Raw genomic sequence first — 222,499 nt, 5'->3', positions numbered from 1 at the left:
TGGGGGCAGTGCCCGCGGTGGACATCCCCAAGGGCGCTCCTGTGCTCAAAGGGCAGATGGTGACGGGCCTGGCCCTGAAGGTGGCAGAAGGGGAGCGCGCTGTTGCTGTCAAGGTCGATGAAAGCATTGGTGCAGGCAACCGTATACGACCAGGCGACTTTGTCGATGTGTTTTTTGTTCTGCGCCGTGATGGCAATGAAATCGAGCAGAGTCAGGCGCGTTTGCTGCTTTCGCGCAAGCGCGTGCTGGCCTATGGTGCGGCATCGGTGGATGCTCTGAGCTCGGCGGAGAAAACAGAGGGCAAGCAGCCGGCCAATGCTCCCGACAACGCCAGAACTGCGGTACTTGCGGTGCCGGTGGCCGAGGTCAATCAGTTGCTGCTGGGGGGCTCCAATGGCAGCTTGCTGCTGGCACTGCGCAATCCCACGGACATGACCGAGCCGGATAGCGAGAAGTTTGCTCCGCTGCCTGGCGTATTGACCGTCGCCATGACCAAGGGCTCTGCTGCCGCTGCGCTGGAAGGTGCCGACGCAGCGCAGGCTGGTGTGGCCATGAGCAGCCTGGCTGGTTCTGCAGGCACTTCTGTCGCGCGCATGAGTGCGGCCAAGCCGATGACAGCCGGTGTCGCCAAGCCTGCCGTGTCGCGCACACGTACAGCATCCGCAGATCCTTCCCTGCCCGTTGAATTCGTGCGTGGCGCCAATTCCCAAACCGTGCGGTACTGAGCTATGAATAACAAGACGTCTATGATCTCGCCCCGCACTCCGTCAATGAAGCCGCTGTATCTGCTCTGCGGCCTGTCATTGAGCGCCGTCACCGGCTTGGCCCTTGCGCAGCAGGCGCCCAATGCAGGCGAAAGCCAAGCGCGGCAAGCAGCAGCAGCCAGGGAAATCAAGCTGGTCATGGGCACTCAGCATGAGCTGAATCTGACTGGCGGTGTGGAACGCATTGCCATCGGTGACGACACGATCGCGGCGGTGCATATCAAGCGTGCGGGCAAGGGGGCTGCCGCCAAGATCTTGCTGAGCCCGCTAAAGCCTGGCAGTACATCGTTCATGGTCTGGCCGCGCGGTGAAGCGCAGGCCCAGACCTATGTGCTCAATGTGCAGCAGCGGGTGGAGCTGCGCACGGCCAAGGCCTCCAGTCTGATAGAGCAGCAGTTTGCCGGCGAGCTGGCGAACGCGCAGTTGGCTGACAAGGCCAAGACCGTCGACCTCTCCAGCGTCCAGCTCAAGAGCAATGTGGTGCAGGTCGATGTCAAGGTGGTCGAGTTCAACAAGACCCAGATGAAGAAGGTGGGTCTGAACCTGTTCAGCACTTCCCCCAACAGCTCGGGCTTCAGCTTTGGCATTTTTGGACGTGGCTCCTATGGCATCAGCGGGGGGAGTTCCACAACGGGCGCTGCAGCGAATCCTTTGACTCAGGCCTTCAACCTGCTGATGCAATTCGACAAGGCCGGCATCGGTGTCAATATCGGCATGCTCGAAGGCAATAATCTGGCGCGGGTGCTGGCGGCTCCGACCCTGGTGGCCTTGTCCGGCCAGAGCGCCAACTTTCTGTCGGGCGGCGAAGTGCCGGTGCCCGTGCCTGCAGGCACGGGTATGGTGGCCATTCAGTACAAGCCCTACGGCATCGGCTTGACGGTCTCTCCCACGGTGCTGTCCAACGATCGCATCGTGCTCAAGGTGGCGCCTGAAGCCAGCGAGCTGGACTATGCCAACACCATTGTTCTGAACAGTGCGACCGTCCCTTCGATCACCACGCGCCGTGCCGATACGACGGTGGAGCTGGGCGACGGCGAAAGCTTTGTGATTGGCGGTCTGGTCAGCCGCAACACCACATCAGGCACCGACAAGGTTCCTTTGCTGGGCGACATCCCGATTCTGGGTGTGCTGTTCAAGCGTCAGGAGTTTCAGCAAAAGGAAAGCGAGCTGGCGATTGTGGTGACGCCGCGCCTGGTCAAGCCGCTGGCTCGCGATGTGAATGTGGAGCCGCTGCTGCCCGGGCGCACCGAGCAGCGTGATCCTGCGGTGTGGGGTCCATGGATGGCCGGAGGTCTGTCGTCCAGCGTGGCGCCGGGCTTCTCGCGCTGAGTGCCAGAGTAGAGACATGAATATGCGCATGGACTCCTCCCAGCTCAATACGGCGCAGCCAGGGTCTGTGCACGTCAATGCACGCGTGGTGTTGGTAACGCAGTCGTCATCGCACGCTTTCTGGCTGGCGAGTGCCCTGGGTAGCGATGCGGAAGTGATACCGGTGGCTGGCGATCTGGCAGCGCTTCACGCAGCGATCTCCGTGCCCGGGCTTGGCGTGGTGGTGGTGGATTTCTCTGCTCCCATGACGGAGGCTGCCATCGCCCTGGTCGGCGAAATGCGTGCCGCATTCCCCAGTGTGGTGATCATGGGCGCTGGATCTGCTGCCGAGCCCGCTTCCATGCGTGCGGCCCTGCGCTGCGGTGTGGCCGAATTCATTGACTGGGATGCGTCCGAAGGCGAGGCCAATGCAGCCGTCAGGCACCAGATGCATGCACGCAGTCAACTGCCTGCGGCCGTGGCGCTGGAGCCGGAAACCAAAGGTTTCTCCCTGCCTTTGCTGGGTGCTCGTGTCGGGATGGGGGTCACTACGCTGGCAACGCATCTGGCCGTGATGTTCCAGGAAATGCAGGCCTATGACGTGCGAGGCAGCAAGAGCAGAAAGCAGGTCGCCAGACCGTTTGGCGCAAGTCAGTTGCCGCAGGATGAATCCGCACATGCGGCATTGCTGGATCTGGGCTTGCCTGCACGCGATGGCTTGCTGTATCTAGGCATCGCGGGTGACTTCAGCTTTGTGGATGCGGTTCAGAATACGCGCCGCCTGGACGCGACATTGATCGAATCGGCCTTTGCAAAGCACTCCACAGGCGCTGTGACTCTGGCCTGGCCTTCCGATCTGGGCATGCTGCGCGAAGTCAGCCCTGCGGCTGCAGCGGGCGTAGTCAACACGCTCAAGAGCTTGCTTGGGGTGCAGGTGATCGATCTGGGCGGCATGGCGCAGGCGGATTTTCTGGCACCTTTGCTGCGCGAGAGCGGACAGGGCTGGGTGGTTTGTGACCAGTCGCTGGGAGGCATCGTGTCTACGGCCCAGATGCTCAAGGAGCTTGATGCCAAGGGCGTGAATCGCAGCACGCTCAAGCTGGTGCTCAACCGCTTCAATGCACAAGCCGGCCTGCCCGCCAAAGAGGTTGCGCAGCGCCTTGGTCTGGAGCTGCTGCACGTGGTTCCGGACCGATCCACGGTGTTGCTGAATGCGGCCAGCTGCGGTCAGCTGTTGTCGCAGTCGCTGCGCGGTGATCCCTATGTGAGTTGTGTCAGAAGCATGGCCAGAGCATTACTGAGCGGAGCGGTTGCAGCCGACAAGGTCGCGGCGCCAGCGCCGGGCGTTCTGGGGCAATGGGCCAAGCGATTGAGGAGAGGCGAATGAGCATGGACATTGTTTTCGCCGAAAAGAGCAGCCATTTTTCGGACTCCAAGCAGCTGCTGCTGATCAAGAACGTCGCTCACGAGCATTTGCTGACGCGTGTGGAGGAGCTTGGCGCGGTGTTTGCCAAATGGTCAAGCAGTCGTGTGCGCCAGTTTGTGCACCAGGAGCTGGAGCAGTTTGTGCGTCAGCAGCGCTTTCCCGTCAACGACGAGGAGGTGCAATGGATTGCACAGGCCCTGAACAAGGAACTGTCAGGGCTGGGGCCGCTGGATGACCTGATGGCCGATCCGGAAGTGGAAGACATTCTGATCAACGGTTACCAGCGCGTCTTTGTCTCGCGCAAGGGAATTTTGCAGCAGGAGGCCTTGCACTTCACCGACAACGCCCATGTGCTGCGCATCGTGCGTCGCATCATCTCTCCGCTGGGGCGCCGCCTCGATGAGTCCACGCCCATGGTCGATGCGCGCTTGCCGGACGGTGGCCGTATCAATGTGGTGATTGAGCCGTTGTCGCTGGACGGGCCGGCGGTATCCATACGCAAGTTTCGCAATGATCCGCTGCGGGTCCAGGATCTGGTTGATTTCGGCACCATGGATGAAGGCATGGCCCGCTTGCTGGAGCTGGCGGTGCGCGAGCGCTGCAATATTCTCATCAGCGGCGGCACCAGTTGCGGCAAGACCTCGATGCTCAATGCGATTGCGGGCTTTATCCCCGCCAATGAGCGGGTGGTGACGATCGAGGATACGGCCGAGCTGACGCTGCCTCACCCTCATGTGGTGCGCATGGAAAGCCGTCCCGGTGGCTTTGAAGGCGCCGGAGTGGTTTCCATTCGGGATCTGCTGCGCAACAGTCTGCGCATGCGCCCGGATCGCATTGTGGTGGGCGAGGTGCGTGGCGCGGAAGTGCTGGAGATGCTGCAGGCCATGAACACCGGTCACGACGGCTCCATGGCCACCATCCATGCCAGCTCACCTCGCGAGTGCCTGCACCGCATGGAGATGCTCGCGGGCTTTGCGGGCTTTCAGGGCAGCGAGGTCAGCCTGCGCCGCCAGATTGCCAATGCACTCGATTTCATCGTGCAGATCAGCCGCCTGCCCAATGGCAAGCGGCGCATCACATCGATCACCGAAGTCACGGGCATCATCGACAGCGTGATTGCCACGCAGGAGCTCTATCGTCACGAGCTGCTGCCCCAGCCCGACGGCGAGGATCTGGAGCGTTGGACCACGCTGGGCATGGTGCCTCATACGCCCAAGCTGGCGCGCTATCGCGCGGTGCTGCAGCACGCGGGAGGTAACGGCGCAAACCATGCGGGACTGCGCCATGGCTAGCCATGCGTTTTTACTCCTGAGTCTGGCGCTGCTGATGGCTGCAGCCGCCATGGCGCTGTGGATGTTTGTCGGCCGGCAGCAAAAGACACGTCGGATGACCAGGCATCTGGAGCAGAGTCTGGAAAAAAGTGCTGCCGCTGCCGCCGGGTTTGTCGCCAAGGATGCAGCGGCATCGGCTTTTGATGGCTCCGTGGCGGATGCCTTGCTGGGCACTGAGAAAGGAACAGGCTGGCCGGTTCCCGCCGTTTTGTTGGGTACGGCCAGTGCCAGACTTTTCTATGGCAGTCTGGCCTTGATTGTCGCGGCGTTTCTGATCGTTGGCCTTGCTGCTGGCTGGCTGGCCGGTAGCGCAGCGCTGGTGGTGCTGGGAATTGGCTTCTTCTTTTTGCTTTACACGCGAGCACAAAAGTACCGCACCAGGCTCACGCAGCAGTTGCCCGGATTTCTCGACAACACGGTGCGCTTGGTGACCATTGGCAACTCCGTTCAGGCAGCGTTCCAGATGGCAGCAGCCAGCACCAAAGACCCGTTGCAGTCGGTCATGGAAAAAGCCGCCAGTCTGGCCCGCGCGGGCATGGATCTGGAGAATGCGGTGGCCCATGTAGCGCGGCAGACCAGGCTGGACGAGCTGCACCTGCTGGCAGCTATTCTGCGCATCAGCGTGCGTTATGGCGGCCGGGTCGATTTGCTGCTGGAGCGTGTGGCCCACTTCATGCGTGACCGCGAGCAGGCCGAGCAGGATCTCTCGGCCATGACGGCTGAAACGCGCATGTCCGCCTGGGTGTTGAGTCTGCTGCCGGTGGCTGTGTGTTGTCTGATCATTTCCTTCAATGCGAGCTATTTCCTGAATATGTGGAATGACGCCGGTGGCCGCAACATCATCTGGGCGGCGGCGGTTCTGCAGGTCTTTGGTGTTGTGTTGCTCTACCGCATGGCCAAGCTCAATGAGGGGGCCGACTGATGGAGACATCCCGTCTTTTGCTGATGTTGAGCGTTGCATTTTTGGCCTTGGCGGCGCTGGTCGGCGCGGCTTTGATTGCCTATGCGCATCAGCGTCGTGAACGTAGCAGTCGGGTCGTGCAGGATGCGCTGAGCCGCAGCGGTGCGGCTGTGGCGAAAGAGACGACGTTGCCTGCCAGGCCCGCAGATCTGCTGCGCTCGCTCAATGGCGACGGCGAGCTGCCAGCGCACTGGCTCAATACATCATTTGGCAAGGCGCTGGTTGCACAGGAAGACCGCATTTTGCTGAGCAAATGCGGCTGGGGATCGACTCGCGCGCAGCTGCAATACCTGATAGCACGCTGCGTTGTTTCGGTATTGCTTTCGCTGCTTGCTGCCTTTGTTTTTTCGGGCAGCAAGCAATTTTTGCTGTATCTGTTTGCCGCTTTCACCATCGGTTTCCTGCTTCCCAAATGGGTGTTGCGCAGCGTGGCGCGCAGTCGCAGGGCCAGCGTTGCCCGCGAGCTGCCATTGCTCGTCGATTTGCTGGGCTTGCTGCAAGGCACGGGCATGAGCCTGGACCAGACCCTGCAGGTGATCGGCTCTGACTTCGGCAATGTCATGCCCGTGCTTTCGCGAGAGATACAGCTGGCCAGCCAGCAGTACAGCCGGGGCAGCACGCGCGAGCGCTCCTTTGGGCGCATGAGCGAGGTCTATCAGAACGACAACCTGGCCAATCTGACATCGCTGATGATCCAGATCGACAGATACGGCGGAGCCGTGCAGGAGCCGCTGCGCGTGTTTGGCGAACGTCTGCGCGAGCAGCGCAAAGCCAAAATGAAAGAGATGATTGGAAAGATCTCGGTCAAGATGACTGGCGTGATGGTGGTGACGCTGCTTCCGGCCCTGATCATCATTACCGCTGGGCCGGGGTTCCTGGCCGTGATTCGGGCTTTGGGAGGGATGACAAAATGAAAAAAGAAAGCCGATATCTGATGCTGCCATTGGCGGCTGCAACCATGGCCCTGCTGTCGGGCTGCTCCAGCCTCGGCAATCTGCTGGGGCCGAACCAGCCCATGCTCTCGCCTGCGGCCAAGGCTGCGGCAGACAGGCCGCTGGAGAAGGAGGCGGTGGTCGACACGCAGGACACCTACCTTTCTCTGGTCAAGCAGATGCAGTCCAAGTCGCTCTGGTATGCCTCCATCGCTCACCTGGATGCATTGGACAAGCAATGGGGCGCTTCCAGCGACTCGCGGCTGTTGCGCGCCGATGCATTGCGTCAGGTGGGCCAGCTCGGTGCGGCCATCCCCATCTACCAGAGCCTGCTGGGCAGTGCCAAGGATGGTGCCGCGCGCTACGGCCTGGGCCGTGTGGCCGCCGAGCAGGGCGACTTTCGCAGTGCCGCTCAGCAGATGGAGCAGGCGCGCATGAGCAATCCCGTGGACTCGCGCCTGCTGACCGATCTGGGCTATGCCTATCTGCGTGCGCATGATCTGAACGCAGCGCGCATTCCATTGATGCAGGCGGCGCAGCTCAACCCCGAGGACGCACAGGCCAACGTCAACCTGAGCCTGTTCATGATGGTCAGCGGCCAGAGCGCGCAGGCTGAGGAATTCATGCGCCAGCGCAAGCTGGACGCACAGACCCAGCAACTGGTCAAGGAGCAGGCCGGGCAGTGGCTGAGGGCTGCCAGTCTGGCCGCCGCAAAGCCTGCTGAGGCTGCGACCGGAAAGGTCGTCAACCTCTCTCGTCCGGAAGTGAAGACCGCCCCCGAGGCCGTGGCCAGCTCCGGGAAATCCGCCGAAGCGCCAGAGCCTGCTGCAGTGCAGGAGGTGCCCGCCGCAAAAAAGCCCGCACCGGAGCCTGAAGCCGCACAGGCTCCGGTAGTGGTAGTCAAGGCACCGGGGTCTGTGTCGTCTCGCTCCCATGTGCCCCAGACCCTGTTGCCGCTGCCCCAGGCTCAACCCATGGTGGCGCAGAGTGTGGAGCGGGCGTCCGGCGGTGGTCAGTGGATGGTCTCTGGAGGCAGCTTCGATGCAGGGCGACCGCGTCACCCCGGCCAGGGCGCGAGCCCATTGATGCCGGCGGCTGCGCAAACCTATGCCTACGCGCCGCCTGTGCCTGTGCAGGCAATGGATGCTCCTGTCAATGTAGCAGTTACCGCTTCATTGGAAAGAATTTCAGAGATAAAACAATCTGAAATCAATGTAGATAAAGCGCAACAAGCTCCTGTATCAGTAGCAAGAGCGGCACCGCCGCTGGAGGCGGTCGTGGCCACGGCTTCTCAGTCCGCGAAGCAGGAGATGCCCAAGCCTGCACAGCCTCTGCTTACCGAGGCGATGCCCGCCAAAGTGCAGCAGACGCGGCCAGCAACGGCTTTGCAAGCCGAGCCTGCACCGCAGCCCGTGATCTCGCGCCAGCCCGTGCGCCCGACAAGATCGGTGCCAGACGCTGCCGTGGTGATGGCTGCGGCAAACCCTGTCGCAGTGCGTCAGAGCGGTGAATCCGGTGGCAAGCAGGCCGTGCAAGCCATGCTGCCCCAGCGCGCGGCGGCGGGCGGGTTGTTTTTCGAGACGCCCGATGAAGATGCCGGCAGCAAGCCGGCTGCTTCTGCCAAGAAGGGTGCGCCCGAGCGTGCCTGGCCCTGAACCTTCAAGGAGTCCTCATGAATACGCAGACAGCATTCACCCAGCGGGCCCGAACATTCACCTTGGCGTTGATGGCACTGGGCATGGCCTCGGTCGCCTTGGCGCAGGCCGGCAGCAATACCGGCTCCGGCACGGGCGTGAGCAATATGAGTGCACCCCGAAGTGCGGCAGCGATGCCTGCAGCCACTGCGCCGGCCGCGGTGACACAGACACCGGCCCCCGGCAATGCGTCCCTGACACCGCCGGCAACCAATCGTGTGGGCGAGGCCACCAGCTATCTGCTGGCGCTGCAGGCCAGCGGTCAGTACGCATCGCGCAATGCCTATCCCGTGACAAGCGATGTGGCCCAGCGCACCTATCAGCGCTATCTGGAGAGTTTTACCCACAAGATCCCGGAGAGCTCTGAAACACAGGTGGGCAGTTCAACGGGCGGTAGTCGCTAAGCGCTCACAGCGGCTCTGTGCATGCAGTCTTTTGCCAAAGGCCTGTGCCGTGATCGCATTCGTCGCCAATCGGGTTCCGTGGCGATGCTGGGTGCGATTTGGCTGATGATTGCCGTGATCTGCCTGGCAACCATCGATATCGGCAATGTGTTCTGGCAGAAGCGCGAGTTGCAGAAGATTGCGGATTTGGCAGCTCTGGCAGGTGCCAGTGGTGCTCTGGATCAGAGCTCTTGTCGCGCCAATGCAGAGAGAAATCTGACGCTCAACGGTAGCGTGGTCTCCGAGCTTGTGACTGCACAGGCCGGGCGTTGGGACAAAAGCACCAGCCCCTTCTTTGGCAGCGCCAGCAAAGCCAGCGAAATCAATGCATGCAGGGTGTCTTTTCAGAGGACAGTGCCGTTCCTGTTTGTCTTTGCCGCCGGAGCCGAAAGAGGGCGCCAGATATCGGCCCAGGCCACAGCAATGCAGTCGGCCAGGATTGCCAGACTATCCGTGCGTTCGACCCTGTTGACACTGGATACGGAAAAGTCAGCCCTTCTGGATGCGGTCGTCGGCGGGATGCTCGGAGGCAAGATCAATCTGGGCGTTGCCGGATGGCAGGGCATCGCCAATGCGAACATCAGCTTGTTGAGTTTTTTCGATGCCCTGGCCGTCAGGGCCGGTCTGAATGTCGGTGATTACGATCAGGTCGTAAAGACCAAGGTCACGCTGGACAAGGTCATGTTGGCAATGCTGGATGCCTTGCCGCAGCAAGGCAGTCTGGCGGCTGTCAGTGCGCTCAATGCATTGGCGCTGGGGGTCGGCAATATTCAGATCGCGCTGCAGGATATTCTCAAGCTGGGCACGGGTCTCGGATCGGCGGCTCTGAGAACGGACGTGAATGTTCTGGACTTGGTGACCACGGTTGCGCAACTGGCCAACAGCCAGAATGCGGCCAAGGTGGGCGTCAATCTCAATCTGGGTCTGGTCGAGGTTGGATTGAACCTGAAGGTGATTGAGCCGCCGCAAAGTGCGATCGGTGATCCGGTCAGAGACAGGATTGAAGCCAAGACATCCCAGATCGATCTGGTGACCGGGCTGAAGCTGAATCTGGCACTGGTCGCCGCCAGTCTGTCTCTGGATGTCAAGCTGGCGCAAGGCAGCGCCTTGCTGACCGACCATACGTGCTCGCCTCAGAAAAGCATGAGCGTGAATGGCGTCACGGGAGTGGGAACGGTGGCCTTGAAAGGCGCGGTCGACATTCTTCCGCTGCCATTGATCCCCAAGTTGTCGATCCCCGTAGAAGTCAAGATACCGCTGCTCTCGAAAACCCAGAGGCTTGACTATCAGAATCCTCCGAACCTGAGCGAGCCGGCCAAATGGGCAACCATCTACCAGAGCAATCTGGTGGAGAGCTTGATCCAGTCATTGACGGATCAGCTGGGCTTGCTTGGCGCTTTGCTGGCCGTGGTTCTTGCGCCGTTGACCTTGGTGCTCGATGCCGTGCTGAACCTGGTGTTGAATCTGCTGGGCTTGAATCTGGCCCAGACAGATATCGGCGCACAGCTCAATTGCATTGGGCGCAATGTGGTGCTGGTGGAGTGATGGCGGACAGCAGGTGCTCAACACTGCGGCGGGTGGTGGCCAGGCGGATGCTGCTGCGGCTGCGGCTGCCGCTCAGCTGCAGCAACTGGCTATGGATGGCGTTCTGGACTGCCCAGCCCACCCAGACCGTGCCCACAGGCTTTTCGGCAGAGCCTCCGCTCGGCCCCGCAACCCCCGTTACGGCAATGCTGACCTGGGCGCGCGAGTGACGGAGAGCGCCCTCGGCCATGGCGCGCACGACTTCCTCGCTGACGGCTCCGTGCCTGGCGATCAGCTCGGCAGGCACACCCAGCATCTCGGTCTTGGCCTCGTTGGAGTAGGTCACGAAACCACGCTCGAACCATTGGCTGGAGCCTGCGAGATCGGTGCAGGCTGCGGCAATCATGCCGCCGGTACAGCTTTCGGCGGTGGCCAGCATCCAGCCTTTGTCGCTCAGTCTGGCGGCCAGTTGCCGAACCAGTTCTTCGATGCCGCTTGCTTGTGTGCTCATCGTCTCCTCCATGGCGTGTGCAGTCAGAAGAAATGTCGCCAAAGGGCGACCACCAGCAGGGTGCAGAAAGCGGCCACCAGGTCATCCCACATGATTCCCCAGCCGCCGCGCGGGCCGAAGCCTTTGAACAGGCGGTCGGCCCATTTGACGGGCTGGGGCTTGACGGCATCGAAAAAGCGGAACAGCGCAAAGCAGGCCAGCTGCCCCCAGAAGCCCATGGGCATGCACAGCCACAGAACAATCCACATGGCGACCACTTCGTCCCAGACGATATGGCCGGGGTCGGCCACGCGCATATGCCTTGCGGTGACGGTGCAGGCCCACCAGCCGAGGGGAATGCTGGCGGCAATCAGCCAGCCGATCTGTGCCGGGCTCAGCCACAGTGCCAGCACCAGATAGGCCAGCCAGGCCCACAGGCTGCCCACCGTGCCGGGGGCGACGCGGGGCAGGCCGGAGCCAAAGCCCAGAGCAATCAAATGGGCCGGATGCTGCAGCATGAACCCCACGCTGGGGTGGGCGATTGCTGCCGCACTCATGCCGTTACGTGCTTTGTTATTGATAGCTGTCTGCGCAATATCTGTATGCGCTGCGGCGCTATTTGATAGATCATCCGTCATGGCGTGATGATACGCGCTGCCTTATTGCAGGCCGGAGATGGGCTGGTTTTCGGGAAAGCGGATCTGGTGCGTGGCCTGGAACTGGGCGGTGCTGCGGGCGGCCAGATTCTGCTCCCAGGCAACCATGCCGTTTTGCGCATTCCAGTGGGTGGTGGCAGGCTGCGGGCTGTACTGCGACTGCACCTTGATCTGCTCATTGCGCGAAACAGGAGCCGAGTCCAGCACCTGCAGCGCGATGGGCTGGTTGTGGCGGTTTTCCACGGCGTAGTTGCGTGCGATGCTGCGCTCGGTTTTGCTGCTGGCCCAGCCGCCGCTGCCGGTATGGCTTTGCGCAGGCAGGCGGCGCACCACGACGTTGTCATCGCGACCAAAAGACAGTCCTTGCGCCAGTGCCTGGGCGTTGCCAAAGTCCAGTCTGCCATTGCCAACCAGCGCCTCGTCCCGGAACAGCGCTACCGGGCCCGCCGGCCAGATGCCTGGCGGAGCCTGCAACGTGGCAATCAGATAGGCCGCCTCTTCCATGGCCGGCGCGGTGCGGGTCAGCAAGCTGGTGGCCAGATTTTCCTGACCTAGCGACAGCGTGATGCGCTCGGCGCTGGAGGGCACGCTGATCTTGTACGGCACGATGAATTGCGTGCTGTAGGCCGTGTTGATGCTGGAGACATCGAGTGCTGGCAAATCCGGTGCCGCTGCCTCTTCGAGCATCGCCCTGGCTCCGCTGCGCGCCATCATGGCGACGGGGGCCGGTGCCGGTGCCGGTGCCGGTGCGGCAGGGGGCAGTGGCTGAGCGATATCCACCGTCCAGGGGCGCGGCATGACACCTTGGGTGTTGCGGCCGGGCTGTCCGGTGGACAGACGCAGGCGCACATTGCTCCAGTCCTCGCCACTGGCCTGCACGACCAGGGCCTGACGCTCCAGCTGCACCTGCTGCCTGGCGGTGTTCAGCTGAGCGCGGTAGCTGGGCTGCCAGCTGGGGCCGCGCACCTGGTAGCTCAGGCGCACATTGGCCGCGCGCGGGCTGGCCAGCTGCACGCTGACTTTCATGACCTGAGACTGCTCGGAGCCCGTGCGGTCGCGCTCCTGGCGCAGGGGCTGAAGCTGTGCCAGCAGATCCTGCTTCTGGCGCTGAATCTGGTGAGCACGCAGGCTGTTGTCGCGGCTGGTCTGGCGCAGGGCCTGGCTGGTGCCGGCGATCTGAGCGGGGCTGGTTCTGGCTTCGTCGCCGGGCTTGCTCATGCCCTGCAGAAAATCGCCCACCAGCCGGGCTGCCCCTTCTTCGGCCTCGATGTTCGCGAGCTGATCTTCGAGGGCGCGAATCTGCTGATCCAGCGGGCTGGTGCATTCCTTGGCCGCCACCTGCCTGGACTGCATCAGGGTCTTGATCTCACCCACGCGCACGCCTTCGTCACCACTGATCTGCAGGCTCTGCGTATCCACGCTGGCGGGCAGGCATTCAAAGCTGAGCAGGCGGGTCTGGGCGTCGATGCGTGCCTCGCGCTGTACGGCGGCGATGCCGGGATAGAGCGTGACTTCGGTGATGGGCGCGCGATTGCCCGAGACACTGAGGCTGCCGGCGTCGGCCAGGGCGAGCCCGGGCAAAGCAGTTGCGACACAGACCATGGACACAGGCAGAAGACGGCTTGAACGCATTGGCGGCTCTTGTGGGCAGTGGACAGGGACATGACTTGTGCAAAACGGGCTCAGGCAAGACGACTGCCTCAGCAGGCCGGCCCTTGTTATTCCTGTTTGCGTAAGTCCTAAGGGTTTGAGCTTAACCCAGGCGGTTTCCTATCCCTTTGCGGGCGCATCGTGTGTCCGGCCCGCGTTCCTTGCGTTCATCCGCCGAAGTGGTCGAAGGACTTCCAGCGGTGTTGCAGCAGCGCACCGTCCGCACCGATCACGCGCAGGCCCGGCTCGGCATCGATACGGCCTATGCGATGCACCGGCGTGCCGCTGGCAGCGCCTGCTGCCAGCACGTCGGCATGCCGCGCTGTGGGGGCGGTAAAACACAGTTCGTAGTCGTCGCCGCCGGCCAGCGTGCATTGCTGCTGCAGCGTTGAATCGAACTGCCAAGCACCGCTTTGCGGATAGGCAGCTGCAGCCATCAACGGCGTGGTGCAGCGGCTGTCTACCGTGGCTCCGACGCTGGACAGCTCCAGGATATGGCCGAGGTCGCCGAGCAGGCCGTCGCTGACATCCAGCGCGCTGCTGGCCAGGCCGCGCAGCGCCAGGCCCAGGGCCACGCGCGGCGTGGGTGCTTCCAGCCTCTGGCGCGCCTGCAGCAGCAGCTCGGCAGGCAATTGCACGCGGCCCAGCATGGCCTCCAGTGCCAGGCGTGCATCGCCCAGTGTGCCGCTGACCCAGATCTCATCGCCGGCCCTGGCGCCGCTGCGCAGCAAGGCCTGGCCGGCAGGGACTTCGCCGAACACGGTGATGCAGATATTGAGCGGGCCGCCCGTGGTGTCGCCGCCGATCAGCTCGCATTCATGGGCATCGGCCAGGGTCAGAAGGCCGGCCGCAAATTCGCTGATCCAGTCTTCGTCGGCACCGGGCAGGGACAGGGCCAGCGTGAACGCCAGAGGCCTGGCACCGCTGGCTGCCAGATCGCTGAGGTTGACGGCCAGAGCCTTGTGGCCCAGCAGGCGCGGGTTCACATCGGCAAAGAAGTGGCGGCCCTCGACCAGCATGTCGCTGGAGATGGCCAGTTGCATGCCGGGGGCCGGGGCCAGCAGCGCGCAGTCGTCGCCCACGCCAAGGGCGGCGCGACGCACGGGGCGCTGGAAATAGCGGCGGATCAGATCGAATTCACCCATAAGGTCTCTGGCCGCCCGCGATGCTGCGGCCTGGTGGGCCGCTGGTTGGCGGCGGTTAAAGGTCAAGGCCAGAAAAAGCTCAGCGGCCTGCGCCAGAAACGCTGGCGTATGGCCTTGTAGATGCGCGAACGGTCCACACCGCTGACGTTATGGGCACGCAGGGCGACACGGAACGCCAGGTAGAAGCTCACCCCCACATTCAGCGCCGCATTGAAGGGCAGCATGGCCACGGCCCACCACAGCAGATTGTCATGCAGCACTTCCCAGCCCAGCGATGCCACGGCCACGCCGATCTGGCCCGTGGACAGGGTGACGTGGCGCACTTCCAGTCCCAGGCCGAAGAAGGCCGCAAATGCAGGCACCAGGCCCAGCATGAAACCCAGCGAGATATTGGACGCCAGGCTGGAGACATTCTTGCGCAAGAAGCTTGCCCAGCGATCCGCGCGGCCCGTGCCCAGAAAGCGTGTGATGCGCGGGTTGTAGCGAATCACCGAATCGATATTGCGCAGCACAAACCAGTTTTCCGCACCGCCGGCAATCAGGCTGCTGACAAACAGCAGCACGCCGGTAAAGGCGGCGAAGAGCACGGACGGCCCCAGCAGACTCAGCGAGTCCAGCACCTGGCGCGCATGCGGGGTGCTGAGCGCCTGATGACCGACAAGATAGGCATAGCCCAGCGACAGCAGCAACGCCCCGGGGAAGACGATGAGCACGTTGCCCAGAATGGCCGCCACCTGGGAGCGCACCAGATGGGCGACCTCATCGACGAACTCCTGGATGGATCCATCGCTTTGGATGTCCTTGAGCTTGGCAGCCATGGCCGGCGCCGTCATGGCCGGCTGCTTGGTGGCCACCGTGAAGTGCAGCATCTGGATCAGCACAAAGCTGATGGCGTAGTTGAAGCCCGCAGCCAGTCCCGACCAGAAGACGGACAGGCCCAGCGCATACAGCGCAAACTTGGCCAGCGTGGTGAAGGCCATCACCAAGCCGCCGCCTGCAGCCTTGGCCACCATCTTGCGGTATTCGCTGCCGTCGCGGGTGATGTAGTGCTCGCCGGTTTCGGCGCTGCGCTCGGCCACCTTGGCCGCCAGCAGCGATGAGTTGGTGGACATCAGCGCGCGCACGCTGCGCCGCTCTATGCCCACGGCCACGAGGTTGGAGAGCAGCTCGGACGTCTCGTAGGCACGGTCTTCTGCCAGCAGGCAATCGAGCAGGCGGCGAATGCGCAGAATGCGCGCACGCACCTGGCGCAGGCGGAAGATCAAGCCGACGGAAATGCCTTCGGCCTCGACGTAGGAGTAGACCGAGGACACGGCGGCGCGGCAGGCCTCAAGCCGCTCGCGCAACTGCGCTGCAGCGGCGTCGCGCCTGTCGGTGGTGCGCAGCGGCAGCATGACCTCCACGCGCAGGTTTTCCACATCGTGGATCAGCGCATGAAACGGCTTTTCCTCGCGTGCCTGCTCGCTCATGCGCAGGCGCAGCTCGGGGGCAAACCCGGTGGAGAGAATCTGGCCCGCGCAATAGGTGATGGCGTCCAGCAGGTTGCGCTCCCAGAAGCTCACGCCTTCTTCGAGCTGCTGCGGGGTCAGCAAGGTGGTGATGCGGGCCATGAGCTGGCTGTCCAGCGCATGCAGCCAGCGGGCGTCGAAACGCTCGGGAAAGACCAGCATGAACAGCTCGGAGGCATCCTCGGTCTCGGGCGTGCTGGGCAGCAGCTTGTAGCGCAGGCGCTCGGCCACTTCGCTGGCCATGGCCGTGCGTGGGGCAAAGCCGAAATCGGCCAGCAGGGCGGTGATGTCCACCGTCTCCATCAGCGTCTGGCTCCAGCGGCGCAGTCGGGCCAGAGCTTCGGGGTCGGCCTCGAAGGCCTCGACGATCTGTTTCACGCGCTGCACGGCGCCTTCGACAGAGGGCTCGGCTGCGCGTATCCATTCGGCCAGATGGATCAGCCACAGATGGCGTTGCGCAAGGCCTGCGCCGGGATCCAGGGAGGCCAGCAGGCCGGGCAGGTCAAGAGTGCTTTTCTTCATGCAAATGTGGGGTGGCTGCCTTAGTGCAGAACGCGTTTCTCGGGCATGGGCATGGGGTCCCCGGACTCATTCATCTGCAGCACGAAGAGCGGAACCTCGCATTCGAAGGTCTCGCCCTCGTGATTCACGCAGAGATAGCTGCCGCGCATGGTGCCCGTGGGCGTGCGCAGCTGGCAGCCGCTGCTGTACTCGAAGGATTCACCGGGCTGCAGCAGCGGCTGTCGGCCCACCACGCCCAGGCCCTTGACCTCTTCGACATGGCCCAGCTCGTTGGTGATGATCCAGTGCCGCGCAATCAGCTGCGCCGGCACCTCACCCGTGTTGGTGACGGTAATGGTGTAGGAAAACACATAGACGCCGGCGGCCGGGGCGGATTGCTCGGGCAGGTAGGCGGGCTGGACTTGAACCAGAAACTCATTCATTGGCATGAGCTAATGGTAACTGCGACAATTGCAATCCATGAGCCCCACCTACCGTATTGCCCCCTCCATCCTGTCAGCCGACTTCGCCCGTCTGGGTGAAGAAGTGCGTAATGTCATTGCGGCCGGCGCCGACTGGATCCACTTTGACGTGATGGACAACCATTACGTTCCCAATCTGACTTTCGGCCCCATGATCTGTCAGGCCCTGAAGCCCCATTCGGTCACACCCGATGGCAAGCCCGTGCCCATCGACGTGCATCTGATGGTGCAGCCTGTGGACGATCTCGCCACGGCTTTTGCCAAGGCAGGTGCAGACTACATCAGCTTTCACCCCGATGCGTCGCAGCATGTGCATCGCAGCGTGCAGAACATCAAGGCCCACGGCTGCAAGGCCGGTCTGGTGTTCAATCCCGCAGCGTCGCTGGAAGTGCTGGACTGGATGATCGAAGACATCGATCTGATCCTGCTGATGAGCGTGAACCCAGGCTTTGGTGGTCAAAGCTTTATTGACAGCACGCTGCGCAAGATCGAAAAGGCCCGCAAGTTGATCGATGCTTGTGGCAAGGACATCCGCCTGGAAGTGGATGGCGGCATCAAGGAAGCCAATATCCGCGCCGTGGCCGATGCCGGTGCCGACACCTTTGTGGCTGGCAGCGCCATCTTCGGCAAGCCCGATTACAAGGCTGTCATCGACACCATGCGCAAGAACCTCGCGTAACTCCCCCTGAGGCGCTTTGCCTGGGCGGCCCCGCGCCTTCCCCCTTTCTCTACGCGCTGCGCGCCATGGGAGAGGGGCGACACCTTCGCCTTGGCGGCCCCGCCGCGAGGCGGCTCTTGCTCGGTGCCCTGGTCTGCAACTGGCCTTTTTTGCCGTTGGATTCCTGTACCAGTCAATGTAGATATTTTTTATTTTTGGCTGCAGGCCCAATATTGAAAAGCGCATGCAGCTATTGAATTGATAGTTGTATGAAGCTGACTCTGCCTGCACCCGCCCAAGCCCTCGAAATTGATGCCGTGATGGTCGACCTGGACGGCACCATGGTCAACACATTGGGCGATTTTGCCGAGGCGCTCAACCGCATGCTGGCCGATCTGCAATTGCCGGCCATAGCGCCGCAAATCATCGAGAACATGGTGGGCAAGGGCAGCGAGCATCTGATCCGCTCTGTGCTGGCGCATGTGGAGGCGCCGAACATTGATGCCCTGTATCCCCAGGCCTGGCAGCGTTACGAGCACCATTACCTGGCCATCAACGGCCAGTTTGCCGATGTCTATCCGGGCGTGGCCGAAGGTCTGCAGGCACTCCAGTCCCTGGGGCTGCGCATGGCCTGCCTGACCAACAAGCCTTTGTCCTTTGCCCAGCCCCTGCTGGCCGCCAAGGGACTGGACGGATTTTTCGACTGCGTGTTCGGTGGCGACTCCTTCCCGCGCAAAAAGCCCGACCCCATGCCGCTGGTCGAGACCTGCAAGGCTTTGGGCAGCGAGCCCGCGCGCACGCTGATGGTGGGTGACTCCAGCAACGATGCCCAGGCCGCCCATGCCGCAGGCTGCCCCGTGGTGCTGATGACCTACGGCTACAACCACGGCCAGCCCATCACGACTGTCAAGGCCAGGGCGCATCTGGATTCACTGGAGCAGCTTGTTGCGTGATGCGGTGTTTTTGTTCGCATATCTGGCATGAAAGAGTGCGAATAAGCATATTTGCTAGAGTCAGTCGCTTTGTCTGAATCCATGCCGGCTCCTGCATCACTGTGCGGTCGGCAGAGAACAAAGGGGGACTCGCACCACATGCACGGACTGCACCTGACTGCCGACCTTTACCAATGCACAGGCCATGAGCGCTACATGCTCGATGCTGACGCCATCGCCGGGCTTTGCCGCGACCAGACTGCAGCCAGCGGCCTGACCCTGGTGGATGACACCTGGGTGAAGTTTCCGCCCTATGAAGGCCAGCCCGGGGGGGTGACGGGTACGGTGCTGCTGGCGGAGTCCCATCTGGCCATACATACCTGGCCCGAGACGGACAGTGTCACCATCGACGTCTATGTGTGCAATTTTTCCGAGGACAACTCGGAAAAGGCTCGACGCCTGATGGACGGCGTGATCCAGGCCTATGCTCCCGGGCAGGTGCTGCGCCAGCAATTGATGCGCGGCGACATCGGCATGGCGCAGCCGGCAGACCATGGCGTGGACCCTGCACCCATGTCCGAATCCGGCTGGGCCACGGAGCAGCTCACGCCCCATGCCCGCTTTGGCTATCGCGCCGCAGTGCTGCAGACTCAGCAGACCCCGTATCAGAAGCTGGAGCTGTTGCAGACGCCGCAGTTCGGCAAGGTGCTGCGTCTGGATGATTGCTTCATGACCTCCGAGGGCGAGGAGTTTTTCTATCACGAGGCTCTGGTGCACCCGGCCGCCATGGCCCACCCCGCGCCGCGCAAGGCCTTGATTCTGGGGGGAGGAGATGGCGGAGCCGCCGAGGAGCTGCTCAAGCACCCGAGCATCGAGCGCGTGGTGCTGGCCGAGCTGGACGAGGCCGTGGTGCAGTTCTCGCGCCAGCATCTGCAAGCCGTGCATCGCGGCGCGCTCGATGATGACCGTGTTGAGGTCCGCATAGGCGACGGTCTGGCCTTGATGGAGGCAACCGATGAGCGCTTCGATCTGGCACTCATGGATTTGACCGACCCTGACACGCCTGCCAGCGCCCTGTATGCACCGGCCTCGCTGGCACGCATGAAGCGTGTGCTGGCACCGGGCGGCGCGCTGGTGCTGCATCTGGGCAGCCCCGTCTTCCACGGCGCGCAGGTGGCCGAGCTGGTGCGAAGCCTGCGTCAGCAGTTTGCCGTGGTGCGTTGCTACGGCCTCTATATTCCGCTTTACGGCGCTTACTGGGGACTGGCCGTGGCCTCCGATGAGCTCGATCCGCTGGAGCTGAAGGCGCCGCAACTGGCCGAGCGCCTCAAGCAGCGCAAGGTGCGGGATCTGCAGTACTACAACGAGCAGGTACACGGCGCGCTGTTTGCGCTGCCCAACTATTACCGCGAGCTGCTCAAGTGAGTCAGGGTGCCTCGCCCAGCAGCGCCTTCTTGAGCTGCTGATCGGCGGGCTTGGGGCCCAGCCAGATGCCCAGCAGGGCGTTGAAGAATTCGGGCTCCTTGAAGGCCTCGCCCTGTGGCTGGCCCTTGACGGTCACGATGGAGCCCTGGCCGGGCAGCCAGTCCACAGAGAAGTTCTCGCCTGCAAGCAGCTTTTTGTGCTGGGTGAAGATCTCGCTCATGCGCATCACCCCCGGAATCAGCTTGGAGAAGGCGGCCCGCTCCATATTGTCTTCCATGCCGCGTGAGAACAGCTTGCCCAGCTCGGCCGAGTCGATATCGCGCAGCATGGTCACGCTGATGCGCTTGGGCCCGGGCAGGGCGGCGATTTCCTGCAGGCTGCGCGCCGGCTTTTCCAGGTACAGGCCGGCGGTATAGACCTTGAACACGGCCTTGTAGCGGGTGCCTGCGCCGTTGAGCTGCAGGGCCTGACCCTGCAACTGCAAGCTGGGTGCGTAGTTCACTCCATGCAACTTGACGGGTTCAGTCGGGCGCTCCTGAGCATGGGGGGCAAAGCTGGCGAGCGCAGCGGCCAGCAGCAAAGCCTGTGGCCAACGTAGGCTGGGCATGAATGTCTCCTCGTGTTGGTTGTTCCTGGCCGCTCTGCAGGTGGCCTTGAATTGCGAACGGTCGTGCATATTTGTGTCTGCCGGATTTCGTCGCAATAAGGACTGTCCCCAGCATGGGGCTTTGAGATGGGTCTTTCCCCGGGGATCTGGTTTGCGGAAAAATTCCGCAGTTCATGCGCTACACTGTCCGGCATCATGTTCATTCATCGCACGTTCAATGCAGGTTGTGGAGACCGGGGAGCCTGGCCCTGGCGTAAGCCTGCACATCTGAACTGCTGAAGCACCCGGCACGAGCCCGGCGTGCACCCCGCGGCCCCATGTATTGCATACTTCGGGCCAATTGGAATGAACCGGCGCATCCTCTCTTCAAACGCGTCATCTGCCCTGTAATCCAACCGTGCAGATGCACCATGCGCCATGACTCCCGGAGCTTCTGCCGTGATCACGGAACTGGAATTCAAATCACTTGCGGCCCAAGGCTATAACCGCATCCCGCTGTTGATCGAGGCCTTTGCCGACCTCGAAACCCCGCTGTCCCTCTATCTCAAGCTGGCCCATGCCAATGGCGACGGCAAGTACAGCTTCTTGCTGGAATCCGTGGTCGGCGGCGAGCGCTTCGGCCGCTACAGCTTCATCGGCCTGCCGGCACGCAGCTTTGTGCGCGCCTCGGGCTTTGGTGACCAGGCCAGGACCGAGGTGGTGACCGATGGCAAGGTGGTGGAGACGGCCGGCGGCAATCCGCTGGACTTCATTGCGGCCTATCAGCAGCGCTTCAAGGTGGCCGTCACACCTGGCATGCCGCGCTTCTGTGGCGGCCTGGCCGGCTATTTCGGCTATGACGCCGTGCGCTATATCGAGAAAAAGCTCGAAAACAGCTGCCCGCCCGACAGCCTGGGCACGCCCGACATCATGCTGCTGCAGTGCGAGGAAGTCGCCGTCATCGACAACCTCTCGGGCAAGCTCTATCTCATCGTCTATGCCAATCCCGGCGAGGCCGAGGCCTATACACGTGCCAAGAAGCGCCTGCGCCAGCTCAAGGACCAGCTGCGCTATTCCGTCAGCGCGCCGCAGATTCGTGCCGGCGAAAGCTATCCCGCAGAGCGCAGCTTCGACAAGCAGGACTATCTGGACGCCGTGCAAAAGGCCAAGGAGCTGATTGCGGCGGGCGACTTCATGCAGGTGCAGGTAGGCCAGCGCATTCACAAGCGTTTCACGGCCTCGCCGCTGTCGCTGTACCGCGCGCTGCGCTCGCTCAACCCCAGCCCCTATATGTACTTCTACCATTTCGGAGATTTCCATGTGGTGGGAGCCAGCCCGGAGATTCTGGTGCGCCAGGAGCGCACGCCCGATGGCCAGAAGGTTACGATTCGCCCCCTGGCCGGCACCCGTCCGCGCGGCAATACGGTGGAGGCCGACAAGGCCACCGAGCAGGAGCTGATCGCCGACCCCAAGGAGCGTGCCGAGCATGTGATGCTGATCGATCTGGCGCGCAACGATATCGGCCGCATTGCCAGGACCGGCAGCGTCAAGGTGACCGAGGCCTTTGCCGTGGAACGCTACAGCCATGTCATGCATATCGTGAGCAATGTGGAAGGCATCTTGCAGGACGGCATGGAGAACATGGATGTGTTCAAGGCTACCTTCCCCGCCGGCACGCTGACGGGCGCTCCCAAGGTGCATGCCATGGAAGTCATCGACCGGCTCGAGCCCAGCAAGCGCGGCATCTATGGCGGTGCCTGCGGCTATCTGAGCTTTGCCGGCGACATGGATCTGGCGATCGCGATCCGTACCGGCGTCATCAAGGACAACGTGCTCTATGTGCAGGCCGCTGCCGGCGTGGTGGCCGACTCCGTGCCCGAGCTGGAGTGGAGAGAGACCGAGCACAAGGCCCGCGCCTTGCTGCGCGCTGCAGAACTCGTTGAGGAAGGTCTGGAATGAGCCAAGCCATTGATCTGGTGCAGCACTGCACCACCATGGAAGATGTACGCCGCAATGTGAATGCGCTCGACGATGTGCTGGTGCCGCTGCTGGTCACGCGCATCGGCTATATGCAGCAGGCGGCGCGCATCAAGGGTGACATGGGCCAGGTGCGCGATGAGGCGCGCATCGAGGCCATCGTCAGCCGCGTGCGTGAGCGCACGGCGCAGGAGGGCGGCCAGCCCGATGTGATGGAGACCGTCTATCGCGCGCTGATGGAAGCCTGCATCGCCTACGAGCACCAGGAGTTTGCGCGCCTGCGTGAACCCAAGAAATCAGGGGAGTAAGACCATGAAACTGCTGATGGTCGATAACTACGACAGCTTTACCTACAACATCGTCCAGTACTTTGGCGAGCTGGGCGCAGAGGTGATCGTGGTGCGCAACGACGAAACCACGGTGGCCGAAGTCGAGGCGCTGATCGCGCGCGAAGGCATCGAGCGGCTGGTGATCTCGCCCGGGCCCTGCTCGCCCAACGAGGCGGGCATCTCGGTGGCGGCGATCCGGCATTTCGCGGGCAAGCTTCCGATTCTGGGCGTCTGCCTGGGTCACCAGAGCATTGGTGCGGCCTTTGGCGGCGACATCATCCGGGCGGGCCAGCAGATGCATGGCAAGACCAGCGTGATCAGCACCGACCAGAAGGGCGTGTTTGCCGACCTGCCCAGGCAGTTCACGGTCAACCGCTATCACTCTCTGGTCATAGACCAAAGCACGCTGCCCGAATGCCTTGAAATCACGGCGACCAGCGAAGATGGTGAAATCCAGGGGGTGCGCCACCGCGAGCTGGCCATCGAGGGTGTGCAGTTCCACCCGGAGAGCATTCTGACCGAGCATGGTCATGCCATGCTGAAGAACTTTCTCGACCAGAAATAACTGTTGATTTATTGATAGCTGTCAGCGCATGTCACTGCTTGATTTCAGAATGAAAACAATAGGAAATCGATTGCTGATAAGCGAAGACAGCTATTAAAAACATAGAGAGATATTGCAATGATCACTCCCCAGGAAGCGCTGCAGCGAACCATCGAGCATCGTGAAATCTTCCATGACGAAATGCTGCACCTGATGCGCATGATCATGCGCGGCGAGCTCTCGCCCGTGATGACGGCCTCCATCATCACCGGCCTGCGCGTGAAGAAGGAAACCATTGGCGAGATCTCGGCTGCGGCCGAGGTGATGCGCGAGTTCTCCAACAAGGTGAACGTGCATGACAAGAGGAATCTGGTCGATATCGTCGGCACCGGCGGCGACGGCGCCAACACCTTCAACATCTCGACCTGCTCGACCTTTGTGATTGCAGCGGCGGGCGGCAAGGTCAGCAAGCATGGCGGGCGCAGCGTCAGCAGCAAGTCGGGCAGCGCCGATGCCATGGAGGCGCTGGGCGTCAACATCAACCTCAACGCCGCGCAGATCGCCGATTGCATACGCGATGTGGGCATCGGTTTCATGTTTGCGCCTAACCATCATCCGGCCATGAAGAACGTGGCCCCCGTGCGCAAGGAGCTGGGCGTGCGCACCATCTTCAACATCCTGGGCCCGCTCACCAACCCGGCATCCGCCCCCAATATCCTGATGGGCGTGTTCCACGAAGACCTGGTCGGTATCCAGGTGCGTGCCCTGCAGCGCCTGGGCGCCGAGCATGCGCTGGTCGTCTACGGCCGCGATGGCCTGGACGAAATCAGTCTGGGTGCGGGCACGCTGGTCGGCGAGCTCAAGGACGGCGTGGTGCGCGAGTATGAAGTCCATCCCGAGGACTTCGGCCTGCGCATGGCGGGCACGCGCTCGCTCAAGGTCGAGAATCCCGAGGAGTCCAAAGCCATGCTGATGGGCGTGCTGCAGGGCGAGCCTGGCCCGGCACGCGATATCGTCTGTCTGAACTCCGGCGCTGCCCTGTATGCCGCCAATGTGGCCAGCTCGATCGAAGAGGGCCTGGAGCGTGCGCAGAAGGCCGTCGACAGCGGCGCGGCACTGGCCAAGCTCCAGGAGCTGGTGGCCTATTCGCAAAAGCTCGGCCAGACAGCGGCATGAGCCTGCTCGACGCGCCCATCTGGAGTGATGCCGGCACCTGGATCGTGCTGGGCATCTCCCTGCTGTTCATCGTGGTGGGCATAGGCATGCACCGCGTCATCGTGAAGGTCTTGCGCGCCCCTGCGGATGCCGCCACCAACAAGGAAAACCATGTCTGACATTCTCAAGAAAATCTGCGACGTCAAGGTCCAGGAAGTTGCTGCTGCCAAGAAGGCCGTGCCGTTTGCCGAGATGCGCCGCGATGCGCAAAGCCGTGTCTCCACGCGCGATTTTGTGGGAGCCATCCGTGCCAAGATCGCCAAGGGACAGGCCGGCGTGATCGCCGAAGTCAAGAAGGCCAGCCCCAGCAAGGGCGTGATCCGCCCCGACTTCGATCCTGCCGATATCGCCCAGAGCTATATGGTGGGCGACGGCAAGATCAGTGCGGCCTGCCTGTCGGTGCTGACCGATCGTCAGTTCTTCCAGGGGCAACCCGACTACCTCAAGCAGGCCCGCGCGAGCACGCTGCTGCCGGTGCTGCGCAAGGACTTCATGGTCGACCCCTATCAGATCTACGAATCGCGGGTGATGGGCGCTGACTGCGTGCTCTTGATCGCCGCCTGTCTGGACGATGCGCAGATGGCCGAGATGGAGCAGATTGCGCACAGCCTGGACATGGATGTGCTGGTGGAAGTGCATGACGCCGAGGAGCTGCAGCGCGCTCTCAAGCTCAAGACGCCGCTGGTGGGCATCAACAACCGCAATCTGCGCAGCTTCGAGGTCGATATCCAGACCACGATTGCGCTCAAGAAGGATGTGCCCGCCGACCGCCTGCTGGTGACCGAGTCCGGCATCCTGAGCCGCGACGATGTGAAGACCATGCGTGATGCCGGCATTGACGCCTTCCTGGTGGGAGAGGCCTTTATGCGTGCCCGCGAGCCGGGCGAGGCCCTGGCCGAGCTGTTTCAATAAAGGGCTGGCTCAGGTGCAGGTTCAGCGCAGAACCTGCACATCGGCATCCAGAAAATAACCGGCACCGCGCTTGGTCTTGAGCAGCGTGGGCGCGCGGCTCGATGCTTCGACCTTGCGGCGCAAGCGCAGCATCTGCACATCAATGGCACGGTCAAAAACATCGTCTTGGGCTTGCGTCAGATCCATGATCTGCTCACGGCTCATGATTTGCCTGGGACGTTTGAGCAGGGCCAGCAGCAGTGCGAACTCGCTCTTTGTGAGCCCCACCTCATGCCCGGCAGCGCTGATGAGGCTGCGCGAGCGCAGCCTCAACTCCCAGTCGGCAAACTTGAAGCCCTGTGGACTCAAAGAGAACGCAGGGCGGGTGCAGGAAAAGAAGGCCTGCACGGCAGAGGCTTGTGAGTGAGTGGCAGAAGATGTGTGCATGAATAACTCCTTGTGAGCCTGAGCCGCCAAGTGGTCAGCTATGTTGGAGTCGATTCTTTGCAAAATGTCAGAATGTGTCACTCACTGAAATCAGGTATTTTGAGCCTCGAAATAGGTGAGAACCCTTGAGGAAATCCTTCGAGGGGGCCGTGGAAGTTGAGAGAATCCACGCATGAACTTCACTAGCCAGAGCATGGGTGCTAACACCGCTGCGCCTACCCAGTTGATGAGTGCAGATCCACAGGACTGGCCTGTCTCGTCAGACTGGCAAGCCGTTGTCGAGCCTTTCTTTGCAGGGAGCACAGGTCAGAAGCTGCTGCAGTTTTTGCAGCAAAGACTGGATGCCGGCGCCGTGATCTTTCCCCCGGCTCCCTTGAGGGCTCTGGAGCTGACACCGCCCGAGGATGTGCGGGTCGTGATCCTGGGGCAGGACCCCTATCATGGTCGTGGGCAGGCCGAGGGCCTGGCATTTTCTGTCGCCCCCGGGGTGCGTGTGCCGCCATCGCTGCAGAACATCTTCAAGGAAATGCAACGCGAGCTGGGCACGCCGTTTCCTGCTTTTCCCCAGCCCGGTGGCAGCCTGGTGAGCTGGGCCCAGCGTGGCGTGCTGCTGCTCAACACCAGCCTGACGGTGGAAGAAGGGCAGGCCGCAAGCCATGCCAAAAAAGGCTGGGAAGAGCTGACCGATGCCATCATCCGACATGTCGCCGAGCAGGGGCGGCCCACGGTCTTCATGCTCTGGGGCTCGCACGCCCAGTCCAAGCGTGTGTTCATTCCTCAGGATCGTGGCCATCTGGTGCTGATGAGCAACCACCCTTCACCGCTATCGGCTTTGAGGCCTCCCGTGCCCTTTATCGGTAACGGACACTTCGGCAAGGCCAGGGAGTTCAAGCTCAGACACGGCTATTGAGATGGCCGGACTGGGCTGTCTCAGCGCTTTTCCCGGATCCCCTGCCAGACGCCCGTCAGGCCGCTGAGCGTCACCACCGCCATGCCGATCAGCGATGTGCTGTCGGGAAGCTGTCCGAAAAACAGCCAGCCCATCAGCATGGCAAAGCCGATCTGGCTGTAGAGAAAAGGCGCCACGGTTGCGGGCGTGGCGTGGGTGTATGCCTGCAGCAGCATCAGGTGGCCAATGCCGCTGCAAAGGCCCATCACCGTTGCCGCCGCGTAGATCTGCCACTGATCGATGGGCTGCCATACAAAGCCTATGACAGGAGTGGTCAGCAGCAAGGGCAGCCAGGTCGAGTAAAGCTGGGTGGTCGGAGGTGAATCCAGGCGCGAGAGGCGACTTCCGAGGACCTGGTAGGTGGTGCCCGATACCAGCAGACCCACCGGCCACAGGGCGGCCAGGCCCAAGGGCTGTCCATCGTTTTCCGGTCGGACGATGGCAATCACGGCTAGCAGACCGATCACCAGCAGCGACCAGCGGGCAAGGCTGACCTGTTCCTTGAAGAAGAGTGCCGATGCGACCACGATAAACAGCGGAGCTGCTGACCAGATGGCTGTGAAATTGGCCAAAGGCATGTTCTTTATGCAGAAAAAGGCGCAAACCGTAGTCAAAAGCCCTGAAACTGCCCGCAGAAGCTGAAACCTCAAGTTCCGGGTTCTCAGGGCCGAAAAGCCGTGCCGAGGCAAAACCAGCACGCTGGTGACCATGGCCTGGGCCATGAAGCGCAGCCACAGAACCATGAGAACCGGAAGCAGCGTGCCCGTGAATTTGGTGGCGCTATCCAGAATCGCAAAAAGCGCACAGGCGAATATGGTGAGCAGAACACCGCGGATGGAAGACTGCGCTGACGGGGAAAGTGTGGGAGATAGCCAGCGGGAGAGCATGTCCGTAGCGATTTGCGACAAGAGAGTCGCTGAATTCTAGGTGGATGAGGTTGTCGGCTCTGGTCGCGACGCCCATAAAAATGCCCGCACTGTTCGGTGCGGGCGCTGGATGAGGCGATGAAGATTTACCAGGGCATGGCGTTACGAATACGCGCAATTTTTTCGGCCTGCTCGGTCGAGGATTCCTTGGCGGTGCGCAGCGCTTGCCGGATGAACACAAAAAGCAGCAGGATGAAGCCGGTGCCCACAGCCGCACCCATGGCGAGCATGGACTTATTGGGCTTGATGGAGAGCTCGGGCAGGGTCGGCATCTGGATCACATCGTCATTGTCCAGACCTTCGAGGCGGCGCTCCATGTCAAGAGTCCCCTTTTGGCGAGTGCTGTTAGCGGTCAGCAGCTCGCCGTAGAGGCGGCTGGTCGCTTCGGTGACACTTTTGCCGGAGGAGAGATTGGCAGAAGTGTCATGCTCGAGCTTGAGTGACTCCTCCAGGCGCGTCTTTTCGGAGGTCAGTTGCACTTCCAGCTGCTTTTTTTCCATTCCGCGCGGCTTGCTCAGGGGAAACAAGGTGTCCAGCAGTGCCTGGTTGAGCTTTTGAGCCGCTTCAGGCGATTTGGCCTGCGTTGCAATATTCAGCAGCTTGTCCTGCTTGCCGACATTGACGGTGATGCGCTTGCTGAGCTTTTTATAGATCTCTTCCTTGGTCTGACCTTCGGTCAGTCCCGCAACGGGGGCAATCTGGTGCAGCACGTCTGCAGACATGGCCAGGCTGGCGGCCATGGAGGCGGTAAAGCTGGAGCCAGTACGCTCCACCTGAACCGATGAGCTGCTTTCATAGGTCTTGGGGATCACCAGACCGATGCTTCCAGTTTTCCGCGAGAGTGACCAATAGATCCAGCAGATCCAACTCTTCATCTTGTGAGGTTTGAACTTCCATTGATTTTTTCTAAATGAATAAGCACTTTGACAAAACGATGAAATCTACCACCAAGACAAGATTGGACCCAGTGTTTCTGTAACTCCTTATGCCAGCAGCCGACGCAGCGGCTCCAATGTGTTGCAGATCAGCGCTGGCGCTCCAGCAGCATGGAGTCTCCATAGCTGAAGAAGCGGTAATGCTGGGCAATCGCATGCTGGTACATGGCCATGATGTGCTCATAGCCCGCAAAAGCGCTGACCAGCATCATCAGCGTGCTTTTGGGCAGATGGAAGTTGGTGATCAGCATGTCGACCACCTGGTATTGAAACCCCGGGGTGATGAAGATGCTGGTGTCTCCGCTGATATTGCCGTACTTGGCCCAGGACTCCAGCGTGCGCACCGTGGTGGTGCCCACGGCAATGATGCGGCCGCCGCGCTGGCGGCAGCGCTCCATGGCGGCCAATGTGGGCAGGGGAATGTCATACCACTCGCTGTGCATGATGTGGTCGGCAAGGTTTTCGGTCTTGACGGGCTGGAAGGTGCCGGCACCTACATGCAAGGTGACGCTGGCGCGCTCCACGCCCTTGGCTTGCAGGGCGGCAAGCACGGTTTCGTCGAAATGCAGGGCGGCGGTCGGTGCGGCCACGGCGCCGGGGTGGGCCGCGAACACGGTCTGGTAGCGCTCGCTGTCTTCCTTTTCATCCGGGTCATGGTCGGCGTTTTGCTGGCGCTCGATATAAGGCGGCAGCGGCAAGTGGCCGAACTGCTCCAGCAATTCATAGGGCGACTCGCCCTGGTTGCCCTTGAAGGAAAGCTGGAACAGCGGCCCGTTCTCGTCCGGCCAGCGGCCCAGCAGCGTGGCTTCGAAACCGCCGTTCTTGAGGCCGCCGCAAAGATGGATCTTGGCTCCGGGCAAGGGCTTCTTGCTCACGCGCATATGGGCCACGACCTCGTTGTTCTGCAGCACACGCTCGACCAGCAGTTCGATCTTGCCGCCGCTGGCCTTTTCACCGAAGACACGTGCCTTGATGACCTTGGTGTCGTTGAAGACCAGCAGGTCGCCGGGCTGCAGCAGATCGGGCAGTTCGCGGAAGATGCGGTCGGTGGCAGGGAGGCTGCGGCCATCAAGCAGGCGCGAGGCGCTGCGAACGGCGGTGGGATGCTGGGCAATCAGGGATTCGGGCAGGTCGAAGTCGAAATCGCTGAGTGTGAATTCACGGGTGCAGGAAGACATGCGGTGCTTGAGGGCCGTACGAGGCCCGTTCCAAGTTCAATCAAACAAGTGGGCGATTGTCGCAAATCGCCATTAGGGCTGCCGGCTTCAGGGCTGAGCAGCGGCGGGGTTCCAGAGTTCGTTGAGATTCCTGAAGGGCCATTCGGCAGGGTCTTCGCGACCGACGATGCTGTCGTTGGCATGGGGACAAGCCAGGTCGAGAATCTCGGGCGTTATGCGGCGCTGCTGGCTGAGGCAGTAAAAGCGCCGCACTTTCGGGGTCAGCAAACAGGTTGGCGAGACATCCAGCACCACGGCAAGATGCTGCGACTGCAGTCGCACCAGCGAGCCCAGCGGGTAGATGCCCACTGTCTGGACAAACTGCTCGAAGATGGCTTTGTCGAAATGATGGGGCGCCCATTGCGCCATGCGCTGCAGCGCGATGGCCGGGTGCCAGCCTTGCTTGTAGGGGCGATCCGAGGTGATGGCGTCATAGACGTCGCAGACGGCCGTCATGCGCGCCATCAGACTGATGTCGTCCTGCTTCAGCCCGTCGGGGTAGCCCGTGCCGTCGACTTTTTCGTGGTGATGCAGACAGGCGTCGGTAACGGTGTCGTCCAGCCCCTGAGGCAACAGGAGTTCGTAGCCCCAGCGAGGGTGGGATTTCATGATGACCCATTCCTCGGCGTCCAGCGGCCCAGGCTTGTTGAGAACCTCGAGAGGCACTTTGCTCTTGCCGATGTCGTGCAGCAGGCCCGCGATACCGGCCAGATGCACCTGGTGTTCGTCCAGGCCCATGCGGTGCGCCAGCCCGATCATCAGGGCACACACCGCGATGCTGTGCATATAGGAGTAGTTGTCCGCAGTCTTCAGGCGTGCCAGGCTGATCAGGGCATGGGGGTTGCGCTTGATCGACTCGGCCATCTCGTCGACCAGCAGGCTTGAGGCCGGCAGGTCCAGCGGACGGCCCAGGCGAACGTCGTTGAACATGGTCTTGAGCACATCACGTGCCTGCCCGATGATCTGATGGGCCTGCTGCAACTCCACGCTGGTTCTGGTCAGCCGTGCCGGTGAGCACGGCACAGCGTCGTCGACTGGCGACTCGGAGACCTCTGCGGGCGTGATGTCGGGGGCAATGTCGGCCCCCCTGCTGGTGTCTATCCACACCTGGCGGATGGTGGTGGCAAGCAGACGCTCCAGGTCCCTGGGCTGATCGAGCAGGAGGCGGGGACGCAAAAAGGGATGCTCCATCCAAGAGCCGCAGAACTCGTGCACAAACATTCCCTGGCGAAGGTGCTCGACATCAACTCGCTTCAACATGAATTTCCACGGAAACACAAAGTAACAAGTTGAGGATGGTAGCGATTTTGACGTTGTTGCGCTGGAGGCAGTTGTTTGCAAACCTGAATATGCTGTATATACATACATTGCTTTCCTGGTCGCGGGGAGTGTAGTCAAGGAGTCTCAGTTGCCTGTGTCAAAAAAGCCTGTTGCCGAGCCAAAGTCTGCTGTCAAGCGCGCTGCCGCTCGTGAGAAAAAGGCAGGCACGGATTTGGATGCCGCTGCTAAAAAGACCGTCAGCCCTGCGCAGCAGGCCTTGCAGAAGATGGGGCTGACGCGCGATATCGATCTGGCTTTGCATCTGCCGCTGCGCTATGAGGACGAAACCCGCATCGTGCCGCTGAAGAACGCGCGCGATGGCGAAACGGTGCAGATCGAGGCCACGGTCACGCACAGCGAGGTGCAACTGCGCCCGCGGCGCATGCTCAAGGTCACCGTGGATGATGGCAGCAGCACTTGTCTGTTGACCTTCTTCAGTTTCTATCCGTCGCAGCAAAAGACCATGGCGCCCGGCGCGCGCCTGCGCATCCGCGGCGAGGTCAAGGGCGGCTTCTGGGGGCGGCAGATGATGCACCCCGCATTCCGGGTGGCGGGCGGAGAGCTGCCCACGGCGCTGACGCCTGTCTATCCCGCCACGGCCAGCCTCCCGCAGGCCTATCTGCGGCGGGCCATCGCCTCGGCGCTGCTGCGCGCAGACCTGTCCGAGACCCTGCCACCGGGGCAGTCACCTCCCATTGCGCAGTTCTATGGTCAGGATGGGATTCAACCCATATATGACTTGCGCAATGCGCTCACTTTTTTGCACCTCCCAACGCCCGATGTGGCTCTCGTCACGCTGGAGGACCATTCCCATCCGGCCTGGCAAAGGCTCAAGGCCGAAGAGCTGCTGGCTCAGCAGCTGTCCCAGTATGAAGCCAAGCGCGAGCGTGCCCGCTTGCGCGCGCCCGTGCTCAGGCCGCAGGCCGGCATGGCGGATTTGACGCAGCAGTTTCTCGCGCAGCTGCCGTTTGGCCTGACGGGGGCGCAGCAGCGCGTGGTGGGCGAAATTCGGGCCGATATGGAGCGCCGCATTCCCATGCACCGGCTGCTGCAGGGCGATGTGGGCTCGGGCAAGACGGTGGTGGCGGCCTTGTCTGCCGTGGCCTGTATCGAAGCCGGCTGGCAATGCGCCTTGATGGCGCCCACCGAGATTCTGGCCGAGCAGCATTTTGGCAAGCTGGTGGGCTGGCTGGAGCCGATTTTGGCGCCGCTGGGCAAAAAGGTCGCCTGGCTGGCCGGTGCCCAGAAAAAGAAGGAGCGCGCCGCGATGCTGGCGCTGGTGGCGAGCGGCGAAGCGGCGCTGGTCGTGGGCACCCATGCCGTGATTCAGGAGCAGGTGCAGTTCAAGAACCTGGCCCTGGCCGTGATCGACGAGCAGCACCGCTTTGGCGTGGCCCAGCGTCTGGCGCTGCGTCAAAAGCTGGCGGCCACGGGCATGGAGCCGCATCTGCTGATGATGAGCGCCACGCCGATTCCGCGCACGCTGGCCATGAGCTATTACGCCGACCTTGATGTCTCTACCATCGACGAGCTGCCGCCCGGGCGCACGCCCATCGTCACCAAGCTGATCTCGGACAGCCGCAAGGAGGAGGTGATCGAGCGCATCGGTGCCCAGGTTGCCAGCGGGCGCCAGGTCTACTGGGTCTGCCCGCTGATCGAGGAGAGCGAAGCGCTGGATCTGTCGAATGCCACGGCCACCCATGAATATTTGAGCGAAATGCTGCCCGGTGTCATGGTGGGTCTGCTGCACTCGCGCATGCCCACGGTCGAGAAAAAGGCCGTGATGGAGCTGTTTTCAGCCGGGGTCATGGGCGTGCTGGTGTCCACCACGGTGATCGAGGTGGGAGTGGATGTGCCCAATGCCTCGCTGATGGTCATCGAACACTCGGAGCGCTTCGGCCTCTCGCAGCTGCACCAGCTGCGCGGCCGTGTGGGGCGCGGTGCCGCAGCTTCGGCCTGCGTGCTGCTGTATTCGGTCAATGACAACGGGCGCTTGTCCGATACCGGCAAGGAGCGCCTGCGTGCCATGGCCGAGACCAATGACGGCTTCGAGATAGCGAGGCGGGATCTGGAGATTCGCGGACCGGGCGAGTTTCTTGGCGCCCGGCAGTCTGGCGCCCCCATGTTGCGCTTTGCCGATCTGGAGCAGGATGTGCTGCTGCTGGACTGGGCACGCGAGCTGGCACCGCTTATGCTTGAGCAGTTTCCTGCGCTGGCTGCACGCCATGTCAGCCGCTGGCTGGGTGGAAAGGCCGAGTATCTGAAGGCCTGAAATACCGAATCATGCGTTCGAAGACGTAAAAAGTTACGTTTTTGCAGGAATATATGTAATCTTTTGCCTTGGCAATTTGTGATTGAATGCAAAAACAGGATGAATCAATGCTGTTGTTGATGATCCCAATGACCCACTCTTTATGACTCTTACCGAATTGAAGTACATCGTGGCCGTTGCGCGGGAAAAGCACTTTGGCCGTGCCGCCGAAGCCTGCTATGTGTCCCAGCCTACGCTGTCCGTGGCGATCAAGAAGCTGGAGGAGGAGCTGGATGTCAAGATTTTCGAGCGCAGTGCCGGTGAAGTCTCGGTGACCTCGCTGGGCGAGGAGATCGTGCGCCAGGCGCAAAGCGTGCTGGAGCAGGCCAACGAGATCAAGGAAATCGCCAAGCGCGGCAAGGACCCGCTGTCCGGCGTTCTGACCCTGGGCGTGATCTACACCATCGGCCCCTATCTGCTGCCCGATCTGGTGCGCAACTCCATCAACATGACGCCGCAGATGCCGCTGATGCTGCAGGAGAACTTCACCGTCAAGCTGCTGGAGATGTTGCGCACGGGCGAGATCGACTGCGCCATCATGGCCGAGCCCTTCCCGGATACCGGTCTGGCACTGGCGCCGCTGTACGACGAGCCCTTCATGGCCGCCGTGCCCAGCGCCCACCCGCTGGCGCAGAGGAAAAGCCTGTCCACCACGGATCTCAAGAACGAGACCATGCTGCTGCTGGGCGCGGGTCACTGCTTCCGCGACCATGTGCTCGAGGTCTGCCCCGAATTCGCGCGCTATGCCAGCAACTCCGAAGGCATTCGCCGCACGTTCGAAGGCTCCTCGTTGGAGACCATCAAATACATGGTGGCCGCCGGCATGGGCGTGACCCTGGTGCCGCGCCTGTCCGTTCCCGAGGATGCGCTGGCTCCCACTGAGCGCCGTCGCCGCGCCGATGAGCCTCATATTCGCTATCTTCCGATTCATGAGGAAGACGGCATTGCGCCGCCCACCCGCCGTGTGGTGCTGGCCTGGCGACGCAGCTTCACGCGCTATGAGGCGATTGCCGCACTGCGCAATGCCGTCTACGCCTGCCCGCTGCCGGGAGTGCAGCGTCTGTCGCAGTAAGCATGGCTTTAGCGGCTTGAAGAGGGCGGGAGTCTGGATTCGTTAAACCCGAAAGGTGAGTGCATGACCAAGCAAGGCAAGGACAAATCGCAGAAACAAAAGTCGGACGCCGCGCCGCAGGTGCCCGCAGGCATCCACATCGGCATCAGCGACGAGGATCGCGCCGCCATTGCCAAGGGGCTGTCGGCGCTGCTGGCCGACACCTATACGCTGTACCTGACCACGCACAACTTCCACTGGAATGTCACGGGGCCCATGTTCAATACGCTGCACACCATGTTCATGGCGCAGTACACCGAGCTATGGAATGCCGTCGATCCCGTGGCCGAGCGCATCCGCGCACTGGGCCACCATGCGCCCGGCTCCTATGCCCAGTTCGGCAAGCTCACCAGCCTGCCGGATGCACCGGCGCAGCCGCCCAAGGCCCTGGAGATGGTGCGCATCCTGGTGCAAGGCCACGAGGCCGTGGCGCGCACGGCCCGCCAGCTGTTTCCCCGTGCCGACAAGGCCGGCGACGAGCCCACGGCCGATCTGCTGACCCAGCGCCTGGCTGTGCACGAGCAGACCGCCTGGATGCTGCGCTCCCTGCTCGAGGAGTGAGGCGCGCACCCAGGCCGTCGTTCGCGCGGACTCCCCAAGCCCTGACGGGCCAGCCTCCAGAGGCCCGTCAGGGCTTTTTTGCTTTTGCTCCTGAAAGGAATGCCTGTGTTTTCTGCGGCGACTTCCGTGGTCCTGCTGGCGCAGTGGGTGGACCGCCATGCCATCTGGGTGCTGGTGTTGTTGCTGCTGCTCGCGGCCGGCATGCTGCGCTGGCGTGCGCAGGGCCGGGCCGCGTGGCTGTGGCAGGACCGCAGCGCGGATCTCAGGCCTGGCGGCAACTGGCTGCTGGCGGTGGCGGGGTTGGCTGGCGCTGTTCTGGCCCTGCTGATCGTCTGCGTGCAGCAGTCCCAGCCCCTTCAGCCGACTCAGGGGCTGATGGCCCTGGACCTGAAGCTACAGAGCGCGGTGAGCGCAGGCCTGCCGCCCAGTCTGCAGCCCCTGGTGCGTGGCTGGACCATGCTCGGGGATTTGCGCGTCATGGGGCTGCTGAGCCTGGCCGTGGGCCTGTGGCTGCTGTGGCAGCGCCAGGGCCTGCAGCTGCTGGGCTGGGTGGTGGCCGTGGCCGGCACGGGACTGTGGGTGCGCTTCATCAAGGCGGCCATGCGACGCGAGCGTCCGCTGGACGCTCTGGTGCATGAGGCCGGCTTCAGCTTTCCCAGCGGCCATAGTGCGGGCACGGCTGCGATTTTCGGCATGCTGGCCTGGCTGGTCGCGCGTCGCCTGCCGCCGCGCTGGCGGGCTGGGGTCTTTGCGGCGGCCGCGCTGCTGGCCCTGAGCACGGGCTTGAGCCGCGTGCTGCTGTCCGTGCACCATGCCAGCGATGTGCTGGCGGGCCTGTGCCTGGGGCTGAGCTGGACGGCCCTGGTGCTCTGGTTGACAGACCGTGTCGAGCATGGGGGCGGCACCATCGGGCCGCCCCAGGCCGAGGCACAATTGCCGCTGCGCTGATCGTGGCCTGGGAGCCCGGTCGTGATCTCCTGCCTTCCGGAACCCCTCTCATGTCCGCCTCCATTCCTGCTTCGCCGCGCTCCAAGCTGTCGCTGTATCTGGATCTGATCCGCTTCAACCGTCCCGCGGGCTGGCTGGTGCTGGTCTGGCCCACGCTGGTGGCGCTGTGGGTAGCCGCTCAGGGCTTTCCGGGCTGGCATCTGCTGATCGTCTTTGTGCTGGGCACGGTGCTGATGCGCAGCGCGGGCTGCACCATCAACGATATTGCCGACCGCGACTTCGACAGGCATGTGAAACGCACCACCCAGCGCCCCATCACCAGCGGCCAGATCTCGGTCAGGGAGGCCGCCTTGGTTGGCCTGGCGCTCACGCTGGTTGCCTTCGGTCTGGTGCTGTCCACCCGCTGGGAGGCCGTGGCCTGGTCGGTGCCTGCCGTGCTGTTCACGATTCTCTATCCGTTCACCAAGCGCTTTTTTGCCATGCCTCAGGCCTTTCTGGGCATTGCCTTCAATTTCGGCATCGTGATCGCGTTTGCGGCGGTGACCGGTGAGGTCAGTGCCACGGCCTGGACGCTGTGGCTGGCGAATATGTTTCTGGTGCTGGCCTATGACACCGAATACGCCATGGTGGACCGCGATGACGATCTCAAGATCGGCATGAAGACCTCGGCCATCACCCTGGGTCGTTTCGATGTCACGGCCATCATGCTGTTCTTTGCCCTGTGCTGGGGTCTGATCGCCTGGGTGCTGGCGCCTTATCGGCTGGGCTGGCCCTTCTGGTTGGGCATGGGCGTGGCGGCGGCCCAGATCTTCTGGCATTTCAGCCTGATCAAGGATCGCACGCGCGAAGGCTGTTTTGTCGCCTTCAGCAAGAGCCACTGGATTGGCGCTGCGATCTTTGCGGGCGTGGCGCTAGGGTTTGCGTTGAAATAGACCTGTTTTCATAGCATGAATCGCTTGACTGGCAAAAGATTCATGCCTGAAAGACTCAAAAAACCGGCCGAAGCCGGTTTTCTTTATTTGCCGAACTCGGCGGCCAGCTCCTGTGCGCGGATCTGGGCCTTGCGCATGGCCTCGATGAAATGCTCGGGCAGCTTTTGCTCCTGCATATGGGTGATGGCCGCATAGGTGGTGCCGCCCTTGCTGGTCACGCGCTGGCGCAGCACTTCGGCGCTCTCGCTGGAGCGAGCGGCCAGTTCCGAGCCGCCCGCAAACGTGGCCACGGCCAGCTTGTAGCTTTGCTCGGCGCTGAGGCCCATGTCGACACCCGCCTGGGTCATGGCTTCGAGGAATAGGAATACATAGGCCGGGCCGGAGCCGGAGAGGGCGGTCACGGCATCCAGATGCGCTTCCTGCTCCACCCAGGTGAGTTCGCCGGTGCTGCCGATCACGGTCTCGATCAGGGCCTTGCCCTGGGCATCGACCTCGGGGCGGGCGAACAGGCCCGTCATGCCCTTGCCCACCAGGGCCGGGGTATTGGGCATGGCGCGCACGATGCGGTGGGTGCCGGTCCAGGCCGCAATGCTGTCGGTGGTGATGCCGGCAGCTACGCTCAGGTGCAGGGCATTGCGGGTGTGGGCGGCAACGGGAGCGGCCGCTTCCTTGAAGCTCTGGGGCTTGACGGCCCAGACCACCAGCTGGGCACTTTGCAGGGCCTCGGTGGCGGCGGGCAGGGCGTCGATGCCGAAGCTGGTCTTGATCGCGGCGCGTGTGGCTTCAAAAGGCTCGACCACGGTGATGCTGCTGGCTGGAACACCCTGGCGGATCAGGCCGCCGATGATGGCGCTGGCCATATTGCCGCCGCCGATAAAGGCGATGGGAGGGAAGACGGAGGTCGAGTGGTCGGTCTGGCTCATGATGGTTCGATTCGCTTTGCAATGCAGCAAGTGGGCAGGCCCGGCTTCGGATTCCAGGCGCACAGCGGCACTATAAACCCGCGCCGCAGCGGCCGCGCTCTTCGCTCAAGGCGACGAACTGGGTGACTTCGGCGGGATTGAAGTTGTTGTCGCTGACCAGCAGCAGCACGCGCCGGCCATCGGGCAGTGGCGGCCCCCAGCTCATGCCCTCCAGGTTGTCCACGGAGCCCAGGCTGGCATCGGCCAGGTCCAGCAGCAACTCCTTGTCCGCAGGCCGGTAGTTGCCTGCCAGGAGCCGGGTCTGGCCCAGCGTATCGCTGCTTGCGTCGGCACGGGTGCTGATGCGGTAGATGCGGGCGCCGAAGCGCAGCGGCGGCGCAAAGAATCGCTCCAGCACCAGCAGGTGCTCGGCGTCGTCGGCCAGCACGGCGCTGACGCCGTTGATGGCGCCGCGTTGCAGCCACAGGTCGGCAGGCAGGGCATCGGGCTGGTAGGCCAGTTGGCGCATCGGCTGCTGCGTGCCCATGTCATAGGCGGTGATGCGCACCGGGCCGCCCGCTTGCCCGGCTGCGGGCAGGGGCCCGTCTTGCCTGAGCGCCGCCTCCATGGCCAGCCAGAGCGTGCGGCCATCCTGGCTCAGCGCCAGAGCTTCGAGCGTGAAGTTGCTGCGCGGCCCCTCTGACTTGCTGGCCGGCAGGCGCAGCTCGGGCGGCAGCGGCCATTCGCGCTGCCAGCGCCCGTCCGTGCCTGATTGCAGCAGTTGCGGGCCGAAGCCACGCGCGAAGTCGCCCTCGCTGCTCCACAGCAGGGATTGTCCTCCTGGCAGCACGCGCAGGGCTTCCGCATCGGGCGTCGCGATGCCGGGCAGGGGCTGGCGGAGACTGGGATAGGGGGCCTGGGCGGGGCTGAGCAGCGCTCGCGTATCGTGCAGCCTGACCTGATGCAGGCCGCTGGCGTCGTATTCGATGCGCGCCGTGTAAAAGCGCGCCGGCCCGTGCGCGGAGCGGTCGTCGCTGACCAGGTAGTACAGATTGCTGCCCGCGTCGTAGTCGATCGATGACAGGCCGCCCACAGCCGTGCCGGCAAACAGCTTGTCATGCTGCCAGCGGATTTCCCCAAGCAGGGACCAGGGCCGGGCCTGGGATGTGCTGCAGATGCGGTGCGGTGCGAGCGACGCCGTCGTGCAGGCAGCCAGGCTGGCGCAGACCAACGAGAGGCCCCAAAGCCGCAGCTGTCGTGGATTGTTCACATTTGTGCCTTGTATTTTTCGTCGATCGCTTTCTAAGATGCCAGCGGTTCTGTGCCGCGCGGGGCGGCACGGACGACGCCATCGGAAATAGGGGGCAATCATGGCATCCAATGTCAAAAAATGGTCGGCGGAGTTCCTGGGTACTTTCTGGTTGACGTTTGGCGGTTGTGGCAGCGCGGTGCTGGCAGCGGCCTTTCCAGAAGTGGGCATCGGCCTGCTGGGCGTGTCCTTTGCCTTCGGCCTGACGGTGCTGACGGGCGCTTACGCCTTCGGCCCCGTCTCTGGCGGCCACTTCAACCCGGCGGTCTCCGTCGGTCTGGCGGTGGCGGGGCGTTTTCGCTTTGCCGAGCTGCCCGGCTACATCATTGCCCAGGTCCTGGGCGCCATCGTGGCGGCAGCCACGCTGTACTTCATTGCCAGCGGCAAGGCCGGCGCCCAGGTGACCGATCTGGCCACCAATGGTTATGGCGATCACTCGCCGGGCAAGTTCAATATGGCGGCGGCTCTGGTGACCGAGGTGGTGCTGACCGCCGTGTTTCTGCTGGTGATTCTGGGCTCCACCACCAAGAAGGCTGCCGTGGGCTTTGCGGGCATGAGCATCGGACTGTGCCTGACGCTGATCCACCTGATCTCCATCCCCGTGACCAATACCTCGGTCAACCCCGCCCGCAGCACCGGCCCGGCGCTGTTCGGGCCGGCCATCGCGCTGGAGCAGCTGTGGCTGTTCTGGCTCGCGCCCATCGTGGGGGCCGTCATCGGAGCCGTGATCCACAAGGCGTTGCTCGGCGACGAAGACTGAGCGCTGCGGCTGTCGCTGCCGACGAGAAAAGAGAAAAGGGATGCCGTGGCATCCCTTTTTTGATGGCTTTTGCTGGCCCGCCAGCCTGTTGGCCCGGGTGCTGGAGGGGCCGCTTTACTGTGCCGTGGTCTGGCGCACGGCCTGTTCCCAGCGCTGCATCAGCTCGTCGGCGCGGCCCTTGCCCAGCGTGGGCAGGAAGCGGCGCTCGGCCTTCCACAAGGCAGACAGCTCCTCGGTGCTCTGATAGACGCCGCTGGACAGGCCGGCCAGATAGGCCGCGCCCAGGGCCGTGGTTTCCACGCAGGCCGGGCGTACCACGGGAATGCCCAGCAGGTCGGCCTGGAACTGCATCAGCAGATTGTTCACGCAGGCTCCGCCGTCCACGCGCAGCTCGCTGACCGGCGTGCCGCCCGTGGCCACGGCGTCGCGGCTCATGGCGCCGAGCAGGGCCGCACTCTGGTAGGCAATGGATTCCAGGGCCGCGCGCGCAATATGGGCCATCGTCGTGCCGCGCGTCAGTCCGGTGATGGTGCCGCGCGCGTCAGGCTTCCAGTAGGGGGCGCCCAGGCCGGTAAAGGCCGGCACCAGCATCACGCCGCCGCTGTCGGGCACGCTTTCGGCCAGTTGCTGCACCTGGCCGCTGTGCTCAATGGCCTGCAGGCCGTCGCGCAGCCACTGCACCACGGCTCCGCCGACGAAGACGCTGCCTTCCAGCGCAAACTGGGGCTGGCGGCTTGCCTGGGCGGCCGATGTGGTCAGCAGGCCGTTGCTCGAGGTCTGGAAGCTGGCGCCCGTGTGCATGAGCATGAAGCAACCCGTGCCGTAGGTGTTCTTGGCCATGCCTGCATCAAAACAGGCCTGGCCGAACAGTGCGCTTTGCTGGTCGCCGGCCACGCCGCCGATGTTGATGGAGCCGCCCAGCACGTCGTCAGCCGTCTGGCCGAAATCGGCGGCCGAAGGCAACACCTCGGGCATCAGACACGCAGGAATGTCCAGCAGGGCCAGCAGATCGGCATCCCACTGGTTGCTGTGCACATTGAAGAGCATGGTGCGGCTGGCGTTGCTCACATCGGTGACATGGCGCTTGCCGCCCGTCAGCTGCCAGATCAGCCAGCAATCCACCGTGCCGAAGGCCAGCTCGCCGGCCTGCGCTGCGGCGCGTGCGCCGGGCACGTTGTCCAGCAGCCACTTGAGCTTGGTGCCCGAAAAGTAGGCATCGATGCGCAGGCCGGTTTTGCGCAGAATGGCGTCGCTGTGACCGGCTTCGCGCAACTGCACGCAGGTGGGTTCGGCGCGGCGGTCCTGCCAGACGATCCCATGGTGAATGGGGGCGCCGGTCTTGCGGTTCCAGACGATGGTGGTTTCGCGCTGGTTGGTAATGCCCACCGAGCGGATGTCGGCCGCCTTGAGGCCCGCCTTGGCCAGCGCCTCTTTGGCGGTGCTCAGCTGGGTGCGCCAGATCTCGCGCGGGTCATGCTCTACCCAGCCCGGTTGCGGATAGATCTGCGGCAGCTCCAGCTGGGCCGATGCCACGATGCGGCCTTGCGTGTCGAAGACGATGGAGCGGGAGCTGGAGGTGCCCTGGTCCAGGGCGAGCAGATAGGTTGTCATGGGTTGTCAGTGATTCAGAGGGGGAGCACAAAGCGCGCCATTTCGGCCTGTTCGCTCCAGCCCTGGCTGGAATAAAAGCCGCGCACATAGGAAGGACGCTCGCGGTTGTTGACCAGCCAGATGCGCAGGCAGCGGCGCTCGCGCGCAGCCTGTGTGACCGCATCCAGCAGCTGCTGGCCCAGGCCGGCACCGCGCGCCGCTTCGGCGACAAACAGCTCGCTTACATAGGCCTCCCAGCCCTGCTGCACGGCGACCGGCAGCCAGTGCACGGCACAGTAGCCGTGAATGCGGTGCTGGCCGTCTTGCGCCACCAGCATCAGAGAGCGCTCCGGCCCGCTCTGCAGCTCGTCCAGCAGAGACTGCACGGCCTCGGTGTTCTGGGCGGCAGAATGGGTTTCATAGGCCTTGAACCAGCCTATGTCGTGCAGTAACCCGGCAATGCCTGCTGCATCCTCGGGGAGTGCGGGGCGGATCAGATAGGGGGCAGCGTTCATTGGGCGATGGTGCATTGCACCTCGGCATCGCGCAACAGGGCATCGAAGGGGGCGGAGGGCGCAACGTCGGTGAACAGGCGGTCGATCTGGTTCAGTCGGGCCAGCTCCACCATGGCCTGGCGGCTGAACTTGCTGTGGTCGGCCGCCAGCCAGACCTCGCGCGACTGGCCGATGATGGTCTGGGCCACCTTGACCTCGCGCAGGTCGAAGTCGCGCAGGCTGCCGTCCGACTCGATGGCCGAGATGCCGATCACCGCAATGTCCACCTTGAACTGGCGCATGAAGTCCACGGCAGCCTCGCCCACGATGCCGCGGTCGCGGGTGCGCACCACGCCGCCCGCGACGATGACCTCGCAATCGGCATTGCTGCTGAGGATGGCGGCGACATTGAGATTGTTGGTGATGACGCGCAGCCCCTTGTGCTGCAGCAGGGCCTGGGCCACCGCTTCGGTGGTGGTGCCGATGTTGAGAATCAGCGAGCAGCCGTTGGGAATGGCCTCGGCGATGGCACGCGCAATGCGCATCTTGCCTTCGGCATGCAATACCTGGCGCTGGGTATGGGCCAGATTCTCCACGGTGGCGCTGGGCACGCGCACGCCGCCATGAAAGCGCACCAGCAAGCCGGCATCGGCCAGCTTCTGGATGTCGCGGCGCACGGTCTGCAGCGTGACCCCGAGGATTTCGGCCAGTTGCTCTACCGAGGTGGATTGGCGGGCGCGGACTTCTTCGACAAGCTGCAACTGGCGGGGATTGCTGTTCATGACTGGTGACTGGTTATATAGGTGCTATTGGCGCATGGACGCGCTGCAGGCGAAGCGCTCTATAGGGGAGCGCGCCAGCCGCAGCGGGCAGTGCAGGGATTGTGAGCGAATCCAAACGAACCTCTAATAGGGTGATTTTCTATGGAATTGCCCGGTAAAAAACAAAAATGAATCCGCGCCGAGTCCGAAGTCTGACAGCAAGCTGCGGTTATATGTCATCGTGGCGAGTTGTTGCAGCAGTAACAATTGGCACGGCAAGAAGAATGCAGTTCATGCATTGAGTATGTGCAAGCGCGTTGGTTGCCGATGTGGCAGCCAGGCCGGAGCGGCGCCGGGGCGGCGGTTTTGGCTTAAATCGCGCAAAAACGAATCGATATTTTGGCGTTGTAATGCGCGAAAAGCGAAAAAGAGCGAAAATATTCGATCTGAAATTTGTTCTTTGCTGTGCGCGTCTCATCGCTGGATGATGGCGGCGTGGCGATCACCGCAGAAGTCGTTCCATGAACCAGTCCACTCAACCCTTGGCTACAACGCGTGCACAACTGCTGGAGCGCCTGGCGCAGACCGAAAGCTTCGATCTGGCCATCGTGGGCGGCGGTGCCACGGGGCTGGGCGTGGCGGTGGATGCGGCGGCACGCGGCTTCAAGGTCGTGCTGCTGGAGTCGCTGGACTTCGCCAAGGGCACCTCCTCGCGTGCCACCAAGCTGGTACACGGCGGCGTGCGCTATCTGGCGCAGGGCAACATCTCCCTGGTGCGCGAAGCACTGCATGAGCGCACGACCCTGTTGCACAACGCACCGCACCTGGCGCAGCCTCTGGCCTTTGTGATGCCCTCGTACAAGCTGCTGGATACGCCGTTCTACGGCATCGGCCTCAAGATGTACGACGCGCTGGCCGGCAAGGCCGGCCTTGGGGCTACCGAATTCCTCTCCAGCGCCAAGACCGTGAAATACCTGCCGACCGTGCAGCAAAAAGGTCTCAAGGGCGGCGTCAAGTACTGGGATGGCCAGTTTGACGATGCGCGTCTGGCGCTGGCGCTGGCGCGCACTGCGGCGGCCAAGGGCGCTTTGCTGATCAACTACTGCCCGGCAGAAAAGCTGATCTATGAAAACCACCAGATTGCCGGACTGATCTGCCGCGATGCGGAATCGGGTCGCAACTTCACCGTGCGCGCCAAGTGCGTGGTCAATGCCACGGGGCCCTGGGTGGATCTGTTCCGTCAGCAGGATGCCGAGGCCCAGGGCAAGCCCGTCAAGCCCATGGTGGCGCCCAGCCAGGGCGTGCACGTGGTGGTGGACCGCGAGTTTCTGCCCACCGATCACGCGCTGCTGATCCCCAAGACGGCCGATGGCCGCGTGCTGTTTGCCGTGCCGTGGCTGGGCAAGGTCATTCTGGGAACCACCGACACGCCGCGTCATGACCTGGCGCGCGAGCCCCTGCCTTTCCCCGAAGAACTGGATTTCATTCTCGGCGAGGCCGGCAAGTATCTGAATCGCCAGCCCACGCTGGCCGATGTGCGCAGCATGTGGGTGGGTCTGCGCCCGCTGGTCAAGCCGCAGGACGATGACGGCGAGAACACCAAGAAGATCAGCCGCGAGCACACGGTGATGTCCAGCAAGACGGGTCTGGTGACCGTCACCGGCGGCAAATGGACGACGTACCGGGCCATGTCCGAGGATGTGCTGGCCGAATGCTTCCAGATCGGTCGTCTGCCCAGTCGCCCTGCCGGCGTGACCGTGAACCTGCCCCTGGTCGGTGCGCCGGCCGAAGCAGCAGTCACGCACCGCATGAACCAGAGCCAGGGCCTGCACTCCTACGGCACGGATGCCGCCGCCGTGGCGGCGTTGCCGGGGGCGCAGAACTGGCTGATGGACGGTCTTTCCGAGGCCATGGTGCGCTTTGCCGCGCGCTTCGAGTACGCGCGCACCGTCGAGGACATGCTGGCGCGTCGCAGCCGGCTGCTCTTTCTCGATGCCCGCAAGGCGGCCGAGATTGCGCCCCGCGTCGCCGCCATCCTGACCGAGGAGCTGGGGCAGGATGTGCATCTCAACGACTTCCTGGCCCTGACTCGCCAATATCTGCCCGCTCAGAGCTGATCTGTGTGGCTGCTCTGCGCGGCCGCTCTGTGGTGCGCTCTGTGGGGGCGTGGCGTGCGGGCAACAGGCTGCGCTCCGCAGGCCTATTGAAAATGTGAGCTTGATGCGCTTGCCATCTATTGATTTCAGATGCTTTTCTATTTGAAATCAATGTATTGCAAGCGCTACGCGCTATTGTTTTAGTTGCAAGTGCGAGAGGCCTGTCCGCCAGGCTTTGCGCCAGTGAAATCAGTGCGGGTATTGCAGGCTAAGGGCTTGACGTACAAGGGATTTCCTGCGACAATCTCCTGCTTCACGTTTAAAAGCGTGGAACTTTCTGCCCAGCGGGAAGCCCTCCGGAATGGTCCGGAAGGTGGACGACGGGCCCAAGACTGACCGGCTGCTTGATCAGCCCTTGAGAAGACTCTGGGGCTGTCGAGCGTTGCTGGAGCAAGTTGGGAATATTGAAATGATCCAAACAGAATCTCGGTTAGAGGTTGCCGACAACACCGGCGCGAAGTCTGTTCAGTGCATTAAGGTGCTGGGCGGTTCTCATCGTCGCTACGCAAGTGTTGGCGACATCATCAAGGTGAGCGTCAAGGAAGCAGCTCCTCGTGGTCGCGTCAAAAAAGGCGAGATCTACAGTGCTGTGGTTGTGCGCACCGCCAAGGGCATCCGTCGTGCAGACGGTTCGCTCGTGAAGTTCGACGGCAATGCCGCCGTGCTGCTGAACGCCAAGCTGGAGCCTATCGGCACCCGCATCTTTGGCCCCGTGACTCGTGAACTGCGTACCGAAAAGTTCATGAAGATCGTGTCGCTGGCCCCTGAAGTTCTCTAAAGGAATAGCACCATGAACAAGATTCGCAAGGGCGACGAAGTTATCGTGCTGACCGGCCGTGACAAGGGCAAGCGTGGCGTGGTTTCTCTGCGCAAGGATGACTCCCACGTAATCGTGGACGGTATCAACCTGGTCAAGAAGCACACCAAGCCTAACCCCATGAAGGGCACCACCGGCGGTATCGTGGAAAAGGCTATGCCTATCCACCAATCCAACGTGGCTATCTTCAATGCAGCGACCGGCAAGGCCGATCGCGTGGGCATCAAGGTGAACGCCGACGGCACACGTGTTCGCGTGTTCAAGTCCAATGGCGCTGAAATCGCCGCCTAAGGAGTAACACATGGCACGACTGCAAAAACTCTATCGCGAAAAGATCGCGGCTGAACTGAAAGAAAAGTTCGGCTACACCTCCGCTATGGAAGTGCCCCGTCTGACCAAGATCACTCTGAACATGGGTGTGAGCGAAGCCGTGGCCGACAAGAAGGTGATGGACAACGCCGTGGCTGACCTGACCAAGATTGCTGGTCAGAAGCCTGTGGTGACCAAGGCCAAGAAGGCTATCGCTGGTTTCAAGATCCGCGAAGGCCAAGCTATCGGCTGCATGGTGACCCTGCGTGGCGTTCAGATGTACGAATTCCTGGACCGTTTCGTGACCGTGGCTCTGCCCCGCGTGCGTGACTTCCGTGGTATCTCGGGTCGTTCGTTCGACGGTCGCGGCAACTACAACGTTGGCGTCAAAGAACAAATCATCTTCCCCGAAATCGAGTACGACAAGGTGGACGCTCTGCGTGGTCTGAACATCAGCATCACGACAACAGCGAAGAACGACGAAGAGTGCAAGGCACTGCTCGCCGCTTTCAAATTCCCCTTCAAGAACTGAGGTGGCGCATGGCTAAAGTAGCAATGATTCAGCGCGAACTGAAGCGCGAAAAGCTGGCAGCCAAGTATGCTGCCAAGTATGCAGAACTCAAGGCAATCGCCGGCGACGTGAAGCGTTCCGACGAAGAGCGCGACGCCGCTCGTCTGGGTCTGCAGAAGCTGCCCCGTAACTCGAACCCCACTCGCCAGCGTAACCGTTGCGAGATCACTGGCCGTCCTCGCGGTACCTTCCGCCAATTCGGTCTGGGTCGCGCTAAGGTGCGTGAATTGGCCTTTGCTGGCGACATCCCCGGTGTCACCAAGGCCAGCTGGTAAGCAAGCAGGAGAGATTAAACATGAGCATGAGTGATCCCATCGCTGACTTGCTGACCCGCATCCGCAATGCACAAATGGTCTCCAAGGCCACTGTGTCGGCTCCTTCCTCCAAGGTCAAGGTTGCCATCGCACAAGTGCTGAAGGAAGAAGGCTATATCGACGGCTTCGAAGTGAAGTCCGAAGGTGGCAAGTCCGAACTCGAAATTACCCTGAAGTACTACGCCGGTCGCCCCGTGATCGAACGTATCGAACGTGTGAGCCGTCCCGGCCTGCGCGTGTACAAGGGTCGTCACGCAATCCCTCAGGTCCAGAACGGCCTGGGTGTGGCCATCGTCACTACTCCCAAGGGCGTGATGACTGATCGCAAAGCACGTGCTGCCGGTATCGGCGGTGAAGTGCTGTGCTATGTGGCCTAACGGACATTAAGGAGAAATACTGAAATGTCTCGCGTAGCAAAAGCTATTGTGACCATCCCCGCAGGTGTGGATGTGTCCATCAACGCTGAAACCATCAAGGTCAAGGGCAAGGGCGGCGATCTGTCGCTGTCTTTGAACGGCCTGGTGACCATCGGCAACAACGACGGCAAGCTGTCCTTTGCTCCCGCCAACGACTCCCGTGAAGCTGACGCTCTGGCCGGTACCATCCGCCAGCTGGTCAACAACATGGTCAAGGGCGTGACTGAAGGCTTCGAGAAGAAGCTGACGCTGATTGGCGTGGGCTACAAGGCCGCTGCACAAGGTTCCAAGCTGAACCTGGCAGTGGGCTTCTCGCACCCCGTCAACTTCGAGATGCCTGCCGGCATCAGTGTCGCTACCCCCACTCCGACTGAAATCGTGATCAAGGGTGCTGACCGTCAAGTGGTCGGTCAATTGGCTGCTGAGATCCGTGCCGTTCGTCCTCCCGAGCCTTACAAGGGCAAGGGCATTCGCTATGCGAATGAGAAGGTCGTGATCAAAGAGACCAAGAAGAAGTAAGGAGCTGCATGATGTTGAACAAGAAAGAGCAGCGTCTGCGCCGTGCCCGTCAGACTCGCATTCGCATTGCCCAGCAAGGCGTTGCACGTCTGAGCGTGAACCGCACCAACCTCCATATCTACGCCTCCGTGGTTTCGGAAGACGGCACTACCGTGCTGGCTTCGGCCTCCACTGCAGAAGTCGAAGTGCGTTCGCAGCTCGGCGCCGCTGGCAAGGGTGGCAACGTGGCCGCCGCCACGCTGATCGGCAAGCGCATTGCTGAGAAGGCTAAGGCTGCTGGCGTTGAGAAAGTGGCTTTCGACCGCGCCGGTTTTGCATACCACGGCCGCGTGAAGGCTTTGGCAGAAGCCGCTCGCGAAGCGGGCCTGCAGTTCTAAGCGGAGCGGATACAAATGGCTAAATTTTCCCCCAAAGTGCAAGACGAAGGTCGTGACGACGGTCTGCGCGAAAAAATGATCGCGGTCAACCGCGTCACCAAGGTTGTGAAGGGTGGTCGTATTCTCGGCTTCGCTGCACTGACCGTGGTTGGCGACGGTGACGGTCGCGTTGGCATGGGTAAGGGCAAGTCCAAGGAAGTGCCTGCTGCCGTGCAAAAAGCGATGGAAGAATGCCGTCGCAACCTGATGAAGGTTGCACTGAAGAGCGGCACCATTCACCACTCGGTGAAGGGCCATCACGGCGCTGCCAAGGTCGAGCTGCACCCAGCTCCTAAGGGTACCGGCATCATTGCTGGCGGCCCTATGCGCGCTGTTTTTGAAGTGGTGGGTATCACCGACATCGTGGCCAAGAGCCACGGTTCGTCGAACCCCTACAACATGGTTCGCGCAACTTTCGACGCTTTGAAGAACTCCACGACCCCTGCGAACGTGGCAGCAAAGCGCGGCAAGTCGGTCGAAGACATCTTCACCGCCTGATCGGAGTCCAGCACATGACAACACAACAAACTGTCAAGATTCAGCTGGTTCGTAGCCCCATCGGCACCAAAGAGTCGCACCGTGCGACTGTGCGTGGCCTGGGTCTGCGCAAGCTGAACAGCGTCAGCGAACTGCAGGACACTCCTGAAGTGCGCGGCATGATTAACAAGATCGCCTACTTGGTGAAGGTTCTCTGAAAGGATTGATGATGGAACTCAATAGCATCAAGCCTGCAGACGGCGCCAAGCACGCCAAGCGTCGCGTGGGTCGCGGTATCGGTTCTGGTCTGGGTAAGACCGCCGGTCGCGGTCACAAGGGTCAGAAGTCGCGTTCGGGTGGCTACCACAAGGTGGGCTTCGAAGGCGGTCAAATGCCTCTGCAGCGTCGCCTGCCCAAGCGTGGCTTCAAGTCGCATCTGCTGAAGTTCAATGCAGAAGTGACCCTGTCCGAGCTGGATAAGCTCGGCCTGGCCGAAGTCGATCTGGCTGCTCTGAAGCAAGCCGGTCTGGTTGGCTCTATCGCTAAGGTGGTGAAGATCATCAAGAGCGGTGAACTGACTAAGGCTGTCAAGCTCAACGGTATCGGCGCTACCGCCGGTGCCAAGGCTGCCATCGAAGCTGCCGGTGGCAGCATCGCCTGATTAAAGTTCTGAAAGAAGACATCCGTGGCTACTAGCGCAGCTCAAATTGCAAAGACTGGAAAATTCGGCGACCTGCGTCGTCGTCTGGTTTTTCTGTTGCTTGCGCTGGTCGTATACCGCATCGGGGCACATATCCCCGTTCCGGGCATCGATCCAGCGCAGCTGCAGCAGCTGTTCTCTGGCCAGCAGGGCGGCATTCTCAATCTGTTCAACATGTTCTCGGGTGGAGCGCTCTCGCGCTTCACAGTGTTCGCACTGGGGATCATGCCGTACATCTCGGCATCGATCATCATGCAGCTCATGACCTACGTGGTCCCGACATTCGAGCAGATGAAAAAGGAAGGTGAAGCGGGTCGTCGCAAGATTACCCAGTACACCCGCTACGGCACTCTGGGCCTGGCGCTGTTTCAGTCCTTGGGAATTGCTGTTGCCCTGGAAAGCTCCGCAGGCTTGGTTCTGAACCCTGGTTTTGGCTTCCGCATGACTGCGGTGGTCAGTCTCACGGCCGGTACCCTGTTCCTGATGTGGCTCGGTGAACAGATCACTGAACGTGGTCTGGGCAACGGTATCTCGATACTGATCTTTGGCGGTATCGCCGCAGGCCTGCCGAGCTCTATCGGCGGTCTGCTGGAGCTGGTGCGCACCGGTGCCATGAGCATTCTGGCGGCAATCTTCATTGTTCTCGTTGTGGCAGCCGTGACGTATTTCGTCGTGTATGTCGAACGAGGTCAACGCAAGATCTTGGTGAATTACGCACGCCGACAAGTCGGCAACAAGGTGTACGGTGGTCAGTCTTCGCACTTGCCACTGAAGCTGAACATGGCAGGTGTGATTCCTCCCATCTTCGCTTCGTCGATCATCTTGCTGCCTGCTACGGTGGTGAATTGGTTCAGTGCAGGAGAATCCATGCGCTGGCTGAAGGATATTTCGAGCACGTTGACCCCTGGTCAGCCAATCTATGTCATCCTTTATGCTGCCGCGATCATTTTCTTCTGCTTCTTCTATACGGCCCTGGTTTTCAACAGCCGGGAAACTGCCGACAACCTGAAGAAGAGTGGCGCTTTCATCCCCGGGATTCGTCCTGGCGAACAGACAGCCCGCTACATTGACAAGATTCTGGTTCGCCTGACCCTGGCTGGCGCGATCTACATTACCTTCGTTTGCTTGTTGCCCGAATTCCTGATCCTGAAGTACAACGTTCCGTTCTACTTCGGTGGTACATCGTTGCTGATCATCGTGGTCGTGACAATGGACTTCATGGCGCAAGTGCAGAACTACGTGATGTCGCAGCAATACGAGTCGCTCCTGAAAAAAGCGAACTTTAAGGCTGGTATTTGATGACAAGGCTGCCCAAGGGGGCAGCCTGCCAAAAGTTAGTAGACGCCCATCGATCTATCGCGGGCATTGTTTCCCGGTCGATAGGCCGATAGTGGATGGAACGTTTTAGGAGAAAAGAATGAGAGTTTCGGCTTCGGTCAAAAAAATCTGCCGTAACTGCAAGATCATCCGCCGCAAAGGTGTTGTGCGCGTGATCTGCACTGACCAGCGCCACAAGCAGCGCCAAGGTTGATTGAAAGCATTAGAGGACTAATATGGCACGTATTGCTGGCATTAACATCCCGCCGCACAAGCATGCTGAAATCGGCCTGACAGCCATCTTTGGCATCGGTCGCACTACAGCTCGCAAAATCTGCGAAGCATGCGGTATCGAGTATTCCAAGAAGGTCAAGGACCTGACGGACGCTGATCTGGAAAAGATCCGTGACTTCCTGAATCCCATGACTCTGGAAGGTGATCTGCGTCGCGAAACCACCATGAACATCAAGCGTTTGATGGACATCGGTTGCTATCGCGGTTTCCGTCATCGTCGCGGCCTGCCCATGCGCGGTCAACGTACCCGCACGAACGCTCGTACTCGCAAGGGTCCGCGCAAGGGTGCAGCGGCTCTGAAGAAATAAGAGATTGAAAGATCATTATGGCTAAGTCTCCCGCAAACAACGCAGCTGCTCGCGTTCGCAAGAAGGTCCGTAAGAATATTTCTGACGGTATCGCGCACGTGCACGCTTCGTTCAACAACACGATCATCACCATCACCGACCGTCAAGGCAACGCTCTGTCGTGGGCTTCGTCGGGTGGCCAGGGCTTCAAGGGTTCGCGTAAGTCGACTCCCTTTGCTGCTCAGGTTGCTTCGGAAGTGGCCGGTCGTGCTGCTATCGAACAGGGCATCAAGAACCTGGAAGTCGAAATCAAGGGTCCCGGTCCTGGCCGTGAATCCTCGGTTCGCGCCCTGGGTGCTCTGGGTATCCGCATCACTTCCATCTCGGACGTGACTCCGGTTCCCCACAACGGCTGCCGCCCTCAAAAGCGCCGTCGTATCTAATTTTTTATCAAGCCCACCGCCGCCCAGGTGCTTTTGCATCGAGGGCGGCTCCCGTGTTTGCGCACGGTAGATGACACAAAGGAAATCAAGTGGCACGTTATATTGGCCCCAAGGCAAAACTCTCCCGCCGCGAAGGCACCGATCTGTTCCTGAAGAGCGCACGTCGCTCCATCGCAGACAAGGCAAAGTTCGACACCAAGCCTGGTCAGCATGGCCGCACTTCCGGTCAGCGCACTTCCGACTACGGTCTGCAACTGCGCGAAAAGCAGAAGGTCAAGCGCATGTACGGCGTGCTGGAGAAGCAATTCCGCCGCTACTTCGAAGCTGCTGACCGCAAGCGTGGCAACACTGGTGCCAACCTGCTGTCGCTGCTGGAATCGCGTCTGGACAACGTCGTGTACCGCATGGGCTTCGGCTCCACTCGCGCCGAAGCACGTCAGCTGGTGTCGCACAAGGCTATCACTGTGAACGGCCAGTCCGTGAACATTCCTTCTTTCTCCGTGAAGGAAGGCGACGTGGTTGCTCTGCGTGAAAAGTCCAAGAAGCAAGCTCGCGTGGTCGAGGCTCTGCAACTGGCTGCTCAAGTGGGCTTCCCCGCATGGGTTGAAGTGTCTGCTGACAAGGCAGAAGGTACTTTCAAGAAGTCTCCTGACCGCGATGAATTCGCAGCTGACATCAACGAATCCCTGATCGTTGAGTTGTACTCGCGTTAATCTTTAGCAGCGACATTTCTGTAAACCGTCCCCACGGCGCGAGGCATCGCGCCGTGGGTGCTTCACCAGCCTTACCGGTGTAACGAGCCGAGGGTATTGAGAGGAAGTCTGCATGCAAACGAATTTGCTGAAGCCCAAGACAATCAATGTCGAGCAACTTGGTCACAACCGTGCCAAGGTTGTTCTGGAGCCGTTTGAGCGTGGCTACGGTCATACGCTGGGCAATGCCCTGCGCCGTGTTCTGCTCTCCTCCATGGTGGGTTACGCAGCGACGGAAGTGACGATTGCTGGGGTGCTGCATGAGTACTCCTCCATCGACGGTGTCCAGGAAGATGTGACCAACATCCTGCTGAACCTCAAGGGTGTGGTGTTCAAGCTGCACAATCGTGACGAAGTCACCCTGAGCCTGCGCAAGGATGGCGAAGGTGTTGTCACTGCACGTGACATTCAGACCCCCCACGACGTAGAAATCGTCAACCCTGATCATGTGATCGCCCATCTGTCGCAAGGCGGCAAGCTGGACATGCAGATCAAGGTGGAAAAGGGCCGCGGCTATGTGCCCGGCAACGTGCGCCGCTACGGTGACGAATCGACCAAGTCGATCGGCCGTATCGTGCTCGACGCTTCGTTCTCGCCCGTCAAGCGCGTGAGCTACGCTGTCGAATCCGCACGTGTGGAACAGCGTACCGATCTGGACAAGCTGGTTCTGGAAATCGAAACCAACGGTGCTATCACCGCTGAAGACGCAGTGCGCGCATCCGCCAAGATCCTGGTGGAGCAGCTGGCAGTGTTTGCCCAGCTCGACGGTGGCGATATCGCCAGCGTGTTCGACGCTCCTGCCGGTGGCCGCGGCGCTGCCACATCGTTCGATCCCATCCTGCTGCGTCCCGTGGACGAGCTCGAGCTCACCGTGCGTTCTGCCAACTGCCTCAAGGCAGAGAACATCTACTACATCGGCGACCTCATCCAGCGTACCGAAAACGAGCTGCTCAAGACTCCCAACCTGGGTCGCAAGTCGCTCAACGAGATCAAGGAAGTTCTGGCTTCCCGTGGTCTGACGCTGGGCATGAAGCTCGAAAACTGGCCACCTGCTGGCCTGGAAAAGCGTTAATCGCTACAATAGAGGACTTTGCTTGATCCGCTTTGGTTCGGGCAAAGTCCAAGTGCCTCGGGCAGTACCTGATACGGCTGCCTGATTTAATTTAAAAAAGATCTCCGGATAAAAACGGGGAGCAAAGGAAAAGCACCATGCGTCACGGCAACGGCCTCCGCAAACTGAACCGCACTTCTGCACACCGCAAGGCAATGCTGCAGAACATGATGAACTCGCTGATCGAGCACGAAGCCATCAAGACCACGGTCCCCAAGGCCAAGGAACTGCGTCGCGTGATCGAGCCCATGATCACTCTGGCCAAGGTTGACACCGTGGCTAACCGCCGTCTGGCTTTCGACCGTCTGCGCGACCGCGACAGCGTGACCAAGCTGTTCAACGTGCTGGGTCCCCGCAACGCTCAGCGTCCCGGCGGCTATACACGTATCCTGAAGATGGGCTTCCGCGTGGGCGACAACGCTCCCATGGCCTATGTGGAACTGGTCGAGCGCGCTGAAGAAGCCGCTGCAGCAGCTGAATAAGCCATGGCAGGCTGCAAAGCCTGCTATAATTTGGAAATACCGCGCGATGGAGCAGTCTGGTAGCTCGTTGGGCTCATAACCCAAAGGTCGGAGGTTCAAATCCTTCTCGCGCAACCAAATTGAAAAGGTCACGACAATGTCGTGACCTTTTTTTTGTCCATTTTCTCCATAGGCCATAAGGCTGTGCCCGCCTCGGCTCTTCATACCCCTGGCAGGGTGCCTGAGCGACGGCGCAGATGCTCGCGTACCCGGTTGGCGATCACCTGGGCGATCTCCGGGCTCAGCACCTCGCTGATATGCAGTACCTCGGTGTAATGCAGATAGAGCAGGCCGCGCAAGGTCTTGAATGCCGTCTCATGTGCGGCTCCGCAGATGCCGGCATCGTTGGCCAGCACGCGTTCCACGGCACCGTGCTCAAGCAGCCGGATCTTGCAGATAGCTGCCTGATGCAGGATCTCCAGGTCTATTTCCTCAAGGCGGTTTTCCCATTCATCGGGCAAGAATCGATTCGCTGGCATGTAGGGTGGCTCTCCTGCTCAATTCATGGACAGACTCGAATGCTGGCATACCCCGGGTCTGGCCGTCGGTTTTGCTTCTACAAGTCTTGATGCTTGTCAAATGTCGATAAGGTGAACGTCGGCCTGGGGTCGAGGCCGTGCGGCACTGCATCATGATGCCAGTCTGCGACCTGACCACCAATGCCTGTCCGTGTCTCCTGGATTTCTCCGAGCTGAGGTATGGTGTCTCGATGCGCTGCAGGTAAAGAAAAGGACTTGTATGTTCGAGAAAATCGTCTCGATGTTCCGCTACCTCAAATCGGCCGTGCCGTTTCGGCTGGTGCCTGCATTGATTGCCACCCTGGTGCTGATCGGTCTGCTGCTGACGCCGGTGCCGGCTGGGCTGGATACCAAGGCATGGCAGCTGGTGGCCATCTTTCTGACGACCATCGTGGCGATCATTCTCAAGGTCATGCCCATAGGCGTGATGGCTCTGATGGCGATTGTCATCGTGTCGCTGTCTCAGGTGACCTCCAGTTCCTCCAAGGGGGCGATCACGGATGCGCTGAGCAGCTTTGCGAACCCCTTGATCTGGCTGATCGTGGTGGCTGTTCTGATCTCGCGCGGCCTCAAGAAAACGGGGCTCGGCAACCGCATCGGATTGCTGTTCATTGCGCTGATGGGCAAGCGCACCATAGGCATAGGTTACGGACTTGCGATCTGTGAGCTGGTGCTGGCCCCGTTCACGCCCAGCAACACGGCACGCGGCGGCGGTATCGTGCATCCGATCATGAAGTCCATTGCCAACGCCTTCGAATCGGACCCGGCCAAGGGAACCCAGGGCAAGGTCGGGACCTATCTGGCGCTGGTCAACTACCATTCCAATCCGATCACTTCGGCCATGTTCCTGACCGCGACGGCACCCAATCCTCTGGTCGTGGACCTGGTGGCCAAGGCCACGGGTCAGTCCCTGCATCTGAGCTGGACAAGCTGGGCGCTGTACATGCTGCTGCCGGGCTTGCTGTGCCTGCTGCTGATGCCGCTGGCGGTCTATCTGCTGTCGCCTCCCGAGCTCAAGGCCACGCCCAATGCCGTGGAGTACGCGCGTGCCGAGATGGCCCGCATGGGACCGCTGTCGGGCAAGGAGCGGGTGATGCTCGGGACCTTCGGCATGATGCTGCTGCTGTGGGCGAATGTGCCGCAGATGCTGTTCGGCCCGGCTTTCACGCTGGACCCGACCGTGGTGGCTTTTCTGGGTCTGTTCACCCTGATCATCACGGGGACCATCGACTGGGATGATGTGCTGTCCGAGAAAAGCGCCTGGGACACCCTGATCTGGTTCGGTGCCCTGGTGATGCTGGCCGAGCAGCTCAATAGAGTCGGGGTGGTCGCCTGGTTTGCCGAGGGCCTGAAAAATGCCATCGTCGCCAGCGGCCTGGACTGGCTGCCCGTGGCCGCCATTCTGGTGGGCGTCTTCGTCTTCTCGCACTATCTGTTTGCCAGCACCACTGCCCATATCAGCGCCATGATGCTGGCCTTTCTGACCGTGGGAGCGCAACTGATCCCGGCCGACTACGTCGTCCCCTTCATGCTGATGATGACGGCCGGCTCGGCCATCATGATGACGCTGACGCACTACGCGACCGGAACATCGCCCATCATCTTCGGCAGCGGCTATGTGACTCTGGGTGTCTGGTGGCGTGTAGGTGCTGTCATGTGCGTGCTGGAGCTGCTGATCTTCGCTGTCGTCGGAGCTGCCTGGTGGAAGCTGCTGGGGCTGTGGTGAGCTGTGGCGTCAGGTGGCGGTATGCAGGGGCTCGCCCAGGGACAGCATGAGTCGGTTGGCCCAATTGAAGAAGGCCGTGCCGTGAAGCGCATCGGAGATGGCGGCGTCGTCCAGGCCGGCGGCACGCAGCGCATCGATATGACTGGACTCCAATGCGGGCGGAGTCTGCGTCAAGGCCACGGCGGCGGCAACGATGGCATTCCAGCGAGGGCCCAGGTCGGTGCCCGGACCTTCATCGAGCAGGCGCTGCACATCGGCAGTGCGATGCGAGAAATGTGTGGCAAAGCGCGCATGTACCGAAGCGCAGTAGATGCAGCCGTTGGTGCGTGAGGTTGCAGTTGCTGCCAGTTCACGCTCGGCACGCGGCAGGCCGGCATCGGGGTTGTAGAAGATGTCCTTGTCGGTGCGTGTGCGTGCTCCCAGAGTGTCCGGGTCGCGCGCCAGCAGCCGGAAATAGGTTGAATGCGCGCGCGCCGCATCCACCAGTCCCGCATAGTGGCGCTCGCTCAGCTCGCTCTCCTGCAGCGGAGCTATCCATGGCTGCCAGTCGAGCTGTTCCTGGGTGAAGCTCTGGACAGAGGTGTTGTGCGTCGTGGTCATGGCTGGGCTTGCAGGTCGATGGTGGAAGATGCAGTGGTGACTGAAGCTCGTGCGCCGAGCACGCGCAGCCCCGCCACGAGGCGGATCTGGAAGGACAGGAAAGAGGCGAGCTGGGAGAGGATGACGATATCGGTCTCGCTCCAGCCGGCCTGCTGCAGCGCCAGCAAAGCCTGGGCACTCGCATCGCGTGGGTGGTAGGCCAGCAGATGGGCGTGGGCCAGTGCGGCGCTCAGGCGCGGGCCTAGCAAGGTCGCATGAGCCGGATCCACGGCGTAGCTGGGGCCGCTCTGGTCCTCGCGGCTCAAGGGGCCGGCCGGATAAATTCCGTAGGGGCCGTGCGGGCCGCTGCCGGCCTGCAGGCTGGCAGCGCGCCCGCGCACCACTTCCGAGCTCACGGCAGCGGCCAGATCGGCATCCTCGGCCGCCAGGGCGAGTGTGTAGAAGGCCGTGCTGCGTGGCTCGCCATGCAGGCCTGCCGTGAAGGCGGCCAGCGTCAGGCGCTCGCGCAGCGAGACGGCTCCCGCAACGGGCTCGGCGGGGGTGAATAGCGCGGCAAAGCTTTGCTGGGCCTGGGAGCGAGCCTCGCTGCGGTGGCGGCGGACCTGATCCAGCGCGCTGCCGGCAGCGATATCGGCGAGATGGTCGATCACATCTTCGGGAAAGCGGGTCTGTGCGGTGATGCTCATGATCATGCGGCTTGAAGCAGTTGGGTCCGGACTAGGGGTTGGGAAGCGCCTGTGAGGGCCTCGCTGCGGCGCCAGCCAAGAGCCGGGGCCACGACGGACGCAGTCAGCTCGATGGAGCGCAGAATGGCCAGGTGCGGCGGGTCGATGGAGTGGACCTGGAACACGATGTCGGTGGCTTGCGCCAGCGCCGTGTCGGCGCGCAGCGAGGCGATCACCTCCTCGGGAGTGCCCACATGCACGTCATAGGCTTCAATGAGCTGCTGCAGCGGCGCCTGTGGATCGACGCGTGTTGCCCATTGCGTGGATGCGGATGAAGCCTGGGCTGCATGACGCTGGGCCGAGCGGCGCAGCCCGGCCTCGGCCCATTGCAGTGCCTGAGAGCGCTTGTCGGATACCAGCAGGGTGCGCGAAGCCAGGATGCGCGGTGCGCGACCTGCGGGCAAGGCTGCGAGATAAGCATCGATGATGGGGTTCTGTATCTCGGACAGCGTTGCCTGAGGCCGGCCTTCGGGTCTGGGCTGGGTGCGCGAGAGCATCAACCCGTCCCCGTTGGCGCCGGCGCGTGCCCCGCCTTCGACCGAGAACGTGGCTTGCCAGACGCGCTCCAGCAACTGCGGGGCTGCGGGGTACAGGCGCACGCCGCCTGCCAGCTCGCGCCCGGCCCAGGCATCCCGCAGCACGGCGAAGTTGCGTGCGAAGACCGCGCCGCGCTCGCTGCCTGCGACGCCGAAGGCCTCGAAGGACTCTGCCGTGCCGCCCGTGCCCAGACCCACTTCGAGCCGGCCGCCCGACAGCAGGTCCAGCACGGCGGCGTCCTCGGCCACGCGCAGCGCATTTTCCAGCGGCAGCGTGACCACGCCCGTGCCCAGGCGGATGCGCCGCGTGCGGGCCGCCACATGCGAGAGAAAGACAAAGGGTGAGGGCAGGCCGCCCTCGCTTTCGTGGAAATGGTGCTGGGCGATCCATGCCGAGTCGAAGCCCTGGGCTTCGGCATGGGCGATCTGCTCGGTGACCAGGCGGTAGCGTTCGGCGGCCGGTACCTCATCAAGCAGGCGGCTGAAGAAGCCCAGGCGAGGTTGGTGAAGATTGTCAGGCGGGGTGAGGGACAAAATCGATGCTCCTTTTGCCGGGAATGGCGTCCATGAGTTCGCGCGTGTAGTCGCTGGTGGGGCGCAGGAATACGTCCTCGACGCTGCCCGCGTCCACCACCTTGCCTGCGCGCAGCACCGACACCGTGTCGGCGATCTGGCGCACCACGGCAAGGTCGTGCGAGATGAAGAGATAGCTCAGGCCCAGGTCCTGCTGCAACTGCGCGAGCAGGGTCAGGATCTGGGCCTGCACGGTCACGTCCAATGCCGAGACGGCTTCGTCCAGAACGACCACCTCGGGCTGCAGCACCAGGGCGCGTGCAATCGCCACGCGCTGGCGCTGGCCGCCCGAGAGCGCATGCGGGCGCCGTTCGAGCACGGCGGCCGGCAGGCCCACGCGTTCCAGCATGTCCAGCACGCGTTGGCGGCGCTCCTGAGTCGGTAGCGGCTCGAAGTTGAGCAGCGGCTCCTCGATGATGTCGAAGACACGCTGGCGCGGGTCCAGCGAGCTGAACGGGTTCTGATAGACCAGCTGGACCTTGCGCCGCAACTGGCGCAGGGCCTCGCCGCGCAGGCCCGTGAGTTCGGTGCCGGCGATGCGGATGCGACCCGATGTGGGACGTCCCAGGCCCACGATGTCGCGTATGGTCGTGGTCTTGCCCGAGCCCGACTCGCCGACGATGGCATGTGTGGAGCCCCGGCGCAGGCGCAGCGACAAGCCGTCCACGGCGCGGAAAACGTCGCGCCCGCGGCCGGGGGCATGGAAATCGTGTACCAGGTCCTCGACCTCGATGGCCCAATCCTCGGTAGCGGCCGCCGCCGCTGGCGCAGTGCGACGGGGCGCGGGCGTGAGCGAGGGAGCGTCGGACAGCAAGCGGCGCGTATAGGCGCTTTGTGGATTGCGCAGAAGCTCCAGTGTCGGGCCTTGCTCCTGAATGCGACCGCCCTGCATGACGATGAGGCGATGAGCGCGGTCTGCGGCCACGCCCAGGTCGTGGGTGACCAGCAGCACGGCAGTGCCGGTTTCGCGGCGCAGCTCGTCGATCAGATCCAGGATGCGCCGCTGCACCGTGACGTCCAGGGCGCTGGTGGGTTCGTCGGCGATGATCAGCGCAGGTCGCAGCGCGATGGCGATGGCGATCAGCACGCGCTGGCGCATGCCGCCCGACAGCTCGTGCGGATACTGGCGCGCCCGCAGGGCGGGCTGGGACAGGCCCACGCGGGTCAGCAGGTCGATCACGCGCGCCTCGACGGCAGCGCGGTCGCGCAGGCCGTGAATGCGCAGTATTTCGCCTACCTGGTCGCCCACGGTGCGCACGGGATTGAGCGAGGTGGTCGGGTCCTGGGGCACCAGGCAGAGCACGCGGCCGCGAATGCTGTTCCAGCGCGCGGGGCTCCAGTCCGAAACATCGGTGCCCTGCAGCCGGATGCTGCCTTGCTCGCGGCGCCCGTTGTCCGCCAGCAGGCCGATCACGGCCTGGGCCGTGGTGGTCTTGCCCGAACCCGATTCGCCGACCAGTGCCACGACTTCGCCCGGTGCTATCGAAAACGACAGGCCGTGGACCACGCGCTGCTCCTGGCCGCCGTGGTCACGGTAGGCGATGATCAGGTCCTGGACTTCGAGCAGTGGGGCGGCAGCAGCGGCAGGGATTGTCGTGGTGGGGCGGTCTTGCAGCAGGGCGCTCATGCCGGCCTCCGCGCGAATGAGGTGCCGATGCGGTTGGCTGCCAGCACCACGGCCACCACGACCAGGCCCGGTGCCGTGGTCATCCACCATGCGGTGGCGATGTAGTTGCGCCCTTCGGCGATCAGCAAGCCCCATTCGGGCGTGGGCGGTGGCGCTCCGTAGCCCAGAAAGCCCAGCGTGGAAATCGACAGGATGGCCGAGCCGAACTGCAGTGCGGCCAGGGCCACCACCGAAGTCAGCGAATTGGGCAGCACATGGCGCCACAGCACGGCGGCAAAGCGTCCGCCGCTGCCGAAGGCCGCCTCCACATAGTCAGAGCGTCGCACGCGAACCACTTCGGAGCGCACCAGGCGCGCGAAGCCGGCCACGGATGCCACCCCCACGGCGATGGCCGCATTGATGGTGCCAAAGCCCAGCAAGATGATGATGGTCAGCGACAGCAGCAGCGAGGGCACGGCCAGCAGCACGTCGACCAGGCGCATCAGCGCGTCATCGACGCGGCCGCCCGTGGCTCCGGCCAGCAGGCCGATCAGCGTGCCCGCCACCAGGCCCACGGCCACGGCCAGGAAAGCGCCAGACAGTGAGTGCACGGAGCCATGCACCACGCGGGCCCAGAGATCACGCCCCAGCGCATCCGTGCCCAGCCAGTGCGCGAGGCCGGGCGCCAGCAACTGCTGACCGGCTTGGCCGACGACGGGATTCTGATGTGCAAACCAGCCCGGAACCAGTGCCCACAGTGCGGCCGCGGCAATCACCAGCCAGGCCAGGGCCAGCGTGGGCGACAGGCGCCTGAGCCTTTGCAGATCGATGGGGACGGGGCGAAGGTTTTTGGCGGCCGCTGCCGGCGAGGGGGCTTGCCTGGGCGCTGCGGAGGACGCGACGCTGGAAGCCTGAGGCTTGGGAATGATGGTCGAGACGGCGGTGTTCATGCCCGGTTCTCCACAGAATGACGCAAACGAGGATCGAGCAGCGGGTAGAGCAGGTCCACGGCGAGGTTGATGAGCACGAAGGCGGCGGCCGAGACCACGACCACCGCCTGGAGCACGGCCGTGTCCTGGTTGCCCACGGCCTGCTGGGTCAGCGTGCCCAGGCCGTTGAGGCCGAACACGGCCTCCGTCACCACGGCACCGGCCAGCAGCTCGCCGAACAGCACGCCGGCAATCGTCAAGGCCGGCAGCAAGGCATTGCGCGCCACATGGTGCAGCAGCACCCAGGCGCGAGAGGCACCCTTGGCGCGGGCTACGGCCACAAAAGGCTGGGCCAGCACGGTGTCGATATTGCGCAGCAGGATCTGGGCCAGCGGCGCCGAAATTGGGACGGCCAGCGTCAGCGTGGGCAGGACCAGGCCTTCCCAGGGGCCGGGATTGATGACGGGAATCCAGCCCAGACGGAAGGACAGCACCTGGATCAGCATGATGCCCAGCCAGAAAACGGGCACGGAGACGAAGACCGAGGGCAGGGCTTGCAGGGCATTGCGCAGCCAGGCCAGAGGCGCGAGGCTGGCCGCCGCCGCAAGCGCTATGGCCAGCAGCGCCGCCGTGGAAAAGCCCAGGCCTGCCAGGCGCAGCGTGGGCGGCAGACTGGTGGCCAGGCCCTGGCTTACGGGCACGCCGGCTTGCAAGGAGTAGCCGAAATGGCCCGTGAGGAACTGCCCCAGGGTGTGCAGGTATTGCTGCCAGACGGGCTGATCGGCCCCATAGGCGGCGCGGATGTCAGCGATCTCCTGCGGGCCCAGGCCCAGCTCGGGGTTCAGGAACTTGATCAGCACGGCGTCGCCCGGCAGCAGCTGCAGCAGGATGAAAGAAGCCGTGAAAGCGGCCCACAGCACCAGGGCGGCCTGTGCGATGCGGCCAAGCAGATAGCGGCGTGACATGGGTGCGCCTCCTTTGTCGGTGCGCGCTCAGCGCTTGGCCAGCCAGGTGCTGTAGAAGCTGGGGCGGCCCACGGCCTCGAAGCCCACTTCACGCACCCAGGTCGCACCCGCGAAGGCCTGGGGCTCCTCGAAGATCGGGATCACATAGGCCTGGTCGATCAGATAGTTCTGCACCTCGCCGGTCAGCGCCAGGCGCCGGTTGGCATCGGTCTCGGCCGCAATGGCATCGAACAGGTGGTTGAGCTTGCTGTCCTCGAAGGACTTGACCTTCTGGCTCACACCGCCTTTTTGCAGCAGCACATTGCGATTGCTCGGGTAGTAATTGCTCTTGATCACGTCGGGATCGGCGCGGCCCACCATGCCCGGCAGCACGCCGGTCTTGTCGGGGTCCAGCGTGTCCACCGTGCGGCTGCCCGAGTCTCCGGCCAGCACATTGAGCTTGATGCCCAGCCTGGCCCATTGCTGGGCCACCAGTTGCAAGGTCTCCTTGTTCTGCGGCTGGGGCAGGGATTCGTAGGTCGAGAGCACGAAGTCCTGGCCGTTCTTCTGGCGCAGGCCGTTGGCGCCCAGGCTCCAGCCGGCCTCGTCGAGCAATTGCCTGGCCCTGGCCTCGTCAAAGACCAGCTTGGCCGACAGGTCCACATAGCCGGCTGCCGTGGAGGCGATCACCGAACGTGCCTGAGGGTAGCGCGGCGAGAACAGGGTCTCCACAATCTCCTTGGTATTGGTGCCATGCAGCAGGGCCTGGCGCACCTTGAGGTCGGCCACCAGGGCGTTGTCGGGGCGGATCGCGATGCTGTTGTTCACACCGCGCGTGGATGGTGCGTAGATGGTGAACTTCTGCTGCTCCACGCGCTTTTCGTCATAGGCCTGGACCTGGCGGATGAAGCCGGCCTGGCCGGCCAGCAGCGCACCTATGCGCACGCTGTCCTCGGGGGTGACGATGAACTTGACTTCATCCAGGCGTGCGCGGCCCTGGTGGGCCAGCTTGGCCGGACCCCAGCGGTAGTCCTGGCGCGCCTTGAGTACCAGCTCCTTGCCCAGGGTCTCGCTGGCCACCACGAAGGGGCCCGAACCGATGATGCGCGTGGCGTCGCCCAGCTCCTCGAATGGACGATCCAGCGTGGCCGGCGAGACCAGGCCCGAGCCGATCACCGAAGTGCCCTGGAGAAAGCCCGGTGAGGGCTTTTTGAAGAAGAACTTCACAGTCAGCGGATCGACGACTTCGCTGCGCTCGTAATTGTTGATGACCTCGGAAACCGGCTGCTTGAGCGCCTTGTTGCCCAGACCGTAGGTGTCGAAGTTGCGCGCCACGGCGGCTGCGTCCAGCGGTGATCCGTCCGAGAAGCTCACCCCGGAGCGCAGCTTGAAGCTGTACTCGGTGGCATCGGCGTTCACGGTCCAGGACTCGGCGATCCAGGGCTGGATCTCCAGTGTTTCGGGGTCCTGGTAGGTCAGCTTGTCCGTGATCTGGTTGAGCACGCCACCGTTGGGATAAAAGCCCCCGGCAGGCGGATAGAGATTGGTATGTGCCTGCTGTTCCAGGTAGACCAGGGTGCCGCCCTGAGCCGGCTTGGCCGAGGCATCGGCCTGGGCCGTGCCGGATTGCCTGGAGCAGCCAGCCAGCAGCATGCTGCCCGTCAGCACTGCCACTGCGGCCCATAGAGTCTGGCGTTTGGCCGACTTGTTCACTGGCTGTTTGATCGACGGATCCGTCTGCGAAGGGAAAAACACGTTCATACCTCGTCGCCACATGGCGTTAAAAACTCAGGTTCCGGACGCATTGCCGCAGCGGCTGTCCGGATTCATGGCTCTCATGCTATCGACGCCAAATATTCGTGTTCATATATTGAGTAGCATCGTTATTCGAAAAACAACTAAGCGGCGGGAGCCTGCATATTTGCTGAGCGCATAAGCGCAGGCGAATTCCTTTGTTGGTCCGGCAGGCCGCTCTCACAACAATGGCCAGGCATTCCTTCATCGAAAGCCCGCTCATGAGTCATCTCAACGAATATCTATCCGAAAAACGCGCGGCCGTGCTGGCACGCAGCGCCGCCATTGCGGCGGGCACGGCCCAGGCCGCCAGACTCAAGGCCAGCGTGCGTGCCGAGGGGCGCAGCGGCGTGCGCCGCCTGCGCATCCGCGAGCACCAGGTCATCAGCGACAGCCCGCCCGACTTCGCAGGCTACAACCTGGGGCCGAGCTCGCCCGAGCTGCAGCTGGGCGTGCTGGGCACCTGCGTGACCCATATCTTTCTGATCCAGGCGGCCGAGCGTCAGGTACCGCTGGAGAGCCTGGAGGTCGAGGTCACGGGCGTCATCGACCCGCGCGGTGGCAAGCCCGGCCACGAGGCGACGCCGATCTGGCCGCACGATATCGGCTATACCGTGCATATCGATTCGCCGGCCAGCCGCGCCGAGATCGATGCACTGTTCGAGGCCGTGGAGAGAACCTGCCCCATCCTGAACCTGCTGCGCAACCCCCAGTCCATCCGCGCCGAGGTGCGCCATACCGACTCCAGCGCGCCCGAGCGCCTGGCGGCCTGAGAACCTTTTGGAAAGACTTTTGCATGAGCTTGCCACTCGACCATATCGTCATCGCGGTCCAGGACCTGGAACGCACGATTGCCGACTACCAGTCCCTGGGTTTCAATGTGCTGCGCGGCGGCGAGCACCCGGGCCGCTCCACGCACAACGCCCTGGTGGTTTTTGCCGACGGCGCTTATTTCGAACTCATTGCCTGGCGTGCTGCCGCGCCCGAGGAGCGCTGGTGGCAGCAACTGCATCAGCACGGCGAAGGGCTGGTCGACTTCGCGCTGCTGCCCACTGAGACTGGCGCCGTGGTGGCGGCGGCCCAGGCGCGCGGCCTGGACTATGAAGCCCCTTATGAGGGCGGACGTCTGCGTCCCGATGGAGAGCAACTGCGCTGGCGCAATGCACGCGCCCACAGCCAGGATCTGCCGTTTCTGTGCGGTGACCTGACGCCGCGTGTCTTGCGCGTGCCCGAAGGCCAGGCCCGTGTGCATCCCAATGGCGCGACCGGCGTGGCCCGTCTGGAGGTGGCGGTGCAGGACCTGCAGGCCAGCCTGGCGCGCTGGCGGGCATTGCTCGGCGATGCAGTGAGCGTCGGCCCGCTGCGGGTCTCGGCCGACGGCAGCACGCAGCAGGTGTCGCTGGGTCTGGGCGCCACCGAGCTGGTGCTGGCCGCACCCATACAGGCTGCGGGCCCCCTGGCCCAAAGACTGGCCACGCGCGGCGAAGGCCCTTATGCGGTCGTGCTGTCAGTGCCGCAGCAGGCAGCAGCAGGGGGACTGGACGAAGTTGCTACCCACGGGGTGCGCATTGAACTGGAACAGCATTCCGGGATCGAGGTGGAAACCGCCGCCGCCTAGGCCCAATAACAGGGGCGCTAGAATAGCGCCCCCGCTGACACCCATGCCCACTTCGGTGGGCGTTTTCGTTGCGGCCGCGGCAGCCTTTGCGGGCCGGCGCGGTGCAGCGCTGCCTTTCATGACCACAGCTCTCACGCCTGCCACTCTGGGCATCGATTTCGGAACGTCCAACTCTGCCGCTGCCTATCGCCTGCCTGGCAAGACCGCCGCTTTGCTGCCCCTGGAAGGGGCGGCCACCGGCATGCCCACGGCGCTGTTCTTCAATACCGAAGAGCACAGCACGCATTTCGGCCGCGATGCCATGCAACAGTATCTGGCCGGCGAGGAGGGGCGTCTGATGCGCTCCCTCAAAAGCCTGCTGGGCAGCAGCCTGTTGCTGGAAAAGACCGCGGTGCACGAGCAGCTTGTCAGCTACCAGGACATCATCGCGATCTTTCTCAAGCGTGTGGCCGATCAGGCGCGCCAGGCGCTGGACGGACGTCTGCCCGAGCGTGTGGTGCTGGGGCGTCCCGTGCATTTTGTCGACGAGCACCCGCAGCGAGACCGTCAGGCGCAGGACGCCCTGGCCGCTGCGGCGCGCGCCGCCGGCCTGGGCGAAGTCAGCTTTCAGCTGGAGCCGATTGCGGCAGCACTGGACTACGAACAGCGCCTGAGCGAGGAGCAACTGGTGCTGGTGGTCGATATCGGCGGTGGCACCTCGGACTTCACGGTGGTGCGTCTGGGCCCGCAACAGGCCGGACATGCAGACCGTACTCAGGACATTCTTGCCACCACCGGCGTGCATATCGGGGGCACGGATTTCGACCATCGCCTCAATGTGGCCCAGGTCATGCCGCTGCTGGGCTACAAGCACATCGGCCCCAGCGGGCGTGAGGTACCCAGCAGCGTGTTCTTCGATCTCTCCACCTGGCATCTGATCCAGTGGCTGTACACGGCCAAGGCCCTGGCTTCGGCACGCGGTCTCAAGAGCGATTACAGCGATCTGCAACTGCACCAGCGCCTGATGAAGGTGCTGGATTGGCGTGAAGGCCACAGGCTGGCCGATGCGGTGGAGCAGGCCAAGATTGCGGCTTCGCAAAGTCATGCGGCCTCGGCCATAGCGCTGGACTGGCTGGAGCAAGACCTGCCAGCGGCCATCTCCCCGGAGGTGCTGCAGGAGCAGTTGCAGGCCTTGCTGCTGCAGGTCGTTGAATGTGCGCAGGACTGTGTACGCCAGGCCGGCGTGGCGGCACCTGACGCCATCTATCTGACCGGCGGCTCGTCGGCCCTGCGGACCCTGCGCGATGCGCTGCGCGTCGCTTTTCCGGATGTGCCGCAGGTCGAAGGCGACCTGTTTGGTGGCGTGGCAACCGGTCTGGCCTATGCCTGAGCTTGAAGCCCCCTGAGCCGCTCCGCGGCTTCTCCCGTGGGGGATAACACCCGCGCTGCGAGGCGGCCCTTGCCAGGCGTCTGCGGTTTGTACCGCGCCCGGTTGACGTGCTTATTCCTCTTCGGCGGCTCGCTTGAGCTCCAGCGCACGGTCGTAGAGCGTGTTGCGACTGGCTCCCGTGATTTCGGCGGCCAGCTTCACGGCCGTCTTGGTCGGCAACTCGGCCAGCAGCAGCTTGAGCACACGCTCGGCCTCGCCTGACTCCTGTTGCACCGTCACCGGGTGCAGCACGATGGCGAACTCGCCCTTGACTCGCTGTGGCGAGGCCTGCAGCCAGGCTGCCAGCTTGTGGGCCGGCATGCTCGCGATATCTTCAAACTGCTTGGTGATTTCGCGCGCCAGCGTGACGCGACGCTCGCCCAGCAAGGCCAGTGCCTGGGCCAGCTCGATGATGCGGTGCGGGGCTTCCAGCAGAACGGTGCAACGCGGCTGTTCGGCCAGTTTTTGCACGGCGGCCAGTCGTTCGGCATTCTTGGTGGGCAAGAAGCCGGCAAACACAAAACCGCTTTCGCCCTGTGCCGGCGTGACGGCACCGGCCACGCTGATGGCCGATGTCACGCTGCTGGCGCCGGGCAGCGGAATGCTGCGCAGCCCCACGGCCTGCAGCGCCGCGCACAGGCGCGCGCCCGGGTCGCTGACGCCGGGCGTGCCTGCATCGCTGACATAGGCGATGCGCTGGCCTTGCTGCAGGCGCTCGATCACCTGCTGGGCGGCTTCTGCCTCGTTGTGCTGATGCACGGCCAGCAACTGGTTGCCGGGGCGCTCCAGCCCGTAGCTGCGCAGCATGCCCTGGGTGTGGCGCGTGTCTTCGCAGGCGATGCAGTCCACGATCTGCAGCACATGCAGCGAGCGCAGGCTGATGTCGGCCAGATTGCCAATCGGCGTCGCCACCACATACAGGGCTGCCTGCGGATAATGCTGGGAAGCGGCCGCGTCATGTGCGGCAGTCAGTGCAGAGGCGAAAGAGGTAGTCAATGGATTTCCTTGGAAAGCGGCCCAAGCCGGCGCAAAGCACAACCGCACGCGGGCAACAGGCCGAGGATGCTGCGTTGGCCCATTTGCAGGCACGGGGCCTTAAGCTTGTCGAGCGCAATTATCGGACGCCGAGCCGTGGTGGCGGCGAAATCGACCTGATCCTGCGTGACCGCGACGGGTCTTTGGTGTTCGCGGAAGTCCGCAGCCGCAACACCGAGCGCTTCGGCGGTGCCGGCGCCAGCATCGGCCGCCTCAAGCAGCAACGCATTGTGCTGGCCGCCAGGCACTATCTGATGAGGCTTGCGGCAGCGCCGCCGTGCCGCTTTGATGTGGTGCTGGTCGACAGCTCCGGGAACCAGATGCGCATCGAGTGGCTCCAAGCGGCATTCGAGGCGCTTTAGTCGCCGCGTCATAGTTGTGCGCAACACTGATGCGCAAATAACGGTTTGCTACCAAAGAGATAACAGGTGGCGGGTATCATCGGGCCTCCATGCTAGAGCAACGAATTCAACAGCATTTCATCGACAGTGCCGACCTGAAGTACCAGGCCGCCCAAGCGCTGAGTCAACCTATTGCTTCCGCCGTACAGGCCATGCTGGCCTGCGTGACGGGCGGCGGCAAGGTGTTGGCCTGCGGTTCGGGTGTTTCGGCCAGCGATGCCCAGTTATTTGCCTCCCTGTGCGTGACAGGGTTCGAGCGCGATCGTCCCGAGCTGGCGGCCGTGGCCCTGACTTCCGATGGCGGCCTGCTGGGCAGCGTGGGAGCCACGGGCTCGGGCGGCAATGCCAGCCAGTACCTGGCACGTCAGGTGCGGGCGCTGGGGCAGCCCGGCGATCTGCTGCTGCTCATGTCGGTGACCGGCAACGACACGGCCGTGCTGGATGCCCTGGAAGCCGCCCACGAGCGCGACATGATGGCCGTGGTCTTGACAGGCCGCACCGGCGGCAATCTGGCCACCGCCGTGCGCGAGACCGATGTACTGATCTGCGTGCCCCACGACCGTGCGGCGCGCGTGCGTGAAACCCATACCTTGATCCTGCACTGTCTCGCCGACGGTGTGGACTCTCAACTGCTTGGTGACCAGGAGATGCCTTTATGAAGTTGAAGTGGACCCGTGTTGCATGTGCGGCCCTGACCGTTGCCGCTCTGGGCGGTGCCTTGAGCGGTTGCGTGGCTCTGGTGGGTGGCGGTGCCGCTGTGGCGGGCATGTCGGCAGTGGACAGGCGCACCACCGGCACTCAGGTTGAGGACCAGGGCATCGAGCTGCGTGCCGGCAATCGCATCAGCGAGGTGATGGGCGACAAGGCCCGTGTCAGTGCCACCAGCTACAACCGTGTAGTGCTGCTGACCGGTCAGGCAGGCAATGCGACGGACAAGGCGACCATCGAGAAACTGGTGCGCGAACAATCCACCGTACGCCAGGTCTATAACGAGATCGAGGTCGCGCCTTTCACGGCCACTCTGGGTCAGCGCTCCCAGGATTCTCTGATCACGACCAAGGTCAAGGCCAGTCTGGTCAATGCCAAGGACATTTCATCCTCGGCCATCAAGGTCGTGACCGAGAACAACGTGGTCTATCTGATGGGCATAGTCACGCCGCGCGAATCCAAGCGGGCTGCCGAGATTGCCCGTGGCGTCAACGATGTGAGCAAGGTTGTGCGCCTGTTTGAGGTTATCTCCGAAGATGAGCTGGCTGCTGCAACATCCAAGGCCGCCCCTGTGGTCGAGGATCGCTCCAGCATGAACTGAGGCGAGCTGAGGGCACAAAAAAGCCGGACTCGAGTCCGGCTTTTTTCATGGCGCAGCGGCTCAGCGCAAGCGCTGAATCAGGCTGGATGTATCCCAGCGATTGCCCCCCATGGCCTGTACATCGGCATAGAACTGGTCTACCAGCGCGGTGACGGGAAGGCGTGCGCCATTGCGCTGGGCCTCGGCCAGCACCAGTCCCAGATCCTTGCGCATCCAGTCCACGGCAAAGCCGAAGTCGAACTTGCCCACGGCCATGGTCTTGCCGCGATTGTCCATCTGCCAGCTCTGGGCCGCGCCCTTGCCGATCACGTCGAGGACCTTCTCCACATCCAGATCGGCACGCAGACCAAAGGCAATGGCTTCGGACAGGCCCTGGACCAGGCCCGCAATGCAGATCTGATTGACCATCTTGGTCAGCTGGCCGTTGCCGCATGCGCCCATATAGGTAAAGGCGCGCGAGAAGGCATCGGCCACCGGTGCCACCTGATCGAAGACCTCCTGATCGCCGCCGCACATGACGGTGAGCTGGCCGTTGACCGCCCCGGCCTGACCGCCCGATACCGGGGCGTCCATGAAGTGCAGGCCGCGTTTGCGTGCTTCGGCATACAGCTCGCGTGCCACCTGGGCCGAGGCCGTGGTGTGATCGACAAAGATGGCGCCAGGCTCCATGCCCGCAAAGGCACCGTCGTCGCCCAGCGCAATCGAGCGCAGGTCGTCATCGTTGCCCACGCAGCAAAAGACCATGCGTGCGCCCTTGACGGCTTCACGGGGTGTGGCCGCATGGCTGCCGCCGGGGAACTCCTCTGCCCAGGCCTCGGCCTTGGCCGCCGTGCGGTTGTAGACCGTGACCTGATGGCCAGCCGCAGCCAGGTGCCCGGCCATGGGAGAGCCCATGACACCCAGGCCCAGAAAGGCCACAGGAGTGGAAGCGCAAGCAGCGTAGCTGCGGGAGGCGATGGTGGCTGTGCTCATGAAATCCTCTAAGACTTGGTGCGGAATAGTTCGATCATGGTAGCGCCGCAGTGCATGGCTCCGGTGGCGCGGCGCATGGTAGCGGCTGCTTGCAAGAGCCTGGGTGGCACCGCATCCCTGCAGTGTCCCGGGCAAGGGCGTACCAGCGCCTTTGAGGGCTTAAACGATAGTCAGATGCTCGGTGCCGGCTGCCAGGTCCAGAGTCCGGGCGCGCTGGCTGTTGAGCTTGATCTGCAGACGCAGGTCGTTGACCGAGTCTGCATTGCGCAGCGCATCTTCGTAGGTGATGAGATTGGATTCGAACAGGTCGAACAGCGCCTGGTCAAAGGTCTGCATGCCGATATTGCGGCTTTTCTTCATGATCTCCTTGATCTCGACGACCTCGCCCTTGAAGATCAGGTCGGCGATCAGCGGCGAGTTGAGCATCACCTCGATGGCCGCTACACGGCCCTTGCTGTCCTGCTTGGGGATCAGGCGCTGGGAAATGATGGCCCGCAGATTCAGCGAAACGTCCATCAGCAGTTGCGGGCGACGCTCTTCGGGGAAGAAGTTGACGATGCGGTCCAGCGCCTGGTTGGCACTGTTGGCGTGCAGCGTGGCCAGGCACAGGTGACCGGTTTCAGAGAACGCAATCGCGTGCTCCATGGTTTCGCGGTCGCGGATTTCGCCCATCAAAATCACATCGGGAGCCTGGCGCAGCGTGTTCTTGAGTGCCGCTTCCCAGCTGTCCGTATCCAGCCCCACCTCGCGTTGCGTGACTACGCAGTTCTTGTGCGGATGCACGAATTCCACGGGGTCTTCCACCGTGATGATGTGGCCGAAGGAGTTCTCGTTGCGCCAGTCCACCATGGCAGCCAGCGTGGTGGACTTGCCCGAGCCCGTCGCGCCCACCAGGACGCACAGGCCGCGCTTGGTCATGGTCACTTCCTTGAGCACCTGCGGCACGCCCAGGCCGTCAATCGTGGGCAGGGTGGTGGGAATGGTACGCAGCACCATGCCGACCTTGCCCTGCTGCATGAAGGCATTGACGCGGAAGCGACCCACGCCGGCCGGCGAGATGGCGAAGTTGCACTCCTTGGTGTGCTCGAAGTCCGCCACCTGCCTGTCGTTCATGATGGAGCGTGCCAGGGCCAGCGTATGCAGCGGGCTCAGCGGCTGGGGCGAGACCTTGGTGACTTTGCCGTCAATCTTGATGGCGGGCGGAAACTCCGCCGTGATGAACAGGTCGCTGCCGTTGCGGCTGACCATGAGCTTGAGCAGATCGTTGATGAATTTACTGGCCTGACCGCGTTCCATGATCGTTCCTTGATGCAGCGTCAAAATTGGCAGAGCCCAAGTGAGAGACGCCGAGCAAGAGCCGCCTCGCGGCGAGGGCGTCGTCCCCCTGGGGGGAAGCGGCAACGCCGCTCAGGGGGAGCCTTATCCCGGAAAGTTCTCGGGAATCTTGGCCTTGCTGCGCGCTTCGGCCGGGCTGATGAGGTTGCGGCGCACCAGATCGGTCAGGTTCTGGTCCAGGGTCTGCATGCCCATGTTCTGGCTGGTCTGGATGGTGGAGTACATCTGTGCCACCTTGGCCTCGCGAATCAGGTTGCGGATGGCGGGCGTGCCCAGCATGATCTCGTGCGCGGCCACGCGGCCCTGGCCGTCCTTGGTCTTGCACAGCGTCTGCGAGATCACGGCCTGCAGCGACTCGGAGAGCATGGAGCGCACCATTTCCTTTTCCTCGGCCGGGAACACGTCGATGATACGGTCGATGGTCTTGGCCGCCGACGAGGTGTGCAGCGTGCCGAACACCAGGTGACCGGTTTCGGCCGCCGTCATGGCCAGGCGGATGGTTTCCAGGTCGCGCATTTCGCCGACCAGAATCGCGTCCGGGTCTTCACGCAGCGCGGACTTCAGCGCTGCCGCGAATGACAGCGTCATGGGGCCGACTTCGCGCTGGTTGATCAGGCATTTCTTGGACTCGTGCACGAATTCGATGGGGTCTTCCACCGTCAGGATATGGCCGTACTCGGTCTCGTTGAGGTAGTTGACCATGGCCGCCAGCGTGGTGGACTTGCCCGAGCCGGTGGGGCCGGTCACCAGCACCAGGCCGCGCGGCTTCAGGGCCAGCTCGCCAAAGATCTTGGGGGCGTTGAGCTGCTCCAGCGTCAGGATCTTGCTGGGAATGGTACGGAACACGGCCGCCGCGCCGCGGTTCTGGTTGAAGGCATTGACACGAAAACGGGCCAGGCCTTCGATCTCGAACGAAAAGTCCACTTCCAGAAACTCTTCGTACTGCTTGCGCTGGGCATCGCTCATGATGTCGTAGACCATGGCGTGCACGGTCTTGTGGTCGAGCGGATCGATGTTGATGCGACGCACATCGCCGTGGACGCGAATCATGGGGGGCAGGCCTGCCGACAAATGCAAGTCCGAAGCCTTGTTCTTGACACTGAATGCCAGCAATTGCGTGATATCCACGGAGATCCCTCTCTGGTTTGATACTCTGGCGCCAATTATGACGACGATTGAAAACAATCTGGGGCAGATTCATGCCCGCATCGCAGCCGCTTGCGCCAGTGCAAGCCGGCCCATGACATCGGTGCAGCTGCTGGCCGTTTCCAAGACCTTTGGCGCGGATGCGGTGCGCGAGGCCGTGCTGGCCGGCCAGCGCAGCTTTGGCGAGAACTATATCCAGGAGGCCGTGGAGAAAATGGCCGCAGTGCGCGCCATGCAGCTGGCAGGCGGCGAGGCGCTGCAATGGCATTGCATAGGCCCCATCCAGAGCAACAAGACGCGGCTGGTGGCCGAGAATTTCGACTGGGCCCAGACCGTGGACCGGCTCAAGATCGCCGAGCGCCTTTCGGCCCAGCGTCCGCAGGGCATGGCACCGCTCAATGTCTGCATCCAGGTCAATGTGGATGGCGGCAGCACCAAGTCCGGCGTCGTGGCCGCGCAAGCCCTGGAGCTGGCCGAAGCCATGGTGAAACTGCCCAATCTGCAGCTGCGCGGCATCATGAGCATTCCTGACGACACTTCTGATTTCGAAGCGCAGTGCGAAGTCCACAAAAGGGCTGCGTCCATCTTTCACGCCATAAAGTCCAGCGCTCTCGCGGGGCTGGAGCATTTCGACACGCTGTCCATGGGCATGACCGGCGATCTGGAGGCGGCCGTGGCGGCGGGCAGCACCATGGTGCGCGTGGGCAGCGGGATCTTTGGAAAGCGGAGCTACACCCCCTGAGCGGCTGCGCCGCTTCCCCCTCTCTCTACGCGCTGTGCGCTAAGGGAGGGAGACGACAGCCTCGCTGCGGGGCGGCCCTTGCTTGCTGTCTCCTGTTGGGGCCGCGCCAGTTTCAGATGTTCGCTCTGGCTCAAGGTCGCTTCATCTGGCAGTCGGTCGGTAGATCAAGCTGCTGGGCGGAATAGACGGCATCGGTTCTGAAGCCGTAGTTCGTGCCTTCCCAGCCGGTCTTGACCAGCTTGCCGTCCACGGGGGCGATGGTGTTGACGACCTGGGGCAGCAGCAGCTGATGGTCCTTGCCGCGCATCCTGACGGGGCCGAAGACGGTGTCCATGGACATGTCCTCCATGGCCCTGGCGATCTTCACGGGCTCGGTGGACTGGGCCTTGGCCATGGCAGCGGCCAGCATGCGCGGCACCAGGTCCATGCGCGGTGCCAGAAAGTCCTGGTTCATCCTGGCCTTGTACTCCCGGGCGCGGGCGTCGGCCTGGGCGCGGTCGGCCATGCCGGGATGCCATTCCGCGACCCATGTCACCTGGCCTATCTTTGCCTGGGAAATGGAGGTCACGGTGCCTGGAAAGCCGCCTGCGCTATGGTTGAAGTAGCGCAGGTTGTAGCCCGAGTCTCCGGCGGACTTGAGCAGCAGAGCCAGATCCTGGCCCCAGTTGCCGGTGATGACCGAATCGGTTCCGGCTTCCTTGATCTTGGCCACGTAGGGGGCAAAGTCCTTGATGCGACCCATGGGGTGCAGGGTCTCGCCCACGAACTGTACGTCTGGTCTTGCCTTGCCGACCATGCTGCGACCGAAGCTGGCCCATTGCTTGCCGTGGGCATAGTCCTGGTTGAGCAGAAAGACCTTGCCGATCTCGGGCTGGGTCTTGATGTAGTTCGCAATGGCCTGCATGCGCATGGCGGTGTTGGCATCGAACATGAAATGCCAGAAGCTGCAGGACTTGCCGGTCAGCTCGGGATCGATGGAGCTGTGGTTGAGTATCAGCACCTCCTTGCCCGGATTGCGCTGGTTGTAGCGCGATGCCGCCTGTACCAGCGCCGTGACCACCGAGGAGCCCGATCCCCCCGTCACCACCACGCGTGCCCCCTGGTCAATGGCCGCCTGCAGCGTGCTCTGGCTCTCCTGGGCCGAGAGCTTGCTGTCGAACTGCAGCAGCTGGAATTTCGCGCCGTTGTAGAGGCCGCCCTTGGCATTCACGTCATCGACGGCAAAGAGCACATGGTTGCGCATGACTTCTCCCACATTGGCAAACGGGCCGGAGAGCGGGTCGATGAATGCGATCTTGAACGGCTCTGCCGTCTGGGCGGATACGCTGCCGGCGCAAAGACCGGCAGCCAGCGCAATGGCTGAGAAGCGAACGGGCATGGTTTTGTCTCCAGGGAATTGGAATGGCGCCTTGGCCTCTGGGGCTCTCAACTGGCGCTGTGGCTGGTGGAGGAAGCGCTCTTGCGGCGCCTGGGGGGCGAAGTGTCTTGTGGCTGTGGCTGTGGCGGCGACGCAGTGCGGCTCGCGCGCTTGCGAGGCGCAGGGACAGGGGCGGGTGCAGGGACAGGGGCAGGGTTGCGCAGGCCCAGCACGCGCGAGGCCAGATCGGTCAGTTCGACCACCATCTCGGCCGGGCCCAGCTTGCCGCCGGGCTGGTACCAGTTGTAGAGAAAGCCGGGCAGGCTGCAGGCCGCCTGGGCCGTGATGCGGGTGTCGCGGAAATCGAAATGCCCGCTGGCGCGGCCTTCGTCGAGCAGGGCGCAGAACTGCCTGTAGAACTGCTGGGCCACATTGCGCGAGGCCTTGAGATAGGCGGGGCTGAAGGCCTGCGGCTCGCGGTAGGGGAAAAAGCCCGCCGGATAGTGCGCAATGGTCGCGGCGATCAGCCGCTGCAGGCCGTCGATGGCTTTTTCATGCGCGGGGCGCGGGTCGTCGGCCGCAAAGTCCAGCACCGTAAAGCAGGCCTCGGTCGGAGCCCAGCACAGGGTCTCGAAGATTTCCTGCTTGTTGCGGAAGTAGTAGTAGACGAAAGGCTTGGTCACGCCCAGCGCCTGCACGATCTGCTCGATGGTGGTGTTGGCATAGCCATAGCGATCGAACAAGGCTTCGGTGGCCTTGAGAATGCGCTCGCGCTTCTCGTCGGAGCCGGCCGTGGGCAGGCGCTGGCGGCCGCGTGGCGCCACGGGGGCCGCCGGCTTTCTGACGGTCTTTCTGGATGGGGCGGACATGAGGGTTTGCGCGTGTCGCATTCGTTATACCAATGGGTAGCATTGTTCTACCGGCAGGTATACATTGACAAGACGCCGAGCAGCAGATTGCCCTAAGGCAATCCCTGAGAACGCCCGCAAAGTGGCGCCGTTGCCCGGCTTTCACGATAGGACTTACGCAGACAAGGATTCATCAGGACTGTCTTCCTGAGACAAGGCGTTTTCCTGAGTTTGATTTGCGTAAGTCGTGCACGAGACACCCAGGAGACAACCATGGCTGAATCCGAGATCCTCATTGCCCTGCATGAGGCCTTGCGCCGCAACGCACGCCAGCATCCCGAGCGCGATGCCTATATCTGGTACGGGCAGCACATCAGCTGGCGCCAGGTGGATGAGGCCAGCGATGCCGTGGCCGCGCACCTGCAGCAGCTGGGCGTGAAGCGGGGCGAGCCCGTCGCCCTGTTCATGAACAACTGCCCGCAGTACATCGTTGCGCATTACGCGGTGCAGAAGATCGGCGCCATCGTCTGCCCCTGCGGGCCGCTGAACAAGGAGCACGAGCTCGAATACCAGCTCAACGATCTGCAGGCCCGGATCATCATCGCAGCCGATGTGCTGCTGCCCGTGGTGGACAAGGTGCGCAGCAGCACGGCGCTGCAGCATGTGCTGGCCGTGCGCTATGGCGACTGGCTTCCGGCAGTGCCCACGCTGCCCCTGCCTGCCGAGCTGCAGGCCCCCGTGCAGCAGCTGCCCGCCGATGTGACGTCGTTCTGGGATCTCATGCACAGCGCTGCCAGGCCTTCCCATGTCGAGGTGGACATGGACGATGTGGCGCTGATGACCTATACCTCGGGCACCACGGGCCTGCCCAAGGGCGCCATGCTGAGTTTTGGCGCGGCCGCGTACAAGACCGCCGGTGCGTCCCGGGTGACCGGGGTCAGCGCCGAGGATGTCCTGCTGGCCGTGGCGCCGCTCTATCACATCGCCGGCATGTCCATGGGCGTGAACATGCCCGTGCATTCGGGGGCGCCATGCGTGCTGCTGCATCGCTTCGATCCGCTGGCCGTGGCGCAGGCGCTGGAGCGCTATCGCGTCAGCTGGTGGTACAGCATCGCGCCCATGAATGTGGCGCTGATGCAGGTGCCCGACGTGGAGAAGATGGATTTCAGCGCGCTGCGCCGCAACACCGTCACCAGCTTCGGCATCACCTACACCGAGGATCTGGCGCAGCAGTGGCGCCGGTTTGCACCCAATGCCGTCTCCAGCGAGGCGGCCTACGGCCTGTCCGAAACCCACACCATGGATACCTTCATGCCCGGCGATGCCATCCGCTGGGGCACGCATGGCAAGCCCGCGCCGGGCAACGAGATCCGGGTGATAGATCCGGAGACCGGCGCGCCGCTGGCGGCAGGCGAGGTGGGTGAGATCATCATTCGCGGCCCGGGCAACTTCAAGGGCTACTGGAACAAGCCCGAGGCCACGGCCAGGACGCTCAAGGATGGCTGGGTGCATACCGGCGACATGGGCAAGTTCGATGCGGACGGCTATCTGACCTTCATCGGCCGCTTCAAGGAAATGATCAAGGTCTCGGGCTACAGCGTCTTCCCCGAGGAGGTGGAGACCATTCTGATCAAGCATCCGGCCATCGCCCAGGCGGCCGTGATCGGTGTTGCCGACGCCCAGAAGGGCGAAGTCGTGCGCGCCTTCATCGTGCGCAAGCCGGGGCAGAGCCTGGAGGCGGACGGACTGCTGGCCTGGAGCAAGGAAAACATGGCCAGCTACAAGGCTCCGCGCGAGGTGCGTTTCATCGATGCCTTGCCGGCCACCGGCGCAGGCAAGGTATTGCGCAGATTGCTCAGAGACATTCCCTGAGTCATTGCGCCAAAAGTGGGTGAACCCCTTGGCTGGTGAGTGCTAGAAGCTATTCAAACGAGAGTCCTATGTTCAAGAAAGTCCTGATCGCCAACCGCGGTGAAATCGCCCTGCGCATCATCCGAGCGCTGCAGGAGCTGGGCATTGCCAGCCTGGCGGTGTACGCCGCCGATGATGCACAGGCCCCGCATGTGCAGGCCGCAGACGAGGCGCAGGCACTGGGCGCCAGCGGCCCGGCAGCCTATCTCGATGGCGCGCATCTGCTGCGTATCGCGCAGCAGCACGGTTGCGACGCGCTGCACCCGGGCTATGGCTTTCTGAGCGAGAACGCGGACTTTGCGCGCGCCTGCGCGGCAGCCGGGCTGCGCTTTATCGGCCCGACGCCCGAGCAGCTGGCGCTGCTTGGCGACAAGGCCAGGGCCCGTGCGCTGGCGCAGCAATGCGGCGTGCCCCTGATGCCCGGCAGCACCGAGGCCGTGACGCTGGAGCAGGCCCAGCAGTTCTTTGCGCGCCAGCAGGCCGACGGGGCCAGCGGCATCATGATCAAGGCGATTGGCGGCGGCGGCGGGCGCGGCATGCGGGCGGTCACCGAGGAGGGCGATGTGGCGGCCGCCTACCAGCGCTGCCGCAGCGAGGCGCAGGCAGCCTTCGGCGTGGACGGGGTCTATGTCGAGCGGCTGATGAGCGGCGCGCGCCATATCGAGATTCAGTTGCTGGGTGACGGCAGCGAATGGCCCATGGCGCTGGGCGAGCGCGAATGCACGCTGCAGCGGCGCTTTCAGAAGCTGGTGGAGATTGCGCCCAGCCCCAGCCTGACACAGCCGCTGCGCGAGCGCATCACCGAGGATGCGCTGCGCATGGCGGCCAGGCTGCGCTACGAAAGCCTGGGCACGTTCGAGTTTTTGGTCGATCTGCAGTCCGAGTCCATGCCCTATGTGTTCATCGAGGCCAACCCGCGCCTGCAGGTGGAGCACACGATTACCGAAGAGGTCTTCGGCGTCGACCTGGTGCAGGCCCAGATCCGCATTGCGGCGGGCGAGCATTTCGCCGATCTGGGCCTGAACGTGAATGCCCCGCCCCGGCCGCGCGGCTATGCCATGCAGTGGCGCATCAATGCCGAAACCCTGGATGCCCAGGGCCACTCCCGCCCCGGCAGCGGCCGCATTGGCGAGCTGCAGTGGCCGCAAGGGCCGGGCATACGCCTGGACAGCCACGCGCAGCAGGGTGCCAGCCCGTCGCCGCACTACGACACGCTGCTGGCAAAGCTTGTCGTGCACAGCAACGCGCCGCATTTCGAGGATGTGCTGCGCCGCTCCCGGCGCGCGCTGGCCGACTGCCGCATCGCGGGCCTGGCCACCAATCTGCCGCTGCTGCAGGCCCTGGCCCTGCGGCCCGAGATGCTGGATCAGACGGTGCACACGCGCTGGCTCGAAGAGGTCCTGCCGCAGTTGGTGGATGCTGCAGTAAAGATAGCATCAATCGCAAGTCATTCAAAGAATTCATATACTTTTGATGCTGAAATCAATGTGCATCAAGCGCAGCAAGCTCCTGAAAATGCTGTGCTGGCCCCCATGCCAGCCAGGGTCGTGCAATGGTCCGTGGCCGTGGGCGAGACGGTGGCCAAGGGCGCCGAGCTGGGCGTTCTCGAAGCCATGAAGATGCAGCATGTGCTGCTGGCCCAGGCCGCAGGCCATGTCCTGCAACTGCTGGCAGAGCCCGGCAGCTATGTGGCGCAGGACCAGGCCTTGCTGGTGCTCGCGCCCGCACAGGGCGAGGCGGCGCATGCCGAGGTGCAGGCGCAGTTGCAGGACCCGGACCATATCCGGGACGATCTGCAGCGCGTCAGGGATCGCCATGGCTTCACGCTCGATGCGGCGCGGCCAGGCGCCATGGCCAGACGCCATGCCCAGGGCAGCCGCAGCGCGCGCGAGAATATCGCCGATCTCTGCGATGCAGGCAGCTTCATCGAATACGGGGCGCTGGCGATTGCCGCGCAGACACGCAGGCGCAGCATCGACGATCTGGTGGCCAACACGCCGGCCGACGGCATGGTCACGGGCATGGGCTCCATCAATGCCGCGCAGTTCGGCGCAGAGCGCTCGCGCGCCGTGGTCATGTCCTATGACGCCACGGTGCTGGCCGGCACCCAGGGGGCGCGAAATCACGCCAAGACCGACCGCATGCTGGGCATCGCGCTGCAGCAGAAGCTGCCCGTGGTGCTGTTTGCCGAAGGCGGTGGCGGCCGGCCCGGCGATACCGATACGCCCGTGGTCGCGGGCCTGCATGTGCATACCTTCGCGGCCTATGCGGCGCTATCGGGTCAGGTGCCCGTGGTGGGCATCACCCATGGCCGCTGCTTTGCGGGCAATGCCGCGTTGCTGGGTTGCAGCGATGTGATCATCGCCACGCGCAGCAGCAATATCGGCATGGGCGGACCGGCCATGATCGAGGGCGGCGGGCTGGGCGTCTTCATGCCCGAGGAAGTCGGCCCCGCCAGCGTGCAGCATGCGAATGGCGTGATCGACATCCTGGTCGACGACGAGGCCCAGGCCGTGGCTGCGGCCAGGCACTATCTGTCCTTCTTCCAGGGGCGCATCGACCAATGGTCCGAGCCCGATCAGCGCCTGCTGCGCCAGGTCGTGCCCGAGAACCGTCTGCGCGCCTACGACACCCGCGCCGCCATGGCCGGGCTGGTGGACGAGGGCAGTCTGCTGATGCTGAGAGTCGGCTTCGGCGCCGGCATCCACACGGCGCTGGCGCGCATCGAGGGCCGGCCCGTGGGGCTGATGGCCAACAACCCGGGCCATCTGGGCGGCGCCATCGATGCCGACGCGGCCGACAAGGCGGCGCGCTTCATGCAGCTGTGCAATGCCCACGGCATCGCCATCGTCAGCCTGGTCGACACGCCCGGCTTCATGGTGGGGCCGGAGATCGAGAAAACCGCCCAGGTGCGCCATGTCAGCCGGCTGTTCGTCATGGCGGCCAAGCTGCGCGTCCCATACTTCAGCGTGGTGCTGCGCAAGGGCTATGGCCTGGGCGCCATGGGCATGACGGCGGGCAGCTTTCATGCGCCCATCTTCAATGTGGCCTGGCCCACGGGCGAGTTCGGCGCCATGGGCCTGGAGGGCGCGGTGCGGCTGGGCTTTCGCAAGGAGCTCGAAGCCCTGCCCGAGGGGGCTGAGCGCGAGGCGCTGTTTCAGAAGCTGCTGGCCCAGCAATACGCGCATGGCGAGGCCATGCACATGGCGGCCACGCTGGAAGTCGATGCCGTCATCGACCCTGCGGAGACCCGCGCCTGGCTGGTGCGCGGCCTGGCCGGTGCGCGCCTGCGCGAGGGCGAAGGCCGCTTCGTGGACACATGGTAAACGCGGATGGAGATTTCGCATCTGCAGCGTTTTATCGGTCGGAATCTTCGACGTACAAAGCGCTTGCAGCTCATGTTTTTGATATGAGCTGCATACGTAAAACCATATTCCGGCTCATGCTAAGCTGATTGTCCTGCACCAGCGCCCCGGCGGCCCAACGGCTGCTGCTGGGTGTTTTTGACTGCCCAGTATTTGCGATTGGAGATATCCCATGCCCGGACTTTTGCCCGACGTCGATCCCGATGGCCTGCTTGAATTCTCGGTGGTCTACACCGATAGAGCGCTCAACCACATGTCCAAGAAGTTCGTGGGTGTGATGCAGGACATCCTGGGCATGCTCAAGGATGTCTATCACGCCCACACGGCCGTGCTGATTCCCGGCAGCGGCACCTTCGGCATGGAAGCCGTGGCGCGCCAGTTCGCCAACCGTGAGCGGGTGCTGATCGTGCGCAACGGCTGGTTCAGCTACCGCTGGACGCAGATCTTCGATGCCGATGCGGGCCTGGGCGGCGGCTCCGTGGTCTGCAAGGCGCGCAAGCAGGGCGAGGGCAGCCAGGACCCCTGGGCCCCATGCCCGGCAGCCGATGTGGCCGAGACCATTCGCGTGGAGCGCCCCAAGGTGGTGTTTGCCCCGCATGTGGAGACGGCCAGCGGCATCATGCTGCCCGACGAATACCTGCGCACCGTCGCCGACGCTGCGCACGAGGTCGGCGCGCTGTTCGTGCTGGACTGCGTGGCCTCCGGCGCCATGTGGGTCGATATGGAGAAAACCGGCGTGGACGTGCTGATCTCGGCACCGCAAAAGGGCTGGAGCAGCTCGCCTTGCTGCGCCATGGTCATGCTCTCGGCGCGCGCCCGCGAGGCCATAGAGCACACGCAAAGCTCCAGCTTCTCCTGCGACCTGAAGAAGTGGATGCAGATTGCCGAGGGCTATGAAAAAGGCCAGCACGCCTATCACACCACCATGCCCACGGATGCGCTGCTGCGCCTGCGCGACGTGATGCTGGAGACGCGCGAGTACGGCTTTGCCAAGGTGCGCGAAGAGCAGATGGAGCTGGGTCGCAAGGTGCGCGAGCTGCTGCAGTCGCGCGGCTTTCCCAGCGTGGCCGCCGAGGGCTACAAGGCTCCCGGCGTGGTCGTGAGCTACACCACGGACGCGGAAATCCAGAGCGGCCGCGCCTTTCTCAAGGTCGGCCTGCAGACCGCCTCGGGCGTGCCGCTGCAATGCGATGAAGGCCCGGACTTCAAGACCTTCCGCATCGGCCTGTTCGGCCTGGACAAATGGCATGACTCGGATCGCTCCGTGGCGCATCTGTCCAAGGCGCTGGACGATATCGGCATTGCCCGGACCTGAGCCAAGGTGGCCGGCAGTATTGCTGCCGTGACATCTTTTCGACCCGACTTCGTACTAAAGTCGGGTTTTGTTCATTCAGCGCATCCGATATGAAAAAAGCAATCTCCGTGATCGGTCTTGTATGGGCCATGGGTGCTGGCGCAGTGGTTCATGCTGCGCCGGTCACCACCGCCAGCGGGCTGATCTATGAAAGCCAGGTTGAAGGCACCGGGCCCAGTCCCAAGGCGACGGATACCGTCAAGGTGCATTACCGAGGCTACTTCCCCGATACCGGCAAGGAGTTCGACAGCTCCTATGCCCGCAAGCAGCCCATCGAGTTCCCGCTCGATGGCGTGATCCCCTGCTGGACCGAGGGCGTGCAGAAGATGAAGGTCGGCGGCAAGGCCAAGTTCACCTGCCCGCCAGCCATTGCCTACGGCTCGCGCGGCGCGGGCCGTGCCGTGCCGCCCAATGCCACGCTGAACTTCGATGTGGAGCTGCTGGGCATCCAGGGTCGCTGATCAAGGCCTGTCGATCTCAAGCCGCCTGGCCAGGCGCTGCAGATTGGCACGATCGAGCTGCAGCTCGCGCGCTGCGGCGGCCCAGCTACCCTGGTGGCGGGCCAGGCTGGCGCTGACCAGCTGGCGTTCATAGGCGCTGACGGCGGCGCGCAGGCCGCCCTCGGGGGCAGCCGCCGCGGTGGCCGGCTCCAGGGACGCTGCCGCCTGTTCGGCGGCAGGCGCCTCGCTCCGCTCCCAGAGATCGGCCAGCCCCAGCGTCACGATGCGCAGCCTGGCGCCGGGGCGGCTGGCGCTGCCGTCATGGCGGCTCAGGGCCCTGAGCACGGCACGGCTGATGCAGTGCTCGAGCTCGCGCACATTTCCGCTCCAGCTGCGATTGAGCAAGGCCGCCTGTGCGGCAGCATCCAGGCGCAGGCCGCCGAGCCTGAGTCTGGAGCGGTTCTCCTCCAGGAAATAACCCGCCAGCTGCAGCACGTCGCTGTCGCGCTCGCGCAGCGGCGGCGCATTGAGCGGATAGACATTGAGGCGGTGATAGAAGTCCGCGCGCATGCGCCCGGCGCGGACTTCCGCAGCCAGGTCGCGGTTGGTGGCGGCGATCACGCGCACATCCACATGGTGCTCCCGGTCCGAGCCCAGGCGCTGCAGCTGGCCGCTTTGCAGCACGCGCAGCAGCTTGGCCTGCACGGGCAGCGAGAGCTCGCCGACCTCGTCGAGAAACAGCGTGCCCTGATGCGCCTGCTCGAACTTGCCGCTGCGCTCGCTCAGCGCTCCCGTGAAGGCCCCGCGCACATGGCCGAACAGCTCGCTCTCGACCAGGTTGTCGGGCAGGGCCGCGCAGTTGATGCTGACCATGGGCTTGCCGGCACGGCCCGACTGCGCATGCACGGCCTGCGCCACCAGTTCCTTGCCGGTGCCGGTCTCGCCGGTGATGAGCACGCAAAGATCGCTGGCGGCGACCAGGGCAATGTCTTTTTGCAGCTGACGCATGACGGGGCTTGCGCCCTGCAGTGCGCGCTCCTGCGGCGCGGCCGCTGTGGCAGCGCCGGTGGCGCCGCGCGCGAGCTGGGACAGTTGGTGCACGCGCTCGGCCGTGGCCACGGTGGCCGCAGCCAGATTGCTGAAGGCCTGCAGCATGGCCAGCGCCGCAGGGTCGGCAAACCGGCCCGGCTCCAGTGCATCCAGCGTCAGCAGACCCCAGGGCAGGCCGCCCAGTTGCAGCACGCAGCCCATGCAGTCATGCACATGCAGCTCGCTGATGGCCTGGCCCTTGTGCGCCACCAGCCCGTCATAGGGGTCGGGCAGGGGACTGTCGGGCTCGAAGCGCATGGCCTGGCCGGCCGCCAGCAACTGGGCAAAGCGTGGATGCTCGCCCAGGCGAAAGCGCCGGCCCAGCGTGTCCGGCATCAGGCCGTCGATCGCCATGGGGCGCAGCCATTCGCCTTCGAGCTTGAGCAAGGCCACGGCATCGGCGGGCAGCAGGTTGCGCAGTGCGGCCAGCAGACGGCGCAGACGTTCGCGCTCGGACAGGTCCTGGGCCAGATCGGCGATCAGCGGGCTGACGGCGTTGAGAATGTGGGATGTTGTCATAACGACATCGTTATGTGTCAAAAAGACATCAATTGAGCAATGTCATATTGACTCATATTTTTGCAAGCCATTGTTTTGCAATGGTCTTGATGCTGGCATGCCGTTTGCATTTATCCGTTCAAGCCTTGCAGCTGGCAAGGCAGCAACCAGGAGATTTGCATGCTTACCGAACGTCAACGCGAGATCGTCAAGGCCACCGTGCCGCTGCTGGAAACCGGCGGCGAGGCGCTGATCACGCATTTCTACCAGACCATGCTGGGCGAATACCCCGAGGTGCGCCCGCTGTTCAACCAGGCGCACCAGCAAAGCGGTGCCCAGCCACGCGCTCTAGCCCACAGCGTGCTGATGTATGCCAAGAACATCGACCGCCTGGAGAACCTGGGCAATCTGCCTGCCCAGATCATCAACAAGCATGTGGCGCTGCAGGTGCAGGCCGAGCATTACCCCATCGTCGGCGCCTGCCTGCTGCGCGCCATTCGCGAGGTGCTGGGCGCCGAGATCGCCACGGACGAGGTGATCGCCGCCTGGGCTGCGGCCTATCAGCAGCTGGCCGATATCCTGATCGTTGCCGAGCGCAGCGCCTACGATCAGACGGCTGCCGCCGAAGGCGGCTGGCGCGGTGCGCGCGCCTTCAAGGTGGTGCAAAAGCAGGCCGAATCGGCCGAGATCACCTCGTTCTATCTGGAGCCTGCGGACGGCGGCGCGGTGATCGCCCATCAGCCCGGCCAGTACATCGGCCTGCGCGTGGTGGTCGACGGCCTGGAGCAGCGCCGCAACTATTCGCTGTCGGCGCCTGCCAACGGCAAGAGCTATCGCATCAGCGTCAAGCGCGAGGCCGGCGGCAAGGTCTCCAACCATCTGCACGACCATTTGCAAGTGGGCGATACGCTGGAGCTGTTCCCGCCCGCCGGCCACTTCACCTTGCAGGCCGGCGCCAGGCCCCTGGTGCTGATCAGCGGCGGTGTGGGCATCACCCCCACGCTGCCCATGCTGCAGGCCGCACTGCCCACGGGGCGCGAGATCACCTTCATCCACTGCGCGCGCGATCGCGGCGTGCATGCCTTTCGCGAGAAGATCGATGCGCTGGCCAGCCGCCATGAGCAGCTCACGCGCCGCTATTGCTACGACCAGGCGGACGCGGGCGATGAGGTGGATGCCCAGGGCCTGCTGAGCACCGACCGACTGGCCCAGTGGCTGCCCGCATCGCGCGATGCCGATGTCTACTTCCTGGGCCCGCGCGGCTTCATGCGCAGCGTCAAGCAGTCGCTGCGCGAGCTGGGCGTGCCCGATGCCCAGGTGCATTACGAGTTCTTCGGCCCGGCCGAAGCTCTGGCTTGACGTTATCGCACCCCCTGAGCGGTTTTGCCTAGGCGGCCCCACCGCTTCCCCCTCTCTCTACGCGCTGCGCGCTAGGGGAGGGGGACGACACCGTCACTGCGGGGCGGCCCTTGCTCGGTGTCCCTCGTTTTGGGCGCGCCGGTTTTGAGCGCTGTGATCTGCAAACCAATGGATGCTCATAAAAAAAGAGCTGCTAGCGCATGTTATTACTAGGTTTCAGTGCTTGAAGCATTTGAAATCCATGTAAATAAAGCGCAAGCAGCTCTCTTTATTGAGGCGGCGATTGGGCTCATTGCTCTTTGAACTGGGCGAACGCCCAGTGAGAGACATCGAGCAAGGGCCTGGTGGGCGGCACCGCCCAGGCGCGCAAAGCGCCTCAGGCGGTCAACGGTAGTACGCTTCGACCGTGCCCTTGAGCTTGATCAGCAGGGGCTTGCCCTTGCGGTCCAGGGTCTTGCCGGCGGGCACCTTGACCCAGCCTTCGCTCACGCAGTATTCCTCGACGTCAAAGCGGTCCTTGCCGTTGAAGCGGATGCCGATATCGTGCTCGAACACGGCGGCCACATGGTGGGGGCTGCGAGGGTCGACGGACAGGTGGTCGGGCAGTTCGGGGCGGGTGGCTTCGGTCATGATTTCTCGAGAGTCAGGCAATACAAGAGCGCTATTTTCGGTGCAATTGCAAAAGCCTGCCGTCTGTCGCTGCAATGGTGCAGCGCAGGCCAAGCGCTGCCATCGGGGCCCCAGGCATAGGCGAGCCGGCCCGACTCGCCTATCCTTGCGCCATGCTCACCGAAGAACAACGCCTGTCCCTGCAGCGCGCCAAGCGGCTGCCGCTGATTTTGCTGCTGCTGGTGACGGCCGGCTTCATCGCCACGGCGCTGGCGGGCTCGCGCTGGGGACTGCAGGGCCAGGCCGTGCCGCTGTGGCTGGTGTGTCTGCGGGCCATCTGCGAGGCCGCCATGGTGGGAGCGCTGGCCGACTGGTTTGCGGTCTCTGCGCTGTTTCGCCATATTCCGCTGCCGCTGGTGGGGCGGCACACGGCCATCATCCCGCGCAACAAGGACCGCATAGGGCGCAACCTGGCCGCTTTCGTGCGCGACAAGTTTCTCGATGCGCCTTCGCTGGTGGCGCTGATCGAGCGCAACAACCCGGCCCAGGCGCTGGCCGACTGGCTGACGGCTGCCGCCAACAGCCAGCTGCTGGGCAGGCAGGTGGCGCGGCTGGCACTGGCCGCGCTGGAGATGGTGCAGGACAAGCAGGTCGAGAAGTTTCTGACCCAGTCGCTCAAGGCCGTGATGCAGCATGTGGATCTGTCGCGCGCAGCCGCTTCGCTGCTGTCGGGGCTGACGGCGGGCGGGCGTCACCAGGAGGTGCTCGACGATGTGCTGGCGCGCATCAGCCGCGTGCTGCGCCAGGAGCAGACCCATGTGATGATCGCGCAGACCATCGTCGTCTGGCTCAAGCGCGAGCACCCGATCAAGGAAAAAATGCTGCCCACGGACTGGCTCAGCGACAAGGGCGCCAGCGTGATTGCCGGCGCTCTCGACAGCCTGCTGCAGGACGTGGCCCAGAACCCCGGCCACCGTCTGCGCGAGGCCTTCGACAGCTCCATACAGCGCCTGATCGACGGCCTGCAGCACGACCCGGCCTACGCCGAGCGTGTGGAAAAGCTGCGCAACTATCTGCTGCATGACGAGAAGTTGGCCGTCTATCTGCGCGAGCTATGGGCCGGCTGGCGCGCCCGGCTGGAGCGTGATCTGGCCGACGAAAACTCGGCCATGGCGCGGCGCGCCGCCGTGATGGGGCGCTGGCTGGGGCAGGCGCTGGCGCATGACGAGGCGCTGCGCAGCTCCATGAACGAGCGCCTCAAGCGCTGGGCGACGACGCTGGCGCCCGATGTCTCGCAGTTCATCGCCAGACATATTGCCGACACGGTGCAGCGCTGGGATGCCGAGCAGCTGGCCACGCTGATCGAGGCGCATATCGGCAAGGATCTGCAGTACATACGCATCAACGGCACGCTGGTGGGCGGGGCCATCGGTTTGCTGCTGTTTCTCATCTCGCATGCTGCGGCCCTGTGGCGCAGCCTGCTGGCCTGGTTGGGCTAAAGCCTGTTCACGACCAGGCCGCGCATGCCGCTGCTGGGCGATGCTGGTTTGAGGTCTTGCCAAAGTACTTAACAGTAAAAATTCTTTGGAAGGCCTGTTGGTTACGTTTATAATGAGAATTATTCGCAACAAGAAGACCTTGCTGCAATCTTTGACTCAGCCAGGCATGCCCATTGAATGGCCGCATGCCGCCATGCCCCGCTGCATGGTGTAGCCAGGGGCGATCTCATGCGCAGATCGTGATTGCCTTCTTCATCACTCCAACAGCGCGAATGCTTCGCTGACCGGCACCTGCTGTCCGTGGCTCTGGCCATGGGGCGCAGCCTTGCCTGGTCGATGTGCCTCTTTTTCCAAACTCATCATGCCAATTCATGCAGCCGCTGCTGCAGGCTTCGCCACGGCCTGCGTTTCTTCGTCTTCCCGTTCTTTGTCCACCGCCCGCCGGTCGCTGCGCCCCATGCTGGGCATGGCGCTGGCGGCCGCCGGCCTGTTGACTCACGGGCTGACGGCGGCGCAGGAGAAATCTCTGGAGACCGTGGTGGTGACGGCCTCGGGCTTCGAGCAGGAGATCAAGGATGCGCCGGCATCGATTTCGGTCATCACGCGCGAAGAACTCGAAAAAGGCAGCTACAACAATCTGCATGATGCGCTGCGCGACGTGCCGGGCGTGAACCTGGTGCCTTCGGACAACAATTCCAACGACATCAGCCTGCGCGGCATGGGCGTGAACTACACGCTGATCCTGGTGGACGGCAAGCGCACCAACACGCGCGAAACCCAGGCCAACGGCTCCACGGGAACCGACCAGAGCTGGGTGCCGCCCCTGGAGGCGATAGAGCGCATCGAGGTGGTGCGCGGCCCCATGTCCTCGCTCTACGGCTCGGACGCCATGGGCGGCGTGATCAACATCATCACGCGCAAGGTGGCCAAACAGTGGATGGGCTCCATCCGCACCGAGGCCACGCTGCAGGAGCGCTCGTCCTCGGGCAATATCTACCAGAGCAATTTCTATCTGTCCGGCCCCATACAGACCGATCTGCTGGGCCTGAGCATCTACGGCAACTACAACAAGCGCGGCGAGGACAACATCCTCAACGGCTACAACGACCACGACAACCGCGCGCTCAACGTCAAGCTGGCGCTGACGCCCAACAAGGATCACGACATCATTGCCGAGCTGGGCACAGGCAAGCAGCACTACACCTCGACACCGGGCAAGACGCTGGTGGCCACGGCTGCGCTCAGCGACCGCCAATTCGAGCGCGACAACTTCTCGCTGCAGCACAAGGGCCGCTGGGGCTGGGCGTCCTCTGACACCTATTTGCAGCAGGAGAAGACGCGCAATCTGTCGCGCGACATGACCATCAAGAACACGGTGTTCAACAGCAGCTGGGTGACGCCGCTGGGGGCCAGCCATCTGCTGACCACGGGCGTGGGCTACAACGAGCAGGACCTGAAGGACACCACCACCAACACCTTGCCCAATGCCAGCCGCACCAGCATCAACCGCAGCCAGTGGGCCGTGTTTGCCGAGGACGAATGGCGTCTGCACAAGGACTTCGCACTGACCGGCGGCCTGCGCTACGACCATGACAGCCAGGCCGGCGGCCAGGTCAGCCCGCGTCTGTATGGCGTGTGGAATCCGGCGGCGCAGTGGACGGTCAAGGGCGGAGTCTCCACGGGCTTTCGCGCCCCGTCGCTGCGCCAGACCGTGGGTGACTGGGGCCAGAGCAGCCGTGGCGGCAATATCTACGGCAACCCCGACCTGAAGCCAGAGACTTCGCTGACCAAGGAAATCGGCGTGCTCTACGACAGCGGCGCGGGCACCACGGCAGGACTGACAGTGTTCGACAACGAGTTCGAGGACAAGATCACCCGCGTGGCCTGCCCCAGCTGCGGCCCGCTCAACAGCTCGGGCCGCGTGCCCACCACGAATATCAATGTGGACAACGCCATCACGCGTGGCCTGGAGGCTTCGCTGGGCGCGCAGCTGAGCAGGGCGCTGCGCCTGAAGAGCAACTACACCTTCACCAAGTCCGAGCAAAAGAGCGGCGGGTTTGCCGGCCTGCCGCTGAATCAGCTGCCGCGCCATCTGTTCAATGTCTCGCTGGACTGGAGTCCGACGGCCCAGCTCAACGGCTGGCTCAAGGCGTCCTACCGCGGCAAGGAAAGCGCGCCCACGGGCGGGGCCTCCTCGGGCAGCTTCACCCAGAAGAGCTACACCATGCTGGACCTGGGCGGCTCCTACAAGCTCAACAAGACCGTCACGCTGTACGCGGGCATCTACAACCTGCTGGACAAGCAGGTCATCTATGACGGCGTCAATTACGACACCGTGCTCGACGGCCGCCGCTACTGGCTGGGCATGAACGTCCAGTTCTGATCCTGTCCATCGCAGCCCGTTGCCGCAATGCGCGGCAACGGGCTGCCGCTCCTTCTTCTGTTTCCGCTTTTCAAGGTACTTCATGCAAGCACTGAACAGCCGTCGCGCCACCACCGTGGCCCTGCTGATGATGGCCGGCGCCGCCTGGGCGCAAACGCCGCAGGCCCTGTCGTCTGCGGCCCAGCCCGCCCGCATCCAGGTCGAGCATGCCCGGGGCGTGAGCGAGCTGCCCCTGGCTCCCCGGCGCGTGGTGGTGTACGACCTGGCTTCGCTGGACACCATGCAGGCGCTCAAGCTGCCGGTGACGGGAGTGCCCAAGGTTCATTTCCCCGCCTATCTGGCCGGCTACGCCGCTGCCCGCTACCAGGTGGCGGGCTCGCTGTTCGAGCCCGACTACGAGGCGCTGAGCCGCATCCGGCCTGATCTGATCGTGGTGGCCGGCCGCTCGGCCGGCAAGTACGAAGCGCTGAGCCGGATCGCGCCCACGCTGGATCTGAGCACCTCGGGCAAGGACTTGCTCGGCGATATGCAGCGCAATGTGACCGCACTGGCCAGCCTCTGGGGCAAGCAGGTTGAGGGCGCGCAGCTCATGCAGCAGGTGCGCAGCGATGTGCAGGCCACCCGCGCTGCCGCAGCCAGGGCCGCACCGGGCCTGCTGGTGCTGGCCGTCAACAAGAACATGAGCGCCCAGACGCCGGGCTCGCGCTTCGGTCTGCTGCATGACGTGCTGGGCGTCAAGCCCGCCTTGCCCGCCGATCCGGCGCAGGCGCGCGGCATTGCGCTGAAGATGGAAGATATCGCCAGGATCGATCCAGAATGGCTGTTCGTGATCGACCGCAATGCGGGCACGGGCAGCACCAGGGACAAGGACGGCCAGCCGCTCCTGCCGTCCCGGCTGCTGTTCGACAACGACATCATCCGGAGCACGCGAGCGGGCCGCAAGCAGCAGCTGGTGTTCGTCGATCCGCAGCTCTGGTATTTGCTGGGCAGCAGCGGCCCCCAGGCCATGCGGGCCAATGCGCAGCAGATCCGCGCCGCACTCGAGCGCTAGTCTCCGTGGGAGATCGTAAATTTAATAGCTTACTTCGTCAATGAATAAAGGGTTTCAATGCATAAATACATTGAAACCCTTTGTTTTCATGCGATGAATGCTATCAAAAAATATCAGGCATCGGGCGCGGAAGGTTCGGGCGGCAGCAACTGCTTGCCGATCAGCTGCCAGGCCTTGGCGGCATCGGCCTGGCCGGCAAACAGATGGCAACTGGCGGCCGTCATGGCGATACGGCCGTTCTCGGGCTCCAGGTCAAAGGCCAGCTCGCATTGCGCAGCAGCGTTGGCCCACATGACCAGCGCGTTCCTGTCCTCTTCCTTTTGCAAGGCGTGGGCCTCGGCCATCCAGGCCTGTGCCAGACGAAAGGCGGCTTCGGGCTCGCTCATATCGGCCTTGTGCGCCAGATAGAACTCCTTGCCGGCGGCCTGCCAGAACGCGCGGGCCTGCTCGAAGTCCTGGGTGGCAATCTTCTGGGCCTGCTGCACCAGCGCGTTGCCGGCCTGCAGATGGGTCTGATAGGTGGATGCGTCTTGATCTTGGGACATGGCTCATATTGTCCTCATTGCCTGGCCTTGAGGAGCGCGACTGCGCGCATCTCCCCTGGACGGCCCCGGGACATTGCCGCCGCCTGCCAGCGACTTGTCGCTAGTAGCGGAAGTCCAGCTGATGCGGGCCCTTGCCGATCTCTGCCGACCGGGTCTGGCTGCGGCCTTCCCGGGTGGTGGCGGTGATCTTGTAGCTGCCGGCGGGCAGCTGGATCAGGCAGACCGGGCCGTTGGCCGTGAAGCGGCTGCTGTCCTTGGCGGAGCTGACCTCGACCGCCACATTGGCCAGGTAGGCACCTTCCTTTTGCGCAAACAGCAGCGACAGCGGGTAGTCCTTCATCGCGGCGCGCATGAGCGTGGATTCGTCCTCGCCTATGCCGCCGCAGCTGTAGCGCAGGGCGCCAGCCTGCTGCATATCGGGCATCCGGCCCTGAGCCGGAGCGGGCAGGCCAAGAGCTGCATGGGCGGCCAAGGCCAGGCAGGCCGCATGTCTCAAGCAATGCATGGTGTTTCCTTTCGGCGATGCACGGGCGGCCATCTTGCGGCCCGGACGCGCCGCTGCGTGTCATCCCCGCGCGCTGCTGCTTGTGGGCATCCCCGGCATTGACGCCCGGTTGCCTCCGGAAACAGGTGGCTGGGCTGATGGATCCTGGTCCCCAGGCAGGCTCAGCCCGATGCTGGTGACGGTTTGCTCGGAGTGCGCAAACGCCTGTCCGCCATGCATGCGTGCAATGGCGGCCACGATGGACAGGCCCAGGCCGTGGTTGCGATCGGCCTGGCTGCGGGCAGCGTCCGAGCGGTAGAAGCGGTCAAACAGCCTGGGCAGGTGCTCGGGCGCAATGGCCTGGCCCCGGTTCTGCACCGCCAGCGTGACCTGGCCGGCCTGCGGCGTGCTGATCTGTATCTCTATGCAGCTGCCCGGCGTGGCATAGCGGGTGGCATTGCCCAGCAGATTGGACAGTGCCCGGCGCAGCAATCGCGCATCGACCTGGGCCTGTGCATCGCCCTGCACCCGCACCTGCAGACCGGCCTCCTGCAGTGCGGCTTCGTGGTAGTCCACCACTTCGTCCGCGAGGCTGGCCAGGCTGGCCACCTGAATGCGGTGCGCGCTCTCGCCGCGATCGGCGTGAGAGAGAAAAAGCATGTCCGCCACGATGCCGGCCATGCGCTGCAGATCTTCGAGGTTGGACGCCAGAATGTCGCGCAGCTCCTCGGCGTCGCGCGGCTTGCGTAATGCCAGCTCGCAGCTGCTGATCAGCGTGGTCAGCGGGGTGTTGAGTTCATGGGCCACATCGGCGTTGAAGGCCTCCATCTGCCGGTAGGCCACGGCCAGTCGCTCCAGCAGCGCGTTGAACTGGGCAATCAGCGGGCGCAGCTCCTGGGGCTGGTTGCTGTCGTCAAGTCTGGTCTGCCAGTCGCGGCTCAGATCCTTGGCGCCCAGTTGCCGGGTCTGCTCCACCAGCGAATGCAGCGGCGCCAGCCCGCGCCGCACCAGCCAGGCGCTGGTGAGGGACACCAGCAGCGAGCTGCTCACGGCGGCCAGAGCCAGAATCCAGGCCAACTGGCGCAGCAGGGCGTCGTCGGGGCGGCGGTCCAGCATCAGCAGTACCTGCACGACCTGCTGCTCCTGCTGATCCACATGGGCTGGCAGCACGACGCTGAAGCTGCGCCGGGCGCTGTGAACATCGTCGAGGGGCTGGTGCAGTTTCTCGAACAGTAGCGTGCCGTCGGCATAGCTGACACGGATCGACATATCCTCGTGGCCCGTGAGAAAGTCGGACAGCATGTGCTGCATGCTGGACGCGGAGCGATTGGCACGCGCCTGTTGCAGAAGATGGGTGACGGTGACCTGCTTTTGCTCCAGGCTTTCCTGCTGGCGCTGTGCCAGGGCCAGCCAGCTACCCCAGTACACGGCCACGCAGACCAGGCCCAACCCCAGCATGGTCTGCAGGGCCAGCGCACGCGACAGGCGTTTGCCCAGATGGGGAATGGATGAGTTCATGGATTTTCCTTGGGTCCAGGTTCTGCCACATAGCGCTGCTATGCTGCCTCGGCCTTGTATTCAGGAGATATTTTTGTGAGCTTGAGCAATTCAAAAATGGCGGACTACCGCTTTCTGGCAGAAATGTATGACGATGCGTATTACCCCAGCGCACTGGTGAAAAAAGGGGCAGACATTCTGGTGGAGCTGTGCCAGCAGATTGAGGCGCAAAAGCCTGACGGTCTGGGGCAGCTTTATGCGCTGACCTTGGTGGCGACGGAGCGCTTCAATGACTTGCAGCAAGAATTTGATGAGCAGGGCAGCGAGATTGAAACAGTGGCCCGCGGTTGCATTGGCACCGATTTCCTGGCTATTGCCCATGCCTACGGCTTTGATGATGCCGACGGGGAAACGCTGATCAGCGAGCGCGACTGGTAAGCGCTGTTTCGCCTTCTCACTGCTGCGCGCGCAGCTCCAGCACATAGCCCATGCCGCGCACCGTGTGCAGCAGGGGCAGCTCGAACGGCGCGTCGAGCTTGAGGCGCAGGCGGCGCACAGCGACCTCGACGACATTGGTTTCGCTGTCGAAGTTCATGTCCCAGACCTGGGAGGCCAGCTCGGTGCGCGACAGCACTTCGCCCTGGCGCCGCAGCAGCAGACTCAGCAGATTGAATTCCTTGGCCGTCAGGTCCAGCCGCTGGCCCGCACGCGTGGCGCGGCGACGCAGCAGATCCAGCTCCAGATCGGCCATGCGCAGCACCGTGGCTTCGGGCGTGGCCTGAGCCTGCAGGCCGCGGCGCAGCAGTGCATGAATGCGGGCCACCAGCTCTGAAAACGCAAAAGGCTTGACCAGATAGTCATCGGCGCCGGCCTGCAAACCTTTGACGCGGTCTTCCACCTGGGCGCGGGCCGTGAGCATGAGCACTGGCGTCTGGCGGGACTGGCGCAGAGCCGCCAGCACGGCCAGGCCGTCTATGCCGGGCAGCATGCCGTCCAGAATGATGAGATCGCAGGGTTGCTCGGTGGCCAGATGCAGGCCGTCAATGCCGCTGTGCGCGGTATCGACCACAAAGCCTTCCTCGCCCAGGCCTTTTTGCAGGTACTCGGCAAGTTTGGTTTCGTCCTCGATGACTAGAAGCTTCATGCGCAGATTGTCGAGCAAGTCGGCTGCTGGCGAAGATGACAAATTTGTCATCTTCAGGTCAGAACCCTGTGGGGGCCGCCACGCTAGATTTGCCCCGCCTGTACAGGAGTGCCAACCCAGGGGCTGGCATGCAGGCGGAGCATCACCATGACATTCATTACCAAGGCGGCCGCTGCGTTGCTGGGCAGCGGCCTGGGCCTTTTCGTGCCCTGCACCTGGGCGCAGCAGCCTGCGCCCGTCACGGCGGCGGCTGCCGCCCCCATCAGCCTGCAGGCCGCGCTGGCACTGGCCATGGAGCGCAACCCCGGTCTGCGGGCGGCAGCCCAGGCCCTGGCGGCCAGCGAAGGGGCATTGATCCAGAGTCGCGCCAGGCCCAATCCCGAGCTGGCCTATTCACAGGAAGACACGCGCCGCGAAACCCGCTCCATGACGCTGCAGTGGAACCAGTCCATAGAGATCGGCGGCAAGCGCGAGGCCCGCATGAAGGCGGCCGAGCATGGCCGCGAACTGGCCAGGGCCGAGCTGGACGCCGCGCAGGCCGGTCTGCGTGCCGATGTGCGCACGGCATTTGCCAATGTGCTGGCCGGCCAGCAACGCGTGCAGCTGCATCTCAAGACGCTGGAGATTGCCAGCAGTGCCCGCGATGCCGCAGCCAAGCGCGTGCTGGCAGGCAAGGTGGCTCCGCTGGAGGAAACCAAGGCTCGCGTGGCCGAGAGCAGTGCCGAGCTGGCGCTGGCGCAAGCGCGCTCCGGTCTGCGTGTGGCGCGTCATCAACTGGCGGCGCTGTGGGGAGCGCAGCCTGCGGCATTTGGCAGTGCGGTGGGGGAGCTGGCGCAACTGCCGGTGCTGCCCGATGAAAGCCTGATGCTGGAAAAGCTGGAGCATTCACCGCAGATGCTGCGCGCGCAGCAGGCCGTTTTTCAGGCCAGGTCCGTCGCCGAGCTCGAGCGCGCCAAGCGCCTGCCTGACCCCAGCGTGAGTCTGGGCATGAAGCGTGCGCAGGAAGTGGGCCGCAATCAGCTGGTGGTGGGTATCTCGGTGCCGCTGCCGATTCTGGACAGCAACCGCGGCAATCAGCTGCAGGCACTGCGTCTGGCAGACAAGGCCGAGGACGAGCTGCTGGCCACGCGCCAGCAAATGCACGCACAGCTGCAGCAGCAACGCGAGCAGCTGCAGACCAGCCGTGCCCAGGCCGAGCAACTGGCGCAGCAGGTGCTGCCGGCGGCCCAGTCCGCTTACGAAGTGGCTGCCAAGGGCTTTGCCATGGGCAAGTTCAGCTACCTGGAAGTGCTGGATGCCCAGCGCACGCTGGCCGAGGCACGCAGCCTCTATCTGGAGCAGCTGGTGGCAACCCATCAGGCGGCTGCCGACATCACCCGCCAACTGGGCGATGTGCCCGGTCTTGAGTAAGAGCAAGCACATATCATGAATTCCACATCCCCTAAGCCCCGCCGCACGGCGATTTCCATCGCCATCATTCTGGCGCTGGGTGCGGCCGCTGCTGCAGCCATTGTCTACGGTACGCAGCCAGCGGCTGCAAGCGCCGAAGGCCATGGTCACGGCGCTGCTCAGAAGAGCCATGCCCATGAAGAAAAGAGCGGGCATGAGCATGACGAAAAAGAGGAGCATGACCATGGCAGCGAGCCTGGGCATGAACAGGCAGCAAGCACCGGAAAACCCGCAGTCCAGCCGGAATCCGCTCATGCCGATGATGAGGAGGAAGGCCTGCTCAAACTCGATGCCGAGCGCGCCAGGGCTGCGGGCGTGGCGTTGGCCGAGGCCGGCCCGGCGTTGATCGCCAGCATGCTGCAGTTGCCGGGCGAGATTCGCTTCAACGAGGACAGGACGGCCCATGTGGTGCCACGGGTGGCGGGCGTGGCTGAGAGCGTGGCGGCCAATCTGGGGCAGGTGGTAAAGAAGGGCCAGTTGCTGGCCACCCTGACCAGCCCTGCGGTATCCGAGCAGCGCAGCGAGCTGATGGCCGCGCAAAAGCGTCTCGCACTGGCGCGCACCACCTATCAGCGCGAGAAGCAGCTGTGGCAGGAAAAGATCTCGGCCGAGCAGGATTATCTGCAGGCCCAGCAGGTGCTGCGCGAGGCCGAGATCGCGTCCGCCAATGCGCAGCAGAAGCTGGCTGCGATCGGTGCCGGCTCAGGCTCTGCCGGGGCGTTGAACCGCTTCGAGCTGCGCGCGCCTTTCGACGGGGTGGTGGTGGAAAAGCATCTCTCCGTGGGCGAGGCCGTGCAGGACAGCACGGCCGTGTTCACCATCTCCGATCTGCGTTCGGTCTGGGCCGAAATGAAGGTGGCCGCCGGCGACCTGCCCTTTGTGCGCGTGGGCGAACAGGCCACTGTGCATGCGACGGCCTTTGAATCGAAAGCCACGGGGACGGTGGCCTATGTGGGCGCTTTGATAGGTCAGGAAACCCGCACGGCACCGGCACGCATCACCCTGGAAAACCCGGATGGTATCTGGCGTCCGGGCCTCTTCGTGAATGTGGATCTGACGGCATCCGGCCAGAAGGCGGCGGTGACGGTGGCCAGTGCAGCCATCCAGAAGATCGACGGCGACAAGCCCGTGGTGTTTGTGCCGGTGGACGGCGGCTTCAAGGCGCAGGCCCTGAAGCTGGGCAAGACCGATGGCCAGAACACCGAAGTGCTGCAGGGCCTGAGTACAGGCCAGCGCTATGTGAAGGACGGGGCCTTCGTGCTCAAGTCCGAGCTGGGCAAGGCCACGGCCGAGCATGTGCATTGATTAGCCACCCCCTGAGGCGCGGCGCGCCTTCCCGTTGCACGGCGCCCCCAAGGGGGACGACACCCTCGCCTGGGCGGCCCCGCCGCGAGGCGGCTCTTGCTCGGTGTCTCTGGTTTGGATTGCGCCAGTGTGACAGGGCAGATGAAGATATTTGGAGTTTGAATGTTTGAGCGCATCATCCGCTTTGCCATTGCCCAGCGCTGGCTGGTCATGCTGGCCACACTGGCCCTGGTGGGACTGGGTATCTACAACTACCAGCGCCTGCCCATCGATGCCGTGCCCGACATCACCAATGTGCAGGTGCAGATCAATACCTCGGCACCCGGTTATTCGCCGCTGGAGACCGAGCAGCGCGTCACCTTCCCCATAGAGACCGTGATGGCCGGCCTGCCGCAGCTGGAGCAGACCCGCTCGCTGTCGCGCTACGGCCTGTCCCAGGTGACCGTGGTGTTCAAGGACGGCACGGACATCTACTTTGCGCGCCAGCTGGTGAACGAGCGCATGCAGCAGGCGCGCGACGCCCTGCCGGCGGGCGTCGCGCCTGCGCTGGGGCCTATTTCCACGGGGCTGGGCGAGATCTATCTGTGGACCGTGGAGGCCGATGACGGTGCCACCAAGCCCGACGGCACGCCCTATACGCCGATGGATCTGCGCGAGATCCAGGACTGGGTCATCAAGCCCCAGCTGCGCAATGTGGCGGGCGTGACCGAGATCAACTCCATCGGCGGCTTCGCCAAGGAATACCTGGTGGCACCGCAGCCGCAAAAGCTCGCGGCCTATGGTTTCACGCTGGCCGATATCGTCGCGGCGCTGGAGCGCAACAACGCCAATGTGGGGGCCGGCTATATCGAACGCCAGGGCGAGCAGTACCTGATCCGCGCACCGGGGCAGGTGGGAGGCATTGCCGATATTCGCGAAGTCATCGTGGGGTCTGCGCAAGGCCAGCCGATTCGCGTGCGTGATCTGGCCGATGTGGGCCTGGGCCGCGAGCTGCGTACGGGGGCTGCCACGGACAACGGTCGCGAAGTGGTGCTGGGTACGGTGTTCATGCTGATTGGCGAGAACAGCCGCGCAGTGGCGCAGGCGGTGCATGAGCGCATGCAGGTGATCAATAAAAGCCTGCCGCCCGGTGTGAAGGCCGTGACGGTGTACGACCGCACCAATCTGGTGGACAAAGCCATTGCCACGGTCAAGAAGAACCTGATCGAAGGTGCGGCGCTGGTCGTGGCGATTCTGTTCCTGTTTCTGGGCAATCTGCGGGCAGCGCTGATCACGGCGCTCATCATTCCGCTGTCCATGTTGTTCACCTTCACGGGCATGGTGCAGATGCGCGTCAGCGCCAATCTGATGAGCCTTGGGGCGCTGGACTTCGGCATCATCATCGACGGTGCGGTGGTGATCGTGGAGAACTGCGTGCGCCGTCTGGCCCATGCGCAGGCCGCAGCAGGTCGATCGTTGAGCCGCAGCGAACGTTTCGAGGAAGTGTTTGCGGCAGCCAAGGAGGCTCGGCGTCCGTTGTTGTTCGGTCAGCTCATCATCATGGTGGTCTATCTGCCCATCTTTGCGCTCACCGGTGTGGAAGGAAAGATGTTTCACCCCATGGCGCTGACGGTGGTGATCGCGCTGCTGGGGGCCATGCTGCTGTCTATCACCTTCATCCCTGCCGCGATTGCGCTGTTCATGGGCGACAAGGTGGCCGAGAAGGAAAACCGTCTGATGGAGTGGGCGCGCCGTGCCTATGCGCCGGTGCTGGACAAGGTCATGCATGCACCGGCAGTGGTGTTGACGGCGGCCAGCGTCATCGTCGCCCTGAGTCTGTTGCTGGCCACGCGCATGGGCAGCGAGTTTGCGCCCAATCTCAATGAAGGCGACTTTGCGATTCAGGCGTTACGCATACCGGGCACCAGCCTGACGCAGTCGGTGCAGATGCAGATGCAGATCGAGAGAGCGCTCAAACAGCAGTTCCCTGAAATCGAGCGCGTGTTTGCGCGCACCGGCACGGCGGAGATCGCCTCCGACCCCATGCCGCCCAATATTTCGGACGGCTACATCATGCTCAAACCGCGTGAGCAATGGCCCGATCCGGCGCGCTCGCGTGACGATCTGCTGGCTGCCGTGCAAGAGGCTGTAGAAAAGATTCCGGGCAGCAACTACGAGTTCTCGCAGCCGATACAGCTGCGCTTCAATGAGCTGATCTCGGGCGTGCGCAGCGATGTGGCTGTCAAGATCTTCGGCGATGACATGGCTCAGCTGGAAAAGTCCGCACAGGCCGTGGCTGGCATGCTGCAAAAGATTCCTGGCGCCTCCGAGGTCAAGGTCGAGCAGACCACGGGCCTGCCCATGCTCACGGTGCAGATCGACCGCGAGAAAGCCTCGCGTTACGGTCTGAACATGGGCGATGTGCAAGATGCCATCAGCACGGCATTCGGCGGGCGTGAAGCCGGCACGGTATTCGAGGGCGACAGACGTTTTGCCATCCAGGTCCGCCTGCCCGAGGCCATGCGCAGCGATGTGGACAGCATAGGCCGCCTGCCGATTGCGCTGCCGCGCGGCGGCAACGGGCGTCTGGGCTTTGTGCCGCTGTCATCGGTGGCGACGGTGGAGCTGGCACCGGGGCCCAACCAGGTCAGCCGCGAGGACGGCAAGCGCCGTATCGTTGTCAGCGCCAACGTGCGCGGGCGCGATATCGGCTCCTTCGTGGCGCAGGCGCAGCAGGAACTCGAAGGCGTTGCGTTGCCGGCAGGTTACTGGACACGCTGGGGCGGAACCTTCGAGAACCTCGAGTCGGCCCGCAAGCGCCTGATGATCGTGGTGCCCGTGGCGCTGGCGCTGGTGTTCACGCTGCTGTTTGCCATGTTCGGCAATGTGCGCGACGGGCTCATCGTCTTCACCGGCATTCCGTTTGCGTTGACGGGCGGGATTGCGGCGCTGTGGCTGCGCGGCATTCCGCTGTCCATTTCGGCGGCCATCGGCTTTATCGCACTTTGCGGCGTGGCCGTGCTCAACGGCCTGGTGATGATTGCCTATATCCGTTCGCTGCGCGAGCAGGGCATGGGCGTTGAGCAGGCCGTCACCGAAGGGGCGCTCACGCGTCTGCGTCCCGTGCTGATGACGGCTCTGGTGGCATCGCTGGGCTTTGTGCCCATGGCGATTGCCACCGGAACGGGGGCAGAGGTGCAAAGGCCGCTGGCCACGGTGGTGATAGGCGGCATTCTCTCGTCCACGGTGCTGACGCTGCTGGTGCTGCCGCTGCTGTACCGGCTGGGATATGGAGAGCGGAAATAGCCGCGCAAGCGCCAGCGTTCTGACTGGCGTTGTGATGTTTTTTGCAGAGGGCCGACGTGGGTGCGTCGGCCCTTTTTTCATGGCGCTTCGCGCTGAAGAGGGCTCGCGAGCTTCGAGCGCTGGCGCGATGCGAGGCAACGGACTGAAACACGGACGTCATCGGGATGACATGAGTTTTACCTAGATTCTTGCCGGTCGAAACCTGTCGACATCAAAGCGAAAGACTCCATGCAAAACAAGCGTTTGATCAAGGCGCTGGCGCTCGCCTGTCTGACGGCCGCCACGCTGGCCGCCTGTGGTGGCAGCGATGACAGCCCGCCTGCCCCAACGAATCCGACCAATCCCACGACACCCACGAACCCCACCGAGCCGGCCAAGCCGGAGATGCGCTGTGCTCCCTGAGCGCGGTGACAGACAAGGCTTCACCATGATTTCGCGACGCAACCTTCTGCAGGCCGGCAAGAACGCCGCCTTTTCCGCTGCCGCACTGGCAGCCTTTCCTCCGAGCATCCGCCGTGCGCTGGCCATTCCTGCCAACAACGTCACGGGCACCGTCATGGACGTGCAGCATGTGGTGATCCTGATGCAGGAAAACCGCTCCTTCGACCAGTACTTCGGCACGCTCAAGGGGGTGCGCGGCTTTGGCGACCGGATGACGATTCCCGTGCCCAACGGCCGCAAGGTCTGGCAGCAGGAGCGTGCCAACGGTACGGTCATCACGCCCTACCATCTGGATGGAACGGCCAACAACGCGCAGCGCGTTTCCGGCACTCCCCATTCCTGGCTGGACAGCCAGCAGGCCTGGGACAACGGCCGCATGTCGCGCTGGCCCGTGGCCAAGACGGACACCTCCATGGGCTATTTCAAGGAGCAGGAGCTGCCCTACCAGTTCGCGCTGGCCAATGCCTTCACGATCTGCGATGCCTACCACTGCGCCATGCACACCGGCACCGACGCCAACCGGTCATTCCACATGACGGGCACCAACGGTGCCATGCCCCAGAACGTGGCCTTCGTGAATAACGAGTGGGATGCCATCAACGGCGTGCCCAGCGATGCCAATACCGGCTACACATGGAAGACCTATGCCGAGCGGCTGCAGGACGCCGGGGTGAGCTGGATCAGCTACCAGAACATGCCCGACGAGTGGGGCGACAACATGCTGGGGGCGTTCCAGAACTTTCGCCGAGCGAATCTGGCTTCGGGCTTTCCTGTCTCCAGCGGCGGCGCGCCCAATGCGCCCTATACCGACACCGGCCAGGCCTTGCCCTACCACGCCTATGACGTGGCCAGCGACGATGCGGCCAACCCGCTGTACAAGGGCGTGGCCAACACCTTGCCCGGCAACCAGCCCGAGGAGTATCTGGACGCCTTCAAGCGCGATATCCGTGAAGGCAAGCTGGCGCAGGTGTCCTGGGTCAATGCACCGTCCATCTATTGCGAACACCCCGGACCATCCAGCCCTGTGCAGGGCGCCTGGTTTCTGCAGGAGGTGCTGGACGCGCTGACGGCCAATCCCGAGGTCTGGAGCAAGACCGTGCTGCTGGTCAACTTCGACGAGAACGATGGCTACTTCGACCATATGCCTTCTCCCTCGGCGCCATCGCAGAACGCCGACAAGACCTATGCAGGCAAGACCACGCTGCCGCAAGCCGATCTGCAGGCCGAGTACTTCACGCATGGCGCACCGGCAGGCAGTCGCAGCCAGCCCGCCCCTGATGGCCGTGTCTACGGTCCCGGGCCGCGCGTTCCGCTGTATGTGATCTCGCCCTGGAGCCGTGGCGGCTGGGTCAACTCGCAGGTGTTCGACCATACGTCGGTGCTGCGTTTTCTGGAGGCCCGCTTCGGCGTGAAGGAGCCCAATATCAGCCCGTTCCGCCGTGCGGTATGCGGAGATCTTCTGAGCAGCTTCAACTTCAAGACGCCGAACAACGAGACACTGCCCGTGCTGGCCGGGCGCTCCACACGCGATGTCGCCGACCAGCTGCGTGCCGATCAGCAAAAGCTGCCTGCGGTGCCGGTGCCGCGCGATATGCAACTGCCTTTGCAGGCAGGCGGTACGCGTCCGTCACGGGCCTTGCCCTACGAGCTGCACACCAGTGCGCGCTGTCAGGCCAACAGCCAGGTGGAGCTGGTGTTTGCCAACACCGGTACGCAGGCGGCAGTCTTCCATGTCTATGACCGCTACAAGCTGGATCGCACGCCGCGCCGCTATATGGTGGAAGCGGGCAAGACTCTGTCCGATACCTGGGATGCCGTGCGTGACAATTTCGGCAAGTACGACCTCTGGGTGCTGGGCCCCAACGGTTTTCACCGCCACTTCAAGGGCGACCTGAATCGCCTGGGCACTACACAGGCCGCTCCCGAGGTGCGAGTCTGCTACGACATCGCCAATGGCAATGTCTACGTGGATCTGATGAACAAGGGCGCTCAGGCTGCGGTGTTCACCATCACGCCCATGGCCTACCTGAGCGACGGTCCATGGACGGTTAGCGTGGCCGCCGCCGCCAGCGCCGAGAGGCATTGGGAGCTGAAGGCCAGCGGCCAGTGGTATGACTTTGCCGTAACCTGCAACAGCGATCCGGCGTACTACCGGCGCTTTGCCGGTCGCGTGGAAACCGGTCAGCACACGATCAGCGACCCTGCCATGGGCGAGGTATAGCGACCATGCTGCGCCTTTGCGAACTGTCTGGCATGCACCATTGGCCCTAATATGGCGCTCTTGTATGACGATGGATGCCAGCCATGACTTTCTTCGCACTGCGCGACCTTGTTGAAGACCTGCGTCATGCCCGGCCCGCGCTATGGGCCGGGCGCAGCAGTGGGGATCGGTCCACACACTTCATAGACGCCGCTCAGGTTCAGCAGGCTGTACAGCGTTTTGAACGTTTTGCTCCCTTGCTGGCGCGGCTGTTTCCAGAGCTGCAGGCGTCTGGCGGACGTATTGAGTCGGCGCTGCTGCACGTGCCGCAGATGCAGCAGGCTTTGGAGCTGCCCGAGCAACTGGGCCGGCTCTGGCTCAAGGCCGATCACAGCCTGCCAGTAGCGGGCTCCATCAAGGCACGCGGTGGCGTGCATGAGGTGCTGGAGTACGCGGAGCAGATCGCTTTGCAGCATGGCCTGCTGGCCGATGGCGACTATCTGCAGCTGGCCTCCGATGCTGCGCGTGCGGTGTTCGCCCGGTACCAGGTGGCGGTAGGCTCCACGGGCAATCTGGGCCTGTCGATTGGCGTCATGGCTTCGGGTCTGGGCTTCAAGGCGACGGTCCATATGTCTGCCGATGCCAAGGAGTGGAAAAAGCAGCGCCTGCGAGCCCGTGGCGTGCAGGTGGTGGAGCATGCCGGCGACTATGCCCAGGCCGTCGCTGCAGGCCGCGCGCTGGCCGACCAGGATGCGCACTGTCACTTTGTGGATGACGAGCATTCGCTTTCGCTGCTGCTTGGCTATGCGGCGGCGGCTCCGCACTTGGTCGCGCAACTTGCAGAGAGCAAGATTGCCGTGGATGAAACGCATCCCTTGTTTGTCTATATTCCCTGCGGCGTGGGGGGCGCGCCCGGCGGCGTGGCGCTGGGTCTGCAGCAGGCATTCGGGCCGCATGTGCATTGTTTTTTTGCCGAGCCTGTGCAGTCGCCCTGCTTCATGGTGGAGATGCTGGCTGGCGCTGCAGCGCTGCCGGGTCTGGAAGCCCATCCTTCGGTCTATGAGCTGGGCCTGAACAACCAGACCGAGGCCGATGGTCTGGCAGTGCCGCGTGCATCGGAGCTGGCTGCTGACGTGGTGCGTGGCTTTCTCGGCGGAGTGTTCACGGTGGAGGATGAAACCCTGTTTCGCCATCTGTGCCTGCTGCAGGATAGGGAGGGGCTGCAGATCGAGCCATCGGCCGCAGCGGGATTTGGCGGTCCGTGCGTCCTGCTGGAAAGTGCTGCGGGTCAGGACTATCTGCAGCGCCAGAAGCTGCTGCCGCACATGGCAAACGCCACACATATCGTCTGGACCACGGGCGGTCTGTTTGTCCCTGACGAGGAGTACGCGAGGTTTCTGGCGCGTGGGCGCGATCTGCTGAACTGAGCACCTCACCTGGGTGATCTGGGTTGCCTGGGTTACCTCGGTTACCTGGGTCTTGGCGCCGTGCCCGCTTCACTCATCAGGATCAGCAGGGTGCGGTTGAAATCCTCCACCACCAGCAGGCGGCCTGCATGATCGATGTCCATGCCTGTGGGGCGGCCGCCGGGACGCAGTCCGGGCCTGGCATCCCATTTGCTCAGCCATTGGATGGGCTTGCCAGAGGGGCGGCCCTTGTCGTCGCGCGCAAAGCCCACGAGGCGTTGACCGTCTGCGCGCTGGCCGTGCCAGGCCACCAGCAATTGCCCGCCAAATGCGCTGCCCACTGGCGTGGCCAGCATTTGCAGCGGAGCCACATGGGCGGGCCAGAGCATATGCGGCGCCTCGGTCTTGCTGCAATCAAAGCGCTTTTCATAGCCCTGCGCATTCTGGCGTGCACCTGTGCAGTAGGGCCAACCGTAGTCGGCACCCGCGCGCAGCAGGTTGAGCTCTTCTGGCGGCTGCTTGGGGTCGCGGTAGTCGATATTGTTTTCGCCTTGCCAGACGGTGCCTGCCGCAGGGCCGTCGGGCATCACGGCCAGCGCCATGGAGTTGCGCAGACCGCCGGCAAATGGCTTGAATTCCTTGACGGGCTGCTTGCCCGCCTGCAACAGCATGCGCCAGACGGCAGCGCGCGGCATGGCCGTGCTGCGTTCGGGGCAGGGCACGGGTTGCTTCTGGTCTTCACCCCGGCAGGCATCGGTGGCCGAGCCCATATTGACGTAGAGGCTGCCGTCCGGCGCAAACGCCAGCTCCTTGAGCAGGTGCGCACCGTCGGCCGGCAGGCCGCTGACCAGCATCTCGGGCTGAGGTGCCTGTCCGAGTGCAGGCACCGCAGCGCGCCATATCTTGTCGGCCTCTCCGATATAGATTTTGCCGTCCGGCCCGCGCGCCATTCCCGAAGGATAGTTGAGCTTGCTCAGCAACACTCTGGCTTCGACGGCCCTGGCCGTGGTGTTGGCATTGGGGGCAGTGGCGGCATCGGGCGGCAGCTGCAGCTCGACCAACTGGCCCACCTGGGGCACCCAGTTGCCCATGTCCAGCACCCAGATACGGCCCGGCTCAATCTCCAATACGCGGCGCGGAAAGCGCAGGCCGTGGGTCTCGTCGGCAATCAGCCCTACGCAGGTGCCTGAGGGAGTGGTGATGGCCAGGCGCGGATAGATACCGCACTTGCCGGTGGAGGCATAGCCGCGCGCATGCGCACCTGGGCTGGCAGCCATGAGCAGCAGCGCAGACAGACTCAGAATCAACCGGTATTTGCGCTGCATGGCTCTTGTGGCGGCTAAAAGCGCGGCAGATCGGGATGAGCAATCTGTCCGCCGCGCACCAGCATCTTGCCGTACTCGGCACAGCGGTTGAGCGTGGGAATCACCTTGCCGGGGTTGAGCAGCGATTGAGGGTCAAATGCTGCCTTGAGCGCGAACATCTGGGCGTTCTCGGCCGTGGTGAACTGGGTGCACATGCTGTTGAGCTTTTCCACGCCCACGCCATGCTCGCCCGTCACCGTGCCACCCATGGCGACGCTGGTTTCCAGAATGTCGGCGCCGAACAGCTCGCAGCGGTGCAGTTCGTCGGGGTTGTTGGCATCGAACAGGATCAAGGGGTGCAGATTGCCGTCTCCTGCATGGAACACATTGGCGCAGCGCAACTGGTATTTCTTCTCCATATCCTGAATCGCCAGCAGGATGTCGGCCAGACGCTTGCGGGGAATGGTGGAGTCCATGCACATGTAATCGGGGCTGATGCGGCCGCTGGCGGGGAAGGCGTTCTTGCGCCCGCTCCAGAAACGCAGACGCTCTTCCTCGCTTTCGCTGACGGTGATGGCCGTTGCACCGGCGTGGCGCAGAACCTCGCTCATGCGGGCGATCTCTTCCTCCACCTCCTCGGGCGTGCCGTCACTCTCGCAAAGCAAAATGGCTTCCGCCGTGAGGTCGTAGCCGGCGCGCACGAAGTCTTCCACGGCGGCCGTCATAGGCTTGTCCATCATTTCCAGTCCGGCGGGAATGATGCCGGCCGCGATCACCGCAGCCACTGCGTCGCCGGCTTTGCGTACATCGTCGAAGCTGGCCATGATGCAGCGCGCCAGCTGGGGCTTGGGCACGAGCTTGACCGTGACCTCGGTCACCACGGCCAGCATGCCTTCGCTGCCTATCATGATGGCCAGCAGGTCCAGACCGGGGGTGTCGAGTGCATCCGCGCCGAACTCGACGGGCTCGCCTTCGATGCTGAAGCCTTTGACCTTGAGCACGTTGTGTACCGTGAGCCCGTACTTGAGGCAGTGCACGCCACCCGAGTTCTCGGCCACATTGCCGCCGATGGTGCAGGCGATCTGGCTGCTGGGGTCGGGCGCATAGTACAGACCGTAGGGGGCAGCGGCCTCGCTGATGGCGAGGTTGCGCACGCCGCACTGCACCAGGGCTGTACGGCTGTAGGCATCGACCTTGAGGATTTTGTTGAATTTGGCCAGCGACAGCGTCACGCCCATGGGGTGAGGCATGGCACCGCCCGAAAGCCCCGTCCCCGCGCCACGAGCAATGACAGGGGCGCCTATGGCGTGACAGGCCTTGAGCACGGCCTGCACCTGTGCATAAGTCTCGGGCAGGCAGACCAGCAGAGGGCGCTGGCGGTAGGCCGTCAGTCCGTCGCACTCATAGGGCGTGGTGTCTTCGCTCTGATAGAGCAGGGCATGCGCCGGCACATGGGGGCGCAGAGCCTCCACCACCTCGGCCTGGCGCCGAGCACGCTCGGACTGCTCGGGCGGGTGATGCGCGGCGTTGGCAGCTGCGCTGGAGGTGGCGACGAGATCGGTAAAAGTGCTGGCGGACGTCATGCCTGCAAATGTAGGGGATGCGCCCGCGCATTGGTGTGAGCTTTATTGCAAAGCTGCTTGAAATGCTTTGAGTCGATGATGATATTTGCTCTTGAAGCGATAGCTGCCGACGATTGATGAATAAGGCTTGGAGTTGATTTATTCCCTGAAATGGCCGCTTGCATCAATCATGGTCAACCCCACATAGCTGGAGCCGGTGCGTGGCGGTGTGAAGCGCAGATGCATGGTGCCGTAGCGAATCTCGCCCATGGCGTCGAGGGCGGTCAGCAGGCCCGCTCGACTGTTTGTGGGCGCAGCTTTACGCAGCGCATCCAGCAGGGTTCGGGTGTTGAGAAAGACTTCCAGTCCCAGATAGGAGGCAGGCGGCATGCCGCCGTGGGCGAGGAGCTGCTGGTAGTCCTTGATGGCCGAAACCGCGCCTTTCCAGGGACTGGGCACCAGGGTGGTGAAGGCAATGCCGCGCGTATAAGGGCCCAGCCCTTGCACCACAGCACGGTTGGCCTGGGCGGCCAGGTTGTAGAAAGGCGTCATGACATGGGCCTGTCTGGCCATGGTGATCAGACCTGTGGTGGCAGGGGCGCCCGCGAGCACGATGACGCCTTGGAGATCGGGCAGGGCGGCCAGTTTCCTGGCCAGGTCCGGGGTGTTGCTGCCCGATGCTTCCACGGCCAGCGTGATGACGGGTTTGAGGTCCTTGGCGGCAAAGGCGGTCAGGGCGATCTGCAGGCTGTCTTTGCCAAAGCCGTCGTTTTGGTGAACGATGGCGATCCGCCGCAGACCTATGGTCTGCATCTGCTGCAGCATGGCCGCGATTTCAGCCTGGGTGCTGGCGCGCAGCGGATAGATGAAACGGCCCGGCTGCTGGCGCATGCTGCCGGCTCCGGCAATCACGCCCACCAGGGCCGTCTGGCCTTGCTGGACCTCGGGTTGCATGGCTGTGCAACTGGCCGTGCCCCAGCAGTTGAGCAGGGCCAGGGCTCCTTCCTGGATCAGTTGGCGCGCATTGCTGGCGGCGCGCTGTGGCTCGTAGCCATCATCCAGCACCTTGAGTGTCAAGGCTTTGCCGCCCAGGCCTCCCTGCTTGTTGAATGCCTCCACCTGCGCCTGCATGATGCTCAGGCCTTCCTTGCCGGCCTCGGCCTGCGAGCCTGACAGCGGCAAGCTGGCACCTATGGTGAGGTTGTTCTCCTGCGCATGCAGGGGCAGGCTGGCGGTGATGCCGGCGGCCAGTAGCCAGGCGCAGCGCAATGGGGTTTGCATGGGTCTCCTCTTCGTTGTTGCGAGTCCATGGTGGGAGGGCTGCAACATGGGTGGGAGAGGGCAACTGTGGCTATGTCGGCTGGGGGCGACGTTATGGTGTTTTGACCCGCTTATGAGATACGGGCTTGATCTGCATCGCCCCATGGCCTTGCGTCGTCATCTGCTTTCCAGTATCCACAGGCGCTTGCTGGCGCGGGTCATGGCGACGTAGAGCATGTTGCGCTGTGGCTCGCTCGCATTGGGCGAGAAGTGCCTGGGATTGACGAAGGGTACGGCCACATACTCGTATTCATGGCCTTTGCTGCGTTCTACCGTGAGCAGTTGCAAGCTGGGTTTTTCATGGCGCTGATGCTGCGCGATGCTCGACTGGACCATGAGGCTGAGGCGGCCAAGGAATTCATCGACGGAAAGTCCGGTGCAGATGCGCGACAGCGCTTGCAGGCTGGCCAGGCACTGGCGCAGTTCTTCCTGGCTGATGGGGGCCTGGGCAAAGAACTGTCGCAATAGAGGGTGCTGGAGCAACTGCCCCGCATCGGCGCACTGGTCGGCGGGCAGGGCCAGCAACCGGGCGCAGGGGGAGTCTGGTGCGATGTAGGCGGCGAGGAAGCGGCGCATGGCGGCTTGCTGTCCCATGAGTTCGGCGGCAATGCGCAGCGTGTCGGACTCCGGCGGGGCGTCACCCAGTGCAGTCATGTCGAACAGGCCGTTGGCCAGCAGATCCCGGTCGGGCGGGCTGGCATGGCGCACATAGCGCATCAGACCTTCGGCAGCGCTGTTCAGAATGCCTTGTGAGAGCAGCGCGCCGCCGCTGCAGCCCTGCATGGCCCACAGCATGGCCAGCACCAGGGCGATTTCGCGGCGCTGGTAGAAGCGCTGCATGCCTTTGCAGGCATAGTGCACGCCCTCGTGGGCGAACAGCCATTCGAGTAGCACCGAATCTTCGGGCGAATGCAGGATGACACGCAGCACGGCGGGCGGATCCTGCGGTTTGCGGGGCAGGCGGGCCACGGCGGCATGAATATCCAGCAATTGCCGGGCGCAGTCCTCGTCATCGCCATGGCGATGTTCGAACCATGCCGAGGCGTTGCGGTAATGGGCGTCGAACTCCATGCCGAAGAGCTGGTTGAGTTCCTGGCAGATGACGGGGCCGAAGCGATAGGTCGTGTTGAGCGTGGCCTGGCCGGTGCCCGTGGGCAGCTCCTGCAGGATGCGCTGGGCGCTGTCGCCAAAGATGGAGGAGGCGCCCGGCAGGATGTGCTGGTTGAAGTCGCCGACACCGATGAAGCGCCCGTTGCCGCGCGCCAGATGGCGCAGCACCAGCAAAGCGGCCTCGTCCAGATCCTGCAGTTCGTCGAACAGCACGGCGTCGAAGCGGCCCTGCAGCTGCGGGAAGCCGGCATCGAAGTCCAGTGCGGCCAGCTGGCAGGCCAGCGCGTAGGTGCAGTCGCCGGGCGCATAGAACAGCGGCTCCTGGGTGGGGCCTGCGCGCAGCCGCTCATAGCTGCACAGCAGCCGGTACAGGCCGTAGTCCAGAGCGTTGTCGCGGCAATATGCCAGCGCGCCGAGGCCGCTGCCGTCGATGTCGAGTTCCAGCATGCACTGCTTGGCCTGGGCCTCAAAGGCGAGGAAGGCGCTGATGTCCAGAGGCCGTGCGAAATAGTCCGCCAGCTCGGGTATGTCGAGCTCGGCATGCCGCTCGGCCTCTTGCGACAGCGCTTCATGCGCCTGCTGGATGAGCAGGTTCTTTTCCAGACCGGAGGAGAGCATGGGGACAGGGTCGCCCTGCTCTTCGAGCAGCTGGGCGCAAAAATGCTCCAGAGTGAGCAGATGCAGGCCGTCGAGGCGCACAGAGGAGAGGCGGTCCATGCGCGCCTGAATGGCCTTGATGCCGGCCTCCGAGTAGGCCAGCATCAGCACGTTGCGCGCGCCCTGGGTGCGGATCAGGTCGGTGGCCTTGATGGCCAGCGTGGTCGTCTTGCCCGTGCCGGCCAGGGCGCGGATGAGCAGCGAAGACGCTTCGCTGTTGAGTGCCTGGTTCTGGTCAAGGCCGGGGTAAAGCCTGGGCTGCAGGTTCATGCCGTGAGTGCTCCATTTTCGTTATCCATCGAGCAGCCCGTGTCACGAGCTGCTCGCCGGGCCAGGGACGGGCGAGCAAGAGCTGTGCCACAGCGAAGCCTGCAGCTCAGCCCATCGCCTTGCGCAGCCACTCAGCGAAGGCAGCGCATTCCCAACGGTCCATGATGCCGGTCTTCCAGCACAGGTAGTGAGCGTGCGGGCTGGGTGCATCGACATCGAAAAGGCGTACCAGCGTACCGTTTTCCAGCCAGGGGGCACCGAGCTTGTGGCGTACCAGGGCAATGCCCATGCTGGCCGATGCGGCGTCGCACATCAGGCCGATGTCGTTGAACTGCGAGCCTTCGTTGGGCTCGGCCATGTCGAGGCCGGTCGCGGCGAACCAGGTGCGCCAGGGCTCCAGCGGGCTGCGCAGCAGCGGCATGCCTTCCAGGTCGTCCGGGCGCTCGAACGGGCCATGTTCGCGGATGAAGCTGGGCGAGGCCAGCGGCGTGACCGTGTCGCGGGCCAGTTCGATGTGCTCCACATCGGCATAGTGGCCGGCGCCGAAGCGCACCATGAGGTCGGCATCCTCGCCGATAACGTCCAGCAGCGGAATCGATACCTGCAGCGCAATGTCGATCTCCGGATAGACCTCGGTGAACTGGCGCAGGCGCGGGATCAGGATCACGCGTGCAAAAGTGGGGGTGACGGCCAGCTTAAGGCGCCTGCGTCCAGGCGAGGCCGACGCTCCTGGAAAGCGTTGCAAGGCGCCCAGGCCTTCACGCACATGGGCCAGATAGGAGCTGCCGTCCGTGGTCAGGGAGAAATCCGTTCGGCCGAACAGGCGAGTCCCCAGAATCTGCTCCAGCTGCTTGACCCGGTGGCTGACTGCACTGGGCGTTACACACAGCTCCTCCGCCGTCAACGTGACCGAGCGCAGCCGCGCCAGAGCCTCGAAGGTGAGCAGGCACTGTATCGGCGGAATCCGCCTGGCCGTAATGCTGTTCAAGGCGCCGGGGCTGCGGGTCATATGATCAATCCCAAGCCCAGGGATTTAGCGGAACACAACGGTCTTGTGACCGTTGAGAATAACGCGGCGCTCGCTATGCCACTTCACGGCGCGGGCCAGAACCTGGCTCTCGGTGTCGCGGCCGCGGGCCGTCAGGTCTTCCACGGTGTCGGTGTGGTCGGCGCGCGCCACGTCCTGCTCGATGATCGGGCCTTCGTCGAGGTCGGCCGTCACATAGTGGGCGGTGGCGCCGATCAGCTTCACGCCGCGGTCATGCGCCTGGTAGTAGGGCTTGGCGCCTTTGAAGCTGGGCAGGAAGCTGTGGTGGATATTGATGGCGCGGCCGGACAGCTTTTTGCACAGGTCGTTGGACAGTACCTGCATGTAGCGCGCCAGCACCACCAGCTCGGCACCTTCTTCCTCAATGATCTCGTATTGGCGCTCTTCGGCCTGGGCCTTGGTCGCGGCAGTCACGGGAATGTGATGAAAGGGGATGTTATAGCTGGCCGCCAGCTGATAGAACTCGCGGTGGTTGCTGATGATGGCCTTGATCTCGATAGGCAGCAGGCCCGACTTCCAGCGGAACAGCAGGTCGTTGAGGCAGTGGCCTTCCTTGCTGACCATGATGACGGTCTTGATGCGCTCGGCTTTGGAGTGCAAACTCCACTGCATTTGATATTGATCAGCTAATTCGGCAACGGATGCCTTTAGAGAGGCGGCGTCTTTGCCATCGCAGGCAAACTGCACGCGCATGAAGAACAGACCGGTTACCGGGTCGTTGTACTGCGCTGCTTCTTCAATATTGCCGCCTTGTTCAAGCAAGAATCCGGAAACGGCATGCACCAGGCCCAGTCGGTCTGGGCAGGATAAAGTCAAAATATAGGCTTGGGTCATAGCTCGGCAATTGTCGCAGCAAGGCGAGGACCCTGCGGACAAAGGAAATTCATGAAAAGCGAGGAGGGGCATTCTCCGCTCACACCCTGGGTGATTGTCGCCCTCTATTTGTGCGTGGGGATGCTTTGGTTGGGGGCGCAGGCTGGCGTGCTCGGCTATTTTGATGTATCGCTGAATCGACAGTCGCTGCGTTGGCAGATAGGCCTGTTCATTGTTTGGTTGCTGGCGACAGCGCTGGTTGCACTTTGGTTTATGCAGCGAAAGACGCGCGCCGACCAGCGTGGCCGGGAGACGGCGCAGGAGCTGGAGTTGGTGGTGCGTCACGCCCCGGCCGGCATGGCTCGGGTGCATGTGGGCGGGGCAGAGATTGTCTGGGCCAATGCCAAGCTGGCGGGTTGGCTGGGCCGCAGCCTGGAGTCGCTGCGCGGTCAGGATTTTCGCGTTCTGGTGCCGGTGAATGACCAGGATGAAGTTGCTCTGCAGCTGCAGCGCCTGCTGGACGGCAGCACTGATTACTTCCAGGTGCTGCGCCAATGCGTGCATGCCGAAACCGGCAAGGTTACGCCCGTGCTGTGCACAACCAGCCGCGTGGCGGCATCGGGTGTGGACGGGCCGGTGGCCCTGGTCTGCGTGTTGCAGGATCTCAGCGAGATGGTGAGTGCGCGCAAGGCCATGGTGCGCAGCGAGACCATGTTGCGCCTGGCGCTGGAGGGCAGCGGCAATGGCGTGTGGGAATGGGATGCACTGGAGCAGCGGCTGAATTTCTCCACGGGCATGAGCGCCTTGCTGCGCTACCAGGGCCAGGATCTAGCGCGCGAGTTCGATTTCCAGCAGCGCCTGCACCCCGAGGATGCCGCAGCTGCGCGTGCCCAGGCCCAGCAGGCGCTGGAGCAGGGAAGCATGCTGGTGCTGACGGCACGTCTGCTGTGCTTTGACGGTCTGTATCGCTGGTTCCGCGCACGCGGCCAGGCCTACAAGGATGAGAGCGGACGCCTGATACGGATCTCGGGCCTGCTCTCCGACCAGACTGCGAGTCGAGAGGCCGATGAGCGCAGCCGCCTGGCCTCCACGGTGGTGGACAACACCATCGAGGGCGTGGTGGTAACCGACGCCCACAGCCGCATTCTCTCGGTCAACCACGCGTTCACGCGGCTGCTGGGCTTTTCCGAGCAGGAGATGCTGGGCAAGACGCCGCGCATGTTCAAGTCCGGCCGGCATGACAAGGCCTTCTACGACGCCATGTGGGCCAACATGCACGCCACGGGCCACTGGCAGGGCGAAATCTGGAACAGGCGCAAGAGCGGCGAGATCTTTCCCGAGCGCATGTCGCTGAGCGCGGTCAAGGATGCCAACGACAAGGTGACGCATTACGTCTGCATGTTCACCGACATCTCGGCCGAGAAGGCGCGCGAGCAGCAGTTGGAGTTTCTGGCCCATCGCGACACCTTGACCGGTCTGCCCAACCGCTCTCAGTTCACGCGCATGCTGGGTGAGGCGGTGGAGCTGAGTCAGAGCACCAACCGTCGCATGGCCGTGTTGCTGTTTAATATCGACCGCTTCAAGGACGTGAACGACAGCTATGGCCACTCCATCGGCGACGAGGTGCTCAGGCATGTGGCTGTGCAGATGCAGGGTGCTTTGCGGCACGGCGACATCATTGGCCGCCTGGCGGGCGATGAAATCTGCGTGGTGGCCCAATCCATATGCGACCACAACAGCGCGGTGGAAGTGGCCGAGCGTCTGATGGCCGCAGCCGGCCAGCCCTGGACCACGCCAGACGGGCTGTCTGTTGTGGTGAGTGTCAGTGCCGGTATCTGTCTGTACCCCGAGCATGCGCTGACGGCCGACGATCTGCTGCAAGGTGCCCATGCGGCGGTGTATGGAGCCAAGGCCAGGGGCTCCAATGCCTGGTGCTTCTTCCATGAAAACATGACCCAGGCCGCGCGCGAACGCCTGGCCATGGAGGCGCGTCTGCGCCGTGCGCTGGAGCTGGGCCATATGCGTCTGTATTACCAGCCACAGATTGAGCTGGCAACGGGGCGCCTGATGGGGGCTGAAGCCCTGTTGCGCTGGCTGGACCCAGAGGAAGGACTGATCTCGCCGGCCCGTTTCATTCCCGTGGCGGAAAACTCGGGCGTCATCGGCGCGCTGGGTCTGTGGGTGCTCGGTGAGGCCTGCCGTCAGGGCCAGCAATGGCGTGCTGCGGGCCTGCCTGATCTGACGATTGCGGTGAATGTCTCGCTGCATCAGTTTTTGTTGACCGATATTGCCGGTGCCACGGCCGATGCGCTCAACAAGTCGGGTTTTCCGGCCAGCTTACTGGAGCTGGAAATCACCGAAAGTGCACTGGCCGAAAAGCCCGAAGAGGCGTTGGCCGTGCTCAACCGCCTGCGCGAACTGGGCCTGCGCCTGGCCATTGATGACTTTGGCACCGGCTATTCCTCACTGGCGCACCTCAAGCGTTTTCCGCTCGATCTGCTCAAGATCGATCAAGGCTTTATCCGCGACATTCCGCACAGCGCGGACGATATGACCATCAGCAGCTCGGTCATTGCCCTGGGTCATGCCATGGGCCTGAAGGTTCTGGCCGAAGGCGTGGAAACCCAGGAGCAGCTGACGTTCTTGCAGCAAAAAGGCTGTGACTACTTTCAGGGCTATTTCTGCAGCCGGCCCTTGCCGGCCGAAGACTTCACGCGCCTGCTGGAAAAGACGCGCGAGGGGCTGCCGCTGGTGTCTGTCGCAACCGCGCACTGAAGATCACCAGCGCTGCATCAGCCCGTCAAGGCTTGGGCGCTGGTTTGTTTTTCCATTGTTCGCGCAGTTGCTGGCATTGGTCCTCGGAGGCATTGCCTTCTAGCGTCAGCTGTTTGTCTGCCTTCATCGTGATAGCAGTCTGCGCTTTATCTGATTGAGCTATTGCCACTTTGGGCTTGAACTCTGTTGGCAGCCAGGTCGGCACGCCGATATCGCTGCGCACATGGCCGCGGCCTGCCACCAGCAGCACGCTTTTGCCGGGCTGGCCCAGCTCACGTAAGGCTGCTTCAGACACTCTGGCCATGGATTCGTCACGGGCCAGCTGAATTCGGGCCATGGGCGCGAACTGCGATTCGGGCAGCAGGCCGCAGTGGCCGTCCTTGATGGCATCGAGCTGCAGCTGCCAGCCCGCAGCCGGCAGGTGTGCGTCGTAGCGGGACTCGCCCATGGCCTGCTTCATCCGGATGCGCGGCAGATTGCCGCCGAGCACGGGCACGCCGGCTTTCACGGCAGCCATCACCACCGGGCCATAGTCCTGCCAGGGCCAGCCGCCCGGGCCGCCGCCCTGAGCCCATTGCAGAGCGGTTTTCACCTCCTCATCGTTGGCCGATGCGGGCAGGCTCCGGGTGCTGCCGCCTGCAGGTGCCATCTCGACCACCAAAGCCGCGAGCCTGCCTTGCGATGCCAAGTGGCGCACGGTAGCGGCTTCCCACTGGTGATGGGAAATCTGGTCATGCTGCTCGCCGAGCAGGATGACCGGTGTTCCTGCCCACTGGTCCAGTGTCTGCAGCCACTCGGCATCGGTGGTTCGCTGAGCGCTTTGATGGGCGCAGCCGCCCAGCAGCAGGGCGCCGGCAAGCGCCGTAAGGGCCAAGGGATTGAAACGATTGAAGCGCTGGCGCGGCCGCGCCGCAGAAATGAAAGTCCACATATGAGCTGATTGCATTCGTCTAAGACGGGGCATGGCTTCGTAGCTGTAGATTTCGTACCGGCTTTGCCCACCGAGTTTTGCCGCGATACTGCGGGGCATTGCCCCTGTCGCGCGTCCATTGTCGTGCCTTGCCGGATTCCCGTGCACATGTCCGTATTGCCTCCCCCCGCGTTTCTGGCTCGTGTGGCCGCCACCTTGCTGTTGGCCTGGTTGGCTGCACAGCTTTGTCTGATGCTGCATACGCCGCTGCCCTGGATGCTGGGGCCACTGATTTCCGTCTCGCTGCTATCGATTGGCGGAGCTCCCACCCAAAGCTGGGCCAGGCTGCGCGATCTGGGGCAGTGGACGATAGGCGGAGCACTGGGCCTGTATTTCACTCCTGCCGTGACCGAGCTGGTGGCAGGCCTGTGGTGGGCGATTGCGCTGGCCATTGCCTGGGCCTTGCTGCTGGGCTGGGCCTTCGGGTGCTGGCTGTATCGCGTGCAGGCCGCCTCCATGCTGGCGCAGCCGGGTATGGATAAAGAGCGCTTGCGCGCCACAACCTATTTCTCGGGCGCGATAGGCGCGGCCTCGGAGATGACGCTGCTGGCAGAGCGCGAGCATGCGCGCACCGATCTGGTGGCTGCAGCGCACAGCCTGAGGCTGGTGATCGTGACGGTGAGCATTCCTTTTGCCCTGCAATGGGCAGGATTGCAGGGCGATCCTGGCCTGACGCTGCCCAGCGTGCGTACCGTGCAATGGCCCGGCTTTGCCTGGCTGGTGCTGACCACTGGCGCGGGGGCATTGCTGATGCTCAAGCTCGGGCGTGCCAATCCCTGGTTTCTTGGCGCGCTGGCCGTATCCATGGGCTTGACCATGGCAGGCCTGGAGCTGTCTGCCGTGCCTCAATGGCTGATGAATGCCGCCCAGTTGGTGATCGGCGTCAGCCTGGGAGTGCGTTTTCGACGTGAATTCCTGCACACGGCTCCGCGCTGGCTGGGTATGGTGGCGCTGGGTACCGTGGGCTTGATGGCCGTCTGCACCGGCTTTGCCTGGCTGCTGCACTGGGGCACAGGCCTGCCCTGGGTGACCTTGCTGCTGGGCACATCGCCGGGAGGCATTACCGAGATGGCCATCACCGCCAAGGTGCTGCAACTGGGCGTTCCCGTGGTCACGGCCTTCCAGGTCTGCCGGCTGATTGCCGTACTGCTGCTGGTGGCGCCGCTGTACCGGAGGCTGAACAAAGCACTGCCGGGGGCGAGGCCATGATCCGCATTAGGCGAAATCCCTGGAGGTCGGTCCTGATCATCAGCGCCTGCGCCGGCTTTGTGGTGGCCGGACTTCTGATGTGGATGGCTTGGGAGCACAACCCCCAGTGCGAGATTCACTGCGCAGAGCAAGGCATTGACTGGGGCTACTGGCTGGCGCTGGGGGCGGGAGGGTGGCTGCTGGGCTTTCTGGGCGGCATGCTGACTGTCTGGGTGTGGCTGCTGTTGTGCAGAAAGTCATAGCGGCAGGCGCTCGGGGGATCAGCGATGTAGCCGTTTTCAGGCATTAAAAAACCACTCTTTCGAGTGGCTTTTGTCGAGTGGCTTTTGGTACGTGGTTCAGTGAATGATGACCGGCTGCTGGGCCAGGCCCGTGTAGGTGTCGAGAATTTCCTCCACCTCTTCCTCGGTGGGGGCGTCCTGCTGCCAGGCGAGGATCTGCTTCTGGAACATTTCGGCCCAGGAGCCATCCAGATACACCTCCTTGCCCGAGCGCTTGTCCACGATCTCGAAGCCGTGGCGGGGCAGTTGATGGGCTTGCTTGGTCTCGGCCTTGGCTTTGCCTGCCGGAGCGTCTGCTTCCATATCGGGACGCAGATGGAGCACCGCAAAGGATTCAGAGTCGTAAAGCATTTGCATGGTGTTCCTCCTTTCACTTCCGTTATGAGCATGCCTGCCATGGATATGGCGACAGGGTGCCGCATTTCAAGGTGGAAATGCCTGCTCTTGGCACTTGAGCACAGTATTCCACGGATTTGACATGGTTGTGGGCAACCGGCTTTCCCGATCTGTAGTAGGCAAGTCCTTGAACGGCGCGACAGCGTTCAGCCCGAGTCGATGCAGGTTGCAGGCCTTGGCTGCAAGGTGAGTGAGCGCTTCGGGTGCGGTGCTCCCGGGGTTTACGCCAGGGTGCGGCATGGAGGCTATTGCGGCGCGGGCAGATATTTCTTGAGCTGCAGATCGACAAAGTCGTCCTGTCCCTGGGTGAGCTTGATGCGCACGGGCAGGTATTGCATGGACGGTGCCAGCCAGACCGAACCGTGCTGGTCGCTGCTGCTTTTGCCGGGCAGCTTGTCCAGGCGCAGCGCCATGACGCTGCCAAATGGCAGCTCCAGCGCCTCGCTGGCACCCACGCGGAACTGCCAGCGCACGGCTGAGCGTGCGCTGCTGGTGGTCAGCTCTATCAGAGTGCCTGGCGGATATTTTTCAGGGGCGGCAGCCATCAGGGCCGAGAGCTGCAGAAACACGCTGAGGCGGTCCTGCACGCCATCGCCAATGGCCGCATCGGTCTGGCCGCCGCTGTAGTGCGCCTTGCCGCTGGACACATCAAAGGCTGCGGACTGGGTTTTGCGACCCTTGTCGCTGAAGTTCAGTGGTTGCAGGCCCTTGGGTGTGATCAGCCCCTCGCTGGTCTGGGCGCGCTCGCCCAGCAAGAACATGCTGATCGACTGCCTGGCCTGGTAATACTGGCCGTCATGCTGCCACCGCAGTTGGGCATCGGCCGAGTATTGAAAACCCTTGACCTGACCCGAGGCATTGAACTCCAGCGTGGCGGAGTTGGGCAATGTGACGGGCAGCACAGAGCCAGGCGGCAGCGGCGCGCTGCCTGCGGGCGTGACCTGGATGGGGCGGTCCGTATCGGCACCATTGGCTTCGGGAGGCTCGGCCACGGGCTCGGGAGCTGTCTCTGCTGCAGCAGCGGGCTGCTCTGTATTGGTGGGTGCTTCTGTTTCAGGAGCGTCTTGCGGCTGTTGTTCCTGGGTTGGAGGCTGATTGGGCGCAGATTTCTGTTCGTCCGGCACGGGAGCAGAAGCCGGCGCTGGCGCCCGGGAGGCAGCTTGGGGTTTGGGCGCCGGAACTGGGGCAGGTTTGGGCGCTTCGTGTGCAGGCGGCGGAGGAGGGGGCGCTTGCAGCATGCGCGTCTCCATCACGATCTGGTCGTCTGCTGCTTTGTCCGGCGGGCTCAGTTCGGGCAGACCCCAGAGCAATAGCCCATGGGCTGCCAACACCAAGCCGGTGATGGGCAGCAGAGTCTTGTGTGCCTGGCTTGCCTGAGGGGAGCGGCCCATGAGCGTGATTCGGAGATTGCGGGTTTCAGTGGTTGGGATCGGCGCGCCAGCCCAGATCGCTGGAGAGCTGGCGGGCAGCCGCCTGCAGCGGCGCGTCTATGGCGCCACCATAGTCCGGGTCGAAAGTCGCCAGCGAGCCCAGGGTCATCAGACCCAGCACGATATGGCCGGATGCGTCGAAGACCGGCACGCAAAAAGCCACGATGCCCGGCAGCACGGTGTCGACCACGCGGGCTGTGCCGCGATCGCGCACCTCGGCCAGCATGGCCGCCACGGCCTCCTCGGTCTGGGGCAGGTCCTGGCGCCGGGCTTTGCGTGCGCGCTCCATTTCGGGCTCCAGCAATGCGGCCGTCGCCTCGCGCGGCAGCCAGGCGCCGAAGCAGCGCCCCGTGGCCGATGCCAGCATGGGCATGACGTCGCCCAGGCGCAGGTTGGCGGTGACGGACTGCGCCGATTCCTCCCAATGCACGATGGTCGGGCCATGATTGCCCCAGACGGCGATGGCCAGCGTGTGATTAAGGGACTCAAGCAGTGCCGGGATGCGCTCACGCGCCAGACGCACCGGGTCGAGGCGGGCCAGCGAGGCCAGGCCGATCTTCAGCGCTGCGGGACCCAGGTCGTAGCGCGAATTGCGTTCGTCCTGCGTCACCAGACCGATGCGCTGAAAGCTCACCAGGTAGCGGTGAGCCTTGGCGGCACTCATGCCGGCGGCGGCGGCGACATCCTTGAGCATCAGCGGTCCGCTGGCCTGTGCCAGCGCCTCGACGAGGGAGAAACCCACTTCGACCGACTGAATCCCTGCGCGTTCCTTTTCCATTGCAATAGAATTGTGTTTTGTTTAGTTAAATCAATTTAACCAATCGTAATTTTGGCTAGCGTTGTCTGGCATTGTGCCAGCACCGCTGCCGTGAGCAGAGGGACAGAGAATGAAACTGGCAACCTACAAGGATGGCTCGCGCGACGGGCAACTGGTCGTGGTCTCGCGTGACCTGAGCCAGGCCTGCTATGCCACCGGCATTGCCAACCGCATGCAGCAGGTGCTGGACGATTGGAGCTACATGGCCCCCCAGCTGCAGGATCTGTCACACGAACTCAATCACGGCAAGGCCCGCCACGCGTTTCCCTTCGATCCCCAGCGCTGCATGGCACCGCTGCCGCGAGCTTATCAGTGGGCCGATGGCTCGGCCTACATCAACCATGTGGAGCTGGTGCGCAAGGCGCGCAATGCCGAGGTGCCGGCCAACTTCTACACCGACCCGCTGATGTACCAGGGTGGCAGCGATGATTTCATCGGCCCCTGCGACGATGTGATCGTCCCCAGCACGGCCATGGGCATAGACTTCGAGGCCGAGATCGCCGTCGTTACCGGTGATGTGCCGATGGGCACGGATGCCAGGGATGCACTGGACGGCATCCGACTCGTCATGCTGGCCAATGACGTGAGCCTGCGCAATCTGATACCTGGCGAACTGGCCAAGGGCTTCGGCTTCTTCCAGAGCAAGCCCGCCACGGCCTTCAGTCCCGTGGCCGTGACGCTGGACGAGCTGGGCGATGCCTGGAAGAGCGGCCGCCTGCATCTGACGCTGCAGAGCACCTGGAACGGCCGCAAGGTCGGCATGTGCGATGCAGGCGAGGAGATGACTTTTCACTTCGGCCAGCTGATCGCCCATATCGCCAAGACCCGCAATGTACGCGCCGGCTCCATCGTGGGCAGCGGCACGGTGAGCAACAAGGGCGTGGAGACCGGCAGCGGCAAGAACAAGCGCATGGAATGGCCCAAGGGCTATAGCTGTATCGCTGAAAAGCGCTGCATAGAGACCATTCAGGACGGCGCGCCCAAGACCGAGTTCATGCAGTTCGGCGACACCATCCGCATCGAGATGAAGGGCAAGGACGGTCAGAGCATCTTCGGTGCCATCGACCAGAACATTGCGCCGCCCGGCGGCAGCAGGGATCATGAGCCAGAGGGGCAGTCCTTGGATGGCTCCGAAGACTGAACCCTCGATCCAGCCGCCATGCCCATGCCAAGTCTTAATCTCTCGCGCTGGATTTTGCCTCTGAAGGCCGTGCCGGCCATGGCGCTCGTTTTGTTGACGGGCCTGTCCATGGCGGCAGAGCCAGCCGCCGAACCTGCTGCCAGTTGCCCGCCGCCGTTCAGCCCGCCGACGCCGGCCGAAGTGCAGGCCATGGCCCCCCATATGCAGGACAGAGGCCTGCTCTGGCGCGTGCAGGACGGCGAGCGCACCAGCTGGCTTTACGGCACTTTGCATGTGGGCAAGCGGGAGTGGATATTGCCCGGCCGCACCATCGTGCGCTCCATGTATGGGGCGGACCTGCTGGCGCTGGAGCTTGATGTGCTGAATCCGCAGGTCATGCAGCAGTTGATCGAAGGCTTCCAGGCCCGTGTCGACGCCCCTGCGCTGCCCGCAGAGCTGGAAGCCCGGCTGGCGCAGCAGCGAAAGCAGGCCTGTGCCGAGCATCTGAGCACACAACGCCCGGACGCCCAGCTGCTGGGACTGGTCAGCCAACTGGGCCGCAAGCAGGGGCTGGTGGCCGAGTTTGGCGCCGATCTGCTGCTGGCAGGCATGGCCCATGCATTGCACAAGCCCGTGCTGGGGCTGGAGTCGGCGCAGACCCAGCTCGAGGAGCTGCTTTCCGACGATCCCTTGGAGGTGCAGGAAAGCGTGCGCGACGGGCTGGACCAGCTTGATGACCCCAAGGCTCCGGAAATCCTGCAGCAGCTGGCGAATATCTGGGCCAGCGGCAATGAAAAACAGCTGGAGAACTATGCCGACTGGTGCGACTGCATCAAGACCGAGCGTGATCGGCTCAAGTACGCCCGCCTCATGGATGGACGCAATCCGGGCATGGCAGATGGCATTGTTCGTCAGCTCCAGCAGGGCAAGACCGTGTTTGCTGCCGTGGGTGCGCTGCACATGGTCGGGCCTAAGGGCCTGCCTGAGCTGCTGCGTCAGAAAGGCTATCAGGTCGAGCGCGTGAGCTTCAAACTGCCACCCATGCAGAAATCGGAGTCAAAGCCGATTCAAACCGAATAGAGACAAGCGCAGGCAGCTATCAATTAATAGAAAAGGCAGCCTGGCGGGGTCTAAAAATCATTCCACAACCCCCTACATCACCCTCAAGGAGACAAACGATGGATCGTCGTCAATTCCTGGCTGCCGTGGCAGCCAGCTCGGCTGCTGCCGCATCCCCCTTCGCCATGGCGCAGGACTGGCCCGCCAACCCTGTGCGCTGGGTTGTGCCCTACCCACCCGGAGGCGGTACCGATGTGCTGGCCCGCACTGTGGCCGAGTCCATGCGCAAGACGCTGAACCAGACCATCGTGGTGGACAACCGTCCCGGCGCTTCGACCAATATCGGCGGCCAGCTCGTTGCTGCGGCCAAGCCTGATGGCTACACCATCATGTCGGCCGACAACGCCATCCTGGCGTTCAACGAGCACCTGTTCAGCAAGCTGCCTTTCAGCCCTGACAAGGATTTCACCTATGTGGGCGGCATCAGCCGCTTCCCCATGGCGCTGGTGGTCAACCCCGCGTTCGAAGCCAAGGATTTCAAGGAATTCCTGGCCTATGCCAAGGCCAACCCCGGCAAGCTCAACTACGCCTCCCCCGGCAATGGCTCGCCTCACCATCTGGCCATGGAGCTGTTCAAGAATCGCACTGGCACGAGTCTGACCCATATCCCCTACAAGGGTGCCGCGCCCGCGCTGGCCGATGTGATGGGCGGCCAGGTGCCCTGCATGTTCCTGGATCTGGCATCGGGCCTGCCGGTGATTCAGTCGGGCAAGGTGCGGGCTTTGGCCATAGGCACGGCCAAGCGCGTCCCCAATCTGCCCAATGTGCCCACGCTGGCCGAGCTGGGTCTCAAGGATTCCGAGGTCTATGCCTTCCAGGGCATTCTGGGTCCCAAGGGATTGCCGCCAGCCATCGTGCAGCGTCTCAATGCAGACCTGCAAAAAGCCCTCAAGGACCCCGACGTGGTCAAGCGCATGGCCGACTTCGGCATGGAAGCCCTGCCCGGCACGCCCGAGCAGTTCCACCAACTGGCACGCACCGAAGCCAAGCGTTGGGGTGAGGTCATCAAGACTGCTGGCGTGAAGCTGGACTGATCGTCCCTTCCCTGAGCTTCGCGAGGTCCTGGGCATGGCGTGATCCGTTGCCGCAGACCTCGCCGGCTCGCATCACCACGGCCCTGCCTCCTTGAGTTGCAGGGCCGTTTCAATAGGGCAGTATGCCCGGCAGCAGTGGACGGCTGAGGCGCTCGCGCCACCATTGCTGGGCCCGGCCGCGGGCATCGCTGTGCCAGGCCAGCCAGAAGGTTTCGGGCGGACGAGGTTCCTCCACCGCCAGCTCCACCAGCACCCCGGTCTCCAGTTCCACACGCACGCACGCGCGCGGCACAAAGCCGTGGCCCAGCCCGGCGGCCTGGCATTCGATCTTGGCCTGCATGCTCGGCACGGTGATGCGCCGCTGGCCGGTGAGCAGGCCCACGGTGCGGTCGGTCAGCGAGCGCGCGCCGTCACCCACCACCACGGCGGTGTGTTCCAGAAGGTCGCTGCGCGCCAGTGGCCGACCCAATCGCGCCAGCGGGTGGCTGGCCGTCACGCAGAAGACGAAATCGAGCTGGCCCACGGCCACCGCCTTGTGGCCGCCGCCGGCCGGGCCTTCTCCTGCCGCCACGATCAGGTCGGCCCGGCCTTCGCGCAGGGCTTCCCAGGTGCCGGTCAGCGTTTCGCTGCCGATGCGCAGGCGCGTGCCGCTGTTCAGCGCCTCGAAGGCCTGAATGTCGGCGCCGAAGGCGCTGGTCGGGATCAGCGAGTCATGCACCAGGCGCACCTCGGTCTCGAAGCCCGTGGCGATCTGGCGCAGCCGCGATTCGAGCTGACGCGCGGCTGCCAGCAGCCAGCGCCCTTCCTTGAGCAGTTCCTCGCCCGCTGGCGTAAGGCTTACGCGCGGGCCGTTGCGCATGAAAAGGTTCAGGCCCAGTTGCTCCTCGAGTTTGGATACAGCATAGGAGATGGTTGATGGCACTTTGTGCAGCCGTTCGGCTGCGCTGGCGAAAGAACCATAACGCGCGATGGCATCCACGAGTTCAATGGCTTCCAGAGAGAGTTTGAGCATGGTGATGTGCGTAAAAAATAATCATCGAAATTTTCGATGATTAAAGCATTTTTCTTTCAATATTTGACCTTTGTTGGCCGCTGATACTTCATCCATCGCAACACGAAACGCAGCGAAACAAGGCAAACATGCCTGCAGCAGTAAGTGTGAAACCGATCGATTTTTTTGGAGATGAAAATGCTTGAAGTTCGCCAATCCAACCACCGCGGTCGCGCCAACCATGGCTGGCTGCAATCGCGCCACACCTTCTCCTTCGGCCACTACCGCGACGCCAATCAGCAAGGCTTTTCGGATCTGCTGGTCATCAATGACGACCATGTGTCCCCCGGTCAGGGCTTCGGCACCCACGGTCACCGCGACATGGAAATCTTCTCCTATGTGCTCGACGGCGCCCTGGAGCACAAGGACTCCATGGGCACGGGCTCGGTGATCCGTCCCGGCGATGTGCAGATGATGAGCGCCGGCACCGGCGTGGAGCACAGCGAATTCAACCACTCGGCCCAGGACCCGGTGCACTTTCTGCAGATCTGGATCGTGCCCGCCGAACGCGGCGCCGCTCCACGCTATCAGCAGGTTCATGTGGACGATGCCGACAAGCGCGGCCGCCTGCGCCTGATCATCGCCCCCGAAGGCGCAGACGGCACCCTGGCCGTGCGCCAGGACGCCCGGGTCTATGCCGGCCTGTTCGACGGCGAAGAGTCTGCCGAACTCGATGTGGGGCCCGAGCGCCATGTCTATGTACATGTGGCCCGCGGCAGCCTCAGCGTGAACGGAGAGCGCCTGTCCGAAGGCGACGGTGCCCGCATCCGCAACGCCGGGGCCCTGCGCTTCGATCACGGTGAAGGCGCCGAGGTGCTGGTCTTTGACCTGCGCCCCCGTGAACTGCCCACCTTGTAAGCAACAGTTTTCATACCCCGGTTTTCATTCGGCTTTCTTGTTTTCCCTGCAGCCTCTCGCTCACCTTTTACCCAGGAGTTTCACCATGTCCAACGCCAACGCTTCCATCGCCCGTCCCGTCGCCGTCGCCAAGCCCGGTGCCAAGCTGCTCAACCCCCATGACCACACACTGATCATGATCGACTTCCAGTCGCAGATGGCGTTTGCCACGCACTCCATCGATCCTGTGCAGCTGCGCTCCAACGCCGCGCTGGTCGCTTCGGCCGCAGCAGGCTTCGGCGCCTCCACCATCCTTACCACGGTGGCCGAAAAAAGCTTCTCCGGCCCCATGTTCGAGGAAGTGACCGCGCCTTTCCCCGGTCAGGCCCTGATGGACCGCACCTCGATGAACACCTGGGAAGATCAGGCCGTGATCAACAAGGTCAATGAGATCGGCAAGCCCCGCATCGTGCTGGCCGGCCTCTGGACCAGCGTATGCATCGTCGGACCGGCCCTGTCGGCTCTGGACCAGGGTTTTGAGGTCTTTGTGATCGCCGATGCCTGTGGCGACATTTCGACAGAAGCGCACAACCGCGCCATGGACCGCATGGTGCAGGCAGGTGCCCAGCCCATCACGTCCTTGCAATATCTGCTGGAAATGCAGCGTGACTGGGCTCGCACCGAGACCTATGACATGACCACGGGCATCGCCAAGAAGCTGGGTGGCGGCTACGGCATCGGCATCACCTACGCCAAGACCATGTTCGGCGCCCACGAAGGCTAAAAAAAACGGCAGGGGCCTGCTGCGCGGCCGTATCCTGCGCCTGTGGTCCTCGGCCCCAGTCTTCTTTTTTTGCGCTCTCGCCGGCCTTCTCCTCCCTTCTTTGCGTTGCTGACACCCCCCTAGGCACACCATGACCCAGCCCACCACCCCCGATCTGATCCTGTTCAACGGCCGCTTCACCACCTTGGACCGCAGCAAGCCCACAGCCACGGCCGTGGCCGTGAGCCAGGGCCGCTTCAGCGCCGTCGGCAGCGACCGTGAGGTCCTGCCCCTGGCCGGCCCACAGACCCAACGCATCGATCTGGGCGGGCGCAGTGCGCTGCCTGGGCTCATCGACAACCACCTGCACCTGATCCGCGGCGGCCTGAACTTCAACATGGAGCTGCGCTGGGACGGCGTGAAGAGCCTGGCCGATGCCATGGCCATGCTCAAGGCCCAGGTGGATGTGACTCCTGCGCCCCAGTGGGTGCGCGTGGTGGGCGGCTTCAGCGAGCACCAGTTTGTGGAAAAGCGCCTGCCCACGCTGGCTGAGCTGAATGCCGTGGCGCCCGATACCCCGGTCTTCATCCTGCACCTGTACGACCGTGCCCTGCTCAATGCCGCCGCCCTGCGCGCCGTGGGCTACACCAAGGACACGCCCGAGCCGCCCGGTGGCCAGATCCTGCGTGACAGCGCCGGCAACCCCACGGGCCTGCTGCTTGCCAAGCCCAATGCGTCCATCCTCTACGCCACGCTGGCCAAGGGCCCCAAGCTGCCGCGCGACTACCAGGTCAATTCCACGCGCCACTTCATGCGCGAACTCAACCGCCTGGGTGTGACCGGCGCCATTGACGCGGGCGGTGGCATGCAGAACTATCCCGATGACTACGACGTGATCCAGGAGCTGGCCGATGCCGATCAGCTCACCATCCGTCTGGCCTACAACCTGTTCACGCAAAAGCCCAAGGAAGAGAAGGACGACTTTCTGCGCTGGACCGCCACCTCGCAGTACAAGCAGGGCACGGACTACTTCCGTCACAACGGTGCAGGCGAAATGCTGGTGTTCTCGGCCGCCGACTTCGAGGACTTCCGCCAGCCCCAGCCCGAGCTGGCCCCCGGCATGGAAGGCGAGCTGGAAGAGGTGGTGCGCATCCTGGCCCAGAACCGCTGGCCCTGGCGCATGCACGCCACCTACGACGAGACCATCGACCGCGCCCTCAATGTGTTCGAGAAGGTCAATGAAGACATTCCCCTGGCCGGCCTGAACTGGTTCTTCGACCACGCCGAAACGATTTCCGAAAAGTCCATCGACCGCATCGCGGCCCTGGGCGGCGGTGTGGCCGTGCAGCACCGTATGGCCTACCAGGGAGAGTATTTTGTCGAGCGCTACGGCGCCGCTGCGGCCGAAGCCACACCGCCTGTCAAGCGCATGCTGGAAAAAGGTGTCAACGTGTCAGCCGGCACCGACGCCACCCGCGTCGCCAGCTACAACCCCTGGGTTTCGCTGTCCTGGCTGATCACGGGCAAGACCGTTGGCGGTCTGCAGCTCACGCCCCAGCGCAACTGCCTGAGCCGCGACCAGGCGCTGCGCATGTGGACCGAAAACGTGACATGGTTCAGCAATGAAGAGGGCAAGAAAGGCCGTATCCAGGTGGGCCAGCTGGCCGACCTCATCGTGCCCGACCGCGACTTCTTCGCCTGCCCCGAGTCCGACATCGCCGACACCTCGGCCCTGCTCACCGTGGTGGGCGGCAAGGTGGTCTACGGCGTCGGCGTCTTCGCCGACTTCGACGAATCGGCCCCGCCCCTGGCTATGCCTGACTGGTCCCCCGTGCGCACCTTCAAGGGCTATGGCGCCTGGGGTGTGCAGGAAGGTGCGCCGCTGCAGTCCGTGATGCGCAACGCGGCAGCCAACTGCGGCTGCGCCAGCAACTGCAACATGCACGGCCACGCCCATGCCACGGCTTGGAGCAGCAAGCTGCCCGTGGCTGATCTCAAGGGCTTCTGGGGCGCCCTGGGCTGCGCCTGCTGGGCGGTGTGATATGGGTGCGTTGCACGCTGCAGCCACCGCTCCCTGGCTGCAGTCGCTGGCCCTGCTGTGCCTGTGTGCGGCCTACCTGCAAGGTGGCTGGTACAAGGCTCGGGACTTCCGCGGGGCGGTGGCCGAGGTGAAGGCCCTGGGGCTGACCCCGGCTGCTCCCATTGCAGCGGCCGTCCTGGTGCTGCAGCTAGCGGCCTCGGCCCTGATCCTCACGGGCTGGTACCGCTGGCTGGGGGCGCTGGCCCTCGCAGGTTTCACGGTGCTGGCGGCCTTGCTGGCCGACCGTTTCTGGGCAGCGCCGCAGGCCGAGCGCCAGCGTACTGCCAATGCATTTTTTGAACACTGGGGCCTGGTCGGCGGCATGTTGCTCGTCGCCTGGCACGATCTCGGAGGCTCCCATGCCGGATAACCAAAAAACCGCCTCGGGCAGCTTTGCGCCCCTGGCCATCCCCGTCTTTGCTGTTCTATGGGCCGCCACGGTGCTGGGCAATATCGGCAGCTTCATGCGCGATGTGGCCAGCGCCTGGATGGTGACCGAACTCTCGTCCAGCCCAACGGCTGTGGCCTTGATTCAGACGGCGGCCACGCTGCCGGTCTTTCTGCTGGCCATCCCGGCCGGCGTGCTGTCCGACATCCTGGACCGTCGCCGCTTCCTGATCGCCGTGCAGGTGCTGCTGGGAGCCGTGAGCGGTTCGCTGCTGGTGCTGGCCCAGACCAACACCCTCACGGTGGAATACCTGGTGGCCCTGACCTTTGTCGGCGGCATCGGGGCCGCCCTCATGGGCCCGACCTGGCAGTCGATCGTGCCCGAGCTGGTGCCGCGCAGCGAGCTCAAGAGCGCCGTGGCGCTGAACTCCCTGGGCATCAACATCGCGCGTGCCATCGGCCCGGCCGCCGGTGGTCTGCTGCTGGCCAGCTTCGGCGCTGCGGCGGCCTACGGCCTTGATGTGCTGAGCTATGTGTTTGTGATCGCCGCCCTCATCTGGTGGAAGCGTCCCAAGGCCGAGGCCTCGGCACTCAACGAGCAGTTCTTTGGCGCCTTCCGGGCCGGTGTACGCTATGCCCGTGCCAGCCGCGAGCTGCATGTGGTGCTGCTGCGCGCTGCCGTGTTCTTCCTATTCGCCAGCTCGGTTTGGGCCCTGCTGCCCCTGGTGGCGCGCCGCATGCTGGGCGGCACGGCCGGTTTCTACGGTGTGATGCTGGGCGCCGTAGGTGCCGGTGCCATCCTGGGCGCCGTGCTGCTGCCCAAGTTGCGCAAGCACCTCGATACTGACGGTCTGGTGTTGCTGGCTTCTGTGGTGACGGCCTTGGTCATGGGCGTCCTGGCCCTGGCGCCGCCCCAGTGGGCTGCCGTGGCGCTGATGCTGGTGCTGGGGCTGGGCTGGATTGTCGCGCTGACCACGCTCAACGGCGTGGCCCAGGCGGTGCTGCCCAACTGGGTGCGCGGCCGGGGTCTCGCCATTTACCTGATGGTGTTCAACGGCGCCATGGCCCTGGGCAGCCTGGGCTGGGGCCTGATCGCTGGCCAGCTGGGGCTGCCGGTCACGCTGCTGATCGGAGCCGTGGGCCTGGTGCTGGTGTCCCTGGTCTTCCACCGCGTCAAGCTGCCTGGCGGCGAAGCCGATCTGCAGCCGTCCAACCACTGGCCCGAGCCCCTGCTGGCAGAACCCGTGGCCCACGACCGTGGCCCGGTCATGATTCAGATCGAGTACCGGATTGCGCATCAAGACCTGGCCGCCTTTTTCCAGGCCATGCAGCAAGTGGCCGAGGAGCGCCGTCGCGATGGGGCTTATGCCTGGGGCGTGGCCGAGCACACCGGCGAGCCGGGCCGGGTGATCGAGTGGTTCCTGGTCGAGTCCTGGGCCGAGCACCTGCGACAGCACGGTCGCGTGTCCAAGGCTGACGCCGATCTGCAGGCCGCCGCTTTGCGCTACCACCAGGGGCCGGGCAAGCCCGTGGTCCACCACTTCCTGGCACTTGATGCGCGCAGCGCCCAGCAGGAAACGGATTCCCCTGCCCACTGAGCGACTCTGAAGTCAGCCTTAGTCGCTGACGTGGCAGGAGATACATGCAAGGCCGGCGCGCACGGCCACGACCTCGATTTCCACATACCAGGCCGGGTTGGCCAGGGCTGCAATCTGGAAGGCTGAACGTGCGGGAAGGTTGGGCTGGACAGCCGTTCCAAAGAACTGGGTGTAGCCACGCATGAAGCCGGCAAAGTCCATCTTGTTGCCCTTGGCGGGATCGGCCACAAGGAAAACCTGCATCTTCACCACATCGCTCATGCCGAGATTCATGCTCTTGAGCTGCTCTTCCAGGCTCTTGAGGATGGCGACGGTCTGGCCCTCGGTATCTCCGCCGTAGGCAGCAGGATCAGTGGCAGGCCTGGATTTGTCCACCACGGGCGGCACCTTGCCCGAGAGGTAGACGGTGCGGGCGTCGGTGGGAATTTCCACGGCTGCGGCGATGGGGAAGGTCGAGCCCGGTGTCCTGTAACGCAGGACATCGCCACTGCCGGAGGTGGTGGCAGCGCAGCCGGTGAGCAGGACTGCCGTACCCAGAAGGGCGGCGGTAGTGGCGGTCTTGAAGATGGATGGAACGTTCATGTGATCTCCTGAATGGATTTATGGGGTGGCGCGAAAGGGTTTGACGTCGGCGGCAGACAGCTTGTCCGCGTACTGATTGCCGAAGTTGCTGCGCACATAGTTCACGACGTCGGCAATCTGTTCATCGGACAGCTTGCTGGCAAAGGACGGCATGCCGTGCAGGCCGTTCATGACAACAGAGGCCGGGTATGCAGCAGCTGCCAGCTTGGGGTTGGAGGCCAGCGCCGGGTAGAAGCCCGCGCCCTTGGCACCTTCGCCCTTGACCATGTGGCACCCCTGGCAGATCGCCTGGTACAGGGTCTCTCCGCCGCTCTGGCTGAAGCGTGGGCGGACCGCAGAGAAGTTCTGCATCAGCGCCTGGGTATCAGCGGGCGAGATGGAAAGAACGGCGGCAGATTGCAGCGTTTGCAGGTTTTTTATATCCTGGGTTTTCATGCCCTGTGATTGGGCCAGGACGGCACCGGAGAGACCCAGGGCCAGGGCGCAAGCGGCGCAAAGACGGTGCAATGTGTGCATGGTGAAGTTCCTTGTGGCAGACATGGGCGATCAGAGGCTGGAGGCCTTGGCGTGCAGACGCTGGATGGCGTCCAGCGAGGACAGCACGGCACCTTCCTGCCAGGCGGGGATGTACGAGACATGCTCGCCCGCGAGCACCAGGCGACCGTCGATCTGGGCCAGATCCTTGTAGTGCTGCTCGCGCAGCGGATCGGTCCAGTTGCCGAAGCAGCCGTTGATCCAGGGCATGCGATGCCAGGCCACTGACACTCCGTTGAGGAACTCCTGCTTGTACTGCGGATGGATCTGCGCGCCATACTCCAGCGCAAGACGAACGCGCTCGGCCGGCTTGAGCGAGGAGAAACGGTAGCTGTTGGAGTTCTCGAATGCATAGGCGCCCAGCAGCACGGCGGGGCCGTTGCCCATATAGCCGGTGGAGGGGTAGGAGATCTGCTGGATCGGCAGATCGGTGTAGCTGATGCCGCCGTAGATGCGCTCGTCCTCTTCCCAGAAACGGCGCTTGAATTCCAGTCCGACCTTCATGGAGCTACCGTAGGGCACGGCAGCAATCGCGTTCTGCATGGCGCTGCCGGCCTGCACTTCGATCTGGCTCAGGATGGACAGCGGAATGGTGCACACGCACCAGTCGGCGCGGGCCTGCAGCGTGGCACCGGGCTTGAGGGCGTCCACATAGTCCACGGTTACACCCTTGTCGCTCTGGGCGATCCTGGTGACCTTGGCGTTGTAACGGATGGCAGAGCCCAGATCGCGTGCCATGGCCTGGGCCAGCATGTCCATGCCGCCTTCGGGTTGGAAGATGGCGCTGTGGAATTCGTAGATATTGCCCACGCCCATCTGGCGCCACAAATTGGATTCGAGCAGCTCGTGCAGGCCCATGGGCGTCGAAGGTTTAGCCAGCGCCATCATGCCGCCGCCAGGGTCGATGTCGTAGCCACGGAAATCGCTGACCGCATTGCTGGCACGGTAGCGGTACTCCTTGTCCAGCACGCCCCAGGCCTTGAGGCTCTCCAGCAGGCGTTCCTTGTCTTCCCGGCTGACGTTCTGGTCCAGTGCGCCCTGATTGGTAGCCTTTGACAGCAGCTCGGCCACATGGCCGTAGACATCGGTTTGCACATGGCGAAAGCGCTGAGGCTTGCCAGCCAGGGCTTTGCTGTTGTGCAGATAGGCGTTGTAGTTGACTTGGTTGAAGGCTTCGAGCTTGATGCCGAAGCGCTTGTAGTAATCCAGCATCGCATGGTGGTGGTAGGGCACGCGCCAGGGGCCGGGGTTGAAGTAGTTGCCCTTGGCAAAGCCCACTTTCTGGCGCGTGCCGTCGAGTTCGCTGAATTCATCGCCGCCGCGCAGCGTCCAGCAGCGGCCTCCGGCGCGGCTCTGGTATTCAAGCAACTGCACCTTGTAGCCGGCCGCACGCAACTCGTGGGCTGCCACCATGCCTGCCAGGCCAGCGCCCAGCACCAGAACCGATGCACCAGGTCTGGCGTTGCCGAGCCTGACCGGACCGCTGTAATGCGATTCGGCAGCATATCCCAGTGAACTCATGGCTTGATACATGGCACTGCCGCCCGCAACCTTTCCGATCATCGAGAGCAGTTGTCTGCGACTGACATGCTTGCTTGGCTCTGGCATCTGAAATTCCTTTGCTGTTGTGTATTCCGCTGTCCATCCGGGGCTGCGGGGCAAGGGTTTTCAGCAAGAGCTGTGCCAGGGCAGGGGGCTCAAGGCTTTAGATCAATAAAATCAGTTACTTGTTATGTAATTCAGATCAATCTGCGTTCAATCCTCTTGACGCTTATGGTGCATGCTCACTAATTTGAAGCATCAATGACCAAATTGGTGCAGTGGAGTCACACAATGAATGAGCTGAAAAAAAGCGTATCTGCTGTGACAGCGGATACGCCTTGAGAGGGGGCCGGAACTACGGTGCTGCCGGGTTCAGAGCTCGCAGGGAGGCTCGCTGGCCTCACTGACCATGACACGATTGCGTCCACCTCGCTTGGCTGCGTAGAGCATGGCATCGGCCTGCTGGAAGACGGCCTTGATATCGGGATCGCTGTCGGGCCAGTGGGCCACGCCCAGCGAGATCGTGATATGGCCCACTGGCGGCATCTCTATCTTCTCGACCAACTGACGCAGACGCTCGGCGGCATGGGCGGCGGCCTCCAGCGCCGTGCCTGGCAGCAGCAGCAGAAACTCCTCCCCGCCCACGCGGCAAGGCAGGTCATCGACACGCGAGACCTCGCGCATGGTGCGTGCGAGCCGTTTGAGCACCTCGTCGCCTGTATCGTGGCCAAAGCCGTCGTTGATATGCTTGAAGTGATCGATGTCGATGGCAATCACCGAGAACGGCAGCGCTTGCGTCTGAAAGGCGCTGATAGCAGCCTCCAGATGGCGGCGATTGCCCAGGCCTGTCAGCGGATCGGTGTTCACATCCTCGCGCAGCTTGGTGATATTGCGCTGCAGCAGGCCCAGGCCCTTGAGCATGGCTTTCTTGAGTTCGTAGGACTCGAAGTACCAGGACTTGACGGCCTGGATGTTCTGCGCCGTCTCGGGCTTGTCCATATCGTGCGCGCCGTTGGCGAGCTGGCGCAGCGGGCTGGCAATGCGGCGCGCGCTCCACCAGATGACCACCAGCATCAGCAGGGCGATGGGCAGGGTCTTGTAGAGCACGGAGCGCATCAGCTTGTTGAGCGGGGCCAGCGTGGCCGCCTTAGGACGCTGGGCCACAATGCCCCAGCCCGATGCGTGGATGATGGCATAGCCGGCCAGCATTTCCACGCCCTTGCTGTTGACCACCGGCGCCGTACCCGACTCGCCCCGGATCACGGCGTTGATGACATCGTTGTTGATCACCTGATCGCCGATACGGTGGTTGTCGGGGTGATAGATGATGTGCTTGTTCCTGTCCACCACATAGACATAGGTGCCGTCCTGGTAGAAGTGCGAGCCCAGCAGGGTGTCGAGAATGCTGTCTTCCTTGAGGTAGATGCTGCCGCCTACCGCACCGAGGAACTCGCCCTGAGGGCCAAAAATGGGCTGGGAGACAAAGACGATGTAGTTGCCGGCCGTGGACATATAGGGCTGGCTGATGACGGGCCTTCGAGTGCTCAATGTCTGTGTCACTCCGGCGCTTTGCAGCGTCTTACCCATGATCTGCAGGGTTTCGGGCGATGTCGCCAGCACATAGCCCGTGGGGTCGATGATGGTGACGGAGTTGAAGCTCTTGGTTTGCAAGCGCAGACGTGTGGCCTCCCTGCCCAGATAGTCCACGTCGTCCATGTGCGCGCCCATCAGATTGGCGCTGTATTCCAGCTGCTGCAGGGCGGATTGCAGAAAATCATCCGTGCTCTGCGCCAGCTTGGTCGCATAGGCATGGTGACCTTCGAGCGTGTTGTCTATCAGCTGCTGGCGCTGCACCAGATAGCCGGCATAGAAGGTGTTGAGAAACGGGATCAGCGCGCTGCAGATGGTCAGGGCCAGTATCAGTCGACGCAAATCAAGCCGGTCAGGCGCAAGCCGGCGATGCCAGGGGAGAGATTTCTTCACAGATGATGTCGCGAGAGCAGGGCGGCTCTGCGCTGTGCCTGTGTGCTCTGACAGGCTCAGACACCGGCCGCATATTCATTGAGTGCCTGCATTATGGTTGCTCGCGCCGTGGCTCTGCTCATGGTCAACCACAATGCAGCTGCGTCAGGCTGACAACTCCTTGAACTTTTCCACCTGTACTGCGCAGTCGTAGAAGCAGGGCGCTCGGCCAATATCGGTGAGCTGCTGATGTGTCAGCTCGTTCACATTCGTGCCGTTGGCTCCCTGCTTGCGCCACCAGATGCCCAGGCCCACCACCACGCCGGCGCGAGCGCGGCCGTTGATGGCGGCGTGGCAGACATGCTCGCCGCGCCGGTTGAAGACGCGCAGCTGGTCACCGTCGGCAATGCCGCGCGCAGCGGCGTCATCGGGGTGCATCTCCAGCAGCGGACGCTCTTCCATGCGGGCTAGACTGGCCACATTGGCAAAGCTGCTGTTGAGAAAGTTGCGTGCGGGCGGCGAGATCATGGCTAGCGGGTAGACCGTCGTGGGCGGCTCGTAATTGGGCAGATAGTCGGGCAAGGTGTTGATGCCCAGCCGCGCCAGTGCGGGGTTGTCGAATTCGCATTTGCCCGATGGCGTGGCAAAGCCGCCTTCGGCAAACGGCGCATCGGGCAGCGGTATATGGGCAAAGCCTTGTTGCAGCAGCTCTTCAAAATCAATAGCCGTGTCCGAGACTGCTGCGCGGCATAGAGTTTCATCAGACTCAGAAAAATATGCTGCCGCAAAAGCGGAGTCCAGCCTGGCCATATGCTTGGCCAGATCGCGAAAGATCTGCGCGTTGCTGCGCGCCTGACCTTGGGGCTCGATAGCGGGGCGATTCAGCAGCACATCGGTATGGCCGTAGCTGCCGTGGATGTCCCAATGCTCGAGCTGCGTGGTAGCGGGCAGCACATAGTCGGCATGGTCTGCGGTGTCGGTCAAGAAATGCTCAAGCACCACGGTGAACAGATCTTCGCGCGCAAAGCCAGCGGCCACCTTGGTTGACTCTGGCGCCACAGCCACGGGATTGCTGTTGTAGACAACGACGGCTTCCACCTTGGGGCCGAAGCTGGTATCGCCCTCATGCAGCAGCACATCGCCAATCTGGCTCATGTTCAGCGTGCGTGGGCGACGCTCACCCAGCAACTGCGGCATCTGAAGAGAAGTCCGCTTGAAAGGCGAGACCCCCGAGGCGGACAGCAGCAGCCCGCCAGCGCGGTGGCGCCAGGCGCCGACAAGAGCCGGCAAGCAGGCCACGGCGCGCACGGCGTTGCCGCCGCCGCGCACTCGCTGCATACCGTAATTGAGGCGAATGGCGGCTGGTCTGGTCGTGCCGTAATCACGTGCCAGGGACTGAATCTGTTCCACGCTCAGACCACAGACACTGGCGGCGCGCTCGGGCGGCCATTGCAATGCTCTGGCCTTGAGTGCGTCCCAGCCCTGGGTGTGTTGGGCGATGTAGTCATGGTCCAGCCAGTCGTGCACGATCAGCTCGTGCATCAGCGCCAGAGCCAGTGCCGCATCGGTGCCGGGCAGCAGTTGCAGGTGCTCCTGGCATTTGTCGGCAGTCTCACTCTTGCGCGGGTCTATGCAGATCAGCTTGGCGCCCTGGCGCTTGGCTTCCTGCGCATAGCGCCAGAAATGAAGATTGCTGGCAATGCTGTTGCTGCCCCAGATCAGGATCAGCTTGCTTTCGGCAAAGAACTCCACACGCATACCCAGTTTGCCGCCATAGGTGGCAGTCAGCGCCTCGCTGCCGGCACTGGCGCAGATGGTGCGATCCAGCAGGCTGGAGCCCAACTGGTGAAAAAAGCGCCGGTCCATGCTCTCACTCTGCACCAGTCCCATGGTGCCGGCATAGCTGTAGGGCAGTATGGCTTCAGGCGCGCGCTGGGCAATGCCGTGCAGGCGCTGGGCAATATCGCTCAGCGCTTCGTCCCAGCTCACGGGGGTGAAATGGCCGCTGCCTTTGGGGCCGCTGCGCTTGAGAGGCTGCAGCACTCGCCCGGCGTGGTAGGTGCGCTCGGTGTACTTGCTGACCTTGGCGCAGAGCACGCCGCCCGTGTGAGCGTGTTCTGCATTGCCTTGCACCTTGGTGGCGGTGCCATCGACCACCGTGGTGACCAGGGCGCAGGTGTCCGGGCAGTCATGCGGGCAGGCGCCGCGTACTTGAGCGATATGAGGCATGTCGTGGGCTCGAAAAATCTGGGCCGGTTTGCGGCTGAAGACCGTTTTATGGGCCTATTATGCGGCGCGCATCCATGTCAAAAAACCTGAGATGCAAGACCCCAGAAACGGGCCGATCCAGCCCGTACCAATGAGTAGCCCGTAGAAAGAGATCGAGAGCAATGCAGGACAAGCGAGTGGAGTGGAATCGTCGTCAATTCATGACTGCTGGTGCAGCTGTGGCAGCCGGGAGTTGGACCGGCGCCAGTTATGCCCAGGATTCGAGCGGACCCATTGTGCTCGGGCAGTCCTGTGCGCTGAGCGGCCCTTCAGCGCAGCTGGGTATACAGTTTGTGCAGGGTGCCAAGCTGTACTTCGATCAGCTCAACGCCCAGGGCGGCATTGGCCGCCGCCAGGTGGAGCTGCGCACGCTGGACGATGGCTATGAGCCAGAGCGCTGCGTGGCCAATACCCAGAAATTCATTGCCGACGATGTAATGGCCTTGTTCGGCTATCTGGGCACTTCCACCAGCATGGCCGCACTGCCTTTGCTGCAGAAAGCCAGGCTGCCGCTGATTGCTCCACTGACGGGGGGCGCCGGCCTGCGCGACCCCAAGCTGGCGCAGACGGTCTTCAATCTGCGTGCCTCCTATGCCGATGAAACCGCGCTCATGGTCAGACAACTGGTTTCTTTGGGCCTCAAGAAGATCGCGGTGTTTCACCAGAACGACGCCTATGGCCAGTCAGGTCTTGAGGGGGTGATGCAGGCGCTGCAAGGCCATGGCCTCAAACCCGTGGGTGCCGCGACGGTGGAGCGAAATTCCCAGGATGTGGCCAAGGCCGTCAAGACTTTGGTGCCGCTGGGTGCCGATGTCATCGTGCAGGTCGGCACCTATGCGGCCTGCGCTGCCTTTGTGCGAGTGGCACGCCAGGCAGGCTATGGCGGTCAGTTCTACAACGTGTCGTTCGTGGGCACTTCTGCACTGGCGCAGGCTCTTGGCAAGGAGGCCGAGGGCGTGGTGGTCACCCAGGTCGTTCCCTCGCCCTTCAAGACCTCGCATCCCCTGGCGCGTGAGTTTCAGGCCGCACTGCACAAAGGCGGTGCGTCGCTGCAGCCAGATTACTCCAGCATGGAAGGCTATCTGGCTGCCCGTGTCGTGAGCGAAGCGCTGAAATCTGCCTCTGCCGCAGGTCGCCTGCAGCGCGATGGCCTGGTGGCGGCGCTGGAGGCCATGAATGGCCAGCAGGTTGCGGGCTTTCCTATCGCATTTCGTGCACAGGCGGGCAAGCCCCGTTTTGTGGAGCTGTCCATGCTCACGGGCGACGGAAAGGTCCGGGTGTGAGGCTTTGAGGTGCGCAGGGCGCAAGCTCTCTCGCTTTGGGCCATCATGGCATCTTTGCCATTGATGACCCCAAGGAGAGAGCGCATGGCCCTGCTGCCCGAACTTCAAGCAAGCGCCCCTGACATTGCCGCGCTGCGTCGCGATATCCACGCCCACCCCGAGCTGTGTTTCGAGGAAATACGGACCTCGGATCTGGTCGCGGCGAAGTTGGAGCAATGGGGCATAGCAATCCATCGCGGTCTGGGCAAGACCGGTGTGGTGGGCATCATCCAAGGTCGTGACGGCGGCAGCAGCGGTCGAGCCATCGGCCTGCGCGCTGATATGGATGCCTTGCCCATGCAGGAGTTCAACACCTTTGACCATGCCAGCCGCCATGCGGGAAAGATGCATGCCTGCGGTCACGACGGTCACACGGCCATGCTGCTGGCGGCGGCGCAATATCTGGCCGCACATCGTGACAGCTTCGAGGGCACGGTCTACACCATCTTCCAGCCTGCCGAGGAAGGCGGTGGCGGTGCTCGCGAGATGGTCAACGACGGACTGTTCGAGCAGTTCCCCATGCAGGCCGTGTTTGGTATGCACAACTGGCCGGGCATGAAGGCCGGCACCATGGCTGTGGGGGCAGGGCCAGCCATGGCATCCAGCAACGAATTCAGGATCGTGGTGCGCGGCAAGGGCGGCCACGCGGCCATGCCGCATATGGTGGTGGACCCGGTACCTGTGGCGGCCCAGCTCATCATGGCTTTCCAGACCATTGTCAGCCGTAACGTCAAGCCCATTGAGGCGGGCGTGGTGTCGGTCACCATGGTCCATGCCGGCGAGGCTACCAACGTCGTGCCGGACAGCGTGGAGCTGCAGGGCACGGTGCGTACCTTCACGCTGGAAGTGCTGGACCTCATCGAGCAGCGCATGCAGCAGATCAGCGAGGCTGTCTGTGCCGCGCATGGCACGCAATGCTCGTTCGAGTTTGTGCGCAACTACCCTCCCACCATCAACACGGCCCCCGAGGCTGAATTTGCCCAGGCCGTGATGCGCGAGATTTTGGGCGATGCCGGTGTGGTGCCGCAAGAGCCATCCATGGGGGCCGAGGACTTTGCCTTCATGCTGCTGGAAAAGCCCGGCGCCTACTGCTTTATCGCCAACGGCGATGGTGATCATCGCGCTATGGGGCATGGTGGCGGTCCCTGCACCTTGCACAATCCCAGCTACGACTTCAACGATGCGCTGATTCCGCTGGGAGCGACCTTCTGGGTCAAGCTGGCCCAGCGCTGGCTGGCCCAGCCTACGCGCGGCTGAAGGCTTGGGCCCTGGGTGGAAGGTTTCTTTCACGCCAGACCTCGGGCGGGCAGCCAAAGAGCGTGCTGAACCAGCGTGTGAAGGCACTGTGGCTGTTGTAGCCCAGCATGGCGGCGATCTGGCCCACGGGGTAGCCAGGGTTGCGCACATAGCGCTGGGCGAGATCTGAGCGAACCTCCTGCAGCAGGTTGGTAAAGCTCAGACCTTCACTGTCAAGCTCGCGCTGCAGGGTCCGTACGCTGCGCCCCAGACCTTGGGCCACGCAGACGCAGGTTGCATTGCCCGAAGGCAGCATGAGGTAGATGGCCTTGCGCACCTGCTGGCCGATGGAGGCCTGACGGCCCTGCTGCGTGGTGTCCACCATGGTCTTGGCATAGCGCACCAGAACCGGATCCGCCAAGGGGTTGGAAGCATCCAGGTCCTCGGTGCGAAACACAATGCCGTTGAAGTCCGCATCAAACTCCACGCGGCAACGAAACATCTGCTTGTGCAGGCTGGTGTCGCCGGGCGCGGGGTGGCTGAAGCAGACCCGCAGTGGACGCCATTTCTCATGCAGCAGCAGATTGCAGGTGCGAAACAGCACGCCGATTGCCAGCTCCATGGATTGCGGAAGCACCTCAGGCAGGGTGAACTCTTCGCGCAGCACCACGACGCCATTGGCGTCGTCCATATGAATGACCAGTGACTCATTGAGCATGTGCACATGCTCGATCAGCGTACTCAGCACCTTGCGCAAGGTAGGCTGGTGCAGCAACAAAAGGCTGACGACACCGAAGTTAGAGACCTGCCGCGATTGCGCCATGCGCAGGCCGAAGTTTTCGCAACCCGTGATGCTTGCAGCTTCTTCCAGCAAGCGCCCGGCCGTCAGCGCATCAATCAGCTGGTCCTGTTCGCGCACCACGGCGGGTCGCAGCCCCGCGCGACGCAATGCCGCGTCGGGGTCTCCACCCAGCTCGCTGAAGAGTTCCGAGAAATTTGTCAGAGATGCCGCGCGCACAAAAGTGACCATGACTGCTCCATGCATAGAGGCGTGGAAATTCTGGCATGAGATGCATAAGGTTCGGCATGAAATGCACAACCTATGTGACACAGGTTTTCTAAAGTGGACTTACCGGGCGGCAGAGACCTGCAACAAGCCCGGGTTCAAAAAAGGTAGGAGACAGGTATGCAGATAAACCCTCTGACCTGTGCCATAGGCGCGGAGTTGGTCGATGTGCAACTGGCGGATGCGCTGCGCGATGATTGGCTTTTCGCCGAGATCAAGACGGCCTTGCTCAAGCACAAGGTGCTGTTCTTGCGTCGCCAGAGTATCAGTCGCGCCGAGCATGTTGGCTTTGCCCGGCGCTTTGGCGAGCTGGAGGACCACCCGGTGGTCGGCAGCGACCCCGAGCATCCCGGCCTGGTGCAGATCTACAAGACGCCGGACAAGCAGCTGGACCGGTATGAAAACTCCTGGCATTGCGATGCGACCTGGCGCGAGGTACCGCCCATGGGCTGCGTGCTGCGCTGCGTCGAGTGTCCGCCGGTTGGCGGCGACACCATGTGGGCCAACATGGCGCTGGCCTATGAGATGCTTCCGTCTCATATCAAGGACGTGATAGCCCCGCTGCGGGCACGCCACAGCATTGAGTGCACCTTTGGCGCTGCCATGCCTGCGCAAAAGCGTCTGGCCCTCAAGGCGCAGTTTCCCGATGCGGAGCATCCGGTGGTGCGAACACACCCGGAAACCGGTGAAAAAGTGCTGTTTGTCAGCGGCTTCACCACTCATTTCACGAACTTCCACACGCCCGCCAATGTGCGTGTGGGCCAGGACTTCACCCAGGGCTCATCCAGTCTGCTGCAGTTCTTGATCAGCCAGGCCGCGATCCCCGAGTACCAGGTCCGCTGGCGCTGGGAGCCCGGCAGCATCGCCATCTGGGACAACCGCGCGACACAGCATTACGCGGTGATGGATTACCCGCCCAGCCATCGAAAGATGGAGCGTGCCGGAATCATTGGCACACCGACTTTTTGAGCATCGGAAGAGACGCCCGTGGCAAGGCGCAGAAGCTGGCCCTGCACGTGCCGTGCGATACAAGCACGGCTGTACGCAAGGATCAAAGTGCGGGAATGGCTTTCATATAACAACGGAGACACCATCATGAATTTTCTCGACGGTCACCTGGTTGCCGAAAATCAGCAGCCTCTCATCATCACTGCAGCTCCTTATGCGCCTTCGTGGCTGCCGGAGGACTTCCCTGGCGAAATTCCCGTCACGATGGAGGAGCAGATTCAAAAAGCCGTGGACTGCTACAACGCCGGTGCCCAGGTGCTGCACCTGCATGTACGTGAGCTCGACGGTCGCGGCAGCAAGCGGCTTTCCAAGTTCAACGAGCTGATTGCCGGCGTGCGTGCCCGCGTCCCGGACATGATCATCCAGGTGGGTGGGTCAATCAGCTTTGCCCCCGAAACCGATGGCGCGGCCGCCAAATGGCTGTCTGACGATACCCGCCACATGTTGGCCGAGCTGGACCCCAAGCCCGATCAGGTGACGGTGACCATCAATACCTCGCAGATGAATATTCTGGAGCAGTTCGATGCGCGGGATATCCAGGGCACTTCGATGGAGGACCCTGCGGTGTTCAATGCCTACAAGGAAATGACCGTTCCCGCACAGCCGGGCTGGGCCGAAGAGCATATACGCCGCCTGAGTGCGGCCGGCATTCAGAGTGCTTTCCAGTGCTACAACATCAACAGCTTCGAGTCGGTTGAGCGGCTGATGCGCCGCGGCATCTACAAAGGTCCGCTGGTGCTGAACTGGGTGGCCATCGGCGGCGGCATGGACCAGCCCAGCGTCTACAGCCTGGCCAATTTCGTGCGCGCCGTGCCAGACGGCGCGGTGCTCACGGTGGAGGCCTCGGTGCTGAATGTGCTGCCCATCAATCTCATGGGCATTGCCATGGGTCTGCATGTGCGCTGCGGCACCGAAGACAACCTGTGGAATCAGACCCGAACCCGAAAAATGGGCACGGTGGAGCAGATCGCGCAACTGGTGCGTATTGCCAAGGAATGCAGCCGCCCCATCGCCACTCCTGCCCAGGCGCGCGAGATCTGCCAGATCGGCGTGTTCTACGACACGGTGGAGGAGAGCCTGGCAAGGAACGGCTTTGCTCCGAATCGTAACGGTGCTCAGCAGGGTTTTCTGCGCAAAGTCGCCTGAGTCCAAAGGAGCGCACGATGCAACGCATTCCAGTCCTGCTGTCCATTGCGCTGGCTGCAGCTTTGCCAACTGGCAGCGCCTTCGCTTTTACCGACAAGCCTGTCAAGCTCATTGTTCCCGCCCCGCCCGGCGGCACGATCGATGTGTTTGCTCGCATCATCAGCGATCAGCTGGCGCATGAGCTCAAACAGCCTGTGATTGTGGAAAACCGCCCCGGTGCCGGCGGAGCAATGGCAGTGAAATACATGCTGTCCCAGCCCTCGGACGGCAATACCCTGCTGGTGACGGTGACCAATATCCTGACCGAGGTTCCGCATGTGCTCAAGGGGGGCTTTGATGCCATGAAGGATGTCAGACCCGTCTCGCAGATGGCACGCTCCGTCATGGTCTTCATTGCTTCGCCTCAGTTTCCGGCCAAGGATGCCAAGGAGGCTATTGCCTATGTGAAAGCCCATCCGGGTCAGCTGTCTTTTGCCTCCTACAGTCAGGGGACGGCATCGCAGTACGCCGGAGTGATCCTGAATCAGAAGGCCGGCCTGGATATGCAACATGTGCCGTTTCCAGGCTCTGCACCGGCACTGGCACAGATCATGGGCAATCAGGTTCCGCTGATGTTCGACGGCTCCGTGACTACCAAACCGCTGGTTCCAAGTGGCAAGGTCAAGCTGCTGGCCATTGCTTACAAGAACCGCCTGCCCGATTTTCCCAATGTGCCGACGATGGGCGAGCTCGGTTATCCGGAGCTTGATTTCAGCAACTGGGCGGGTGTTTTTGCTTCGGCAAGGACGCCACAGCCGTTGCTGGAGAAGATCAATGCCTCGCTGCAAAGGGTCAACGCCAGCCAGGCGGTGCAGGCACGTTATGTGGCCACAGGCTTTGAGCCGATTCGCCAGGAGCGCACTCTGGAGCAGCTGTCTACCGATCTGCAGGCCGAATACCAGCGCAACGGTGAGATCGTCAAGAGTTTCGGCATCAAGCTGAACTGAGTCGGCTCGTCAATCGGCCCGGGCATGTTTGCGACTGAGATGCTCGGACTTTTGCTTTGCAGCGCTTGCTGCACCTTGCTGTGAACAATAGAGACAGGAGCATTTCATGACTCAGGCCATTCGCATTTACGAGACTGGCGGTCCAGAAGTTCTGCGACTGGAAAACGTTGCCGTGGGATACCCTGGCCCAGGCCAGGCGCGTGTGCGGCATAGCTATATCGCGCTCAACTTCATCGATGTGTACTTCCGCTCCGGGCGTTATCCGCTGGCCTTGCCCAACGGGCTCGGCTCGGATGCCGTCGGTGTGGTCGAGGCCGTCGGAACGGGTGTGACGGATGTTCGGGTAGGTGACCGCGTTGGCTATCTGATCGGTCCGCAAGGCGCTTATGCACAGGCACGTGTGATGCCTGCAGAAGTGCTGATTCCGCTGCCCGACGGAATTTCAGACCGTACTGCAGCCACGCTCATGATGAAGGGCATGACGGCCCAGTATCTGTTTCGTCAGGTTTATCCGCTGCAGGGCGGTGAAACCATTCTCTACCACGCAGCTGCCGGAGGCGTAGGCCTGCTTGCCTGTCAGTGGGCCCGCGCCATGGGGGTCAACATGATTGGTACGGTCAGCACGGATGAGAAGGCCGAACTGGCCAGGGCGAACGGGTGCACACACACCATCGTGACTTCGCGCGAAAACATCGTCGAGCGAGTGAAGGAAATCACGGCAGGCAAGGGCGTTCCCGTGGTCTATGACTCGGTAGGCAAGGACACACTGATGGACTCGCTCGATTGCCTGCAGCCGCGTGGCTCGCTGGTCAGCAACGGAACCTCTTCCGGCTCCGTGGTGGTGGACTCGTCGCTGCTGGCCGCCAAGGGTTCGATCTGGATGACCCGGCCGGCCATGATGCATTACATCCAGCCTCGCCCACATATGCTGGAGATGGCTGCAGAGCTTTTCGAGCACGTGCTGGCAGGGCGCATTGTGAGCGAGCCGCAGCAGGAGTTCGCATTGGCCGATGCGGCACAAGCCCATCGTGCATTGGAAGCGCGCAAGACCGTGGGGGCCACGGTACTCGTGCCATGAGCTGCTGGGTGCAAATGTCGGGCGCGTAAAGCCATTGCGAAGATCTGTGCCGGCACCTTTTCCAAGGCGCCGGCTTTTTTCTGTCTGACATTGGCTATGTGACGGGGCGACATTCCTAGGGATTTCACCTTGGGAACATGGCACCAAATAAGCAATGAATGGCATCAACTGCACAAGAGCTGCAGCCTTCCTTTTCTAGAGTGATTTCGCGGATCAAGACCGCGAATTCATAACGAAAAGGAGACATGAAATGCCACGTATTTCACGCTACATCTGGAGTCTTTTTGCCTTGTTCGCCAGCAGTCTGGCCAGCGCTCAGTCATCCGTGACGCTGTTTGGTGTCATGGATGCAGGCGTCAGCCGCTACATGGTGCGCAGCAATTCCTGGGATGGCTCCGGTCGCACGGCCAGCCAAGGTATCTGGGCGCTGTCACCATCGGGTAATCTGGCCAGCCGTCTGGGTGTTCGTGCCGTTGAAGATCTGGGGGCTGGAATGTCTGCCAATATGTGGCTGGAAGCGCCTGTGAGCAACGACACGGGCGGCGGCGCGCTGAACTTTGGGCGACGCTCCACCGTCAGCCTGGCGGGCAGCTGGGGCGAGTTGCGCCTTGGGCGCGATCACACGCCGTCGTTTCTGAATGACTGGGCTTTTGATCCCTATTCAGTCAACGGCGTGGGCGTCAATTTGCTGGCGGTGGTCAGCAGCAACCTGGCCATCAACCGTGCACTGAGCACGCAGACCAGCGGCACGCTGCCCGAACGCTTGCTGGGAAACGGTTTGTCGGCAGGCACGGACAATTATCTGCGCGCGAACAATTCCATCGGCTACTACCTTCCGACAGGGCCGGACGGACTTTATGGTCAGCTGATGTATGCCTTCCCGGAAAATGATGCCAGGCGCGGCAGCTATGCGGGAGGCCGCATAGGCTGGGCCAGCGGCCCCACCGATATTGCGCTGGGCTATGGCGAAAGCATGCTGGGAACTTTCAACGGCCGCAAGGAAACCATCAAGTCCCTGAACCTGGGAGGTTCGTACAACTTCGGTCCGGTCCGCGTGTTGGGCGAGTGGTCGCAGGTGCGCAATGCGCGCAGCGATGTGCGGGCCACAGACCGTTATGACGGGCTTTTGGCTGGTGTGCAAATCCCTGTCGGACTGCATCAGCTCAGGGCGTCGGTGGCCAGGGTGCAATTCAAAAATGGGCAGGGAACTGGCGACGCATCGGTGAACAAGCTGGCCTTGGGTTATGTGCATAACCTCTCCAAACGTACGGCGCTCTACACCACGGTGTCACGTATCAGCGTGAGCAATGGACACAACAATCCTGCGGTGATGGGTGTGACGCCGCTGGCCGTCAGCAGCCCGGTCATCATGCCGCAGCCGGCCTACAGCAACAGCCCCGGCATGCAGCCGCGCAGCGCATTGGGCTTTGATGCGGGTCTGCGCATGATGTTCTGAAGGCCGTCCGTTGCTGCTGCCGCAAGGCGAATCACGAAGAGGCGGGTCAGAGGGCGCGCGTGCCGCAAAGGGCAGCTTGCTTGCCGACGTCGCAGTACTTTGCGAAATAAAAAGAACGGTCGTTCTAATTTGGCGGATTTTTGGCTACACTGGCCTCGATTACTAAAGCCCAGGAGACCTTTCATGTCTGATCTGAACGCCCGGTTTGAAGAGACCGTCAAGAATTCCACCTCGCTCGGCGAGCGTCCCGACAACGCCACCTTGCTTAAGATCTATGCCTTGTACAAGCAAGCGACCGAGGGTGACAACGAAGCCAAGAAGCCCAGCTTCACCGACATGGTGGCCCGTGCCAAGTGGGATGCGTGGGCCAAGCTGGAAGGCACGACGCCGGATGAGGCCAAGCAGCAGTACATCGATCTCATCGAGTCGCTGCGCTGATCTGCGCCAGCCCTGATTGTCGACAAGGCTCCGGGGCCCGGAGCCTTGTCGTTTCAATTCAGACCACATCACACTGCGCCAAAGACGGGGGCTGGAAACTGGCGCACCCCGAAGCCAGGGGCACCGAGGAAGCGCTGCCCCGCCCCGAAGGTGTCGTCCCCCTAGGGGGACGCGGCAGGGCTGCTCAGGGGGTCAGTACTTGTTCGAGAAATTGGCGCTGATGCGCTGACGCAAATATTCCGCCCCTGTGATGGGCGGATATTTTTTGGCCGGCCCTTCGATCACCGTGTCCTCATTGGCCTGGCAGAAGAAGGCCAGGCTGTAGCGGGCTCCCTGGTACTCATGGGGCTGCGGGTTGCGCACGCGGTGGAAGTTGCTGGGCAGTTGATCGTCGCTCCAGCGCATCAGCATGTCGCCGATATTGCAGGTGATGACACCATCCACGGGCTTCACGGGTGTCCATTGCTGGGCCTCGGCCTCCTTGCCGGGCAGCACCTGCAGCCCGCCCTGGCCAGCGCGCTGGAACAACAGCGTCAGGCAGTCGAAGTCCGTATGTGCGCCTGCGCGCCACAGGCCGATTTCGTCCTTGAGTGCCGGGTCCACGGCAAAGTAATGCAGCATGCGCAGGGTGCTCTGGTAGCTGGGCACGGCGGGGTCATGTGCGCGGATGAAGAACTCCTCATCAAAGCCCAGCTTGTAGGCGAAGCAGGACAGCAACTGCATGCCTACCTGCCAGCATTGATGCTCAAAGGCCAGCGTGGCCTGCTTGAAGCCGGGCAGCTCCTGCTCGCTGGGCCACAGGCCCTGCATGCGCGGGCGTGTGACCTGATAGGACTCTTTCTGGTCGGGGGTGCGCGTGGAAGGGCGAATCTGCGCCTTGTGCTCCCAGCCTGCATTGCGCGATAGCGGCCATTGCGCCTTGGTTTCGGGCGGCAAGCCAAATAGCTGTTCGGCCCTGCCGAACGCGGCGTCGATATCGGCCTGGGCAATATCGTGGCCGGAAACCTGGAAGAAGCCGATTTCCATCGAAGCGCTCCAGATCTGCTCGGCAATCTCCTGCTTGCGCTTCTCGAAGTCGCTGATGTCTATGACGCGAACTTCGCGCGCCGAGGTTTCTGCGCCTTGCCCGCCCATGCGGGCTTCCTTGTCCAGTTCGCCAAGGCTGTAAGAGTGGCTGGTCATAGTCTGCATAAGAATTTCTCTTGCGATGACTTCAGACACCGACGTTGCCAGTGAGACTTTGGGCTGCGGGCATCTGAAGTGTGGATACCAGGCGCGGCCGGCTGCCGCACCCACTTCAAGAGCAATGACCCGCGAAGCTGCTGACCGGGGGAAGGTCAGAGCGCCGTGCTGAACGCTTCTACTCTTGATTTGAGTGCAGCAAACAGCGTGCCAGCCATTGAGCAGGGCGCCGGCACCCTTGGTTTTGGTGCATGGCTTCAATCTGGTGCATTGCTGTGCATGAATCCATGCATCCATCTCTTTTGCATGCACTTTGTTGATACCAGGCAAGGGGCAACCCAAAGCAGGCACGCCAATTGCTAGAAGGTTGAACGAGTAGAAGCGTTCAGCCTGCATCCGCGTGCAGTGCCCGGAAATTGCTCAAGTCCTGTCAGCAGCGGCTGCTGCTGGCGTTCCTGTCGCCAGAGACCTGAGAGTTCCACCATGCTACGACGCCATTTCCTTGCTGCTCTGCCTCTTTGCGGCGCACCCTGGGTCCATGCCCAGGGCAAGTCGCTGACTCCACTGAAATTCACGCTGGATTTCCGCGTCAACGGCCAGACGGCGCCGTTCTTTCTGGCCCAGCAAAACGGCTACTACCGCGATGAGGGGCTGGATGTGAGTCTGGACGTAGGGTCGGGCTCGGTGGCTTCGATTACTCGTATCGCCAGCGGTGCCTACCAGCTCGGACTGGGCGATATCAGCTCGCTGATCGAGTTCAATGCGCAGAACGCCGGCACACCTCGCGTGCAGGCCGTCTACCAGTACTACAACCGCGCGCCCTTTGTGATCATCGGGCGCAAGGACAGAGACATCACCTCGGATTTCGCCAGTCTCAAGGGTAAGAAGGTGGCCGCAGCGGCAGTGGAGTCCACGCGCCGTGCCTGGCCCATGGTTGCGCGGCGCAAGAATCTGCCCGCCGATCTGTTTGCCTGGTCCACGACGGAGTTTTCGGCACGCGACAACGTCATGGTGCGTGGCGATGTGGATGCCGCCACCTATTTCCATGATTCGGCGGTATCACTGTTTGCGCGCCTCAAGCCCGAGGAGCTTTCCATACTGCGCTACAGCGATGCAGGCGTTCATCTGTATGGCAATGCGATCCTGGCGTCCAGCCAGCTGATCGCCGAGAAGCCGCAGGTTGTGGCCGCTTTCCTGCGCGCCACCAACCGTGCGATTGTGGAATGTCTTGCCAACCCGGCCGCAGGCATTGCCGCCGTGCGCCGGCGCGAGCCGATTCTCGATGAGAAGCTGGAGCTGGAGCGCTGGTCCATCACCGCACAGTACGTGGCCGCAGCAGACACCAAAAGCCATGGACTGGGCGACTTCAGCAAGCGTTTGCTGGAGCAGCAACTGGACAGTGTGGTGCAGACCTTTGCGCTCAAGACCACGCCATCTGCCGATGCGCTGTTCAACAGCAGCATGCTGCCCGCCAGGTCGGCGCGCATGCTCAAGGCCTGAGGAGGGTTGGCCCATGTCCTTACCTCAAGCCCATGCCTTGAATGACACCGATGGCCGCTACTTGCGCGAAGCCATTGCGCTAGCGGATACGGCGCGCGAGCGCGGCAACCGGCCGTTTGGTGCACTGATCGTGGCTGCCGACGGGCGCGTTCTGGCCGAGGCCAGCAATGCCAACGGCGAGAGCGGTGATTGCACGGCCCATGCCGAGCTGTCCGCCATCCGCCTGGCCAGTCCCTTGCATTCACGCGATGAACTGGCGGGCGCCACGCTGTACTCGTCTGCCGAGCCCTGCGTCATGTGTGCCGGCGCGATCTTCTGGTCCGCCATCGGCCGAGTGGTCTATGGCATCGATGCCGAGCGGCTGCGCGTGTTCCGCGGCGATCGGCTCGACCAGAAGGATGCCGAGCTGTCCTGCCGCGATGTGTTTCAGGCCGCTTCGCACGCCATCGAATGCATAGGGCCGGCCTTGATCGAAGAGGCCAGCAGCTCGCACCAGGGCGCCTGGAAGGTCTGAGCGCCGACATGAATCCAACCACAACTCGTTGACATAGAGAGAGAGGGAAGCCACCATGCAAACCAAGCGCCTTTTCCTGCAATCCGTTCTGGCCCTGGGTAGCTTTGCCAGCGCCACGGCTGCCTTTGCCGCCACGCCCATCAAATTCCAGCTCGACTGGCGTTTCGAAGGGCCAGCGGCGCTGTTTCTGCAGCCTGTCGCCAAGGGCTATTTCCAGGCCGCAGGGCTGAATGTGACGGTGGACGCCGGCAGCGGCTCCGGCGGCGCCATCCAGCGCGTGGCATCAGGCTCCTACGACATGGGCTTTGCCGATCTGGCCGCGCTCATGGAGTTTCATGCCAACAATCCCGAAGTCAAGGACAAGCCCGTGGCCGTGATGATGGTCTACAACAACACGCCGGCCTCGGTCATGGCGCTCAAGAAGAGCGCCATCGCCAAGCCTGCGGACCTGACGGGCAAGAAACTGGGAGCGCCGGTCTTTGATGCGGGCCGACGCGGCTTTCCGCTGTTTGCCAAGGCCAACAAGGTCGGCGATGTGCAATGGACCACCATGGACCCGCCGCTGCGCGAGACCATGCTGGTGCGTGGCGATATCGATGCCATCACGGGCTTTACCTTTACTTCGCTGCTGAACCTGGAGGCGCGTGGCGTGAAGGCGGCCGATGTGACGGTCATGCCGTTTGCCGACAACGGCGTCAAGCTCTATGGCAACGCCATCATCGCCAGCGCCAAGCTGGTGCGTGAGAACCCGGAAGCCGTGCGAGCCTTCCTCAAGGCCTTCAGCAAGGGTGCCAAGGAAGTCATGGCCAACCCCGGTGCTGCCATTGCCTATGTGAAGGAGCGCGACGGCATCGTCAACACCGCTCTGGAAAGCCGCCGTTTGCAGCTGGCGATCGACACGGTGATCAACACCGCCGATGCGCGCGGCGAAGGCTTTGGTCAGGTCAGCCCCACACGCATGGCGCTGATGGCTTCCCAGATCTCGGACGTCTATGCGACCAAGACACGCGTGAATCCCGAGACGCTCTGGAACGGCCGCCTCCTGCCGCCCGTAGCGGATCTCGACGTTTTTCCCAAGAAGTAATTGCTCATTGATTGATCGCTGGATGCGCTTGTGTGACAAACGCTACAGCCTGCTTTTATGAAGTCATCAGATACAGAAGCTGTCCGGCCATTTGTCGAATTCAAAGACGTCTGGCTGGCCTATAACGAAGAGCTGCTGCAGGCCAACCACTTTGCGGTGGAGGCCATCGACCTCACGGTGCAGCGCGGCGAGTTCATCGCCATCGTCGGTCCGTCGGGCTGTGGCAAGTCCACTTTCATGAAGCTCACCACGGGCCTGAAGATGCCGTCCATGGGGCGCATCACGGTCGATGGCCAGCGTGTGACAGGGCCGCTCAAGATCTCGGGCATGGCGTTTCAGTCCTCCTCGTTGCTGCCCTGGCGCACCACGCTGGACAATGTGCTGCTGCCGCTGGAGATCGTGGAGCCGCACCGTTCGCAGTTCAAGCAAAAGCGCAAGCAATACGAGGCACGTGCCATTGAGTTGCTGGGCAAGGTCGGGCTCGCCGGTTACGAGCGCAAATTCCCCTGGCAGCTGTCCGGCGGCATGCAGCAGCGCGCCAGCATCTGCCGCGCCCTGATTCACGAGCCGCAGATGCTGCTGCTCGACGAGCCCTTTGGCGCGCTTGATGCCTTCACCCGCGAAGAGCTGTGGTGCATCTTGCGCGACCTTCAGGCCGAGCAGAAGTTCAATGTGATCTTGGTCACCCATGATCTGCGCGAGAGCGTGTTTCTGGCCGATACCGTCTATGTGATGAGCAAAAGCCCGGGCCGCTTCGTGGTGCGCCGCGACATTGATCTGCCGCGCCCGCGTGATCTGGAGGTCACCTACACACCCGAGTTCTCGGACATCGTCTACGAGCTGCGCGGCCATATCGGCGCCCTGCGCAAAAGCGGCTCCGACACCGCTGCAGCCATCCCTCAATAAGGCGCACCATGAAACATCAAAAAACCGCTGAGCGCTGGGCTCCCTGGCTGCTGTTGCTGCTCATCGTCCTGCTCTGGCAGATCATCTGTTCAGGTTTCGGCGTTTCGGAATTCATCTTCCCCAGCCCCTGGGCCATAGGCCATCAGCTCTATGAGTTCGCGGGCACGATTGCCATGCATGCCTGGCGCACCTACTGGGTGACGATGGCAGGCTTTGCCCTGGCGATCGTGGTGGGCGTGCTGCTGGGGTTTCTGATCGGCTCCTCGCGTCTTGCCTATGCGGCGTTCTACCCGCTGATGACGGCGTTCAACGCCCTGCCCAAGGCAGCATTCGTGCCGATTCTGGTGGTCTGGTTCGGCATCGGCGCAGGCCCGGCAATTCTCACGGCCTTTCTTATCAGCTTTTTCCCCATCATGGTCAATATCGCCACGGGTCTGGCCACGCTGGAGCCCGAACTGGAGGATGTGCTGCGCGTGCTGGGAGCCAAGCGCTGGGACGTGCTGATCAAGGTCGGCCTGCCGCGCTCCCTGCCGTATTTCTACGGCTCGCTTAAGGTCGCGATCACGCTGGCCTTCGTCGGCACCACGGTCAGCGAGATGACGGCTGCCAACGAGGGTATCGGCTATCTGCTGGTCTCCGCTGGATCTTCTATGCAGATGGGTCTGGCTTTTGCGGGGCTGATCGTGGTCGGGGCCATGGCCATGGTGATGTACGAGCTGTTCAATCTGCTGGAAAAGCACACCACGGGCTGGGCGCGTCGCGGCTCTCAGGGCGAGTAATGCACTGTTTCTGAGCGCTGTCAACGCCGCATCTGAAAACAAAAAAGGCCAGCCGGATCATTGATCCGGCTGGCCTTTTTGTGCTTTGCAGTCAATGCCTAGCCGGCCTTGCGGCAGCTGGCAAATGCATCCAGCGGCTGTTTGTAGGTCGGCGAGGTGACATCCATCAGACCCATGACCGTATGGAACAGGTTGTCATGCGAGAGCGGCTGATCCAGTGTCTTGCTCAGGCAGCCCTGATTCAAGCCGGTGCGAGCACCCAGCGTTCCCAGCCAGGCAATCATGGGCACATGCTTTTGATTGTCGGGAGCCATGGCGTAAGGCATGCCGTGCAGATAGACACCGAGCTCGCCCAGCGACTCGCCGTGGTCGGACATGTAGAACATGCCGGTTTCGAACTGGCTTTGCTGGGTCTTGAGCCAGTCTATGGTCTGGGCCAGGAAATGGTCGGTATAGCGAATGGAGTTGTCGTAGACATTGACCACGCTTTGCTGCGAGCAGCTGGACAGGGCATTGGTGGCGCACTCGGGCGTGAAGGCCTTGAGGTCTGGGGTGGAGCGCTTGAAGTACTCGGGGCCATGACTGCCCATCTGGTGCATGACCAGCACCAGACCCTTGGCGCGGCGTGCGGGGTCCAGCTTGGCGATGCGCTCGTCCAGGCCGCTGAGCAGCAGAGCGTCCAGGCATTCGCCATCCTGGGTGCACAACGCCTTGCCAGCAGGCGTGCTCACGCTGTCGGCGGTGTCGGCCATGGGGATGCGCTTGCACACGCCTTTGCAGCCGGCCTGGTTGTCCACCCAGAGCACGGCCAGTCCGGCAGCCTGCAGCACGTCGAGAAGGTTGTCGTGCTCGACCTTGGAGGCGTAAAAGCCTTCACGGCCCAGATTGGAGAACATGCAGGGCACCGATTCGCGGGTGCTGGTGCCGCAGGAGCGGGCGTTGCGCCAGCTCAGCACATCGCGCTTGGCCAACTCGGGGTTGGTATCGCGTTCATAACCGTTGAGGCTGAAGTTCTTTGAGCGTGCCGTCTCGCCAACCACCAGAACCAGCAGCGGCGGTTTCTGGGCTGCGGCATAGCTTGCACCCAGCGCTGCGCCACCCGTGATACTGACAAAGGGCTTGGGTTTGTTGAGTATGGGGTCCAGCGCCACCGAAGCTGCCGAGAGCACGGGGTTGATGGGGTTGATCATGTAGCGCAGCCAAAGATTGTTGCGCACCACGGGGGCCAGATCGCGGTACGAAACGGCCAGCGATGCGGCAATCAGGGCGATGCCGCCCAGCAGCAGCAAGGCGGTGCGCAGCATATTGCGCCAGGCGCTGTTGGCGCGTTTGAGCGGGGTTTTCCACAGCCAGATGGCTGGCAGTATGGCGATGATCAACACCTCGGCCAGCAGCTTGATGTTGAACAAGTCCGAGCTTTCGCGCGCATCGGTCTGCAGGATGTTGTGAATCATGCCCTTGTCCATCACGGTGCCGTAGCTGACCATGAAGTACTGGGAACTGGCTGCCACCAGCAGCAGCGCAACCCAGAACGGCTTGGTAAAGCGCGGCCAGGCAAACAAAGAGGTCAGCAGAAGGCTGGCGCCCAGCACCAGCGGCACAACCCGTAGGGCAAGCAGGGCCAGGCTGCCGTGATAGCCGTCCAGGGACGGCAGGCGCAGCCACAGGGCCCAGTTGGCCGTCAGTGTCAGCCAGATGGCCAGGGCCAGAGCGATGAACTGAGGCGTGCGAGGTTGAAAAAGCCCCTTTAAAAATGGGGCAGAAACGGAGTCTTGGGTAGCCACGGTAGACGGCAAAAAATAGGTATCGGAGAAGTCTGGCGGGACTTTCTTAAAAACCGCTGAAGTCTCCTACATGGTTAACCCTTGTGAAAATTGTTTTATGTCAATTTGAAATATTTATTGGCACTGAGTCGCTGTTTTTGCCGCTTCTCCCCATTGGGCGCATAGCCGTAGCTTGCGTTCTTCAGCGGGCAGGGCCGCCAGGTCGCCCATCTGCGCATAGAAGCTGCGCCAGGTTTCTCGCGTGGGCGGGCTATCGCCGCGCAGCCGCAGCCACCAGCTAGTCATGGCGGGAACCCAGTCGTCATAGGCGGCCAGGGCGCCGAAACTGGCGTTATTGGCCTGGGCCACCCATTCATCGGTCTGGGTCAGGCGCCGGTAATACTGCTCGCGCAGGGCGACGCTGGTCAGCAGGGGCTCGTCAGTAGCAATCCATTGCGTTCTGAGCTGCGTATAAGTAGCACGGAATTCATCAAATACTTTGCTTTTGATGGCTTCCAGCGCTTTGGCATCAAAGGGTTCAGTATTTTTCTGTTCATAAATCTGTTGCAGGCGCTGTCGGGTCTTGCGCGTCAGCTGCTGCCATAGCTCGCGCCGCTGCAGGCTCTGCTGCCAGCGTTGTTGTGTGGCTGCGCTGGCATGGCTGTGCAGCCACAAAGGTGTGGCCATGCGCTCCACCGTGGAGGCAAAGGATTCGTTGAAGGCCGTGTCGTTCTTCACATACAGCAGTTGGTGGGCCAGTTCGTGGAACAGCAGGCCGGCAAAGTCGCCCTCCTGCCAGGAGGTGAAGGTGCTGAGCAAGGGGTCGCCACCCAGCCAGTTCAGATAGCCCAGCGTGGAGTAGGCCGGCACGCCATAGATGCTGGTTTCCAACCCCTGGGACTGAAGCGTTAGCGCCTGCGCCTGTGCGTCGCTCTTGCTGAAGTAGCCCCGGTAGGCAATGCAGCCGGTGATGGGGAAGCACCATTGGTGCATCTCCAGGCTGTAGGCTGGAGCTGCCACCATGTTCCAGACCGCAAACGGACGTTGCAGCTGGGCGTAGCGGGTGTAGCTGGCGTTGTCGGGCAAAGCCAGCTCCCGGCTGGCGAAGCGGCGTATCTGTTGCGCGGTCTGCAGGCGCTGACGCAGTGCTGCGGAGGTGCTGTCTTCGGCGATCCATTCATCAATAGGCCGTGCGGCCTGAAGAATCTGCATCTGTCCCTTGAAACCTTGCCAGTAATAGCCGGCGCTGCTGCAGCCCGTCAGGCCTGCAATTGCAGCACTAATTCCCAGCAAAGCCCTCAGGCTGACTACACTCATCCTTTTTCTCATTGCGCTTGTCCGCCTGTCTGGTTTCGCTTCATGGATTTTCTAACGCTCGCCATCATTGTCGCCACCGTGCTCTACGTGCTCAAGAAGCAGGAGCAGCGTCAGCACACCCAGCTTCTGGCCCAGCATCTGGCACGCTTTCAGATCGAGAAGCTCATGGCCAATCTGATGGAGGGATATTTGCGTGTCATCGGCGAGAAGGATGCGCACAGGCGTGAACAGATCTGGCCCGTGTTGGCCAATACCGAGAGCAGTCTGGTGAGCCAGTTTCAGCGTTTCGCGGATGAATTCGCCACCTTGCCGGCCGAGCAGACGCGTGCAAGCACCCTGCCGCTGGCGCTGCCCTATATGACCCGGGTGTTGCCTTCGGCCACCATGGATGTGCGCGAGACCATGAAGCTTCATGCCCTGGCGCTGGCGGCTGCCCGTGTGGGGGATGCGGCCGACGAGGAAGAGCGCAAGCGCCGAGCCTTCACCATGACGGCCGAGCTGATGCTGATGCAACACACCTGCCACTGGTTCTGCCGCAGCCGCACCGTTGCCTCCATGCGCTTGCTGGCGCGTCACAAGACGGCTTATGAGCAAGTGTTGCAGTCGATAGCCCCCGGCACTCTCAAAGCCTATGCAAAACTGGTGAAGGCCAGCAGCTGAGGTCTTTTCGGGCCCTTTGGGGTTTGGAGAAGTTTCCCGTCTTGACCCTGCCATAGTCGATGTGAACAATGGTTTTCATGAAAAACCTGTTGAGCACATTGGAGCCGCTGCTAGCAAGACTTCCTGTGACGGCATCGGTAGAACTTCCATCGGGCGAGCGCATCGGGTCTGAGCGCAGTGCGGTTCAACTCATTTTCCGCTCCCCCAAGGCCCTGGCTGCGCTGCTGGACGGCCAGATCGGCTCGATCGGCTCGGCCATCGTCGAAGGCTGGGTGGAGGTCAAGGGCAGCTCCCGCGACATCATGGCTGCTGCTGCCGGGCTGCTGCGCGGCGATCCGGTCAGCCATACACCCTCGTGGTTGGGGCAGACGGTTTCCAAGGCCAGGTCGCTGGCCATGCACACGCTGACGCGTGATGCCGAGCAGATTCAGTTTCATTACGATCTTTCCGATGACTTCTACGCGCTGTGGCTGGATCCGCGCCGCGTCTATTCCTGTGCGTACTACAAGGAGCAGAACATGACTCTGGCCCAGGCACAGGAGGCCAAGCTCGATCACATCTGCAAAAAGCTCAAGCTCCAGCCTGGTGAGCGCTTCTGGGACATCGGCTCCGGCTGGGGCGGATTGATCTTCTGGGCGGCCGAGCATTACGGTGTTCAGGCCCATGGCATCACTCTGTCGCGCAACCAGTTCGAGCATGTGCAGCGCCTGATCGCCGAGAAGGGTTTGCAGGGCAAGGTTCAGGTCGAACTGCGTGATTACCGGCAAATGGGTGATGTGGAGCCGTTCGACAAGATCGGCTCGGTCGGCATGTTCGAGCACGTGGGCAGCGCCAATCTGCAGGAATACTTCGAAACCATTTATTCCATGCTCAGGCCTGGCGGTCTTGCATTGGTCCATGGCATCACGGCGGGCGGCGTCAGCAATGTGGAGCTGGGCGCCGGCATGGGCGAGTTTATAAACCGTTACATCTTTCCCGGGGGCGAGCTCATGCATGTCAGCCGCGTGCTGCATGACCTGGCTGCCAGCGGGCTGGAGATGGTGGACACCGAGAACCTGCGCCCGCACTATGCACGCACGCTCTGGGCCTGGTCGGATACGCTGGAGAGCCGGCTGGGCGAGGCCCAGGCCATTTTGCAGGCCCAGTATGACGAGGAAAAAGCCGCCAAGGCGCTGCGTGCCTACCGCCTCTATCTAGCAGGATCGGGCATGGGCTTCGAGCATGGCTGGATTGCGCTGCATCAGATGCTTTGCTGCAAACCCGATGGCGATCTGCACAGCGGCGCGATGACCGGTGCGCAGAGCGGCTATCCTTTTAACCGCGAATACATCTACCGTTGATCTACCGTTGAAGGAACCGCTCCATGCCCTACAAATTCAAATCGCGTGCCACGGCAGACCTCATCATGCTGGACGCCAATGGCCGCAAGCTGCTGGAAATCATCGGCAAGTCGCCCGACGAGGTACACGGCATCATCACCGTGGAGCAGATTCCGGCAGCCATTGCCGCGCTGGAGACGGCTGCCGCCGAGGAGGCAGTCAGGCGCAAGCAGCCGGAAGACGACGCACAGGACGAGGATGCAGCGCCTGCCAGCCAGGACAGCGTGGCCCTGGGCCAACGCATCGTGCCTTTTGTCGACATGCTCAGGCGCAGTGCTGCCGATGGCAAGGAAGTGACCTGGTAAGTCCAGTCGCCTTTTGGCCGCCCCTACAAAAAAGCCTGCTAATGCAGGCTTTTTTGTTTCGACGAGCGCGTGCCCTATCAGTCGGCGTAGATGCCGGCGGCTTTGATGACCTTGCCCCACTTGGCGATTTCAGACTCCACAAACTTTTTGTGGCCGGCAGGGTTGGTACGGTCGTCCGTGGCAATCACGGCTCCCAGGGCTTCCTGGCGCTTGATGAACTCGGGGTCCTTGAGCGAAGCCTTCATGGCTTCGTTGATCTTTTGCACCACATCGGCAGGCGTGCCCTTGGGGGCGTACAGGCCGTGCCAGATGGTCACGTTGAAGTCCTTCAGACCCAGGGATTGCAGCGTGGGCAGGTCCTTGAGTGCAGGCGTGGACAGCGGCTTGGCAGTGGTCACGGCATAGGCCTGAACCTTCTTGGCGGCAATCTGCGAAGTGGTGTTGGTGGTCTGGTCGCACAGCAGGTCCACCTGGTTGCCCATCAGGTCGGCAATCGCAGGAGCTGCACCCTTGTAGGGCACGGGCGTCATGTCCTGCTGCAGCGAGGCCTGGAACATCAGGCCGCACAGGTGCGAGGCCGAGCCCACTCCGGCGTTGGCCAGATTCACCTTGCCCTGGTTCTTGCTGACCCAGTCCTTGACTTCGGCGAAGTTCTTGGCGGGCAGGGTGGGGCGGCCGATCAGTGTCATGGGCACATCGTTGATGATGCCGGCGTACTCGAAGTCGTTGAGCACGTTGAAGGACAGCTTGCGGTACAGCGTCGGGATGGTGGACATGCCGATATGCGTCAGCAGCAGCGTGTAGCCGTCATTGCGTGCGCGTGCTGCCTTGGCCGTGCCAATAGTGCTGCCGGCACCGTCTGCGTTGTCGATGACGATGGTGGCGTTGTTCAGTTGCTTGCGCATGGATTCGGCCAGGTCGCGTGCCACTTTGTCGGTGGGGCCGCCTGCCGTGAAAGGCACAATGATCGTGATCGTCTTGCCAGCGGCAGGGTAGCTGTCAGCATGGCTGCTGATGGCAGCGGTGGCGGCCAGAGCAATGGTGGCGATCTTGAAAATAGTTTTCACAGTGTCTCCCTAAAAATAATGTGCAAGCAGACCAGGACGGTTCGCTTTTCGTGACGTAAAGCCGGATTCTAGGTAGCGCTAATCTGTGGGGTTTTTGTTATTTTCTAAGTGTTATCCCTTGATGGAACGGGCGATCACATTGCATTTGCGCCAAAGCAAAACGATTGCCTGTAGCGTATTGGCGACACACGTGCAGGAACTTGGACAAGCTCAAGTCCCCGTACAAAACCTTGAAGCCGTAGAGCCAGCCGAATGCCGGCAGCTCTTCAGATCTTCACTGGTAGGAGCGCGCGTCCTCGATCACCTTGCCGTCGTTGGGCAGGCTGCCGGGGGCTACCATTTGCACCTCGCCGCGCAGCTTGGTAACTTCGCGCAAGGCGTCGATCACCTGCAGGGCAAAGCCCGGCGCGGTTTCTGTGGTTTCAACCAGCAACTGCATCTGGTCGTTGGCCATCTCACCCGTCACCACCAGCCTGGCCCTGGCGATCTGCGGAAAGCGCTTGACGACCTCGGCCACCTGTTTGGCATGCACGAACATGCCGCGGACCTTGGTGGTCTGGTCGGCGCGGCCCATCCAGCCCTTGATGCGGGCATTGGTACGGCCTGTGGGGCAGATTCCCGGAAGGTAGGCCGAGAGGTCACCCGTGCCAAAGCGGATCAGCGGATAGTCGGGGTTGAGCGTGGTGATGACCAGCTCGCCTACCTCGCCCTCGGCCACAGGGTCGCCGGTTCCGGGGCGCACGATCTCCACGATCACGCCCTCGTCCAGCACCAGACCTTCCCGGGCGCTGGTCTCATAGGCAATCAGGCCCAGATCGGCCGTGCCATAGCTTTGGTAGGCGTCTATGCCATGTTCGCGCATCCATTGACTGAGCGAGGGAGGGAAGGCTTCGCCGCTGACCATGGCCTTGGTCAGGCTGGGCAGCTTCACTCCCATCTCCTGGGCCTTTTCCACAATGATTTTCAGAAAGCTGGGCGTACCCACATAGGCTGCAGGCCGCAGATCGGCCATGGCCTGCACCTGCTGCTCGGTCTGGCCCGTGCCGCCCGCAAACACCGTGCAGCCCAGGGCCTGGGCACCGGTTTCCATCATCGAACCGGCGGGCACGAAGTGATAGCTGAAGCAGTTGTGCACCAGCTCGCCAGCCTTGAAGCCTGCGGCGCACATGGAGCGGGCCATGCGCCAGTAATCGGGGCGGCGGCTTTCGGGCTCGTAGATGGGGCCGGGGCTGGCAAACAGCCTGGGCATGTCGCGCCCCAGGCCGATGGCGTTGAAGCCACCAAAAATCTGCTGCGGGCGCTGCGCGGCCTGGCGCTCCAGCAGTTCGCTCTTGCGCGTCACAGGCAAGGTGGCCAGCGCTGCGCGACTGGTGATACGGGACGCATCCACACCTTTGAGAATTTCGGAAAAAGCGCTGGAGCGCTGCTGTGCATGGGCAATCTGCAGCGGCAGGCTGGCCATGCAGTCGGCTTCGCGCTGTTCGGGGCTGCGGGTTTCCAGGGCATCGTAGAAATCACTCATGGCAAATCCTGTAGAGAAAATCTGCAAGCAAAACTGAAGTCAATGGGCGCAAGCTAAAAACTGGCGCGCACCAAGCCAGAGACAGCGAGCAAGCGCCGCCGCGCAACGAGGTTGTCGTCCCCTTCGGGGGAAGGCGCGAAGCGCCTCAGGGGGCAGCCATCAAGCCAACCAGCGTTTTCTGCGCTTGTAGCTCTTCACGTCCTTGAAGCTCTTGCGCTCGCCGCCGCCCACGCCCAGGTAGAACTCCTTGACGTCCTCGTTGCTGGCCAGGTCCTTGGCTGAGCCGTCCATGACGATGCGCCCGCTTTCCATGATGTAGCCGTAGTCGGCATATTTGAGCGCCATGTTGGTGTTCTGTTCGGCCAGCAGGAAGGTGACTTTTTCCTTGCTGTTGAGGTCTTTGACGATGTGAAAGACCTCGTCCACGATCTGCGGAGCCAGACCCATAGAGGGCTCGTCGAGCAACACCATACGCGGGTTGCTCATCAGCGCGCGGCCGATGGCGCACATCTGCTGCTCGCCGCCCGAGGTGTAGGCTGCCTGGCTGGTGCGCCGGGTCTTGAGGCGCGGGAAGTAGTTGTAGACCTTCTCGAGATTGGCTGCAATCTCGCCCTTGTCCGTGCGTGTGTAGCTGCCGGTGAGCAGATTTTCTTCGATCGTCAGGTGGGCGAAGCAGTGGCGTCCTTCCATGACCTGGACCACTCCGCGCTTGACAAGTTCGGCGGGCGAGAGGTTGGCGATCTGCTCGCCCTCCAACGTGATGCCGCCCTTGGTGACTTCGCCGCGCTCGCCCTTGAGCAGATTGGAGATGGCGCGCAGCGTGGTGGTCTTGCCCGCGCCATTGCCGCCCAGCAGGGCCACGATGCTCTGGTGGGGTACTTTCAGCGAGACGCCCTTGAGCACCAGGATCACATGGTTGTAGATGACCTCGATGCCATTGACTTCCACCAGCGGTGCTGTCTGGGCGGAACTGGAAACTGTGTGCGCGATATCGGTCATGCGGTCACCTGGTAACTCAAAATAGATAGCTGTCTGCACTTTATGGACAAGCGCTTGAGGCTGATTTTTGTAAATCCGGTTGCGACGAGGCGAGCCTTGGTCAGAGACATCAAGCAAGGACCTGTGCTGGCCGCGCCGCAGCGAGGATGTCGCCCCCTCAGGCGCTAGGCGCCAGTGAGGGGGGAAGGCGCGAAGCGCCTCAGGGGGTGCAGGTTCTTACCTTGACGTTCTTTTCCTTGGCGTACTTTTCCGCGAATTCCTTGTAGAGCGGATCGACCATGGACTTGTCGGCCTGGTACCAGTCGGAAGTCACCTTGAACTTGCCGCCGTCCCAGGTGGCGATACGGGCCCAGTCGGCGCCCAGGTGGTTTTCGCAGCTGGTCTTGAAGGGGCGGATGATCTTGCCGAAGCCCAGCTCGTTCAGGCGTTCCTGAGTCATGTTCAGGTTCTCCAGGCCCCAACGCACCTGCTCGGGTGTCATGACCTTGCCCTTGCCGAACTTTTCCTGAGCGGTACGGATGGCCTCGACCTGCAGCATGGAGATCACCACGCCGCGAGTATGTGCCAGCTGGCCCAGTTCCTTGGCGTCCTTGGCCGTGCCCTGGCCCTTGTCATAGAGCATGGACTTGATGTCGCCATGCACCTTGTCGCTCTCTGCCGTGTTGTGGATGGTCACCGTGTTGTAGCCCTTGGCGCCGGCACCGATGTCCTTGACGTCATGGTCGGAGCCGCCCCACCACACGGCATACATCTTCTCGCGTGGGTAGCCCGTGGCCTGTGCCTCACGCACGGCCGTAGGAGTCATCACTCCGGCCGACCACAGCAGCACATAGTCGGGGCGGTTCTGGCGGATCTGCAGCCAGGTGGACTTTTGCTCCACGCCGGGGGCGGTCACGGGCAGCTTGATCAGCTCGAAACCTTCCTTGGCGGCGCGCTTTTCCAGCAGCGGAATGGGCTCCTTGCCGTAAGGCGAGTCGTGATAGACGAGGGCAATCTTCTTGCCCTTGAGGCTGCCCTTTTCCTTCTTCAGGATGTCCTGGACGATGGAGTCGGCGGCTGTCCAGTAGTTGCCCAGCAGCGGGAAGTTCCACTCGAAAACCTTGCCATCCACGGACTGGGACAGACCATAGCCCGGGGTGACCACCGGCACCTTGTCGCCAGGAGCCTTGTCGGTCACGGCAAACGTGATGCCGGTGGACTGGGTGTCAAAGCCGGAGGCGCCGCCGTCCTTGTTCTTCAGACGCTCGTAGCATTCCACGCCCTTGGCCGTGTCATAGGCGGTTTCGCACTCCTCGAATTTGATCTTCACGCCGTTGATGCCACCCTTGGCATTGACCAGCTTGAGGTAATCTTGCTTGCCGTCTGCCCATGGAATACCCAGAGGCGCGAACTGGCCCGTGCGATACACCAGCAGAGGCACGAACTGCTCCTGGGCCTGAGCCGCAGGTGAGGCCATCAAGGCTCCCATGCCTGCAGCAACAGCAGCGGCAGCAATCGCAACTTTCTTGAACATCATCGACTGTCTCCTTGGGTTTATGGGACGCTGTCCCGGTGGCAGGCACTCTGCGGTGTCTTGTCAATAAATCAGCTATCTCTCAATCGAGCACTCAGCACTTCAGGGGCACCGAGCAAGAGTCGCCTCGAGGCGAAGGTGCCGTCCCCTTGGGGGAAGCCGCGTCAGCGGCACAGGGGGAGTCATCAATGCGGGAATGGCCAGACACGCAGCTTCTGACGGGCCGTTGCCCACAGCTTGGCCAATCCGTGGGGTTCCACAATCAGGAAGAACACGATGAGCGCACCAAAAATCATGTGCTCGAGATAGGTGGCCGTGGCCGTGGACAGCGGCAGGTCCAGCCAGTGGGGTACCTGGTTGAGCAACAGCGGCAGCAGCACGAAGAAGGCGGCGCCGAAGATGCTGCCCACGATAGAGCCCAGGCCGCCGATGATGATCATGAACAGCAACTGCAGCGAACGATCGAGGCTGAAAGCCGCGGGTTCCCAGGCACCCAGGTGGACAAAGCCCCAGAGCGCGCCGGCCACGCCGACGATGAAGCTGCTCACGGCAAAGGCCGAGAGCTTGGCGTAGGTGGGGCGGATGCCGATCACTGCTGCCGCCACGTCCATGTCGCGCATGGCCATCCATTCGCGGCCGACCGAGCTGCGCACCAGATTCTTGGCGGCCAGTGCGAGCAGACACAGGATTGCCAGGCAGAGCAGGTATTTCTCCATGGGCGTGTCGATGGCCCAGCCCAGGATGGCCAGCGGCTTGGCGCTGACGGAGCCGGAAGAGGAGTTGTTTGTCACCCAGGCCGCGCGGGTCGCCAGCCAGTCCACAAAGAACTGGGCAGCCAGCGTGGCCACTGCCAGATACAGGCCGCGGATGCGCAGGCTGGGCAGGCCGAACACCACGCCGAACACCATGGCCACCACGCCGCCGCCGATCAGCGCCACCAGCAAGGGCATGCCTTCAATGCGGGCCTGAAGGTTGTAGGCCGCATAGGCACCCACGGCCATGAAGGCGGCGGTACCCAGCGAAATCTGGCCGCAGTAGCCGACGAGGATGTTGAGACCCAGCGCTGCCAGCGACATGATGACAAAGGGAATCAGAATCGCCTGAAAGGTGTAGTCGCTGGCAACGAAGGGAATGGCCAGGAAGGCAAAGGCCAGCACCAACAGGATGACCCAGCGGTCCTGCGCGACGCCGAAGATCTGCTGGTCTGCCGCGTAGCTGGTCTTGAACTGGCCGTTTTCACGATAAAACATATTCTTGTTCTCCCCGTTCAGACGCGGTCAATGATTTTGTCGCCGAACAGACCTTGGGGCCGTACCAGCAGGAAGCAAAGGGCCAGACCATAGGCAAACCAGGTCTCGATGCCGCCGCCCACCATGGGGCCGATGTAGACCTCGGAGAGCTTTTCGCCCACGCCGATGATCAGGCCGCCGATGATGGCGCCGGGCAGCGAGGTCAGGCCGCCCAGAATCACCACGGGCAAGGCCTTCAGGGCCACCAGCGACAGCGAATACTGAACGCCCAGCTTGCTGCCCCAGATGATGCCGACGACCAAAGCCACGCCCCCGGCCACCGACCAGACAATGACCCAGATGCGCGACAGCGGAATGCCGATGGACTGCGCTGCCTGGTGATCGTCGGCGACCGCACGCAGGGCGCGCCCGGTCTTGGTTTTCTGAAAGAAGATGCTCAGGCAGATCACCAGGATGGCGGCGATGCAGGCCGCATACAGGTCTTCCAGGCTGATCATCACGCCGCCCTGAAAAAGGCTGTCCATGATGAAGACGGGGTCCTTGGGCATGCCGACGTCAATCTTGTAGACCTCGCTGCCAAAGACCATGGGGCCGAGGCCGTCGAGCAGATAGGCAATGCCCAGCGTGGCCATCAGCAAGGTGATTGGCTCCTGATTGACCAGATGGCGCAGGGCCAGCCGCTCTATCACCCAGGCTACGACCACCATCAGCGCCAGAGTGACGACGATGGCCAGCAGGTTGCCGACGATGCCGGGCTCCATGCCCAGCCAGCCGGGAATCCACTGCGAAAAGCGCGCCATGGCCAGGGCCGAAAACAGCACCATGGCACCTTGCGCAAAGTTGAAGACGCCCGAGGCCTTGAAGATCAGCACAAAGCCGATGGCGATCAGTGCGTACAGCGTGCCCACCATGAGGCCGCCGAACAATGTCTCTAAGAAAAATCCCATGACTGCTCCTTCAGTGGCCTGCGCCCAGGTAGGCGCGGATCACGTCTTCGTTGTTGCGTACTTCATCGGGAGCGCCGTCGCCGATCTTCTTGCCGTAGTCCAGCACCACGACACGGTCGCTGATGTCCATGACTACGCCCATATCGTGCTCGATGAGCACTATGGTGGTGCCGAACTCTTCGTTCACATCGAGGATGAAGCGGCACATGTCCTGCTTTTCTTCCACGTTCATGCCGGCCATGGGCTCGTCCAGCAGCAGCACCTGCGGCTCCATGGCCAGGGCCCGTCCCAGGTCCACGCGCTTTTGCAGGCCGTAGGGAAGCTGGCCCACGGGAGTCTTGCGATAGGCCTGGATTTCGAGAAAGTCGATGATGTGCTCGACGAACTCGCGGTGCTGCATTTCCTCGCGCTGCGCAGGGCCGATGCGCAGTGCCTGCATGAGGATGTTGCTCCTGATCTTGAGGTTGCGGCCGGTCATGATGTTGTCGATCACGCTCATGCCCTTGAACAGAGCCAGATTCTGGAAGGTGCGTGCGACACCCATCTCGGCCACCTGGCGGCTGTTCATATGGCTGAAGGTCTGGCCGCGAAAGGTGATGGAGCCTTCGGACGGTGTATAGACGCCGTTGATGCAGTTGAGCATGGAGCTCTTGCCGGCACCGTTGGGGCCGATGATGGAGCGGATTTCGTGCTCTTTGACATTGAACGAGATATCGGTCAAGGCCTTGACGCCGCCGAAACGCAGACTGATGTTCTTGATGTCCAGGATTACGTCGCCGCTGGTTCTTGTATTCATGAAAATTCCTCTCAGGCAGCAGCCTTGGCCGAAGCCGGGTGGAGTTTGGCTTCAACGATGGTCAGCGTGGCGCTGACGCTGCCTGTGCGGCCGTCCTCGAACTTCACCAGGGTCTCGATGAACTGCTGCTGCTTGCCGGTGTAGAGTGCCTCCACCAGCACGCCATACTTGTCGGCGATGAAGTTGCGGCGCACCTTGCGGGTGCGGGTCAGCTCGTCGTCATCGGGGTCCAGCTCCTTGTGCAGCACCAGAAAGCGCGCCACCTGGGTGTCGGCCATGCCGGGCTCGCAGGCCAGATCGGCGTTGACCTTGTCTATGCAGTCGGCCACCAGCTCCAGCACCTTAGCCTTGCTGGCCAGGTCCACATAGCCACCGTACGGAAGGCCCTGGCGCTCGGCCCAGTTGCCCACGGCTTCGTAGTCAATGTTGATGAAGGCGCAGACCTCGTCCTTGCCATGACCGAAGCACACGGCTTCCTTGATATGCGGGAAGAACTTGAGCTTGTTTTCTATGTAGTTGGGCGCGAACATGGCGCCGCGGCTGGTCTTGCCCACATCTTTGGCGCGATCGATGATGCGCAACTGGCCGTTGGCGTCGATCACCCCGGCATCGCCGGTATGGAAATAGCCGCTGGCATCAATCACCTCGGCCGTGGCGTCGGGGCGCTTGTAGTACTCCTTGAGCACGGACACGCCCTTGACCAGCACCTCGCCGTTGTCGGCGATCTTGAGTTCGATGCCCGGTGCGGCCTGGCCCACGCTGGAGAGTTCCACCTGGCGGTCGCGCTGCAGGCAGACATAGGCACAGGTTTCGGTTTGACCGTAGAGCTGCTTGAGGTTGATGCCGATGGAGCGGAAGAAGCGAAACAGCTCGGGGCCGATGGCAGCGCCTGCCGTATAGGCCACGCGGATGCGCGACAGGCCCAGTGCATTGCGCAGCGGCCCGTAGATGAACAAGCTGCCCAACTGGTATTTGAGGCGATCCATGGCACCGACGTTCTTGCCGTCCAGAATGTCAGAGCCGACGCGACGTGCCACCTCCATGGCCTTGGCATACATCCATTGCTTGAGCGGCGACGCATCTTCCATGCGGATGGAAACCGAGGTCAGCATGCCCTCGAATATGCGCGGCGGAGCAAAGTAGTAGCTGGGGCCGATCTCGCGCAGGTCGATGGCGATGGTCGAGGCAGATTCCGGGCAGTTGATGGTGAAGCCTGCCACCAGCCATTGCGCAAACGAGAACAGATGGTCTCCCACCCAGGCCGGGGGCAGGTAGCAGATCACATTGTCCGTCGCATTCAGGCTGTCGGTCTGGACGCCGCCGCGGGCAGATTCGCCAAAGCTGGCATGGGTCTGGCACACCCCCTTGGGCTTGCCCGTGGTACCCGAGGTGTAGAGGATGACCGAGACATCGTCGGGCGAGATGGCCTGGACCATGGCCTCATAGGCTCCCGCGTGCTGCGCATCCCATTCCTTGCCCTTGGCCAGCAGCTCCTCGGTGCTGATGAGGCCGGGTTGATCATATTTGCGCAGGCCGCGCGGATCGTCATAGATGATGTGACGAATGCTGGGAACGCTTTCGCGAACTTCCAGCAGCTTGTCCACCTGTTCCTGGTTCTCTGCGAAGGCAAACGCGATCTCCGCGTCCTCCATCACAAAGCGCATCTCGGCGGCCACGGCATCCTGGTACAGCGGAATGGGCACTGCGCCACAGGCCTGAACGGCCAGAAAGCCCATGTAGACATGGGGCCGGTTATCGCTGATGAACGCCAGGTTCTTGCCACTTTGAAGCCCCAGCGCGCGCAGGCCGCAGGCCATGTGGCGTACGGTTTGTGCGGCTTCGCGCCAGCTCCAGGTTTGCCAGATGCCATACTCTTTCTCGCGCAGTGCGGGCGCATCGGGGCGTTCTGTCGCGTGCTTGAGCAGCAGTTGCGGGAACGTGGTTGTCATGCCTGATCCTCTTGGTTGGGGTTGGAGCCGCCGCGGCTACCCTTCACGAAAGTCTTGCAGACATGCTATGAGCGACTTTGACGTCAGGATGTCTGTTTGACGACAATTTGAGGGAAAGCCTGCATAGTGAAAATCCGCTGTAACAAATGCTGCTGAAAATGGCGCATTTGCTGCCTCGTGGAAATCCCGCTGTTGCGCCAGCGCGGCTTTGGCAATGCTTCTGGGCATGAGTCAAGAACTGTCCCTGCATCAAAGGCGGCGCAAGCCTTTGAGCTCAGAACTCGATGGCATTCCCTGGTGGCCCGTCCTGTTGCCCATAGAGCGTGAAAACGTGGAACGCGTGCTGCTTGTCGGCGATGCCGAGCCGGGCGACTATGTCTGTCGCACCGGTCGCCCGCCTACCTACTGGTTTGGCGTGGTCGACGGTCTGCTCAAGATGAACACCGAAAGCGCCGACGGAGTCAGCATGACGCTGGCCGGTCTGCCGCCCGGCGGCTGGTTTGGTGAGGGAACGGTCATCAAGCGCGAGCCTTATCGCTACAACGTGCAGGCCATCCGCAAGACCGTTGTGGGTGGCCTGCCCATAGACATGTTTCACTGGCTGCTTGATCACTCCATAGGCTTCAATCGTTTTGTAATGAACCAGCTCAACGAGCGCCTAGGCCAGTTCATCGCGGCGCGCGAGATCGACCGCATGAGCAACCCCGATCTGCGCGTGGCGCGCACTCTGGCGGCTTTGTTCAACCCCTTGCTCTATCCCGGCGTGGGGCAGATTCTGCGCATCACTCAGCAGGAACTGGCCAACCTGGTGGGCCTGTCACGTCAGCGTGTGAATGAGGCCTTGTCCGTGCTGCAGCGCGAGCGTGTGATCCAGATCGAGTATGGCGGTCTGCGCGTACTGGACCTGGAGGCATTGCGGCATGGAGAGTTCTGCGCGTCGCGCAAGGCGCTTGCCTGAGAGACGCCCTATAACCTAGCTCCGCGCTGGAATTGTGGATAACTCTAGCCTCGCGTCCGCGCGTCGCGAGACAATTACGCCCAAATGTCAGTCAAACCTCCTAAAGAGTCCGGCGCCCCTGGTGCTGGCAATTCCTCAGCGCCCTCTGATTCCTCGTCGGCGCGTCCTGTTTTGCGTGCACCGGCCAAGCCAGCCAAGGCGGAAAAGCCCGCGGCAGCTCGTGGCTCCCGGCCCGCAGGTGGCTCCGATCGCGGGCCGCGCAGCGAAGGCCCGCGTGGCGAGCGTGGTGCACGCCCTCAGCGTGAGCGCGACGAGCGTCCCCGCGCTTCCGGCTTTGGTCGCCCCGATGGTGGCCGTCCTGCTCGTGACGAGGGCGAACGCCGCGACGGCTTCTCGCAGCGCGACGAGCGCCGTCCCCGCTCTGATCGCGATGACCGCTTTGCCGAAGGCGGCGAGCGTCGCTTTGGCGGCGGTGATCGAGGTTTCCGCCCCTATGGCGAGTCGCGTGATGGTGATCGCAGTGGCGAGCGCCGCGAGTTCCGTCCCCGTGACGACCGCCGTGATGACCGTCCTCAAGGCGGCCGTGACTTTGGCGACCGTCCACGGTCGTCCGGTTTTGGCCGTCCCGACCAGGGCCGCTTTGAACGCTCCGAAGGCGGAGAGCGTCGTGAATTCCGTCCTCGTGACGACCGCCGTGATGACCGTCCTCAAGGCGGCCGTGACTTTGGCGACCGTCCACGCTCGTCCGGTTTTGGCCGTCCCGACCAGGGCCGCTTTGAACGCTCCGAAGGCGGAGAGCGTCGTGAATTCCGTCCTCGTGACGACCGCCGTGATGACCGTCCTCAAGGCGGCCGTGACTTTGGCGACCGTCCACGCTTGTCCGGTTTTGGCCGTCCCGACCAGGGCCGCTTTGAGCGCTCCGAAGGCGGAGAGCGTCGTGAATTCCGTCCTCGTGACGACGAACGTCGTGGCGGTGATCGCTTTGAAGGCCGCCGCGATGAGCGTCCTCAAGGTCGTGACTTTGGTGACCGTCCGCAAAACCGTGGTTTTGATCGCCCAGACCGCTCCGAAGGTGGCGAACGCCGCGAATACCAGCCCCGTGATGGCGAGCGCCGTGGTGGCGATCGCCCGCAAGGCCGCGACTTTGGTGATCGTCCGCAGAACCGTGGCTACGGTGACCGTCCCGAAGGCCGCTCCTTTGATCGTGGTGACCGTCGCAACGACGAGCGCCGTGGCGAACGCCGCGACGACCGTGGTGGCGAGCCTGAAAAGCGTCATATTCCCGGTTCGTTTGTATCGGAGGCTACACGCCGCCCCACGACCGGCATTCGCACCTACCGGCCCGCTGCGGATGGCTCGGACCGTGCGATTCCCGTCAAGCGTGCGCCTGAAGTGGATGCGCGCCAGGACGATCGTCCCGGAGCGATTCGCATCAACAAGCGCATTGCCGACATGGGCCTGTGCTCGCGTCGCGAAGCCGATGAGTGGGTGGAAAACGGCTGGGTCAAGGTCAACGGCGAAGTCGCAATCATGGGCCAGAACGTGGTGCCCGGCGACAGGATCGAGATCGACCAGAAGGCTCAGGACCGTCAGGACCAGCAGGTCACCATCCTGCTGAACAAGCCCATGGGCTATGTCAGCGGTCAGGCCGAGGACGGCCACGAGCCTGCCGTGGTGCTGATCACCAACGAGAACCGCTGGAACGAAGACCGCAGCAAGACGCGCTTCAACTTCAGCCAGCTCAAGGGCCTGGCTCCCTGCGGCCGTCTGGACATCGATTCCGTGGGTCTGCTGGTGCTGACGCAGGACGGCCGTGTGGCGCGCCAGATCATTGGCGAGGACTCGGAAGTCGACAAGGAATACCTGGTGCGTGTGACCTTCGGCGATCGCGATGTGGATGTGCAGTCCGTCTTCCCCGAGGAAAAGCTGGCTCTGCTGCGCCACGGCCTGTCGCTGGACGAGCAGCCGCTCAAGCCGGCCCAGGTGGACTGGCAGAACCCCGAGCAGCTGCGCTTTGTGCTGACCGAAGGCAAGAAGCGCCAGATTCGCCGCATGTGCGAGCAGGTCGGCCTCAAGGTAGTGGGCCTCAAGCGCATCCGCATCGGCGGCGTGAGCCTGGGCAATCTGCCCACCGGCCAATGGCGCTATCTGGCGGCGCATGAAAGCTTTTGATACCCCCTGAGCGGCTCCGCCGCTTCCCCCAAGGGGGACGGGCAGCTTCGCCGCAAGGCGGCTTTTGCTCGCTGCCCCTCAGGCAAGGGTGACGCCATTTTTAAGTGGAAATGGCATCTATCTCTTTGCTGATAAGCGCAAGTAGCTATTCTTTTTGAATAAGCGCTTGCGCTTTTTTCTTGCCCGAATAGCCCTTGAAATATCTGGGACAGGCCCTAGCTATGACTGCGAATCGCCTTGAGAGGATCTCCGGGCGGCTTTTGATTTCAGTTTTTCGCTCACAAAGACATGACAAAGCAAACCCATTCCTTCCAGGCCGAAGTGGCCCAACTGCTGCACCTGGTCACGCATTCGCTGTATTCCAACCAGGAAATCTTCCTGCGCGAGCTGATCTCCAATGCTTCGGATGCTTGCGACAAGCTGCGCTTTGAAGCGCTGGGTGACGCCAGCCTCTACGGCGATCAGCCCGAGCTGGAAGTGCGCGTTTCCTTTGACAAGGCTGCCCGCACGCTGACCATCACCGATACCGGCATCGGCATGAGCGAGCAGGAAGCCATCGACAATCTGGGCACGATTGCCAAGAGCGGCACCAAGGCTTTCATGGAAAAGCTCAGCGGCGACCAGAAGGCCGACTCGCAACTGATCGGCCAGTTCGGCGTGGGCTTTTACTCGGGCTTCATCGTGGCTGACAAGATCACCGTGGAAACCCGCCGCGCCGGTGCTCCGGCATCGGCCGGCGTGCGCTGGATCAGCGGCGGCACGGGCGACTTCGAGATCGAGCAGATCGAGCGCCCCCAGCGTGGCACCAGCATCATCCTGCACCTGCGTGACGACGCCGAGGAGTTTCTCAACGGCTACAAGCTCAAGCAGGTCATCTCCAAATACTCCGACCACATCAGCCTGCCCATCCTGATGGAAAAGGAAGAGTGGAAGGACGGCGAGAACGATCAGCCCGGCGAGATGGTCAAGACCGGCGAATGGGAAACCGTGAACAAGGCCAGCGCCCTGTGGACCCGCGCCAAGAAGGACATCACGGAAGAGCAGTACAAGGAGTTCTACAAGGCCATCAGCCATGACTTCGAGGACCCGCTGACCTGGAGTCACAACCGCGTCGAAGGCAATACCGAGTACACGCAGCTGCTGTACATCCCCGCCAAGGCCCCGTTCGACCTGTACCAGCGTGACAAGCATGCCGGTATCAAGCTCTATGTGAAGCGCGTCTTCATCATGGACGATGCCGAGGCGCTGATGCCCCAGTACCTGCGTTTTGTAAAGGGCGTGATCGACTCTGCCGACCTGCCGCTGAACGTGAGCCGCGAGCTGCTGCAGGAAAGCCGCGATGTGCGCCTGATCCGTGACGGCTCGGCCAAGCGCGTGCTGTCCATGCTCGAAGACCTGGCCCGCCACGACAAGCACGGAGCCGAGGCAGAGGCTGCCGATGGCGTGCAGGATGTCGTCAGCGAAGAGGACAAGGCCAAGGAAGGCAAGTTCACGCAGTTCTACAACGAGTTCGGCGCCGTGCTCAAGGAAGGCCTGGGCGAGGACTTCGGCAACAAGGAGCGCATTGCCAAGCTGCTGCGTTTCGCCAGCACCACGCATGAAGGCCTGAACACTTCGTTTGCCGATTACAAGGCACGCATGAAGGAAGGTCAGGACGCGATCTACTACATCACAGCCGACACCCTGGCTGCGGCGAAGAACAGCCCACAGCTCGAAGTGTTCAAGAAAAAGGGCATTGAAGTCCTGCTGATGACCGATCGCGTGGACGAGTGGGCGCTCAACTATCTGCACGACTTTGACGGCACGCCGTTGCAGTCCGTGGCCAAGGGTGCCGTGGATCTGGGCAAGCTGCAGAACGAAGAAGAGAAGAAGGCCGCCGAGGAAGCCGCCGAAGCTTTCAAGCCCGTGCTGGCCAAGCTCAAGGAAGCCCTCAAGGACCGTGCCGAAGACGTGCGCGCCACCAGCCGCCTGGTCGACTCGCCTGCCTGTCTGGTGGTCAGCGATGGTGGCATGAGCCTGCAACTGGCTCGCTTGCTCAAGCAGGCCGGCCAGGCCGCGCCCGAGTCCAAGCCGGTGCTGGAAGTGAACCCCGATCATGCCCTGGTCAAGAAGCTGGACGGCTCCGTCCATTTCAACGATCTGGCCCAGATTCTGTTCGACCAGGCCGTGCTGGCCGAGGGCGGCATGCCCGAAGATCCGGCCGCTTATGTCAAGCGTGTGAACGCGCTGCTGGCCTGAGCGGTTCGGTTACCCCGATAAAAAACCCCGCAGAGTGGTGGCTCTGCGGGGTTTTTTTATGATTTCAGCCTTTATCCCTTATGGGCGCGGCGCGACAAGCTATCAAAATTGATTAGCTGCGTGAACGTGCAAGCAGGCTGCGGTCCCAGAGCACCATGGCCAGAGTGAGCAGGCCCAGCAGGCCGCCCATGAGGCTGGTGCCGGTCCAGCCATAGGTCAGCCAGGCCCACGAGCCCAGTGCCGAGCCGAGGGAGGCGCCGAGAAAGTACGTGGTCATATAGACGGCATTGATGCGCGATCTGGCCTCGGGCGCCAATGCATAGACCACGTTCTGGTTGCTGATGTGCAGGGCCTGCAAGGCACCGTCGACCACCAGCAGACCCAGCAGAAACCACCAGATGCTGCTGCCGCCCAGCCACAGGCACAGCCAGCCCAGCAGCATCAGAATGGCGCCAGCCAGCGTGGCGGGCTGCTCCAGTCCCTTGTCGGCCATGCGTCCGGCCACATTGGCCATCAGCGCTCCGGCAATGCCCACGATGCCGATCAGGCCGATCATCAGATCCGAGAGTTCAAAGCCCGGCCCGGCCAGCAGCAGCGCCATGGTGGAGAACAGCACGCTCACGGTGGCAAAGCCGGTGCCGCCGATCAGCGCGCGGCTGCGCAGGCGCGGATGGCGGCGCAGCAAATCCCCCAGGGACTTCATGACTTCGCCATAGCTGACGGGAGCGGCGGGAGCCGCCTTGGGCAGGGCCCGTGCCAGCAGCACGGCCATGAAGGCGGTGCTGACGGCGCCCACCCAGTAGACGGTGCTCCAGCCGCCCAAGTCGGACAGAATCCCCGCCACGCTGCGCGAAGCCAGAATGCCGATCAGCAGGCCGCTCATGACCAGGCCGACGGCACGTCCGCTGGCGCCGGGGGCGGCAAAGGTGGCGGCCATGGGCACCAGCACCTGGGCGGCCACCGAGAACACACCAGCCATCAGGGTGCCGGCGGCGAGCAGTGCGAAGCTGCCAGCCAGGCCGCTGATGCCCGATAGCAGCATGCCGCAGGCGGCCAGCAGCATCAGGGTCAGAATCAGGCGGCGGCGCTCCAGCATATCGCCCAGCGGCACCAGAAAAAGCAGTCCCAGACCGTAGGAGACCTGGGCCATGGTCACGGTGCTGGAGGCCTGGGCATCGCTGATCTGCAGATGCTGGACCATGGAGTTGAGCAAGGGCTGGTTGAAATAATTGGCTCCGGCGCACAGACCGCAGGCCGTGGCCATGAGCAGCAGGGTGGTTCTGGAGAGGACGTTGGTGGCCGCTGGTGTTGTGGTTTTCATGAGGCGCTCAGGTGCAGGGTCAGGCGGGAATGGCGGCTTTGGCGTCCATCTCCATGGGCAGGGCCGCCGTGGCCTCCACCTCGATCAGCATGCCGGGCAGGGCCAGCTTGGGTACGGGAATCAGCGTGCAGGCCGGAAAGCGCGGCCGCCTGCCGCCGGGCTCGCCGCTGCCCCAATGCTGTCTCACGGCGCTTTGCCAGTGCTCGAAGCGCTCCAGCGAGTGATCGACGATGAGCACGGTGAGCTTGAGCACATGGCCCATGTCCGCACCACCGGCGGCCAGGGCGGTCTTGATATTGGCCAGAGCCTGCGCAGCCTGCAGGGCAAAGCTGTCTGGCAGCTCGGCCAGGACATTTTCTCCGCCCTGGCCCGAGACGAAGAGCCAGCGCAGCGGCTCCTGGACGGTGACCACATGGGTGTAGCCATTGGGCAGGCTGTCATAGAGACCGGTGGGTTGCAGATAGCGCGGTTGCGGGGCAGGGGCTTGGGCAATGAAACTGGGCTTGGCGTCCATGAAAGTCTTTCAGGCAAGGCTTGTCCGGCAAGGCCCGCCAGCAGCAGGCCTTTGTTCCGGAAGCTGCAGGAATTGTCCAACCTCAACTAAGCTTGAGGTCAAGCGGTTTGTATGGCCACACAGGATTGCGGTCATGGCGGTCAGGCAGGGACAACGGAAGGCAGCGGGAGATGACGGTGCAGTGTGAAGAGACTGACGATATGAATGGATGCGGCAACGGCCTGGTGGCCGAGGCTGAAGGAATGCCGGATCTCAGCGTGGGAGAGGTCGCCAGCCGCAGCGGGGTGGCGGTATCGGCCCTGCATTTCTATGAGAAGCAGGGCTTGATCGAGAGTGCGCGCACTGCGGGCAACCAGCGCCGCTATGCGCGAGCGGTGCTGAGACGGGTGGCGGTGATCAAGGTAGCTCAGCGCATGGGCGTGCCGCTGGCCGAGATAGCGCAGGCACTGGCCCATCTGCCGGCCAACCGCGTGCCCGGCAAGGCGGACTGGAGTCGCCTGTCCTTGCACTGGCAGGCACAGCTCGATGCACGCATTGCCATACTGACCCAGCTCAGGGATCAGCTCGACTCCTGCATAGGCTGTGGCTGCCTGTCTCTGCAGGCCTGCCCGCTGCGCAACGATCATGACTGTCTGGCGGCGCAGGGAGCCGGCCCGCATTTCAGATAGCCGGGCTTACTGGCGCGGCACGGGCAGTACGCGTGCCCGTACGCTGATGACGCCAAGCAGTGCCGACAGAAGGCCCAGGCAGGCACAGAAGCCTATCAATGCGCCCGTCAGCCCTATATGGTCGGACAGCCAGCCCATGCCCAGGATGGGGACGATGGTGCCTACATAGCCCACGACCAGATAGGTAGACAGCAGGCCTGTGCGGTTGACGGGTTTGGAGACCTTGTTGACCACGGCCATGCCCGACAGATTGCACAGTGCATGACCGCAGGACATGCTCAGCACACTCAGGGCGAACAGCCATGGCGAGCCGGCAAACAGATTGAGAACCAGCAGGGCATTGGTCGCCGCCAGGGCGAAGAAGCCGATGATGATCAGTCGCTTGGTGGGGTAGGGCCGGGCGATCAGCTGGATGCCGGCCGACAGAAACAGGATGACGCCGATGGACAGGCCCGAGACCGCAGGTCCGTGCCAGGGCAGCATCTGGGCCATGAAGCTGGGGGCCATGGCGGCAAACAGGCTGAACATGCCGAAGGCGGAAAACGCCGCCATGCAACCCAGCGCATAGTGATAGAGAAAAGGCTTGCGCGGCTGGGAGATGCTGGGCAGAACATCTTTCAGCCTCAGGCCGGGCGCGCTGTGGACGGGCGCACTGGTCGCCGGCAGCTGGATCCTGAACAGCGCATGGATGCCCAGAAAGCTCAGTGCGATGGGCGGCAGATAGCTGCTGACCAGGGGGAATGGCACCCACTGCGCCATCAGGCCGCCAACCACGGGCCCGAGGCCGAAGCCGAAGGCAATCGTCAGGCTGGTGGTCGCAGCTGCACGCTGCAGGTCCCCCTTGTTGTTGAGCTGGGTCATGCCTATGGAGGCCGAGGTGGTGATCAACCCCGAGGCCAGGCCGATGATGAAGCGGGAGGCACCCAGGCTCCAGGCATTCCAGGACAGGGCCGAGCCGATGACGCCCACGGTCATCACCATCAGTCCCAGGCGAAGCACTTTGAGAAAACCGAAGAGATTGGTCAGACGGCCCAGAAACAGCAGGCTGATCAAGGCGCCCAGCATATAGGTCACGAAAATCTGCGTGATATGGCTGGGCTGCAGCCCCCAGGCCTGCTGATAGAGCGGATAGAGCGGGCTGGCAAGAGCCGTTCCCATGACGCCGACGCACATGGAAAAGCATACCCAGGCATAGGGACTCAGACGGGATTGCATTGGGAAAGCATGGGTGGGGCAGTCATCCGCATGTCCGGCGTGGGCAAGTCGGCTTGACCTAGAATTATTAAAAATGACTATTTGGTCAATTTTATGAATTCTAGAAAAGGATCTCAGCGCATGGCGGATGGCGCGACGGCTGCCCCTTGTGCAGACCCGGATATCGGCACGCAGGCAAAGCGTCAGCGGCGCACGCGCGGCCCGAGTCTCGACAAGACGGCGCAGACGCGTCAGCAGATTGCCGAGGCCGCGTTGGCCGAGTTCGTGGAGTACGGCGTGGCCCGCAGCACCATGGAGCGCATTGCCTGTCGTGCGCAGGTGGCCAAGGGCACGCTGTATCTCTACTACCCGTCCAAGGACGAGCTGCTGCGGGGCGTGGTGGAGCACGCGCTGCGGCATTCGGCCGTCTATCAGCCGCTCCGGCGCCGCACGGGCGAGACGGTGCGTGCCTTTCTGCGCCGCAGCCTGCTGCCGACGCTGGAGGCCGTGGACAGCAGCGAGCGCGGCATGCTGGCACGCCTGGTGCTCAGCGAGGCACGGCATGCGCCCGAGTTGGCCAGACTGTACAAAGAGCTGGCTTTTGATGCCTGGCAGAACTATGTGCAGGATCTGCTGGCGCTGGCCGTGAAAGAGGGGGAGCTCAGGACCCGTTCGGTCAGCCGCAGTGCCCAGTTGCTGGCCAGCCCGTTCTGGATGGCGCTGGTGCACAACAACCTGCTGGCCTCCGAGGGCTCGCAGAAGCTGGCCCTCAAGCCACTGGTCGAGCTACTGATTGATAACCTTTTTGCGGGCACGGCGGGTGACAATGCGGCTGTTCAACGTCAGTGAGAGTCAGTGAGATGAATTCCATGCCAGTCACCATCAAGCCCGGTCATCACAGAATCCTGAGCACGGTCTGCGCCGCCGCTCTGGTGCTGGCCTTGCCCGCCTGCGGCTCCGTAGGGGCCGGAGTGGGTGTCGGGATTCCGGTGGGGCCGTTTTCCGTGGGCGTGGGTCTTGGCAGCGGCGGTCTCAGCGCAGGCGTCGGCACGGGTGTCGGGCCTGTCGGTGTGGGCGTAGGCGTCAACCAGCGCGGGCAGGTGCTGGGCAGTGCCGGTGTTGGCGCGTCCACCGGCGTGGGTGGTGCCAGCGTGGGTGTCGGGGTGGGGTCCTCCACCGTGCTGCATGACCCCAATCGCCCGCAGGCGCAAGAGGTGCAGCCAGTGCCGCCCGCTGCCCCCGCGCAGAGCGGCGATGCCGTGCAATGGCGCGATGCGCGCGGGCAACTCGTGCCCGAATGCCGTTTGCAGGGGCGCTGCTAGCTCTTTGCGGGCATCGGCACGCCTTACGCGTAAAGCGGCTCCAGCTGCATGGCTTCGATCTGTTCGTTCAGCATGTTCACCTGGCCCTGCCAGTAGTCGGTGCTGCCAAACCATGGGAAGTTGATGGCAAAGATCGGGTCCTGCCAGCGGCGCGCCAGCCAGGCGCTGTAATGCAGCAGGCGCAGGGTGCGCAGCGGCTCGATCAGTGCCAGCTCGCGCCGGTCGAAGCTGCGGAACTGCTCATAGCCTTCGAGCAGGGCCGACAGCTGCTGCGTCTGCTGGCCCCGGTCGCCCGAGAGCAGCATCCACAGATCCTGCACGGCAGGACCGCTGCGCGCGTCGTCCAGATCGACGAAATGCGGTCCGCCATGGCCTTCGTCGTCCAGCGGCGTCCAGAGAATGTTTCCCGGGTGGCAGTCGCCATGCAGGCGAATCTGTGTCGCAGAATGCAGGGCAAAATGGCCTGCAGCACTTAACCCGTCCGCAGACGGTGCTATTAATGAAAGAGCTTTGTCGCAAGCCTGCTGCCAGCGGCTGCGCACTTCGAGCGCGACGACCTCATGTTCGAGCAGATAGTGCATGGATTCGTAGCCGAAGCTTTTCAGGTTCAGCGCCGGGCGATGCGCAAAGGGCCGAGCGGCACCCACGGTGTGGATGCGGGCCAGAAAACGGCCTGTCCATTCCAGCACCTCCCAGTCGTCCAGCTCGGGGCGGCGCCCACCGCGCCAGGGGCTGATGCTGAACAGAAAGCCCGCATGTTCATGCACGGTCTGTCCTTGCAGTGCCAGCGGTGCAACCACGGGAACTTCCCCTTCCGCCAACTCCTGGGAGAAGGCGTGCTCTTCCTCAATCTGGGTGCGGCTCCAGCGGCCGGGGCGGTAGAACTTGGCGACGACCTTGTCGCCCTCGTCCTGGTGGGCCAGATAGACGCGGTTTTCATAGGAGCTCAGCGCCGTCAGCCGTCCGTCCGGCACAAGGCCCGTGCTGCACAGCGCATCGATCACGCAATCGGGCGTGAGGTCCGCATAGGGGTGAGAGGGGTCTTGTGTATCGCTCATTCCTGCATTGTCAGGCCCAAACAGGTCAGTCCGGGTCGGACGGGGTTGCGCATACGCCGACAAGATTGCTTTTGATTTGATAGCGGTATCCATCTGACAGGACTGGCCTGGGGGCCTGAAAATTGGGAAAAACTGTCTTGGTGCTGTGCATGCGGCCGAAGCTGGCACACTGCCCGCATGCAAGAGAGCGAAGCACTTTCACAGCCCTGCGAGGACCGGGATTTTGCAGAGTGGCATCAAGGCTGCCCCTGGTGCGCCGTCTGGGTGGTGATGCTGCAAGGTCCTGACCTGGAGTCCTTGCTGCAGCAGGCCAGATCCAGACTCGGTGATGCCCTGCTGCCGCGCCATGCGCGCCAGCCGCATATCACGCTGGCCTATAGGGGGCTGTGCCGGGGAGGGGGCGAGCATGCGGCGCGGGAATATGACCGGCTGGCGCTGCGCGCCGATGTCGCCATGCTGCAAAGCCTGCGGCTGCGCCCTTTTGCCGTGCAAGTCGCGGGGGCTGGCAGCTTCACCACCGTGCCCTATCTGGGCGTCGGCCGGGGGCAGGAATGCCTGCAGCGCCTGCATGCGGAGCTGGTGCCCGTGGAGCCCGCGCCGGGCTGGCGCTATGTACCCCATGTGACCCTGGGCCACTATGCGAGAAGGCTGCCGCTGCGAGAGGCTGTGGACAAGTTGCTTGCACTGATCCAGGACTTGCCGGTCTTCGAGGTAAGGCAGCTGGCGTTGGCCCGCTATGCGGCGGCCGATATTGCCGGGCCGCTGACGCTTGAAGGCATCTTCGAGCTGGAGACCGGGCGCTATGTTGCAGCGCCCGGTGCCCTGTGGCCTGAGTCGCTTTAGGCGATGGTCAGCGTCACGCCGATATTGCCGCGCGTGGCATTGGAGTAGGGGCAGACCTTGTGAGCGGCGTCCACCAGTTGCTGGGCCGCAGCCTTGTCCATGCCGGGCAGGCTGATCTTCATGCGCACGGCGATGCCGAACACTTCGCCCACGGGGCCCAGATCGACTTCGGCATCCACCGACAGGTCGGCGGGCAGTGTGATCTTCTGGCGAGCGGCCACGGCCTTCATGGCACCGATAAAGCAGGCGGAGTAACCGGCGGCAAACAGCTGCTCGGGGTTGGTGCCCTTGCCGGCGCCGCCGGGCGAGCTCAGCTGGATGTCCAGACGGCCATCATCGGTGCGCGAAGCGCCTTCGCGGCCGCCGGTTGTGTGGGCGTGGGCGGTGTAGAGAACTTTGTCGAGCTGGGCCATGGTGTCTTCCTTTGCGAGATTGCCCGGCAGTGCGGGCGGGTGGAGGAAATCGTCACCCCGGTATCAGCCGGAGTGGCAGCGGCGCGGTGCCAGCCGTGCGCGCAGTGTGCTGAGCTGGCCCGTAAGAGCCTGCAGTTCGGGCAAGGTGCACTGGGTGCTCTGAAGCACGCAGGCCGGTATTTTTTCGGCCTCGGCGCGCAGTGCCTGGCCGGCGTTCGTGAGGGCGATGCGCACGCGGCGCTCGTCCTGCGCATCGCGCTGGCGTGCCAGCAGGCCTGCGCTTTCCAGCCGTTTGAGCAAGGGTGTCAGAGTGCCTGAATCCAGGTAGAGGCGCTCACCCAGTTCCGATACCGTGAGCTGGTCGCCTTCCCAGAGCACCAGCATGACCAGATATTGAGGGTAGGTCAGGCCTATGGCATCCAGCAAGGGCTTGTAGAGCTTGGTCATGGCCAGCGATGCCGAGTACAGCGCAAAGCAGACCTGATTGTCCAGGCGCAGCAGCTCGGAGCTGTCGGGGAGAAGGTCGTCATCGGATCGCATGAGTCGAATTATTGCAGACAATTTAATTGTGTGAAATTTAATTTGCAGATCACCCAAACCAAGGAGACAGTGCGGAGGTTCGGAGCAATGCAAACAGGCTCCGTGAGCGGAGCCTGTTGCGGCTGAAGCTGTCTCGTGCCTAACGGGTGGTCAGTGCATCGGCCAGCGCCTGGTACATGGGCAGGCTGGTCGGGTCTATGCCCGCATTGCCCGCAATCGGGTGGGAGGCATAGCGCACCACCACCATCTGGGCCTTGGGGTCGATATAGATGGCCTGACCGTGAATGCCGCGCGCCATATAGGCCCCGTTGGCGTTGTGCGAGACCCACCACATATTGCGATACGACCAGCCCGGCAGCGTGGCATAACCGGCCTTCACGAACTTGGCGGGGTCGGCGCCGCGGCGGATGTCCTGGACCACGGCCCTGGGCAGCACCTGCTGGCCGCTGGCGGCGCGGCCTTCGTTGCGCATCAGCTCACCGAAGCGGGCCAGGTCGCGCAGCGTGGTGTTGAGGCCACCTCCGCCCGATTCCGTGCCTATGCGATCCACCATGAAGTAGGCGTCTTGCTCCGCTCCGATTCGGCTCCAGATGCGTTCGGACAGCAGCTGGGCCAGAGGCTTGCCGCTGGCGCGGCGCACGATCCAGGCCAGAACCTCGGCGTTGGCCGTCTTGTAGGCAAAGCCCTGGTCATGTTCGCCCTCTTTCTGCAGGGTCTGCAGAAATTCGTAGAAGCTCTTGGGGCCGGCATAGTCCTTGCCCTGGGGCATCATGCCGCCGGCACGGGCGTAGTCCCAGACTTCGGCCTTGGGATCGGCGTAGTTCTCGGAGTACTTCACGCCGATCGTCATGTCCATCACCTGGCGCACCGTGGCGTCGCCATAGGCGGTGTTCTTCATCTCGGGCAGATAGTCGGTCACCGGTGCCTCGGGCTTGATGAGGCCCTCGTGGGCCAGCAGGGCGGCCAGGGTTCCGACAAAGGACTTGGTGACCGACATGGCCAGGTGCGGGCGCTGCGGCTGCAGCGCACCCAGATATTTCTCATAGATCACGCGGCCCTTGTGCATGACCAGAATGCCGTCGGTGTAGTTGCGATCCAGTGCCTGGGCAAAGGTCAGCTCCTCGCCCGTGCCCATGACCTTGAAGCGCACTTGCTCGATGTCGACCGGAGCCGAGCGCAGGGCGCTGGGAGCGCCCGGGCCGCGCCAGACATTGGCCGTGGGCGTGATTTCGCGGATATGCGAGAAGGTCCAGCGTATGCGCGGGAAGGTATTGCCCACGGGGTTGTCGAAGGTGATGAGCTTGTCGGCAGCGGGCGGAAAGCCCTGCATCCAGCCCATGGCCTGCACGCTGGTGCTGGCCGGGGCGGGCAGCGCGGGTGCGGCAGTCTGCGCATGGATTGCAGAAACCATAGCTGTCAGCGCAAGTGGCACAAGCGTTTTTCGCGTAAAAGACTTCAAGCTCATCATCACCTCTTGGAGTTGGAATTAACGACCGGTAAAACGTGCTGGGCGTTTCTCGACGAAGGAGCGCACGCCTTCGGCGGCATCCTCGCTGCTGGCCAGGCGCTGCTGCACGGGGATGAAATCGGCCACGGCGGCGGCCTGGCCCAGTTCTATGGCCTTGAGGACATTGAGGCGTGTGGCCACCACGGCCTGCGGCGCCTGGGCGGCAATGCGCTCGGCAATGCGAAAAGCCTCGTCCAGTTCCTGGCCCGCAGGCACCACTTTTTGCACAAAGTGGCAGCGCAGGGCTTCGGCTGCATCGAACGCGTCGCCGGTCAGCAGATGCAGCATGGCATTGCCCACGCCGGCGCGCTCGGGCATGCGCAGCGTGGCACCGCCCGTGGGCATGATGCAGCGCTGTACTTCCATCTGTGCAAAGCGGCTGCTGTCGGCAGCGACGACGATATCGGCGCCCAGCATCAGCTCAATGCCAACGGTAAAGCAGATGCCCTTGACGGCGGCCACCATGGGCTTGGTGCGACGGCGGTAGCCGGGCAGGCCATAGTCATGCGGCTCCACCAGGCCCGGTGGAATGACTTTCTGGCCGCTCTTCATGAACTCGGCGATCAGGGGCAGGTCCAGCCCCGCCGTGAAGTGTTCGCCAAAGGCGTGGAGCAGGCCCACGCGCAACTCCGGGTCGTCGTCCAGCCTTGTATAAGCCTGGGCCAGTTGCTGGAACATGGCTGGCGTCCAGCCATTGCGCTTGGCCGGGCGGTTGATGCCGATCAGCAGCACATGGCCGCGGACTTCACAAGAAATACAGCCCTCGGGCGGAGGGTTGGGAATGTCGATTTGCATGGTGAATCTCCTGCGCAAAACAATAGACCGCAGCGGTTTCCGCAGCAGTCGCATACAGGACGAGTCATCGCTTGCAGAGCTAGGTGTTAACGCCAGCGCCTTGCACGCAGCTATGCTTTGGGCGTGATCCCACGAATTGGAAAAAAGATGCCAGAAGCGCCGCACCGTCAACTGTTCAGAGACTACCCGCTGGATGGCGCGCTGCTGCGTTTCCACCCGGAAAGCGGCACCAGCATCCGCATTGAAAACGCTGAAACCCGGCATCTGCAGCGCGTGGCACCCCGGGTGGCCATGTTTGGCATTACCAATAAATGCAATCTGAGCTGTGACTTCTGCTCACGCGATGTGCAGCGCGAGAGCGCATGGACGGTCGACTCCGCCGCGCAGGTGCTGCAAGACCTGAGCGCAGCCGGTGTGTTGGAGGTTGCGTTTGGCGGCGGCGAGCCTTTTGTCTTTCGCGGCTTTGCCGATCTGGTTCAGCAGCTGCATGAAACCACGCCGCTGGCGCTGAATGTCACCACCAATGGCCTGCTGATTCGCCCAGGCAGCTTTGCGGCGTATGCGGGCCGCTTGGGGCAGGTGCGCATCTCTCTTTATGACGACCCGCGCTGGCGCGATACGGCGCAGGTTTTGTCCAGCTATGGGCAAAGATGGGGCGCTAATCTGCTGGTCGATGCGGCAGTGCTGACTATGCTGCCCAGTCTGCTGGGGGAGTTGGCGGCACTGGGTTGCCACGATGTGTCGCTGCTTTCGTATATCGGTGCCGATATGCGCAGGCATTTGACGGCTGAGGGGCGGCTGCAACTGGCGGCCATGGTGCTGGATGCTCCGCTGCCTTGCCGCCTTTCTGTGTGCTTTGGCGATACCGTTCCATTGCCTCGCTTGTTTGATGGAGCGGACGGTAGCGGGGACTGCGGCGCGGGCGTGGATTTTGTGTCCATCACTCCTGATCAGCGCATGCAGGGTTGCTCGTTCCACGATGGCGGCCTGCCCGCGCGCAATGCGCAGGAGATTCTGGCGGGCTGGCAGCATCAGCGCTCGCGTCTGGCCCAGCCCAGTTTGCGTCATGGCTGTGCGGGCCGCAAACGGGCTGGCGTGCCGCAAACGCAGCGCGCCCATGCCGCGGCGCCATCCATACGGGTGTGGCAGGCGTTTTCGGGCAATAACAGTGGCGAATGTGTGATGGTGGCCAAGTTCGACACCATTAGCGATGCCAACAGCTATCTGGCGCAGCTGCTGCCAGCCTGGAGGCCGGAAGCAGACTATGCACCTGAATGGCAGCAGCTCTTTCAGGCGCAGGCCGTGGCCGGGCCGGGGCTGGCCTATGGCGAGATGCCGCGCGATTTGCTGGCCATTGGCCGATCGGTGCTGGCAATGGGCTACGGTCTGGAAGACCAGTTCCCCGAGCTGCGGGCGCTGGCCTGGAAGCAGGGTGCAGCGTCGATGTCCGGTGGCATACACAGCCATGAGGTGACGCTGCTGGCGGCAGTGCGCACCGCCGGTGCAGCTGAAGCCCTCAAGCTCGCTGCAGTCGAGTGGGCTGATGAATTCCAGGCCCGGCCGTTTGTTTATGGCGATACGCTGCTGCTGGCCATGGGCCTGATGGGGCAAGAGGGCGAGCTGGAGGCTTGCAAGCGCAAGCTGGAATCTTTGGCTGATGGGCGCCCTCTGGCCGTTGAAGTGCACTCTGATATTGTCAGCAGCGAGCACATGCTGGAGGTGATGAAGCGGCTCGGTGTGCAAATTCATCAGACGCCGAGGCTGGTGCTGCAGTTCTGGGATGGTGACCCTGCGGTGGCGCAGAAGAAGGCAGCGCATTTTGCCCAGATGGTGACCGAGGCCGAAGTGACTGTGGCTGCAGATTGTGTGCTGATCTCAGGCCTGAGTCGGCGCAAGCGGCTTGCGGTGCTCGCGTATCGCAAGGGGGCGACGGTCGGGGCCTTGGATACTGCTGAGCTGCAGGTGAGCGCGCGGTTGGTGCTGCCTGAGTTGCCCAGACAAAAAGGCAAGCGTGCGATGCAGCCACCCATCGACATTGAGCTATTGCAGGATGAGCTGCGGCTAAGCCTTTGGCCCGGTGAGCAGTTGCAGGTGGCGCAGGGCTACCGAGGCGCAGCCCAGGTGCGCGTGACCAGCACCCAGCCTGAGCGGGTGCTGGAGACCTTAAAGCAAGCGGCGCAAAGACTGGGCGCAACAACCCATTTCTGGGTCAGCGAGCCTCAGGCTTTGGCGATGGCTGTGCGCCGGCTGCTGGCAGAGGTTCGGGAGTAGTGCGAGTGGGCCTTGCTGGCCCTCGCTTCCTGACCGAGCCAGCGACCGTAGATCAGTAGGTGTAGACGCCCTGGCCGGTCTTGCGGCCCAGACGGCCGGCGGCCACCATTTCGCGCAGCAGGAAGCAGGGACGGTATTTGCTGTCGCCGAACTCCTTGAGGTAGACCTCCATCACGGCCAGGCACACGTCCAGACCGATCATGTCGGCCAGGGCCAGCGGGCCAATGGGCTGGTTGCAGCCCAGTTTCATGCCGGCGTCGATGTCCTCGGCCGAGGCCGTGCCTTCGCTGAGCACCTGGAAGGCCTCGTTGATCATGGGCACCAGAATGCGGTTGACCACAAAGCCGGGAGCGTTCTTGACGGTGATGGGCGATTTGCCCAGTTTTTCCGACAGGGCCTTGACGGCATCGTGGGTGGCGTCGCTGGTCTGCAGGCCGCGGATGATCTCCACCAGGGCCATCATGGGCACGGGGTTGAAGAAATGCATGCCGATGAACTTGTCGGCACGCTGGGTGGCGGCCGCCAGTTGGGTGATGGAGATGGACGAGGTGTTGGTGGCAACGATCACGTCCTGTGCCAGCAGGGTATCGAGCTGCTTGAGGATCTTGACCTTGAGCTCGTAATTCTCGGTGGCGGCTTCGATCACCAGCTGGGCCGACTTCAGATCGTCGTAGCTGGTCGAGGTCTTGATGCGTGCCAGCGCTGCGCTCTTGTCGGCTTCGCTGATCTTTTCCTTCTTGATCAGGCGGTCCAGGCTGCCGGCCACGGTGGCCAGCCCTTTTTGAACGGCAGCGTCGGAGATGTCCACCATCACCACGTCGATGCCCGATACGGCGCAAGCCTGCGCGATGCCGTTGCCCATGGTGCCGGCGCCGATGATGCCTACGGTTTGGATTGCCATCTTTTTGTCTCCATTCAGATAATTGCGGTTGAACGGGAAAATGTTATCCCGGTTCTGACCGGGTTTGACCCTAGTCGGGCATGGTTGGCGTGTTAGGAGTCATCACGATGACAGTGTTTTTTCTGCACGACCGTGTTTTTCCGCGTTTCGCAGCTGCAGACCTCTGGTCAGAATTTGCAGCAAAAGGAGTGCGGACATGCGTGACTATCTGGTAGTGGGAGGGGGCTCTGCGGGTGCGGTGCTGGCAGCCAGGCTCAGCGAGAACCCGCAGGTCAGCGTGACCTTGCTGGAGGCAGGTGGCGAAGACAAAAGCGTGCTGATCCACTGCCCGGCAGGGCTGGCGCTGATGGCCAAGCAGAAAAACTTCAACTGGGCCATGAGCACGGTGCCGCAGGCCGGCCTCAATGGTCGGCGGGGCTACCAGCCGCGCGGCAAGGTGCTGGGCGGCTCCAGCTCCATCAATGCCATGATCTATCTGCGTGGCCAGCCTGCGGACTACGAATATTGGAGATCTCAGGGTAATCCCGGCTGGGGCTGGAGCGATGTTCTGCCCTATTTTCTGAAGGCCGAATGCAATACGCGCGGCGCGGATGTGCTGCATGGCGCAAGCGGCCCTTTGCATGTCTGTGATCTCTGCGACCCGAATCCGCTGGCGCAGGCCTTTGTGCGCGCAGGCGTGCAGGCCGGTCATGCGCACAATCCGGACTTCAACGGCACAGCTCAGGAAGGCGTGGGCCTGTATCAGGTCACGCATCACAAGGGCGAGCGCTGCAGTGCAGCCAAGGCTTATCTGATGCCGGTGCGCGGTAGCCGGTCCAATCTGGAAATCATCACCGCTGCCCAGGTGCGGCGGATCCTGATGGATGGGCGCAAGGCTGTCGGCGTGGAATATGTGCAGGGGGGTCATGCCAGGCAGCTGCTTTGCCGGCGCGAGGTCCTGCTCTGTGCCGGCGCACTGCAGTCGCCGCAGCTGCTGATGCTCTCGGGCATAGGGCCGGGGGAGCATCTGCAGCAGCTGGGCATCGATGTCGTCCACCACCTGCCGGGAGTGGGCGAGCATCTGCACGACCATCCCGATGTGGTGCAGGTGGTCGATGGCCCGCAGATCAAGGACAGCTTCGGCATTTCGCTGGCCGGTCTCAGGAATGTCTGGCAGGGCATGAGCCGCTGGCGCCATGAGCGCCGGGGCCTGCTGACCAGCAATTTTGCCGAGGCGGGCGGTTTTATCCGCAGCCGGCCACAGGAGGCGGTGCCCGATCTGCAGCTGCATTTTGTGGTGGGCAAGCTGGTCGACCATGGACGCAAGACGCTGCTGGGTCATGGCTATTCCTGCCATGTCTGCCTGCTGCAGCCAAGGAGTCGGGGCAGCGTGAAGCTCGCCTCTGCCGATGCGGGATCCATGCCACTCATAGACCCGGCCTTCTTTGCCGAGGCCGAGGACATGCAGCGCATGGTGCGCGGCGTACGCCGCATGCGCGAAATTCTCGGGCAGCCTGCGCTGGCCCGCTTCGAGGGCCGGGAGCTGGAGTATTCGGCAGGGGCGCGCAGCGACGAGGAGATCGAGCAGTTCATCCGCCGTTACGCCGACACCATCTATCACCCCGTGGGCAGCTGTCGCATGGGGCCAGGGGCGCAGGATGTGGTCGATGCCCGCTTGCTGGTGCATGGTGTGCAGGGGCTGCGTGTGGTCGATGCCTCGGTCATGCCGCGCATCGTGAGCGGCAATACGAATGCGCCGACCATCATGATTGCCGAGAAGGCGGCAGATCTGATCAAGGCCTCGTACTGACTCAGGCCAGCGGAGCCAAGTCGGAGGGGGCATGATCCTCGCCGGGCGGAGGCGTCAAAGTGGTGCATTCCACCCTACCACGGCCCTGATTCTTGGCTTGTTGCAGGGCGGCTGCGGCATGGCTGGCCAGCTCGTTGAGGCTCAGGCTCTTCCAGGCTGAGGGGGCCAGGGCACAACCCGCGCTGAAGTCGAGGTCCATCTGCAGTTCGTACTGCGCGCCGATCTGGAATGCGGAGCGGATGCGAGTCAGCAGCGACCTGACACCCAATTGGTCGGCGTGCATCAGCAGGCAAAAGGATTCCCCCTGCCATCTGGCCACGACCTCGTCACCGCGCATCTGCTTTCGCAGGGTGCGTGACATGAGCTGCAGCGCCGCGTCTCCGGCCTGATAGCCATGGCGGCTGTTGACCCGGGAAAAGTGATCCATGTCGATCAGAATCAAGGCCAGCGGCAGGCCTTCACGTCGAGCTCTGCTCAGCATGAGGCGGGCCTGGTTCTTGATGGCCTGGCGCAGCGGCAGGCCGGTCAGGCTGTCTTCTGGTGCGTTTGCGGATCGCTGGCGGACTTCTTCGTCACGGCAGGCCATCAGGATCGATACAAAGAAAATGGCGGAACCCATGGGGATCAGCCACGAAAGCAGCATATGTGGGCTGGGTTCCTCTGCAAAGCTGTGCAGCCAAGGCGCGTACAAGGTGAAGTAGCCGCGTATGACCAGAATGCTTGCGACGCAAAGGCCCGCACCTAGCAGCAGATAACGCCAGGCCGTGGCCGAGTTGGTTTGCGGCGATAGGGTCAGGCAGACCAGAGTGACAAGGCTCAAGCCGTAGCTGATATTGAACCAAGCCAGCCGGTAGGGTTTGCTCTCGATCAGAACCAGCACGCCCGCAATTGTCAGCAGGCACAGCAAGGCCAGGGAACGGGTGAGTATCTTGTTGCGAGGTCCAAGCCAGCCCTTGAGCGCTTTGTGCAGCTGCCACAGTGCACCGGTTGCAGCAGCGGCACTGGATATCGACAGCAGCGCATTCCATGTGAAGGGGAGTACCTGCCCGGAGCAGAAGACGAGCAACCAGGCCAGCCCCTGCAAAAGCAGGAATTGCTGAGCATTTCTGGCCGCCCGGCTCATTTGCTGACCCATAAACCATGGCAGTGCAAAAGCGACCGTCATCAAATTGACGGCCACCATCAATGTCATGGAAAACTGGTCGGCCTCCGGCATGGCTGGATTTACTGGAAGGCCACTTCGTCAAAGCTGCGCAGCTTGCGGCTGTGCAGGCGGTCGGAGCCGCCTTCGCGCAGTATGTCGACGGCACGCATGCCGATGCGCAGGTGCTGGTCCACACGCTCCCGATAGAAATGGTTGGCCATGCCTGGCAGCTTGATCTCCCCGTGCAGTGGCTTGTCGCTCACGCACAGCAAAGTGCCATAGGGCACGCGGAAGCGGAAGCCGTTGGCGGCAATGGTGGCCGACTCCATATCCAGTGCTACGGCTCGGCTCTGGCTGAAGCGGCGCTGGGGCAGGTTGTCGGGAAGCAGTTCCCAGTTGCGGTTGTCGGTGCTGGCCACGGTGCCGGTGCGCATGATGCGCTTGAGATCGGCACGCTCCATCTGCGTCACGTCGGCCACTGCCTGCTGCAGCGCGACCTGGATTTCGGCCAGCGCAGGGATCGGCACCCACAGAGGAAGCTCTTCGTCCAGCACATGGTCTTCACGCACATAGGCGTGGGCCAGCACATAGTCTCCCAGTTGCTGGCTGTTGCGCAGGCCCGCGCAGTGGCCAAGCATCATCCAGGCATGGGGGCGCAGCACGGCGATGTGGTCTGTGATGGTCTTGGCATTGGCCGGGCCCACTCCGATATTGACCATGGTGATGCCGCTATTGTCTGCGCGCACCAGGTGGTAGCCCGGCATCTGCGGCAGGCGCGGCGGCGCCGTTCCGAGCTCGTCGACGGCTTCTGCGGGCAGGCCGGCACGGCGGGTCACCACATTGCCGGGTTCGACAAAGGCAATGTATTCGCTGTCCTCCTTGGCCATCTCGGCGTGGCCCAGGCGGATGAACTCGTCGATATAGAACTGGTAGTTGGTGAACAGCACGAAGTTCTGAAACCAGTCGGGGGCCGTGCCTGTGTAGTGGCGCAGGCGATGCAGCGAGTAATCCACGCGCGGGGCGGTGAACAGCGACAGAGGCAGGGCCTCGCCTGCCGCCGCGCGCCAGGTGCCGTTGGCGATGCCGTCGTCCATGGATTCCAGGTCGGGCAGATCGAACACATCGCGCATCAGCATGCGCCGCTCTGGCGAGAGCGAGCCTTCGATGTGGTCGTTGTCGGCGAACGAGAAATGAATCGGGATGGGCTTGTCGCTGAGGCCCACTTCGATGGGGACCTGGTGGTGCAGGATCAGCAGGCGCAGTTGCTCGCCGAAGTAGCTGGCAAACAGGTCGGGCCGGGTCAGCGTGGCCTCGTAGGTGCCTGGGCCTTCCACAAAGCCGTAGGTCAGCTTGGTATCGGCTTGCGCCACCGTGGTGGTCTTGATACGTACAAACGGGTAGTAGGCATGAATGGGCGCGGCCGGAGTCTCACCCGCCACGAAACGCTGCATGGCAGCTCGCAGATGGTCGATTTGCTCGCGGTACAGCTGCTGCACATGGGCCAGTGCCTGAGGGGCATCCGTATGAAACATGCTGCTGCTTTTATGAGAGGGTGTCGGTGTATTCGAGGCCATGCACTATTGTCTTTGTAGCAGTTGACAGTGTTGCGACATCCATGCCGAAGCCTGCTCGGCAGGTAATGGCGCTGACACGAGAAACCCTTGCATCATGGCACAGCCCATCTCTCTCAGAAGTTGCAGCTGTTCAGTGCTTTCCACACCCTCGGCCAGAATCTCCAGATGCAGGCTCTGGCCCATCTGCACGATGGCATTGACAATGGCGGCTGCATCCGGGTTGTGGGGCAGATCGGTCACGAACGAACGGTCGATCTTGAGCCGGTCTATGGGGTGCTTGCGCAGATAGGCAAGAGATGAGTAGCCGGTACCGAAATCATCGATCGCCAGTCCCACGCCAAGTGTCTTGAGGGCATGCAGAGTCTGCTGCATCTGGTTGCCCGAGAGCATCAACGTGGTTTCTGTGACCTCGATGTGCAGATAACAGGCGTCCAGTCCCGTGTCGGCCAGTGCCTGTGCCACTTCCTTGACGACATCGCGCTGGCGGAATTCCTGCGCCGACAGGTTGACTGCCACCGGGATAGGGGGAAATCCCTGCTGCTGCCAGGCACGGGCTTGACGACAGGCCTGATAGAGCACCCAGCGGTCCACGGCTGCGATCAGTCCCCGGTTTTCGGCAAAGCCGATGAATTCGTCGGGCGAGACCAGGCCACGGTGCGGGTGCTTCCAGCGTACCAGGGCTTCGAAGCCTGAAAGCTCGCCCGTCTGCATGAGGATCTGTGGCTGGTAATGCAGCTCGAACTCGCCGCGTTCCACAGCGTTGCGCAGCATTTGCTCCTGCATCAGCATGCGTGTGGCCCGGCTTTCGAGCGCAGGAGTGTAGAACTGGGAGAAGCTGCGGCCGCGACTCTTGGCCATCTGCATGGCGGCCTCGGCATTGCTCAGCAGGGACGCCGGACATTTCCCGTCCTTGGGATACATGGCGATGCCGACACTCACGGAAATCACCAGTTGAGTCCCTTCGATCAGGTAGGGGGCCTCTGCCGTGGCCCGAAGTCGCGTCAGCAGGGCCTCTGTCTCCAGCAGGCCGGGGTTGTCAGGCAGCACGACCACAAAGTCGTCGCTGCCGGTGCGGGCCACGATGTCCTGAGCACCTACAGTGCTTCGCAGCCGCTTTGCAAGCTCGCACAGCAGCAGATCTCCAGCCTGATGACTGAGCGAGTCATTTACCGCCTTGAATTGGTCCAGGTCCAGCGACAGCACCGCCAGTCGTGATTCTTCGCCGGCAGCCCTGGCGATGGCATCGGCCAGCAAATGGTTGAGACGTGCCCGGTTGGGCAGATGTGTCAGCAGGTCATGCTGGGTCAGATAGTCCATGTGCTGCCGGGTCTGAAGGCTTGCGGTCATGTCGCGCAGCAGGACGATGCGATGCCTGTCCTTTTCTCCAGGCATGGTGGAGGCCTCTATCTCGACGGGGATGAGCTGGCCGTTTTTGTGAATGATCACGGACTCGAGGCGATCTTCTCGCTCGCTGCGCATGTTCTGCAGCGCCCGCAGGCGCGCTTCAGGTGCCACGTAATCGAGAACCGGCGTGCCGCGCAGCTCGCCAAGCGAGTAGCCAACCAGCCGGGCAAGTGCGTCATTGCCGTCCGTGATGATTCCGTCACGATGCAGCACGATGGCCTCGGTGGTGATGGCTGCGAATTTGCGCATGCGCTCTTCGCTGTCGCGTATCTGCTGTGTCGCCAGATGGTGGTGACTGACATCGGTCATCAGCGCTACAACGCCCTTGAGTACGCCTTTTTCCTCATGAGGGCGCAGTACCGCCTCGATGTGCTGCAGCCGACCAATCTCGTTTTCAACCTGGCGGGTGTAGCGCAGCGTCTGAGTGTTGTCGACGGCCACGGAGTCCAGATAAGGCTCGATCTGTGTCCAGACCAGTTCGCCCACAATGTCACGCACATCCATGCCTACTATGGTTTGCATGGTGTGGCCGAAGTGCTCTGCATAGCGCGCGTTGGCAAAGCGACAGGCGCGTGTGTCGGCATCAAAATAAGCCAGCATGGCGGGCGCTGTATCGGCCACCAGTCGAAGAATGGCGTCCTCATCCCTCGGTTGCTGTGCTATCAACGTATCAGGCATGCGCCTCCCTTGTTTCTGGGAGTATTTATATAGGAATCAGGTCGGCCTCGACCATGACATGTCCATCACGATAAGGGATTGTGAATTGCTTTTCAGACAATTTGCAAAGACTATTGATATATCAAGGCACTTGGTGATATAGAGGCTCAGGAACCAGAACATGCTCAAATCCGACCTCTCGAACTCTTCAAAATGGCTGCAGCCGCACAATCTGCTGCGTCTATCCGTGGTGGTGGCACTGCTCACCATCGTTCTCAAGACCCTGGCCTGGTGGCTGACCGGCTCGGTAGGCCTGCTGTCCGATGCGCTGGAGTCTTTTGTGAATCTGGCCGGTGCCATGTTCGCGCTGACCATGGTGACCGTGGCCAAGCGGCCGGCGGACACCGAACACCCTTACGGGCATTACAAGGCGGAGTACTTCTCGGCCGGCTTCGAGGGCGTGCTGGTCATAGGCGCCAGTCTGGCGATTGCCTGGGCCGCACTGTCGCGGCTGTGGAACCCGCAGCCCCTGGAGCAGTTGAGCTGGGGCCTGATGCTGTCGCTGCTCAGCACGGTCTTCAACGGGCTGCTGGCCTGGGTCATGCTGCGCTCCTCGCGCAAATACCGCTCCATGGCACTGGAGGGCGATGCTCGGCATCTGCTGACCGATGTCTGGACTTCGGTGGGCGTGGTGGCCGGTCTGTTGGCCGCCGCCTTGACGGGCTGGCTGTGGGTGGATGCGCTGGTGGCTCTGGCAGTGGCCGTGCATATCTGCGTGCAGGGTGTGCAACTGGTCTGGCAGTCCTCGCAAGGACTGATGGATCAGGCGCTGGATGCGCCTCAGCGCCTGCGGATCGACACTTTGCTGGACAGCTTCGCCAAGCGCAGCGAAGGAGTGAGCTTTGACAATATCTCCAGCCGCCAGGCGGGGGAGCGCAGCTTTGTGGACTTCCACATGCATGTGCCCGGCCAGTGGAGCGTGCAGCGAGCGGCACAATTGCGCTCGGAGATTGAAGCCGCGCTGTTGCAGGCCATTCCAGGCCTGTATGCCCGCATCGAGCTGCTGCCCATGGGCATGAACACGGCCAGTGAAGTGGCCGATGGAGAGCAGGGCAGCGCAGCACAAGGCGCGGCCCAGGAAGGCTTAAGTACATGATGAGTGTGATTCAGCGCGTCAAGCAGGCGCGCGTGGAGGTTGGCGGTCGTATTACGGGCCAGATCGACCAGGGCTTGCTGGCGCTGGTCTGTGCCGAGCGCGGCGATACCGAGGCTGAGGTCGACAAGTTGCTGGCCAAGATGCTCAAGCTGCGCATCTTCAGCGACGAGGCCGGCAAGATGAACAAAAGCCTGCAGGACATTGGCGGAGGGCTGCTGGTGGTCAGCCAGTTCACGCTCGCGGCCGACACCAGGGGCGGCAATCGCCCCAGCTTCACTGCAGCCGCCGAGCCTGGCGAAGGTCGGCGCCTCTACGACTACTTTGTGGACCAGGCCAGGGTGGCCCATCCTCAGGTGCAGACCGGCGAGTTCGCCGCCGACATGCAGGTGCATCTGGTCAATGACGGGCCCGTGACCATCCCCATGCGCATGGAGCCTCAGGTATAGGCGAAGCCAAGCCTGAGACCACATTCACCACCACGACTCCTACAAAATCTGTCCATGAAGAAATCCTGCAAGCCCTCTTTGCCGATCATCGCTGCGAGCCTGACCTTGAGTCTGGTTGCAGGCGTCAGCCTGCCTGTTCAGGCGCAGACCCTGAAGAAACCCGCGCTGGACGCATTGATTGCATCGTCCGCCAAAACCCCTTCCACTTCCTTCAAGGCCTTTGCGCAACAGGCTGCCAGGGCAGAGCCGGGTGTGGCAACAGCGGTGCAGCACTACATGCTCGGTCAGTCTCTGTCGGACGGCGAGCTGGCGGATATCGCCCGATTGCTGGGGGTGTACAACCGTGTGACACAAGAGGCGGCGGTGCTGGAGAGCCTGCAGCGCATGGTGGCGCTGCCCACGGTGCGCGATCCCAAGGTGCCTGCGCATGAGAGTGCGGCCATCCTGGACTTCGGCAAGCTCGTTGCATCTATGGCCACCAAATTCGGATTGCGCTTTCGCAATGTGGATAACCGCATCTTTGAAGTGACGCTGCCAGCCAATGTGGCGAGCCGTGCCGGCGAGGCAACCGATTTCGGCATTCTGACCCATGCCGATGTGGTGCCGGTGGTGCCTGCCGAGTGGGTGCTGGACGGCAAGCAGATCAACCCTTTCCAGGTCACCCGCGTGGGCGACCGGCTTTATGGGCGCGGCACGATTGACGACAAGGGCTCCATCGCCACCGTGCTGTATGCGATGAAGGCCGTCAAGGACAGCGGTCTGCCGCTGTCGCGCGGCATTCGCCTGATGATCGAGACCACCGAGGAAACCGGCGGCGATGCCATGAAGTACTACCAGAGCAAGACCGCGCTGCCCGAGTACAACATCGTGCTGGACAGCAAGTACCCGGCCGTGGTCGCTGAAAAGGGTACAGGCGCGCTCAAGGCCTTGTTTGCGGAGGTGGCCGTGGATGCCGCCAGGCCTTCCATCACGGCCATGAGCGGCGCGGCCTCGGCCAACTCCATTGCGCAGACGGCCTCCGCTACCATCTCCGCCACCGATGCGGCCGCACTGGAGCGGATTGCGCAGCGGCTGTCTCAGGAAAAGGACGAGTTTGTGCATCGGCATGAGGCGCAGGGCAAGTTCGCCATCGACGTGCAGCGCGCAGAGGGTCAGGTCACGGTCAAGGTCACTGGAGCGTCGGCCCACGGCTCTCGTCCTGAAGAAGGGGTCAATCCCGTGCCGCGCCTGGCGCTGTTTCTGCAGCAGAGCCTGATGCGGGAGCAGGGCGCTGCGCTGCTGCAGCCCAATCAGTACAGCCAGGCCGTACGCTATATCAATGGAGTGTTCGGCCTGGACTATCTGGGCCGGCAGTTGGGCATTGCCTATGCCGATGATTTCATGGGGCCGCTCACGCTGTCGCCCAACCTCATCAAGTCTGCTGACGGCAAGCTGGAGGTGACAGCCAATGCGCGCATGCCGCGGGGCAAGACGCCCGAGCAGCTGCGCGCCGAGGTGGAGCAGGGCATTGCCCGCTGGAGCGATGCGGCCAAGGTTCCTGTGACCGTGCAGTACACCCAGGGCAACTGGATGGCCCGCGATCCCAAGGGCGCGTGGCTGAGCACCCTGCTCAATATCTTTGGCGACACCACGGGGCTGGACGCCAGGCCCGTGCCGACCGCAGGCAGCACCACGGCCAAGCTCATGCCCAACGCCATCAACTTTGGCCCGGCCATGCCCGGCAAGAAGTACACGGCCCACAATGCGCTGGAGTATCAGGAGTTGCCGGATCTGCGCACGGACATGCAGATGTTCACCGAGATGCTGGTGCGCATCGGCAATCTGCAGCAGATGCAGTGACGGCAGCCCCGCTGGCGGGGCTGGCTTACGGTTACTGCATCACGTTCATGACGGCCAGCGTCATGGTTTCCACACCGGTCTTGAACGTGGGTTCGGGCTCGGGAGCGAAGAAGGGCGAGTGATTGAAGGGCAGCGGCTTGCCGCCGGGCTGGCTGGCCTGCGCCACCTTCTGGGGATCGGACACGCCCAGGATGTAGAACATGGACGGCACGCCCTGGTTGATGAAGTCCGAGAAGTCCTCGCTGGCCGTGGCCGGAGGGATGGGCAGCACGTTCTTGTCGCCCAGCGCAGCCTTGAACAGCCTGACCGTGCGATTGACCAGCGCCGCGTCATTGACCACGGCGTCCGAACCCTTGGTCAGCTTGATCTCGGGGGCCGGTGCACCGGACATGGCGGCCTGCGCCTTGGCGCTGCGCTCTATGCCGTCATGCAGCTTGCTGCGCACCTCGCTCTTGTAGCTGCGGATCGTGCCCAGCAGCCGTGCCTGATCGGGAATGATGTTGCCTGCGCTGCCCGCATTGAAGGCGCCCACGGTGACCACGCCGAACTCCATGGGATCTTTCTCGCGGCTGACCACGCCTTGCACATCCACCACGAAGCGCGAGGCCATGAGCACGGGGTCTATGCCTTTGTCAGGCATGGAGCCATGGCTGCCACGGCCGTGAAACGTGATGTCCAGCGAGTCCGAATTGGAAGTCGCCGCCCCGGCCACATAGCCTACCGTGCCATAAGGAATGGAGCCGGTGTGCAGCGCAAAGGCGTAGTCGGGCTTGCCGAACTTCTGGAACAGGCCGTCGGCCAGCATGGCCTTGGCACCGGTCACGGTTTCCTCGGAGGGCTGGGCCACGAACATCAGCGTGCCCTTCCATTGCTTCTTCAGGCCCAGCAGTGCCTGGGCCGTGCCCAGCCAGCTGGTCATGTGCATATCGTGACCGCAGCTATGGGCGACAAAGCTCTCCTTGCCGTTGTACTGGGCCTTGGCCTTGCTCGCATAGGGCAGGCCGGTTTTTTCCTCCATGGGCAGTGCGTCCAGCTCGGTGCGCACCATGACGGTGGGGCCCGCGCCATTGCGATAGATGGCGACCAGACCGGTCTTGCCAATGCCCTCGGTGACTTCAAAGCCCAGCTTGCGCATCTCGGCCGCCAGCTTGGCGGCGGTGCGCGTTTCCTGAAAACCCAGCTCGGGGTTGGCATGCAGGTCTTCGTAGATGCCGCGCATCTGCGGATACATCTGGGCGATCAGCTGCTGCAGCTGGGGCTTGAGCGGTTGGGGATCCAGCTCCGCGGCCTGGGCCGAGCCCAGAGTGAAGGCCAGCGTGGCGACGGCGCAGAACTTGCGGGTAAGGCTAGGGTGCATGTGAGGGTCTGTGGTTGGCTTCAAACAGAGGCGGCCATTGAAGACCGCGCTTTCAGACTAGGAGCATGGCCGGCCCGGATTGAAGAGGGGCAACCCGCAAATGGCACCGTGAATAGCGATGGCACAAGGCTTTTCCTGCGCAGGCCCGGGATAATCCGCTTCCATGAATACCTCCACCAGCGCCGCCCAGGCCTCTGATTCCACCGCTTTCTCGGCGCTGCCCCTGTCCCCAGAAATGCTGGCCAACCTCCAGCAGCTCGGCTATGCGCAGATGACGCCCATCCAGGCCGCCAGCCTGCCGCTGACTCTGCAGGGCAAGGACCTGATCGCCCAAGCCAGCACCGGCAGCGGCAAGACGGCTGCCTTCGGCCTGCCCATGGTCGACCGCCTGAACCCGCGTTGGTTTGCCGTCCAGGCCCTGGTGCTGTGCCCCACGCGCGAGCTGGCCGATCAGGTCGCCACCGAGATCCGCCGCCTGGCGCGCGCGCAGGACAATATCAAGGTCGTCACCGTCTATGGTGGCGTGCCCTCGCGCAACCAGATCGCCTCGCTGGAAAACGGCGCGCACATCGTCGTCGGCACACCCGGGCGCGTGATGGATCTGATGGAGCGCGGCAAGCTCGACATCGGCAACCTCAAGACCCTGGTGCTGGACGAGGCCGATCGCATGCTGGACATGGGCTTTCTCGGCGATATCGAAACCGTGGTGCGCCAATGCCCGGCGGATCGCCAGACCCTGCTGTTCTCGGCCACCTACCCCGAGGGTATTGCTTCGCTGGCCCAGCGCTTCATGCGCGACCCCCAGACCGTGAAGGTGGCTGCGCAACATAGCTCCAACAAGATCGAGCAGCGCTGGTACGAAGTCGGTGCCCGCGAAAAAGTGGCCACCGTGTCCAAGCTGCTGGCCCATTTCCGCCCCGAATCGACGATTGCTTTCTGCAATACCAAGCAGCAATGCCGTGACGTGGTCAATGCGCTGCAAGCCGAAGGTTTCAGTGCGCTGGCGCTGTTTGGCGAGCTGGAGCAACGCGAGCGAGACGAAGTGCTGGTGCAGTTTGCCAACAAGAGCTGCAGCGTGCTGGTGGCGACCGATGTGGCGGCACGCGGCCTGGACATCGCCGATCTGTCGGCCGTCATCAATGTGGACGTGACGCCGGATTCCGAAGTGCATATCCACCGCATCGGCCGCACCGGCCGCGGCGATGCCGAAGGTCTGGCGCTGAATCTGGTGTCCATGGACGAGATGGGCAGCGTGGGCAAGATCGAGCAACTACAAGGCCGCGCCTCGCAATTCTTCCCCGTGGACGAGCTCACGCCCGCGGCCGGTGGCGAGCTGCTGCCGCCCATGATGACCATCCAGATCATTGGCGGGCGCAAGGAAAAGATCCGCGCCGGCGACGTGATGGGCGCCATGTGCGCCGACTTCGGCTACAGCCGCGAGCAGATCGGCAAGATCAGCGTCAACGACTTTTCCACCTATGTGGCGGTGGATCGCAAGATCGCCTCGGCCGCCTGCGCCAGGCTCAATGGCGGCAAGGTCAAGGGCAAGACGGTCAAAGCCCGTCTTCTCTAAAAACAAGCCGAATAAGCCTGTAGCGCTTATCTAGAAAGCGCAGATTGCTCACAAAAAAGCCTTCTCGGTCTGAGAAGGCTTTTTGCTTTGGGGCTGTGCTCAGCCCTTGGCGAAGAACAAGCCCGCCATCACCAGCCCCGTAGCCACAATGCCCCAGCGCAAAATAGGTGCGGGAATCTTGCGTGCCAAGCGTGCGCCGCCGTAGCCGCCTGCGGTGGCGGCGATCATCATCAGCAGGGCCAGCTTCCATTGCACAATGCCGCCGACTGCATAGATGGCCACGGCAATCGCAGTCAGCAGGGCAGAAACCAGATTCTTCATGCCGTTCATGGCGTTGAGCTGGGTCTGGCCCAGCAGGCCGAACAAGGCCAGCAGCAAAATACCCAGGCCTCCGTTGAAATAGCCGCCATAAACAGCCACGACCAGCATGCCGGCGGCGGCTTTGGTGGCGCCGGGTGCGTGGTGGAGGGCGTTCTTGCCTGCGGCCCAGGCGCGCAGCTGTGGGCCGAAGGCGAACATGGCGGTGGCGGCCAGCAGCAGCCAGGGCACGACTTTGCGGAAAGTGGTGTCGGGCGTGACCAGCAGCAGCGCCGCACCGGCAGAGCCACCAATCAGCGACAGCATGATCACCTGCTTCATCGACAGACCGGGCGGCGATTGCATATCGTCCTTGAAAGCCCAGGCACCTGCCATATAGCCGGGCAGCAGAGCGACGGTGCCGGTGGCGTTGGCCACCACAGGCGGCACGCCGGTAAAGACCAGCGCCGGCAAGGTCAGAAAGCTGCCGCCGCCGGCGACCGCGTTGAGCGCGCCGGCCGTGAAAGCTGCGGCCAGCAAAAGGGCGAGGTGGCCCAGGTTCTCCATGTCTTGTCTCCCGTCATTGATGGCAAAGTGCCTTGTTGTGTGTGCGGATGGCAGGGCGTGATCTTATGGACTTTGCTCAGGCCGCCTGTCATCTCAGCTCGTTATTGATTTATCGATATTAAAAAATGAAAAAACAGTATTTTGAGGAATAAGTGATTGTTTTGACAATCAACTCCTTAGTTAAGGAGTTTTGCCGTGAATCTGCCCCATCTCTTCTCTCGCACCGCTTGGGCCTTGTTGGCTGCAATCTGTGTGCAGGGCGCAGCCATGGCCCAGCAGCCGGACTTCCCGGCGCGCTCCGTCAAGCTGGTGGTGGCCAACGGTCCGGGCAGCGCTCCGGATCTGCTGGCCCGTCAGGTGGGTCAACTGGTGGGCAGGGACTGGAAGCAGGCCATCGTGGTGGAAAACAAGGGCGCGGCCGGTGGTGTCTCGGCCGTGGATTCCGTGGTCAAGGCCCAGCCCGATGGCTATACCTTGCTGGTGGGCGGCGACAGCGCCATCACCATCATGCCCAACGTGCAGCGCAATCTTCCCTATGACGTCAAGAACGACCTGGTGCCGGTGACCAAGCTGGGCCAGTCCGACTTTGTGCTGGTGGCCAATCCCAGGAAGGGCTTCAAGACCTTGCAGGACTTTGTGGCCTACGCCAAATCGCACCCGGGCAAGATCAACTACGCCTCCTCGGGCACGGGCGGTGCCCAGCATCTGGCCATGGAGCAGTTCAAGCAGCGCGCAGGCTTTTTCGCCACGCATATTCCCTATCGCGGCGGTCCTCAGGGTCTGCAGGATGTGCTGGCCGGCCAGGTCGATGTGATGCTGATTGCGATCGCTCCGGCGCTCACCCAGATCCAGAGCGGCAAGCTCACGGCACTGGCCGTGTCCGGCCTGCAGCGTCACGCCCTGCTGCCCCAGGTGCAGACCCTGGCCGAGAGCTACAAGGGCTTTGAGGCCGGCGCCTGGTTCGGCCTGTTCGCACCCAGGGGCACGCCGGCTGCCGTGGTTCAGGCCATCGCCCAGGACACCGACAAGGCGCTCAAGGACCCCGAGCTGCGCAAGAGCCTGCTGCAGCAGGGCATCACTCCCGTGGGCGAGGGCCAGCAGGTGTTTGCCAGACAGATCAAGACCGAAGACGTGCGCGTGGCCCAGCTGGTGCGCAGCATCGGTCTGAGCGTGGAGTAGGCGAGACCGGGGTTGCTCCTATAAAAAGAGCTGCTTGCGCATGACTATATTGAATTTCAACGCTAAATACCTTTGAAATTCATGCTCGAAAAGCGAAGGCAGCTCTACTTTCAGGAGTGATCGGCATGTGTGCCGCTGCCTGTACGCTATTTGGCGTAGGGGTCCTCGTAACCCATCTCCTTCATGATGTCGGTCTCGTAGGCCTCCATCTCCTCGGCGTCTTCCTCGCTGGTCTCATGGTCCCAGCCCTGGGCATGGAGCGTGCCATGCACCAGCAGATGGGCGTAATGCTCTTCCAGCGTCTTGTTCTGCTCCTGGGCCTCGCGCTCCACCACGGGGGCGCAGAGCACCAGATCGGCCATCACGGTAGGCTCCTGCTGATAGTCGAAGGTCAGCACATTGGTCGCGTAGTCCTTCTGGCGGTACTCGCGGTTGAGCTTGCGGCCTTCCTCGGCATCGACGATGCGCACCGTGATCTCGGCATCCACGGCCAGCGCATGGCGGATCCAGCGCGTGACGCGGCTGCGGCTCAGCAGTTCGCGGTGGGCGGCGGCCTCGGTGCTGGGGCCGAATTGCAGCGATAGTTGCAGTTGATTCAAGGTCATTTTGGCTTTTAGCCCTTATGAAACAAGCGCTAGTAGCTATGGGTTCTGATAGCAACTTACGCAAACAAGAATGCCACAACGGCCTGCCTCTTGCGGCAGCCGCCTTGCCTGCACCCGTTTTGCGCAAGTCGTGTTGATTTAAAGCTCGTCGGCCGTGGGCAGCGAGCGGGTCGTGCGCGGGCTGCTGGCGCGTTGCTTGGGCGCCAAAGTGCCTTCGGACACGCGCCCGCGTGCATCGTAGGCGTCCACGATGCGGGCCACCAGCGGGTGGCGCACCACATCGACGCTGGTGAAGTGGTTGATGGAGATGCCCTTGACGCGCCTGAGCACGCGCTCGGCATCGACAAGTCCGCTAGGCGCTCCCTTGGGCAGGTCGACCTGGCTGACGTCGCCCGTGACCACGGCCTTGGCGCCAAAGCCGATGCGGGTCAGAAACATCTTCATCTGCTCGGGCGTGGTGTTCTGCGCCTCGTCCAGGATCACGAAGGCGTTGTTCAATGTGCGTCCGCGCATGAAGGCCAGCGGCGCGATCTCCAGCGCATTGCGCTCGAAGGCCTTTTGCACCTTCTCGTAGCCCATCAGATCGTAGAGCGCGTCGTACAGCGGGCGCAGGTAGGGGTCCACCTTCTGAGTCAGGTCGCCGGGCAAAAAGCCCAGGCGTTCGCCGGCTTCCACGGCGGGCCGGGTCAGCACGATGCGCTGCACGGCGCTGCGCTCCAGCGCATCCACGGCGCAGGCCACGGCCAGATAGGTCTTGCCCGTGCCGGCCGGGCCGATGCCGAAGCTGATGTCGTGACTGGCGATGTTTTCCAGATACAGCGCCTGGTTGGGCGTGCGGGCACGCAGATCGGCGCGGCGCGTGGTCAGCTGCGGTGCCGTCAGATTGGCTTCCAGCATCTCGACATCGCCGGCCAGCATGAGCTGAAGCGTATCCTCGGCAATCACGTAGTCGGCGATCTCATAGAGAGCCTGAAGCAGCTCCAGCGCTTCATTGGCCTTGGCCTTGGGGCCGTCGATCTTGAACTGCTCGTGACGGTGAGCGATCTTGACGCCCAGCGCGACTTCGATGGTGCGCAGATGCGCATCCGCCGGGCCGCAGAGATGGGTCAGGCGCGTATTGTTATGGGGAGTGAAGGTATGGCGCAGGATCACGCGGATAATTTCTCAAAAGAATCGCCGCACGGTGCGGCAAAGGATTTCAATGATAGGCAAATTGACTGGAACGCTGCTGGAAAAAAACCCGCCCGAAGTCCTGGTGGACTGCGCTGGCGTGGGCTATGAGGTGCAGGTGCCCATGAGCACCTTCTACAACTTGCCCGCCAACGGCGCCAAGGTGGCCCTGCTGACCCATTTTGTGGTGCGGGAAGATGCCCAGTTGCTGTTTGGCTTCGCAACGGCCCGCGAGCGTCAGACTTTCCGCGAACTCATCAAGATCACCGGCATAGGGCCGCGCATGGCATTGGCCGTGCTTAGCGGCATGACCATCGATGATCTCGCGGACGCGGTATCGCAGCAGCAAGCAGGGCGATTGGTCAAGGTGCCCGGCATCGGCAAGAAAACCGCCGAGCGTCTGCTGCTGGAGCTCAAGGGCAAGATCGGCGCGGATACCGGTGCTCAGTCGCTGTTTGCCAATAACAACGAGCAAAACGATATCCAGCAGGCACTGATGGCGTTGGGCTATTCCGACAAGGAAGCCTCGGCCGCCCTCAAGAAACTCCCACCGGATGTAGGGGTGAGCGAGGGCATTAAGCTCGCGCTCAAGGCTTTGACCAAATAACTTCGCTGGCCTTGTGCCAGTCCGATCGTGAACTGCAGGAGAGCACGATATGCATGGGTGGAAACAGGGCAGACGCATTCCCTTCCGGTGCGCAAGCCTGGTGCTGGTGCTGGTGGTGCTGACGGCTTGCGGCGGCGGCGGCGGGGGAGGCAGTGTTCCGGACCCTGGTCCCGGCACTGGCGCAGGGGGCGCAGGAGGCAATGGTGCGATCATTGGCGGCTCGCCAGAGATCAGTCCCCCTTCGGGGCCGCCCACGGCCAATGTGCTGGATTCACTGGTCGTGCCTGCTGCCCAGGCTGCGGCGGCGACCAGAAGCGTGGCGGTGGCATCCGTGGCGGTGCGGCCCAAGGCCGTCAGCCTGGCATTGCCGCAGTGGAGCGACGCACCTTCGCCGGTCATGCCCATGCCCGGCCTGCCCATGCAGATCGGGGCGCCGCGCGAGCTGTCTTCGCTGCAGTCCGCAGGCGATATGGCGCGCACACTGAACTGGTCCCAGACCCCGGAGGGCGCTCAGGTGGCGGCGATCAGCATCACCTCGGCCGGCGCCCATGGCCTGCGGCTGGGCCTGGTGGTCGAAGCCATGCCCGATGCCGCCGAACTCAGGCTGTACCGCAAGGATCGCAGCAAGACCGGGTTCGTGACCACGGGCCAGGCCATCAACGAGGCCATTGCGCGCAACCGCCGCGTCGACGGCGACACCCGGGCGGCCGGCATCTGGTGGACCCCCGATCTGGGAGCCGATGAGGTCACGCTGGAGATTGCACTGCCTGCGGGATTGCCGACGTCGCAGCTGCGCATTGCCATTCCCACGCTCACCCATGCCTATGTCAACCTGGCCCTGCCCACGGAGCTGGAGCTGCGCGATAGCCTCGTGCCCAGAAATGTGGGCGATGCCGCGGGTTGCGAGCTCGATGCCAGCTGCGCCGATCAGTACGCCATCGAGCGCAATGCCGTGGCGCGCATGACCTATGTGGGCTCCGACAACCGCTACTACTACTGCACGGGCTCCTTGCTGAACAACACGCGGCGCGATTTAACGCCGTATTTCCTGTCGGCCAATCACTGCATCTCGACCCAGGCATCGGCCACCTCGCTGCGCACGGACTGGTTCTTCCGCTCGGCCAGCTGCAACAGCTTCGAGCCCAGTGCCCAGACCACGGCGCTGCAGCGCGGTGCCACCTTGCTGTATGCGACGGCGGCGCACGATGCCACGCTGATGCGGCTCAATGACGCAGCGCCCGCCGGTGCGACGCTGGCCGGCTGGGATGCGAGAGGAACGGCCGTGACGGGGACGGCCATCTACGGCCTGCATCACCCGCAGGGCGATTTACTCAAATACAGCGAAGGCCAGGTGCAGAGCTACCGAAACTGCAGCTTGAGCGCCGGTAGCATCACCTGCGACCCAGGCAATGCCCAGAGCGATTTCGTGAACGTCGGCTGGAGCAAGGGCGTGACCGAAGGCGGCAGCAGCGGCTCGGCCATGTTTGCGGGCGGACGCGTCGTGGGCACGTTGTCCGGCGGCAGCAGCTCGTGCACGGTCAGCGGCGGCTCCGACGTCTACAGCCGCTTCGACCGGACCTTCAGCAGCCAGATCGGGAACTGGCTGGCGCAGTGATGGAGGGCCGGGCCAGGCCGGGCAGGGCTATTTCCCCTGCAACTGCCTGACGGCTGCCTTGGTCTGCTCCACATGGGCCAGCGGGTCGCTGCTGACAAGGGCGAACTTCACCTTGCCGTCCTGGCCCACCACATAGGAGATGCGGTCGGCCATGGCCGGGTTGGCGGCAGCCCCCGCGTCATAGGCCTTGATGGTGAGGGCCTTAGGGTCCGAGGCCACGGCAAACTGGTCGCGGCAAGCCTCGGTGGAAAAGCGCTTGAGGGTGTCGATATCGTCATGCGACATGCCCACTACCGTGGCCTTCATGGCGGCGAACTGGGGCGTGGCTTCGGCAAAGGCATGGGCTTCCAGCGTGCAGCCCTGGGTGAAGGCCTTGGGGAAGAAATACAGCACCACCGGCCCCTTTTTGAGCGCCTCGGTCATATCGAAGTCAAAGGCCTTGCCGGCCACGGCGGCGGGCGTCTTGAAGCTCGGGGCCGCATCGCCGGGCTTGAGCGCGGCCTGGGCCGAGACGGACAGGCAAAACAGGGCGGCCGTGCAGGCCAGGGTGTGAATACGCATGAAAAAGCTCCTGAGGTCTTTGCCGCCATTGTGCGCAAAGCCCGGGGCCGAGCGTCCAGCCGGCTGTGCTGCAACTGTGGGATTTTGTTTTTCCCTGTATTTTTAATCAGTGCTTCGGCCGTGCTTGGGGCACAATTGCCGCCATGACGATTCATGTGGACGAATTTGCGGCCAGCCCCGCACCTGCACGCAAGGCCAGAAGCACGGCCGCCGACCCCGAGGCGGCAGCGCCGCGCATGGTCTCGGCCGGGCATTCGTCCCAGGGCGAAGAGGCGCTGGAACGCGCTCTGCGCCCCAAGCTGCTCGACGAATATGTGGGCCAGGCCAAGGCGCGCGAGCAGCTCGAGATCTTTATCGGTGCCGCCAAGAAGCGCAGCGAGGCCCTCGATCATGTGCTGCTGTTCGGCCCGCCGGGTCTGGGCAAGACCACACTGAGCCATATCATCGCGGCCGAGCTGGGCGTGAACCTGCGCCAGACCAGCGGCCCGGTGCTGGAAAAACCCAAGGATCTGGCGGCGCTGCTCACCAATCTCGAGCCCAACGATGTGCTGTTCATCGACGAGATTCACCGCCTGAGTCCGGTGGTCGAGGAAATCCTCTATCCGGCGCTGGAGGACTACCAGATCGACATCATGATCGGCGAAGGCCCGGCCGCACGCTCCATCAAGCTTGACCTGCAACCCTTCACGCTGGTGGGCGCAACCACGCGCGCCGGCATGCTCACCAACCCGCTGCGCGATCGCTTCGGCATTGTGGCGCGGCTGGAGTTCTACAGCTCGGAGGAGCTCTCGCGCATCGTCAAGCGCAGCGCAGGCTTGCTCAAGGCACCGATTGACGAGGAAGGCTGCTTCGAGATCGCGCGCCGCTCGCGCGGCACGCCGCGCATTGCCAACCGCCTGCTGCGCCGCGTGCGCGACTATGCCGATGTCAAGGGTGACGGCCGCATCACGCGCGAGATTGCCGACAAGGCGCTGGCCATGCTCGATGTAGACCCTCAGGGCTTTGACATCATGGACCGCAAGCTGCTCGAAGCGGTGGTGCACCGCTTCGATGGCGGCCCGGTCGGCCTCGACAATATCGCCGCGAGCATCGGCGAGGAGTCGGGCACCATCGAGGATGTGATCGAGCCCTATCTGATCCAGCAGGGCTTTTTGCAGCGTACGCCGCGCGGGCGCATGGCCACGCAGGCAGCCTATCGCCATCTGGGCTTGCAGGTTCCCGCAGACGATTCGGCTGCATAAGCAAGGCAACGACGCAAAAAATCGGCACGCCTCAAGTGAGAGGCGGTCGGCAAGGGCCGCTTCGCGGCGGGGCCGCCCAGGTGGGGCCGCCTAGGCGAGGGCGTCGTTCCCTTTGGGGGCGACGTGCAACGGGAAGCCGCGTAGCGGCTCAGGGGGTCAATTATTCTGCGGTCCGGCGCTCCAGAACGCCTGCAGCACGCCCGGCAGTGTTTCGATCTGCGTGACCACCTGGTCCAGCTCCTCGGCATGCACGGCCGTGGCGAAGAGCTCGGCCTCGATTTCGGTGTTGTGCGGCGGGATCTCGTGCTTTTCGACTGCGCGCACCGGGTAGTTGGCCGCCTCCAGCAGCTCCTGCATGCCCTCGCGCACATCGGCCTGGGCCTCCTGGCCGCAGATCACGTAGACATAGTAGGTGGCCTCGCTGGCATGCTCGGCAACAGGGTGGCGGTTGATGTAGTTGACCACGGGGCGCAGCAAGGTGTTGCTGGCCAGCACGAACAAGGTGGCAATGCCGGCTTCGGGCAGCAGACCGGCGCCCGCGCAGGCGCCCACGGCGGCCGAACCCCACAGCGTGGCGGCGGTGTTCAGTCCCGTGATGTTGGCGCCTTCCTTCATGATGGCGCCCGCGCCCAGAAAGCCCACGCCCGAGACTACATAGGAGATGACGCGCGTGGCTCCGTCCGCTCCCGAGACGCGCATGGCCAGGTCGACGAACACGGCCGCGCCCACGGCCACCAGGGTATTGGTGCGCAGGCCCGCCGTGCGCTGGCGTATCTGGCGCTCAAGGCCGATGATGCTGCCGCAGACAAAGGCCACGACAAGGCACAGCACCGTGTTCAGCGTGGCGAGCAGATTGAAGTTCTGTAGGGATTGCATGAAGTTCTGATTGTTATTGCCGATGGATCGGTGTTTGGGTTCATGAAACATGGGGCCCGGGCTGGCGCGCCTGCCCCGCAGGGCAGACGCGAAGCGGCCCGCAGCTCACCAGCCGTACTTGCGGATATAGATGCGCTTGAGCAGCGTCGTCAGCACAGCATAGGCCAGCAATATGACGATGAGCCATGGGAAATAACCGAGCGGCAGGGCTTGCAGCTTGAAATTCTCGGCCAGCGGGCCCATGGGCAGGAAGATGCCTATGGCCATGATGGCCGCTGTGGTGGCCAGCAAGGGCCAGGAGGCACAGCTTTGCACAAAGGCAATCCTGGGCGTGCGGATCATGTGCACGATCAGCGTCTGTGTCAGCAGTCCCACCACGAACCAGCCCGACTGAAACAGGCTTTGCTGTGCGGCCGTGCTGGCATGGAAGACGAACCACATCAGTGCGAAGGTGAGCACGTCGAACAGCGAGCTGATGGGGCCGAAGAAGAGCATGAAGCGACCCAGGTCCTGAGGGTTCCAGCGCAGCGGCCGCGCGACCATTTCCTCGTCCACGTTGTCGAAGGGAATGGCGATCTGCGACAGGTCGTAGAGCAGGTTCTGCATCAGCAGCTGCATGGGCAGCATGGGCAGAAAGGGGATGAAGGCCGAGGCAATCAGCACCGAGAACACGTTGCCGAAGTTGGAGCTGGCCGTCATGCGGATGTACTTGAGCATATTGCTGAAGGTGCGGCGTCCTTCGAGTACGCCCTGCTCCAGCACCATCAGGCTTTTCTCCAGCAGGATGATGTCGGCCGCTTCGCGGGCGATGTCCACGCCGCTGTCGACGCTGATGCCGATATCGGCGGCGCGAAGCGCGGGCGCGTCATTGATGCCGTCGCCCATGAAGCCCGTGACATGGCCGTTGGCGCGCAGCGCACGCACGATGCGTTCCTTGTGCAACGGCGTCAGGCGGGCGAACAGCAGGTGTGACTCCACCGTGCGGCGCAGTTGCTCCTCATCCATGGCTTCGATGTCGTTGCCGACAATCGCCTTGTCCACCTGCAGGCCCACGTCGCGGCAGACCTTGCGTGCCACCAGCTCGTTGTCGCCCGTCAGCACCTTGACCGTCACACCATGCTGCAGCAGCGCCGCAATGGCGGCCTGGGTGGATTCCTTGGGTGGGTCGAGAAAGGCCACATAGCCGATCAGGGTCAGTGCGGACTCGTCGGCGATGCCGTAGGTGTTCTTGTCGGGCGGCACTTCCTTCATGGCCACGGCCACCACGCGCAGCCCCTCGCTGTTGAGGCCTTCGGTGACGGCGCGCACCTGCTCGCGGCGCTCGGGCGTGAGCGGCAGCAGCGTCTCTCCGTCGCGCCCGCTGTCTCGAATATGTGTGCAGACCTGCAGGATTTCATCGACCGCGCCCTTGCAGATCAGCTCATGGTGGTGGTCGCGCTCGGCTACCACCACGGACATGCGCCGGCGCTGGAAGTCGAAGGGGATTTCGTCGACCTTGCGGTAGTCCTCGTTGACATGCAGCCGCGTGTGCAGCTCCACATGCTCGAGCACGGCTCGGTCCAGCAGGTTCTTGAGCCCGGTCTGGTAGTAGCTGTTGAGGTAGGCGAACTGCAGCACCTCGTTACTGGGGCGGCCCTGCACATCGGTGTGGCGCTCCAGCGCGATGCGGTCCTGGGTCAGCGTGCCGGTCTTGTCGGTGCACAGCACGTCCATGGCGCCGAAGTTCTGGATCGCGTCCAGGCGCTTGACCATCACCTTCTGGCGCGACAGCGCCACGGCGCCCTTGGCCAGCGTGGAGGTGACGATCATGGGCAGCATCTCGGGCGTCAGGCCCACGGCCACCGACAGCGCGAACAAAAAGGCCTCGCCCCAGTCGCCCTTGGTGTAGCCGTTGATGAACAGCACCACGGGCACCATCACGGCCGCGAAGCGGATCAGCAGCCAGCTGACGCTGTTCACGCCCTGCTCGAAGGCGGTGGCCGTGCGGTCCTGGTGCGTGATGCGCGCCGCCAGCGTGCCGAAATAGGTCTGGTTGCCCGTGGCGACGACCACGGCCATGGCCGAGCCGGAGACCACATTGGTTCCCATGAAGAGCAGGTTGCCGGCTTCCAGCAACTGGCCTGCCTGCAGCGCAGCGAGGGTGCGCGCATCCTTTTCCACGGGCAGCGATTCGCCGGTCATGGCTGCCTGGCTCACGAACAGGTCCTTGGCGGACAGCAGGCGGCAGTCGGCCGGTATCATGTCGCCGGCCGACAGGGCCACGATGTCTCCGGGCACCAGCTCGCGCATGGGCAGCTCGGACAGCGAGGTGTCATGGCCGCCGCCGCTGTCGCGAAAGTCTGCGGCCGCTGCCTCGGGTCTGCGGCGCACGGTGACGCGGTTGCCGACCAGGGCCTGCAGGCGCGCGGCGGCGCGCCGGGAGCGCCCCTCCTGGACAAAGCGCAGCAGCGTGGACAGCAGCACCATGCTGGCGATGACGATGGTGGCCTTTTCGTCCTCGGTGACATAGGAGACCACGGCCAGCAGCGTCAGCAGCAGGTTGAAGGGGTTGCGGTAGCAATGCCACAGGTGCAGCCATGCGGGCAGCGGCTTTTCATGCGCCACCTCGTTGGGCCCATGGCGCAGCTGGAGCTGCTGGGCCTGCTCGGGGCTCAGGCCCCGGCTCGATGTGTCCAGCTGCTGCAGCAGCGCAGACACGGGGTTGCAGGCGGCGGATTGCAGGGCCTGTACCTGTGCCGGTGGCACGGCGACGACGGTGGAGGGGCCGCCTGCGGGCATCGGCCGACGCCCGAAGAGGCCGGCCAGACGGTGGCTGTGCAAAAAGGCCCGGAACAGGTTCTTGAGGGTTTGCATCACGGCCTCCTGTCAGTGCAGCGTCTTGCCTGAGGTGCCCGATCGCCTCCAGGGCTGCTGCGCCTGGCTGACGCGCAACTGGTTGTCGATGCGGCTGCGCTGCTCGCGGGTCAGCAGCGACAGCGCATCGGCGCGCTGGCGGATGCTGAGATTGGCCATGGCGCCGGCCATGAGGGGCGCGCCATGGCGGTCGACCAGGTGGCGCAGCACCTCGGTGCGGCGCTCTGTCAGTGCCGAGATCACGGCATGGGTCAGGCCATGGTGGCGGGTGGTGTCGTTGAGGCGGGGGGCGGGGCGGCTGCGTTGCAGCACGCGCAGCCAGGAGAGGCGTTGCATGGGCATACTCCTTGGGGTGGCCCGGGAGCTGCCCGCCGCTGCTAGGGCATCAGGCGTCCAGCCCCGGGACGGGGTTCGGGTCCCTGCGCGCGGCCATCAGGGTCACACGCAGGCCAATGGCTTGACAGCGCGCCGCACGGGGCGCGCTGCAAGATCGACTAGGGTCGGGATCCATACGTGTTCCTTGATGAAAAGTGAATGAAATGCGGGCTGAAGCCGGTCTGCGACCAGGCTGCTCAGCGCTCGTTGCGGCTGCTCAGATAGCTGCGGATGCGATGCGTGGGCCAACTGGTCAGTGCATCGAGCGCCAGCGTCTGTTCCAGCGCTTGCGGCAAGGCTGCCGGTGCGGCGGGCGCTGCCTGGCGGGGCATGGCGCGGGCGTGCAGCAGCAGGGGGCGCAGCTGGTGCAGAGAGCGGGTCAGGCGGTTGCTCATAGCGTTCTCCTCATTGGTTGAGGGAGCGGGCCAAGCGGCAGCGCGGCACAAACGTTTTGGCGCGGCCATGAACCGACGGGAAGCCGGAGCGGATGGCTGCGCGAAAACTCAGTGATGAGCAGAGCTTGCGAGCTTGAGGCCACTATCCGTGCTGTGCACGGCAGGCCGCCCCGAACGTCGGGAAGCCAAACAGCAAGTTGCGAGGGGCGCGGGGCAAGGGATGCGGGGCGGTCGATGACGACTCCCGATCCGGGGGAGTCTGTCAGTCGGCCAGCTTCGCAGCCATTGCGGCGTGCGATAAATCACTGGTTGAACTGGCACTGTCCACGTGGGGACTCCTGAAATTGCGACCTGCCGATTATCGGCCCAGACCGGGCCCAGGGTCAACCCTAGGTGGCTTTCAGTTGCAATTGCGCCGGGGCCTGGCGGCTTGCGGGCTCGGCCCATTGGCGCGCACAGCCCCAGACGATCAGGGCCTGCGCGGCGTAATAGCTGCCCAGCACGCTCACCGACGACCAGGGCAGCGGCTGCACAAAACGGTTGATGGCCAGGATGGAGTCGCTGAGCATGAAAAAGCTGGCGCCCAGGGCGCTCAGCAGTGCGGCGCGGCTGCGCAGTTGACGATAGCGTCCCCAGGCCTGTGCCGCCATCAGGGCGATGACGCCGACATAGGCGGCCACGGGCAGACGCAGTGCGGCGGGCAGGCCATGGGTCCAGAGAAAGACATACATGGCGGCGCCGATCGCGGCCACCAGCAGCAGTGCGCTGCGGTCGGCAAGCCAGGCCACATCAAGCCTGAACAGCGCAACGTAGCAGATATGGGCCAATAAAAAGCTGACCAGGCCGGGAATGAACAGACTGGTTGGCAGCTGTCCGTCCAGCATCAGGAAGACATCGCCTGACATGGAAAAAACAATAGCTGCCAGAAGCAGGTGGACATGAATCTTAGGTAGGTTTTGTATCGTTTTTGATGTCTGAATTGCGCAAGAAGCTATGCATATGAGAGCAAAAACCATGGTGGCAGGCTTGAGCAGCCAATGCCATGGCTGCAGACCGAGCGCTGCCGTGGCCGTGGCCAGTGCACCGCTTTGCAGCATCAACGCAAGCCACAGACTGATGCGTCCCTGCATGGTTGCGCCCAGAGCCCATTGCCCGGTGAGCAGCACGCCGAACCAGATCAGATTGGTGGCCAGCGGCGACTGGTCGGCATGCCAGAGAAAGACCGAAGTGCCCGCAACCAGCGCCGCAAACTGCAGGCCGGCAAACCAGCGCAGCGCAGTGCTCATGGGAGGCGAGTAGATGATGCGGTGCTCGTCCAGATCGAAGGCGGGCCTGGGAAAGCGCTGCGCCACATCGGCCGGCCGCCAGCCCGGTGGCTTGAACCAGACACGGACCTTGTCCATCCAGCTGCGTGCGTGCCAGCTGTCATGCGCCAGCTGGCGGTAGACGCTGAAGTTGGCCCACAGCGGGTCCCAGCTCTTGAGCAGGCCGCGCGTGCCGTAGACGCAGGGCTCCTCGTCGTCCTCGGTCTTGTAAGTGCCGAAGAGCCGGTCCCAGACGATGAGAATGCCGCCGTAGTTCCGGTCCAGATAGCGCTCGTTGACGGCATGGTGCACGCGGTGATTGCTGGGCGCGCAGAACCAGCGGTCGAACCAGCCCAGCTTCTTGACCTGCTCGGTATGCACCCAGAACTGGTAGAGCAGATCGATCAGCCCGACCACGGCAAACACCAGTGGCGGCACGCCGGCCAGGGCCATGGGCAGATAGAAGATCCAGCCCAGCAGCGCGCCGGAGCTGGTCTGGCGCAGTGCGGTGGAGAGGTTGTAGGCCTGGCTTTGGTGGTGCACGGCATGGGCGGCCCAGAGCACGCCCACTTCATGACCCATGCGGTGCAGCCAGTAGTAGCAGAGGTCGTAGAACAGCAGGGCCAGCAGCCAGCCCGGCAGGCTGAGCCAGAAGGCATCGGCCTTTATCAGCGCCACATGGCTGGCCACGACGGTGTAGATGCCCAGCGTCAGCAGCTTGGTGAAGACGGCGCTGGTCTGGCTCAGGACGCCCAGGTTCAGCGAGCTGATGGCATCGGCCAGCGCACAGGCATTGCGCCCGCGCCTGAGGCTGATGACCCATTCCACGGCAATCAATGCAAAAAAGACCGGCGTGGCCAGAACGATGACTTGGCTGGGGGAGAGCATAGGCCATCGATTGTGGGCAGGGCGCGGCGCGCGGCGCCTCGCATCTTCCCTAGTTGCAGCGCTTGGCGCGGGCGCTCACAACCGTATGCCGCGCTTGTGGATCAACGCGCCCCAGCGCCTGGTCTCCTCGGCGATAAGCTCGGTAAAGCGTGCCGCATCCAGCGCCATGATTTCCGCATCGGTGGCTGCCAGCCGCGCGCGCACTTCAGGCATCGCCAGCGCGCGCTGGAACTGCTGGTTCAGCCACTCGACCACCGGCGCGGGCGTCTTCGCCGGCGCGCCAATGCCGTACCAGGACTGCACCAGGAGATCGGGATAGCCGGCCTGTGCGACGGTGGGTACCTCGGGCAGCGAGCGCGTGCGCGTTGCGGCGTTGACAGCCAGAGCCCGTACCTTGCCGGCCTGGATCAGCGGCAGCACCAGGCTTTGCGAGATCAGCGCGAACTGCAGCAGGCCGGAGCCCAGGTCCAGCAGCGCCGGCGGCTGGCCCTTGTAGCTTACGTTGGTCAAGCGGATGCCGGTGCGCTCGAAGAGCAGTTCCTGCGCCAGCTGGATAGAGCTGCCGGTGCCGGGGTTGGCGGCGTTGAACTCGCCCGGTCTGGCGCCAGCCAGTGCGACGAACTCCTTGAGCGTCCTGGCGGGCACGGTGTCGTGCACCACGAACACCGTCGGCGCGGCGGCGATGCCGCAGATGCCGACGAAATCCCTGCTGCGCAGCTGGCTGTCGGGCATCAGGTGCTCGGCCGTCGTCAGGATCGGGGACGCCGCCAGCAGCGTATAGCCGTCGGCCGCTGCCTTGGACACCGCATTGATGCCGATGCGCCCGTCGGCGCCCGGGCGGTTGTCGACCACGATGCGTTGCGGCAGCGCGTTGGACAGCGGGTCGCAGACGGCGCGCAGCACCACGTCGACGACGCCGCCTGCGGGGTAGGGCACCACGATGCGGATCGGTCGATCGGGGTAGCCGTCCGGGCTCGGCGCGGTGCCTGCGCGGGCCATGCCGGGCACCAGGCCGGCCAGCAGCAGCTGAAGGTGGAATTGCCGACGGTCCATGCTTGTCTCTCCGGTTCTAGGCGATGTAAGCCGCCATTGATTGCAGGGCCTGGCGTGTCTCGGTCACCAGGCGGTCCATCACGGCGGCCACGGGCTCGATTTCGCGCAGCCAGTGCACGCTCTGACCTGCGGCCTCGTACATCAGCGGCCCGATCTGGTGCTGCTCCACCGCTGCCAGCAGATCGCCGGTGAGAGCCTGCTGGTAGGGCATGGACAGTGGCTCGGGTGCGCCGGGCTGTGCCCAGGCGTCGCTGAACGCGCTGCGCAGCACGCGGCAGGGCTTGCCGCTGTGGGCGCGCGTGATCACCGTGTCTTCGCTGTCGGCCGCGATCAGCTTCTTGGCCAGCGCCTGCGGCATCTCGTGCTCGCGCGTGCCCAGCCATAGCGTGCCCAGCCATGAACCCTGTGCGCCCAGGGCCAGCGAGGCCGCCACCTGCGCCCCGGTACCGATGCCTCCGGCCGCGATGACGGGCCGGCCCTCGGCTGCAGCCACGATCTGCGGCACCAGCGTGAAGGTTCCGACAGGCCCTGTGTGGCCGCCCGCGTCATAGCCCTGGGCCACCAGGATGTCGGCCCCGGCTGCGATCGCCTTTTGCGCATGGCGCACGCTGCCGACCAGGGCGATGGTGTGCAGGCCGCGCGCCTTGATGCGTGCCAGCGCCTTCATCGGCGTGCCGACGCCGGCGGCAAAGACCTCGATATCGCTGTCCGCAATGGCGTCCACCTGCTCCTCAAACAGGCTTTGCGAGCGTACGTACTGCGAGAAGAAGTTGCCTTCGGTGGCTGGCGGCACGTCGTATTGCCTGAACAGGCCCTGCATGAAATCCCTGTGCCCCTGCGGCAGCGCGGCAGCCACGGCAGCGCGGTCGTCGTGTTCGGGCAGGCCGGTGGGCAGCAGCAGGTCCACGCCCACCGGGTGGTCGGGGCACAGTTCGCGCAGCTGGCGCAGCTTCTTTTGCAGCTCTTGCGGTCCGTCACGCGCAGCGGCATAGACGCCCAGCCCGCCGGCCCGCGAGATCGCGGCGGCCACTTCGATGTGGTGGGCCAGACCAAAGATGGGCAGGCGTATGCCCAGTCGGCGGCACAGCTCGTTGGTCAGTGCATTGCTCATGTCCACAGCTGCGGCTCCATGTCCAGGCAGGGGTGCTGGGGCAGCGTGGCGGCGCGCTGCAGCACATGGCGGCCGATCAGCGTCTTGTGAATCTCGCTGGTACCTTCGCCGATCTGGTTCATCTTGGCGTCGCGCAGGAAGCGCTCCAGCGGGAAGGCCTTGAGGTAGCCGTTGCCGCCCAGCAGCTGCAGGCAGTCGACCACGATGCGCATGCACAGGTCGGTGGCATGCAGCTTGGCGATCGATGCATGGATGGCCACATCGGCATCGCCTGCGTCGTAGCGCTGCGCGGTGCTGTAGACCAGACAGCGTGCGGCCTCGATCTGGGCCGCCATCTCGGCCACCATCCACTGGATGCCCTGGTGCGCACCCACGGGCTGCCCGAAGACCTGGCGCTGGTTGGCGTACTGGGCGGCAATCTGCAGCGCGCCTGCGGCGCGGCCCAGCGCGATCGCAGCATGGCCGATGCGTGCGCGCAGCAATGTGTCCTGCGTCAGCGCCATGCCTTCGCCTTCCTTGCCCAGCAGGTGCTGCGGCGCGATGTGCACGTCGTCGAAGCTGACCAGCGCGATCGGCACGCCGTACCAGCCCAGCTTGGGAATCACCGGCGATACCGTGATGCCGGGCGTGTCGCGCGGCACGACGAAGGCGCTCAGTCCGCGGCCACCGCCGGGACCGTCCGCCTGGCGCGCCACCACCACGAACATGTCGGCGACGTTGGCACGCGTGATGAACTTTTTCTGGCCATTGAGCGTCCAGCCGCCCTGCGCTGCCGGCGCATAGTGCGCCCCCAGTCGCGCCACGTCGCTGCCTGCGCCGGGCTCGGTCAGTGCGAAGGCCGACTGGCGTGCGCCGCTGGCCAGCTCGGGGATCAGCGCGCTGCGCAGCGCCTCGCTGCCGCCGGCCACGATGGGGCGCGAGGACAGGTCGGTGCCTGTGATCAGCGAAGCGGCCGTCGAACACACAGACGCTACTTCCTCGATGATGCGCACGCGCAGCATCATCGACGCCTCGCTGCCGCCGTGCGCGCGCGGAAACGCGGTGGCGACGATGCCTTCGCGACATAGCAGCCGGAAGGTATCCCAGGCGAAGACGTCCTGCTGCGCCACGCGGTCGGCGTCCGGACCGATGCGCTCGGCCACCAGCGTTTTCACGCGCTCAAGCAGGGCGGCTTCATCGGGCGACAGGCGCACGAGAGGGTGGTGGGATTCGGGAATCGACATGGTGTCTCCTTTGTCTCGGATCTGCCTCAGATGACGCCTGCCTCGCGCAGGCGGGCCAGTTCGGCGGCAGGCATTGCCAGCTCGCCCTGGTAGAACGCTTCGTTGTCCTGCCCCAGTGAACCGCCGGCGTGGCGGATGCCGCCGGGCGATCGGGCAAAGCGCGGCACGACATTGGCCATGCGCACGCTGCCGAAGTCCCGGTCGGGTACGTCGCAAAGGGCCTGGCGAGCGCGCATGTGCGGGTCGGCTTCGATCTGGTCGATGCCGTAGACCGGGGCGATGGTGCCCTGCGCCGCTTCGAAGGCGGCCAGTACCGTCGCCAGCGGATGTGCTGCGCACCAGGCCGCGAAGATGCCGTTCAGCTCCTGGGCATGCTGCACGCGGCTGCTGTTGCTGGCCAAGCATGGCTTGTCTATCAGATCGGGCCGGCCTATGGCGCGGCAGTTGTTGGCAAACATGGCATTGGTGCTGCCCGACAGCGATACCCATTGCCCGTCGGCAGTGCGGTAGACCGCAGCCGGCGCAGAGTACTGGTTGGCATTGCCCGAGCGCTGATGCACGGTGCCTAGCTGCTCGTGCTGGATGGGCAGGAACTCAAGCAGCTTGAGCGTGGCCTCGGTGAGCGACAGGTCGATTTCCTCGCCCGGGGCCTGCGGGTCGCGGGCGCGGCGCCACAGCGCAGCCAGCACGCCTACCGCGCCGAACAGTCCGCCGACGTTGTCGGCCAGTGGATAGCCGCAGTGCATGGGCGCTGCCTGGGCTTCGCCGCTGATGTAGGTCAGGCCGCCCATGGCCTCGAACACGCGCGCAAAGCCCGGCCGGTCGCGGTAGGGGCCGCTCTGGCCGAAGCCGGTGGTGCGCAGTATCACCAGGCTGGGCTGGGCCTGCCACAAGGCCTCTTTGCTCAGGCCCCAGCGGTCCAGCGTGCCGGGGCGGAAGTTCTCGATCAGCACATCGAACTGAGGCAGCATGCGCAGCAGCAGCGCGGCACCCTCGGGCTTGCGCAGGTCGAGGGTGACCAGGCGTTTGCCGCGGTTGGTCACTTTCCACCACAGAGGCTTGCCGTCCTTGTGTGGTGGAAAGTCGCGCATGCCGTCGCCAGCGCCGGGCAGCTCGGCCTTGACGACGCTGGCGCCGTAGTCGGCCAGGAGGGCTGCGGCCGAGGGCGCGGCAATGATGGTGGCGATGTCCAGGACGCGCAGTCCGGTGAGAGGTCCGTTCATGGTGTGCATATCTCCTGAAGGTCAATGTAGGAAACCGCTAGCCGCGAGCCAACCAGAAATATGAGAATCAGATATCTCGCTTTCAGATGGATGCACAAGTTGCCATGACCCACGCCACCGAAGCCCTGGAGCTGCTGACACTGAAGTCGCTGAGGACGCTGGCCGCCGCGATCCAGGGCGGCAGCCTGACACGCGCGGCCGTCGAGCGTGGACTGGCGCAGTCGGCCGTGAGCCGGCAGATCGCCGAACTGGAGCGCGCGCTGGGCGGTGCGCTCTTCTACCGCACGGGACGCGGCGTCAAGCCCACGGCACTGGCCGAGCAGATGCTGCCGCGCGTTTCGGCGTTGCTGTCCGAGGCCGAGGCGCTGGTGCGCCTGGGCAAGGAGCTGACCGGTGTGCCCAGCGGTCTGGTGACGCTGGGCCTGGTGCCGGGTGTGGCCGGCTTCATGGCCGCGGCGCTGTATGGCGAGTTGGCGCAGCGCTTTCCCGAGATCCGGCTGCGCGTCATAGAGGGTTACAGCGGAGACATGGAGGTGGCGCTGAGCCAGGGCCGCATCGACATGGCGATCCTGAACCGCTACCGGGCCAGAGGCAGCAACAGCTACCGCAAGCTGGCCGATGCGCAGATCTGCGTGGTGGGCCGCCAGAGTGTGCTGCAGCGCATGCTGGCGCCGGCGGATACGGCCCTGCCGGCCAGCATGGCCCTGCAGACGCTTGAGCGCCTGCCGCTGGTGCTGCCGGTGCCCCCCAACGCCATCCGCAACCTGCTCGATGAGCAGGCAGGCCGACAGGGGGTGCGCCTGAACGTGATCCTGGAGGCCAGCTCCTCGGTGATCCTCAAAAGCATGCTGGCTCGCCACGACTGCGCCACGCTGCTGCCGCGCCATGCCGTCAGCGAGGAGCTGGCCGGTGGCAGCCTCGCAGCTATTGCACTGGCGGAGCGGGTGTTTCGTCAGCATGTGGTGCTGGCGACCAGCAGTCAGCGTCCTTTCACTCTGGCGGGCAAGGCGGTGGCGGCCCTGGTCGCCGAGACCGCTGGCGCATTGATGGCCCGACAGGCAGTGCTTTGAGGTCGTGGATCAGAGGTTTTCTGGGGTAAGCATTGATTGCTAAGTATTTTTATTTATGACATTGAGCGAGAAGCGAGCCGATAATTTCGCCCATCTCCCCGGTCGGCAAGCTGTCTTGTCCTGCCGGCCTGCACGGGCACTCCGCCGTCCGCATGCTGCGGCAAGGTACCCGTGACCCACTGCTGCCTGTACATGTCCATACCCCGCCGCTCTCTTGTCGCGACCGCCGCCCTGATGGCTGCGGTTGGTTTTTCCGCTCCCGTTCTTGCCGCCGCCGATGCCTGGCCCGCCACCAAGCCCATCACGCTGATCGTGCCGTTCAGCGCCGGTGGCAATGTGGACACCACGGCACGCCTGATCGGCCAGAAGCTGGGCGAGCGCCTGCACCAGTCCATCGTGGTGGACAACGTGCCCGGCGCTGGCGGGGTGCTCGGGGTGAGCAAGGCCGTCAAGGCCCCGGCCGACGGCTACACCTTGCTCATGGGCTTTGACGGCCCCATCAGCATTGCTCAGCTGGTGAATTCCGCCGTCAAGTACGACGCTGAAAAAGACCTGACACCCGTGGGCCTGACCACCATCGCCCCCGTGGTCGCCGTGGCCCGTCCCGGCCTGCCGGCGCACAATCTGAACGAGCTGATTGCGCTGGCGCGTTCCAAGCCCGGCTCGCTGACCTACGCCACTTCGGGCGTGGGCACCATGCTGCATCTGGCCATGGAAATGCTGCAGGAGCGCGCTAAGATCAAGCTGGTGCATGTGCCCTACCGTGGCGGTGCCCAGATCACCAGCGATGTGATGGGCGGCCAGGTCGATGTGGGCATGCTCACCACCGTGAGCGCCGTGCCCATGATCCAGCAGAAAAAGCTCGAAGGTCTGGGCGTGACATCGGCCAAGCGCATCGATGCGATCCACAACGTGCCCACCTTT

The 222,499-nt window shown here is 63.1% G+C and carries 203 protein-coding genes, 1 tRNA gene and 1 pseudogene (2 of these 205 cut by a window edge); 114 read left to right on the top strand and 91 right to left on the bottom strand.

Going from position 1 to position 222,499, the window contains the following annotated elements:
* The 9 genes in view from cpaB to AC1RTQ_RS04095 are tightly spaced (at most 28 nt apart) and all read left to right on the top strand, a layout consistent with a single transcriptional unit that may run on beyond the window.
* Positions 1–725, top strand: the 3' portion of a protein-coding gene (gene cpaB, locus AC1RTQ_RS04135) for a Flp pilus assembly protein CpaB (protein ID WP_492874457.1). 268 nt of this gene lie to the left of the window's left edge; 725 of the gene's 993 nt are visible here — the last part of the coding sequence; the start codon falls outside the window, past its left edge; the stop codon is at positions 723–725.
* Between the two features lie 3 nt (positions 726–728).
* Positions 729–2,093, top strand: a complete 1,365-nt coding sequence (locus AC1RTQ_RS04130; RefSeq protein ID WP_492874456.1) for a type II and III secretion system protein family protein — start codon at positions 729–731, stop codon at positions 2,091–2,093.
* Positions 2,094–2,121: 28 nt separating this feature from the next.
* Positions 2,122–3,459: a CpaE/TadZ family protein gene (locus AC1RTQ_RS04125; protein ID WP_492874455.1), complete on the top strand. Its 1,338-nt coding sequence runs from the start codon at positions 2,122–2,124 to the stop codon at positions 3,457–3,459.
* Positions 3,456–4,790: a TadA family conjugal transfer-associated ATPase gene (locus AC1RTQ_RS04120; RefSeq protein ID WP_304351823.1), complete on the top strand. Its 1,335-nt coding sequence runs from the start codon at positions 3,456–3,458 to the stop codon at positions 4,788–4,790. Before AC1RTQ_RS04125 ends, AC1RTQ_RS04120 begins: the two co-directional genes overlap by 4 nt.
* Complete coding sequence (locus tag AC1RTQ_RS04115; RefSeq protein WP_492874454.1) at positions 4,783–5,751, top strand: type II secretion system F family protein; 969 nt, start codon at positions 4,783–4,785, stop codon at positions 5,749–5,751. The genes AC1RTQ_RS04120 and AC1RTQ_RS04115 overlap by 8 nt, the downstream gene beginning before the upstream one ends.
* A complete protein-coding gene (locus AC1RTQ_RS04110; protein WP_492874453.1) occupies positions 5,751–6,704 on the top strand; it encodes a type II secretion system F family protein in 954 nt (317 codons plus the stop codon). Before AC1RTQ_RS04115 ends, AC1RTQ_RS04110 begins: the two co-directional genes overlap by 1 nt.
* Positions 6,701–8,377 (top strand): tetratricopeptide repeat protein, encoded by a 1,677-nt coding sequence (locus AC1RTQ_RS04105; protein ID WP_492874452.1) that lies wholly within the window; start codon positions 6,701–6,703, stop codon positions 8,375–8,377. Before AC1RTQ_RS04110 ends, AC1RTQ_RS04105 begins: the two co-directional genes overlap by 4 nt.
* A gap of 17 nt (positions 8,378–8,394) precedes the next feature.
* Positions 8,395–8,820, top strand: coding sequence for a DUF3613 domain-containing protein (locus AC1RTQ_RS04100; protein WP_492874450.1), 426 nt, complete (start codon positions 8,395–8,397; stop codon positions 8,818–8,820).
* A 21-nt stretch (positions 8,821–8,841) separates the two neighbouring features.
* Positions 8,842–10,404, top strand: coding sequence for a pilus assembly protein TadG-related protein (locus AC1RTQ_RS04095; protein WP_492874448.1), 1,563 nt, complete (start codon positions 8,842–8,844; stop codon positions 10,402–10,404).
* On the opposite strand, the gene AC1RTQ_RS04090 is transcribed toward AC1RTQ_RS04095, so the two are convergent.
* The 6 genes from AC1RTQ_RS04090 to apaG form a co-directional block, all read right to left on the bottom strand.
* Entirely contained in the window at positions 10,367–10,894 is a 528-nt protein-coding gene (locus AC1RTQ_RS04090; RefSeq protein WP_492874446.1) for a CinA family protein, read from the bottom strand. The two genes, AC1RTQ_RS04095 and AC1RTQ_RS04090, sit on opposite strands and share 38 nt — an antisense overlap.
* 23 nt (positions 10,895–10,917) lie before the next feature.
* Complete coding sequence (locus tag AC1RTQ_RS04085; RefSeq protein WP_492874444.1) at positions 10,918–11,511, bottom strand: phosphatidylglycerophosphatase A family protein; 594 nt, start codon at positions 11,509–11,511, stop codon at positions 10,918–10,920.
* Between the two features lie 21 nt (positions 11,512–11,532).
* Complete coding sequence (locus AC1RTQ_RS04080; RefSeq protein ID WP_492874442.1) at positions 11,533–13,161, bottom strand: DUF4139 domain-containing protein; 1,629 nt, start codon at positions 13,159–13,161, stop codon at positions 11,533–11,535.
* A gap of 185 nt (positions 13,162–13,346) precedes the next feature.
* Complete coding sequence (gene thiL, locus AC1RTQ_RS04075; RefSeq protein ID WP_492874440.1) at positions 13,347–14,324, bottom strand: thiamine-phosphate kinase; 978 nt, start codon at positions 14,322–14,324, stop codon at positions 13,347–13,349.
* Positions 14,325–14,386: 62 nt separating this feature from the next.
* Positions 14,387–16,354 (bottom strand): site-specific recombinase, encoded by a 1,968-nt coding sequence (locus AC1RTQ_RS04070; protein WP_492874438.1) that lies wholly within the window; start codon positions 16,352–16,354, stop codon positions 14,387–14,389.
* A 20-nt stretch (positions 16,355–16,374) separates the two neighbouring features.
* Entirely contained in the window at positions 16,375–16,782 is a 408-nt protein-coding gene (gene apaG, locus AC1RTQ_RS04065) for a Co2+/Mg2+ efflux protein ApaG (RefSeq protein ID WP_492874436.1), read from the bottom strand.
* Positions 16,783–16,813: 31 nt separating this feature from the next.
* Between apaG and rpe the strand changes: the two genes are divergently transcribed.
* The 4 genes and pseudogenes from rpe to speE all read left to right on the top strand — a co-directional run bounded on the left by rpe (position 16,814) and on the right by speE (position 19,830).
* Entirely contained in the window at positions 16,814–17,494 is a 681-nt protein-coding gene (gene rpe, locus AC1RTQ_RS04060) for a ribulose-phosphate 3-epimerase (RefSeq protein ID WP_302088767.1), read from the top strand.
* A gap of 248 nt (positions 17,495–17,742) precedes the next feature.
* Entirely contained in the window at positions 17,743–18,426 is a 684-nt protein-coding gene (locus AC1RTQ_RS04055) for a phosphoglycolate phosphatase (RefSeq protein ID WP_302088768.1), read from the top strand.
* Positions 18,427–18,507: 81 nt separating this feature from the next.
* Positions 18,508–18,915 (top strand): annotated as a pseudogene (locus tag AC1RTQ_RS04050) (S-adenosylmethionine decarboxylase family protein); the annotation flags it as partial.
* Between the two features lie 63 nt (positions 18,916–18,978).
* Positions 18,979–19,830, top strand: a complete 852-nt coding sequence (gene speE, locus AC1RTQ_RS04045; protein WP_492874518.1) for a polyamine aminopropyltransferase — start codon at positions 18,979–18,981, stop codon at positions 19,828–19,830.
* A gap of 1 nt (position 19,831) precedes the next feature.
* On the opposite strand, the gene AC1RTQ_RS04040 is transcribed toward speE, so the two are convergent.
* A complete protein-coding gene (locus tag AC1RTQ_RS04040; RefSeq protein WP_492874433.1) occupies positions 19,832–20,437 on the bottom strand; it encodes a chalcone isomerase family protein in 606 nt (201 codons plus the stop codon).
* 438 nt (positions 20,438–20,875) lie between these two features.
* Here AC1RTQ_RS04040 and trpE point away from each other — a divergent pair, with 438 nt between their 5' ends.
* The 6 genes from trpE (at position 20,876) to trpC (ending at position 25,393) form a co-directional block, all read left to right on the top strand.
* Positions 20,876–22,375, top strand: a complete 1,500-nt coding sequence (trpE, locus tag AC1RTQ_RS04035; protein WP_492874431.1) for an anthranilate synthase component I — start codon at positions 20,876–20,878, stop codon at positions 22,373–22,375.
* Positions 22,372–22,701 (top strand): chorismate mutase, encoded by a 330-nt coding sequence (locus AC1RTQ_RS04030; RefSeq protein WP_492874429.1) that lies wholly within the window; start codon positions 22,372–22,374, stop codon positions 22,699–22,701. The genes trpE and AC1RTQ_RS04030 overlap by 4 nt, the downstream gene beginning before the upstream one ends.
* A gap of 4 nt (positions 22,702–22,705) precedes the next feature.
* Positions 22,706–23,287 (top strand): aminodeoxychorismate/anthranilate synthase component II, encoded by a 582-nt coding sequence (locus AC1RTQ_RS04025; protein WP_492874427.1) that lies wholly within the window; start codon positions 22,706–22,708, stop codon positions 23,285–23,287.
* Between the two features lie 111 nt (positions 23,288–23,398).
* Positions 23,399–24,442 carry an anthranilate phosphoribosyltransferase gene (gene trpD / locus AC1RTQ_RS04020; RefSeq protein ID WP_492874517.1) on the top strand — a complete coding sequence of 348 codons (1,044 nt, stop codon included), beginning with the start codon at positions 23,399–23,401 and terminating at the stop codon, positions 24,440–24,442.
* Positions 24,439–24,600 (top strand): hypothetical protein, encoded by a 162-nt coding sequence (locus tag AC1RTQ_RS04015; RefSeq protein ID WP_302088774.1) that lies wholly within the window; start codon positions 24,439–24,441, stop codon positions 24,598–24,600. Before trpD ends, AC1RTQ_RS04015 begins: the two co-directional genes overlap by 4 nt.
* Complete coding sequence (gene trpC / locus AC1RTQ_RS04010; protein WP_492874425.1) at positions 24,593–25,393, top strand: indole-3-glycerol phosphate synthase TrpC; 801 nt, start codon at positions 24,593–24,595, stop codon at positions 25,391–25,393. Before AC1RTQ_RS04015 ends, trpC begins: the two co-directional genes overlap by 8 nt.
* A gap of 21 nt (positions 25,394–25,414) precedes the next feature.
* On the opposite strand, the gene AC1RTQ_RS04005 is transcribed toward trpC, so the two are convergent.
* Positions 25,415–25,819, bottom strand: a complete 405-nt coding sequence (locus AC1RTQ_RS04005; RefSeq protein WP_492874423.1) for a winged helix-turn-helix domain-containing protein — start codon at positions 25,817–25,819, stop codon at positions 25,415–25,417.
* A 172-nt stretch (positions 25,820–25,991) separates the two neighbouring features.
* On the opposite strand from AC1RTQ_RS04005, the gene AC1RTQ_RS04000 reads away from it, so the two are divergent.
* Positions 25,992–26,729 carry a uracil-DNA glycosylase gene (locus AC1RTQ_RS04000; protein ID WP_302088777.1) on the top strand — a complete coding sequence of 246 codons (738 nt, stop codon included), beginning with the start codon at positions 25,992–25,994 and terminating at the stop codon, positions 26,727–26,729.
* Positions 26,730–26,749: 20 nt separating this feature from the next.
* On the opposite strand, the gene AC1RTQ_RS03995 is transcribed toward AC1RTQ_RS04000, so the two are convergent.
* The 4 genes from AC1RTQ_RS03995 to AC1RTQ_RS03980 form a co-directional block, all read right to left on the bottom strand.
* The gene (locus AC1RTQ_RS03995; RefSeq protein WP_492874516.1) at positions 26,750–27,655 is read right to left on the bottom strand and encodes a DMT family transporter; all 906 of its coding nucleotides are present in this window, start codon (positions 27,653–27,655) and stop codon (positions 26,750–26,752) included.
* 125 nt (positions 27,656–27,780) lie between these two features.
* Positions 27,781–28,506, bottom strand: coding sequence for a Wzz/FepE/Etk N-terminal domain-containing protein (locus tag AC1RTQ_RS03990; RefSeq protein WP_492874421.1), 726 nt, complete (start codon positions 28,504–28,506; stop codon positions 27,781–27,783).
* A gap of 212 nt (positions 28,507–28,718) precedes the next feature.
* Positions 28,719–29,807 carry a tRNA preQ1(34) S-adenosylmethionine ribosyltransferase-isomerase QueA gene (queA, locus tag AC1RTQ_RS03985; RefSeq protein ID WP_304351810.1) on the bottom strand — a complete coding sequence of 363 codons (1,089 nt, stop codon included), beginning with the start codon at positions 29,805–29,807 and terminating at the stop codon, positions 28,719–28,721.
* 87 nt (positions 29,808–29,894) lie between these two features.
* Positions 29,895–31,106 (bottom strand): HD-GYP domain-containing protein, encoded by a 1,212-nt coding sequence (locus AC1RTQ_RS03980; RefSeq protein WP_492874419.1) that lies wholly within the window; start codon positions 31,104–31,106, stop codon positions 29,895–29,897.
* A gap of 148 nt (positions 31,107–31,254) precedes the next feature.
* On the opposite strand from AC1RTQ_RS03980, the gene recG reads away from it, so the two are divergent.
* The 5 genes from recG to ubiA all read left to right on the top strand — a co-directional run bounded on the left by recG (position 31,255) and on the right by ubiA (position 37,029).
* Entirely contained in the window at positions 31,255–33,438 is a 2,184-nt protein-coding gene (recG, locus tag AC1RTQ_RS03975; protein ID WP_492874417.1) for an ATP-dependent DNA helicase RecG, read from the top strand.
* Positions 33,439–33,580: 142 nt separating this feature from the next.
* Positions 33,581–34,549, top strand: a complete 969-nt coding sequence (locus AC1RTQ_RS03970) for a LysR substrate-binding domain-containing protein (RefSeq protein ID WP_492874415.1) — start codon at positions 33,581–33,583, stop codon at positions 34,547–34,549.
* Between the two features lie 63 nt (positions 34,550–34,612).
* Entirely contained in the window at positions 34,613–35,149 is a 537-nt protein-coding gene (locus tag AC1RTQ_RS03965; protein WP_003068377.1) for a Dps family protein, read from the top strand.
* Positions 35,150–35,248: 99 nt separating this feature from the next.
* Positions 35,249–36,097, top strand: coding sequence for a phosphatase PAP2 family protein (locus AC1RTQ_RS03960; RefSeq protein ID WP_492874413.1), 849 nt, complete (start codon positions 35,249–35,251; stop codon positions 36,095–36,097).
* Between the two features lie 50 nt (positions 36,098–36,147).
* A complete protein-coding gene (ubiA, locus tag AC1RTQ_RS03955; RefSeq protein WP_492874411.1) occupies positions 36,148–37,029 on the top strand; it encodes a 4-hydroxybenzoate octaprenyltransferase in 882 nt (293 codons plus the stop codon).
* 83 nt (positions 37,030–37,112) lie between these two features.
* Here ubiA and proC read toward each other — a convergent pair whose 3' ends face one another.
* Positions 37,113–37,952: a pyrroline-5-carboxylate reductase gene (proC, locus tag AC1RTQ_RS03950; RefSeq protein ID WP_492874409.1), complete on the bottom strand. Its 840-nt coding sequence runs from the start codon at positions 37,950–37,952 to the stop codon at positions 37,113–37,115.
* A 70-nt stretch (positions 37,953–38,022) separates the two neighbouring features.
* A complete protein-coding gene (locus tag AC1RTQ_RS03945) occupies positions 38,023–39,201 on the bottom strand; it encodes an esterase-like activity of phytase family protein (RefSeq protein WP_492874407.1) in 1,179 nt (392 codons plus the stop codon).
* A gap of 100 nt (positions 39,202–39,301) precedes the next feature.
* Here AC1RTQ_RS03945 and aqpZ point away from each other — a divergent pair, with 100 nt between their 5' ends.
* Positions 39,302–40,000 carry an aquaporin Z gene (aqpZ, locus tag AC1RTQ_RS03940; RefSeq protein ID WP_302088787.1) on the top strand — a complete coding sequence of 233 codons (699 nt, stop codon included), beginning with the start codon at positions 39,302–39,304 and terminating at the stop codon, positions 39,998–40,000.
* Between the two features lie 114 nt (positions 40,001–40,114).
* Here the strand turns inward: aqpZ and glpK are convergent, their stop codons facing one another.
* The 3 genes from glpK to AC1RTQ_RS03925 are packed head-to-tail and all read right to left on the bottom strand — an operon-like array spanning position 40,115 to position 42,866.
* Positions 40,115–41,611 carry a glycerol kinase GlpK gene (gene glpK / locus AC1RTQ_RS03935; RefSeq protein WP_492874405.1) on the bottom strand — a complete coding sequence of 499 codons (1,497 nt, stop codon included), beginning with the start codon at positions 41,609–41,611 and terminating at the stop codon, positions 40,115–40,117.
* Between the two features lie 14 nt (positions 41,612–41,625).
* A complete protein-coding gene (locus AC1RTQ_RS03930; protein ID WP_492874403.1) occupies positions 41,626–42,105 on the bottom strand; it encodes a GNAT family N-acetyltransferase in 480 nt (159 codons plus the stop codon).
* Positions 42,102–42,866, bottom strand: a complete 765-nt coding sequence (locus AC1RTQ_RS03925; protein ID WP_003068405.1) for a DeoR/GlpR family DNA-binding transcription regulator — start codon at positions 42,864–42,866, stop codon at positions 42,102–42,104. The genes AC1RTQ_RS03930 and AC1RTQ_RS03925 overlap by 4 nt, the downstream gene beginning before the upstream one ends.
* A 500-nt stretch (positions 42,867–43,366) precedes the next feature.
* Between AC1RTQ_RS03925 and AC1RTQ_RS03920 the strand changes: the two genes are divergently transcribed.
* The 19 genes from AC1RTQ_RS03920 (at position 43,367) to AC1RTQ_RS03830 (ending at position 54,343) form a co-directional block, all read left to right on the top strand.
* Positions 43,367–44,962 (top strand): glycerol-3-phosphate dehydrogenase/oxidase, encoded by a 1,596-nt coding sequence (locus AC1RTQ_RS03920; RefSeq protein ID WP_492874401.1) that lies wholly within the window; start codon positions 43,367–43,369, stop codon positions 44,960–44,962.
* Between the two features lie 448 nt (positions 44,963–45,410).
* A complete protein-coding gene (gene rplN, locus AC1RTQ_RS03915) occupies positions 45,411–45,779 on the top strand; it encodes a 50S ribosomal protein L14 (RefSeq protein WP_003050500.1) in 369 nt (122 codons plus the stop codon).
* A 12-nt stretch (positions 45,780–45,791) separates the two neighbouring features.
* Positions 45,792–46,109, top strand: coding sequence for a 50S ribosomal protein L24 (rplX, locus tag AC1RTQ_RS03910; protein WP_003050504.1), 318 nt, complete (start codon positions 45,792–45,794; stop codon positions 46,107–46,109).
* Positions 46,110–46,119: 10 nt separating this feature from the next.
* Complete coding sequence (gene rplE / locus AC1RTQ_RS03905; RefSeq protein ID WP_003050507.1) at positions 46,120–46,659, top strand: 50S ribosomal protein L5; 540 nt, start codon at positions 46,120–46,122, stop codon at positions 46,657–46,659.
* Positions 46,660–46,667: 8 nt separating this feature from the next.
* Positions 46,668–46,973 carry a 30S ribosomal protein S14 gene (gene rpsN / locus AC1RTQ_RS03900; protein WP_003050509.1) on the top strand — a complete coding sequence of 102 codons (306 nt, stop codon included), beginning with the start codon at positions 46,668–46,670 and terminating at the stop codon, positions 46,971–46,973.
* 20 nt (positions 46,974–46,993) lie between these two features.
* Positions 46,994–47,389, top strand: a complete 396-nt coding sequence (rpsH, locus tag AC1RTQ_RS03895) for a 30S ribosomal protein S8 (protein WP_034373822.1) — start codon at positions 46,994–46,996, stop codon at positions 47,387–47,389.
* 24 nt (positions 47,390–47,413) lie between these two features.
* On the top strand, positions 47,414–47,947 hold the full coding sequence (gene rplF, locus AC1RTQ_RS03890; protein WP_302088791.1) for a 50S ribosomal protein L6: 534 nt from the start codon (positions 47,414–47,416) through the stop codon (positions 47,945–47,947).
* Positions 47,948–47,958: 11 nt separating this feature from the next.
* A complete protein-coding gene (rplR, locus tag AC1RTQ_RS03885; protein ID WP_003050513.1) occupies positions 47,959–48,324 on the top strand; it encodes a 50S ribosomal protein L18 in 366 nt (121 codons plus the stop codon).
* A 15-nt stretch (positions 48,325–48,339) separates the two neighbouring features.
* Complete coding sequence (gene rpsE, locus AC1RTQ_RS03880) at positions 48,340–48,861, top strand: 30S ribosomal protein S5 (RefSeq protein WP_003050515.1); 522 nt, start codon at positions 48,340–48,342, stop codon at positions 48,859–48,861.
* A gap of 14 nt (positions 48,862–48,875) precedes the next feature.
* Positions 48,876–49,058, top strand: a complete 183-nt coding sequence (gene rpmD / locus AC1RTQ_RS03875; RefSeq protein ID WP_003050517.1) for a 50S ribosomal protein L30 — start codon at positions 48,876–48,878, stop codon at positions 49,056–49,058.
* Between the two features lie 11 nt (positions 49,059–49,069).
* Positions 49,070–49,501, top strand: a complete 432-nt coding sequence (gene rplO / locus AC1RTQ_RS03870; protein WP_003050519.1) for a 50S ribosomal protein L15 — start codon at positions 49,070–49,072, stop codon at positions 49,499–49,501.
* A gap of 24 nt (positions 49,502–49,525) precedes the next feature.
* The gene (gene secY / locus AC1RTQ_RS03865; RefSeq protein ID WP_302088792.1) at positions 49,526–50,839 is read left to right on the top strand and encodes a preprotein translocase subunit SecY; all 1,314 of its coding nucleotides are present in this window, start codon (positions 49,526–49,528) and stop codon (positions 50,837–50,839) included.
* A 118-nt stretch (positions 50,840–50,957) separates the two neighbouring features.
* Positions 50,958–51,071, top strand: coding sequence for a 50S ribosomal protein L36 (rpmJ, locus tag AC1RTQ_RS03860; protein ID WP_003050535.1), 114 nt, complete (start codon positions 50,958–50,960; stop codon positions 51,069–51,071).
* A gap of 22 nt (positions 51,072–51,093) precedes the next feature.
* Complete coding sequence (rpsM, locus tag AC1RTQ_RS03855; RefSeq protein WP_003050537.1) at positions 51,094–51,459, top strand: 30S ribosomal protein S13; 366 nt, start codon at positions 51,094–51,096, stop codon at positions 51,457–51,459.
* Positions 51,460–51,476: 17 nt separating this feature from the next.
* The gene (gene rpsK / locus AC1RTQ_RS03850; protein WP_003050538.1) at positions 51,477–51,881 is read left to right on the top strand and encodes a 30S ribosomal protein S11; all 405 of its coding nucleotides are present in this window, start codon (positions 51,477–51,479) and stop codon (positions 51,879–51,881) included.
* An 89-nt stretch (positions 51,882–51,970) separates the two neighbouring features.
* Positions 51,971–52,594 carry a 30S ribosomal protein S4 gene (gene rpsD, locus AC1RTQ_RS03845; protein ID WP_003068426.1) on the top strand — a complete coding sequence of 208 codons (624 nt, stop codon included), beginning with the start codon at positions 51,971–51,973 and terminating at the stop codon, positions 52,592–52,594.
* A gap of 112 nt (positions 52,595–52,706) precedes the next feature.
* Positions 52,707–53,705 carry a DNA-directed RNA polymerase subunit alpha gene (locus tag AC1RTQ_RS03840; RefSeq protein ID WP_003050542.1) on the top strand — a complete coding sequence of 333 codons (999 nt, stop codon included), beginning with the start codon at positions 52,707–52,709 and terminating at the stop codon, positions 53,703–53,705.
* A 137-nt stretch (positions 53,706–53,842) separates the two neighbouring features.
* Entirely contained in the window at positions 53,843–54,226 is a 384-nt protein-coding gene (rplQ, locus tag AC1RTQ_RS03835) for a 50S ribosomal protein L17 (RefSeq protein ID WP_003050544.1), read from the top strand.
* A 40-nt stretch (positions 54,227–54,266) separates the two neighbouring features.
* Positions 54,267–54,343, top strand: a tRNA-Met gene (locus AC1RTQ_RS03830).
* A gap of 83 nt (positions 54,344–54,426) precedes the next feature.
* On the opposite strand, the gene AC1RTQ_RS03825 is transcribed toward AC1RTQ_RS03830, so the two are convergent.
* Positions 54,427–54,744, bottom strand: coding sequence for a hypothetical protein (locus AC1RTQ_RS03825; RefSeq protein ID WP_492874393.1), 318 nt, complete (start codon positions 54,742–54,744; stop codon positions 54,427–54,429).
* A gap of 259 nt (positions 54,745–55,003) precedes the next feature.
* On the opposite strand from AC1RTQ_RS03825, the gene AC1RTQ_RS03820 reads away from it, so the two are divergent.
* The gene (locus tag AC1RTQ_RS03820; protein ID WP_492874391.1) at positions 55,004–56,509 is read left to right on the top strand and encodes a DASS family sodium-coupled anion symporter; all 1,506 of its coding nucleotides are present in this window, start codon (positions 55,004–55,006) and stop codon (positions 56,507–56,509) included.
* 9 nt (positions 56,510–56,518) lie between these two features.
* Here AC1RTQ_RS03820 and AC1RTQ_RS03815 read toward each other — a convergent pair whose 3' ends face one another.
* The 7 genes from AC1RTQ_RS03815 to AC1RTQ_RS03785 are packed head-to-tail and all read right to left on the bottom strand — an operon-like array spanning position 56,519 to position 64,183.
* Positions 56,519–57,109: an alkylhydroperoxidase domain protein gene (locus tag AC1RTQ_RS03815; RefSeq protein WP_492874389.1), complete on the bottom strand. Its 591-nt coding sequence runs from the start codon at positions 57,107–57,109 to the stop codon at positions 56,519–56,521.
* Positions 57,106–57,801 (bottom strand): CMD domain protein, encoded by a 696-nt coding sequence (locus AC1RTQ_RS03810; RefSeq protein WP_492874388.1) that lies wholly within the window; start codon positions 57,799–57,801, stop codon positions 57,106–57,108. The genes AC1RTQ_RS03815 and AC1RTQ_RS03810 overlap by 4 nt, the downstream gene beginning before the upstream one ends.
* Positions 57,798–58,904 (bottom strand): putative FMN-dependent luciferase-like monooxygenase, encoded by a 1,107-nt coding sequence (locus tag AC1RTQ_RS03805; protein ID WP_492874386.1) that lies wholly within the window; start codon positions 58,902–58,904, stop codon positions 57,798–57,800. The genes AC1RTQ_RS03810 and AC1RTQ_RS03805 overlap by 4 nt, the downstream gene beginning before the upstream one ends.
* The gene (locus AC1RTQ_RS03800) at positions 58,885–60,570 is read right to left on the bottom strand and encodes a dipeptide ABC transporter ATP-binding protein (protein ID WP_492874384.1); all 1,686 of its coding nucleotides are present in this window, start codon (positions 60,568–60,570) and stop codon (positions 58,885–58,887) included. The genes AC1RTQ_RS03805 and AC1RTQ_RS03800 overlap by 20 nt, the downstream gene beginning before the upstream one ends.
* Positions 60,567–61,499: an ABC transporter permease gene (locus AC1RTQ_RS03795; RefSeq protein ID WP_492874383.1), complete on the bottom strand. Its 933-nt coding sequence runs from the start codon at positions 61,497–61,499 to the stop codon at positions 60,567–60,569. The genes AC1RTQ_RS03800 and AC1RTQ_RS03795 overlap by 4 nt, the downstream gene beginning before the upstream one ends.
* Positions 61,496–62,443 carry an ABC transporter permease gene (locus AC1RTQ_RS03790; RefSeq protein ID WP_302088800.1) on the bottom strand — a complete coding sequence of 316 codons (948 nt, stop codon included), beginning with the start codon at positions 62,441–62,443 and terminating at the stop codon, positions 61,496–61,498. Before AC1RTQ_RS03790 ends, AC1RTQ_RS03795 begins: the two co-directional genes overlap by 4 nt.
* Positions 62,444–62,470: 27 nt before the next feature.
* Entirely contained in the window at positions 62,471–64,183 is a 1,713-nt protein-coding gene (locus AC1RTQ_RS03785) for a TIGR04028 family ABC transporter substrate-binding protein (RefSeq protein ID WP_302088801.1), read from the bottom strand.
* Between the two features lie 254 nt (positions 64,184–64,437).
* Between AC1RTQ_RS03785 and AC1RTQ_RS03780 the strand changes: the two genes are divergently transcribed.
* The 3 genes from AC1RTQ_RS03780 (at position 64,438) to AC1RTQ_RS03770 (ending at position 67,203) form a co-directional block, all read left to right on the top strand.
* The gene (locus AC1RTQ_RS03780; protein WP_087084412.1) at positions 64,438–64,989 is read left to right on the top strand and encodes an OsmC family protein; all 552 of its coding nucleotides are present in this window, start codon (positions 64,438–64,440) and stop codon (positions 64,987–64,989) included.
* A 23-nt stretch (positions 64,990–65,012) separates the two neighbouring features.
* A complete protein-coding gene (locus AC1RTQ_RS03775) occupies positions 65,013–65,834 on the top strand; it encodes a VOC family protein (RefSeq protein WP_492874380.1) in 822 nt (273 codons plus the stop codon).
* Between the two features lie 118 nt (positions 65,835–65,952).
* On the top strand, positions 65,953–67,203 hold the full coding sequence (locus tag AC1RTQ_RS03770) for an Hsp70 family protein (protein WP_302088804.1): 1,251 nt from the start codon (positions 65,953–65,955) through the stop codon (positions 67,201–67,203).
* 111 nt (positions 67,204–67,314) lie between these two features.
* Here AC1RTQ_RS03770 and rsmI read toward each other — a convergent pair whose 3' ends face one another.
* Positions 67,315–68,238 carry a 16S rRNA (cytidine(1402)-2'-O)-methyltransferase gene (gene rsmI / locus AC1RTQ_RS03765; protein WP_492874378.1) on the bottom strand — a complete coding sequence of 308 codons (924 nt, stop codon included), beginning with the start codon at positions 68,236–68,238 and terminating at the stop codon, positions 67,315–67,317.
* Here rsmI and AC1RTQ_RS03760 point away from each other — a divergent pair.
* From AC1RTQ_RS03760 to AC1RTQ_RS03750, 3 genes are all read left to right on the top strand, one after another.
* Positions 68,238–68,639, top strand: a complete 402-nt coding sequence (locus AC1RTQ_RS03760) for a YraN family protein (protein ID WP_492874376.1) — start codon at positions 68,238–68,240, stop codon at positions 68,637–68,639. The two genes, rsmI and AC1RTQ_RS03760, sit on opposite strands and share 1 nt — an antisense overlap.
* An 89-nt stretch (positions 68,640–68,728) precedes the next feature.
* Positions 68,729–69,337, top strand: a complete 609-nt coding sequence (locus tag AC1RTQ_RS03755) for an SIS domain-containing protein (RefSeq protein ID WP_492874374.1) — start codon at positions 68,729–68,731, stop codon at positions 69,335–69,337.
* On the top strand, positions 69,334–69,987 hold the full coding sequence (locus AC1RTQ_RS03750) for a BON domain-containing protein (RefSeq protein ID WP_003068458.1): 654 nt from the start codon (positions 69,334–69,336) through the stop codon (positions 69,985–69,987). The genes AC1RTQ_RS03755 and AC1RTQ_RS03750 overlap by 4 nt, the downstream gene beginning before the upstream one ends.
* Before the next feature lie 60 nt (positions 69,988–70,047).
* Here the strand turns inward: AC1RTQ_RS03750 and AC1RTQ_RS03745 are convergent, their stop codons facing one another.
* The 3 genes from AC1RTQ_RS03745 to AC1RTQ_RS03735 all read right to left on the bottom strand — a co-directional run bounded on the left by AC1RTQ_RS03745 (position 70,048) and on the right by AC1RTQ_RS03735 (position 73,422).
* Complete coding sequence (locus AC1RTQ_RS03745; RefSeq protein WP_492874372.1) at positions 70,048–70,959, bottom strand: NAD(P)-dependent oxidoreductase; 912 nt, start codon at positions 70,957–70,959, stop codon at positions 70,048–70,050.
* Positions 70,960–71,118: 159 nt separating this feature from the next.
* Positions 71,119–72,255 carry a PilT/PilU family type 4a pilus ATPase gene (locus AC1RTQ_RS03740; protein ID WP_043375486.1) on the bottom strand — a complete coding sequence of 379 codons (1,137 nt, stop codon included), beginning with the start codon at positions 72,253–72,255 and terminating at the stop codon, positions 71,119–71,121.
* Positions 72,256–72,378: 123 nt separating this feature from the next.
* Entirely contained in the window at positions 72,379–73,422 is a 1,044-nt protein-coding gene (locus AC1RTQ_RS03735; RefSeq protein WP_302088810.1) for a type IV pilus twitching motility protein PilT, read from the bottom strand.
* 37 nt (positions 73,423–73,459) lie between these two features.
* Here AC1RTQ_RS03735 and AC1RTQ_RS03730 point away from each other — a divergent pair, with 37 nt between their 5' ends.
* On the top strand, positions 73,460–74,182 hold the full coding sequence (locus AC1RTQ_RS03730; RefSeq protein ID WP_492874369.1) for a YggS family pyridoxal phosphate-dependent enzyme: 723 nt from the start codon (positions 73,460–73,462) through the stop codon (positions 74,180–74,182).
* Positions 74,183–74,312: 130 nt separating this feature from the next.
* Here the strand turns inward: AC1RTQ_RS03730 and AC1RTQ_RS03725 are convergent, their stop codons facing one another.
* Together AC1RTQ_RS03725 and AC1RTQ_RS03720 are read right to left on the bottom strand one after the other, a co-directional pair.
* Positions 74,313–75,560 carry a branched-chain amino acid ABC transporter substrate-binding protein gene (locus AC1RTQ_RS03725; RefSeq protein WP_492874367.1) on the bottom strand — a complete coding sequence of 416 codons (1,248 nt, stop codon included), beginning with the start codon at positions 75,558–75,560 and terminating at the stop codon, positions 74,313–74,315.
* A gap of 47 nt (positions 75,561–75,607) precedes the next feature.
* Positions 75,608–76,408 carry a TetR/AcrR family transcriptional regulator gene (locus AC1RTQ_RS03720; protein ID WP_492874365.1) on the bottom strand — a complete coding sequence of 267 codons (801 nt, stop codon included), beginning with the start codon at positions 76,406–76,408 and terminating at the stop codon, positions 75,608–75,610.
* Between the two features lie 252 nt (positions 76,409–76,660).
* Here AC1RTQ_RS03720 and AC1RTQ_RS03715 point away from each other — a divergent pair, with 252 nt between their 5' ends.
* The 4 genes from AC1RTQ_RS03715 to AC1RTQ_RS03700 all read left to right on the top strand — a co-directional run bounded on the left by AC1RTQ_RS03715 (position 76,661) and on the right by AC1RTQ_RS03700 (position 83,478).
* On the top strand, positions 76,661–78,259 hold the full coding sequence (locus AC1RTQ_RS03715; RefSeq protein ID WP_492874363.1) for an AMP-binding protein: 1,599 nt from the start codon (positions 76,661–76,663) through the stop codon (positions 78,257–78,259).
* 68 nt (positions 78,260–78,327) lie between these two features.
* Entirely contained in the window at positions 78,328–81,624 is a 3,297-nt protein-coding gene (locus tag AC1RTQ_RS03710) for an acetyl-CoA carboxylase family protein (RefSeq protein WP_492874361.1), read from the top strand.
* 211 nt (positions 81,625–81,835) lie between these two features.
* Complete coding sequence (locus AC1RTQ_RS03705; RefSeq protein WP_492874359.1) at positions 81,836–82,978, top strand: aminotransferase class V-fold PLP-dependent enzyme; 1,143 nt, start codon at positions 81,836–81,838, stop codon at positions 82,976–82,978.
* Positions 82,979–83,067: 89 nt separating this feature from the next.
* Complete coding sequence (locus AC1RTQ_RS03700) at positions 83,068–83,478, top strand: FKBP-type peptidyl-prolyl cis-trans isomerase (protein WP_492874357.1); 411 nt, start codon at positions 83,068–83,070, stop codon at positions 83,476–83,478.
* On the opposite strand, the gene norR is transcribed toward AC1RTQ_RS03700, so the two are convergent.
* Complete coding sequence (gene norR, locus AC1RTQ_RS03695; RefSeq protein WP_492874355.1) at positions 83,479–85,065, bottom strand: nitric oxide reductase transcriptional regulator NorR; 1,587 nt, start codon at positions 85,063–85,065, stop codon at positions 83,479–83,481.
* A 159-nt stretch (positions 85,066–85,224) separates the two neighbouring features.
* On the opposite strand from norR, the gene hmpA reads away from it, so the two are divergent.
* Positions 85,225–86,403 (top strand): NO-inducible flavohemoprotein, encoded by a 1,179-nt coding sequence (gene hmpA / locus AC1RTQ_RS03690; protein ID WP_492874353.1) that lies wholly within the window; start codon positions 85,225–85,227, stop codon positions 86,401–86,403.
* A gap of 384 nt (positions 86,404–86,787) precedes the next feature.
* Here the strand turns inward: hmpA and AC1RTQ_RS03685 are convergent, their stop codons facing one another.
* Positions 86,788–87,033, bottom strand: a complete 246-nt coding sequence (locus tag AC1RTQ_RS03685; protein WP_003050615.1) for a DUF3297 family protein — start codon at positions 87,031–87,033, stop codon at positions 86,788–86,790.
* Between the two features lie 152 nt (positions 87,034–87,185).
* Between AC1RTQ_RS03685 and AC1RTQ_RS03680 the strand changes: the two genes are divergently transcribed.
* The 3 genes from AC1RTQ_RS03680 (at position 87,186) to AC1RTQ_RS03670 (ending at position 91,945) form a co-directional block, all read left to right on the top strand.
* Complete coding sequence (locus AC1RTQ_RS03680) at positions 87,186–88,511, top strand: DUF445 domain-containing protein (protein WP_492874351.1); 1,326 nt, start codon at positions 87,186–87,188, stop codon at positions 88,509–88,511.
* Between the two features lie 361 nt (positions 88,512–88,872).
* Positions 88,873–90,894 (top strand): ligand-gated channel protein, encoded by a 2,022-nt coding sequence (locus AC1RTQ_RS03675; RefSeq protein WP_492874349.1) that lies wholly within the window; start codon positions 88,873–88,875, stop codon positions 90,892–90,894.
* An 82-nt stretch (positions 90,895–90,976) separates the two neighbouring features.
* Positions 90,977–91,945 (top strand): siderophore ABC transporter substrate-binding protein, encoded by a 969-nt coding sequence (locus tag AC1RTQ_RS03670; protein ID WP_492874347.1) that lies wholly within the window; start codon positions 90,977–90,979, stop codon positions 91,943–91,945.
* Positions 91,946–92,058: 113 nt separating this feature from the next.
* Here AC1RTQ_RS03670 and AC1RTQ_RS03665 read toward each other — a convergent pair whose 3' ends face one another.
* The 3 genes from AC1RTQ_RS03665 to AC1RTQ_RS03655 form a co-directional block, all read right to left on the bottom strand.
* A complete protein-coding gene (locus tag AC1RTQ_RS03665; RefSeq protein ID WP_492874345.1) occupies positions 92,059–92,490 on the bottom strand; it encodes a hypothetical protein in 432 nt (143 codons plus the stop codon).
* Positions 92,491–92,590: 100 nt separating this feature from the next.
* Entirely contained in the window at positions 92,591–92,995 is a 405-nt protein-coding gene (locus tag AC1RTQ_RS03660) for a hypothetical protein (RefSeq protein WP_492874343.1), read from the bottom strand.
* Positions 92,996–93,055: 60 nt separating this feature from the next.
* Entirely contained in the window at positions 93,056–94,492 is a 1,437-nt protein-coding gene (locus tag AC1RTQ_RS03655) for a heavy metal sensor histidine kinase (RefSeq protein WP_492874341.1), read from the bottom strand.
* Positions 94,493–94,567: 75 nt separating this feature from the next.
* Here AC1RTQ_RS03655 and AC1RTQ_RS03650 point away from each other — a divergent pair, with 75 nt between their 5' ends.
* Positions 94,568–94,909, top strand: a complete 342-nt coding sequence (locus AC1RTQ_RS03650) for a DUF5713 family protein (RefSeq protein WP_492874339.1) — start codon at positions 94,568–94,570, stop codon at positions 94,907–94,909.
* 16 nt (positions 94,910–94,925) lie between these two features.
* Here AC1RTQ_RS03650 and AC1RTQ_RS03645 read toward each other — a convergent pair whose 3' ends face one another.
* Positions 94,926–95,615, bottom strand: coding sequence for a heavy metal response regulator transcription factor (locus AC1RTQ_RS03645; RefSeq protein WP_492874337.1), 690 nt, complete (start codon positions 95,613–95,615; stop codon positions 94,926–94,928).
* A 147-nt stretch (positions 95,616–95,762) separates the two neighbouring features.
* On the opposite strand from AC1RTQ_RS03645, the gene AC1RTQ_RS03640 reads away from it, so the two are divergent.
* From AC1RTQ_RS03640 to dsdA, 6 genes are all read left to right on the top strand, one after another.
* Positions 95,763–97,025, top strand: coding sequence for a TolC family protein (locus AC1RTQ_RS03640; protein ID WP_492874335.1), 1,263 nt, complete (start codon positions 95,763–95,765; stop codon positions 97,023–97,025).
* Positions 97,026–97,040: 15 nt separating this feature from the next.
* Positions 97,041–98,369, top strand: a complete 1,329-nt coding sequence (locus tag AC1RTQ_RS03635) for an efflux RND transporter periplasmic adaptor subunit (RefSeq protein ID WP_492874333.1) — start codon at positions 97,041–97,043, stop codon at positions 98,367–98,369.
* Between the two features lie 162 nt (positions 98,370–98,531).
* The gene (locus AC1RTQ_RS03630; RefSeq protein ID WP_492874331.1) at positions 98,532–101,654 is read left to right on the top strand and encodes an efflux RND transporter permease subunit; all 3,123 of its coding nucleotides are present in this window, start codon (positions 98,532–98,534) and stop codon (positions 101,652–101,654) included.
* Positions 101,655–101,882: 228 nt separating this feature from the next.
* Positions 101,883–102,056 (top strand): hypothetical protein, encoded by a 174-nt coding sequence (locus AC1RTQ_RS03625; protein WP_165570867.1) that lies wholly within the window; start codon positions 101,883–101,885, stop codon positions 102,054–102,056.
* A 25-nt stretch (positions 102,057–102,081) separates the two neighbouring features.
* Positions 102,082–104,316: a phosphocholine-specific phospholipase C gene (locus AC1RTQ_RS03620; protein WP_492874329.1), complete on the top strand. Its 2,235-nt coding sequence runs from the start codon at positions 102,082–102,084 to the stop codon at positions 104,314–104,316.
* Between the two features lie 83 nt (positions 104,317–104,399).
* On the top strand, positions 104,400–105,722 hold the full coding sequence (gene dsdA, locus AC1RTQ_RS03615) for a D-serine ammonia-lyase (RefSeq protein ID WP_492874327.1): 1,323 nt from the start codon (positions 104,400–104,402) through the stop codon (positions 105,720–105,722).
* Between the two features lie 41 nt (positions 105,723–105,763).
* Here dsdA and AC1RTQ_RS03610 read toward each other — a convergent pair whose 3' ends face one another.
* The 6 genes from AC1RTQ_RS03610 to purU all read right to left on the bottom strand — a co-directional run bounded on the left by AC1RTQ_RS03610 (position 105,764) and on the right by purU (position 113,806).
* Complete coding sequence (locus tag AC1RTQ_RS03610) at positions 105,764–107,026, bottom strand: PQQ-dependent sugar dehydrogenase (RefSeq protein WP_492874325.1); 1,263 nt, start codon at positions 107,024–107,026, stop codon at positions 105,764–105,766.
* 14 nt (positions 107,027–107,040) lie between these two features.
* On the bottom strand, positions 107,041–108,588 hold the full coding sequence (locus AC1RTQ_RS03605; RefSeq protein ID WP_492874323.1) for an FAD-linked oxidase C-terminal domain-containing protein: 1,548 nt from the start codon (positions 108,586–108,588) through the stop codon (positions 107,041–107,043).
* A 138-nt stretch (positions 108,589–108,726) separates the two neighbouring features.
* Positions 108,727–109,848, bottom strand: coding sequence for an ABC transporter substrate-binding protein (locus AC1RTQ_RS03600; RefSeq protein WP_492874321.1), 1,122 nt, complete (start codon positions 109,846–109,848; stop codon positions 108,727–108,729).
* Positions 109,849–110,004: 156 nt separating this feature from the next.
* Complete coding sequence (locus tag AC1RTQ_RS03595; protein ID WP_492874319.1) at positions 110,005–111,924, bottom strand: UvrD-helicase domain-containing protein; 1,920 nt, start codon at positions 111,922–111,924, stop codon at positions 110,005–110,007.
* A gap of 106 nt (positions 111,925–112,030) precedes the next feature.
* Complete coding sequence (locus AC1RTQ_RS03590) at positions 112,031–112,933, bottom strand: LysR substrate-binding domain-containing protein (RefSeq protein WP_302088836.1); 903 nt, start codon at positions 112,931–112,933, stop codon at positions 112,031–112,033.
* 24 nt (positions 112,934–112,957) lie between these two features.
* On the bottom strand, positions 112,958–113,806 hold the full coding sequence (gene purU / locus AC1RTQ_RS03585) for a formyltetrahydrofolate deformylase (protein WP_003068559.1): 849 nt from the start codon (positions 113,804–113,806) through the stop codon (positions 112,958–112,960).
* Positions 113,807–113,857: 51 nt separating this feature from the next.
* On the opposite strand from purU, the gene AC1RTQ_RS03580 reads away from it, so the two are divergent.
* Positions 113,858–116,560: a sensor domain-containing protein gene (locus AC1RTQ_RS03580; protein ID WP_492874317.1), complete on the top strand. Its 2,703-nt coding sequence runs from the start codon at positions 113,858–113,860 to the stop codon at positions 116,558–116,560.
* A gap of 25 nt (positions 116,561–116,585) precedes the next feature.
* On the opposite strand, the gene AC1RTQ_RS03575 is transcribed toward AC1RTQ_RS03580, so the two are convergent.
* A complete protein-coding gene (locus AC1RTQ_RS03575; RefSeq protein WP_492874315.1) occupies positions 116,586–117,491 on the bottom strand; it encodes a ChaN family lipoprotein in 906 nt (301 codons plus the stop codon).
* A gap of 147 nt (positions 117,492–117,638) precedes the next feature.
* On the opposite strand from AC1RTQ_RS03575, the gene AC1RTQ_RS03570 reads away from it, so the two are divergent.
* A complete protein-coding gene (locus AC1RTQ_RS03570) occupies positions 117,639–118,739 on the top strand; it encodes an AbrB family transcriptional regulator (RefSeq protein WP_492874313.1) in 1,101 nt (366 codons plus the stop codon).
* A complete protein-coding gene (locus tag AC1RTQ_RS03565) occupies positions 118,736–118,981 on the top strand; it encodes a hypothetical protein (RefSeq protein ID WP_304351768.1) in 246 nt (81 codons plus the stop codon). Before AC1RTQ_RS03570 ends, AC1RTQ_RS03565 begins: the two co-directional genes overlap by 4 nt.
* Before the next feature lie 96 nt (positions 118,982–119,077).
* Here AC1RTQ_RS03565 and AC1RTQ_RS03560 read toward each other — a convergent pair whose 3' ends face one another.
* From AC1RTQ_RS03560 to AC1RTQ_RS03550, 3 genes are all read right to left on the bottom strand, one after another.
* Positions 119,078–119,377 carry a BTH_I0359 family protein gene (locus tag AC1RTQ_RS03560; protein WP_302088842.1) on the bottom strand — a complete coding sequence of 100 codons (300 nt, stop codon included), beginning with the start codon at positions 119,375–119,377 and terminating at the stop codon, positions 119,078–119,080.
* Positions 119,378–119,661: 284 nt separating this feature from the next.
* On the bottom strand, positions 119,662–120,807 hold the full coding sequence (locus AC1RTQ_RS03555) for a DUF3108 domain-containing protein (RefSeq protein ID WP_492874310.1): 1,146 nt from the start codon (positions 120,805–120,807) through the stop codon (positions 119,662–119,664).
* Between the two features lie 25 nt (positions 120,808–120,832).
* Entirely contained in the window at positions 120,833–121,624 is a 792-nt protein-coding gene (locus AC1RTQ_RS03550; RefSeq protein ID WP_492874308.1) for an IclR family transcriptional regulator, read from the bottom strand.
* Between the two features lie 109 nt (positions 121,625–121,733).
* Here AC1RTQ_RS03550 and AC1RTQ_RS03545 point away from each other — a divergent pair, with 109 nt between their 5' ends.
* The 3 genes from AC1RTQ_RS03545 (at position 121,734) to AC1RTQ_RS03535 (ending at position 124,936) form a co-directional block, all read left to right on the top strand.
* Positions 121,734–122,804 carry a fumarylacetoacetate hydrolase family protein gene (locus AC1RTQ_RS03545; RefSeq protein WP_492874306.1) on the top strand — a complete coding sequence of 357 codons (1,071 nt, stop codon included), beginning with the start codon at positions 121,734–121,736 and terminating at the stop codon, positions 122,802–122,804.
* Between the two features lie 24 nt (positions 122,805–122,828).
* Positions 122,829–123,863, top strand: coding sequence for a TraB/GumN family protein (locus tag AC1RTQ_RS03540; protein WP_492874304.1), 1,035 nt, complete (start codon positions 122,829–122,831; stop codon positions 123,861–123,863).
* A gap of 98 nt (positions 123,864–123,961) precedes the next feature.
* Positions 123,962–124,936, top strand: coding sequence for a Bug family tripartite tricarboxylate transporter substrate binding protein (locus AC1RTQ_RS03535; RefSeq protein WP_302088847.1), 975 nt, complete (start codon positions 123,962–123,964; stop codon positions 124,934–124,936).
* A gap of 109 nt (positions 124,937–125,045) precedes the next feature.
* Here AC1RTQ_RS03535 and AC1RTQ_RS03530 read toward each other — a convergent pair whose 3' ends face one another.
* Positions 125,046–125,948: a LysR family transcriptional regulator gene (locus AC1RTQ_RS03530; RefSeq protein ID WP_492874302.1), complete on the bottom strand. Its 903-nt coding sequence runs from the start codon at positions 125,946–125,948 to the stop codon at positions 125,046–125,048.
* A 177-nt stretch (positions 125,949–126,125) separates the two neighbouring features.
* On the opposite strand from AC1RTQ_RS03530, the gene AC1RTQ_RS03525 reads away from it, so the two are divergent.
* From AC1RTQ_RS03525 to AC1RTQ_RS03505, 5 genes are all read left to right on the top strand, one after another.
* Positions 126,126–126,845 (top strand): pirin family protein, encoded by a 720-nt coding sequence (locus AC1RTQ_RS03525; protein WP_492874300.1) that lies wholly within the window; start codon positions 126,126–126,128, stop codon positions 126,843–126,845.
* An 85-nt stretch (positions 126,846–126,930) separates the two neighbouring features.
* Positions 126,931–127,608: an isochorismatase family protein gene (locus tag AC1RTQ_RS03520; protein WP_492874299.1), complete on the top strand. Its 678-nt coding sequence runs from the start codon at positions 126,931–126,933 to the stop codon at positions 127,606–127,608.
* Between the two features lie 130 nt (positions 127,609–127,738).
* Positions 127,739–129,628, top strand: coding sequence for an amidohydrolase (locus tag AC1RTQ_RS03515; protein ID WP_492874297.1), 1,890 nt, complete (start codon positions 127,739–127,741; stop codon positions 129,626–129,628).
* 1 nt (position 129,629) lies between these two features.
* The gene (locus tag AC1RTQ_RS03510) at positions 129,630–130,037 is read left to right on the top strand and encodes a DoxX family protein (RefSeq protein ID WP_492874296.1); all 408 of its coding nucleotides are present in this window, start codon (positions 129,630–129,632) and stop codon (positions 130,035–130,037) included.
* Positions 130,027–131,652: an MFS transporter gene (locus tag AC1RTQ_RS03505; protein WP_492874294.1), complete on the top strand. Its 1,626-nt coding sequence runs from the start codon at positions 130,027–130,029 to the stop codon at positions 131,650–131,652. The genes AC1RTQ_RS03510 and AC1RTQ_RS03505 overlap by 11 nt, the downstream gene beginning before the upstream one ends.
* 18 nt (positions 131,653–131,670) lie before the next feature.
* Here AC1RTQ_RS03505 and AC1RTQ_RS03500 read toward each other — a convergent pair whose 3' ends face one another.
* The 5 genes from AC1RTQ_RS03500 to AC1RTQ_RS03480 all read right to left on the bottom strand — a co-directional run bounded on the left by AC1RTQ_RS03500 (position 131,671) and on the right by AC1RTQ_RS03480 (position 138,501).
* Positions 131,671–132,234 (bottom strand): RidA family protein, encoded by a 564-nt coding sequence (locus tag AC1RTQ_RS03500; protein WP_492874293.1) that lies wholly within the window; start codon positions 132,232–132,234, stop codon positions 131,671–131,673.
* A gap of 18 nt (positions 132,235–132,252) precedes the next feature.
* Complete coding sequence (locus tag AC1RTQ_RS03495; RefSeq protein WP_492874291.1) at positions 132,253–132,750, bottom strand: c-type cytochrome; 498 nt, start codon at positions 132,748–132,750, stop codon at positions 132,253–132,255.
* 30 nt (positions 132,751–132,780) lie between these two features.
* The gene (locus tag AC1RTQ_RS03490) at positions 132,781–134,376 is read right to left on the bottom strand and encodes a flavin monoamine oxidase family protein (protein ID WP_492874290.1); all 1,596 of its coding nucleotides are present in this window, start codon (positions 134,374–134,376) and stop codon (positions 132,781–132,783) included.
* 306 nt (positions 134,377–134,682) lie between these two features.
* Positions 134,683–136,242 (bottom strand): sensor domain-containing diguanylate cyclase, encoded by a 1,560-nt coding sequence (locus AC1RTQ_RS03485; RefSeq protein ID WP_492874288.1) that lies wholly within the window; start codon positions 136,240–136,242, stop codon positions 134,683–134,685.
* 195 nt (positions 136,243–136,437) lie between these two features.
* Positions 136,438–138,501, bottom strand: coding sequence for a molybdopterin-containing oxidoreductase family protein (locus AC1RTQ_RS03480; protein WP_492874287.1), 2,064 nt, complete (start codon positions 138,499–138,501; stop codon positions 136,438–136,440).
* Positions 138,502–138,662: 161 nt separating this feature from the next.
* Between AC1RTQ_RS03480 and AC1RTQ_RS03475 the strand changes: the two genes are divergently transcribed.
* Together AC1RTQ_RS03475 and AC1RTQ_RS03470 are read left to right on the top strand one after the other, a co-directional pair.
* Positions 138,663–139,823 (top strand): ABC transporter substrate-binding protein, encoded by a 1,161-nt coding sequence (locus tag AC1RTQ_RS03475; RefSeq protein ID WP_492874285.1) that lies wholly within the window; start codon positions 138,663–138,665, stop codon positions 139,821–139,823.
* An 84-nt stretch (positions 139,824–139,907) separates the two neighbouring features.
* The gene (locus AC1RTQ_RS03470) at positions 139,908–141,119 is read left to right on the top strand and encodes a M20 aminoacylase family protein (protein WP_492874283.1); all 1,212 of its coding nucleotides are present in this window, start codon (positions 139,908–139,910) and stop codon (positions 141,117–141,119) included.
* Here the strand turns inward: AC1RTQ_RS03470 and AC1RTQ_RS03465 are convergent.
* A complete protein-coding gene (locus AC1RTQ_RS03465) occupies positions 141,106–142,128 on the bottom strand; it encodes an AraC family transcriptional regulator (protein ID WP_492874282.1) in 1,023 nt (340 codons plus the stop codon). The genes AC1RTQ_RS03470 and AC1RTQ_RS03465 overlap by 14 nt on opposite strands.
* Before the next feature lie 156 nt (positions 142,129–142,284).
* Between AC1RTQ_RS03465 and AC1RTQ_RS03460 the strand changes: the two genes are divergently transcribed.
* The 6 genes from AC1RTQ_RS03460 to AC1RTQ_RS03435 all read left to right on the top strand — a co-directional run bounded on the left by AC1RTQ_RS03460 (position 142,285) and on the right by AC1RTQ_RS03435 (position 148,276).
* Positions 142,285–143,133 carry a TauD/TfdA dioxygenase family protein gene (locus AC1RTQ_RS03460; RefSeq protein ID WP_492874280.1) on the top strand — a complete coding sequence of 283 codons (849 nt, stop codon included), beginning with the start codon at positions 142,285–142,287 and terminating at the stop codon, positions 143,131–143,133.
* Positions 143,134–143,259: 126 nt separating this feature from the next.
* Positions 143,260–144,318: a beta-keto acid cleavage family enzyme gene (locus AC1RTQ_RS03455; RefSeq protein WP_302088862.1), complete on the top strand. Its 1,059-nt coding sequence runs from the start codon at positions 143,260–143,262 to the stop codon at positions 144,316–144,318.
* Positions 144,319–144,335: 17 nt separating this feature from the next.
* On the top strand, positions 144,336–145,304 hold the full coding sequence (locus AC1RTQ_RS03450) for a Bug family tripartite tricarboxylate transporter substrate binding protein (RefSeq protein WP_492874278.1): 969 nt from the start codon (positions 144,336–144,338) through the stop codon (positions 145,302–145,304).
* A gap of 106 nt (positions 145,305–145,410) precedes the next feature.
* Positions 145,411–146,382 (top strand): quinone oxidoreductase family protein, encoded by a 972-nt coding sequence (locus tag AC1RTQ_RS03445; protein WP_492874276.1) that lies wholly within the window; start codon positions 145,411–145,413, stop codon positions 146,380–146,382.
* A 250-nt stretch (positions 146,383–146,632) separates the two neighbouring features.
* On the top strand, positions 146,633–147,838 hold the full coding sequence (locus AC1RTQ_RS03440) for a porin (RefSeq protein ID WP_492874274.1): 1,206 nt from the start codon (positions 146,633–146,635) through the stop codon (positions 147,836–147,838).
* A 183-nt stretch (positions 147,839–148,021) separates the two neighbouring features.
* Positions 148,022–148,276, top strand: coding sequence for an acyl-CoA-binding protein (locus AC1RTQ_RS03435; protein WP_003050754.1), 255 nt, complete (start codon positions 148,022–148,024; stop codon positions 148,274–148,276).
* 192 nt (positions 148,277–148,468) lie between these two features.
* Here AC1RTQ_RS03435 and AC1RTQ_RS03430 read toward each other — a convergent pair whose 3' ends face one another.
* Positions 148,469–149,467, bottom strand: coding sequence for an isopenicillin N synthase family dioxygenase (locus AC1RTQ_RS03430; RefSeq protein WP_302088866.1), 999 nt, complete (start codon positions 149,465–149,467; stop codon positions 148,469–148,471).
* Between the two features lie 474 nt (positions 149,468–149,941).
* Here AC1RTQ_RS03430 and AC1RTQ_RS03425 point away from each other — a divergent pair, with 474 nt between their 5' ends.
* The 5 genes from AC1RTQ_RS03425 to AC1RTQ_RS03405 are packed head-to-tail and all read left to right on the top strand — an operon-like array spanning position 149,942 to position 154,241.
* Entirely contained in the window at positions 149,942–150,958 is a 1,017-nt protein-coding gene (locus tag AC1RTQ_RS03425; RefSeq protein WP_492874271.1) for an ABC transporter substrate-binding protein, read from the top strand.
* 13 nt (positions 150,959–150,971) lie between these two features.
* Entirely contained in the window at positions 150,972–151,472 is a 501-nt protein-coding gene (locus tag AC1RTQ_RS03420) for a nucleoside deaminase (protein ID WP_492874270.1), read from the top strand.
* Between the two features lie 55 nt (positions 151,473–151,527).
* The gene (locus AC1RTQ_RS03415) at positions 151,528–152,556 is read left to right on the top strand and encodes an ABC transporter substrate-binding protein (protein ID WP_409815048.1); all 1,029 of its coding nucleotides are present in this window, start codon (positions 151,528–151,530) and stop codon (positions 152,554–152,556) included.
* Between the two features lie 57 nt (positions 152,557–152,613).
* Positions 152,614–153,462: an ABC transporter ATP-binding protein gene (locus tag AC1RTQ_RS03410; RefSeq protein ID WP_492874268.1), complete on the top strand. Its 849-nt coding sequence runs from the start codon at positions 152,614–152,616 to the stop codon at positions 153,460–153,462.
* 8 nt (positions 153,463–153,470) lie between these two features.
* On the top strand, positions 153,471–154,241 hold the full coding sequence (locus AC1RTQ_RS03405) for an ABC transporter permease (protein ID WP_003073654.1): 771 nt from the start codon (positions 153,471–153,473) through the stop codon (positions 154,239–154,241).
* Positions 154,242–154,339: 98 nt separating this feature from the next.
* Here the strand turns inward: AC1RTQ_RS03405 and AC1RTQ_RS03400 are convergent, their stop codons facing one another.
* A complete protein-coding gene (locus tag AC1RTQ_RS03400) occupies positions 154,340–156,025 on the bottom strand; it encodes a phosphoethanolamine transferase (protein ID WP_492874266.1) in 1,686 nt (561 codons plus the stop codon).
* Between the two features lie 114 nt (positions 156,026–156,139).
* The gene (locus tag AC1RTQ_RS03395; RefSeq protein WP_492874264.1) at positions 156,140–157,321 is read right to left on the bottom strand and encodes an aminopeptidase; all 1,182 of its coding nucleotides are present in this window, start codon (positions 157,319–157,321) and stop codon (positions 156,140–156,142) included.
* 42 nt (positions 157,322–157,363) lie between these two features.
* On the opposite strand from AC1RTQ_RS03395, the gene AC1RTQ_RS03390 reads away from it, so the two are divergent.
* The 3 genes from AC1RTQ_RS03390 (at position 157,364) to AC1RTQ_RS03380 (ending at position 159,665) form a co-directional block, all read left to right on the top strand.
* Complete coding sequence (locus AC1RTQ_RS03390) at positions 157,364–157,981, top strand: hypothetical protein (RefSeq protein WP_492874262.1); 618 nt, start codon at positions 157,364–157,366, stop codon at positions 157,979–157,981.
* Between the two features lie 68 nt (positions 157,982–158,049).
* Entirely contained in the window at positions 158,050–159,321 is a 1,272-nt protein-coding gene (locus AC1RTQ_RS03385; RefSeq protein WP_492874261.1) for a class I SAM-dependent methyltransferase, read from the top strand.
* A gap of 23 nt (positions 159,322–159,344) precedes the next feature.
* Positions 159,345–159,665, top strand: a complete 321-nt coding sequence (locus AC1RTQ_RS03380; RefSeq protein WP_492874259.1) for a DUF1840 domain-containing protein — start codon at positions 159,345–159,347, stop codon at positions 159,663–159,665.
* A gap of 77 nt (positions 159,666–159,742) precedes the next feature.
* On the opposite strand, the gene AC1RTQ_RS03375 is transcribed toward AC1RTQ_RS03380, so the two are convergent.
* From AC1RTQ_RS03375 to AC1RTQ_RS03340, 8 genes are all read right to left on the bottom strand, one after another.
* Positions 159,743–160,732, bottom strand: a complete 990-nt coding sequence (locus AC1RTQ_RS03375; RefSeq protein WP_302088875.1) for a tripartite tricarboxylate transporter substrate-binding protein — start codon at positions 160,730–160,732, stop codon at positions 159,743–159,745.
* Between the two features lie 274 nt (positions 160,733–161,006).
* Positions 161,007–162,254: a phenylacetate--CoA ligase family protein gene (locus AC1RTQ_RS03370; RefSeq protein WP_492874257.1), complete on the bottom strand. Its 1,248-nt coding sequence runs from the start codon at positions 162,252–162,254 to the stop codon at positions 161,007–161,009.
* Positions 162,255–162,413: 159 nt separating this feature from the next.
* Positions 162,414–163,253 (bottom strand): ABC transporter ATP-binding protein, encoded by an 840-nt coding sequence (locus tag AC1RTQ_RS03365; RefSeq protein WP_492874255.1) that lies wholly within the window; start codon positions 163,251–163,253, stop codon positions 162,414–162,416.
* A gap of 199 nt (positions 163,254–163,452) precedes the next feature.
* On the bottom strand, positions 163,453–164,769 hold the full coding sequence (locus tag AC1RTQ_RS03360) for an ABC transporter substrate-binding protein (RefSeq protein ID WP_302088878.1): 1,317 nt from the start codon (positions 164,767–164,769) through the stop codon (positions 163,453–163,455).
* Between the two features lie 182 nt (positions 164,770–164,951).
* A complete protein-coding gene (locus AC1RTQ_RS03355; RefSeq protein ID WP_492874253.1) occupies positions 164,952–166,016 on the bottom strand; it encodes a branched-chain amino acid ABC transporter permease in 1,065 nt (354 codons plus the stop codon).
* A 17-nt stretch (positions 166,017–166,033) separates the two neighbouring features.
* The gene (locus tag AC1RTQ_RS03350; RefSeq protein ID WP_302088880.1) at positions 166,034–166,963 is read right to left on the bottom strand and encodes a branched-chain amino acid ABC transporter permease; all 930 of its coding nucleotides are present in this window, start codon (positions 166,961–166,963) and stop codon (positions 166,034–166,036) included.
* Positions 166,964–166,973: 10 nt separating this feature from the next.
* Positions 166,974–167,759 (bottom strand): ABC transporter ATP-binding protein, encoded by a 786-nt coding sequence (locus AC1RTQ_RS03345; RefSeq protein ID WP_003073630.1) that lies wholly within the window; start codon positions 167,757–167,759, stop codon positions 166,974–166,976.
* Between the two features lie 11 nt (positions 167,760–167,770).
* Positions 167,771–169,708 (bottom strand): AMP-dependent synthetase/ligase, encoded by a 1,938-nt coding sequence (locus AC1RTQ_RS03340; RefSeq protein ID WP_492874251.1) that lies wholly within the window; start codon positions 169,706–169,708, stop codon positions 167,771–167,773.
* A gap of 226 nt (positions 169,709–169,934) precedes the next feature.
* On the opposite strand from AC1RTQ_RS03340, the gene AC1RTQ_RS03335 reads away from it, so the two are divergent.
* From AC1RTQ_RS03335 to htpG, 3 genes are all read left to right on the top strand, one after another.
* A complete protein-coding gene (locus tag AC1RTQ_RS03335) occupies positions 169,935–170,666 on the top strand; it encodes a Crp/Fnr family transcriptional regulator (RefSeq protein ID WP_302088882.1) in 732 nt (243 codons plus the stop codon).
* Between the two features lie 84 nt (positions 170,667–170,750).
* A complete protein-coding gene (locus tag AC1RTQ_RS03330; RefSeq protein WP_492874249.1) occupies positions 170,751–172,838 on the top strand; it encodes a pseudouridine synthase in 2,088 nt (695 codons plus the stop codon).
* Positions 172,839–173,126: 288 nt separating this feature from the next.
* On the top strand, positions 173,127–175,076 hold the full coding sequence (gene htpG, locus AC1RTQ_RS03325; RefSeq protein ID WP_492874247.1) for a molecular chaperone HtpG: 1,950 nt from the start codon (positions 173,127–173,129) through the stop codon (positions 175,074–175,076).
* Positions 175,077–175,188: 112 nt separating this feature from the next.
* On the opposite strand, the gene AC1RTQ_RS03320 is transcribed toward htpG, so the two are convergent.
* Positions 175,189–176,397: an MFS transporter gene (locus AC1RTQ_RS03320; protein ID WP_492874245.1), complete on the bottom strand. Its 1,209-nt coding sequence runs from the start codon at positions 176,395–176,397 to the stop codon at positions 175,189–175,191.
* A 19-nt stretch (positions 176,398–176,416) separates the two neighbouring features.
* On the bottom strand, positions 176,417–176,911 hold the full coding sequence (locus tag AC1RTQ_RS03315) for a RidA family protein (RefSeq protein WP_492874244.1): 495 nt from the start codon (positions 176,909–176,911) through the stop codon (positions 176,417–176,419).
* A gap of 200 nt (positions 176,912–177,111) precedes the next feature.
* Between AC1RTQ_RS03315 and soxR the strand changes: the two genes are divergently transcribed.
* Positions 177,112–177,579 carry a redox-sensitive transcriptional activator SoxR gene (gene soxR / locus AC1RTQ_RS03310; RefSeq protein WP_492874242.1) on the top strand — a complete coding sequence of 156 codons (468 nt, stop codon included), beginning with the start codon at positions 177,112–177,114 and terminating at the stop codon, positions 177,577–177,579.
* A gap of 6 nt (positions 177,580–177,585) precedes the next feature.
* Here the strand turns inward: soxR and AC1RTQ_RS03305 are convergent, their stop codons facing one another.
* Positions 177,586–178,794 carry an MFS transporter gene (locus AC1RTQ_RS03305; RefSeq protein ID WP_492874241.1) on the bottom strand — a complete coding sequence of 403 codons (1,209 nt, stop codon included), beginning with the start codon at positions 178,792–178,794 and terminating at the stop codon, positions 177,586–177,588.
* Between the two features lie 93 nt (positions 178,795–178,887).
* On the opposite strand from AC1RTQ_RS03305, the gene AC1RTQ_RS03300 reads away from it, so the two are divergent.
* Positions 178,888–179,622 (top strand): TetR/AcrR family transcriptional regulator, encoded by a 735-nt coding sequence (locus tag AC1RTQ_RS03300; RefSeq protein ID WP_492874239.1) that lies wholly within the window; start codon positions 178,888–178,890, stop codon positions 179,620–179,622.
* Between the two features lie 11 nt (positions 179,623–179,633).
* Positions 179,634–180,095: a hypothetical protein gene (locus AC1RTQ_RS03295; RefSeq protein ID WP_492874237.1), complete on the top strand. Its 462-nt coding sequence runs from the start codon at positions 179,634–179,636 to the stop codon at positions 180,093–180,095.
* A 23-nt stretch (positions 180,096–180,118) separates the two neighbouring features.
* Here the strand turns inward: AC1RTQ_RS03295 and AC1RTQ_RS03290 are convergent, their stop codons facing one another.
* Positions 180,119–181,153, bottom strand: a complete 1,035-nt coding sequence (locus tag AC1RTQ_RS03290) for a serine/threonine protein kinase (RefSeq protein WP_492874235.1) — start codon at positions 181,151–181,153, stop codon at positions 180,119–180,121.
* A gap of 177 nt (positions 181,154–181,330) precedes the next feature.
* On the opposite strand from AC1RTQ_RS03290, the gene AC1RTQ_RS03285 reads away from it, so the two are divergent.
* The gene (locus tag AC1RTQ_RS03285; RefSeq protein WP_492874234.1) at positions 181,331–181,996 is read left to right on the top strand and encodes a 2'-5' RNA ligase family protein; all 666 of its coding nucleotides are present in this window, start codon (positions 181,331–181,333) and stop codon (positions 181,994–181,996) included.
* Here AC1RTQ_RS03285 and AC1RTQ_RS03280 read toward each other — a convergent pair.
* The 4 genes from AC1RTQ_RS03280 to AC1RTQ_RS03265 form a co-directional block, all read right to left on the bottom strand.
* Positions 181,993–182,409: an organic hydroperoxide resistance protein gene (locus tag AC1RTQ_RS03280; protein ID WP_034373578.1), complete on the bottom strand. Its 417-nt coding sequence runs from the start codon at positions 182,407–182,409 to the stop codon at positions 181,993–181,995. The two genes, AC1RTQ_RS03285 and AC1RTQ_RS03280, sit on opposite strands and share 4 nt — an antisense overlap.
* 63 nt (positions 182,410–182,472) lie before the next feature.
* Complete coding sequence (locus AC1RTQ_RS03275; RefSeq protein ID WP_492874232.1) at positions 182,473–182,949, bottom strand: MarR family winged helix-turn-helix transcriptional regulator; 477 nt, start codon at positions 182,947–182,949, stop codon at positions 182,473–182,475.
* A gap of 139 nt (positions 182,950–183,088) precedes the next feature.
* The gene (locus AC1RTQ_RS03270) at positions 183,089–184,414 is read right to left on the bottom strand and encodes a serine hydrolase domain-containing protein (RefSeq protein WP_492874230.1); all 1,326 of its coding nucleotides are present in this window, start codon (positions 184,412–184,414) and stop codon (positions 183,089–183,091) included.
* A gap of 21 nt (positions 184,415–184,435) precedes the next feature.
* Positions 184,436–185,251 carry a crotonase/enoyl-CoA hydratase family protein gene (locus AC1RTQ_RS03265; RefSeq protein ID WP_492874228.1) on the bottom strand — a complete coding sequence of 272 codons (816 nt, stop codon included), beginning with the start codon at positions 185,249–185,251 and terminating at the stop codon, positions 184,436–184,438.
* Between the two features lie 147 nt (positions 185,252–185,398).
* Here AC1RTQ_RS03265 and AC1RTQ_RS03260 point away from each other — a divergent pair, with 147 nt between their 5' ends.
* Positions 185,399–187,522, top strand: coding sequence for a radical SAM protein (locus AC1RTQ_RS03260; RefSeq protein WP_492874227.1), 2,124 nt, complete (start codon positions 185,399–185,401; stop codon positions 187,520–187,522).
* 52 nt (positions 187,523–187,574) lie between these two features.
* Here AC1RTQ_RS03260 and AC1RTQ_RS03255 read toward each other — a convergent pair whose 3' ends face one another.
* Entirely contained in the window at positions 187,575–188,423 is an 849-nt protein-coding gene (locus AC1RTQ_RS03255) for a 3-hydroxybutyryl-CoA dehydrogenase (protein ID WP_034374166.1), read from the bottom strand.
* 196 nt (positions 188,424–188,619) lie between these two features.
* Here AC1RTQ_RS03255 and AC1RTQ_RS03250 point away from each other — a divergent pair, with 196 nt between their 5' ends.
* The gene (locus AC1RTQ_RS03250; protein WP_492874225.1) at positions 188,620–190,212 is read left to right on the top strand and encodes a GMC family oxidoreductase; all 1,593 of its coding nucleotides are present in this window, start codon (positions 188,620–188,622) and stop codon (positions 190,210–190,212) included.
* Position 190,213: 1 nt separating this feature from the next.
* On the opposite strand, the gene AC1RTQ_RS03245 is transcribed toward AC1RTQ_RS03250, so the two are convergent.
* The 3 genes from AC1RTQ_RS03245 to AC1RTQ_RS03235 are packed head-to-tail and all read right to left on the bottom strand — an operon-like array spanning position 190,214 to position 195,012.
* Positions 190,214–191,428: a GGDEF domain-containing protein gene (locus tag AC1RTQ_RS03245; RefSeq protein ID WP_492874223.1), complete on the bottom strand. Its 1,215-nt coding sequence runs from the start codon at positions 191,426–191,428 to the stop codon at positions 190,214–190,216.
* Between the two features lie 8 nt (positions 191,429–191,436).
* Positions 191,437–192,888 (bottom strand): AMP nucleosidase, encoded by a 1,452-nt coding sequence (locus AC1RTQ_RS03240; RefSeq protein ID WP_034354761.1) that lies wholly within the window; start codon positions 192,886–192,888, stop codon positions 191,437–191,439.
* A 45-nt stretch (positions 192,889–192,933) separates the two neighbouring features.
* Positions 192,934–195,012, bottom strand: a complete 2,079-nt coding sequence (locus tag AC1RTQ_RS03235) for a putative bifunctional diguanylate cyclase/phosphodiesterase (protein WP_492874222.1) — start codon at positions 195,010–195,012, stop codon at positions 192,934–192,936.
* 160 nt (positions 195,013–195,172) lie between these two features.
* On the opposite strand from AC1RTQ_RS03235, the gene AC1RTQ_RS03230 reads away from it, so the two are divergent.
* The 3 genes from AC1RTQ_RS03230 to AC1RTQ_RS03220 are packed head-to-tail and all read left to right on the top strand — an operon-like array spanning position 195,173 to position 198,432.
* Positions 195,173–196,147: a cation diffusion facilitator family transporter gene (locus AC1RTQ_RS03230; protein ID WP_492874220.1), complete on the top strand. Its 975-nt coding sequence runs from the start codon at positions 195,173–195,175 to the stop codon at positions 196,145–196,147.
* Complete coding sequence (dtd, locus tag AC1RTQ_RS03225) at positions 196,144–196,593, top strand: D-aminoacyl-tRNA deacylase (RefSeq protein ID WP_492874219.1); 450 nt, start codon at positions 196,144–196,146, stop codon at positions 196,591–196,593. The genes AC1RTQ_RS03230 and dtd overlap by 4 nt, the downstream gene beginning before the upstream one ends.
* A gap of 54 nt (positions 196,594–196,647) precedes the next feature.
* On the top strand, positions 196,648–198,432 hold the full coding sequence (locus tag AC1RTQ_RS03220; protein ID WP_492874218.1) for a dipeptidase: 1,785 nt from the start codon (positions 196,648–196,650) through the stop codon (positions 198,430–198,432).
* Positions 198,433–198,463: 31 nt separating this feature from the next.
* On the opposite strand, the gene AC1RTQ_RS03215 is transcribed toward AC1RTQ_RS03220, so the two are convergent.
* Positions 198,464–199,789: an amidohydrolase gene (locus AC1RTQ_RS03215; protein WP_492874217.1), complete on the bottom strand. Its 1,326-nt coding sequence runs from the start codon at positions 199,787–199,789 to the stop codon at positions 198,464–198,466.
* 163 nt (positions 199,790–199,952) lie between these two features.
* Here AC1RTQ_RS03215 and dbpA point away from each other — a divergent pair, with 163 nt between their 5' ends.
* Positions 199,953–201,362: an ATP-dependent RNA helicase DbpA gene (gene dbpA / locus AC1RTQ_RS03210; protein ID WP_302088904.1), complete on the top strand. Its 1,410-nt coding sequence runs from the start codon at positions 199,953–199,955 to the stop codon at positions 201,360–201,362.
* A 99-nt stretch (positions 201,363–201,461) separates the two neighbouring features.
* On the opposite strand, the gene AC1RTQ_RS03205 is transcribed toward dbpA, so the two are convergent.
* Entirely contained in the window at positions 201,462–202,226 is a 765-nt protein-coding gene (locus AC1RTQ_RS03205) for a sulfite exporter TauE/SafE family protein (protein WP_492874216.1), read from the bottom strand.
* 195 nt (positions 202,227–202,421) lie between these two features.
* Between AC1RTQ_RS03205 and AC1RTQ_RS03200 the strand changes: the two genes are divergently transcribed.
* Positions 202,422–203,405, top strand: a complete 984-nt coding sequence (locus AC1RTQ_RS03200; protein WP_492874215.1) for a Bug family tripartite tricarboxylate transporter substrate binding protein — start codon at positions 202,422–202,424, stop codon at positions 203,403–203,405.
* 146 nt (positions 203,406–203,551) lie between these two features.
* Here the strand turns inward: AC1RTQ_RS03200 and ybeY are convergent, their stop codons facing one another.
* Together ybeY and AC1RTQ_RS03190 are read right to left on the bottom strand one after the other, a co-directional pair.
* Positions 203,552–204,010 (bottom strand): rRNA maturation RNase YbeY, encoded by a 459-nt coding sequence (ybeY, locus tag AC1RTQ_RS03195; protein ID WP_302088907.1) that lies wholly within the window; start codon positions 204,008–204,010, stop codon positions 203,552–203,554.
* A 138-nt stretch (positions 204,011–204,148) separates the two neighbouring features.
* On the bottom strand, positions 204,149–205,162 hold the full coding sequence (locus AC1RTQ_RS03190; protein WP_302088908.1) for a PhoH family protein: 1,014 nt from the start codon (positions 205,160–205,162) through the stop codon (positions 204,149–204,151).
* 49 nt (positions 205,163–205,211) lie between these two features.
* Here AC1RTQ_RS03190 and ruvA point away from each other — a divergent pair, with 49 nt between their 5' ends.
* A complete protein-coding gene (gene ruvA / locus AC1RTQ_RS03185) occupies positions 205,212–205,787 on the top strand; it encodes a Holliday junction branch migration protein RuvA (RefSeq protein ID WP_302088909.1) in 576 nt (191 codons plus the stop codon).
* Between the two features lie 49 nt (positions 205,788–205,836).
* Positions 205,837–207,402, top strand: coding sequence for a trypsin-like serine peptidase (locus AC1RTQ_RS03180; protein WP_492874214.1), 1,566 nt, complete (start codon positions 205,837–205,839; stop codon positions 207,400–207,402).
* A gap of 27 nt (positions 207,403–207,429) precedes the next feature.
* Here the strand turns inward: AC1RTQ_RS03180 and AC1RTQ_RS03175 are convergent, their stop codons facing one another.
* A complete protein-coding gene (locus AC1RTQ_RS03175) occupies positions 207,430–207,963 on the bottom strand; it encodes a peroxiredoxin (protein ID WP_492874213.1) in 534 nt (177 codons plus the stop codon).
* Positions 207,964–208,106: 143 nt separating this feature from the next.
* Here AC1RTQ_RS03175 and ruvB point away from each other — a divergent pair, with 143 nt between their 5' ends.
* A complete protein-coding gene (ruvB, locus tag AC1RTQ_RS03170; RefSeq protein ID WP_492874212.1) occupies positions 208,107–209,204 on the top strand; it encodes a Holliday junction branch migration DNA helicase RuvB in 1,098 nt (365 codons plus the stop codon).
* Positions 209,205–209,360: 156 nt separating this feature from the next.
* On the opposite strand, the gene AC1RTQ_RS03165 is transcribed toward ruvB, so the two are convergent.
* The 9 genes from AC1RTQ_RS03165 to AC1RTQ_RS03125 form a co-directional block, all read right to left on the bottom strand.
* On the bottom strand, positions 209,361–210,080 hold the full coding sequence (locus AC1RTQ_RS03165; RefSeq protein ID WP_302088913.1) for an MgtC/SapB family protein: 720 nt from the start codon (positions 210,078–210,080) through the stop codon (positions 209,361–209,363).
* Positions 210,081–210,185: 105 nt separating this feature from the next.
* Entirely contained in the window at positions 210,186–212,933 is a 2,748-nt protein-coding gene (mgtA, locus tag AC1RTQ_RS03160; RefSeq protein ID WP_492874211.1) for a magnesium-translocating P-type ATPase, read from the bottom strand.
* Positions 212,934–212,945: 12 nt separating this feature from the next.
* Positions 212,946–213,269: a hypothetical protein gene (locus tag AC1RTQ_RS03155; protein WP_492874210.1), complete on the bottom strand. Its 324-nt coding sequence runs from the start codon at positions 213,267–213,269 to the stop codon at positions 212,946–212,948.
* Positions 213,270–213,505: 236 nt separating this feature from the next.
* Positions 213,506–213,703, bottom strand: a complete 198-nt coding sequence (locus tag AC1RTQ_RS03150; RefSeq protein ID WP_492874209.1) for a hypothetical protein — start codon at positions 213,701–213,703, stop codon at positions 213,506–213,508.
* A 389-nt stretch (positions 213,704–214,092) separates the two neighbouring features.
* Positions 214,093–215,895: a lysoplasmalogenase family protein gene (locus AC1RTQ_RS03145; protein WP_492874208.1), complete on the bottom strand. Its 1,803-nt coding sequence runs from the start codon at positions 215,893–215,895 to the stop codon at positions 214,093–214,095.
* Between the two features lie 75 nt (positions 215,896–215,970).
* The gene (locus AC1RTQ_RS03140) at positions 215,971–216,948 is read right to left on the bottom strand and encodes a Bug family tripartite tricarboxylate transporter substrate binding protein (RefSeq protein WP_492874207.1); all 978 of its coding nucleotides are present in this window, start codon (positions 216,946–216,948) and stop codon (positions 215,971–215,973) included.
* 16 nt (positions 216,949–216,964) lie between these two features.
* Positions 216,965–218,059, bottom strand: coding sequence for an NAD(P)H-dependent flavin oxidoreductase (locus tag AC1RTQ_RS03135; protein ID WP_492874206.1), 1,095 nt, complete (start codon positions 218,057–218,059; stop codon positions 216,965–216,967).
* Complete coding sequence (locus AC1RTQ_RS03130) at positions 218,056–219,282, bottom strand: acyl-CoA dehydrogenase family protein (RefSeq protein ID WP_492874205.1); 1,227 nt, start codon at positions 219,280–219,282, stop codon at positions 218,056–218,058. Before AC1RTQ_RS03130 ends, AC1RTQ_RS03135 begins: the two co-directional genes overlap by 4 nt.
* A 26-nt stretch (positions 219,283–219,308) precedes the next feature.
* Positions 219,309–220,505, bottom strand: coding sequence for a CaiB/BaiF CoA transferase family protein (locus AC1RTQ_RS03125; RefSeq protein WP_492874204.1), 1,197 nt, complete (start codon positions 220,503–220,505; stop codon positions 219,309–219,311).
* Positions 220,506–220,591: 86 nt separating this feature from the next.
* Between AC1RTQ_RS03125 and AC1RTQ_RS03120 the strand changes: the two genes are divergently transcribed.
* Complete coding sequence (locus tag AC1RTQ_RS03120; RefSeq protein ID WP_409816901.1) at positions 220,592–221,575, top strand: LysR family transcriptional regulator; 984 nt, start codon at positions 220,592–220,594, stop codon at positions 221,573–221,575.
* A 192-nt stretch (positions 221,576–221,767) separates the two neighbouring features.
* On the top strand, positions 221,768–222,499 hold the 5' portion of the coding sequence (locus AC1RTQ_RS03115) for a Bug family tripartite tricarboxylate transporter substrate binding protein (protein ID WP_492874203.1). The gene runs 261 nt beyond the window's last position; the window shows 732 of its 993 coding nt (coding positions 1–732); it begins with the start codon at positions 221,768–221,770; the stop codon falls past the right edge of the window.

The organism is Comamonas sp. GW821-FHT11H03 (genome assembly GCF_058807955.1).
This window is presented reverse-complemented; position numbering and strand designations above follow the sequence as displayed.

What these genes read in the sequence shown, in the direction of transcription:
- AC1RTQ_RS03760 (WP_492874376.1), top strand. Translation starts at nt 68,238, where the DNA reads ATGGATTTCCTTGGAAAGCGGCCCAAGCCGGCGCAAAGCACAACCGCA.
- AC1RTQ_RS03670 (WP_492874347.1), top strand. Translation starts at nt 90,977, where the DNA reads ATGCAAGCACTGAACAGCCGTCGCGCCACCACCGTGGCCCTGCTGATG.
- rpsK (WP_003050538.1), top strand. Translation starts at nt 51,477, where the DNA reads ATGGCTAAGTCTCCCGCAAACAACGCAGCTGCTCGCGTTCGCAAGAAG.
- AC1RTQ_RS03540 (WP_492874304.1), top strand. Translation starts at nt 122,829, where the DNA reads ATGCCAAGTCTTAATCTCTCGCGCTGGATTTTGCCTCTGAAGGCCGTG.
- AC1RTQ_RS03390 (WP_492874262.1), top strand. Translation starts at nt 157,364, where the DNA reads ATGGATTTTCTAACGCTCGCCATCATTGTCGCCACCGTGCTCTACGTG.
- AC1RTQ_RS03350 (WP_302088880.1), bottom strand. Translation starts at nt 166,963, where the DNA reads ATGGGATTTTTCTTAGAGACATTGTTCGGCGGCCTCATGGTGGGCACG.
- AC1RTQ_RS03465 (WP_492874282.1), bottom strand. Translation starts at nt 142,128, where the DNA reads ATGGTCACTTTTGTGCGCGCGGCATCTCTGACAAATTTCTCGGAACTC.
- speE (WP_492874518.1), top strand. Translation starts at nt 18,979, where the DNA reads ATGTCCGAATCCGGCTGGGCCACGGAGCAGCTCACGCCCCATGCCCGC.
- AC1RTQ_RS03385 (WP_492874261.1), top strand. Translation starts at nt 158,050, where the DNA reads ATGGTTTTCATGAAAAACCTGTTGAGCACATTGGAGCCGCTGCTAGCA.
- AC1RTQ_RS03250 (WP_492874225.1), top strand. Translation starts at nt 188,620, where the DNA reads ATGCGTGACTATCTGGTAGTGGGAGGGGGCTCTGCGGGTGCGGTGCTG.
- AC1RTQ_RS03775 (WP_492874380.1), top strand. Translation starts at nt 65,013, where the DNA reads ATGAGCTTGCCACTCGACCATATCGTCATCGCGGTCCAGGACCTGGAA.
- rpmD (WP_003050517.1), top strand. Translation starts at nt 48,876, where the DNA reads ATGACAACACAACAAACTGTCAAGATTCAGCTGGTTCGTAGCCCCATC.
- AC1RTQ_RS03785 (WP_302088801.1), bottom strand. Translation starts at nt 64,183, where the DNA reads ATGAACGTGTTTTTCCCTTCGCAGACGGATCCGTCGATCAAACAGCCA.
- AC1RTQ_RS03655 (WP_492874341.1), bottom strand. Translation starts at nt 94,492, where the DNA reads ATGAACTCATCCATTCCCCATCTGGGCAAACGCCTGTCGCGTGCGCTG.
- AC1RTQ_RS03175 (WP_492874213.1), bottom strand. Translation starts at nt 207,963, where the DNA reads ATGCGTATTCACACCCTGGCCTGCACGGCCGCCCTGTTTTGCCTGTCC.
- AC1RTQ_RS03300 (WP_492874239.1), top strand. Translation starts at nt 178,888, where the DNA reads ATGAATTCTAGAAAAGGATCTCAGCGCATGGCGGATGGCGCGACGGCT.
- AC1RTQ_RS03480 (WP_492874287.1), bottom strand. Translation starts at nt 138,501, where the DNA reads ATGCCTCATATCGCTCAAGTACGCGGCGCCTGCCCGCATGACTGCCCG.
- AC1RTQ_RS03665 (WP_492874345.1), bottom strand. Translation starts at nt 92,490, where the DNA reads ATGTCCCAAGATCAAGACGCATCCACCTATCAGACCCATCTGCAGGCC.
- AC1RTQ_RS03410 (WP_492874268.1), top strand. Translation starts at nt 152,614, where the DNA reads ATGAAGTCATCAGATACAGAAGCTGTCCGGCCATTTGTCGAATTCAAA.
- AC1RTQ_RS03165 (WP_302088913.1), bottom strand. Translation starts at nt 210,080, where the DNA reads ATGCAATCCCTACAGAACTTCAATCTGCTCGCCACGCTGAACACGGTG.
- AC1RTQ_RS03320 (WP_492874245.1), bottom strand. Translation starts at nt 176,397, where the DNA reads ATGAAAACCACAACACCAGCGGCCACCAACGTCCTCTCCAGAACCACC.
- AC1RTQ_RS03960 (WP_492874413.1), top strand. Translation starts at nt 35,249, where the DNA reads ATGCCTGTGTTTTCTGCGGCGACTTCCGTGGTCCTGCTGGCGCAGTGG.
- AC1RTQ_RS03820 (WP_492874391.1), top strand. Translation starts at nt 55,004, where the DNA reads ATGTTCGAGAAAATCGTCTCGATGTTCCGCTACCTCAAATCGGCCGTG.
- AC1RTQ_RS03725 (WP_492874367.1), bottom strand. Translation starts at nt 75,560, where the DNA reads ATGCCCGTTCGCTTCTCAGCCATTGCGCTGGCTGCCGGTCTTTGCGCC.
- proC (WP_492874409.1), bottom strand. Translation starts at nt 37,952, where the DNA reads ATGAGCCAGACCGACCACTCGACCTCCGTCTTCCCTCCCATCGCCTTT.
- hmpA (WP_492874353.1), top strand. Translation starts at nt 85,225, where the DNA reads ATGCTTACCGAACGTCAACGCGAGATCGTCAAGGCCACCGTGCCGCTG.
- rplR (WP_003050513.1), top strand. Translation starts at nt 47,959, where the DNA reads ATGTTGAACAAGAAAGAGCAGCGTCTGCGCCGTGCCCGTCAGACTCGC.
- AC1RTQ_RS03610 (WP_492874325.1), bottom strand. Translation starts at nt 107,026, where the DNA reads ATGCAGCGCAAATACCGGTTGATTCTGAGTCTGTCTGCGCTGCTGCTC.
- AC1RTQ_RS03815 (WP_492874389.1), bottom strand. Translation starts at nt 57,109, where the DNA reads ATGACCACGACGCACAACACCTCTGTCCAGAGCTTCACCCAGGAACAG.
- AC1RTQ_RS03580 (WP_492874317.1), top strand. Translation starts at nt 113,858, where the DNA reads ATGAAAAGCGAGGAGGGGCATTCTCCGCTCACACCCTGGGTGATTGTC.
- AC1RTQ_RS03335 (WP_302088882.1), top strand. Translation starts at nt 169,935, where the DNA reads ATGAGTCAAGAACTGTCCCTGCATCAAAGGCGGCGCAAGCCTTTGAGC.
- AC1RTQ_RS03295 (WP_492874237.1), top strand. Translation starts at nt 179,634, where the DNA reads ATGAATTCCATGCCAGTCACCATCAAGCCCGGTCATCACAGAATCCTG.
- AC1RTQ_RS03705 (WP_492874359.1), top strand. Translation starts at nt 81,836, where the DNA reads ATGCCCGGACTTTTGCCCGACGTCGATCCCGATGGCCTGCTTGAATTC.
- AC1RTQ_RS03145 (WP_492874208.1), bottom strand. Translation starts at nt 215,895, where the DNA reads ATGCTCTCCCCCAGCCAAGTCATCGTTCTGGCCACGCCGGTCTTTTTT.
- AC1RTQ_RS03680 (WP_492874351.1), top strand. Translation starts at nt 87,186, where the DNA reads ATGCTCACCGAAGAACAACGCCTGTCCCTGCAGCGCGCCAAGCGGCTG.
- AC1RTQ_RS03740 (WP_043375486.1), bottom strand. Translation starts at nt 72,255, where the DNA reads ATGGAACGCGGTCAGGCCAGTAAATTCATCAACGATCTGCTCAAGCTC.
- AC1RTQ_RS03180 (WP_492874214.1), top strand. Translation starts at nt 205,837, where the DNA reads ATGCATGGGTGGAAACAGGGCAGACGCATTCCCTTCCGGTGCGCAAGC.
- AC1RTQ_RS03720 (WP_492874365.1), bottom strand. Translation starts at nt 76,408, where the DNA reads ATGTCCGCCCCATCCAGAAAGACCGTCAGAAAGCCGGCGGCCCCCGTG.
- AC1RTQ_RS03605 (WP_492874323.1), bottom strand. Translation starts at nt 108,588, where the DNA reads ATGACGTCCGCCAGCACTTTTACCGATCTCGTCGCCACCTCCAGCGCA.
- AC1RTQ_RS03120 (WP_409816901.1), top strand. Translation starts at nt 220,592, where the DNA reads ATGGATGCACAAGTTGCCATGACCCACGCCACCGAAGCCCTGGAGCTG.
- AC1RTQ_RS03560 (WP_302088842.1), bottom strand. Translation starts at nt 119,377, where the DNA reads ATGCAAATGCTTTACGACTCTGAATCCTTTGCGGTGCTCCATCTGCGT.
- AC1RTQ_RS03635 (WP_492874333.1), top strand. Translation starts at nt 97,041, where the DNA reads ATGAATTCCACATCCCCTAAGCCCCGCCGCACGGCGATTTCCATCGCC.
- AC1RTQ_RS03840 (WP_003050542.1), top strand. Translation starts at nt 52,707, where the DNA reads ATGCAAACGAATTTGCTGAAGCCCAAGACAATCAATGTCGAGCAACTT.
- AC1RTQ_RS04115 (WP_492874454.1), top strand. Translation starts at nt 4,783, where the DNA reads ATGGCTAGCCATGCGTTTTTACTCCTGAGTCTGGCGCTGCTGATGGCT.
- AC1RTQ_RS03575 (WP_492874315.1), bottom strand. Translation starts at nt 117,491, where the DNA reads ATGTGGACTTTCATTTCTGCGGCGCGGCCGCGCCAGCGCTTCAATCGT.
- AC1RTQ_RS03280 (WP_034373578.1), bottom strand. Translation starts at nt 182,409, where the DNA reads ATGGCCCAGCTCGACAAAGTTCTCTACACCGCCCACGCCCACACAACC.
- AC1RTQ_RS03685 (WP_003050615.1), bottom strand. Translation starts at nt 87,033, where the DNA reads ATGACCGAAGCCACCCGCCCCGAACTGCCCGACCACCTGTCCGTCGAC.
- AC1RTQ_RS03235 (WP_492874222.1), bottom strand. Translation starts at nt 195,012, where the DNA reads ATGCCTGATACGTTGATAGCACAGCAACCGAGGGATGAGGACGCCATT.
- AC1RTQ_RS03745 (WP_492874372.1), bottom strand. Translation starts at nt 70,959, where the DNA reads ATGAGCACAGCCACCATCGCCTCCCGCAGCTACGCTGCTTGCGCTTCC.
- rplE (WP_003050507.1), top strand. Translation starts at nt 46,120, where the DNA reads ATGGCACGACTGCAAAAACTCTATCGCGAAAAGATCGCGGCTGAACTG.
- ruvA (WP_302088909.1), top strand. Translation starts at nt 205,212, where the DNA reads ATGATAGGCAAATTGACTGGAACGCTGCTGGAAAAAAACCCGCCCGAA.
- AC1RTQ_RS04120 (WP_304351823.1), top strand. Translation starts at nt 3,456, where the DNA reads ATGAGCATGGACATTGTTTTCGCCGAAAAGAGCAGCCATTTTTCGGAC.
- AC1RTQ_RS03550 (WP_492874308.1), bottom strand. Translation starts at nt 121,624, where the DNA reads ATGGAAAAGGAACGCGCAGGGATTCAGTCGGTCGAAGTGGGTTTCTCC.
- AC1RTQ_RS03380 (WP_492874259.1), top strand. Translation starts at nt 159,345, where the DNA reads ATGCCCTACAAATTCAAATCGCGTGCCACGGCAGACCTCATCATGCTG.
- AC1RTQ_RS03240 (WP_034354761.1), bottom strand. Translation starts at nt 192,888, where the DNA reads ATGTTTCATACGGATGCCCCTCAGGCACTGGCCCATGTGCAGCAGCTG.
- soxR (WP_492874242.1), top strand. Translation starts at nt 177,112, where the DNA reads ATGAATGGATGCGGCAACGGCCTGGTGGCCGAGGCTGAAGGAATGCCG.
- AC1RTQ_RS03825 (WP_492874393.1), bottom strand. Translation starts at nt 54,744, where the DNA reads ATGCCAGCGAATCGATTCTTGCCCGATGAATGGGAAAACCGCCTTGAG.
- AC1RTQ_RS03135 (WP_492874206.1), bottom strand. Translation starts at nt 218,059, where the DNA reads ATGAGCAATGCACTGACCAACGAGCTGTGCCGCCGACTGGGCATACGC.
- AC1RTQ_RS04130 (WP_492874456.1), top strand. Translation starts at nt 729, where the DNA reads ATGAATAACAAGACGTCTATGATCTCGCCCCGCACTCCGTCAATGAAG.
- AC1RTQ_RS03565 (WP_304351768.1), top strand. Translation starts at nt 118,736, where the DNA reads ATGATCCGCATTAGGCGAAATCCCTGGAGGTCGGTCCTGATCATCAGC.
- AC1RTQ_RS04105 (WP_492874452.1), top strand. Translation starts at nt 6,701, where the DNA reads ATGAAAAAAGAAAGCCGATATCTGATGCTGCCATTGGCGGCTGCAACC.
- AC1RTQ_RS03970 (WP_492874415.1), top strand. Translation starts at nt 33,581, where the DNA reads ATGACTCTTACCGAATTGAAGTACATCGTGGCCGTTGCGCGGGAAAAG.
- AC1RTQ_RS04085 (WP_492874444.1), bottom strand. Translation starts at nt 11,511, where the DNA reads ATGACGGATGATCTATCAAATAGCGCCGCAGCGCATACAGATATTGCG.
- AC1RTQ_RS04005 (WP_492874423.1), bottom strand. Translation starts at nt 25,819, where the DNA reads ATGCACACATCTTCTGCCACTCACTCACAAGCCTCTGCCGTGCAGGCC.
- AC1RTQ_RS03230 (WP_492874220.1), top strand. Translation starts at nt 195,173, where the DNA reads ATGCTCAAATCCGACCTCTCGAACTCTTCAAAATGGCTGCAGCCGCAC.
- AC1RTQ_RS03495 (WP_492874291.1), bottom strand. Translation starts at nt 132,750, where the DNA reads ATGCACACATTGCACCGTCTTTGCGCCGCTTGCGCCCTGGCCCTGGGT.
- rplX (WP_003050504.1), top strand. Translation starts at nt 45,792, where the DNA reads ATGAACAAGATTCGCAAGGGCGACGAAGTTATCGTGCTGACCGGCCGT.
- AC1RTQ_RS03620 (WP_492874329.1), top strand. Translation starts at nt 102,082, where the DNA reads ATGATTTCGCGACGCAACCTTCTGCAGGCCGGCAAGAACGCCGCCTTT.
- AC1RTQ_RS03340 (WP_492874251.1), bottom strand. Translation starts at nt 169,708, where the DNA reads ATGACAACCACGTTCCCGCAACTGCTGCTCAAGCACGCGACAGAACGC.
- aqpZ (WP_302088787.1), top strand. Translation starts at nt 39,302, where the DNA reads ATGGCATCCAATGTCAAAAAATGGTCGGCGGAGTTCCTGGGTACTTTC.
- AC1RTQ_RS04000 (WP_302088777.1), top strand. Translation starts at nt 25,992, where the DNA reads ATGAACTTCACTAGCCAGAGCATGGGTGCTAACACCGCTGCGCCTACC.
- queA (WP_304351810.1), bottom strand. Translation starts at nt 29,807, where the DNA reads ATGTCTTCCTGCACCCGTGAATTCACACTCAGCGATTTCGACTTCGAC.
- AC1RTQ_RS04055 (WP_302088768.1), top strand. Translation starts at nt 17,743, where the DNA reads ATGAAGCTGACTCTGCCTGCACCCGCCCAAGCCCTCGAAATTGATGCC.
- ubiA (WP_492874411.1), top strand. Translation starts at nt 36,148, where the DNA reads ATGTCCGCCTCCATTCCTGCTTCGCCGCGCTCCAAGCTGTCGCTGTAT.
- AC1RTQ_RS04125 (WP_492874455.1), top strand. Translation starts at nt 2,122, where the DNA reads ATGGACTCCTCCCAGCTCAATACGGCGCAGCCAGGGTCTGTGCACGTC.
- norR (WP_492874355.1), bottom strand. Translation starts at nt 85,065, where the DNA reads ATGACAACATCCCACATTCTCAACGCCGTCAGCCCGCTGATCGCCGAT.
- AC1RTQ_RS04025 (WP_492874427.1), top strand. Translation starts at nt 22,706, where the DNA reads ATGAAACTGCTGATGGTCGATAACTACGACAGCTTTACCTACAACATC.
- AC1RTQ_RS03545 (WP_492874306.1), top strand. Translation starts at nt 121,734, where the DNA reads ATGAAACTGGCAACCTACAAGGATGGCTCGCGCGACGGGCAACTGGTC.
- AC1RTQ_RS03965 (WP_003068377.1), top strand. Translation starts at nt 34,613, where the DNA reads ATGACCAAGCAAGGCAAGGACAAATCGCAGAAACAAAAGTCGGACGCC.
- rplF (WP_302088791.1), top strand. Translation starts at nt 47,414, where the DNA reads ATGTCTCGCGTAGCAAAAGCTATTGTGACCATCCCCGCAGGTGTGGAT.
- AC1RTQ_RS03330 (WP_492874249.1), top strand. Translation starts at nt 170,751, where the DNA reads ATGTCAGTCAAACCTCCTAAAGAGTCCGGCGCCCCTGGTGCTGGCAAT.
- AC1RTQ_RS04015 (WP_302088774.1), top strand. Translation starts at nt 24,439, where the DNA reads ATGAGCCTGCTCGACGCGCCCATCTGGAGTGATGCCGGCACCTGGATC.
- AC1RTQ_RS03535 (WP_302088847.1), top strand. Translation starts at nt 123,962, where the DNA reads ATGGATCGTCGTCAATTCCTGGCTGCCGTGGCAGCCAGCTCGGCTGCT.
- AC1RTQ_RS04080 (WP_492874442.1), bottom strand. Translation starts at nt 13,161, where the DNA reads ATGCGTTCAAGCCGTCTTCTGCCTGTGTCCATGGTCTGTGTCGCAACT.
- AC1RTQ_RS04110 (WP_492874453.1), top strand. Translation starts at nt 5,751, where the DNA reads ATGGAGACATCCCGTCTTTTGCTGATGTTGAGCGTTGCATTTTTGGCC.
- glpK (WP_492874405.1), bottom strand. Translation starts at nt 41,611, where the DNA reads ATGACAACCTATCTGCTCGCCCTGGACCAGGGCACCTCCAGCTCCCGC.
- trpC (WP_492874425.1), top strand. Translation starts at nt 24,593, where the DNA reads ATGTCTGACATTCTCAAGAAAATCTGCGACGTCAAGGTCCAGGAAGTT.
- AC1RTQ_RS03455 (WP_302088862.1), top strand. Translation starts at nt 143,260, where the DNA reads ATGAATTTTCTCGACGGTCACCTGGTTGCCGAAAATCAGCAGCCTCTC.
- AC1RTQ_RS04040 (WP_492874433.1), bottom strand. Translation starts at nt 20,437, where the DNA reads ATGCCCAGCCTACGTTGGCCACAGGCTTTGCTGCTGGCCGCTGCGCTC.
- AC1RTQ_RS03450 (WP_492874278.1), top strand. Translation starts at nt 144,336, where the DNA reads ATGCAACGCATTCCAGTCCTGCTGTCCATTGCGCTGGCTGCAGCTTTG.
- AC1RTQ_RS03220 (WP_492874218.1), top strand. Translation starts at nt 196,648, where the DNA reads ATGAAGAAATCCTGCAAGCCCTCTTTGCCGATCATCGCTGCGAGCCTG.
- AC1RTQ_RS03570 (WP_492874313.1), top strand. Translation starts at nt 117,639, where the DNA reads ATGTCCGTATTGCCTCCCCCCGCGTTTCTGGCTCGTGTGGCCGCCACC.
- AC1RTQ_RS03460 (WP_492874280.1), top strand. Translation starts at nt 142,285, where the DNA reads ATGCAGATAAACCCTCTGACCTGTGCCATAGGCGCGGAGTTGGTCGAT.
- AC1RTQ_RS03515 (WP_492874297.1), top strand. Translation starts at nt 127,739, where the DNA reads ATGACCCAGCCCACCACCCCCGATCTGATCCTGTTCAACGGCCGCTTC.
- AC1RTQ_RS03755 (WP_492874374.1), top strand. Translation starts at nt 68,729, where the DNA reads ATGCTAGAGCAACGAATTCAACAGCATTTCATCGACAGTGCCGACCTG.
- AC1RTQ_RS03980 (WP_492874419.1), bottom strand. Translation starts at nt 31,106, where the DNA reads ATGTTGAAGCGAGTTGATGTCGAGCACCTTCGCCAGGGAATGTTTGTG.
- rpsE (WP_003050515.1), top strand. Translation starts at nt 48,340, where the DNA reads ATGGCTAAATTTTCCCCCAAAGTGCAAGACGAAGGTCGTGACGACGGT.
- AC1RTQ_RS03255 (WP_034374166.1), bottom strand. Translation starts at nt 188,423, where the DNA reads ATGGCAATCCAAACCGTAGGCATCATCGGCGCCGGCACCATGGGCAAC.
- ybeY (WP_302088907.1), bottom strand. Translation starts at nt 204,010, where the DNA reads ATGACCTTGAATCAACTGCAACTATCGCTGCAATTCGGCCCCAGCACC.
- AC1RTQ_RS03440 (WP_492874274.1), top strand. Translation starts at nt 146,633, where the DNA reads ATGCCACGTATTTCACGCTACATCTGGAGTCTTTTTGCCTTGTTCGCC.
- AC1RTQ_RS03810 (WP_492874388.1), bottom strand. Translation starts at nt 57,801, where the DNA reads ATGATCATGAGCATCACCGCACAGACCCGCTTTCCCGAAGATGTGATC.
- AC1RTQ_RS03715 (WP_492874363.1), top strand. Translation starts at nt 76,661, where the DNA reads ATGGCTGAATCCGAGATCCTCATTGCCCTGCATGAGGCCTTGCGCCGC.
- AC1RTQ_RS03370 (WP_492874257.1), bottom strand. Translation starts at nt 162,254, where the DNA reads ATGAGTGATTTCTACGATGCCCTGGAAACCCGCAGCCCCGAACAGCGC.
- AC1RTQ_RS03275 (WP_492874232.1), bottom strand. Translation starts at nt 182,949, where the DNA reads ATGCGATCCGATGACGACCTTCTCCCCGACAGCTCCGAGCTGCTGCGC.
- AC1RTQ_RS03920 (WP_492874401.1), top strand. Translation starts at nt 43,367, where the DNA reads ATGAACCAGTCCACTCAACCCTTGGCTACAACGCGTGCACAACTGCTG.
- AC1RTQ_RS03345 (WP_003073630.1), bottom strand. Translation starts at nt 167,759, where the DNA reads ATGAATACAAGAACCAGCGGCGACGTAATCCTGGACATCAAGAACATC.
- rpsN (WP_003050509.1), top strand. Translation starts at nt 46,668, where the DNA reads ATGGCTAAAGTAGCAATGATTCAGCGCGAACTGAAGCGCGAAAAGCTG.
- dbpA (WP_302088904.1), top strand. Translation starts at nt 199,953, where the DNA reads ATGAATACCTCCACCAGCGCCGCCCAGGCCTCTGATTCCACCGCTTTC.
- rpsM (WP_003050537.1), top strand. Translation starts at nt 51,094, where the DNA reads ATGGCACGTATTGCTGGCATTAACATCCCGCCGCACAAGCATGCTGAA.
- AC1RTQ_RS04030 (WP_492874429.1), top strand. Translation starts at nt 22,372, where the DNA reads ATGAGCCAAGCCATTGATCTGGTGCAGCACTGCACCACCATGGAAGAT.
- AC1RTQ_RS03315 (WP_492874244.1), bottom strand. Translation starts at nt 176,911, where the DNA reads ATGGACGCCAAGCCCAGTTTCATTGCCCAAGCCCCTGCCCCGCAACCG.
- AC1RTQ_RS03150 (WP_492874209.1), bottom strand. Translation starts at nt 213,703, where the DNA reads ATGAGCAACCGCCTGACCCGCTCTCTGCACCAGCTGCGCCCCCTGCTG.
- htpG (WP_492874247.1), top strand. Translation starts at nt 173,127, where the DNA reads ATGACAAAGCAAACCCATTCCTTCCAGGCCGAAGTGGCCCAACTGCTG.
- rpmJ (WP_003050535.1), top strand. Translation starts at nt 50,958, where the DNA reads ATGAGAGTTTCGGCTTCGGTCAAAAAAATCTGCCGTAACTGCAAGATC.
- AC1RTQ_RS03425 (WP_492874271.1), top strand. Translation starts at nt 149,942, where the DNA reads ATGCTACGACGCCATTTCCTTGCTGCTCTGCCTCTTTGCGGCGCACCC.
- mgtA (WP_492874211.1), bottom strand. Translation starts at nt 212,933, where the DNA reads ATGCAAACCCTCAAGAACCTGTTCCGGGCCTTTTTGCACAGCCACCGT.
- AC1RTQ_RS03265 (WP_492874228.1), bottom strand. Translation starts at nt 185,251, where the DNA reads ATGCAAATCGACATTCCCAACCCTCCGCCCGAGGGCTGTATTTCTTGT.
- AC1RTQ_RS03355 (WP_492874253.1), bottom strand. Translation starts at nt 166,016, where the DNA reads ATGTTTTATCGTGAAAACGGCCAGTTCAAGACCAGCTACGCGGCAGAC.
- AC1RTQ_RS03490 (WP_492874290.1), bottom strand. Translation starts at nt 134,376, where the DNA reads ATGCCAGAGCCAAGCAAGCATGTCAGTCGCAGACAACTGCTCTCGATG.
- rplN (WP_003050500.1), top strand. Translation starts at nt 45,411, where the DNA reads ATGATCCAAACAGAATCTCGGTTAGAGGTTGCCGACAACACCGGCGCG.
- AC1RTQ_RS04090 (WP_492874446.1), bottom strand. Translation starts at nt 10,894, where the DNA reads ATGAGCACACAAGCAAGCGGCATCGAAGAACTGGTTCGGCAACTGGCC.
- AC1RTQ_RS03215 (WP_492874217.1), bottom strand. Translation starts at nt 199,789, where the DNA reads ATGCACCCTAGCCTTACCCGCAAGTTCTGCGCCGTCGCCACGCTGGCC.
- AC1RTQ_RS03930 (WP_492874403.1), bottom strand. Translation starts at nt 42,105, where the DNA reads ATGAACGCTGCCCCCTATCTGATCCGCCCCGCACTCCCCGAGGATGCA.
- AC1RTQ_RS03205 (WP_492874216.1), bottom strand. Translation starts at nt 202,226, where the DNA reads ATGGAGAACCTGGGCCACCTCGCCCTTTTGCTGGCCGCAGCTTTCACG.
- AC1RTQ_RS03675 (WP_492874349.1), top strand. Translation starts at nt 88,873, where the DNA reads ATGCCAATTCATGCAGCCGCTGCTGCAGGCTTCGCCACGGCCTGCGTT.
- AC1RTQ_RS03645 (WP_492874337.1), bottom strand. Translation starts at nt 95,615, where the DNA reads ATGAAGCTTCTAGTCATCGAGGACGAAACCAAACTTGCCGAGTACCTG.
- AC1RTQ_RS03595 (WP_492874319.1), bottom strand. Translation starts at nt 111,924, where the DNA reads ATGAACCTGCAGCCCAGGCTTTACCCCGGCCTTGACCAGAACCAGGCA.
- AC1RTQ_RS03530 (WP_492874302.1), bottom strand. Translation starts at nt 125,948, where the DNA reads ATGCTCAAACTCTCTCTGGAAGCCATTGAACTCGTGGATGCCATCGCG.
- AC1RTQ_RS03445 (WP_492874276.1), top strand. Translation starts at nt 145,411, where the DNA reads ATGACTCAGGCCATTCGCATTTACGAGACTGGCGGTCCAGAAGTTCTG.
- AC1RTQ_RS03395 (WP_492874264.1), bottom strand. Translation starts at nt 157,321, where the DNA reads ATGAGTGTAGTCAGCCTGAGGGCTTTGCTGGGAATTAGTGCTGCAATT.
- AC1RTQ_RS03125 (WP_492874204.1), bottom strand. Translation starts at nt 220,505, where the DNA reads ATGAACGGACCTCTCACCGGACTGCGCGTCCTGGACATCGCCACCATC.
- rplQ (WP_003050544.1), top strand. Translation starts at nt 53,843, where the DNA reads ATGCGTCACGGCAACGGCCTCCGCAAACTGAACCGCACTTCTGCACAC.
- AC1RTQ_RS03525 (WP_492874300.1), top strand. Translation starts at nt 126,126, where the DNA reads ATGCTTGAAGTTCGCCAATCCAACCACCGCGGTCGCGCCAACCATGGC.
- AC1RTQ_RS03360 (WP_302088878.1), bottom strand. Translation starts at nt 164,769, where the DNA reads ATGATGTTCAAGAAAGTTGCGATTGCTGCCGCTGCTGTTGCTGCAGGC.
- AC1RTQ_RS03290 (WP_492874235.1), bottom strand. Translation starts at nt 181,153, where the DNA reads ATGAGCGATACACAAGACCCCTCTCACCCCTATGCGGACCTCACGCCC.
- apaG (WP_492874436.1), bottom strand. Translation starts at nt 16,782, where the DNA reads ATGCCAATGAATGAGTTTCTGGTTCAAGTCCAGCCCGCCTACCTGCCC.
- AC1RTQ_RS03475 (WP_492874285.1), top strand. Translation starts at nt 138,663, where the DNA reads ATGCAGGACAAGCGAGTGGAGTGGAATCGTCGTCAATTCATGACTGCT.
- AC1RTQ_RS04095 (WP_492874448.1), top strand. Translation starts at nt 8,842, where the DNA reads ATGCAGTCTTTTGCCAAAGGCCTGTGCCGTGATCGCATTCGTCGCCAA.
- thiL (WP_492874440.1), bottom strand. Translation starts at nt 14,324, where the DNA reads ATGGGTGAATTCGATCTGATCCGCCGCTATTTCCAGCGCCCCGTGCGT.
- AC1RTQ_RS04100 (WP_492874450.1), top strand. Translation starts at nt 8,395, where the DNA reads ATGAATACGCAGACAGCATTCACCCAGCGGGCCCGAACATTCACCTTG.
- purU (WP_003068559.1), bottom strand. Translation starts at nt 113,806, where the DNA reads ATGACCCAAGCCTATATTTTGACTTTATCCTGCCCAGACCGACTGGGC.
- ruvB (WP_492874212.1), top strand. Translation starts at nt 208,107, where the DNA reads ATGACGATTCATGTGGACGAATTTGCGGCCAGCCCCGCACCTGCACGC.
- AC1RTQ_RS03660 (WP_492874343.1), bottom strand. Translation starts at nt 92,995, where the DNA reads ATGCATTGCTTGAGACATGCGGCCTGCCTGGCCTTGGCCGCCCATGCA.
- AC1RTQ_RS03790 (WP_302088800.1), bottom strand. Translation starts at nt 62,443, where the DNA reads ATGTCACGCCGCTATCTGCTTGGCCGCATCGCACAGGCCGCCCTGGTG.
- AC1RTQ_RS03555 (WP_492874310.1), bottom strand. Translation starts at nt 120,807, where the DNA reads ATGGGCCGCTCCCCTCAGGCAAGCCAGGCACACAAGACTCTGCTGCCC.
- AC1RTQ_RS03500 (WP_492874293.1), bottom strand. Translation starts at nt 132,234, where the DNA reads ATGAACGTTCCATCCATCTTCAAGACCGCCACTACCGCCGCCCTTCTG.
- rplO (WP_003050519.1), top strand. Translation starts at nt 49,070, where the DNA reads ATGGAACTCAATAGCATCAAGCCTGCAGACGGCGCCAAGCACGCCAAG.
- AC1RTQ_RS03365 (WP_492874255.1), bottom strand. Translation starts at nt 163,253, where the DNA reads ATGACCGATATCGCGCACACAGTTTCCAGTTCCGCCCAGACAGCACCG.
- rpsH (WP_034373822.1), top strand. Translation starts at nt 46,994, where the DNA reads ATGAGCATGAGTGATCCCATCGCTGACTTGCTGACCCGCATCCGCAAT.
- AC1RTQ_RS03435 (WP_003050754.1), top strand. Translation starts at nt 148,022, where the DNA reads ATGTCTGATCTGAACGCCCGGTTTGAAGAGACCGTCAAGAATTCCACC.
- AC1RTQ_RS03640 (WP_492874335.1), top strand. Translation starts at nt 95,763, where the DNA reads ATGACATTCATTACCAAGGCGGCCGCTGCGTTGCTGGGCAGCGGCCTG.
- dsdA (WP_492874327.1), top strand. Translation starts at nt 104,400, where the DNA reads ATGACTTTCTTCGCACTGCGCGACCTTGTTGAAGACCTGCGTCATGCC.
- AC1RTQ_RS03245 (WP_492874223.1), bottom strand. Translation starts at nt 191,428, where the DNA reads ATGCCGGAGGCCGACCAGTTTTCCATGACATTGATGGTGGCCGTCAAT.
- AC1RTQ_RS03710 (WP_492874361.1), top strand. Translation starts at nt 78,328, where the DNA reads ATGTTCAAGAAAGTCCTGATCGCCAACCGCGGTGAAATCGCCCTGCGC.
- AC1RTQ_RS03470 (WP_492874283.1), top strand. Translation starts at nt 139,908, where the DNA reads ATGGCCCTGCTGCCCGAACTTCAAGCAAGCGCCCCTGACATTGCCGCG.
- AC1RTQ_RS03800 (WP_492874384.1), bottom strand. Translation starts at nt 60,570, where the DNA reads ATGAGCGCCCTGCTGCAAGACCGCCCCACCACGACAATCCCTGCCGCT.
- AC1RTQ_RS03995 (WP_492874516.1), bottom strand. Translation starts at nt 27,655, where the DNA reads ATGCTCTCCCGCTGGCTATCTCCCACACTTTCCCCGTCAGCGCAGTCT.
- AC1RTQ_RS03780 (WP_087084412.1), top strand. Translation starts at nt 64,438, where the DNA reads ATGAGTCATCTCAACGAATATCTATCCGAAAAACGCGCGGCCGTGCTG.
- dtd (WP_492874219.1), top strand. Translation starts at nt 196,144, where the DNA reads ATGATGAGTGTGATTCAGCGCGTCAAGCAGGCGCGCGTGGAGGTTGGC.
- AC1RTQ_RS03270 (WP_492874230.1), bottom strand. Translation starts at nt 184,414, where the DNA reads ATGAGCTTGAAGTCTTTTACGCGAAAAACGCTTGTGCCACTTGCGCTG.
- AC1RTQ_RS03140 (WP_492874207.1), bottom strand. Translation starts at nt 216,948, where the DNA reads ATGGACCGTCGGCAATTCCACCTTCAGCTGCTGCTGGCCGGCCTGGTG.
- AC1RTQ_RS04070 (WP_492874438.1), bottom strand. Translation starts at nt 16,354, where the DNA reads ATGAAGAAAAGCACTCTTGACCTGCCCGGCCTGCTGGCCTCCCTGGAT.
- AC1RTQ_RS03630 (WP_492874331.1), top strand. Translation starts at nt 98,532, where the DNA reads ATGTTTGAGCGCATCATCCGCTTTGCCATTGCCCAGCGCTGGCTGGTC.
- AC1RTQ_RS03730 (WP_492874369.1), top strand. Translation starts at nt 73,460, where the DNA reads ATGACGACGATTGAAAACAATCTGGGGCAGATTCATGCCCGCATCGCA.
- AC1RTQ_RS03770 (WP_302088804.1), top strand. Translation starts at nt 65,953, where the DNA reads ATGACCACAGCTCTCACGCCTGCCACTCTGGGCATCGATTTCGGAACG.
- AC1RTQ_RS03590 (WP_302088836.1), bottom strand. Translation starts at nt 112,933, where the DNA reads ATGACCCGCAGCCCCGGCGCCTTGAACAGCATTACGGCCAGGCGGATT.
- AC1RTQ_RS03405 (WP_003073654.1), top strand. Translation starts at nt 153,471, where the DNA reads ATGAAACATCAAAAAACCGCTGAGCGCTGGGCTCCCTGGCTGCTGTTG.
- AC1RTQ_RS03415 (WP_409815048.1), top strand. Translation starts at nt 151,528, where the DNA reads ATGCAAACCAAGCGCCTTTTCCTGCAATCCGTTCTGGCCCTGGGTAGC.
- AC1RTQ_RS03600 (WP_492874321.1), bottom strand. Translation starts at nt 109,848, where the DNA reads ATGCAAACCCCATTGCGCTGCGCCTGGCTACTGGCCGCCGGCATCACC.
- AC1RTQ_RS03285 (WP_492874234.1), top strand. Translation starts at nt 181,331, where the DNA reads ATGCAAGAGAGCGAAGCACTTTCACAGCCCTGCGAGGACCGGGATTTT.
- rpe (WP_302088767.1), top strand. Translation starts at nt 16,814, where the DNA reads ATGAGCCCCACCTACCGTATTGCCCCCTCCATCCTGTCAGCCGACTTC.
- AC1RTQ_RS03795 (WP_492874383.1), bottom strand. Translation starts at nt 61,499, where the DNA reads ATGAACACCGCCGTCTCGACCATCATTCCCAAGCCTCAGGCTTCCAGC.
- AC1RTQ_RS03750 (WP_003068458.1), top strand. Translation starts at nt 69,334, where the DNA reads ATGAAGTTGAAGTGGACCCGTGTTGCATGTGCGGCCCTGACCGTTGCC.
- AC1RTQ_RS03430 (WP_302088866.1), bottom strand. Translation starts at nt 149,467, where the DNA reads ATGCAGACTATGACCAGCCACTCTTACAGCCTTGGCGAACTGGACAAG.
- AC1RTQ_RS03420 (WP_492874270.1), top strand. Translation starts at nt 150,972, where the DNA reads ATGTCCTTACCTCAAGCCCATGCCTTGAATGACACCGATGGCCGCTAC.
- AC1RTQ_RS03520 (WP_492874299.1), top strand. Translation starts at nt 126,931, where the DNA reads ATGTCCAACGCCAACGCTTCCATCGCCCGTCCCGTCGCCGTCGCCAAG.
- AC1RTQ_RS03305 (WP_492874241.1), bottom strand. Translation starts at nt 178,794, where the DNA reads ATGCAATCCCGTCTGAGTCCCTATGCCTGGGTATGCTTTTCCATGTGC.
- AC1RTQ_RS03700 (WP_492874357.1), top strand. Translation starts at nt 83,068, where the DNA reads ATGAAAAAAGCAATCTCCGTGATCGGTCTTGTATGGGCCATGGGTGCT.
- AC1RTQ_RS03130 (WP_492874205.1), bottom strand. Translation starts at nt 219,282, where the DNA reads ATGTCGATTCCCGAATCCCACCACCCTCTCGTGCGCCTGTCGCCCGAT.
- AC1RTQ_RS03260 (WP_492874227.1), top strand. Translation starts at nt 185,399, where the DNA reads ATGCCAGAAGCGCCGCACCGTCAACTGTTCAGAGACTACCCGCTGGAT.
- AC1RTQ_RS03155 (WP_492874210.1), bottom strand. Translation starts at nt 213,269, where the DNA reads ATGCAACGCCTCTCCTGGCTGCGCGTGCTGCAACGCAGCCGCCCCGCC.
- AC1RTQ_RS03625 (WP_165570867.1), top strand. Translation starts at nt 101,883, where the DNA reads ATGCAAAACAAGCGTTTGATCAAGGCGCTGGCGCTCGCCTGTCTGACG.
- AC1RTQ_RS03510 (WP_492874296.1), top strand. Translation starts at nt 129,630, where the DNA reads ATGGGTGCGTTGCACGCTGCAGCCACCGCTCCCTGGCTGCAGTCGCTG.
- AC1RTQ_RS03925 (WP_003068405.1), bottom strand. Translation starts at nt 42,866, where the DNA reads ATGAACAGCAATCCCCGCCAGTTGCAGCTTGTCGAAGAAGTCCGCGCC.
- AC1RTQ_RS03505 (WP_492874294.1), top strand. Translation starts at nt 130,027, where the DNA reads ATGCCGGATAACCAAAAAACCGCCTCGGGCAGCTTTGCGCCCCTGGCC.